Annotated in this window: 180 protein-coding genes, 7 tRNA genes, 4 pseudogenes and 2 riboswitches (2 of these 193 only partly in view); of the genes and pseudogenes, 81 read left to right on the top strand and 110 right to left on the bottom strand. The window is 72.0% G+C overall.

Features of this window, described 5'->3' with window-relative positions; all coding sequences use genetic code 11:
* The 3 genes in view from Sm713_RS28540 to pdhA are tightly spaced (each overlapping or abutting the next) and all read right to left on the bottom strand, a layout consistent with a single transcriptional unit that may run on beyond the window.
* Positions 1 to 629 carry the start of a 2-oxo acid dehydrogenase subunit E2 gene (locus Sm713_RS28540; protein WP_249416749.1) on the bottom strand. 1,222 nt of this gene lie to the left of the window's left edge, so only the first 629 of its 1,851 coding nucleotides appear in the window; it begins with the start codon at positions 627 to 629; the stop codon falls past the left edge of the window.
* On the bottom strand, positions 629 to 1,663 hold the full coding sequence (locus Sm713_RS28535) for an alpha-ketoacid dehydrogenase subunit beta (RefSeq protein ID WP_212912889.1): 1,035 nt from the start codon (positions 1,661 to 1,663) through the stop codon (positions 629 to 631). The genes Sm713_RS28540 and Sm713_RS28535 overlap by 1 nt, the downstream gene beginning before the upstream one ends.
* Positions 1,660 to 2,889: a pyruvate dehydrogenase (acetyl-transferring) E1 component subunit alpha gene (gene pdhA / locus Sm713_RS28530; RefSeq protein WP_212914912.1), complete on the bottom strand. Its 1,230-nt coding sequence runs from the start codon at positions 2,887 to 2,889 to the stop codon at positions 1,660 to 1,662. Before pdhA ends, Sm713_RS28535 begins: the two co-directional genes overlap by 4 nt.
* Positions 2,890 to 3,395: 506 nt before the next feature.
* Here pdhA and Sm713_RS28525 point away from each other — a divergent pair.
* Positions 3,396 to 3,911 (top strand): Lrp/AsnC family transcriptional regulator, encoded by a 516-nt coding sequence (locus Sm713_RS28525; protein WP_212914911.1) that lies wholly within the window; start codon positions 3,396 to 3,398, stop codon positions 3,909 to 3,911.
* Between the two features lie 193 nt (positions 3,912 to 4,104).
* On the opposite strand, the gene Sm713_RS28520 is transcribed toward Sm713_RS28525, so the two are convergent.
* Entirely contained in the window at positions 4,105 to 4,695 is a 591-nt protein-coding gene (locus Sm713_RS28520; protein WP_212912888.1) for a TetR/AcrR family transcriptional regulator, read from the bottom strand.
* A complete protein-coding gene (locus Sm713_RS28515; protein ID WP_212912887.1) occupies positions 4,692 to 6,218 on the bottom strand; it encodes a 3-hydroxyacyl-CoA dehydrogenase in 1,527 nt (508 codons plus the stop codon). Before Sm713_RS28515 ends, Sm713_RS28520 begins: the two co-directional genes overlap by 4 nt.
* Positions 6,219 to 6,428: 210 nt before the next feature.
* On the opposite strand from Sm713_RS28515, the gene paaN reads away from it, so the two are divergent.
* The gene (gene paaN / locus Sm713_RS28510; RefSeq protein WP_212912886.1) at positions 6,429 to 8,120 is read left to right on the top strand and encodes a phenylacetic acid degradation protein PaaN; all 1,692 of its coding nucleotides are present in this window, start codon (positions 6,429 to 6,431) and stop codon (positions 8,118 to 8,120) included.
* 22 nt (positions 8,121 to 8,142) lie between these two features.
* Here the strand turns inward: paaN and Sm713_RS28505 are convergent, their stop codons facing one another.
* From Sm713_RS28505 to Sm713_RS28490, 3 genes are all read right to left on the bottom strand, one after another.
* On the bottom strand, positions 8,143 to 8,961 hold the full coding sequence (locus Sm713_RS28505; RefSeq protein WP_212912885.1) for an RNA methyltransferase: 819 nt from the start codon (positions 8,959 to 8,961) through the stop codon (positions 8,143 to 8,145).
* A 169-nt stretch (positions 8,962 to 9,130) separates the two neighbouring features.
* A complete protein-coding gene (locus tag Sm713_RS40770) occupies positions 9,131 to 10,561 on the bottom strand; it encodes an HTTM domain-containing protein (RefSeq protein WP_249416747.1) in 1,431 nt (476 codons plus the stop codon).
* Positions 10,558 to 11,382 (bottom strand): DUF5819 family protein, encoded by an 825-nt coding sequence (locus Sm713_RS28490; RefSeq protein WP_212912884.1) that lies wholly within the window; start codon positions 11,380 to 11,382, stop codon positions 10,558 to 10,560. Before Sm713_RS28490 ends, Sm713_RS40770 begins: the two co-directional genes overlap by 4 nt.
* 857 nt (positions 11,383 to 12,239) lie before the next feature.
* Here Sm713_RS28490 and paaA point away from each other — a divergent pair.
* The 5 genes from paaA to Sm713_RS28465 all read left to right on the top strand — a co-directional run bounded on the left by paaA (position 12,240) and on the right by Sm713_RS28465 (position 16,405).
* Positions 12,240 to 13,253, top strand: a complete 1,014-nt coding sequence (gene paaA / locus Sm713_RS28485; RefSeq protein ID WP_212912883.1) for a 1,2-phenylacetyl-CoA epoxidase subunit PaaA — start codon at positions 12,240 to 12,242, stop codon at positions 13,251 to 13,253.
* 179 nt (positions 13,254 to 13,432) lie between these two features.
* Positions 13,433 to 13,729 carry a 1,2-phenylacetyl-CoA epoxidase subunit PaaB gene (gene paaB / locus Sm713_RS28480; protein ID WP_212914909.1) on the top strand — a complete coding sequence of 99 codons (297 nt, stop codon included), beginning with the start codon at positions 13,433 to 13,435 and terminating at the stop codon, positions 13,727 to 13,729.
* The gene (gene paaC / locus Sm713_RS28475; protein WP_374196083.1) at positions 13,726 to 14,598 is read left to right on the top strand and encodes a 1,2-phenylacetyl-CoA epoxidase subunit PaaC; all 873 of its coding nucleotides are present in this window, start codon (positions 13,726 to 13,728) and stop codon (positions 14,596 to 14,598) included. Before paaB ends, paaC begins: the two co-directional genes overlap by 4 nt.
* Entirely contained in the window at positions 14,592 to 15,317 is a 726-nt protein-coding gene (locus tag Sm713_RS28470) for an iron-sulfur cluster assembly protein (protein WP_212912882.1), read from the top strand. The genes paaC and Sm713_RS28470 overlap by 7 nt, the downstream gene beginning before the upstream one ends.
* On the top strand, positions 15,317 to 16,405 hold the full coding sequence (locus Sm713_RS28465) for a 2Fe-2S iron-sulfur cluster-binding protein (RefSeq protein ID WP_212912881.1): 1,089 nt from the start codon (positions 15,317 to 15,319) through the stop codon (positions 16,403 to 16,405). Before Sm713_RS28470 ends, Sm713_RS28465 begins: the two co-directional genes overlap by 1 nt.
* 136 nt (positions 16,406 to 16,541) lie before the next feature.
* Here Sm713_RS28465 and Sm713_RS28460 read toward each other — a convergent pair whose 3' ends face one another.
* From Sm713_RS28460 to Sm713_RS28445, 4 genes are all read right to left on the bottom strand, one after another.
* Positions 16,542 to 16,871 carry a rhodanese-like domain-containing protein gene (locus tag Sm713_RS28460; protein WP_212914908.1) on the bottom strand — a complete coding sequence of 110 codons (330 nt, stop codon included), beginning with the start codon at positions 16,869 to 16,871 and terminating at the stop codon, positions 16,542 to 16,544.
* A gap of 261 nt (positions 16,872 to 17,132) precedes the next feature.
* Entirely contained in the window at positions 17,133 to 17,969 is an 837-nt protein-coding gene (locus Sm713_RS28455) for a J domain-containing protein (protein WP_249417021.1), read from the bottom strand.
* Between the two features lie 820 nt (positions 17,970 to 18,789).
* On the bottom strand, positions 18,790 to 20,274 hold the full coding sequence (locus Sm713_RS28450) for a DUF2252 domain-containing protein (RefSeq protein WP_212912880.1): 1,485 nt from the start codon (positions 20,272 to 20,274) through the stop codon (positions 18,790 to 18,792).
* Between the two features lie 420 nt (positions 20,275 to 20,694).
* Complete coding sequence (locus Sm713_RS28445) at positions 20,695 to 21,087, bottom strand: helix-turn-helix domain-containing protein (protein ID WP_212912879.1); 393 nt, start codon at positions 21,085 to 21,087, stop codon at positions 20,695 to 20,697.
* Positions 21,088 to 21,225: 138 nt separating this feature from the next.
* Between Sm713_RS28445 and Sm713_RS28440 the strand changes: the two genes are divergently transcribed.
* Positions 21,226 to 21,882: an FMN-dependent NADH-azoreductase gene (locus Sm713_RS28440; RefSeq protein ID WP_212912878.1), complete on the top strand. Its 657-nt coding sequence runs from the start codon at positions 21,226 to 21,228 to the stop codon at positions 21,880 to 21,882.
* Between the two features lie 499 nt (positions 21,883 to 22,381).
* Here the strand turns inward: Sm713_RS28440 and Sm713_RS28435 are convergent.
* Positions 22,382 to 22,465: transfer RNA gene (locus Sm713_RS28435), tRNA-Leu, on the bottom strand.
* A 1,002-nt stretch (positions 22,466 to 23,467) separates the two neighbouring features.
* Between Sm713_RS28435 and Sm713_RS28430 the strand changes: the two genes are divergently transcribed.
* The 6 genes from Sm713_RS28430 to pknB all read left to right on the top strand — a co-directional run bounded on the left by Sm713_RS28430 (position 23,468) and on the right by pknB (position 31,632).
* A complete protein-coding gene (locus Sm713_RS28430) occupies positions 23,468 to 24,313 on the top strand; it encodes a DUF3662 and FHA domain-containing protein (protein WP_212912877.1) in 846 nt (281 codons plus the stop codon).
* A gap of 10 nt (positions 24,314 to 24,323) precedes the next feature.
* Positions 24,324 to 24,836 carry an FHA domain-containing protein gene (locus tag Sm713_RS28425; RefSeq protein ID WP_212912876.1) on the top strand — a complete coding sequence of 171 codons (513 nt, stop codon included), beginning with the start codon at positions 24,324 to 24,326 and terminating at the stop codon, positions 24,834 to 24,836.
* A 140-nt stretch (positions 24,837 to 24,976) separates the two neighbouring features.
* Positions 24,977 to 26,509: a Stp1/IreP family PP2C-type Ser/Thr phosphatase gene (locus Sm713_RS28420; RefSeq protein WP_212912875.1), complete on the top strand. Its 1,533-nt coding sequence runs from the start codon at positions 24,977 to 24,979 to the stop codon at positions 26,507 to 26,509.
* A gap of 22 nt (positions 26,510 to 26,531) precedes the next feature.
* On the top strand, positions 26,532 to 27,968 hold the full coding sequence (locus tag Sm713_RS28415) for an FtsW/RodA/SpoVE family cell cycle protein (RefSeq protein WP_212912874.1): 1,437 nt from the start codon (positions 26,532 to 26,534) through the stop codon (positions 27,966 to 27,968).
* Positions 27,965 to 29,434, top strand: a complete 1,470-nt coding sequence (locus tag Sm713_RS28410) for a penicillin-binding protein 2 (protein WP_212912873.1) — start codon at positions 27,965 to 27,967, stop codon at positions 29,432 to 29,434. Before Sm713_RS28415 ends, Sm713_RS28410 begins: the two co-directional genes overlap by 4 nt.
* 182 nt (positions 29,435 to 29,616) lie before the next feature.
* A complete protein-coding gene (gene pknB, locus Sm713_RS28405; RefSeq protein WP_212912872.1) occupies positions 29,617 to 31,632 on the top strand; it encodes a Stk1 family PASTA domain-containing Ser/Thr kinase in 2,016 nt (671 codons plus the stop codon).
* 415 nt (positions 31,633 to 32,047) lie between these two features.
* Here the strand turns inward: pknB and Sm713_RS28400 are convergent, their stop codons facing one another.
* The 5 genes from Sm713_RS28400 to Sm713_RS28380 form a co-directional block, all read right to left on the bottom strand.
* Positions 32,048 to 32,782 carry a class E sortase gene (locus tag Sm713_RS28400; protein WP_212912871.1) on the bottom strand — a complete coding sequence of 245 codons (735 nt, stop codon included), beginning with the start codon at positions 32,780 to 32,782 and terminating at the stop codon, positions 32,048 to 32,050.
* A 128-nt stretch (positions 32,783 to 32,910) separates the two neighbouring features.
* Positions 32,911 to 34,701 (bottom strand): class E sortase, encoded by a 1,791-nt coding sequence (locus Sm713_RS28395; RefSeq protein WP_308293197.1) that lies wholly within the window; start codon positions 34,699 to 34,701, stop codon positions 32,911 to 32,913.
* Positions 34,698 to 35,420, bottom strand: a complete 723-nt coding sequence (locus Sm713_RS28390; RefSeq protein ID WP_212912870.1) for an aminodeoxychorismate/anthranilate synthase component II — start codon at positions 35,418 to 35,420, stop codon at positions 34,698 to 34,700. The genes Sm713_RS28395 and Sm713_RS28390 overlap by 4 nt, the downstream gene beginning before the upstream one ends.
* Positions 35,420 to 35,608, bottom strand: a complete 189-nt coding sequence (locus Sm713_RS28385) for a hypothetical protein (RefSeq protein WP_212912869.1) — start codon at positions 35,606 to 35,608, stop codon at positions 35,420 to 35,422. Before Sm713_RS28385 ends, Sm713_RS28390 begins: the two co-directional genes overlap by 1 nt.
* Before the next feature lie 249 nt (positions 35,609 to 35,857).
* The gene (locus Sm713_RS28380; protein WP_212912868.1) at positions 35,858 to 36,679 is read right to left on the bottom strand and encodes a DUF881 domain-containing protein; all 822 of its coding nucleotides are present in this window, start codon (positions 36,677 to 36,679) and stop codon (positions 35,858 to 35,860) included.
* 219 nt (positions 36,680 to 36,898) lie between these two features.
* Between Sm713_RS28380 and crgA the strand changes: the two genes are divergently transcribed.
* Positions 36,899 to 37,153: a cell division protein CrgA gene (gene crgA, locus Sm713_RS28375; RefSeq protein ID WP_212912867.1), complete on the top strand. Its 255-nt coding sequence runs from the start codon at positions 36,899 to 36,901 to the stop codon at positions 37,151 to 37,153.
* A 582-nt stretch (positions 37,154 to 37,735) separates the two neighbouring features.
* Here crgA and Sm713_RS28370 read toward each other — a convergent pair.
* A complete protein-coding gene (locus Sm713_RS28370; RefSeq protein WP_212912866.1) occupies positions 37,736 to 38,680 on the bottom strand; it encodes a rhomboid family intramembrane serine protease in 945 nt (314 codons plus the stop codon).
* A 317-nt stretch (positions 38,681 to 38,997) separates the two neighbouring features.
* The gene (locus Sm713_RS28365; protein ID WP_212912865.1) at positions 38,998 to 39,531 is read right to left on the bottom strand and encodes a peptidylprolyl isomerase; all 534 of its coding nucleotides are present in this window, start codon (positions 39,529 to 39,531) and stop codon (positions 38,998 to 39,000) included.
* Positions 39,532 to 39,943: 412 nt separating this feature from the next.
* Here Sm713_RS28365 and Sm713_RS28360 point away from each other — a divergent pair, with 412 nt between their 5' ends.
* Positions 39,944 to 40,690, top strand: a complete 747-nt coding sequence (locus tag Sm713_RS28360) for a DUF5324 family protein (RefSeq protein ID WP_212912864.1) — start codon at positions 39,944 to 39,946, stop codon at positions 40,688 to 40,690.
* Positions 40,691 to 42,077: 1,387 nt separating this feature from the next.
* Here Sm713_RS28360 and Sm713_RS28355 read toward each other — a convergent pair.
* A tRNA-Ala gene (locus Sm713_RS28355) sits at positions 42,078 to 42,150 on the bottom strand.
* A gap of 190 nt (positions 42,151 to 42,340) precedes the next feature.
* Here Sm713_RS28355 and Sm713_RS28350 point away from each other — a divergent pair.
* Positions 42,341 to 42,889: a DNA-binding protein gene (locus Sm713_RS28350; protein ID WP_212912863.1), complete on the top strand. Its 549-nt coding sequence runs from the start codon at positions 42,341 to 42,343 to the stop codon at positions 42,887 to 42,889.
* Positions 42,890 to 42,934: 45 nt separating this feature from the next.
* Positions 42,935 to 43,826, top strand: a pseudogene (locus tag Sm713_RS28345) (serine/threonine-protein kinase); the annotation flags it as partial.
* A 1,826-nt stretch (positions 43,827 to 45,652) separates the two neighbouring features.
* Here Sm713_RS28345 and Sm713_RS28340 read toward each other — a convergent pair.
* The gene (locus tag Sm713_RS28340; RefSeq protein WP_212912862.1) at positions 45,653 to 47,422 is read right to left on the bottom strand and encodes a hypothetical protein; all 1,770 of its coding nucleotides are present in this window, start codon (positions 47,420 to 47,422) and stop codon (positions 45,653 to 45,655) included.
* Positions 47,423 to 48,320: 898 nt separating this feature from the next.
* Positions 48,321 to 48,449 (bottom strand): DLW-39 family protein, encoded by a 129-nt coding sequence (locus Sm713_RS28335; RefSeq protein ID WP_212912861.1) that lies wholly within the window; start codon positions 48,447 to 48,449, stop codon positions 48,321 to 48,323.
* Positions 48,450 to 48,846: 397 nt separating this feature from the next.
* On the opposite strand from Sm713_RS28335, the gene Sm713_RS28330 reads away from it, so the two are divergent.
* A complete protein-coding gene (locus tag Sm713_RS28330; RefSeq protein WP_212912860.1) occupies positions 48,847 to 50,844 on the top strand; it encodes a DUF6344 domain-containing protein in 1,998 nt (665 codons plus the stop codon).
* Positions 50,845 to 51,013: 169 nt separating this feature from the next.
* On the opposite strand, the gene Sm713_RS28325 is transcribed toward Sm713_RS28330, so the two are convergent.
* The 9 genes from Sm713_RS28325 to dnaA form a co-directional block, all read right to left on the bottom strand.
* Positions 51,014 to 51,087 (bottom strand) — tRNA-Ile (locus Sm713_RS28325).
* Between the two features lie 261 nt (positions 51,088 to 51,348).
* The gene (locus tag Sm713_RS28320) at positions 51,349 to 52,122 is read right to left on the bottom strand and encodes a DUF3566 domain-containing protein (RefSeq protein WP_212912859.1); all 774 of its coding nucleotides are present in this window, start codon (positions 52,120 to 52,122) and stop codon (positions 51,349 to 51,351) included.
* A 16-nt stretch (positions 52,123 to 52,138) separates the two neighbouring features.
* Positions 52,139 to 54,877 carry a DNA gyrase subunit A gene (gyrA, locus tag Sm713_RS28315; RefSeq protein WP_212912858.1) on the bottom strand — a complete coding sequence of 913 codons (2,739 nt, stop codon included), beginning with the start codon at positions 54,875 to 54,877 and terminating at the stop codon, positions 52,139 to 52,141.
* A gap of 70 nt (positions 54,878 to 54,947) precedes the next feature.
* Positions 54,948 to 57,098 (bottom strand): DNA topoisomerase (ATP-hydrolyzing) subunit B, encoded by a 2,151-nt coding sequence (gene gyrB / locus Sm713_RS28310; protein WP_283249827.1) that lies wholly within the window; start codon positions 57,096 to 57,098, stop codon positions 54,948 to 54,950.
* Between the two features lie 465 nt (positions 57,099 to 57,563).
* Positions 57,564 to 58,205, bottom strand: a complete 642-nt coding sequence (locus tag Sm713_RS28305; protein ID WP_212912857.1) for a DUF721 domain-containing protein — start codon at positions 58,203 to 58,205, stop codon at positions 57,564 to 57,566.
* Positions 58,202 to 59,566, bottom strand: a complete 1,365-nt coding sequence (gene recF / locus Sm713_RS28295; protein ID WP_249416746.1) for a DNA replication/repair protein RecF — start codon at positions 59,564 to 59,566, stop codon at positions 58,202 to 58,204. Before recF ends, Sm713_RS28305 begins: the two co-directional genes overlap by 4 nt.
* 379 nt (positions 59,567 to 59,945) lie before the next feature.
* Positions 59,946 to 60,821: a phosphogluconate dehydrogenase (NAD(+)-dependent, decarboxylating) gene (gnd, locus tag Sm713_RS28290; RefSeq protein WP_212912856.1), complete on the bottom strand. Its 876-nt coding sequence runs from the start codon at positions 60,819 to 60,821 to the stop codon at positions 59,946 to 59,948.
* 227 nt (positions 60,822 to 61,048) lie between these two features.
* Positions 61,049 to 62,185 carry a DNA polymerase III subunit beta gene (gene dnaN, locus Sm713_RS28285; protein ID WP_212912855.1) on the bottom strand — a complete coding sequence of 379 codons (1,137 nt, stop codon included), beginning with the start codon at positions 62,183 to 62,185 and terminating at the stop codon, positions 61,049 to 61,051.
* Between the two features lie 1,322 nt (positions 62,186 to 63,507).
* Positions 63,508 to 65,472 (bottom strand): chromosomal replication initiator protein DnaA, encoded by a 1,965-nt coding sequence (gene dnaA / locus Sm713_RS28280; RefSeq protein ID WP_212912854.1) that lies wholly within the window; start codon positions 65,470 to 65,472, stop codon positions 63,508 to 63,510.
* 480 nt (positions 65,473 to 65,952) lie between these two features.
* On the opposite strand from dnaA, the gene rpmH reads away from it, so the two are divergent.
* The 9 genes from rpmH to Sm713_RS28235 all read left to right on the top strand — a co-directional run bounded on the left by rpmH (position 65,953) and on the right by Sm713_RS28235 (position 73,140).
* Positions 65,953 to 66,090 carry a 50S ribosomal protein L34 gene (rpmH, locus tag Sm713_RS28275; RefSeq protein WP_037911426.1) on the top strand — a complete coding sequence of 46 codons (138 nt, stop codon included), beginning with the start codon at positions 65,953 to 65,955 and terminating at the stop codon, positions 66,088 to 66,090.
* Positions 66,091 to 66,116: 26 nt separating this feature from the next.
* Entirely contained in the window at positions 66,117 to 66,488 is a 372-nt protein-coding gene (gene rnpA, locus Sm713_RS28270; RefSeq protein ID WP_212912853.1) for a ribonuclease P protein component, read from the top strand.
* A complete protein-coding gene (gene yidD / locus Sm713_RS28265; protein WP_212912852.1) occupies positions 66,485 to 66,844 on the top strand; it encodes a membrane protein insertion efficiency factor YidD in 360 nt (119 codons plus the stop codon). Before rnpA ends, yidD begins: the two co-directional genes overlap by 4 nt.
* Positions 66,845 to 66,847: 3 nt before the next feature.
* Complete coding sequence (gene yidC / locus Sm713_RS28260) at positions 66,848 to 68,281, top strand: membrane protein insertase YidC (protein ID WP_212912851.1); 1,434 nt, start codon at positions 66,848 to 66,850, stop codon at positions 68,279 to 68,281.
* 14 nt (positions 68,282 to 68,295) lie between these two features.
* A complete protein-coding gene (locus Sm713_RS28255; RefSeq protein WP_212912850.1) occupies positions 68,296 to 68,808 on the top strand; it encodes a R3H domain-containing nucleic acid-binding protein in 513 nt (170 codons plus the stop codon).
* A gap of 101 nt (positions 68,809 to 68,909) precedes the next feature.
* Positions 68,910 to 69,632 (top strand): 16S rRNA (guanine(527)-N(7))-methyltransferase RsmG, encoded by a 723-nt coding sequence (gene rsmG, locus Sm713_RS28250; protein WP_212912849.1) that lies wholly within the window; start codon positions 68,910 to 68,912, stop codon positions 69,630 to 69,632.
* A gap of 363 nt (positions 69,633 to 69,995) precedes the next feature.
* Entirely contained in the window at positions 69,996 to 71,072 is a 1,077-nt protein-coding gene (locus Sm713_RS28245; RefSeq protein ID WP_212914904.1) for a ParA family protein, read from the top strand.
* Positions 71,069 to 72,193, top strand: coding sequence for a ParB/RepB/Spo0J family partition protein (locus tag Sm713_RS28240; protein ID WP_212912848.1), 1,125 nt, complete (start codon positions 71,069 to 71,071; stop codon positions 72,191 to 72,193). Before Sm713_RS28245 ends, Sm713_RS28240 begins: the two co-directional genes overlap by 4 nt.
* A gap of 329 nt (positions 72,194 to 72,522) precedes the next feature.
* Positions 72,523 to 73,140 carry a GNAT family N-acetyltransferase gene (locus Sm713_RS28235; RefSeq protein WP_212912847.1) on the top strand — a complete coding sequence of 206 codons (618 nt, stop codon included), beginning with the start codon at positions 72,523 to 72,525 and terminating at the stop codon, positions 73,138 to 73,140.
* Between the two features lie 175 nt (positions 73,141 to 73,315).
* Here the strand turns inward: Sm713_RS28235 and trxA are convergent, their stop codons facing one another.
* From trxA to Sm713_RS28200, 7 genes are all read right to left on the bottom strand, one after another.
* On the bottom strand, positions 73,316 to 73,648 hold the full coding sequence (gene trxA / locus Sm713_RS28230) for a thioredoxin (RefSeq protein ID WP_212912846.1): 333 nt from the start codon (positions 73,646 to 73,648) through the stop codon (positions 73,316 to 73,318).
* A gap of 34 nt (positions 73,649 to 73,682) precedes the next feature.
* Positions 73,683 to 74,648 carry a thioredoxin-disulfide reductase gene (trxB, locus tag Sm713_RS28225; protein ID WP_212912845.1) on the bottom strand — a complete coding sequence of 322 codons (966 nt, stop codon included), beginning with the start codon at positions 74,646 to 74,648 and terminating at the stop codon, positions 73,683 to 73,685.
* 387 nt (positions 74,649 to 75,035) lie between these two features.
* A complete protein-coding gene (locus Sm713_RS28220) occupies positions 75,036 to 75,992 on the bottom strand; it encodes an anti-sigma factor (protein ID WP_212912844.1) in 957 nt (318 codons plus the stop codon).
* Positions 75,989 to 76,867, bottom strand: coding sequence for an RNA polymerase sigma factor SigM (sigM, locus tag Sm713_RS28215; protein WP_212912843.1), 879 nt, complete (start codon positions 76,865 to 76,867; stop codon positions 75,989 to 75,991). Before sigM ends, Sm713_RS28220 begins: the two co-directional genes overlap by 4 nt.
* 264 nt (positions 76,868 to 77,131) lie before the next feature.
* Positions 77,132 to 78,832: a protein kinase family protein gene (locus tag Sm713_RS28210; protein ID WP_374196126.1), complete on the bottom strand. Its 1,701-nt coding sequence runs from the start codon at positions 78,830 to 78,832 to the stop codon at positions 77,132 to 77,134.
* Positions 78,833 to 79,607: 775 nt separating this feature from the next.
* Complete coding sequence (gene murJ / locus Sm713_RS28205) at positions 79,608 to 82,223, bottom strand: murein biosynthesis integral membrane protein MurJ (RefSeq protein ID WP_374196082.1); 2,616 nt, start codon at positions 82,221 to 82,223, stop codon at positions 79,608 to 79,610.
* Positions 82,224 to 82,269: 46 nt separating this feature from the next.
* On the bottom strand, positions 82,270 to 84,855 hold the full coding sequence (locus Sm713_RS28200; protein WP_212912841.1) for a DUF6049 family protein: 2,586 nt from the start codon (positions 84,853 to 84,855) through the stop codon (positions 82,270 to 82,272).
* A 325-nt stretch (positions 84,856 to 85,180) separates the two neighbouring features.
* Here Sm713_RS28200 and Sm713_RS28195 point away from each other — a divergent pair, with 325 nt between their 5' ends.
* A complete protein-coding gene (locus tag Sm713_RS28195; protein WP_374196081.1) occupies positions 85,181 to 86,707 on the top strand; it encodes a CCA tRNA nucleotidyltransferase in 1,527 nt (508 codons plus the stop codon).
* Positions 86,708 to 86,933: 226 nt separating this feature from the next.
* On the opposite strand, the gene Sm713_RS28190 is transcribed toward Sm713_RS28195, so the two are convergent.
* From Sm713_RS28190 to Sm713_RS28180, 3 genes are all read right to left on the bottom strand, one after another.
* The gene (locus Sm713_RS28190; RefSeq protein ID WP_212912840.1) at positions 86,934 to 88,220 is read right to left on the bottom strand and encodes an MFS transporter; all 1,287 of its coding nucleotides are present in this window, start codon (positions 88,218 to 88,220) and stop codon (positions 86,934 to 86,936) included.
* A 132-nt stretch (positions 88,221 to 88,352) separates the two neighbouring features.
* A complete protein-coding gene (locus tag Sm713_RS28185; protein ID WP_212912839.1) occupies positions 88,353 to 89,435 on the bottom strand; it encodes an inositol-3-phosphate synthase in 1,083 nt (360 codons plus the stop codon).
* A gap of 52 nt (positions 89,436 to 89,487) precedes the next feature.
* The gene (locus Sm713_RS28180; RefSeq protein WP_212912838.1) at positions 89,488 to 90,186 is read right to left on the bottom strand and encodes a PadR family transcriptional regulator; all 699 of its coding nucleotides are present in this window, start codon (positions 90,184 to 90,186) and stop codon (positions 89,488 to 89,490) included.
* A 449-nt stretch (positions 90,187 to 90,635) separates the two neighbouring features.
* Between Sm713_RS28180 and Sm713_RS28175 the strand changes: the two genes are divergently transcribed.
* Both Sm713_RS28175 and Sm713_RS28170 read left to right on the top strand, forming a co-directional pair.
* Positions 90,636 to 93,380, top strand: coding sequence for a transglycosylase domain-containing protein (locus tag Sm713_RS28175; protein WP_212912837.1), 2,745 nt, complete (start codon positions 90,636 to 90,638; stop codon positions 93,378 to 93,380).
* 148 nt (positions 93,381 to 93,528) lie between these two features.
* Complete coding sequence (locus Sm713_RS28170) at positions 93,529 to 95,064, top strand: glycosyltransferase family 87 protein (protein WP_212912836.1); 1,536 nt, start codon at positions 93,529 to 93,531, stop codon at positions 95,062 to 95,064.
* Positions 95,065 to 95,315: 251 nt separating this feature from the next.
* Here Sm713_RS28170 and Sm713_RS28165 read toward each other — a convergent pair whose 3' ends face one another.
* The 3 genes from Sm713_RS28165 to Sm713_RS28155 form a co-directional block, all read right to left on the bottom strand.
* Positions 95,316 to 96,350 (bottom strand): alanine racemase, encoded by a 1,035-nt coding sequence (locus tag Sm713_RS28165; protein WP_212912835.1) that lies wholly within the window; start codon positions 96,348 to 96,350, stop codon positions 95,316 to 95,318.
* 156 nt (positions 96,351 to 96,506) lie between these two features.
* The gene (gene femX, locus Sm713_RS28160) at positions 96,507 to 97,628 is read right to left on the bottom strand and encodes a peptidoglycan bridge formation glycyltransferase FemX (protein WP_212912834.1); all 1,122 of its coding nucleotides are present in this window, start codon (positions 97,626 to 97,628) and stop codon (positions 96,507 to 96,509) included.
* Between the two features lie 180 nt (positions 97,629 to 97,808).
* A complete protein-coding gene (locus Sm713_RS28155; RefSeq protein WP_212912833.1) occupies positions 97,809 to 98,123 on the bottom strand; it encodes a hypothetical protein in 315 nt (104 codons plus the stop codon).
* A 326-nt stretch (positions 98,124 to 98,449) separates the two neighbouring features.
* On the opposite strand from Sm713_RS28155, the gene rpsF reads away from it, so the two are divergent.
* From rpsF to rplI, 4 genes are all read left to right on the top strand, one after another.
* Positions 98,450 to 98,740, top strand: a complete 291-nt coding sequence (gene rpsF, locus Sm713_RS28150) for a 30S ribosomal protein S6 (RefSeq protein ID WP_212912832.1) — start codon at positions 98,450 to 98,452, stop codon at positions 98,738 to 98,740.
* A gap of 74 nt (positions 98,741 to 98,814) precedes the next feature.
* On the top strand, positions 98,815 to 99,405 hold the full coding sequence (locus Sm713_RS28145; protein WP_212912831.1) for a single-stranded DNA-binding protein: 591 nt from the start codon (positions 98,815 to 98,817) through the stop codon (positions 99,403 to 99,405).
* 42 nt (positions 99,406 to 99,447) lie between these two features.
* Positions 99,448 to 99,684: a 30S ribosomal protein S18 gene (gene rpsR, locus Sm713_RS28140; protein WP_003949403.1), complete on the top strand. Its 237-nt coding sequence runs from the start codon at positions 99,448 to 99,450 to the stop codon at positions 99,682 to 99,684.
* Between the two features lie 18 nt (positions 99,685 to 99,702).
* Positions 99,703 to 100,149: a 50S ribosomal protein L9 gene (gene rplI, locus Sm713_RS28135; protein WP_212912830.1), complete on the top strand. Its 447-nt coding sequence runs from the start codon at positions 99,703 to 99,705 to the stop codon at positions 100,147 to 100,149.
* Positions 100,150 to 100,377: 228 nt separating this feature from the next.
* Here the strand turns inward: rplI and Sm713_RS28130 are convergent, their stop codons facing one another.
* The gene (locus Sm713_RS28130) at positions 100,378 to 101,727 is read right to left on the bottom strand and encodes an MATE family efflux transporter (protein WP_212912829.1); all 1,350 of its coding nucleotides are present in this window, start codon (positions 101,725 to 101,727) and stop codon (positions 100,378 to 100,380) included.
* A 684-nt stretch (positions 101,728 to 102,411) separates the two neighbouring features.
* On the opposite strand from Sm713_RS28130, the gene dnaB reads away from it, so the two are divergent.
* Positions 102,412 to 105,735 (top strand): replicative DNA helicase, encoded by a 3,324-nt coding sequence (dnaB, locus tag Sm713_RS28125; protein ID WP_212914901.1) that lies wholly within the window; start codon positions 102,412 to 102,414, stop codon positions 105,733 to 105,735.
* Between the two features lie 131 nt (positions 105,736 to 105,866).
* Here the strand turns inward: dnaB and Sm713_RS28120 are convergent, their stop codons facing one another.
* Positions 105,867 to 106,802: an oxidoreductase gene (locus Sm713_RS28120; protein WP_212912828.1), complete on the bottom strand. Its 936-nt coding sequence runs from the start codon at positions 106,800 to 106,802 to the stop codon at positions 105,867 to 105,869.
* Between the two features lie 109 nt (positions 106,803 to 106,911).
* Here Sm713_RS28120 and Sm713_RS28115 point away from each other — a divergent pair, with 109 nt between their 5' ends.
* The 3 genes from Sm713_RS28115 to Sm713_RS28105 all read left to right on the top strand — a co-directional run bounded on the left by Sm713_RS28115 (position 106,912) and on the right by Sm713_RS28105 (position 110,720).
* On the top strand, positions 106,912 to 107,322 hold the full coding sequence (locus tag Sm713_RS28115) for a PPOX class F420-dependent oxidoreductase (RefSeq protein ID WP_249416745.1): 411 nt from the start codon (positions 106,912 to 106,914) through the stop codon (positions 107,320 to 107,322).
* A gap of 472 nt (positions 107,323 to 107,794) precedes the next feature.
* Entirely contained in the window at positions 107,795 to 109,114 is a 1,320-nt protein-coding gene (locus Sm713_RS28110) for a hydrolase (RefSeq protein ID WP_212912827.1), read from the top strand.
* A gap of 193 nt (positions 109,115 to 109,307) precedes the next feature.
* Positions 109,308 to 110,720, top strand: coding sequence for a serine hydrolase (locus Sm713_RS28105; RefSeq protein WP_212912826.1), 1,413 nt, complete (start codon positions 109,308 to 109,310; stop codon positions 110,718 to 110,720).
* Between the two features lie 140 nt (positions 110,721 to 110,860).
* On the opposite strand, the gene Sm713_RS28100 is transcribed toward Sm713_RS28105, so the two are convergent.
* The 5 genes from Sm713_RS28100 to Sm713_RS28080 form a co-directional block, all read right to left on the bottom strand.
* A complete protein-coding gene (locus Sm713_RS28100) occupies positions 110,861 to 111,313 on the bottom strand; it encodes a GNAT family N-acetyltransferase (protein WP_212912825.1) in 453 nt (150 codons plus the stop codon).
* 101 nt (positions 111,314 to 111,414) lie between these two features.
* A complete protein-coding gene (locus Sm713_RS28095) occupies positions 111,415 to 112,278 on the bottom strand; it encodes a GNAT family N-acetyltransferase (protein ID WP_212912824.1) in 864 nt (287 codons plus the stop codon).
* Positions 112,279 to 112,283: 5 nt separating this feature from the next.
* The gene (locus Sm713_RS28090) at positions 112,284 to 112,820 is read right to left on the bottom strand and encodes a DUF2269 domain-containing protein (RefSeq protein WP_212912823.1); all 537 of its coding nucleotides are present in this window, start codon (positions 112,818 to 112,820) and stop codon (positions 112,284 to 112,286) included.
* Between the two features lie 297 nt (positions 112,821 to 113,117).
* Positions 113,118 to 113,600 (bottom strand): NUDIX domain-containing protein, encoded by a 483-nt coding sequence (locus Sm713_RS28085; RefSeq protein ID WP_212912822.1) that lies wholly within the window; start codon positions 113,598 to 113,600, stop codon positions 113,118 to 113,120.
* Between the two features lie 108 nt (positions 113,601 to 113,708).
* A complete protein-coding gene (locus Sm713_RS28080; protein WP_212912821.1) occupies positions 113,709 to 114,608 on the bottom strand; it encodes a LysR family transcriptional regulator in 900 nt (299 codons plus the stop codon).
* Positions 114,609 to 115,117: 509 nt separating this feature from the next.
* Between Sm713_RS28080 and Sm713_RS28075 the strand changes: the two genes are divergently transcribed.
* Together Sm713_RS28075 and Sm713_RS28070 are read left to right on the top strand one after the other, a co-directional pair.
* Positions 115,118 to 116,269, top strand: a complete 1,152-nt coding sequence (locus tag Sm713_RS28075; protein WP_212912820.1) for a peptidoglycan bridge formation glycyltransferase FemA/FemB family protein — start codon at positions 115,118 to 115,120, stop codon at positions 116,267 to 116,269.
* Positions 116,270 to 116,436: 167 nt separating this feature from the next.
* Positions 116,437 to 117,789, top strand: a complete 1,353-nt coding sequence (locus Sm713_RS28070; RefSeq protein ID WP_249416744.1) for a VanZ family protein — start codon at positions 116,437 to 116,439, stop codon at positions 117,787 to 117,789.
* Here the strand turns inward: Sm713_RS28070 and Sm713_RS28065 are convergent.
* From Sm713_RS28065 to Sm713_RS28050, 4 genes and pseudogenes are all read right to left on the bottom strand, one after another.
* Positions 117,786 to 118,652 (bottom strand): SAM-dependent methyltransferase, encoded by an 867-nt coding sequence (locus Sm713_RS28065; RefSeq protein ID WP_212912819.1) that lies wholly within the window; start codon positions 118,650 to 118,652, stop codon positions 117,786 to 117,788. The genes Sm713_RS28070 and Sm713_RS28065 overlap by 4 nt on opposite strands.
* Before the next feature lie 342 nt (positions 118,653 to 118,994).
* Positions 118,995 to 120,353, bottom strand: a pseudogene (locus Sm713_RS28060) (cystathionine gamma-lyase); the annotation flags it as partial.
* Positions 120,354 to 120,454: 101 nt separating this feature from the next.
* Positions 120,455 to 120,970 (bottom strand): low molecular weight protein-tyrosine-phosphatase, encoded by a 516-nt coding sequence (locus tag Sm713_RS28055; protein WP_212912818.1) that lies wholly within the window; start codon positions 120,968 to 120,970, stop codon positions 120,455 to 120,457.
* A gap of 9 nt (positions 120,971 to 120,979) precedes the next feature.
* Positions 120,980 to 121,357: a phage holin family protein gene (locus tag Sm713_RS28050; RefSeq protein ID WP_212912817.1), complete on the bottom strand. Its 378-nt coding sequence runs from the start codon at positions 121,355 to 121,357 to the stop codon at positions 120,980 to 120,982.
* Between the two features lie 115 nt (positions 121,358 to 121,472).
* Between Sm713_RS28050 and Sm713_RS28045 the strand changes: the two genes are divergently transcribed.
* The gene (locus Sm713_RS28045) at positions 121,473 to 121,793 is read left to right on the top strand and encodes a cupin domain-containing protein (protein WP_212912816.1); all 321 of its coding nucleotides are present in this window, start codon (positions 121,473 to 121,475) and stop codon (positions 121,791 to 121,793) included.
* 486 nt (positions 121,794 to 122,279) lie between these two features.
* Positions 122,280 to 122,498: a DUF5326 family protein gene (locus Sm713_RS28040; protein WP_212912815.1), complete on the top strand. Its 219-nt coding sequence runs from the start codon at positions 122,280 to 122,282 to the stop codon at positions 122,496 to 122,498.
* A gap of 199 nt (positions 122,499 to 122,697) precedes the next feature.
* On the opposite strand, the gene Sm713_RS28035 is transcribed toward Sm713_RS28040, so the two are convergent.
* On the bottom strand, positions 122,698 to 124,290 hold the full coding sequence (locus Sm713_RS28035) for a YibE/F family protein (RefSeq protein WP_249417013.1): 1,593 nt from the start codon (positions 124,288 to 124,290) through the stop codon (positions 122,698 to 122,700).
* Positions 124,291 to 124,796: 506 nt separating this feature from the next.
* A riboswitch (TPP riboswitch) is annotated at positions 124,797 to 124,982 on the top strand.
* Between Sm713_RS28035 and thiC the strand changes: the two genes are divergently transcribed.
* A complete protein-coding gene (thiC, locus tag Sm713_RS28030) occupies positions 124,975 to 126,846 on the top strand; it encodes a phosphomethylpyrimidine synthase ThiC (protein ID WP_212912814.1) in 1,872 nt (623 codons plus the stop codon). Its footprint overlaps the riboswitch before it by 8 nt.
* Before the next feature lie 99 nt (positions 126,847 to 126,945).
* Here thiC and Sm713_RS40765 read toward each other — a convergent pair whose 3' ends face one another.
* The 4 genes and pseudogenes from Sm713_RS40765 to Sm713_RS28015 form a co-directional block, all read right to left on the bottom strand.
* Entirely contained in the window at positions 126,946 to 127,521 is a 576-nt protein-coding gene (locus Sm713_RS40765; RefSeq protein WP_249416743.1) for a hypothetical protein, read from the bottom strand.
* A gap of 134 nt (positions 127,522 to 127,655) precedes the next feature.
* Positions 127,656 to 128,354 (bottom strand): annotated as a pseudogene (locus Sm713_RS41765) (MFS transporter); the annotation flags it as partial.
* A 376-nt stretch (positions 128,355 to 128,730) separates the two neighbouring features.
* Positions 128,731 to 129,000, bottom strand: coding sequence for a hypothetical protein (locus Sm713_RS28020; protein WP_249416742.1), 270 nt, complete (start codon positions 128,998 to 129,000; stop codon positions 128,731 to 128,733).
* A gap of 428 nt (positions 129,001 to 129,428) precedes the next feature.
* Entirely contained in the window at positions 129,429 to 129,857 is a 429-nt protein-coding gene (locus Sm713_RS28015; protein WP_212912812.1) for a hypothetical protein, read from the bottom strand.
* A 286-nt stretch (positions 129,858 to 130,143) separates the two neighbouring features.
* Here Sm713_RS28015 and Sm713_RS28010 point away from each other — a divergent pair, with 286 nt between their 5' ends.
* Complete coding sequence (locus Sm713_RS28010) at positions 130,144 to 130,971, top strand: alpha/beta fold hydrolase (protein ID WP_212912811.1); 828 nt, start codon at positions 130,144 to 130,146, stop codon at positions 130,969 to 130,971.
* A 206-nt stretch (positions 130,972 to 131,177) separates the two neighbouring features.
* On the opposite strand, the gene Sm713_RS28005 is transcribed toward Sm713_RS28010, so the two are convergent.
* The 3 genes from Sm713_RS28005 to Sm713_RS27995 form a co-directional block, all read right to left on the bottom strand.
* Complete coding sequence (locus Sm713_RS28005) at positions 131,178 to 132,044, bottom strand: hypothetical protein (RefSeq protein ID WP_212912810.1); 867 nt, start codon at positions 132,042 to 132,044, stop codon at positions 131,178 to 131,180.
* Between the two features lie 193 nt (positions 132,045 to 132,237).
* Positions 132,238 to 133,434, bottom strand: a complete 1,197-nt coding sequence (locus Sm713_RS28000; protein WP_374196125.1) for a metallophosphoesterase — start codon at positions 133,432 to 133,434, stop codon at positions 132,238 to 132,240.
* Positions 133,435 to 134,338: 904 nt separating this feature from the next.
* On the bottom strand, positions 134,339 to 135,460 hold the full coding sequence (locus Sm713_RS27995; protein WP_212912809.1) for a LacI family DNA-binding transcriptional regulator: 1,122 nt from the start codon (positions 135,458 to 135,460) through the stop codon (positions 134,339 to 134,341).
* A gap of 566 nt (positions 135,461 to 136,026) precedes the next feature.
* Here Sm713_RS27995 and hisC point away from each other — a divergent pair.
* From hisC to cydD, 4 genes are all read left to right on the top strand, one after another.
* Positions 136,027 to 137,115 (top strand): histidinol-phosphate transaminase, encoded by a 1,089-nt coding sequence (gene hisC, locus Sm713_RS27990; RefSeq protein ID WP_212912808.1) that lies wholly within the window; start codon positions 136,027 to 136,029, stop codon positions 137,113 to 137,115.
* 743 nt (positions 137,116 to 137,858) lie between these two features.
* Complete coding sequence (locus Sm713_RS27985; protein WP_212912807.1) at positions 137,859 to 139,394, top strand: cytochrome ubiquinol oxidase subunit I; 1,536 nt, start codon at positions 137,859 to 137,861, stop codon at positions 139,392 to 139,394.
* 59 nt (positions 139,395 to 139,453) lie between these two features.
* Positions 139,454 to 140,458 carry a cytochrome d ubiquinol oxidase subunit II gene (gene cydB / locus Sm713_RS27980; protein ID WP_212912806.1) on the top strand — a complete coding sequence of 335 codons (1,005 nt, stop codon included), beginning with the start codon at positions 139,454 to 139,456 and terminating at the stop codon, positions 140,456 to 140,458.
* Positions 140,459 to 140,580: 122 nt separating this feature from the next.
* A complete protein-coding gene (gene cydD / locus Sm713_RS27975; protein WP_212912805.1) occupies positions 140,581 to 144,606 on the top strand; it encodes a thiol reductant ABC exporter subunit CydD in 4,026 nt (1,341 codons plus the stop codon).
* A 135-nt stretch (positions 144,607 to 144,741) separates the two neighbouring features.
* Here the strand turns inward: cydD and Sm713_RS27970 are convergent, their stop codons facing one another.
* The 3 genes from Sm713_RS27970 to Sm713_RS27960 form a co-directional block, all read right to left on the bottom strand.
* Positions 144,742 to 145,686, bottom strand: a complete 945-nt coding sequence (locus Sm713_RS27970) for an HAD family hydrolase (protein WP_212912804.1) — start codon at positions 145,684 to 145,686, stop codon at positions 144,742 to 144,744.
* A gap of 99 nt (positions 145,687 to 145,785) precedes the next feature.
* Positions 145,786 to 146,817 carry a bifunctional 5,10-methylenetetrahydrofolate dehydrogenase/5,10-methenyltetrahydrofolate cyclohydrolase gene (locus Sm713_RS27965; protein ID WP_212912803.1) on the bottom strand — a complete coding sequence of 344 codons (1,032 nt, stop codon included), beginning with the start codon at positions 146,815 to 146,817 and terminating at the stop codon, positions 145,786 to 145,788.
* Positions 146,814 to 147,470, bottom strand: a complete 657-nt coding sequence (locus tag Sm713_RS27960; protein ID WP_249416740.1) for a cyclodeaminase/cyclohydrolase family protein — start codon at positions 147,468 to 147,470, stop codon at positions 146,814 to 146,816. Before Sm713_RS27960 ends, Sm713_RS27965 begins: the two co-directional genes overlap by 4 nt.
* Before the next feature lie 633 nt (positions 147,471 to 148,103).
* Between Sm713_RS27960 and Sm713_RS27955 the strand changes: the two genes are divergently transcribed.
* The 5 genes from Sm713_RS27955 to Sm713_RS27935 all read left to right on the top strand — a co-directional run bounded on the left by Sm713_RS27955 (position 148,104) and on the right by Sm713_RS27935 (position 152,760).
* Entirely contained in the window at positions 148,104 to 149,135 is a 1,032-nt protein-coding gene (locus Sm713_RS27955; RefSeq protein WP_212914893.1) for an ABC transporter ATP-binding protein, read from the top strand.
* Positions 149,125 to 150,072: an ABC transporter permease gene (locus Sm713_RS27950; RefSeq protein ID WP_374196080.1), complete on the top strand. Its 948-nt coding sequence runs from the start codon at positions 149,125 to 149,127 to the stop codon at positions 150,070 to 150,072. The genes Sm713_RS27955 and Sm713_RS27950 overlap by 11 nt, the downstream gene beginning before the upstream one ends.
* A gap of 76 nt (positions 150,073 to 150,148) precedes the next feature.
* Positions 150,149 to 151,060, top strand: a complete 912-nt coding sequence (locus tag Sm713_RS27945) for an ABC transporter ATP-binding protein (protein WP_212912802.1) — start codon at positions 150,149 to 150,151, stop codon at positions 151,058 to 151,060.
* A gap of 11 nt (positions 151,061 to 151,071) precedes the next feature.
* The gene (locus tag Sm713_RS27940; RefSeq protein ID WP_212912801.1) at positions 151,072 to 151,791 is read left to right on the top strand and encodes an ABC transporter permease; all 720 of its coding nucleotides are present in this window, start codon (positions 151,072 to 151,074) and stop codon (positions 151,789 to 151,791) included.
* A 726-nt stretch (positions 151,792 to 152,517) separates the two neighbouring features.
* Positions 152,518 to 152,760, top strand: coding sequence for a hypothetical protein (locus tag Sm713_RS27935; RefSeq protein WP_212912800.1), 243 nt, complete (start codon positions 152,518 to 152,520; stop codon positions 152,758 to 152,760).
* On the opposite strand, the gene Sm713_RS27930 is transcribed toward Sm713_RS27935, so the two are convergent.
* The 9 genes from Sm713_RS27930 to Sm713_RS27890 form a co-directional block, all read right to left on the bottom strand.
* Positions 152,720 to 153,601, bottom strand: coding sequence for an HAD family hydrolase (locus Sm713_RS27930; RefSeq protein ID WP_212912799.1), 882 nt, complete (start codon positions 153,599 to 153,601; stop codon positions 152,720 to 152,722). The two genes, Sm713_RS27935 and Sm713_RS27930, sit on opposite strands and share 41 nt — an antisense overlap.
* Entirely contained in the window at positions 153,598 to 154,872 is a 1,275-nt protein-coding gene (serS, locus tag Sm713_RS27925) for a serine--tRNA ligase (protein ID WP_212912798.1), read from the bottom strand. Before serS ends, Sm713_RS27930 begins: the two co-directional genes overlap by 4 nt.
* A gap of 639 nt (positions 154,873 to 155,511) precedes the next feature.
* Positions 155,512 to 156,447 (bottom strand): prephenate dehydratase, encoded by a 936-nt coding sequence (gene pheA, locus Sm713_RS27920; RefSeq protein ID WP_212912797.1) that lies wholly within the window; start codon positions 156,445 to 156,447, stop codon positions 155,512 to 155,514.
* 314 nt (positions 156,448 to 156,761) lie between these two features.
* Positions 156,762 to 158,222, bottom strand: a complete 1,461-nt coding sequence (gene efeB / locus Sm713_RS27915; protein ID WP_249416739.1) for an iron uptake transporter deferrochelatase/peroxidase subunit — start codon at positions 158,220 to 158,222, stop codon at positions 156,762 to 156,764.
* A 6-nt stretch (positions 158,223 to 158,228) separates the two neighbouring features.
* A complete protein-coding gene (locus tag Sm713_RS27910; RefSeq protein WP_212914891.1) occupies positions 158,229 to 160,475 on the bottom strand; it encodes a copper resistance protein CopC in 2,247 nt (748 codons plus the stop codon).
* A gap of 4 nt (positions 160,476 to 160,479) precedes the next feature.
* The gene (locus Sm713_RS27905; protein WP_249416738.1) at positions 160,480 to 161,028 is read right to left on the bottom strand and encodes a copper chaperone PCu(A)C; all 549 of its coding nucleotides are present in this window, start codon (positions 161,026 to 161,028) and stop codon (positions 160,480 to 160,482) included.
* Between the two features lie 209 nt (positions 161,029 to 161,237).
* Positions 161,238 to 161,909, bottom strand: a complete 672-nt coding sequence (locus Sm713_RS27900) for an SCO family protein (protein WP_212912796.1) — start codon at positions 161,907 to 161,909, stop codon at positions 161,238 to 161,240.
* A 314-nt stretch (positions 161,910 to 162,223) separates the two neighbouring features.
* The gene (locus Sm713_RS27895; protein ID WP_212912795.1) at positions 162,224 to 162,958 is read right to left on the bottom strand and encodes a YcnI family protein; all 735 of its coding nucleotides are present in this window, start codon (positions 162,956 to 162,958) and stop codon (positions 162,224 to 162,226) included.
* 228 nt (positions 162,959 to 163,186) lie between these two features.
* A complete protein-coding gene (locus Sm713_RS27890; RefSeq protein ID WP_212912794.1) occupies positions 163,187 to 164,125 on the bottom strand; it encodes a hypothetical protein in 939 nt (312 codons plus the stop codon).
* Between the two features lie 418 nt (positions 164,126 to 164,543).
* Here Sm713_RS27890 and Sm713_RS27885 point away from each other — a divergent pair, with 418 nt between their 5' ends.
* Positions 164,544 to 164,996, top strand: coding sequence for an ATP-binding protein (locus Sm713_RS27885; protein WP_212912793.1), 453 nt, complete (start codon positions 164,544 to 164,546; stop codon positions 164,994 to 164,996).
* Positions 164,997 to 165,180: 184 nt separating this feature from the next.
* Here Sm713_RS27885 and Sm713_RS27880 read toward each other — a convergent pair whose 3' ends face one another.
* Together Sm713_RS27880 and Sm713_RS27875 are read right to left on the bottom strand one after the other, a co-directional pair.
* Positions 165,181 to 166,689 carry an aminopeptidase P family protein gene (locus Sm713_RS27880; protein ID WP_212912792.1) on the bottom strand — a complete coding sequence of 503 codons (1,509 nt, stop codon included), beginning with the start codon at positions 166,687 to 166,689 and terminating at the stop codon, positions 165,181 to 165,183.
* 423 nt (positions 166,690 to 167,112) lie between these two features.
* Entirely contained in the window at positions 167,113 to 168,642 is a 1,530-nt protein-coding gene (locus Sm713_RS27875; protein WP_212914889.1) for a PP2C family protein-serine/threonine phosphatase, read from the bottom strand.
* 628 nt (positions 168,643 to 169,270) lie between these two features.
* Between Sm713_RS27875 and Sm713_RS27870 the strand changes: the two genes are divergently transcribed.
* On the top strand, positions 169,271 to 170,050 hold the full coding sequence (locus Sm713_RS27870; RefSeq protein WP_212912791.1) for a bifunctional DNA primase/polymerase: 780 nt from the start codon (positions 169,271 to 169,273) through the stop codon (positions 170,048 to 170,050).
* 1,070 nt (positions 170,051 to 171,120) lie between these two features.
* Here Sm713_RS27870 and Sm713_RS27865 read toward each other — a convergent pair.
* From Sm713_RS27865 to Sm713_RS40755, 3 genes and pseudogenes are all read right to left on the bottom strand, one after another.
* Positions 171,121 to 172,095, bottom strand: coding sequence for a DUF5926 family protein (locus tag Sm713_RS27865; protein WP_212912790.1), 975 nt, complete (start codon positions 172,093 to 172,095; stop codon positions 171,121 to 171,123).
* A gap of 764 nt (positions 172,096 to 172,859) precedes the next feature.
* A pseudogene (locus Sm713_RS40760) lies at positions 172,860 to 173,423 on the bottom strand (ATP-binding protein); the annotation flags it as partial.
* 53 nt (positions 173,424 to 173,476) lie between these two features.
* Positions 173,477 to 174,484: a glycerophosphodiester phosphodiesterase family protein gene (locus Sm713_RS40755; protein ID WP_249416736.1), complete on the bottom strand. Its 1,008-nt coding sequence runs from the start codon at positions 174,482 to 174,484 to the stop codon at positions 173,477 to 173,479.
* Positions 174,485 to 175,057: 573 nt separating this feature from the next.
* Here Sm713_RS40755 and Sm713_RS27845 point away from each other — a divergent pair.
* Positions 175,058 to 176,545, top strand: a complete 1,488-nt coding sequence (locus Sm713_RS27845) for a S1C family serine protease (protein ID WP_374196079.1) — start codon at positions 175,058 to 175,060, stop codon at positions 176,543 to 176,545.
* A 91-nt stretch (positions 176,546 to 176,636) separates the two neighbouring features.
* On the opposite strand, the gene Sm713_RS27840 is transcribed toward Sm713_RS27845, so the two are convergent.
* From Sm713_RS27840 to Sm713_RS27830, 3 genes are read right to left on the bottom strand one after another with little or no spacing between them, the layout of a single operon-like run.
* Complete coding sequence (locus tag Sm713_RS27840; RefSeq protein ID WP_283249826.1) at positions 176,637 to 177,239, bottom strand: cysteine hydrolase family protein; 603 nt, start codon at positions 177,237 to 177,239, stop codon at positions 176,637 to 176,639.
* A complete protein-coding gene (locus tag Sm713_RS27835; RefSeq protein WP_249416734.1) occupies positions 177,236 to 178,834 on the bottom strand; it encodes an MFS transporter in 1,599 nt (532 codons plus the stop codon). The genes Sm713_RS27840 and Sm713_RS27835 overlap by 4 nt, the downstream gene beginning before the upstream one ends.
* A gap of 20 nt (positions 178,835 to 178,854) precedes the next feature.
* The gene (locus tag Sm713_RS27830) at positions 178,855 to 179,343 is read right to left on the bottom strand and encodes a MarR family winged helix-turn-helix transcriptional regulator (protein ID WP_212912788.1); all 489 of its coding nucleotides are present in this window, start codon (positions 179,341 to 179,343) and stop codon (positions 178,855 to 178,857) included.
* A gap of 253 nt (positions 179,344 to 179,596) precedes the next feature.
* Between Sm713_RS27830 and Sm713_RS27825 the strand changes: the two genes are divergently transcribed.
* Positions 179,597 to 179,683: transfer RNA gene (locus Sm713_RS27825), tRNA-Ser, on the top strand.
* A 295-nt stretch (positions 179,684 to 179,978) separates the two neighbouring features.
* Positions 179,979 to 180,314, top strand: a complete 336-nt coding sequence (locus tag Sm713_RS27820; RefSeq protein ID WP_212912787.1) for a hypothetical protein — start codon at positions 179,979 to 179,981, stop codon at positions 180,312 to 180,314.
* 150 nt (positions 180,315 to 180,464) lie between these two features.
* Here the strand turns inward: Sm713_RS27820 and Sm713_RS27815 are convergent, their stop codons facing one another.
* Together Sm713_RS27815 and Sm713_RS27810 are read right to left on the bottom strand one after the other, a co-directional pair.
* Entirely contained in the window at positions 180,465 to 180,896 is a 432-nt protein-coding gene (locus Sm713_RS27815) for a pyridoxamine 5'-phosphate oxidase family protein (RefSeq protein WP_212912786.1), read from the bottom strand.
* 257 nt (positions 180,897 to 181,153) lie between these two features.
* Entirely contained in the window at positions 181,154 to 182,047 is an 894-nt protein-coding gene (locus Sm713_RS27810; protein ID WP_212912785.1) for a bifunctional DNA primase/polymerase, read from the bottom strand.
* A 1,031-nt stretch (positions 182,048 to 183,078) separates the two neighbouring features.
* Between Sm713_RS27810 and Sm713_RS27805 the strand changes: the two genes are divergently transcribed.
* Positions 183,079 to 183,759 carry a SigE family RNA polymerase sigma factor gene (locus Sm713_RS27805; protein WP_249416733.1) on the top strand — a complete coding sequence of 227 codons (681 nt, stop codon included), beginning with the start codon at positions 183,079 to 183,081 and terminating at the stop codon, positions 183,757 to 183,759.
* Between the two features lie 210 nt (positions 183,760 to 183,969).
* Entirely contained in the window at positions 183,970 to 185,637 is a 1,668-nt protein-coding gene (locus Sm713_RS27800) for a long-chain fatty acid--CoA ligase (protein ID WP_212912784.1), read from the top strand.
* Between the two features lie 140 nt (positions 185,638 to 185,777).
* On the opposite strand, the gene Sm713_RS27795 is transcribed toward Sm713_RS27800, so the two are convergent.
* Positions 185,778 to 190,244 carry a PAS domain-containing protein gene (locus Sm713_RS27795; RefSeq protein ID WP_212912783.1) on the bottom strand — a complete coding sequence of 1,489 codons (4,467 nt, stop codon included), beginning with the start codon at positions 190,242 to 190,244 and terminating at the stop codon, positions 185,778 to 185,780.
* Between the two features lie 442 nt (positions 190,245 to 190,686).
* Positions 190,687 to 191,133: an SSI family serine proteinase inhibitor gene (locus Sm713_RS27790; protein WP_212912782.1), complete on the bottom strand. Its 447-nt coding sequence runs from the start codon at positions 191,131 to 191,133 to the stop codon at positions 190,687 to 190,689.
* Positions 191,134 to 191,327: 194 nt separating this feature from the next.
* On the opposite strand from Sm713_RS27790, the gene Sm713_RS27785 reads away from it, so the two are divergent.
* Positions 191,328 to 191,418, top strand: a tRNA-Ser gene (locus tag Sm713_RS27785).
* Between the two features lie 418 nt (positions 191,419 to 191,836).
* Positions 191,837 to 191,909 (top strand) — tRNA-Arg (locus Sm713_RS27780).
* A gap of 139 nt (positions 191,910 to 192,048) precedes the next feature.
* Here Sm713_RS27780 and Sm713_RS27775 read toward each other — a convergent pair.
* Both Sm713_RS27775 and Sm713_RS27770 read right to left on the bottom strand, forming a co-directional pair.
* Positions 192,049 to 192,219, bottom strand: a complete 171-nt coding sequence (locus tag Sm713_RS27775; RefSeq protein WP_212912781.1) for a hypothetical protein — start codon at positions 192,217 to 192,219, stop codon at positions 192,049 to 192,051.
* Between the two features lie 6 nt (positions 192,220 to 192,225).
* The gene (locus Sm713_RS27770; RefSeq protein WP_212912780.1) at positions 192,226 to 192,435 is read right to left on the bottom strand and encodes a hypothetical protein; all 210 of its coding nucleotides are present in this window, start codon (positions 192,433 to 192,435) and stop codon (positions 192,226 to 192,228) included.
* A 186-nt stretch (positions 192,436 to 192,621) separates the two neighbouring features.
* Here Sm713_RS27770 and Sm713_RS27765 point away from each other — a divergent pair, with 186 nt between their 5' ends.
* Complete coding sequence (locus Sm713_RS27765; RefSeq protein ID WP_212912779.1) at positions 192,622 to 192,840, top strand: hypothetical protein; 219 nt, start codon at positions 192,622 to 192,624, stop codon at positions 192,838 to 192,840.
* An 86-nt stretch (positions 192,841 to 192,926) separates the two neighbouring features.
* Positions 192,927 to 194,150: a DUF1152 domain-containing protein gene (locus Sm713_RS27760; protein WP_212912778.1), complete on the top strand. Its 1,224-nt coding sequence runs from the start codon at positions 192,927 to 192,929 to the stop codon at positions 194,148 to 194,150.
* A 13-nt stretch (positions 194,151 to 194,163) separates the two neighbouring features.
* Here the strand turns inward: Sm713_RS27760 and Sm713_RS27755 are convergent, their stop codons facing one another.
* Positions 194,164 to 194,583 carry a TIGR03668 family PPOX class F420-dependent oxidoreductase gene (locus Sm713_RS27755; RefSeq protein WP_249416732.1) on the bottom strand — a complete coding sequence of 140 codons (420 nt, stop codon included), beginning with the start codon at positions 194,581 to 194,583 and terminating at the stop codon, positions 194,164 to 194,166.
* Between the two features lie 136 nt (positions 194,584 to 194,719).
* Here Sm713_RS27755 and Sm713_RS27750 point away from each other — a divergent pair, with 136 nt between their 5' ends.
* Complete coding sequence (locus Sm713_RS27750) at positions 194,720 to 195,139, top strand: protein phosphatase (RefSeq protein ID WP_212912776.1); 420 nt, start codon at positions 194,720 to 194,722, stop codon at positions 195,137 to 195,139.
* Positions 195,140 to 195,335: 196 nt separating this feature from the next.
* Here Sm713_RS27750 and Sm713_RS27745 read toward each other — a convergent pair whose 3' ends face one another.
* On the bottom strand, positions 195,336 to 196,091 hold the full coding sequence (locus Sm713_RS27745) for a sulfite exporter TauE/SafE family protein (protein WP_212912775.1): 756 nt from the start codon (positions 196,089 to 196,091) through the stop codon (positions 195,336 to 195,338).
* 367 nt (positions 196,092 to 196,458) lie between these two features.
* Here Sm713_RS27745 and Sm713_RS27740 point away from each other — a divergent pair, with 367 nt between their 5' ends.
* The 6 genes from Sm713_RS27740 to Sm713_RS27715 all read left to right on the top strand — a co-directional run bounded on the left by Sm713_RS27740 (position 196,459) and on the right by Sm713_RS27715 (position 204,614).
* Complete coding sequence (locus Sm713_RS27740) at positions 196,459 to 196,773, top strand: hypothetical protein (RefSeq protein WP_212912774.1); 315 nt, start codon at positions 196,459 to 196,461, stop codon at positions 196,771 to 196,773.
* Positions 196,767 to 197,096 (top strand): hypothetical protein, encoded by a 330-nt coding sequence (locus Sm713_RS27735; RefSeq protein WP_212912773.1) that lies wholly within the window; start codon positions 196,767 to 196,769, stop codon positions 197,094 to 197,096. The genes Sm713_RS27740 and Sm713_RS27735 overlap by 7 nt, the downstream gene beginning before the upstream one ends.
* A 219-nt stretch (positions 197,097 to 197,315) precedes the next feature.
* Positions 197,316 to 198,062 (top strand): response regulator transcription factor, encoded by a 747-nt coding sequence (locus Sm713_RS27730; protein ID WP_283249825.1) that lies wholly within the window; start codon positions 197,316 to 197,318, stop codon positions 198,060 to 198,062.
* A 362-nt stretch (positions 198,063 to 198,424) separates the two neighbouring features.
* Positions 198,425 to 200,077: a cell wall metabolism sensor histidine kinase WalK gene (locus Sm713_RS27725; protein WP_249417011.1), complete on the top strand. Its 1,653-nt coding sequence runs from the start codon at positions 198,425 to 198,427 to the stop codon at positions 200,075 to 200,077.
* A 317-nt stretch (positions 200,078 to 200,394) separates the two neighbouring features.
* Complete coding sequence (locus Sm713_RS27720) at positions 200,395 to 201,873, top strand: bifunctional glycosyltransferase family 2/GtrA family protein (RefSeq protein WP_212912772.1); 1,479 nt, start codon at positions 200,395 to 200,397, stop codon at positions 201,871 to 201,873.
* On the top strand, positions 201,870 to 204,614 hold the full coding sequence (locus Sm713_RS27715; protein WP_212912771.1) for a glycosyltransferase family 39 protein: 2,745 nt from the start codon (positions 201,870 to 201,872) through the stop codon (positions 204,612 to 204,614). Before Sm713_RS27720 ends, Sm713_RS27715 begins: the two co-directional genes overlap by 4 nt.
* 74 nt (positions 204,615 to 204,688) lie before the next feature.
* Here the strand turns inward: Sm713_RS27715 and Sm713_RS27710 are convergent, their stop codons facing one another.
* Positions 204,689 to 205,591, bottom strand: coding sequence for an endonuclease/exonuclease/phosphatase family protein (locus tag Sm713_RS27710; RefSeq protein ID WP_212912770.1), 903 nt, complete (start codon positions 205,589 to 205,591; stop codon positions 204,689 to 204,691).
* Positions 205,592 to 206,150: 559 nt separating this feature from the next.
* Between Sm713_RS27710 and Sm713_RS27705 the strand changes: the two genes are divergently transcribed.
* Complete coding sequence (locus Sm713_RS27705; protein WP_212912769.1) at positions 206,151 to 206,924, top strand: TetR/AcrR family transcriptional regulator; 774 nt, start codon at positions 206,151 to 206,153, stop codon at positions 206,922 to 206,924.
* Positions 206,925 to 206,999: 75 nt separating this feature from the next.
* On the opposite strand, the gene Sm713_RS27700 is transcribed toward Sm713_RS27705, so the two are convergent.
* The 4 genes from Sm713_RS27700 to Sm713_RS27685 all read right to left on the bottom strand — a co-directional run bounded on the left by Sm713_RS27700 (position 207,000) and on the right by Sm713_RS27685 (position 211,824).
* Complete coding sequence (locus tag Sm713_RS27700) at positions 207,000 to 207,470, bottom strand: PPOX class F420-dependent oxidoreductase (RefSeq protein WP_212912768.1); 471 nt, start codon at positions 207,468 to 207,470, stop codon at positions 207,000 to 207,002.
* Between the two features lie 10 nt (positions 207,471 to 207,480).
* Positions 207,481 to 208,347 (bottom strand): YceI family protein, encoded by an 867-nt coding sequence (locus tag Sm713_RS27695; protein ID WP_212912767.1) that lies wholly within the window; start codon positions 208,345 to 208,347, stop codon positions 207,481 to 207,483.
* 305 nt (positions 208,348 to 208,652) lie between these two features.
* A complete protein-coding gene (locus Sm713_RS27690; RefSeq protein ID WP_212912766.1) occupies positions 208,653 to 211,226 on the bottom strand; it encodes an MFS transporter in 2,574 nt (857 codons plus the stop codon).
* Between the two features lie 70 nt (positions 211,227 to 211,296).
* A complete protein-coding gene (locus Sm713_RS27685; RefSeq protein WP_212912765.1) occupies positions 211,297 to 211,824 on the bottom strand; it encodes a MarR family winged helix-turn-helix transcriptional regulator in 528 nt (175 codons plus the stop codon).
* Between the two features lie 192 nt (positions 211,825 to 212,016).
* Here Sm713_RS27685 and Sm713_RS27680 point away from each other — a divergent pair, with 192 nt between their 5' ends.
* Positions 212,017 to 212,232: a hypothetical protein gene (locus Sm713_RS27680; RefSeq protein ID WP_212912764.1), complete on the top strand. Its 216-nt coding sequence runs from the start codon at positions 212,017 to 212,019 to the stop codon at positions 212,230 to 212,232.
* Positions 212,233 to 212,664: 432 nt separating this feature from the next.
* Here the strand turns inward: Sm713_RS27680 and Sm713_RS27675 are convergent, their stop codons facing one another.
* The 5 genes from Sm713_RS27675 to alaS form a co-directional block, all read right to left on the bottom strand.
* Complete coding sequence (locus Sm713_RS27675; protein WP_212912763.1) at positions 212,665 to 213,519, bottom strand: RNA polymerase sigma factor SigF; 855 nt, start codon at positions 213,517 to 213,519, stop codon at positions 212,665 to 212,667.
* Between the two features lie 253 nt (positions 213,520 to 213,772).
* Positions 213,773 to 214,828 (bottom strand): RNA polymerase sigma factor SigF, encoded by a 1,056-nt coding sequence (locus tag Sm713_RS27670; RefSeq protein WP_212912762.1) that lies wholly within the window; start codon positions 214,826 to 214,828, stop codon positions 213,773 to 213,775.
* Positions 214,829 to 215,064: 236 nt separating this feature from the next.
* Positions 215,065 to 215,358, bottom strand: coding sequence for a Dabb family protein (locus Sm713_RS27665; protein WP_212912761.1), 294 nt, complete (start codon positions 215,356 to 215,358; stop codon positions 215,065 to 215,067).
* 426 nt (positions 215,359 to 215,784) lie between these two features.
* A complete protein-coding gene (locus Sm713_RS27660) occupies positions 215,785 to 215,955 on the bottom strand; it encodes a hypothetical protein (RefSeq protein ID WP_212912760.1) in 171 nt (56 codons plus the stop codon).
* Positions 215,956 to 216,079: 124 nt separating this feature from the next.
* Positions 216,080 to 218,683: an alanine--tRNA ligase gene (gene alaS, locus Sm713_RS27655; protein ID WP_212912759.1), complete on the bottom strand. Its 2,604-nt coding sequence runs from the start codon at positions 218,681 to 218,683 to the stop codon at positions 216,080 to 216,082.
* Between the two features lie 412 nt (positions 218,684 to 219,095).
* Between alaS and Sm713_RS27650 the strand changes: the two genes are divergently transcribed.
* Complete coding sequence (locus Sm713_RS27650) at positions 219,096 to 220,076, top strand: zinc-binding dehydrogenase (protein ID WP_212912758.1); 981 nt, start codon at positions 219,096 to 219,098, stop codon at positions 220,074 to 220,076.
* 171 nt (positions 220,077 to 220,247) lie between these two features.
* Here Sm713_RS27650 and Sm713_RS27645 read toward each other — a convergent pair.
* From Sm713_RS27645 to Sm713_RS27630, 4 genes are all read right to left on the bottom strand, one after another.
* Positions 220,248 to 220,332, bottom strand: a tRNA-Ser gene (locus Sm713_RS27645).
* 134 nt (positions 220,333 to 220,466) lie between these two features.
* Positions 220,467 to 220,895, bottom strand: a complete 429-nt coding sequence (tadA, locus tag Sm713_RS27640) for a tRNA adenosine(34) deaminase TadA (protein WP_212914882.1) — start codon at positions 220,893 to 220,895, stop codon at positions 220,467 to 220,469.
* Between the two features lie 121 nt (positions 220,896 to 221,016).
* Complete coding sequence (locus Sm713_RS27635) at positions 221,017 to 221,562, bottom strand: hypothetical protein (protein WP_212914881.1); 546 nt, start codon at positions 221,560 to 221,562, stop codon at positions 221,017 to 221,019.
* A gap of 434 nt (positions 221,563 to 221,996) precedes the next feature.
* Complete coding sequence (locus Sm713_RS27630; protein ID WP_212915157.1) at positions 221,997 to 222,584, bottom strand: response regulator; 588 nt, start codon at positions 222,582 to 222,584, stop codon at positions 221,997 to 221,999.
* Between the two features lie 110 nt (positions 222,585 to 222,694).
* Here Sm713_RS27630 and upp point away from each other — a divergent pair, with 110 nt between their 5' ends.
* The gene (upp, locus tag Sm713_RS27625) at positions 222,695 to 223,330 is read left to right on the top strand and encodes a uracil phosphoribosyltransferase (protein WP_212912757.1); all 636 of its coding nucleotides are present in this window, start codon (positions 222,695 to 222,697) and stop codon (positions 223,328 to 223,330) included.
* A gap of 105 nt (positions 223,331 to 223,435) precedes the next feature.
* Here the strand turns inward: upp and Sm713_RS27620 are convergent, their stop codons facing one another.
* From Sm713_RS27620 to Sm713_RS27605, 4 genes are all read right to left on the bottom strand, one after another.
* Positions 223,436 to 224,107 (bottom strand): LytR C-terminal domain-containing protein, encoded by a 672-nt coding sequence (locus Sm713_RS27620; RefSeq protein ID WP_212912756.1) that lies wholly within the window; start codon positions 224,105 to 224,107, stop codon positions 223,436 to 223,438.
* A gap of 136 nt (positions 224,108 to 224,243) precedes the next feature.
* Positions 224,244 to 224,540, bottom strand: a complete 297-nt coding sequence (locus Sm713_RS27615; RefSeq protein WP_071268372.1) for a type II toxin-antitoxin system VapB family antitoxin — start codon at positions 224,538 to 224,540, stop codon at positions 224,244 to 224,246.
* 396 nt (positions 224,541 to 224,936) lie between these two features.
* Positions 224,937 to 225,503 (bottom strand): HhH-GPD-type base excision DNA repair protein, encoded by a 567-nt coding sequence (locus tag Sm713_RS27610; RefSeq protein WP_212912755.1) that lies wholly within the window; start codon positions 225,501 to 225,503, stop codon positions 224,937 to 224,939.
* A 172-nt stretch (positions 225,504 to 225,675) separates the two neighbouring features.
* Positions 225,676 to 226,482 (bottom strand): class I SAM-dependent methyltransferase, encoded by an 807-nt coding sequence (locus Sm713_RS27605; protein ID WP_212912754.1) that lies wholly within the window; start codon positions 226,480 to 226,482, stop codon positions 225,676 to 225,678.
* Positions 226,483 to 226,846: 364 nt separating this feature from the next.
* Positions 226,847 to 226,981, top strand: a riboswitch (cobalamin riboswitch).
* A gap of 36 nt (positions 226,982 to 227,017) precedes the next feature.
* On the opposite strand from Sm713_RS27605, the gene Sm713_RS27600 reads away from it, so the two are divergent.
* From Sm713_RS27600 to Sm713_RS27580, 5 genes are all read left to right on the top strand, one after another.
* Entirely contained in the window at positions 227,018 to 227,251 is a 234-nt protein-coding gene (locus tag Sm713_RS27600) for a CbtB domain-containing protein (protein WP_212912753.1), read from the top strand.
* Positions 227,252 to 227,322: 71 nt separating this feature from the next.
* Entirely contained in the window at positions 227,323 to 228,063 is a 741-nt protein-coding gene (locus Sm713_RS27595; protein WP_283249852.1) for a CbtA family protein, read from the top strand.
* A gap of 610 nt (positions 228,064 to 228,673) precedes the next feature.
* Positions 228,674 to 229,381: an antibiotic biosynthesis monooxygenase gene (locus Sm713_RS27590; protein WP_212912751.1), complete on the top strand. Its 708-nt coding sequence runs from the start codon at positions 228,674 to 228,676 to the stop codon at positions 229,379 to 229,381.
* 214 nt (positions 229,382 to 229,595) lie between these two features.
* On the top strand, positions 229,596 to 230,264 hold the full coding sequence (locus tag Sm713_RS27585) for an SDR family NAD(P)-dependent oxidoreductase (RefSeq protein WP_212912750.1): 669 nt from the start codon (positions 229,596 to 229,598) through the stop codon (positions 230,262 to 230,264).
* A 160-nt stretch (positions 230,265 to 230,424) separates the two neighbouring features.
* Positions 230,425 to 230,686 carry the 5' portion of a molybdopterin-dependent oxidoreductase gene (locus tag Sm713_RS27580; RefSeq protein ID WP_212912749.1) on the top strand. The gene runs 254 nt beyond the window's last position, so 262 of the gene's 516 nt are visible here — the first part of the coding sequence; the start codon lies at positions 230,425 to 230,427; the stop codon falls past the right edge of the window.

Raw genomic sequence — 230,686 nt, 5'->3', positions numbered from 1 at the left:
CGGCCGCCATCCGCAGCGTTTGCCGCTTCTCCCTGCGGGCTGTCCGCGGTGTCCTGGGTGGGCCGCCCGCCGTTCTCCGAGGTGTCCGGCGCCTGCGCTGCGCCGTGGTCGGCGGGCGTCCGGCCGGCACCGGAGCCCGGCCGGTCCGCGGCCGGCGCGGCACGCCCGGCGTCCTTGTCACGCCGGGCCTGCTCGGAGTCCGCGAGGCCACGGGAAGCGGAATCGGCCCGCTCGCCCGCCTCGGTCCGCCCGCCGTGCTCGGCCCGCTCGGCTCCGCCCGCGCCCGGAGCGCCCGCTCCGAACCCGGAAACCTGCGCCGGCACCCGGGTGCCCCCCGCGGCCGTGCCGGGCCTCGCGCCGTCGGCCGGCGGGCCCACCGCGACGGTCAGCAGCGGGGCGCCCACGGGCAGCTCGGTGCCCTCCTCGCCGAAGCGGGCCGTGACCACACCGCCATAGGGGCAGGGCACCTCGACCATGGCCTTGGCGGTCTCCACCTCGACCACGGGCTGGTCGACCGCGACGAAATCGCCGACCTCCACCAGCCAGCGGACGATCTCGGCCTCGGTGAGCCCCTCCCCCAGGTCGGGCAGCCTGAACTCCAGGCTGTGCATGTCAAAGGCCTGACTCATCAGCCCTCAGCCTCCCACTGCAGTCGCGCCACCGCGTCCAGGATCCGGTCGACCCCGGGCATATGGTGCCGCTCCAGCATCGGCGGCGGATAGGGGATGTCGAAGCCTGCCACCCGCAGAACCGGAGCTTCCAGATGGTGGAAGCAGCGCTCCGTGACCCGCGCGGCGATCTCCCCGCCCGGGCCGCCGAAGCCGCCGGACTCGTGCACCACGACCGCCCGCCCGGTGCGCCGCACCGACGCACAGACCGTCTCGTCGTCGAACGGCACCAGGGAGCGCAGGTCGACGACTTCCAGGTCCCACCCCTCGGCCCGGGCCGCCTCGGCCGTCTCCAGGCAGACGGGCAGCGAAGGGCCGTAGGTGATGAGCGTGGCGCTGCGGCCCCTGCGGCGCACGACCGCGCGGCCGATGGGTTCAACGGACGGCGGATCGCTCGGGTTCCACTCCGCCTTGGACCAGTAGAGGCGCTTGGGCTCCAGGAACACCACGGGGTCGTCGGAGGCGATGGCGGCCCGCAGCAGCCCGTAGGCGTCGGCGACCGTGGCGGGAGTGACCACGTGGAGTCCGGGGGTGGCCATGTAGTACGCCTCGGAGGAGTCGCTGTGGTGCTCCACACCGCCGATGCCGCCGCCGTACGGGATCCGGACGGTGATCGGCAGCGGCATGCCGCCCTTGGTGCGGTTCCTCATCCGGGCGACGTGCGAGACGAGTTGCTCGAACGACGGGTACGCGAACGCGTCGAACTGCATCTCCACGACCGGCCGCAGCCCGTACATCGCCATGCCGACCGCCGTGCCCAGGATGCCCGCCTCCGCGAGAGGGGTGTCCGTGCAGCGGTCGTCGCCGAACTCCTTTGCCAGGCCGTCCGTGATCCGGAAGACGCCGCCCAGGGTGCCGACGTCCTCGCCCATCACGTGGACGGAGGGGTCCTCAGCCATGGCGTCCCGCAGCGCCCGGCCGAGCGCCTGCGCCATGGTCGCCGGCTTCACGGCCCGCTCCGCGGGCGCGGAGCCGGTGGTCTCCGCGGTGATCATCGCTCCGTCCCCTCCGCGCCGGTGCCGGACGCGTCCGTGCCGGTGCCGGGCCGGCTGTCGCCCGCCGCCGCGGGGGCGCCGGTTGCCTGGGCCGGGACGCCGGCCGCCGGGCCTTCCGCCTCGGCCGCCAGCTCGGCGCGCAACTGTGCTGCCTGCTCCCTGAGCTGGCCCGTCTGCTCGGCGAAGACGTGCGTGAACAGTTCCATCGGGTCCAGCACCGGTTCTTCGTTCATGTGCGCGCGCAGGGCGGCCGCCATCGCCTCGGCCTCGTCGCGCACGGCCGCCTTCCCCGCCTCGTCCAGCAGCCCGCGCTCGGTCAGCTCGCGCTCCATGAGGGCGATGGGATCGTGCGCCCGCCAGGCCGTGACCTCGTCGTCGGCGCGGTAGCGGGTGGCGTCGTCGGCGTTCGTGTGTGCTTCCAGGCGGTAGGTGACCGCTTCGACGAGGGTGGGGCCGCCGCCCTCGCGCGCGCGGCGCACGGCCTCGGCCAGGACCTGGTGCACGGCGAGCGCGTCGTTGCCGTCCACCAGGCGGCCCGGCATGCCGTAGCCGACGGCCTTGTGGGCCAGCGACGGCGCCGCGGTCTGCTTGGCGAGCGGCACGGAGATGGCGAAGCCGTTGTTCTGCACCAGGAAGACCACGGGGGCCTGCCAGACGGCGGCGAAGTTGAGCGCCTCGTGAAAGTCGCCCTCGCTGGTGCCGCCGTCGCCGACCATGGCCAGGGCCACGACGTCGTCGCCCTTGAGGCGGGCCGCGTGGGCGACGCCCACCGCGTGCGGGAGCTGGGTGGCGAGGGGGGTGCACAGCGGGGCGATGCGGTGCTCTCGCGGGTCGTAGCCGGTATGCCAGTCGCCGCGCAGCAGCGAGAGCGCCTGCGCCGGGTCCAGGCCGCGGGCCACGGCGGCGAGCGTGTCCCGGTAGCTGGGGAAGAGCCAGTCCCGCTCTTCGAGCACCAGCGCGGCGGCCACCTCGCAGGCCTCCTGCCCGGTGCTCGACGGGTAGACGGCCAGCCGGCCCTGGCGGGTGAGCGCGGTGGCCTGCGTGTTGTACCTGCGGCCGCGGACCAGGTGGGCGTAGAGAGCCCGGAGCAGGGCCGGGTCGGCCTCCCGGACGGCGTCCGTTCCCAGGGCGCGGTACGGGGTCGGCTCGGGCAGCAGGGGGGCGGGGTCGGTCCGCGGCTGCCAGGCCGGCGGCGGAGTCGGCCGGTACGCGTCGCGCTGCTCCATGACGGGCGTGCTGTGCCTTTTCACCGCGTGCACCTCCTCGTGAACGTGTCTCCTCGTGGGAGCGGTGGAGGCATGTGGGATGCGCCACGCCTCACCAACCGATTGTTCGGTCGAGGACGCATTTTGGCTACAGGCACCCCCAGCCTGTGGACAAACGGTTCTCCACAGCCTGAGATGGATGCAGGCCGTCCATGCTAGGGAGGCAGGAGGACGTGGCAGCTGAACGAATGGCCCAGGACAACGCGGGGGCGCGCGGCGCGGCGGCTTCGCAACGGCAGGAGCCGACGGGGAGCGCGCAGGAAGGGCCAGCGCGAGAGAACGCGCCTCAGGCGCCTGCTCGTGCGCCAGATGCACCGGGCCGGACGTCGGACAGCCCGGCCCGGACGTCGGACAACCCTGCCCGACCGTCGGACAACCCGGGCCGGTCATCCGAGGCCCCCGGACGCTCGGCGGAGAGTCCGGGCCCCTCCTCGGAGAGTTCGGGCCGGTCGGCGGAGAGCCCGGGCATCGCGCGGCCCAGGCGCCCCGAAGGCGCGCCGCGCCCGGACGAGGGCGCCGCGCAGCAGTTGCCGCCGCCACGGCCCCTGGACGCCATCGACCGCGACATCCTCCAGATGCTCCAGGCGGACGGCCGCGCCTCGATAAGGTCCGTGGCCGAGCGGGTCCACGTCTCCCGCGCCAACGCATACGCCCGTATCAACCGGCTCATCGAGGACGGCGTCATCCGCGGCTTCGGCGCCCGCATCCACCATGAGCGGGCGGGGCACGGCGCCTCCGCCTACATCACGTTGAAGATCGTGCAGAACACCTGGCGTACGGTGCGCGACCAGCTCGCCGCGCTGCCGGGTGCCTCCCACATCGCCCTGGTCAGCGGCGACTTCGACGTCCTGCTGCTGGTGCACACCCCGGACAACAGAGCGCTGCGCGAGCTCGTCCTCACCAAGCTCCAGTCCATTCCCGAAGTGCTCAGCACCCGCACGCTGCTGGTGTTCGAGGAAGAGGACCTGGAGCAGGAGATCTGACCGGGGAGCGGGAGCACCGGCAGGTGGCGGGGCGCGCCGGGGAGCGGGTGGCACCGGCGGCAGCCGGCGCGAGAGCCGCTGGAACGCCGGCTTCGGTACCGGAGGGCGCCGTCCCGGCAAAGGGAAGTCCCGGCAGTCCCGCCAAAGGGAATCCCGGCCGGGGAAGGCCCTCGCGCGGGGCGCCCCGCCGTCCTCAGTCCTCGCCGCGCAGCCCCGCGAACACCAGGCGGACCACGGTGTCGGCGAGCCGGCCGTCGCCTCCGTCGCGGCTCTCCGGCCGGTACCACTCCACGATCGAGTTGATCATCCCGAAGACCAGCCGGGTGGCCAGCCGGACCTCGACGTCGCCGCGGACGTCGCCGTCGGCCGCGGCTTCTTTGAGGAGCGCGGCGACCTGGTGGTCGAAGTCCCGGCGCCGTTCGAGCGCCCAGCGCTCCGTGGCGGTGTTCCCGCGCACCCGCAGCAGCAGCGTGACGTAGGGCAGTTCGGCCGTGAGCACCTGGACCATGCGCCGCGTGACGTACTCGAGCCGCTCCACGGCGCGCCCCACGCGCGCGTGCTCCTCGTCGAGGATCCCGAAGAGCCCGTCGAGGGCGCGGCTGACGGCCCGCCGCAGCAGCTCCTCCTTGCCCGACACGTGGTGGTATATCGACGACTTGGAGATGCCCGCTGCCCTGGACAGGTGCTCCATGGAGGTGCCGTCGTAACCGCGTTCGTTGAAGACGGTGACCGCGACCGCGAGCAGCGATTCCGGCGTGTAGGTGTCGCGCTTCGCGGCGGTCATGAGAGCCCCTGCTTGTAGGCGAGATCCGAGCGGTGCGTGAGCGCCGGGCATGCTCCGTAGCGCCCGCCGGGATAGGTGGCGTGCAGATTCTGCAGGGTCCGCCACGCCCAGCGTGCCCCCAGCTCGTCGCACCACTCCAGGGGCCCGCGCGGGTAGTTGACGCCCAGCTTCATGGCGGTGTCGATGTCGGCGCGGTCCGCCACGCCGCGTGCCTCGGCGTCCACGGCGAAGTCGATCAGCATGGCGACCGTGCGCCCCACGATCATTCCGGGGGTGTCGGCGACGACGCTGACCGTCTTGCCGAGCTTCTGGAAGAGGCCTATCGCCGCGCGGACGTCGAGGAGGTCGGCGTCGGCGCCCGGGGCGAGTGCCACGCGCGTGCAGGTGTGGTAGTCCAGCGCCAGGTCCAGGCGGATGGCGGGGCCCTCGAAGTCGCCGGTGGCGGTCCTCCCGTCGGTGACGGTGATCCGGGTGCCCTTGGGGAGGACGAGGGAGGTCTCCGAGGCGGCCGGCACTCCGGCTCGGGTGGTGCGCACGCCGGCCTCGGCCAGCAGCTCGACGACCGCCGCCATCGGGCCTGAGGGCCCGGGCTGAACGCCGACCTCGGCGGGCGCCTCGCAGGGCTCCGCGGTGGCCGGCCGGGCGGGCTCGGCGTCCGGCGCGTGGTCGTACCAGCCGCGCCCAGACTTGCGGCCGAGCCTGCCGGACTCCACCAGGCGGCGCTGCGCCGGGGACGGGGTGAACCTGGGGTCGTGGAAGAAGGACTCCCACACGGAGCGCGTGACGGCTTCGTTGACGTCCTGTCCGATGAGGTCGGTCAGCTCGAACGGGCCCATGCGGAAGCCGCCGCTCTCCCGCAGCACGGCGTCGATGGTGGCGGGATCGGCGGCCCGCTCCTCGTGCAGGCGGAAGGCCTCCGCGTAGAACGGGCGGGCGATGCGATTGACGATGAAGCCGGGGGTATCAGCACAGCGGACCGGGGTCTTGCCCCAGACCGCCGCGGTGTCATACGCGCGCGTGGCCGACGACTCGTCGGTGGCGACGCCGGAGACGACCTCGACGAGCGGCAGCAGGGGAGCCGGGTTGAAGAAGTGCAGGCCGACGAGCCGGCCGGGACGGCGCAGCGCGCCGCCGATGGCGGTGACGGAGAGGGACGACGTGTTGGTGGCGAGCAGGCAGGTGTCGCCGACGGTCTCTTCCAGCTCGCGGAAGAGCGCCTGCTTGGCGTCGAGCCGCTCGACGACCGCCTCGACCACCAGGCCGGCGCCGGCCAGCGCGGGCAGGTCCCGCGCCGTGTCCAGGCGGGCCAGCGCGGCGTCCCGGTCGGACGCCGTCAGGCGGCCCTTGTCGACCAGGCGGGCCAGCCGGGCGGCGATGGCCTCCGCGGCGTCCTCGGCACGGTCCGGCACCGCGTCATGGAGCAGTACGGGGTGGCCCGCCAGCAGCGCGACCTGGGCGATGCCCTGGCCCATGGTGCCGCTGCCGACCACCGCGACTGTGCTTGTCAGGTCGAGTGCCGTCATGCTCGCGATCCTCCCGCACCGGGTTTTCCACAGGTTCGCCGGACCCCTCTTGTACCGACCGATCGTTCGGTTACTCTAACCCTGTCCGCCCCATCGCCGCTCATGATCCCGTAACGGCGATCCCGAACCGCGGCGCTCCGCGCCCCCCGATCCTGCCCTACCCAGCCCGCCGGTTCGACGAGGACCGGTGCGAGGAGGAGTTGGTCCCTGATGGCAGCCGCACTCACCGCGCCCCAGCTCATCGCCAACCACCGGCCCACGCTCGACCAGGCCCTGAAGACCATCGGCACGCGCGCGTACTGGTCGCCGCACCCCGAGCACCCCAAGGCCTACGGCGAGCAGGGCAGCCTCAGCCCCGAGGAGGGCAGGGCCGCGTTCGACGCTCTGCTGGGCACGAGGCTCGACCTCGCCCAGCCGGGCACCGACGACTGGGTGGGTACCGAGACGTCCCCGTACGGGCCGAAGCTGGGGGTCACGTACCCGCACCCGGACGTCGAGGTCCTGCTGCCCGCCATGCGCGACGGGATGCGCGCCTGGCGCGAGGCGGGCCCCGAGGTGCGCGCGATGGTCTGCCTGGAGATCCTGTCCCGGATCAGCGCCCGCACCCACGAGTTCGCGTACACGGTCATGCACACCACCGGCCAGGCCTTCATGATGGCCTTCCAGGCCGGCGGGCCGCACGCGCAGGACCGCGGCCTGGAGGCGGTGGCGTACGCCTACGCCGAGCAGACCCGCACACCGGACACGGCGGAGTGGACCAAGCCCCAGGGCAAGCGGGACCCGCTGAAGCTGGAGAAGCAGTTCACGGCGGTGCCGCGCGGCATCTCCCTGCTGATCGGCTGCAACACCTTCCCCACGTGGAACGGCTACCCGGGCCTCTTCGCCTCCCTCGCCACGGGCAACGCCGTCCTGGTCAAGCCGCACCCGCGCGCGGTGCTGCCGCTCGCCCTCACGGTCCAGGTCTGCCGTGACGTGCTCGCCGAGGCGGGCTTCGACGCGAATCTGGTCGCCCTGGCCGCCGAGCGGCCCGGCGAGGGCATCGCCAAGACCCTCGCCGTGCACCCCGAGGTCAGGATCATCGACTACACCGGCTCGTCGGCCTTCGGCGACTGGCTGGAGACCAACGCCCACCAGGCACAGGTCCACACGGAGAAGGCCGGCGTCAACACCGTCGTCATCGAGTCCACCGGCAACTACCGGGGCATGCTCGCGAACCTCGCGTTCTCGCTCTCCCTGTACAGCGGCCAGATGTGCACCACCCCGCAGAACCTGCTCATCCCGCGCGCGGGCATCGCCACGGAGGCCGGGCCCAAGTCCTTCGACCAGGTCGTCGCGGACCTCGCCGCCGCCGTCGACTCCCTGGTGGGTGACGACGCCCGGGCCGCCGCCCTGCTGGGCGCGCTGGTGAACCCGGACGTGAAGGCCCGGCTGGAGGCGGCCCCCGACCTGGGTGAGGTGGCGCTGGCCTCCCGCGAGGTCCTGCATCCGGAGTTCCCGGAGGCGGTGGTCCGGAGCCCGCTGATCGTCAAGCTGGACGCCACACGGACCGACGATCTGGCCGCCTGCCAGCAGGAGTGCTTCGGCCCCGTCTCCTTCGCCGTCGCCGTCGACTCCGCCACGGACGCGGTGGAGCTCCTGCGGCACACCGTCCGCGAGCGCGGCGCGATGACGGTCGGCGCGTACACCACCTCCAGCGAGGTGGAGAAGGCCGTCGAGGAGGTCTGCCTCGAGGAGTGCGCCCAGCTCTCCCTGAACCTCACCGGCGGCGTCTTCGTCAACCAGACCGCCGCGTTCTCCGACTTCCACGGTTCCGGCGGCAATCCCGCGGCGAACGCCGCCCTGTGCGACGGCGCGTTCGTCGCCAACAGGTTCCGGGTGGTGGAGGTGCGGCGGGAGGTGTGAGGCCGCCCCTGGCGGATCGGCGTCAGGCGGTGCCCAGGGACCAGTGGTAGAGCGCCATGGCCACACTGGTGGCCAGGTTGTAGCTGGACACCTGGGGGCGCATCGGCAGGGAGACCAGGCGGTCGGCCCGCGCCCGGAGCCGGTCGGACAGGCCGCTGCGCTCGGAGCCGAAGGCGAGGAGGGCGTCGTCGGGGATCGCGATCCCGCGGATGTCCTCACCGCCGGCGTCCAGGGCGAGGAGCGGCCCGTCCGGCAGCTCGTCGGCGTCCATGCGGGCCACGGCGGTCGCGTAGTGCAGGCCCGCGCCACCGCGGACGACCGCCGGGTGCCAGGGGTCGAGGGTGCCCGTGGTGATCACTCCGGTCGCGCCGCTGCCGGCCGCGAGGCGGATCACGGCGCCGACGTTGCCGAGGTTGCGCGGCCGGTCGAGGACGACGACGGGGGCGGGTCGGGGCCGCCGCGTCAGCGCCGCCAGGTGCGCGGCCTGGGGCGGGCGCACGGCCAGGGCGGCCACCCCGGTGGGGTGCAGCCGCGGCACGAGGGAGCGCAGGGCGTCCACCGGCAGCTCCACCAGGGTCGCGGCGAGCGCGGGCCGCACGTCCGGCGCCAGGTCGTCCGCCAGGGCGAGGGCGGCCGGTAGATCACCGGTGAGCGCCACCAGCAGGTCCGCGCCGAAACGCAGGGCGTGCTTGACGGCGTGGAAGCCGTCGAGGAGCACGGCGTCGTCCGGAGCCCGGCGCCATGCGCCCACCGCGTCAGCGGCCCGGTCGGCCGCCGGCCGGGGGGCGCCCGGGACGCCGGGCCTGGTGCCGGGCGTGGTTCCGGTCTCCCGTTGCTGCATGGACCTGCCTTCCGCCCTTGGCCTCGTCGGGCCTCGTCGGGCCTCGTCCGTGCAGCGTACGCGGAGGTGCGGCCGCGGCAGGCTTTCGGGAAGGCCCGCGGCACACGCCTGGTCGAGGGGTCGCGGCACTCCCTCCGCGCGAGACTCCCGGGCCTCTCCCGGGCCGGCCTCAGCCGTGCGAGCCCGCCGGGCTGAGCGGCGCCTCCGGCTCAGGATCGCGGGCGCCGCGGCCCTCGCCCGTGCCGTCCGCCGCCCCAATGCCGGATCCGGGGCGCCTGGAGGCGGGGAGCAGCCGCCCGACCGTGCGCGTCGCCTGACGGCCCAGCCACCGCAGGAAGGACGTCGGGAGGAACACGGCGTCCGCGGTGATCATCGCCAGCGAGAAGAACGGCAGGCCGAGCGTGATGGCGATGACGAGGTGCTCGGTCATCATCGCGACCAGCAGCACGTTCTTCACGCGCCGGTTGAAGAGCGTGAACGGGAAGGCGACCTGGACCATGACCGTGCCGTAGGTGATCAGCATGACGATCAGGCCATGCGCTCCGAGCTGGTCGGACAGGGCGGGCCAGGGCGAGAAGTAGTCGAGGTGCAGGGGGTAGTAGACGGCCGTGCCGTCCTGCCAGCGGCTGCCCTGGATCTTGTACCAGCCCGCCGTGGCGTAGACGAGGCACGCCTCGACCATGATCACCAAGAGGCCCGCGTTGTGCGCCAGGTTGGCGATGACGTCGAGCAGGAGCCGCTTCTCGTTGCGGGACGCATGGGGCCCCGAGCCGGCCGGGGCGCCGAGGGCGGTGTCATCGGTGGACGTACGGAAGGCAGCCGCGCCACCGGCAGGCACCGCGTTCGCCGCGGGAATCACGGAGGCCGTCGCAGGAACCCCGGAGGCCGTCGCAGGAGCGCCCTCGGCCGCCCCTGGATGCAGCGTGGCCGTGCCCCGGACCGAGCGCCGGTCCACGACCCACCACAGCACGTGCGCCACCCACATGCCCCAGAAGACCAGCATCCAGCCAGGGCTGAGGTAGCCCCGGCCGGTCACCACCAGCAGCACCGCACCGAGCACCGCCCACAGCACCGGACCGACCGCGTCCGCCCGGAAACGTGCTCCACGCGCGCGTGCCTGAGCGGCGCGGCGCATACGGCGCGCGTCCAGCGACCAGACGGCACCGCACCGCGTGAACACCAGGTAGATCGACATCAGGTGGAGGACGTTGTCGCCGCCGTCGCTCATGAAGATGCTGCGGTTCTCCATGGAGAGCACGCCCACCATGAAGAGCACCGACATGGCGCGGGTGTGCCAGCCCAGCAGCAGCAGCGCGCTGGAGACGATCGCCACGGCGTACACGACCTCGAACCACGTCTGGCTGTCGGTCCATATGAGCGCGGTGAAAGCACCGTTGCCGTCGATCAGCTCGCGCGCCATGGACCAGCTCCACGGCCCGTTCGGCCCGTAGAGCTCCTGGCGGTGCGGGAACTCCCGCAGCAGGAACAGCAGCCAGGTGGCCGAGAATCCGATCCGGATCACCGCGGACTGGTAGACGCCGAGCGGGGCGGACGTGATGCGGTTGATGCCGCGCGCAAGCCACAGTTCGATGCTGGTCATCGGGACCTCGCCTCCGTCCGGGCGTCCTGGGGGTGCGTGCCGGCGACGGCATTCCGCGGGTGCGTGCCTGTGGCGGTGTTCCGCGGGTGCGTGCCGGCGGCGGCGCTCAGCGGCAGGTCACCGGGGCTGACCGGCCACCAGGAGAGCGTCCGGTAGAAGGGCTTGTCACTCAGCCGGCCGTTGCCGCTCCACGGCGGCGGCTGCACGTTCGTCGTCATGGAACGGACCTGAACGCTCTGGACCACGTCCGCGGAGTCCTTTCCGCCCACTCCCACGCGGCTGAGCCGCAACACCATGATGCGCCGCAGATAGCCCTCGGCGAGCGTGCCGCGGCTGCTGAGCGGACGGTTGTCGTTGTCGTGCGAGGAGACGAAGAAGTCCCAGGCCCTGCGCAGTTCGTTCTGCTGGATGTGGCTCGGCAGCGGGTTGTGGTCGATGGCGGCGCCGTCCAGCGCCGAGAAGTTGTACCAGCCGGTGGTCCGCATGTCCCCGGAGGCGGTGCGCACCTGCGCGCGCGCCTCCACGGCTATGTTCTGCTGCAGGGGGTTGGGCGCGAACAGCTTCCAGTTCTGTTCGAACTCCGGGAGCACCCAGTCGTTCACGGCCTGGCCGTGCTGCTTGGTCGCCGTGTTCGCCGGGGCGACGTGCAGGAAGACCATCAGCAGATGCACGCAGACGACGACCCCGATGCCGGCCAGCGCGACAGCGGCGACCACCTGGTAGCCGAAGGAGAGGCCGTTGATACCGGTGCGGGGCGGGGCGGGCGTGCCGGGTGGGGCGGGCGTGCCGGGTGGGGTCGGTGTGCCGGGTGCGGAAGGCATGCCGGGTGCCGCTTCCGGGCCGGGAGACGGCCCGTCGGGTCCGGGGCCTGCCTCGTTGCCGCCTGGCGTCGGCACGGTACCGGCCGGCTCGGAGGCCACGGAGCCGGTCTGGGGGCTTCCGGTACCGGTCGGCGTCCCGGGCTGGGCCGCCGGGTGCGCCGTTCCGGCGGATCGCGGTGCGGGAGGTCCCGGCGGCGGGGCCTGCGTCCGCTGGGCAGGGCTCTGCTGGACGGGAGTCCGCTGGGATGGGGACTGCTCGGGTGGGGACTGCTGGGCCGGTGGCTGCTGGAACGCCGACTGTGGTGCCGGGCGTGCGGCGTCCTCGCGGGCCCCGGCGTCCTCCGGGTGCGCGCCGGGGCGCCCGGGACGGGGTCCCGAGCCGGCGGAGGCCTCGGCCGGCAGGGGCGACGCGGGCTGCCGTGCATCTCGTGCGCCCGGCCGAGGGTTCGTTCGCTCGTCGTACGAGTCCATTCCGTCCCGTTCCCGCTTCCCATTCCGGTCAGTTCCGATCCGGCCGTCCGCGGCCGGCCCGGCCGGACATGCGGGGATCGTTCACGCCCGCCGCGGCCGGGGCCCATGCTGGTGCGTGCACCTTCGCACAGGGCCGCGCGCCCGCACGCGCACGAGCACGGTACTCACCCAAGGCTCCGGGCGCAGGGCGCCTTGAGGTTATCCACAGGCTTGACACGTTATGGAATCGCGACTCACCATGGTCCTGGTCGACCGAACGATCGGTCGGCGACGGGGAGGCCGGACGGTCGCGGGGCGCTGGACGCCGCACGCCGCGTCGCATCCGGCCGCGGGTCGAGTCGAGTCGCGAGCCGAGTCGAGTCGAGTCGGGAGTCGAGAGGATCGGCATGAGCACAGCGACCGTGCACCAGACATCCGGACCGGGGCAGGGCCCCCTGCCCGGTTCCGGCGAGCCGGACACGGCCGCGCTGGAGGCCGTCTTCGACGCCGCCGTCGCGGCGGACGAGCGCATCGAGCCACGGGACTGGATGCCCGAGGCCTACCGCAAGACCCTCGTACGGCAGATAGCGCAGCACGCGCACTCCGAGATCATCGGCATGCAGCCCGAGGCCAACTGGATCACCCGCGCCCCCTCCCTGCGCCGCAAGGCGATCCTCATCGCCAAGGTGCAGGACGAGGCCGGGCACGGCCTCTACCTCTACTCGGCCGCGGAAACCCTCGGCACCGGCCGCGACGACATGCTCGACAAGCTCCACTCCGGCCGCCAGAGGTACTCGTCCATCTTCAACTACCCCACGCTGACCTGGGCCGACGTCGGCGCCATCGGCTGGCTGGTGGACGGCGCCGCGATCACCAACCAGGTCCCGCTGTGCCGCTGTTCCTACGGCCCGTACGCCCGCGCGATGATCAGGATCTGCAAGGAGGAGTCCTTCCACCAGCGCCAGGGCTACGAACTGCTGCTCGCCCTCAGCCGCGGCACCCGGGCCCAGCACGACATGGCCCAGGACGCCGTGAACCGCTGGTGGTGGCCCTCGCTGATGATGTTCGGCCCGCCCGACGCCGAGTCCGCGCACTCCTCGCAGTCCATGGCCTGGAAGATCAAGCGCCACTCGAACGACGAGCTGCGCCAGCGCTTCGTCGACATCTGCGTCCCCCAGGCCGAAAGCCTCGGCCTCACCCTCCCCGACCTGGTCTGGAACGAGACCCGCGGGCACCACGACTTCGGCGCCATCGACTGGGCCGAGTTCCGCGACGTCCTCGCGGGACAGGGCCCCTGCAACGAGCAGCGCATCACCCAGCGCCGCCAGGCGCACGAGGAAGGCGCCTGGGTCCGTGAGGCAGCTGCGGCGTACGCCGGCAAGCACAGCGGGGTCCGCGCGGGTACGGAGGCGGCGGCATGAGCGCGGGTAGCGCAGGTGCGGAGAAGCACGGGGAAGAGCCCGCAACGACGCCGGGAACGGCTCCCGGCGCGGGAGGCGCGGGGGATGCGGGAGGCGCGGGAGGCGCGGGCGAGGAACGTAGGGCGACAGGTGGGTCCGCAGCGGCGGGCGGGTCCACGGCAACGAGTGGGCCCGCGGCGGTGAGCGGGTCCGGGGCCCGGGACTGGCCGCTCTGGGAGGTCTTCGTGCGCGCCCGCCGCGGGCTGTCGCACACCCACGCCGGCAGCCTGCACGCCCCGGACGCGGAGTTCGCCCTGCGCAACGCCCGCGACCTCTACACCCGGCGCGGCGAGGGCGTCTCCATCTGGGTGGTCCCGTCCGCGGCGGTCTCCGCCTCCTCACCGGACGAGAAGGACCCCTTCTTCGAGCCATCCGCCGACAAGCCGTACCGCCACCCGACCTTCTACGAGATCCCCGAGGGGGTGAAGCACCTGTGAGCAGCACCGCTGACCGCGTTCCCACGGACACCGTCCACGCGGCTGCCGCCGTGGCCGCCGTTCCCGCGGAGGCCGTGCCCACCCTCGCCCTGGGCGACGACGCCCTGGTGCTCTCGCACCGGCTGGGGGAGTGGGCGGGGCACGCGCCCGTGCTGGAGGAAGAGGTCGCCCTGGCGAACATCGCCCTCGATCTGCTGGGGCAGGCACGCGTCCTGCTCTCCCTGGTGGGCGACGAGGACGAGTTGGCGTACCTCCGCGAAGAACGCGCCTTCCGCAACTGCCAGCTGGTGGAGCAGCCCAACGGCGACTTCGCCCACACCATCGCCCGGCAGCTGTACTTCTCCACCTACCAGCACCTGCTCTACGAGCAGCTCGCGACCACGACCGCAACGTCGGGCGACGGCGCCGGCCCGCTGGCGGCACTGGCCGCCAAGGCGGTGAAGGAGGTCGCCTACCACCGGGACCACGCCCGGCAGTGGACCCTCCGCCTCGGCGACGGCACCGACGAGAGCCACCGGCGCATGCAGCGCGGCTGCGACAGTCTGTGGCGGTTCACCGGCGAGCTGTTCCAACCGCTGGAGGAGGGCGGGCCGGGCACCGGCGGCCTCAGCCGACCCGCCGGAGACAGGCCCGCCGGCGGCGGACCTTCCGTCGGCGGTCCCGGGGTGGACTGGGCGGCCCTGGAATCCGAGTGGCTGGCGTCCGTTACAGCCGTCCTGCAAGAGGCCACGCTCACCGTGCCCGAGGGACCCCGCCGAGGCGCATGGACCGCGGGTGCGGGCCGTCAGGGCGTGCACACCGAGCCGTTCGGGCGGATGCTCGCCGAGATGCAGCACCTGCACCGCAGCCACCCGGGTGCGTCATGGTGACCGGAACCCGATCCGAGGGCCCGGGAACAACCGCCCCCACAGCCCTGGAGGCAGAGCTGCGCAGGCTGGCCGGCGCCGTTGCGGACCCGGAGCTTCCGGTGCTCACCCTGGAGGAGCTGGGCATCCTCCGGGGCGTGGAGATCACCGGCCCCGGCCGCGTCGAGGTCACCTTGACGCCCACGTACACGGGCTGCCCGGCGATCGAGACCATGTCGGCGGACATCGAGCAGGCACTGCACGACCACGGCATCCCGCAGGTGACCGTCCGCCCGGTGCTGTCGCCGCCCTGGACGACCGACGACATCTCCGACGAAGGCCGCCGCAAGCTGCGCGAGGCCGGCATCGCCCCGCCCCGTGTCGTCCGGAGCCCGGGCGGGCCGGTACCCGTCTCCCTGGGCCCGACCCGGGCGGCGGGCCGTTCCGGCGGCGCGGAGACCGGTCCGGTACCCCTGGTCACCGGCTCCGGCGACTCGGGTGACCGCGGCGGCTCCACCAGCCCTTCCGCATCGGCATCGGCACCGGCACCGGCACCGGCACCGGCACCGGGTGACGGTCCCGTGCCGCCGCCCTCCGCACCCCACGCGGACGACGCCGTGCACTGCCCGCACTGCGGTTCGGGCGACACCGAGTTGCTGAGCCGGTTCTCCTCCACGGCCTGCAAGGCCCTGCGGCGCTGTCTGGCCTGCCGGGAGCCGTTCGATCACTTCAAGGAGTTGTGATGGCCCGCTTCCACCGGCTCCGCGTCGCCGAGGTCGACCGGCTCACCGAGGACGCCGTGGCCCTCACCCTCACCGTGCCGCCCGATCTGCGCCAGGAGTACCGCCACGCCCCGGGCCAGCACCTCGCCCTGCGCAGGCCCGGCGACGGCCCGGAGATACGCCGCACCTACTCGATCTGCTCCCCTGCCCCGGCACCCGGCGGCGACGGCCCCCGGACCCTGCGGGTGGGCGTACGGCTCGTCGAGGGGGGCGCGTTCTCGACGTACGCGCTCAAGCAGATCGCCGTCGGGGACGCCCTGGACGTCATGACGCCCGCGGGGCGCTTCACACTGGAGCCCGCAGCGGGCCTGTACGCGGCGGTGGTCGGCGGCAGCGGCATCACGCCCGTGATGTCGATCTGCACCACCCTGCTGGAGCGGGAGCCGGACGCACGGTTCTGCCTGATACGCAGCGACCGCACCGCGGCCTCCACGATGTTCCTGGAAGAGGTCGCGGACCTGAAGGACCGCTTCCCCGAGCGGTTCCAGCTGGTGACGGTGCTCTCCCGTGAGGAGCAGCAAGCGGGACTGCCGTCCGGCCGTCTCGACCGCGAACGCCTCACCCGGCTGCTGCCCGCGCTGGTGCCGGTGGACGACGTCGCGGGATGGTTCCTGTGCGGGCCCTTCGGCCTGGTGCAGGGTGCGGAGCGGGCACTGCGCGGACTGGGAGTGCGACGGTCCCGGATCCACGAGGAGATCTTCCACGTGGACGACGGCAGCGGGACGGCGGGCACCATGCCGGCACCGTCCGCGACGGGCCCGTCGGCCGCCACGCGGAGCACGCTGACCGCGCGGCTCGACGGCCGCTCGGGATCCTGGCCGGTCCGCGAGGGCGAGTCACTGCTGGAGGCGGTGCTGCGCAACCGCTCCGACGCCCCCTACGCCTGCAAAGGCGGCGTCTGCGGCACCTGCCGTGCCTACCTGGTCACGGGCGAGGTCCACATGGACCGCAACTTCGCCCTGGAGCCGGAGGAGACGGACGCCGGGTACGTCCTGGCCTGCCAGTCCCACCCCACCACGGAACGGGTGGAGCTGGACTTCGACCGCTGAGCGCCGACTGCCGAAGCTGAGCCCCGGTGGTGGGTGCCCGGGTGGATCCGGAAGCCGTGCCCCCGGGGACTGGGGCCGGCCGACGACCAGGGCACCCGGTGGTCACCTGCCCCCCGGGACGGACTCGGCGGACCCGTCAGAGCACCGCGCCCGGCTGCCCCTCGTCGTTCACGAGCGGGCGGCCCGAGGCAGCCCATGCCTCCATGCCGCCGTCGACGTTCAGCGCGTCGACGCCCTGCTGGGCCAGGTACATCGTCACCTGCGCCGAGCGGCCACCGGACCGGCAGATGACGTACACCTTGCCGTCCTGCGGCGCCGCCTCGGTCAGCTCGCCGAACCGGGCCACGAACTCGCTCATCGGGATGTGCAACGCACCCTCGGCATGGCCCACCGCCCACTCGTCGTCCTCACGGACGTCCAGCAGGAAATCTCCGTCAGCGACATCGCCGACCCCGACCGTAGGCACACCAGATCCAAATCCCATGGGTTCGACGCTACCCGACGCGACCCCCGACCCGGCCATCCCACCACCCGGACCTGTCAGCGGGGGCCGCCCCGGGGCACAACCTGGGCGCCCTCCCTCGTGTCCCGCCCCCGCCGCCACCCGTCTGTCGGGACGGGACCGTCATTCAGGGCAGCGGGACGTCGGGTACGGACGGCAGCGGGACGTCACACATCGCGGGGCCCGCCTCGCCGCGAGGGCCGGAGCGCAAGGGGACGGTTCAGCTCACGCCAGCAGCGCTGCCAGCTCCGCTTCGCGCTCGGCGACCTGCGCCAACAGTTGTTCCGCGATCTCGTTCAGGAGAGTGTCCGGGTCCTCCGGGGCCATCCGCAGCATGGCCCCGATCGCGCTCTCCTCCAGATCGGTGGCGACGATCGTCAGCAGTTCCTTGCGCTGGGTGAGCCATTCGAGCCGGGCGTACAGCTCCTCGCTCTTGCTGGGGCGGCGCTCCTCGGGCACGGGTCCCGCCGCCCACTCCTCCGCCAGCTCGGTCAGGAGGGCTTCGTCACCCCGGCCATAGGCGGCGTTCACGCGGGCGATGAACTCGTCGCGCCGGGCCCGCTCCTTGTCGTCCTGGGCCAGGTCCGGGTGGGCCTTGCGGACCAGCTCGCGGTAGAGCTTCCGGGCCTCGTCACTGGGGCGGACCTTCTCCGGCGGGCGAACGGGCTGTTCGGTGAGCATGGCGCTGGCCTCGGGCGACAGGCCGTCGGAACCGAGCCAGTTGTGGAACAGCTCTTCCACACTCGGCATCGGCATCACACGCGCCCGCGCGGCGTCCGCGGCACGGATGTCCTCCGGATCCCCGGTGCGGGCCGCCTTCGCCTCGGCGATCTGCGCCTCCAGCTCGTCGAGCCGGGTGTACATCGGGCCGAGTTTCTGGTGGTGCAGGCGGGAGAAATTCTCCACCTCGATCCGGAACGTCTCCACCGCGATCTCGAACTCGATCAGCGCCTGTTCCGCCACCCGGACGGCCTGCTCAAGCCGTTCCTCGGGCCGCGCAACCCCCGTCGCGCCGGCCTCGGTAGCCTCGGTGGCCTCGGTGGATTCGTCCGCGCCGTGCACTCCGCCCGGAGTCCGGTCGTCGGCGGCCCCGCCGTCCGCGATCTTGTCGCCGGCCGCCCCGTTGCCCGTGGTCTCGCCGCCCCCGGTCTCCCCGGCGGCTCCGCCCTCGCCCGCCGACTCGGCCCTCAGGGTCCCTTCCGGCTGGGTTGCACCGGGCGCGGTCGGCCCGGCCGCGGTTTCCTCGGACACCTGCCCGGGAGACGACGACGCCCCTGACGCGCGGTGCCTGCCCCTGGCATCCGCTGCCTCCGCCGTCGGCGGGACAGGGGCAGCCGCAGGGCTCTCGGACTGGGGTGGTTCGGCTTCCGGGGTCGTCACCCGTCCAGAGTAGAGGGTGGGGTTACCGGCCTTCCGGGGCCTGTGGAGGTGGTGGGGCGGCGGGCTTGGGATGGGCGTATGGGTCCGTTCTTGGGGCTTCTCGGGGCCCCTCCCCTCCCCCCGCCCCCCACCCCACCGCCCGCTCACCCTCGCGCCCGTCCCTGCCCCCCCGTCCCCTTCCCCGTACGCAGCCCCTGCCACGGCGCGCACCACTGCCACGCTCGTCACCGAGGCTCCGGCCCCAATGCTCCGGCAGCCCAAGCCCTGCCCCAGGAGATCTGCCGACTCGCGCTGTCAGCCGACCCGACCGTTCGGCCGCGCCAACCGCCCCGACGCGCCAACCCGCCGACCGACCAGGCCCGCCGACCGGCCCGCCTTACCCGCCGACCTACCGACCGACCTCGCCCACCGACAGACCTAGCCGACCCGCCGACCGACCCTCTAGCCGTCCGACCACCCAGTCGCCCGGCAGCCCGGTCGCCCGCCCCCGTCGACAGCGCTCTCAGACCCCCATCTCCGCCTCCACCAGCCCACCGCGCACCGCCGTGACCAGGGCCGCGTGGTCGGCCTCGGTGCGGTCGGCGTAGGCGACGGCGAATTCGGCGATGGCCGCGTCGAGCGAGTCGTTCTTGCCGCAGTAGCCGGCCACCAGGAGAGGGTCGACGCTGTGGGCGTGTGCGCGGGCCAGGAGGGCTCCGGTCATGCGGCCGTAGTCGTCGAGCTGGTCCGCCCCGAGGTCGGCGGGGTCGACGCTGCCCTTGCGGTTGCGGAACTGCCGGACCTGGAACGGCCTGCCGCCCACCTGGGTCCAGCCCAGCAATATGTCGCTCACTATCTGCATGCGCTTCTGGCCGAGCACGACACGGCGGCCTTCGTGGGTCACCTCCGGTGTCGGGAAGCCCGCCAGCGGCAGATGGGGCACCAGGACCGACGGCCGGGCCTCCTTCACCTGGAGGACCAGCGGCTCGCCGCGGTGGTCGAGCAGGAGCACCACGTATGAGCGGTTGCCGACGCTGCCCGTGCCGACCACGCGGAAGGCGACGTCCTGTATGGCATGACGGGCCATCAGGGGCAGGAACTCCTCGGACAGCGTCTCGGTCCAGTCTCCCAGCGAGGCCGCGACGGCGGCCGCCTCCGCGTCGGGGACGCGGCGCAGTACCGGCGGGGAGTCGACGAACCGGCGGCCGCCGCCGTCCACGGGCTCGGTCGACTTGGCGGCGTACCGGCCGCTGGTGTTCTTCCTCGCCTTCTCCGAGACGCGCTCCAGGGTGCCGAGCAGGTCGTGGGCGTCCGTGTGCGAGACGAGTTCCTCGTCGGCGATGGCGTTCCAGGCGTCCAGGGCTGGGAGTTTGGCCAGCAGGCGCATGGTGTGCCGGTAGGCGCCGGCGGCGTCGAACGCCGCCTGGCGGCAGGCGTCCTCGGCCGCCCCGGCCTCGCGCCCGGCGAGGACCAGGGATGTCGCGAGGCGTTTGACGTCCCACTCCCAGGGGCCGTGGGCCGTCTCGTCGAAGTCGTTCAGGTCGATGACGAGGCCGCCTCGGGCGTCGGCGTACAGGCCGAAGTTGGCCGCGTGCGCGTCTCCGCAGATCTGGGTGCCGATGCCGGTCACGGGGGTGCGCGCCAGGTCGTGGGCCATGAGGCCGGCGGAGCCGCGCAGGAAGGCGAAGGGGCCGGCGGCCATTCTGCCGACCCTGATCGGGACGAGGTCGGGGAGACGGCCTTCGTTCGACTGCTGGACTGCCGTCACGGGGTCCGGACGGGCGGTGTCCGCGGGGAGTTCGGCGTGGGCCGAGCGCGGCACGCGGTCCCTCAGCGCCCGGCCGTCGTGCTTGGGGGAGCTTTTGGGGGTGCGCTCGGCGAAGCCCCGTACGAAGGGCACCCGGGGGTCCGGTGACTGTGCCGCGTCGGGGGCCGCTCCGTTCGGGTGCGCATCCGTGGAAGCAACTGCCGCGCGCGCCTCCGGCACCTCTCCACCGCCGCCGGTCATGCCGACCACCCCCGTCTCAGCCGCGCCGGGCCGTCTCACCCGCGTCGGGCGTCCCTGAACATCAACTCGGCATGACCGTACCGCCGTCGGGCGGAACGTGTGAGGACCTGTGGATAACCGAGTCGGCCGTGGCGAGGGGCTGTGGATAACTCGGCGCGGCAGCACGGCAACCGGCCTCACGCGGAGGAGGAACGGCACCCCTCGTGTGGCGCAACGAGAACCTGCGCGAGAACCCGTGGCGGGCCCTTCGCGAGCCCTTCGCCCGGGGACCTTCCGCGCCGGACGCCTCCCCGGAAGGGACACCTCCCCGGAACAGAGGTCCGCCCGAACAGGAACCGACCGAATAGGAACCGCCCGCACAAGGACCGTCCGAGCCGCGACCACCGGAACCGGAACCGGAACCGACCGGGCCCCCGGGCCCTACTTCCGGAACTCCTCCGGGCACTGTCCGCCTTCCGGCAGGTACCGCACGGCCCACTGGCGGAGCTCGCCGAGTGCCGGCTCCAGGGCGGAGCCGGCCTCGGAGAGGCGGTACGAGACCCGTAGCGGCGGTCCCTCTGTGACCTCGCGCACGACGAGGCCGACGGACACCAGTTCGGCGAGGCGGTCGGACAGCATCCGTTCGCTGATGCCGGGGATGGCCCTGCGCAGCTCGGCGAAGTGCACCGGCTGCCGTATGAGCACGGCGATGACCAGCCCTGACCAGCGCTTTCCGAGCAGGGTGAACACGCGCGTCATGTCGTCGTCGACCTGCACGCAGGCCGTGTGGACCTTCGCGCAGGCGGCCTCAGCGTCGGTCTGGTCTGGCGCCATGCGCACCAGGGTACTGCCCGGCACAAGGTGGAGTGAGAAAAAGTAAGCAGCTGTGGTAATACTAGTTGCGTACTCAACAACGGTGACGGCCGACCCGACCACCGGCCGCCTGGTATCACCACCTCATGGGAGAACGACATGGCCACCCTGCTGCACCTGGATTCGTCCATATTTCCGGGCGACGCATCCGCGTCCCGCGTCGTCACGGACGCCTTCCGCAAGGCATGGGAGGAACAGCACCCGGAGGGCACGGTGATCTATCGCGACCTGAGCGCGAATCCCGTACCCCACCTGAACGTGCACGGCGCCACCGCGGGCTTCGCGGATCCGTCCACGCACAGCCCTGAGCAGGCCGCCGCCTTCGCGAAGCGCATCGAGCTGGTCGAGGAGCTGGAAAGGGCCGACGCCGTGCTGATCGGCGCGCCGATGTACAACTTCACGATCGCCTCGACGCTGAAGGCCTGGCTGGACAACGTGATCCTGGTGGGCCGCACTTCGGGCGAGACCTCGACCGTCGCGGGCACCCCGATCACGGTCGTGGCGAGCCGCGGCGGCGGCTACTCGCCCGGGATGCCGCGCGAGTCCTTCGAGTACGCCCAGAGCTACCTGGAGGCCGCGCTCAGCGACATGCTCAAGGCCGAGGTCGACACCATCGTGACCGAGCTCACCCTGGCCCACTCCGTTCCGGCGATGAAGGACCTCATTCCGCTCGCCGAGGAGTCCCGCGCCAAGGCCCTGGAGGACGCCGCGACCAAGGCGAAGACCCTCGCCCAGCGCCTCGCGACCGCCGCGTGACCCCTCGGAGGGCGATGTTCCTCAGAGGGTTGCGACCTCAGAGGGTTGTGACCTCAGAGGAGACGATGACTCCCGGAGGGCGATGACCCTCCGGAGTCCAGCACGACCCTCCGTAATGCCAACCCGGCAGCCATACGGAGACCCGGCAGCCCGGCACGACAGCCCCGACCCCGGGGCCGCCGCGCCGGGCTGTCGATCTCCACACTCCGCACACACTTTGAGACTCTTCTCACACAGCCGGACCCGGCAACTCCAGCCGCCCAGAGAGCCCGTGACGCGAAAGCCTCGCCCCACGCCCGACCCTCCTGCCCTCCGCCCCCCCACTCTCCCCCTCGGCGCCGGGACCGCCCCACGTGAACCCCACGTGAACACCGGAGACGCGCGACGAAGCCAGCAAGGCGATCCCCCAGAAGGGGCGAGCCAACGAGGTAGACCCCAGAAAGGGCGAACCAACCAAAAAGCGGTCCTCATGGTGATCACCGTGAGGACCGCTTCGCTGTGCGCGAGGGGGGAGTTGAACCCCCACGCCCTTGCGGGCACTGGAACCTGAATCCAGCGCGTCTGCCTATTCCGCCACCCGCGCATGGGCTGTGTCTTCGGCCTCCCCACTTGGCGGCGGGAGTGCCTCTCGACATCCAGAAGGTTAGCACGCTGGCAAGGGTGACTTCACATCCGTTTCGCCGGGCCCGGCGCCCCCACCCGGACGTGCGAGCCACCGCGAGAAGCCGTTCCCGCGCCGGAGAAGGCAGCACCCCACGACACGCACGCCGGCACGTCGACCCAGCGGGACGCCCCCACCTCCCCCGCACCCCCGCCGCACCGTTTCCGGCCGCACACAGCAGACCCCATACAGGAGCATTACGCCTGAACTACCCGAGCCGCCCGAGTTACCCGAACTGCTCAAATCACCCGAACCCCCCACCGAAGACGCCCGCCCCACACCGAACACGCCCGCCACATGGCCCCCGGAACCCCGCAAGTAACCCGGCCAACCCGACCGGAACCCGATCAGGAACCCGACCGGGCCCCACCAGAACCCGAGCAGCGCCCGGATGAAGCCCCCGGGGGATGAAGCCCCACCCCCTCACGGAATGAAGCCCCGGCCGCCCGCGGATGAACAAACTCCACCCACCCCCGTCCCTGGCCCTTCGCCCCCACTCCCACCCCCACGCCCCGGTTACCGTCCCGTATCAACCGCGCACCAGTCGACCCGCTGTGGGGCGCACATGGTCCGCAGTGAGGCACGGGTGCGGGACACTGGATTCGGCCCCCTTTACGATCCCTACGTCAGGGGCGGCCGAACGGCCGTCCTTGCCGGGCGGGGCCGGTGCTCCGCGAGGTGCACGGGCCGCGTCCCGGCTGGGGGGCATCGCCGGGGCCCGGGACGGATTCCTGGCGGCCGGCGAGGGCATGTGCTGTGAGAGTCGACACCCGTCGGACGGGCGGACAGGGGGAACCAGCCGATTTACCGGTGCGTGGATACGATCAGTAAGCAGTACCGGAACGACACGGAACGCAGGCAAGGCGAGAACGACGAACACCACGGCGAGCGAGCGGTGGTGGGAAGAGAAGGAGGAGGTGCCCCGTGGGAGTCCTGAAGAAGTTCGAGCAGCGCCTCGAAGGTCTGGTCAACGGCACCTTCGCCAAGGTCTTCAAGTCCGAGGTCCAGCCGGTCGAGATCGCAGGCGCCCTCCAGCGCGAGTGCGACAACAACGCCACGATCTGGAACCGCGAGCGGACGGTCGTGCCCAACGACTTCATCGTGGAGCTGAGCACGCCCGACTACGAGCGCCTGAGCCCGTACGCGGGTCAACTCGGCGACGAGCTCGCGGGCATGGTGCGCGACTACGCGAAGCAGCAGCGCTACACGTTCATGGGACCGATCAAGGTCCACCTGGAGAAGGCCGACGATCTCGACACCGGCCTGTACCGGGTGCGCAGCCGCACGCTCGCGTCCAGCAGCTCCCAGGCGCCCGGCCAGGCCCCGACGGGCCCGGGCGGGTATCCGTCCCAGGGGGCGCCCGGCGCGGGGCGCGGCGGCTACGGCTACCCCCCGCAGCCCGCCGGCGCTCCCCCCATGCCGGCGTCGCCGCCGGGTGTGCTCCAGGGCACGACGTCGGGCGGGCACCCAGGGACGCTGCCTGGCGCCCAGGTGCGGCGCTGGATCGAGATCAACGGCACGCGTCACCAGATCGTGCGCCCGACGATGGTGCTGGGCCGCAGCACCGACGCCGACGTGCGGATCGACGACCCCGGCGTCTCCCGCCGGCACTGCGAGATCCGGACCGGTTCGCCCTCGACGATCCAGGATCTCGGGTCCACCAACGGCATCGTGGTAGACGGACAGCACACCACCCGCGCTACGCTCCGCGACGGCTCGCGGATCGTCGTGGGCAGCACCACCATCATTTACCGGCAAGCCGAAGGGTGAAGCGGGGGCAATGTCAGAGCTGACCCTGACGGTCATGCGGCTGGGTTTCCTGGCCGTTCTGTGGCTGTTCGTGATCGTGGCCGTACAGGTCATCCGCAGCGACCTGTTCGGAACCCGTGTGACGCAGCGCGGGGCGCGCCGCGACAGCGGGCGGTCCGGGGCCGCCAGGGCCGCGCGGGAGGCTCCCCCGCAGCAGCGCGGCGGGGCCGCCGGCCGGCAGCGCCGGGGCGCTCCGACCAAGCTGGTCGTCGCCGAGGGCAGCCTGGCGGGCACCACGGTCGCGTTGCAGGGCCAGACGATCACCCTCGGCCGTGCGCACGATTCGACGATTGTGCTGGACGACGACTACGCGTCGAGCAAGCATGCCAGGATCTACCCGGACCGTGACGGCCAATGGATCGTGGAGGACCTCGGTTCCACGAACGGCACCTATCTCGACCGGAGCCGGCTGACGACGCCGACGCCGATTCCGCTGGGCGCCCCGATCCGCATCGGCAAGACCGTCATCGAGCTGCGGAAGTAGTGCTACGTCATGAACGAGAGCGAGCGGAGCGAGCAAGTCGACGCTGTCCCCACCACGGACGCCAGCACGCTCCCGACCGGAGGGTGGGCAGTGTGGCTCGACACGACCGGCTGCAGTCGGAGCCGACTGGCGAGGTGCGCATGAGTCTGTCACTGCGCTTCGCCGCCGGCTCGCACAAGGGCATGATCCGTGAGGGCAACGAGGACTCCGGTTACGCGGGGCCCCGGCTGCTCGCCATCGCCGACGGCATGGGCGGGCAGGCGGCGGGCGAGGTCGCGTCGTCCGAGGTGATCTCGACGCTGGTGGCGCTCGACGACGACGTGCCCGGCTCGGACATCCTCACCTCCCTGGGCAACGCCGTGCAGCGTGCCAACGACCAGTTGCGCGTGATGGTCGACGACGACCCGCAGCTCGAAGGCATGGGGACGACGCTGACGGCGCTGCTGTGGACCGGCCAGCGGCTGGGTCTGGTGCACGTCGGCGACTCCCGGGCGTACCTGCTCCGTGACGGTGTGCTCAGCCAGATCACGCAGGACCACACCTGGGTGCAGCGGCTCGTGGACGAGGGCCGGATCACCGAGGAAGAGGCCACCACGCACCCGCAGCGGTCGCTGCTGATGCGCGCGCTGGGCAGCAGCGAGCACGTCGAGCCGGATCTGTCGATCCGCGAGGTGCGCGCCGGCGACCGCTACCTGATCTGCTCCGACGGCCTGTCCGGCGTCGTCTCGCACGAGACGATGGAGGACACCCTCGCCAGCTACCAGGGCCCCCACGAGACCGTCCAGGAGCTGATCCAGCTCGCGCTGCGCGGCGGCGGCCCCGACAACATCACCGTCATCGTGGCCGACGTCCTCGACATCGACAGCGGCGACACCCTCGCGGAGCACCTCTCGGACGCCCCGCTCGTGGTCGGCGCGGTCGCCGAGAACCAGCACCAGCTGCACGACGGCGGCGCCATGGAGACCCCCGCGGGCCGTGCCGCCGGCCTCGGCAGGGCGGTGCCCGGACAGGGCGGGCAGGGGCAGTTCGGCCCGCCCGGATCCGGTGAGGCCGGCTACGCCCCGGAGGGCGGTTTCGGCCCGTACAGCGACGAGGACTTCATCAAGGCCCGCGGCCGGCACCCGTGGCTGAAGCGGTCCGCCTACATCGTGCTGGCGCTCGCCGTGGTCGGCGGCGGCCTGTACGGCGGGTACCGCTGGACGCAGACCCAGTACTACGTGGGCACCAAGGGTGAGCACGTGGCGCTGTACCGGGGCATCAGCCAGGACCTCGCGTGGGTGAACCTCTCCAAGGTGGAGACCGACCACCCCGAGATCGAGCTGAAGTACCTGCCGCCGTACCAGCGCAAGCAGGTCCAGGCGACGATCACCGAGGACGGCCGCACCCAGGCCACCACGAAGATCGACGAGTTGGCCGTGCAGGCGTCCGCGTGCAAGAAGGACGCCCAGCGGCGCGCCGCCGACAGCAACGCCGCTCCCGGCGGGCAGGGCGCCCCCAAGCAGGACGAGGGCGCGAAGAAGCCGCTCACCGGCGGCGCCGCGAGCACCGGCGGCACCGCAGGCACCGGCAAGAGCTCCGACGACAAGAACACCACCGCACCGAAGCAGCCCACGCCCGGTCCCAGCCTCTCGGCGGAAGAGCAGAAGCTGGTCGCGCTGTGCGGTAAGCAGTAGCCGTGAGGGGCCCTGTCACACCATGAGCAGCACGCATACCGCGCAAACCGCCCATACTTCGACGATCGGTTCCATCGGGGCGCCGAGCCGCCGCAACACCGAGCTGGCGCTCCTGGTGTTCGCCGTCTTCATCCCGGTCTTCGCCTACGCCAACGTGGGCCTCGCCATCAACGGCAGCATCCCGCCGGGCCTGCTCAGCTACGGGCTCGGGCTCGGGCTGCTGGCCGGCGTCGGCCACCTCGTGGTGCGCAAGTTCGCCCGGTACGCCGACCCGGTGATGCTGCCGGTGGCGACCCTGCTGAACGGCCTGGGCCTGGTGATCATCTGGCGGCTCGACCAGTCCAAGCGGCTCCAGGAGATCCACCAGGCCGGTGACGCGGCGCCCCGCCAGCTGCTGTACACGGCGATGGGCCTCGCGCTCTTCGCCGTCGTGCTGATCTTCCTGAAGGACCACCGGGTCCTGCAGCGGTACACGTACATCTCGATGGTCGGCGCGCTGGTCCTGCTGCTGCTGCCGCTGGTCCCCGGGCTCGGCGCCAACATCTACGGCGCGAAGATCTGGATCTCGGTCGCCGGGTTCTCCATCCAGCCCGGCGAGTTCGCGAAGATCGTGCTGGCCATCTTCTTCGCCGGCTACCTGATGGTGAAGCGGGACGCGCTCGCGCTGGCCAGCCGCCGCTTCATGGGCCTGTACCTGCCCCGCGGGCGGGACCTCGGGCCGATCCTGGTGGTCTGGGCGATCTCGATCCTGATCCTCGTCTTCGAGACCGACCTCGGTACGTCGCTGCTGTTCTTCGGCATGTTCGTGATCATGCTGTACGTGGCCACGGAGCGGACGAGCTGGATCGTGTTCGGTCTGCTGATGTCCGCCGCGGGCGCGGTCGGCGTCGGCTCCGTCGAGCCGCACGTCCACCAGCGCGTGCAGGCCTGGCTCAACCCGCTGCACGAGTACAAGCTCAGCCAGCAGGGCGTCGTCGGGCACTCCGAGCAGTCCATGGAGGCCCTGTGGGCCTTCGGCTCCGGCGGCACGCTCGGCACCGGCCTCGGCCAGGGCAACTCCGACCTGATCAAGTTCGCCGCGAACTCCGACTTCATCCTCGCCACCTTCGGCGAGGAAATGGGCCTGGCCGGCATCATGGCGATCCTGCTGCTGTACGGCCTGATCGCCGAACGCGGCATCCGCACCGCGCTCGCCGCCCGCGACCCGTTCGGCAAGCTGCTCGGCGTCGGCCTCTCCGGCGCCTTCGCACTCCAGGTCTTCGTGGTCGCCGGCGGCGTCATGGGCCTGATCCCGCTGACCGGTATGACGATGCCGTTCGTGGCCTACGGCGGCTCGTCCGTGATCGCCAACTGGGCGCTGATCGGCATCCTGATCCGGATCAGCGACACCGCACGGCGCCCGGCCCCGGCTCCCGCAAGCAATCCCGACGCCGAGATGACCCAGGTGGTCCGCCCGTGAACAAGCCCCTGCGCCGGATCGCGATCTTCTGTGGACTGCTCGTCCTCACCCTGCTCATCCGCGACAACTGGCTCCAGTACGTCCAGGCGGACACCCTGAAGAACGACAAGCTGAACCGCCGTGTCGCCATCGAGCGGTACGCCGTGCCGCGCGGCGACATCATCGTCCAGGGCGGCCAGGAGATCACCGGCCACACCACGGCCAACGGCAGCGACTTCAAGTACAAGCGCACCTACAAGGACGGCCCGATGTGGGCGCCCGTCACGGGCTACGCCTCGCAGGCCTTCGGTGCCACGCAGCTGGAGAACCTGGACGACGGCATCCTCACCGGCACCGACGACCGCCTCTTCTTCCGCAACACGCTCGACATGATCACGGGCAAGAAGAAGCAGGGCGGGAACGTCGTCACCACCCTCAACGCCGCCGCCCAGAAGGCCGCCTTCGACGGCCTCGGCCACAAGAAGGGCGCGGTGGCCGCGCTCGACCCGTCCACCGGCGCGATACTGGCCCTGGCCTCCACGCCGTCGTACGACCCGTCGAGCTTCGCGGGGAACACCACGAAGGACTCCGACGCCTGGACAAAGCTCCAGAAGAAGAACGACCCCGACGACCCGCTGCTCAACCGCGCGCTGCGGCAGACCTACCCGCCGGGCTCCACCTTCAAGGTCGTCACCGCGGCCGCCGCGCTGCAGAACGGCAAGTACACGGACGTGGACGCGCCCACCAAGTCGCCGCTGCCGTGGACGCTGCCCGGCACCACGACCCGGCTGAACAACGAGGGCAACATCCCCTGCGAGAACGCGAGCCTCCGCAACGCGCTGCGCTACTCCTGCAACACCGTCTTCGGCAAGGTCGGCTCCGACCTCGGCGAGGACAAGATGCTCAAGGAGGCCGAGCAGTTCGGATTCAACTCCGAGCAGTTCACGCCCGTGCGCTCGAACGCGTCCAACTTCGACAAGGACATGAACCCGTCGCAGACGGCGCTGTCCTCGATCGGCCAGTACGACACCGCGGCCACCCCGCTCCAGATGGCGATGGTCGCCTCCGCGGTCGCCAACGACGGCACCCTGATGCAGCCGTACATGGTCGACGAGCTCCAGGCCCCCAACCTGGACACGGTCGAGAAGACCACGCCGAAGAAGCTCAGCCAGCCCCTGACGCCGGAGAACGCGCAGAAGCTCCAGTCGATCATGCAGACAGTGGTCCAGCAGGGCACCGGAACCAGCGCCCAGATCCCGGGCGTCACCGTCGGTGGCAAGACGGGTACCGCCCAGCACGGTGAGAACAACTCGGGGAAGCCGTACGCGTGGTTCATCTCGTACGCGAAGACGGACAGCGGATCGCCGGTCGCCGTCGCGGTCGTGGTCGAGGACGGCAGCGCCAACCGGGACGACATCTCGGGTGGCGGCCTGGCCGCGCCCATCGCGAAGAACGTGATGAAGGCGGTCATCGACAGCAAGCACTGAGCCCGGACGTGACCTTGATCACGTCCCCTTCACATCGGTGCACGATGGGATACCGGTCCGGTATCGGGTGACCGGGAGGGCCGTGGCAAGAAAGGCGAGCCGGGTACCGTAGCCCGGACAGCACACCGCCGGACCACACATCGGGTGCGGTCAAGGCCGACGGAGAGGGCTGGTAGGTAGCTATGGAAGAGCCGCGTCGCCTCGGCGGCCGGTACGAGCTGGGCCAGGTGCTCGGCCGCGGTGGCATGGCCGAGGTCTACCTCGCGCACGACACCCGCCTCGGCCGCACCGTGGCGGTGAAGACGCTACGCGCCGACCTCGCCCGTGACCCGTCGTTCCAGGCCCGGTTCCGCCGTGAGGCCCAGTCGGCCGCCTCGCTCAACCACCCCGCGATCGTGGCGGTCTACGACACGGGCGAGGACATGGTCTACGACCAGGCCACCGGCGGTGCCGGCGTGTCCATCCCGTACATCGTCATGGAGTACGTGGACGGCTCCACGCTCCGTGAGCTGCTGCACTCGGGCCGTAAGCTGCTGCCCGAGCGGTCGCTCGAGATGACCATCGGCATCCTCCAGGCGCTGGAGTACTCGCACCGCAGCGGCATCGTGCACCGCGACATCAAGCCCGCGAACGTGATGCTCACCCGCACCGGCCAGGTCAAGGTCATGGACTTCGGCATCGCCCGCGCCATGGGCGACGCCGGCATGACCATGACGCAGACCGCCGCGGTGATCGGCACCGCCCAGTACCTCTCCCCGGAGCAGGCCAAGGGCGAGACCGTCGACGCGCGCTCCGACCTGTACTCCACCGGCTGCCTGCTGTACGAACTGCTGACCGTGCGCCCGCCGTTCGTGGGCGACTCCCCGGTCGCGGTCGCCTACCAGCACGTCCGCGAGGAAGCACAGCCGCCGAGCGCCTTCGACCCCGAGATCTCGCCCGAAATGGACGCGATCGTCCTGAAAGCCCTGGTCAAGGACCCGAACTACCGATACCAGTCAGCGGACGAGATGCGCGCCGACATAGAGGCCTGCCTCGACGGGCAGCCGGTGGCGGCCGCCGCCGCGATGGGCGCCCCCGCGTACGCCGGCTACGGCTCCGACGACCAGCCCACCACCGCCATGCGCTCCCAGGAGCCGGGCGGCGACCGCACCTCCATGCTGCCGCCGGTCAACCCGGACGACGGCGGCTTCGGCTACGACGAGCGGCCCGACCGGCGCCGCCAGAAGAAGTCGAACACCTCCACCATCCTGCTGGTGGTCGCCGGTGTCCTGGTGCTGGTGGGCGCGATCCTGATCGGGAAGTGGATCACCGACAGCAGCGGCTCGGGCGACGCCCAGGTGCCGGTGCCCACGCTGGTCGGCGAGACGCTGTCCGGCGCCAAGGCCAAGGCCGCCAACGTCGACCTGAAAGTCCAGGTGGCCGGGACCAAGGAGTGCAAGGACCAGCCCAAGGACCACGTCTGCACCCAGGACCCCGAGCCCGGCGGGAACATCGCCAAGAACGAGACCATCAACGTCACCATGTCGGCGGGCGCCCCGAAGGTGGCGGTCCCCGGGGTCGTCGGCCTCTCCCTCGACGATGCCAGGCAGCAGCTCACCGACAAGAACTTCAACGTCAACGTGAAGTACAAGGAGTCCGACCAGCCGGCCAACCAGGTGCTGGAGCAGGACCCCACCGCCGGCACCAAGAAGGAGTCCGGCAGCACCGTCACCGTCACCGTCGCCCAGGAGCGCAAGCAGGTCACCGTCCCCGACGTGACCGGCAAGAGCTGGGACGAGGCCAAGGCCCAGCTTGAGGCCAACAACCTCAAGCCCGTCCGCCAGGACGTCGACAACGGCAGCGTGGAGGCCGGCAAGGTCGTCCAGACCAGCCCGGCCGCCGGCACCCAGGCCGACGCCGGCTCGACGGTCACCGTCCAGGTCGCCAAGTCGTCCCAGGTCCAGGTGCCGCTGCTCACGGGGCAGACCGTGGCGGCGGCCAAGCAGGCCCTGACCTCCGCGGGCCTCCAGGTCGGCAACATCAACGGCCCCGGCGACGACAACGCCGTCGTCATCACCTCCAACCCGCAGTCCGGCCAGCAGGTCCCGCCGGGCACGGCGATCGACCTCCAGACGGTCGGCGGCGGTGGCGGAGGCGGAAACAACGGCGGGGGCGGCGGCCCCGGCGGCAACGTCTTCGGGGGGCAGCACGGCTTCTGACGGAGCCCCGGGGGCAACCCCGGCCGGGCCCCGGCCCCACACGCACCGCACCCCCGCCGCTCCTGGTGAGCGCCGGGGGTGCGGTGCGTGTGGGGTGCGAGACGCATGGGAGGGACGTCAGCGGCCGGCCGCCCGTCAGCCGGCTGCTGACTTATCGGCGGCTTGGCGGCTAATCGGCGGCTGGCCGGCTGGTCGGCGGCTGGGCGGCTGGTGCGAGGGCGTCCCGTCGACGGCCAGGCGCGGGGAGCGGGGCAGGGCGGGCCGCAGCCGGAGGGATGGGCCCGCGCGCCCACGGCGCTCTCAGCCCGGGGCTCGGGTCAGTGCCCCGGGGCCGGGTGCGCGCCCCGGGCTCGGGTGCGCAGCAGGAAGGGGCCGCCCGACTCACCGGGGCGGCCCCTGCTCCGAACCGTGACGCCTACCGCAGCTCCGCGGGAGGCGTCCGCTTGCTGTCGACCTTCTCCGTGCGCTCCAGCTCGCCCCACACCACGTAGCGGTAGAGGGAGGTGTACACGGGCGTACAGGTCGTGAGGGTGATGTACCGTCCGGCCTTCTTCTTGCCGGACTCCTTCGGGATCTGGTCGATCACCTGCACGTTGTACTTCGAGGTCTCCTTGAGGATGTCGTAGACCTTGTAGATGTACCAGGTGTCCTTCGTCTCCAGGACGATCGGGTCGCCGTTCCTTATCTTGTCGATGTTGTGGAACTTCGCGCCGTGCCCGTCGCGGTGGGCGGCCAGCGTGACGTTGCCCGGGGCGTCCTCGGGGAGCGCCGACTTGACGGGGTGCGTGTAGTAGCCGGCGACGCCGTCGTTCAGCACCTTGGCCGACGTGCCCTTCTTCACCAGCACGTCGCCGTTGTGCATGGAGGGCACGTGCAGGAAGCCGATGCCGTCCTTGATGTCGAGCGCGCCCGGCCCCGTGTCGGCCCAGTTGTGCCTGACCTCGTCGCCCTGGCGGTGCGCCTCGCGGTCCGCGGTGACGTTCGTCCACCACAGGGAGTAGACGACGAAGAGGCCGAGGACCAGCCCCAGCGTTATCAGCAGCTCGCCGAAGACGCTCACCGCCGTGGCGACGCGGTGGTGCGAGCGCCGAACGGGCGGTGGCGGCGAGGACGTCGTGGTCCTGTCGTCGGGGTCGATCGTCGCTACCACTGCATCTGCCCTGTCTGTCCGTTCCGGCCCGGCCGGCGGCCGCGGGCCCGCCCGGCCCGGCGCATTCAGCCGGTGCTGTCCGTATCAGTCTGCCTTGTCCGGGGGGCTGTTAGTCCGGCTGTGGGCGCTCAGTTGACGAGTGCCTTGGGCTTGCCCTCGGCGCGCGGCCGCTCCTCCACCATCTTTCCCCAGACGATCAGCCGGTACTTGCTGGTGTATTCGGGAGTGCAGGTGGTCAGGGTGATGTACCGGCCGGGCTCGGTGAAGCCCGAACCGGGCGGTATGGGGCCGATCACGCCGATGTTGCTCGGCGCCGTCTGCGGCAGCAGGCTGGTGACCTTGTAGACGTAGTACTCGTCCTGCGTCTCGACGACGATGTCGTCGCCGCGCACCAGGTGGTTGATGTAACGGAACGGCTCGCCGTGGGTGTTGCGGTGGCCCGCCACGGCGAAGTTGCCCGTCTTGGCGTCGGGCATCGCCGTCTGGATGTCGTCGGGCCCGCCGTAGTGGCCGACCATGCCGCGGTCGAGGACCTTGTGCTTGTCGGTGCCCTGGGCGATCGGCACGATCACGTCCAGCTTGGGGATGTGCATGATGGCGAAGCCCTGGCCGGGCGCGAAGACCCCCGGCTTGCCCTTGCCGTTCGCCCAGTCGGTCTGGATGCGCTGCGCGGCGCCGTCCGCCTCCTCGTGGGCCCGGACGTTCGTCCACCAGAGCTGGTAGGCGACGAACAGCAGCATCAGCACGCCCATGCTGATGAAGAACTCGCCGATCGCCCGGCTGGCGACCACGCCGGCGCTGGGCTTGGCCGCGCGGGCGGCGCGGCGCGCCTCCACCCGGCTCAGCGGTGCGGACTCCGCCTCGCTCTCGCCGCCGCTCTGCTCGCCGGCGGCCTCGGCCGGCTCCCCGCCGGCCCGGTGGCCCCGCGCGCGGTGCCCGCCGCGGCCTGCGGCCCTGCTGTCGTGCCGCGCTCCGGCCCGGCGTCTGCCTCCGCCGCCACCGCGCTGTTTGGCGGCCCTCCGCCGCGCGGCCCGGCCGCCCGCCGCGGCTGCCCCGGCGAGCCCGGCCGCCGCGGCGGCTCCCCCGGCTGCTCCCGCGGAGCCGGCGGCGCCGGCCGCCGCCCCGTCCGAGCTCTGGTCAGCGGCGTGGCGTGCCTCGCCCGCGTTCAGGCTGACCGTCGTCTCGTCCGTGACCGCCGGCTCGTAGGAGTCGTCTCCCACACCCGGCTCGTAGGCGGGCTCCGGGGCGGGCTGAGCGGCCGCCTGAAGGCCTTCCGGGGCCGGGGACCTGCGGCGGGACGACGGGCGCCCGGGCGGGGGTTGGTGAGGCTGATGAGGCTGGGGGTGATGCGGCTGGTGTGGATGCTGGGGTTGCTGGGGTTGCTGGGGCTGGTGCGGGTCCTGGAACGGCCGCGGGGCGGGGAACTCCGGGGCCTGGGACGGCTCCTCGTGGAACCACCCGGGCGAGTGACGGCCCGCCGCGGCGGCGGGTTGACCCGACGGCTGCGCGTACCCGGTGGCGTACGCCCCGGCCGACCCGTCCTGCGCCGGAGCGCCGCGCCCGTGCCGGCCCGCACCGCTCCCGCCCAACGGGTCATGGGTGGCGGCGCCTTGGCCGGGCAGGGGGTCGTTCAGGGGGTCGGCGAGCTGCTCGACGGCCGCCTCGAAGCCCGACGCGTCCCCGTACGCGCCCGCGTGGAAGCGGTCCGCGTCGCCGTAGGAAGCGGCCCCGTACGCCGTGGTGCTCCTCAGGAACGGGTCCTCCGGCTGCTCCCCGAACGGGAGGTGGTTCCCGGAGGCGGGCGGCTCCCCGAACGCGGACTGCTCCCCGAACGCCGAATGCTCCCCGTGGGCGTACGCGTCCTGCGCGTCGTACTCGCCGTACGGGGCTCCGTCGCGCTCGGGGCGCAGTGCGGTCACGCCGAGGCCCTGCCCACCACGGGCGCGAGGCCCGCGGATCGCTGTACCGCGCCCTCGTCGCCGCACTGCGCGAGCCAGTTGGCCAGCATCAGATGGCCGTGCTCCGTGAGCACGGACTCGGGGTGGAACTGGACGCCCTCGATCGGGAGGTCCCGGTGGCGGACGCCCATCACGATGCCGTCGCGGGTGCGGGCGGTGACCTCCAACTCGGCGGGCACGGTGGTGGGTTCGGCGGCGAGGGAGTGGTAGCGCGTGGCGATGAAGGGGGACGGCAGGCCGGCGAAGACGCCGCGGCCGCCGTGCTCGATGGGCGAGGTCTTTCCGTGCAGCAGCTCGGGGGCGCGGTCGACCACGCCCCCGTACGCCACCACCATGGACTGCATGCCGAGACAGACGCCGAACACCGGTGTGCCGGTTTCGGCGCAGGCGCGCACCATGTCGACGCTGACGCCCGCCTTCTCGGGGGTGCCGGGGCCCGGGGAGAGCAGCACGCCGTCGAAGCCGCCGTCCTGCTGGGCGTGGGCCGGGGTGACGGCGTCGTTCCTGAGGACCTCGCACTCGGCGCCCAGCTGGTGGAGGTACTGGACGAGGTTGAAGACGAAGCTGTCGTAGTTGTCGACGACCAGGACGCGGGCGGGGCGGTCGGCGCCGGGACGGCCGTCGCCGCCGGCGGCCAGGGGCCCGGTCGCGCCGCCGGGCGCGCGGAGCAGGCCGGTCATCAGGGAGCCACCGGTCCCGGCCACGGCGCGCTGCCGTTGACCGTGACGTCGTTGAAGGGGAGCAGGGGCTCGGCCCAGGGGAAGACGTACTGGAAGAGGGCGTAGACCACGATCATGACGAGGGCGAGCGAGAGCAGCGCCTTCACCCATGTGTTCCCCGGCAGATGCCGCCAGATCCAGCTGTACATGCCGTCCCTACTCGCCGTCGCTAAATCTTGCGTCCCCCAGACTACGGTGAGCGGAAGGGTACGTGGGCTGCCTGTGGACAACGTGACGCTCGCCTCGTTCCGTTGCGCCGGAGCGCACACCGGCCGCAGGCGCAGGGGCTCCCGCGTCCCGGCGCTCCCGCTCCCCGGCGCTCCCGCTCCCCGGCGCTCCCTTCGCGGACCCGGCCGCACCCGCCGTCCGGGGCGCTCGCGGTCGGGGGCCGGGCTGGGCTAGTGGAGCGGCTTGGCGTAGTGGAGGTCGACGGTGCCCTTGTAGCCGGGCAGCGTCCGGGTTCCCTCGTCCTTGACCTGCCAGCCGAGGCCATAGGCGTTCACGTACAGCATGTAGTTCTGGATCTCGGGGGAGTCTGCGAGGGCCTTCTGGAGGGCATCCGGGTCGCCGACGGCCGTCACCCGGTACGGCGGTGAGTAGACGCGGCCCTGGAGGATCAGGGTGTTGCCGACGCAGCGCACGGCGCTGGTGGAGATCAGCCGCTGGTCCATCACCTTGATGCCCCGGGCGCCGCCGTGCCACAGGGCGTTGACGACGGCCTGGAGGTCCTGCTGGTGGATCACCAGGTCGTTGGGCTGCGGCTCGGGGTAGCCGGGGAGCTTGGCGGTGGCGTCGGGCGGGGCGTCGTCCAGGGTGACGCTGACGGCCCCGCCGCGCAGCGTCCTGGTGGCCGCCTCCTGCTCCAGCGCGGTGAGCGTGTCGTCCTCCGCCTTGGTGCGTCCGTCGTCGCGGGCGGCGAGGGACTCTATGTCGTCGCGGAGCGCGCCGTTGGTGTTCTCCAGGGCGGCGTTGCCGCGGCTGCGCTCCTGGATGAGGTCGGACAGCTTCAGCAGGGAGGTGTCCGTGCGGATGTTGGTGCCCTTGGCGGTGTTGAAGCTGGTGACGAAGATCAGGCCCGCGAGCGCGAAGACCCCGGCGGCGACCACCGTGCCGCCGCGGTGCAGCGACACCCGCGAGGCCCGCGGGCGCCGGGCGCCGCCGGCGTGCGCGGGGCTGGTGCCGTGCCCCGGGGAGTCGGCAGAATCGCTCTGCTTGCTCAACGGTATCGTTACTCCTTACGGCTCCCCTGGGGGTACCTCCCACGGCCTTCAGACAGTGGGGGAGCCTTGAGGGCCTGGGAGATATGCCCAGGAAGGCACTACGCTAACGGACGCCCTGGGGAGCGCTAGGTGCCCCTCGTACTTCCCCTTGTACGCTGCCCGGGAGCCCGCCCACATTTCCCTGCGCGGCCACGCAGCGCATCGACAGGAGAGTTTCTCGTGCCGAAGTCACGCATCCGCAAGAAGGCTGATTTCACGCCGCCGCCCACCAAGCAGGCGGCCGCGATCAAGCTGACGAACCGTGCCTGGGTGGCGCCGGCGATGCTGGCGATGTTCCTGGTCGGCCTGGCCTGGATCGTCGTCTTCTACGTGACGGACGGGGACCTGCCGCTCAGCTCGCTGGGGAACTGGAACATCGTCGTCGGCTTCGGCTTCATCGCGGCGGGCTTCGGCGTCTCCACCCAGTGGAAGTGACGTCCTCCGCTGCGGGCCCGCGGCCGGCATGACGGTCCCGGAGGGCGCCCCGGGCGCCCTCCGGAGGCATGGAAACTTCCGGTGACGACGGGGTGGACAGCCTCTCACCAGGGATAACCCGCAGAGTTATCCACAGGCCTGTCCACACGTGGGGATATTCTGAAGATCTGTGGATAACCCACGGGGCGTTGACGCCGGTATGACTTCACGATCGATCCTGGTCCCGAAGTCGACTTGCCGTCACAGCCCGCCAAAGCCCTGGTCAGAGCCGTGCGGACGGATCCCCGTGGGGAGCGCGCCGGTCGTCGCGGGGCGCCGCCCACAGCTTGCACAAGATCGCCCACGGGCTGTGGACAACTTCTGCGGCGCCCGCCCGGCAGGGCGCTGGGCGTACGCCGTCGTAGTGAGCCCGTCACCGCGCGCCGCCTTGCAGGAGCGAGCGCCTGGGGTGAACGCCTCCGCGCGCACCGTGAGCGCATCAGGCGTGCGCCCGGCGCGGTGCCGGGCGGGCGCCGGGGGAACCTCAGTGCACCCGGCTGCGGGGGCGTCCGGCGGGCGTCGGCGCGCCCGGCCGCATGCGGCTCAGGTGATCGCCACCGTACGGGCCACGAGCACGATCGCCTCCACGAGCAGCACGGCCGCGCATGTGCCCCACTGCACCAGTGCCCGCCTGTTCCGCGGGGCGTGCACCATCGCGTAGGCCATCGCCACGCCTCCGACCAGGCCGCCGATGTGGGCCTGCCAGGCGATGCCGTTGATGCTGAACGTGAAGATCAGGTTGATCACGAGCAGGGCGATGACCGGGCGCATGTCGTAGCGGAGCCGGCGCACCAGGACCGCCGTGGCGCCGAAGAGGCCGTAGATAGCGCCGGAGGCGCCCAGCGAGGCCTGGCTCGGGGAGGCCAGCAGGTAGGTGAGGGCGCCGCCGGCCAGCCCGGACACCATGTACAGCGTGATGAAGCGGGCGCGGCCCAGAGCCGCCTCCAGCGGGCCGCCGAGCCACCACAGGCTGAGCATGTTGAACCCGATGTGCCAGATCTCCTGGTGCGCGAACATCGACGTGACCAGGCGGTACCACTCGCCGGACGCGAGGCCCTGCGTCGCGTGGTAGGCCACGCCCGGCGGGAAGAGGTTCCTGGGCGGCCAGCTTCCGATCAGCACCAGCTTGTCGACCAGGCTGTCGTTGACCTGGATCGCGATGAAGACGGCGATGTTGATCCCGATCAGGATCTTGGTGATCAGGCGCGGGTCGGACGTCACCGTGCCGCCCGCGATCGTGCGCGGGCGGCTGGCCGCCGGGCCGCCGGCGGAGCCGGAACCGGAGCCGGCGCGGACGCAGTCCGGGCACTGGAAGCCGACGGAGGCGCTCACCATGCACTCCGGGCAGATCGGGCGGTCGCAGCGGGTGCACCGCACGCCCGTCTGACGGTCGGGGTGGCGGTAGCAGGCCGGTGCACCTCCGGCGCCCTGCCCGCCCTGCCGGCCGTCCGGCGGCGGAAAGTCCGGCGCGTGGTCCGCCTGGCCCATGGGAATCCCCTCATTCTCCGTGCGAAGGCCCGGGGCAGCGCGGCTCCCGGGGCCTCACGGGCCCGGGCGGTACCCCCACCCCGGTGACTCTAGGGCCAGGACGGTACGCCCGGCCCCGCCCTTCCTTACGGACGGGCGGGGCATATTGGTTCCCGAACGGGCGCACGAATGCGGCCGGGCCCGTGCCTGGCCCGGCGGGGGGCCCACCGGGTGCCCCGGCGGGTGCCGCGGCGGGGTGCCCGGTGGCGGGGCATGCGGATGCCCGGCAGGAGGTCGGGCGGGGTGCCCGTCGGCGGGCTTCCCCGTGGAAGCGCCGTTCAGCCGTTGCGCGTCTCCAGCACGACCGACTCGATGACCACGTCGTTGACCGGACGGTCGGTGCGCGGGTTGGTCTGGGTACCCGCGATGGAGTCGATGACCTTCTGGCTGGCCGCGTCGGTGACCTCGCCGAAGATGGTGTGCTTGCGCGTGAGCCAGGCCGTCGGCGCGACGGTGATGAAGAACTGCGAGCCGTTCGTGCCCGGACCGGCGTTCGCCATCGCCAGCAGGTAGGGGCGGTCGAAGGCGAGGTCCGGGTGGAACTCGTCCTCGAAGGTGTAGCCCGGGCCGCCGGTGCCGTTGCCCAGCGGGTCGCCGCCCTGGATCATGAACCCGCTGATGACCCGGTGGAAGACCGTGCCGTCGTACAGACGGTCCGTGGACTTCTTGCCGGTCTCCGGGTGCACCCACTCCCGCTCGCCCTGGGCGAGCTCGACGAAGTTCTTGACCGTCTTCGGGGCGTGGTTCGGCAGCAGCCGCACCTCGATGTCGCCGTGGTTCGTCTTCAGGGTGGCGTAAAGCTGCTCAGCCACGATCTGCCTTCCGTTGTCTTCTAGGACCCCCCGATCCTCGCATGGACCGCTCCGGCGTCCGGCTGCGACGGCCGCCGACGCCCGCGCGCGGGTGCGTACGGGCACTCCGTCCGAGCGGCACGGCCGGCCTTACGCGGGGGGCCGTACGGGGCGGTCCGGGGCTGTCCGGGGCCTGGCTGGGGGTGTCCAGGGGCTGTCCACATTCTTCCAAGGCCTTTCCGGGGGCCTTCCTCGGCCCTTTCGGGGCCTGCCGCGCGCCTACCCGGGCCATTGCGGGGGAACCAGAGCAGACATCCCGCACCGGTCGTGACCCGGATGCCCGCCCTCGCATGCCAGGGCGCACTCCGACAGGCATGATCCGTAAAGGGGTGGAAAGGTGCAATACCGTACGCCACCAAGGAGGAGGATTCCCGTGAGTCGCATCGACAGCGTGCGCGCCGCGACGGACTCTGCGAGGGACAGCGTGATGCACGCCGCGGAAGTGGTGGCGCCCTACGCCGACACGGCCAAGGACCGGGCCACCCACTACGCCCACGAGGCCCGGGTGCGCATCGCTCCGAGGGTCGCGCTCGCCGCCGACCAGGCACGTGTCCAGTATGACGCGCATCTGGCACCGCGGGTCGAGCAGGCCATCAAGCAGGCGCGCTCGCATGTGCCGCCGGCGGTGGACGACGCGGCGGTGCGCACCCGCAAGGCCGCGCGGCAGGCAGCGGCCGCCACCGAGCAGGCCGTCGCGGTGACGCGACCGCGTATCGAGCAGGCCGTCTCCGCGGCCGGGCCCGCCGGCCATGAAGCCCTCTCGCGCAGCAGCGCGACGCTTGCCGCGCTGCGCGGGCAGGTGTCGGCGAAGGACGTCGAGAGGATCATCCGCCGCCGTGAGCGGCGCGCCCGTGCCGGCCGTGTGGCCAAGGGGATCGCGCTGTTCACCACCCTCGCGGGCGGCGCGTTCGTGGTGTGGAAGTGGTGGGACAAGCAGGCCAACCCGGAGTGGCTGGTCGAGCCGCCCGCCGCCACGGAGGTGCCGCCGGACAGCTCCTCGCTCTCCTCGGTCGACGGCAGCGGGGACAGCGGGCGCTCGCTCGACCCCGATGTGCGGGCCAAGCAGGAGGATGCGGAGTCCGCTGAGGAGGTTGCGCGGGAGCGACGCGAAGGGAAGTGATCGCGGGGCGCCCGGCGCACCCGCGTCCCCTCGGGGGTGCGCCCCGGTGTTCCCCCGAGGGCCCTGGCGCCCCCTGCCTTCGCCTCTCCTCGTGCCCCTCGTGCTCGTGCGTGCGGCGCTTGTGCACCGGTGCTCTTTCAGTACCGGAAGCCCTCGGCCTGAAACCGCCGGGGGCTTCCTTCTGCCGGTTGTCCTGGGCCGGTCTTCCTGGGCCCGCTGCCCTGTGCCGGTTGTCCTGGGCTGGTCTCTCCCTGTGCCGGTCGTCCTGGGCCGGTTGTGTCTCGGGGGCTCGTTTTCTGTGGTGCGGGAGGATCGCCCTCCGGGCTCGTCCTCAAACGCCGGACGGGCTCGGGTGGTGGCGGTTGGTTTCGCTGTACCCGAACGCCGGGTGGCGCTGCGGTCGTCCTCAAGCGCCGGACCGGCTGAAGCCGTGCCTGGAGCGTTCGCCAGGCCCGAACGCGGGCGCCCGCCGTCGTCCTCAAGTGCCGGACCGCGTGGACGGGGTGAAACAGGACACATCGCGCCATGTCCATGCCGGTTCGGGTGTCCGGATCGGTATTGGCCTCGGTGCGGAGATGACGGGTGTCGCCGGCCGGGTCCGTGTCGATGCAGCGGCCAGTGCAAAGGTCCATTTTTTGATCATGGAGGACGGTTCCGCCCCGTCCGGCTCGCGGGTCGCGTGAATTGCCGGGGTTATGTCTGCTGCTTGTCGGGGCGTGCTCCTGGCGGCCCTCACGATGATGAGTCGTCCTTCCCCGCGGTTCCCCTGGAGATCTTTCGGAGATCGCTCCGGCAGTCCTTCTCCGCAACTCTTTCCGGTCGGCCGGCTCCGTGTTCCCGCGCTGCCCTCACAACGGAAGTCCGTTAAAAGAAACGCGCCACGGGGACGGGAAAGCGACCGGCCTGAATTGGCCCACAGGCGCCAGACCCTGAGCCGGTCGTCAGTGCAGTCGTCAGTGCAGTCGTCAGTGCAAGGGCGCGGCCCGTCCCCATGCGTCACGCGGGCCCCAGGAGAATGACAGTTCGCGCTCTCATCCGCCCCATCCGCCCCCTCATGCGCTGTCGCTCGCCCCAATGCATCTGGGGCCCCGGGACCCGGGGATCCGGGAGCCCGTACCCCGATCCCCGGCCGGGCTGCTCGCACCGGAGCCGGAAGGGACGGTCCCCTCGGCCCCTGCCGTCGGCCCGCTGCCGTCGGCCCCGTGCTCGGCCCTGCGCGGTCGGTCGTCCTGATACGCGCGTACGCAATACGGTGTTCCACGGGGCCCTGCGCACGACGGCCTGGGTGCGGAGTCCATATGCGTGCACGCGCGCGTGCCCGGCCCGGGTACGTGCGAAAGGCCCCTCCGGTCCGCGTTTCCGCGGGTCGGAGGGGCCTTTCGGGATGTGGAGCCTAGGGGAGTCGAACCCCTGACATCTGCCATGCAAAGACAGCGCTCTACCAACTGAGCTAAGGCCCCTCGGGGGAGGCGTCCGGCCGTGGTCCGCGGATCATCCTCGGACCGGTCGGCGCCGAGAACAGAGTACCGGGTCCCTCCCGGTATTCCGCAAAAGGATTGGGGTCCCGACAGACGACCACGCTCCGTAGGATGCCCCTCACGGGTTCGCTGGAGCGAACCGCGGTCCTTGGGGAAGCGATGGGGAGACGCAATGGATGCCACACAACAGGAAGCAACCGCCAGAGCCAGGGAGCTCCAGCGGAACTGGTACGGAGAGCCACTGGGGGCGCTCTTCCGCAGGCTGATCGATGACCTCGGCCTCAACCAGGCGCGCCTGGCGGGCGTGCTCGGGCTGTCGGCTCCGATGCTCTCCCAGTTGATGAGCGGCCAGCGCGCCAAGATCGGCAATCCCGCGGTCGTCCAGCGGGTGCAGCTTCTCCAGGAGCTCTCGGGGCAGGTCGCCAACGGCACCGTGAGCGCCGCCGAGGCCACCGACCGCATGGACGAGATCAAGAAGTCGCAGGGAGGCTCGGTGCTCAGCAACACCGCGCAGACGACGAACAGTTCGGGGGCCCCGACCGTCAAGCGCGTGGTGCGGGAGATCCAGTCGCTGCTGAGGTCGGTCGCCGCGGCCGGCGACATCATCGACGCGGCCGACTCGCTCGCCGCCAGCCACCCGGAACTGGCAGAGTTCCTGAGGGTGTACGGGGCGGGTCGCACGGCGGACGCGGTGGCGCACTACCAGGCGCACCAGAGCTGAGGCGGCGGCGAGCACCGCTGTCGCGCTGAAGGGGAGCGACGCACGATGGGCGAGGTCTTCGCCGGCCGGTACGAACTGGTCGACCCGATCGGGCGCGGGGGAGTCGGCGCCGTATGGCGCGCATGGGACCACCGGCGACGGCGGTACGTGGCCGCCAAGGTGCTGCAGCAGAGCGACGCGCACACCCTGCTGCGCTTCGTCCGCGAGCAGGCGCTGCGGATCGACCACCCGCATGTGCTCGCCCCGGCGAGCTGGGCAGCGGACGACGACAAGGTCCTCTTCACGATGGACCTGGTCGCCGGGGGGTCGCTGGCCCATCTGATCGGGGACTACGGGCCGTTGCCGCCCGCCTTCGTCTGCCTCCTGCTGGACCAGCTGCTGTCCGGGCTCGCCGCGGTCCACGCGGAGGGGGTGGTGCACCGCGACATCAAGCCGGCGAACGTGCTCCTGGAGGCGACCGGCACCGGACGGCCCCACCTGCGCCTCTCCGACTTCGGCATCTCGATGCGCAAGGGCGAGCCGCGGCTGACGGACACCAACTTCGTCGTCGGCACGCCCGGCTACTTCGCGCCGGAGCAGCTCGTCGGCTCCGAGCCGGACTTCCCGGCGGACCTCTTCGCCGTGGGCCTGGTGGCGCTCTACCTCCTCCAGGGGGCGAAGCCGGACGCGAAGGCGCTGGTGGACCTGTTCCGCGCGCACGGCACGCCCTCCGCACCGAAGGCCATCCCGGAGCCGCTCTGGCAGGTCATCGCCACCCTTCTGCAACCCGACCCGGACGCCCGCTTCCGCACCGCCACCGGCGCGCGCAAGGCACTGGCACAGGCCTCGGAGATGCTGCCCGAGCCCGGTCCCGACGACGAACTGGTCGAGGTCTTCGACCAGATCGGGCCCCTGCCCGTGGACTTCGGTCCCGACGGACCGCTCCGGGGGGCACCGCCCGTGCCGGGGCTCTGGGCGCACGGAGCGACGGCTTCCGGCTCCCAGGCAGGAGGGTGGCCGAGCGCGGGGGCCCAGCCGCGGCCCTCTCAGCCGGTCGCCCGGCCGGGGGCCACCGAACGGCCGGACGGCCACCGGCCGGACGGCGAGCCATCGGTCGGCAAGCGACCCATCGGCGAGCAACCGGTCGGCGGTGCGCCGGGCCCCCGGGCGCCCGGGGCGGGGCCCGCCATGTCCGACACCGGGAGCTTCCACCTGCCACCTCCTGGCCCGGAGCCGGGGACCGGAACGGGGGAGGGGGCAGGCCCTGGGGCAGGGAGTCGGCCTGGGGCAGGCAACGGGGCTGAGGCCGGGATCGGGCCAGGGGCCGGGGCCGGGGCTGGGGCTGGGGCTGGGGCTGGGGCTGGGGCTGGGGCTGGGGCTGGGCAGGGGACGGCGTCAGACGCGCGCGTGGGTTCCCTTTCACGAGCCTCTGAGGGTGCTTCCGGCTCGGACGCGGGCCCGGGTGCCGTTCCTGGCACGGGTACGGGATCCGGCGCGGTCGGCACGGGAACGGGATCCGGCGCCTCCCCCGGCACGGGCTCGGGACCCGATGAGGCCCCGGGTTCGGGCGCGGGATCCTCCGCGGCACTCTCCGCGGCATCCGGTGCGGCCTCTTCTTCGGATTCGGCGAGCGGCCCCGGCGGCGCAGGCTCCGTCTCAGGCGCGGGTCCCGACGCCGGCAGCGCCCCCGACGCCGGGAGTGCCCCTGGCGGGGCGCCCGGTGCCGCCTCCTTCACCGGTATGCCTGAGGCCCCCGGAGCCGCGCAGGCGCCGCACGAGGCCTCGGGGACGGGGTCAGGGCCGCGACAGCGGGACCCCCGGGCAGGGAGCCAGGAGACGGGCGCCGGGACCGGACAGGGGCACATCCCGGGCCCGGAGTCCGTGCCCGGCGAGGCATCCGCACCGGGCACGGCGCCCGGCGAGGACCACATGAGACCCGCCCCGGCCCCGGCAGCGGGCCACCACGCCCCGTACGCGGCACCGGGCGCACCGCACACGCCGTCCGCCCCGCACGAGGCACGGTCCACGCCGGCGCCGCCTGCGCACCAGGCGCGGCCCGCCCAGCCGTCCTCCCCCGCGGCGCCGCCGCGGGCGTACTCGGTGCAGCCCCTTCAGCAGTCCCCGCAGGGCATCCCGCACCACGGCCTGCCCGAGGGGCCGTCGTCGTTCCTCGGATCGCCGTCGCCGGACGCCTCCCAGACCCCGACCACGCCGGCGCAGCGTGAGACCTCGCCCACCCGTCCGTACACCGGTCAGCAGCCGCACGTTCCGCTGCCGCCGCAGAGCGGGACTCCCTACGAAGCGGTGCCCTACGAGCCGGCTTCCGCCGTGCTCACGCATCCGGGAGGGCCCGCCACCGACACGGCGCGGCCGGCGGCGGAGGACCCTGTTCCGCGCGCTTCCAGGCCGTCACGGCGCCGGCCGCGGCAGCGCAAGCCCGGGCCCTCCCCGAAGATCGCGGTGCCGATGCTCCTCGTCGCGCTCGCCTGCATCGTCTTCGGCATATGGGCCGTCATGCAGGGCTGACCGCAGGGCAGTTCGTCGTCTGGAGGGCACCTCAGAGGTGGCACCTCAGAGGTGCCACCTCAGGGGCCGTGCTTCAGGGACGGCGACAAGGAGGGCGCACCTGGCGCCGGGGTGCGCCGCACCTGGCGCACCCCCACCGTCGCGTGCCTCGTCCCTGCCGGGCACGGACCACAAGGCTGCACCGCAGGACACCCGGCACCGCAGGCGCCTCCCACGGCGCCCCCTGGCTCTGGTCTGGCCTCTAAGGCCCCGACACCCCTACCAAGCCCCCGGCGCCCCGTACGGGCCCGTGCCTCCCTGTGGCGCGCCGTGCCCGGCCGCGCCGCCGCGCTGCGCGGCGCCCAGGCCCGGGCCGACGCCCGTGCCGTACTCCGCGCGCCCGTGGCCCGCGCCGTACTCCCCGCCGTGCTGCGCGCCCGCCCCGGCGCCCCGGCCGGCACCGGCTCCGTACTCCACACGTCCGTACTCCACGCGCCCGTGCTCGTCGCCGTCACCGCCGGGGTACTCGGCCCCCTGGTCCCCGTAGCCGCCGTAACCGCCGTAGTCCGGACCCCAGTAGCCGCTGCCGTACCGTTCGGCGTCGCTGTAGCCGGGGACGTGGCCGAAGCCGTGTCCGGTGCCCGTGCCGGGGTCCGTGCCGTCGTCGGTGGCGGAGCCGGGGTCGCCGTCCGCGGCGTGGTCCGGGGTCCCGGTGGGCGTGGCCGCGGCCTTGCGGCGGGCCGGCGAGGGGCCCGGGGCCGCTGTCGCGTGCCGGCGCCGGGCCAGCAGCGTCCAGGTGGCGAGGACCAGCAGGAGGGCGGTTCCCACGCCGATCGCGGTGAAGCCGACCGGACGCAGGGAGTTGCCGTCCGCAGGGGAGGGCGTGGTGTCCCCGCCGGCGGTCGCCCCGCCGCCCGGGACGTCGAACAGCCCCTGGGGCTGCGGCGCCCCCGCGTAGCCGGGGCCTTCCTGCGCCGCTCCGCCGACCGCCACCCGCAGCGTGACGCCGTACCCGTCGTCGCCGGAGTCGTCGGCGAGCTGCTGGTTCAGATGGACCGCCAGGTAGTACCACCCCGCGAAGCGCACGGCCGCGATCTGGGGGTCGGTGGAGTAGCGGTTCCGGTACGAGACGGGTGCCGGTGAGGAGAGGGACGCCGACGCCCGGCTGCCGTCGTACGCGGCGTCCGCGGTGCCGACGCGGCCGCGCACCGGGTTGTACAGCCACGTCACCAGCGCGGCCCCCATGGACCCGCCGCCCGTCGAGCCGCCTGCGGCACCGCCCGGGCCGGTCAGTTCGGCCGTGGCCGAGACCCGCTGCCCCCAGCCGACGGGCACCCGGTAGAAGAGCGTCTGCCCGGGCCGTGCGCTGTCCCGCCAGATCCCCTGCCCGAGGTCGGCGGCGGTGCTGAAGCCGGTGCCGCCGCGCCGCTCCTCGGCCTGGCCCTGAGCGGGCGGGCTCGGCGGGGTGGAGCCGCCGTCACCGGGAGGGGTGGTCGGTCCGGGCGTGCGCAGGGTGGCGGGCTCGGAGGCGGTGCTCAGTTCGAGGCCCCACTCGTCCGACGGGGAGCCCGCGGAGCTCTCCCGCTCGACGACCAGGTAGTACGTGCCGGCCTGCTGGCAGGCGGAGGCGCTGGGATCGATGGTGCGCATCGCCATGGCGGCCACCGGCCAGGGGCTCTCCACCGAGCCGAACTGCGCGGTGCCGTCGGAGCACTCCTGGCCGCCTGCGTCCTGGAGGTGCACCTTGAGGCCGTCGGAGTAGTCCGCCTCCGTGCCGAGCCCTGGCACGGCCGTCACGGACGCGTAGACGTTCTCCGCGGTACCGAGTTCCATCCGGTAGTAGAGCGTGCCCTGGGAGCCGCCCGACGGGCCGATCGTGCTCCGGTAGGCGGCGCCCAGCTCGATCGTCTGGGCGGCTCCCTCGCTGCCCGCGCCCTGAACGGTGCGGGCCCGGGTGTCGTAGGCGTACGGATCGGAGACGTCCGGGTCCGCGACCGCGGCGCCCGGGAGCGCGGCCACCGCGCACAGGGCGGCCGTCGCGCAGAGCACGCTCCGAGCGGCCGCCGTGCGTATCGCGCCTCCGGCGGCGCCGGCGCCTCTCAGGGCGCCGCCGCTTCTTCCGGCGCCTCCGCTGCTTCCGACGCCCCCGCTTCTTCCGGGGCTCAGGGCGGTCCCCGTCCCTGCCCCTATACCGGTACTGCTCCGGGCACTCCGGGGCGGCGCCGTGGGAGGGCGGGGCGCGGCCCGGTCACCGTGCCGCCGGCCCGTCGCCGTACGCCTCATCACGCGCCACATCGTGCTCCACCCCTCCGTCCCCGGTGGTCGCTCTCGGGTCGCTCTCGCCGGCCGGTCGTCGGCCCGGTGAGTCGTCGGCCCGGTGACTCGGCCGGGCCCTCCCGGCCGGATCGCTCCGCCGTGCATGCACCCTGTGCATCCGGGTGCGTGCGCGCGGCAACCGCAGCGGTGCCATCCTGCCTCCCCAGGGCGCCCACTGTCCGCATCAGCGACTCAATCACCCGTAAGGTCCGGCTTGTTCGCGGGGCGCATGCCTCCACTCGCACAACCGCTTCGCGAAATCCACGTCGCACGTCCATATCGCGATAACCCAGCCGGGCGTCCCTTGTCGCGACAACCCGCTCGGGCCTCCCATGTCGGGACGCCCATGGCGTGCATTCGCACGGTGGTCCCGCGGCGTGCTCTTTAAGCCCTATGGGCCCGTAATAAACGTCGGTTATGCGCCACCCTTGGGACAGGGTGTCCAACTCGACCCACGATCATTTGCTGGCGTTAATTCAACGGCATGGGACGGCGCCGGGGCCCCGGCTCGGAGACCGCCTCCGGAGCAGGGTGTCACGGGATCGCGACCGCCGGCCGCATCACCGGTCCGCACAGCACAGGGCCCCGGCCGCATCCGCGGCCGGGGCCCTGGTGGAATTCTCGGGGATACTCACGAACCCGTGGGCACGGAGTCGGTCGCCTCCGTCCACAGATCCTGCTCGGCGCGATCCGCCTGGATCTGGCGGTACACGAGGAACCCGCCGATGGCGGCCAGTGCGACCAGGAGGAGCTTCTTCACCGCGCGACCTCGTCTTTCCTTGACGTAGGGGACTTCTGCCGCCCGACTATACACACCGACCGATACCGATCGGTGACCTGGATGGCGGGCTGCCAGGGCCCTCGGGAGCCGCGCTCCGACGGGCTCCACGACGCCGCCGGTCACGCCCGTGCGCCCGGCGCGGACCCCCGCCGCGTTTTCCGGCGGATCCCCCGATTCCAAAGGGTCGGCGGGAGCCGTCCGTCCCCGCCTTCCTTTTTATTCTCTTACGCCATGCACCGCTATTCAGGTGGTGTTCCCGCCGCAATCGTCATGGGTCGAGCGTCGATCCCTCTCAGGTCGCCACACATACACATCATGAGGAAAGTACGCAAATCGCCTGACCCGAAAGTGAGCGGCCATGACTGGAAACAGGGCCATGAAGCTGTGGTCTGTCATCCTGACGGCATTTGTCGCGCTGCTCGCCGCCCTTGGACTCGCCTCCACGGCGCCGGCAGCCGCAGCAGTACCCCAGATCGGGGAAGCGCGCAACAGCGCTCCCAACCATGCGGCCGCCCAGTCGGTGCCGTCGCAATTCACCTCATCTTTCCTGCGTTCGTTGCCGCCGACGATCAAGCAGCGCATCGTGGCGGAGTCGCACGGCTCCGCACCGGGCTGCCGGCAGAGCGCCACCGTTCCGTCGCAGGGCGCCACCGGGCAGACCCCGGAGGCGTTGAACGACGAGACGTGCGCCCCCGATTCCAGCACCTCGGACGCCCCCTCCGCTGACCGTGCCGGGCAGAACCGCGCCGTCCCGAACAGCGCTTCCCCGGACAGCGCTTCCCCGGACAGCGCTTCCTCCGAGACGACGGCTCCCGCCGCGGCAGCACCGGCTGCGGGCCCGGTCCAGGCGGAAGGCGCCCAGGACCAGAGCCAGGCTCCTGCCCAGGACCAGGCTCAGGCACCGGCTCCGGCGCAGGACCAGGGCCAAGCCCCGGCTCAGGATCAGGTCCCCGCCCAGGCTCAGGAGCAGGCTCCGGTTGAGGACTCGGCTCAGGCTCAGGGCCAAGCCCAGGCCCAGGACCCCGCCCAGGGCGCGCCCCAGGCTGAGAACCAGGCTCAGGAGCCCGCCCAGGCTCCGGCCCAGGATGCAGCTCAGGCCCAGGCTCCGGCCCAGGACCAGGCCAGCTCCACGCAGGCCGCCGCTCCGGCTCCGGCTCCGCAGCCCGGCACCGCTCCCGTGCAACCCACCGCCGGCCCGTGGCAGTCGCCGGCTGACCAGTCCGCACAGGCACAGGTGCCGCAGGCCGGTACCGAGGTCGCCCAGCCCGCGGTGGCCCAGCCCGCGGAGGCGCAGCCCGCGGAGGCGCAGCCCGCGGAGGCGCAGCCCGCGGAGGCGCAGCCCGCGGAGGCGCAGCCCGCGGAGGCGCAGCCCGCGGAGGCGCAGCCCGCGGAGGCGCAGCCCGCGGTGGCCCAGCCCGCGGAGGCGCAGCCCGCGGAGGCGCAGCCCTCGGCGAGCCCGAGCGCCTCGGACGCACAGCCGTCGACGACCCCGAGCGCCGCCGGCGCACAGCCCGCCGAGACCTCGAACGCGCAGCCCGCACAGCCCGCCGAGGCCCCCGCCGCGGACCGCCCGGAAGGCACCCTCCCCAGCGACGCCGCGCAGCCCGCGGAAGCAGCCGCTCAGCCGTCGCAGGCCGCCCAGCCGGCCGAGACCACCCAGCCCGCCGAGAACGGCCAGCCGGCTCAGGCCACGCAGCCGTCCGAGAGCGCCCAGCCCGCGGAAGCCGGCCAGCCCGCCGAGGCCGCCCAGCCGTCGGGGACCAACCCGTCTGAGGCCGGCCAGCCGAACGAGGCGGCTCAGCCTGCCGAGGCCCCTCAGGCGAACGAGGCCAACCAGCCCGCCGAGAACGCCCAGCCGTCGCAGGAGAACCAGCCGAGCGAGGCCGCCCAGCCGAGCGAGGCCGCCCAGCCGAGCGAGAACAACCAGCAGCCCAGCGAGAACGGCCAGCCCTCGGACTCGGGCCAGCCCGCCAACACCGACCAGCAGGCCACCGAGAACGGCCAGCCGTCGCAGTCCGGCCAGCCCAGCGAGAACGGCCAGCCCTCGCAGTCGGACCAGCCGTCGCAGTCGGACCAGCCCGCCAACTCGGAACAGCCCTCCGAGGCCGACCGCCCCGGGATCGAGCGCCTGGACGACGGCTCCGACCCGACCGACCGCCCGCAGATGAACCGTCTTGAGGAGGGCACCGACCCGACCGGCGCCGACTCCGCCCAGGACGAGCCCGAGTCCAACCAGAGCGAGCCGAACCAGGGCGAGCCCCGCTCCGAGCAGGCGGACCCCAACTCCGGCCGGGGATCGAACTCCTCGTTCCGTGCCGAGGAGAAGTCGTTCACCGAGGCGCTCATGGACGTGCTCACCGGCCGCTGGTTCTGACCGGAGGCTCCTCCACCCGCCAGCGCGCACAAAGGCCCGGTAACTCGCCAGAGTTACCGGGCCTTGTGGTGTCCGGGAGTCCGGGACGGCTTTCGCGATCACGCGGAGCGGAAACGTCAGAGGCGAGATCCATCCGCGATTTCCGCGGGTGCATCTCGCCTCTCAGCGATGGGGCTAACAGGACTTGAACCTGTGGCCTCTTCCTTATCAGGGAAGCGCTCTAACCGTCTGAGCTATAGCCCCACGTCATACGGCCCGATGACCGGACCCACGCGCAATGCGCGCTGACCACTGAAGATTAGCGCACCACACGGTCAGTCCCAAAATCGATAACCGGGTCCCGCAAACCACCAGGACACCGCGGGAACGGCCACCGAACGGAGCGAGCGGAGGACCGACCGGAGGAGCGAGCGGAAGACCGACCGGGGCGGGCGCCGAGTCCACGGACCGTGAGCCACGGACCCCGAGGCCACGCCCCCGCCTCGTCCTCCCCTACTCATCGCCCTACTCGTCCTCCGCCAACGTCAGCTCCACCCCGCCCACGAACCCCGCGGAGAGGTTGTAGATGAACGCGCCGAGGGTGGCGAGGGCCGTGACCAGCACGACGTCGATCACCGCGATGATCCCGGTGAAGAGCAGGACATTCGACAGCGACAGGAAGGACTGGAGGTCGAAGCCGTTCGAGTCGTTGGACCCGGTCGCCTCCGAGATGGTGCCGCCGACGGTGGAGAACACGCCCATCGCGTCCATCACCATCCACAGCACCGCGGCCGCGACGACCGTGACGATGCCGAGCGCTATGGAGAGCAGGAAGCTGACCTTCATCACCGACCACGGGTCCGCCCTGGCCACCCGCAGCCGGGCCTTGCGGGTGCGCGGTGTGGTGCGCGCGCCGGTCCGCGGCCTGCGCACCGTGCCCGGAGGCGTCTGGTACGCCTGCGGCGGGTGGTAGGGGCCCTGCGGGGCCGACGGCTGGCGCTCGCCGGGCAGCGGGGTGCCGGGGGGCTGGGCGGCCGGGGGCGCCCCGGCCGCGGTCGCGTCGTACCCCTGGGGAGCGCCGTACCCCTCGTAGGGGCCGGCCTGCCCCTCGTAGGGGCCCGGCTGGGCGCCCGGCTGGGCCTCGTACGAACCGGCCCGGCCCTCGTACGGTCCCGCCTGGGACCCGCGGGGGTCGGTCACGGTTCTCCCGTGGGATCCATGAGGCTGCTGCGCGTCGCCGGAGCCACGGACGCCGTCTGCTCCGGTTCCGCTCGCTCCGGGGCCCGTGGCTCCGCTCACGATGACTCTCCTCGTGCTACTCGGCCGGGGGCCGGGTGTCGTCGTCCGTACCGGGGGCCTCCCGGCCCTCGGCCGGTGCGCCTCCGGCGCCGTCACCGGCGGCTTCCGCGGTGTCCGCGGCCTCCGCCGTGTCCACGGCGCTGGCCGCCTCCGCGGTGTCCACCGCCTCGGCCGCGTCCGCCGCGTCCTCAACCTCCTCGGCCTCGCGGCCGGCCTCGGCGTTGCGCGCGATGCCGACCACGGCGTCCCGCTTGCCCAGGTGGATCAGTTGGACGCCCATGGTGTCACGGCCCGTCTCCCTGATCTCGTTGACCCTTGTACGGATCACGCCGCCGCCGAGGGTGATGGCGAGGATCTCGTCGGTCTCCTCCACCACCAGCGCGCCGACGAGCGAACCGCGGTCCTCGACGATCTTGGCTGCCTTGATGCCGAGACCGCCGCGTCCCTGGATGCGGTACTCGTCGACCCGGGTCCGCTTCGCGTACCCGCCGTCGGTTGCGGTGAAGACGAAAGTACCGGGCCGGACGACATTCATCGAGAGGAGCTCGTCGCCTCCGCGGAAACTCATGCCCTTGACACCGGAGGTGGCGCGGCCCATGGGGCGCAGTGCCTCGTCGGTGGCGGTGAACCTGATGGACTGCGCCTTCTTGCTGATGAGCAGGAGGTCGTCCTCGGCGGAGACCAGCTCGGCGCCGATCAGCTCGTCGGCAGAGCCTTCGGCACCGGTGTCCATCTCACGGAGGTTGATCGCGATCACGCCGCCGGAGCGGGGTGAGTCGTAGTCCTTCAGGGGCGTCTTCTTCACCAGACCCGCCTTGGTGGCGAGGACCAGGTAGGGCACGGCCTCGTAGTCGCGGATGGCGAGGATCTCGGCGATCGACTCGTCGGGCTGGAAGGCCAGCAGGTTCGCGACGTGCTGGCCGCGCGCGTCACGGCCGGCGTCGGGCAGCTCGTAGGCCTTGGCGCGGTAGACGCGTCCCTTGTTGGTGAAGAACAGCAGCCAGTGGTGCGTGGTCGACACGAAGAAGTGGTCGACGATGTCGTCTTCCCTGAGCTTCGTGCCCCGCACGCCCTTGCCGCCGCGCTTCTGGGCCCGGTAGTCGTCGGTCTTGGTGCGCTTGACGTAGCCGCCGCGGGAGACCGTGACGACGATGTCCTCCTCGGCGATCAGGTCCTCGATGGACATGTCGCCGTCGAAGGGGACCAGCATGGTGCGGCGGTCCTCGCCGTACTTCTCGACGATCGCGGCCAGCTCCTCGCTGATGATGCCGCGCTGGCGGACCGGGGAGGCCAGGATCTCGTTGTACTCGGTGATCTTCGCCTGGAGCTCGTCGTGCTCCTGGACGATCTTCTGGCGCTCCAGGGCGGCCAGCCGGCGGAGCTGCATCTCCAGGATGGCGTTCGCCTGGATCTCGTCGATCTCCAGCAGGCCCATCAGGCCCGTGCGGGCCGTCTCGACGGTGTCGCTGCCGCGGATCAGGGAGATGACCTCGTCGATCGCGTCGAGGGCCTTCAGCAGACCGCGCAGGATGTGCGCGCGCTCCTCGGCCTTGCGCAGCCTGAAGCGGGTGCGGCGCACGACGACCTCGACCTGGTGCGCCACCCAGTGGCGGATGAACGCGTCCAGGGAGAGGGTGCGCGGCACGCCGTCGACCAGGGCCAGCATGTTGGCGCCGAAGTTGGTCTGGAGGTCGGTGTGCTTGTAGAGGTTGTTCAGGACGACCTTGGCGACCGCGTCCCGCTTGAGGACGATCACCAGGCGCTGGCCGGTGCGGGAGCTGGTCTCGTCGCGGACGTCGGCGATGCCGCCGAGCTTGCCGTCCTTGACACCGTCGGCGATCTTCTGCGCGAGGTTGTCGGGGTTGACCTGGTAGGGCAGCTCGGTGACGACCAGGCACTGGCGGCCCTGGATCTCCTCGACCTCCACCACGGCGCGCATGGTGATCGAGCCGCGGCCGGTGCGGTAGGCCTCCTCGATGCCCTTGCGGCCGACCACCAGGGCGCCGGTCGGGAAGTCGGGTCCCTTGATGCGCTCGATCAGGGCGTCGAGCAGCTCCTCGTGGCTGGCCTCCGGGTTCGCGAGGTACCACTGGGCCCCGTCGGCGACCTCGCGGAGGTTGTGCGGCGGGATGTTGGTCGCCATGCCGACCGCGATGCCCGCCGAGCCGTTGATCAGCAGGTTCGGGAAGCGGGACGGCAGGACGGTCGGCTCCTGCGAGCGGCCGTCGTAGTTGTCCGTGAAGTCGACGGTGTCCTCGTCGATGTCGCGGACCATCTCCATGGACAGCGGCGCCATCTTGCACTCGGTGTAGCGCATGGCCGCGGCGGGGTCGTTTCCCGGGGAGCCGAAGTTGCCGTTCGAGTCCACCAGCGGCATCCGCATGGACCACGGCTGGGCGAGGCGGACGAGCGCGTCGTAGATCGAGGAGTCGCCGTGCGGGTGGTAGTTGCCCATCACGTCGCCGACGACGCGGGCGCACTTGTAGAAGCCCTTCTCGGGGCGGTACCCGCCGTCGTACATGGCGTACAGCACGCGGCGGTGCACGGGCTTCAGGCCGTCGCGCACGTCCGGCAGGGCGCGCGAGACGATGACGGACATCGCGTAGTCGAGGTACGAGCGCTGCATCTCGGTCTCGAGCCCGACGGGCTCGACGCGCATGGCCAGTTCCGCGGGGTCCTCGATGCCCACGAGGCCTTCGGGGACCTTGGGTCCCTCGGGCCCCTCGGGCGGGGTGGGGGTGTTCTCGTCGGCCATTGCCGTAACTCAATCCTTTCGGACTTCTCGCATCCGTCACCGACCGGCCTCGGCCGCGTCGGGTGCGGGGTCAGATGTCGAGGAAGCGGACGTCCTTGGCGTTGCGCTGGATGAACTGGCGGCGGGCCTCGACGTCCTCGCCCATCAGCACGGAGAAGAGGTCGTCGGCCTGCGCGGCGTCGTCGAGGGTGACCTGGCCGAGGACGCGGTGCTCCTGGTCCATGGTGGTGATGCGCAGCTCCTCGGCGTTCATCTCGCCGAGGCCCTTGAAGCGCTGGACGGAGTCCTCCCTGGTGCGCTTGCCGTGCTGGCGGCCGAGCTCGATCAGGGCGTCGCGCTCGCGGTCCGAGTACGCGTACTCGAAGTCGTCGCGGCCCCACTTGATCTTGTACAGGGGCGGCCGGGACAGGAACACGTGGCCTGCCTCGACCAGCGGCCGCATGAAGCGGAAGAGGAAGGTCAGCAGCAGGGTGTTGATGTGCTGGCCGTCGACGTCGGCGTCCGCCATCAGGATGATCTTGTGGTAGCGGAGCCGCTCGATGTCGAAGTCCTCGTGCACCCCGGTGCCGAAGGCCGAGATCAGGGCCTGGATCTCCTGGTTCAGCAGGATCTTGTCGACGCGGGCCTTCTCCACGTTCAGGATCTTGCCGCGGATGGGCAGGATGGCCTGGTACTGCGGGTTCCGGCCGGACTTGGCCGAGCCGCCGGCGGAGTCGCCCTCGACGATGAAGATCTCGCACTTGGACGGGTCGTTCGACTGGCAGTCGGAGAGCTTGCCCGGCAGCGACGCGGTCTCCAGCAGGCCCTTGCGGCGGGTCAGGTCGCGCGCCTTGCGCGCGGCCACGCGCGCGGTGGCGGCCTGGATGCCCTTGCGGATGATGTCCGAGGCCTCGTTGGGGTTGCGGTCCAGCCAGTCGCTGAGGTGCTCGTGGACGACCTTCTGGACGAAGGTCTTCGCCTCGGTGTTGCCCAGCTTGGTCTTCGTCTGGCCCTCGAACTGCGGCTCGCCCAGCTTGACCGAGATGATCGCGGTCAGGCCCTCGCGGATGTCGTCGCCGGTGAGGTTGTCGTCCTTCTCGCGGAGCAGCTTCTTGTCGCGCGCGTAGCGGTTGATCAGGCCCGTCAGCGCGGCCCTGAAGCCCTCCTCGTGCGTACCGCCCTCGTGGGTGTGGATCGTGTTGGCGAACGAGTACACGCCCTCGCTGTAGCCGCTGTTCCACTGCATCGCGACCTCGACGGAGAGCATCCGCTCCCGGTCCTCGGAGTCGATGTCGATGACGGTCTCGTGGATCACCTCTCCCTTGCGGGAGTTGAGGTACTTCACGAAGTCGACGATGCCGCCCTCGTAGTAGTACGTCACCGAGCGGGCCTCGGCGGCGGTCTCGTCGACCGCCTCGCCGGCGTCCGCGCCGCTGGTGGCCTTCGCGGACTCGCGCTCGTCCGTGAGGTTGATCTTGAGGCCCTTGTTGAGGAACGCCATCTCCTGGAAGCGCCGGGAGAGCGTCTCGAACGAGTAGTCCGTGGTCTCGAAGATGTCCGGGTCGGCCCAGAAGGTGACCGAGGTGCCGGTCTCGGCCGTGGCCTCGTTGCGCTGGAGGGGGGCGGTGGGGACGCCGAGCTTGTAGTCCTGCGTCCAGCGGTAGCCGTCGGTCCTGACCTCGACGCTGACCTTGGTCGACAGGGCGTTCACCACGGAGACGCCGACGCCGTGCAGGCCGCCGGAGACGGCGTATCCGCCGCCGCCGAACTTGCCGCCCGCGTGCAGCACCGTCATCACGACCTCGACGGCCGGCTTCTTCTCGGACGGCACGATGCCCACCGGGATGCCTCGGCCGTTGTCCACCACGCGCACGCCGCCGTCGGGCAGGACCGTGACGTCGATGGTGTCGGCGAAGCCCGCGAGGGCCTCGTCGACGGAGTTGTCGACGACCTCGGTGACGAGGTGGTGCAGGCCGCGCTCGCCGGTGGAGCCGATGTACATGCCGGGCCGCTTGCGGACCGCGTCAAGACCTTCCAGGACCGTGATCGCGCTGGCGTCGTACGCGGTGGAGCCCCCGGGCTCCGCCGACCCCGCGGTCCCGGCCGCGGCCTGCGAGGCGTCCGAGGAGGTCTCTGGAACGCCCACTCGGGCCTCGGCGGAGTCGCCGTCGGCGGTGGTGGGCGGGATGTTCTCGATGGGGTTGCCGGAATCGGCCACGAAGCGCCCTTTCTGGCACAGCACAACCAGGGTCCCGGCAGGGCCGGAGCGGCTGCGGCGTGGTGCGTTGGTAAGCCTTGGTCAGCGTTGCGCAGCTGGATGCAGCGTCTGGTGGGTGATCGTCGGGTGGGTCCGGGTCGGGGTCTGTCCCGATCCGTTCGGTTCTGGGGGATGTTGCGCGGTGTGGGTCAGTGTGGGTGGACATCCTCTGGATGCGGTGTCGCTCTGCATCCCTCCGGGTACGGGGGTGCCTCAGCGTTCTCCGAAGCGCTCCCCCACGAATCGGCGAGGATTGGCTTCAGTCTACCGGTACCGCGAACCGTGGTGGGGGTTTGCGGGTACCTGAGTCCGCATGTGCCGCCCTGAACCGGCCGCCGCCGACTCCCCATATGCGGCCCCCGCCCCTAAGAGGCTCACGGCGGCACTCAGCGCTTCGGGCCGTCAACCCCCAGCTACGGGGTGGAGAGGTGACCCGAGGTGTCCTGACGGTCACCCATAGGTGTCGCGCGGGCCAACGCTGCCGGGGGCGCGCAGAGGTCCGAAACGGCGCGCAGGCGCGTGCGGTCCGAGCACCTTGATGCGCTGGACAGTGCCCTGTCCCAGGTCGGCGTTGAGGCGCGCGAGGAGCTGCGGCGCCAGCAGCCGCACCTGTGTCGCCCAGGCCGTGGAGTCGCACTGGACGGTGAGCACCCGCTGGTCGGGGGCCTCGTCATAGGAGAGGGGTTCGCAGTGGTGCGCCAGGTCCTCGCCGACGATCTGCGGCCAGCGGCCCATGACGCCGCCCACCGCGGCCGGGGTCTCCCAGGCCTGGTCGGCGATGAGCCTGTTGATGGCGGACGACAGCGGCACGGGGTCCCGGCCGTCGGCGCGCGCTCCGGACCTCAGCCCGCCCCTGCGCGCCTGCCGCTTCTGCTGGACGAGGGCGCCACGCGCGCGTGCCTCTTCCTTCGCGGCCCGCAGGGCGACGCGGGCGAGGTCGACGCCGGTGGGGGCGGGGGGTTCGTCGGGGCCGGGCGAGGCGGCGGCCGCCGGGTCCCCGGCGGGCAGGCCGGGGGCACCCTGGCCGGGGAGCCGTCCGCCGCCGAAGGCGCCCTCGCCGGACGCTCCCGGCTGCGGTGTGACGTCGCTCATACGCGCTCCACCCTCCCGTCGCTCACCGTGTACCGCCGGCCCGCGAGGACGGCCGGGACGTCGTCGTCCACCGCGGCGGTGACCAGCACCTGCTCGCCCGGGGCGACCAGCTCCGCCAGGCGTTCGCGGCGGCGGGCGTCCAGTTCGGCGAAGACGTCGTCGAGCACCAGGACCGGTTCGCCGGCGCGGCGGGCGGGCGGCTCGGGGGTCCGGGTGCGGTCGTCGGGAGGGCCGGCGGCCAGGGCGGCGGTGTCGGTCCCGGTCTCGGCCGGGGTGGCGCCCGGCGGGGCGGGGCGGCCGGGGGCCGGGGGCGCGTCCGGGGGCGCCTGCACGGCGTCCGGGTCCGGTCCGTGCGCGGGCTGCCGGGGTCCCGGCCCCGGCGCCCAGGGGTCCTCGGTGCGCAGCAGGTCGTACGACGCCAGGCGGAGCGCCAGCGCGCAGGACCAGGACTCTCCGTGGCTCGCATAGCCCTTCGCGGGCAGCCGGCCCAGCCTGAGCACCAGGTCGTCGCGGTGCGGGCCCGCCAGCGTCACGCCCCGCTCGATCTCCTGCTTGCGCGCCTGCGTGAGGGCCGCCATCAGCTGCTCGAAGAGCTCCTCGCGGGTCTCTCCCTCGCCGGGCGCGGACGGCTTGTACTCCAGGGCGACCGGGCCGCCGCCGGGCGCCAGTTGCTCGTACGCCTTGTCCGCGAGGGGCTGCAGCGCGGCGATCAGGGCGAGCCGCTGCGCCAGCAGCTCGGCGCCCGCGCGCGCGAGGTGCTGGTCCCAGACGTCCAGCGTCGACAGGTCCGCCCCCAGGCTCGAACCCGCTCGCCCGGGAGGTGCCCCCGTCCGCCCGCCGTGCCTGCGGGCGAGCGCTGCGGACTTCAGCAGGGTGTTGCGCTGCTTGAGCACGCGCTCGTAGTCGGCGCGCACCCCCGCCATGCGCGGCGCGCGCGCCGTGACCAGCTCGTCGAGGAACCGGCGGCGCTCGCCGGGGTCGCCCTTCACCAGCGCCAGGTCCTCCGGCGCGAACAGCACCGTCCGGACGATGCCCAGCACATCACGGGGCCTGACCTGCGACGACCTGTTGATCCGGGCGCGGTTGGCCTTGCCGGGGTTGAGTTCGAGCTCGATCAGCTGCTGGCGCTCGCCCTGGCGGACCGCGGCCCGGATGACGGCGCGCTCCGCGCCCATGCGGACCAGCGGCGCGTCCGAGGCGACCCGGTGGCTGCCGAGCGTGGCCAGGTAGCCGACGGCCTCGACGAGGTTGGTCTTGCCCTGGCCGTTGGGGCCGACGAAGGCGGTGACGCCCGGTTCGAGCGGCACGTCGACCGCCGGGTACGAGCGGAAGTCGGCGAGCGAGAGATGCGTGAGGTGCATGGTCGGCGCCGGCCTCCCCCTGATGTCGCTCGGTGTCGCTGACGTACGGATGTCACCGGGGCCCCTGGGAACCACGGGTGCGCCCGGGTGGGCGATGCTAGTGCCACGCGCCGGCACGCGCGGCGTGGGCACCCCGAACGATCCCGAGAAGTCGGCGCCCGGCGGACCCGCGGGCGCCGGGCGGCGCACCCCGGGGCCGGCCGGCGCGCGGTCCCACGGCCGGGGTCAGCCCCTGGCACGGACGGGAGCGCCACTGCGGTGGGGTCCGGACCCCGTCCGTGCGAGCACCCGCCCCTGCGGGCGCGCCCGTCCGTGCCGGCGGCTCGGACCCGTCGGCCCAGCTCAGGCCTTCCCGACCGTACAGGCCTTCCGAACCGTCTCAGGCCTTCTCGACCTGGTGGCCGCCGAACTGGTTGCGCAGCGCCGCGATCATCTTCATCTGCGGGGAGTCCTCCTGGCGGGAGGCGAAGCGCGCGAAGAGCGACGCGGTGATGGCGGGCAGCGGAACGGCGTTGTCGATGGCGGCCTCCACCGTCCACCGGCCCTCGCCTGAGTCCTGGGCATAGCCCTTGAGGGTCTCCAGGTGCTCGTCGTCGTCGAGTGCCTTGACGGCGAGGTCGAGCAGCCAGGAGCGGATGACGGTGCCGGACTGCCAGGAGCGGAAGACCTCGCGGACGTCGGTCACCGAGTGGACGGCCTCCAGCAGCTCCCAGCCCTCGGCGAAGGCCTGCATCATGGCGTACTCGATGCCGTTGTGGACCATCTTGGCGAAGTGGCCCGCGCCGACCTTGCCGGCGTGCACGGCGCCGAACTCGCCCTCGGGCTTGAGCGCGTCGAAGATCGGCTGCACCTTGGCGACGCTGTCCTCGTCGCCGCCGTACATCAGCGCGTAGCCCTGCTCCAGGCCCCAGATGCCGCCGGAGACGCCGCAGTCGACGAAGCCGATGCGCTTGAGGCCGAGCTCGACGGCGTGCTTCTCGTCGTCCGACCAGCGGGAGTTGCCGCCGTCCACGACCACGTCACCGGGCTGCAGGAGCCCTGCCAGCTCGTCTATGGTCGCCTGCGTCGGGGCGCCGGCGGGCACCATCACCCAGACCACCCTGGGCCCCTTGAGCTGGGACACCATCTCTTCCAGGCTGCCGACATCGGCGACGTCCGGGTTGCGGTCGTACCCGATGACGGTGTGGCCGGCGCGGCGAATGCGCTCGCGCATGTTGCCGCCCATCTTGCCGAGGCCGACGAGACCGAGCTCCATCAGTGATCCTTAAGTAGCGACGTCACGTACGGGGTCCCCCGGCTTCGAGCGCGGCCGAGAGCTGGGGGGGGGAGGCGCTTTCGTATCCCTCCTGAGACTACGCCCGGTGCTTCATGCACACCTGTGGGCTCAGCCGCTCAGGCGTCACCCGAGCGGTCGGGGGAACGGGCCTCCGTGGCGCCCGCAGAGCCGGGCCCGGATCGGCTCGGCCCTGCGGCGGGACGGGCTCAGCCCGACAGGCGCACCGGCATGATCAGGTACTTGTAGGCGTCGTCGACCTCGGCGTCCAGCGCGGCCCTGCCGCCCAGCAGCGCCGGCTTGGTGGACGTGGTGAACGAGAGCTGGGCGACGGGCGAGTCGATGGCGCTGAGGCCGTCCAGCAGGAACGTCGGGTTGAAGGCGATGGAGATGTCGTCGCCCTCGAGCTTGGCGTCGACCCTTTCCACAGCCTGTGCATCGTCGCTGGAACCGGCCTCCAGGGTGAGCACGCCCTGCTCGAAGCTGAGCCGGACGGGGGTGTTCCGCTCGGCCACCAGGGCGACGCGCTTGACGGCCTCCACGAAGGGGGAGGTCTCGATCACCGCCACGGAGTTGAACTCCGTGGGGAAGAGCGTGCGGTACTTGGGGAGGTCGCCTTCGAGGAGCCGGGTCGTGGTGCGCCGTCCGGCGCCCTCGAAACCGATCAGGCCCTCCCCGGCGCCGGAGCCGGAGCCGGACAGGGCGATGGTGACGCTGTCGCCGCTCGTGAGCGCCTTGGCGGTGTCCAGGAGCGTCTTGGCGGGCACCAGGGCGACCGCGGAGGCGTCGGCCGACTCCGGCTTCCACAGGAACTCGCGGACGGCGAAGCGGTAGCGGTCGGTGGACGCCAGGGTGACGGTGTCGCCCTCGATCTCGACGCGGACGCCCGTGAGCACCGGGAGGGTGTCGTCGCGGCCGGCGGCGATGGCGACCTGGGCGGCGGCCGAGGCGAAGACCTCGCCGGGGACGATGCCGGTCGCGGACGGCATCTGCGGCAGCGACGGGTACTCCTCCACAGGCAGGGTGTGGAGGGTGAAGCGGGAGGAGCCGCAGACCACGGTCGCCCGTACACCGTCTGTGGAAATCTCCACCGGGCGGTTGGGGAGGGCGCGGCAGATGTCGGCCAGCAGGCGGCCGGAGACGAGGACGGTGCCCTCCTCCTCGACCTCGGCGTCCACCGAGACCCGGGCCGAGACCTCGTAGTCGAAGCTGGAGAGGCTGAGTGCGCCGTCGTCGGCCTTCAGCAGGAGGCCGGCGAGGACAGGCGCCGGCGGACGGGCCGGGAGGCTGCGCGCCGCCCAGGCCACTGCCTCCGCGAGTACGTCGCGTTCCACCCGGATCTTCACCGTAAGCCGCCTCCTGCTGTGGCCGGCTGTGTGGTGCCGGCCTCTCTCTGCTGTTGCCTCTGCTGCCGCCGGTGCGTTCCGCCCCGGCCGTGCCGTCTGGTCGCGATCCGCCGTCTGACTCGGTGTCGGCTCCTCCCGTACGGGGAAGAACACCGGGGAACAGTCTGGCGCACAGCACTGACACTAGGAGCCCGTCGGGGTCAAGTCATGCCGCCCCGCTCTGGAGCGCCGTGTCGCCGCGAGCCGCGAGTTGTGCACAGCCCCCACTTCGAAACGGATTCCCTACTCTCTCCAAGTGGGAGTAGTAGTAGGGCCTGTGGAAACCGTGGATAACCCCGTTTACGCAGCTCAGAGCGCATATTTTGTCCACCGTGCCTGTGGGCGGAGCCCGTGGACAACCCCGGGTTTCTGTGGACGGGGGAAAGTTCTGCACACCCGATGCACAGGGCGGAGCCACTTCTCCCCAGCGGCGTCCCCAGGTTTACCCACGTTGCCCACAGGCCATGCGAGCCCCTCGATGTGACGCCTTTCACTCGACCCGGTGAGAGCGCGCGTTGTGTTGCCGAACAGTGGACAGCGCTGTGGAGAAGCTGGGCAAAGCTGGGGACAACCGCCCACAGCCTGTGGGCGGCCGGTGGACAACGGACGGGAGGCACTGTGGACGGCGCCGCCGTCCACAGTCTGTGGAGGGAGGTTGTCCACGAATCCACAGGTGGTTGACCTGGAACGAGGGATCTCGGACCCCCTCCGCTGTGGACGCCATCTGGACAACTCCGCCCTCCCCAGGGTGTGGACGGCAAGAAGTCCCCGAATCTGTGGAGAACACCCGTGTCCCCCCGACTAATCGAACAGCCGAGGAAGGGGGGCGGCGAGAGCGCCGCGGGGTGGGCAGTGCGCTACGGCAGCGGAAGGCGCCTGCCCCGGTCCGGGACGAGATCGGGCGCGGCCGCTTGGCAGCCGTTTGATCGGGGCGCAGCCCCGCTTCGAAGGGGCGCGGGGAACGGCGCGAGCAAGCACCACTGCCAGGTGGTCCGGAAACGACCGACACCACCCCACCGGCCCGATGAAAGGGGCGCAGCCCCGCCTGGAAAGGGCCGCGAGGACCGCCACGAGGAAGAGGAAGCGGTCGCCGCAAGGCAGAAGCCCACCGCAAGGCAGAAGCCCGCCGCAAGGCAGAAGCCCGCCGCAAGGCAGAAGCCCGCCGCAAGGCAGAAGCCGGCCGCAAGGCAGAAGCCCGCCGGGCCCCGGAGACCGAACCGCGGAAAGGCCCCCCGGGGACACCGGAGCACCACGGGAACCCGGCACTCCGGCGGCGTAGCCGCCTACCCGTTCTTGATGCGGTTCGTCAGCTCCGTCACCTGGTTGTAGATCGACCGCCGCTCCGCCATCAACGCCCGGATCTTCCGATCGGCATGCATCACCGTCGTATGGTCCCGCCCCCCGAACTGCGCACCGATCTTCGGCAGCGACAGATCCGTGAGCTCACGGCAGAGGTACATCGCGATCTGCCGCGCGGTCACCAGCACCCGGCTCCGCGACGACCCGCACAGGTCCTCGACCGTGAGGCCGAAGTAGTCCGCCGTGGCCGCCATGATCGCGGTCGTGGTGATCTCCGGGGAGGCGTCCTCGCCACCCGGGATGAGGTCCTTGAGGACGATCTCCGTGAGGCCGAGGTCCACCGGCTGCCTGTTGAGCGAGGCGAACGCCGTGATGCGGATCAGCGCGCCCTCCAGCTCGCGGATGTTCCGCGAGATCCGCGAGGCGATGAACTCCAGCACCTCCGGCGGAGCGTTCAGCTGCTCCTGGACCGCCTTCTTGCGGAGGATCGCGATCCGGGTCTCCAGCTCGGGCGGCTGGACGTCGGTGATCAGGCCCCACTCGAAGCGGTTGCGCAGCCGGTCCTCCAGGGTCACCAGCTGTTTGGGCGGGCGATCCGAGGACAGCACGATCTGTTTGTTCGCGTTGTGGAGCGTGTTGAACGTGTGGAAGAACTCCTCCTGCGTCGACTCCTTGTCCGCGAGGAACTGGATGTCGTCGACCAGCAGGATGTCCATCTCCCGGTAGCGCTTGCGGAAGCTGTCGCCCTTGCCGTCGCGGATGGAGTTGATGAACTCGTTGGTGAACTCCTCCGAGCTGACGTACCGCACGCGCGTGCCCGGGTACAGGCTGCGGGCGTAGTGCCCGATCGCGTGCAGCAGGTGCGTCTTGCCGAGGCCGGACTCCCCGTAGATGAACAGCGGGTTGTACGCCTTGGCGGGCGCCTCCGCGACGGCCACCGCGGCGGCGTGCGCGAAACGGTTCGAGGCACCGATGACGAACGTGTCGAAGAGGTACTTCGGGTTCAGCCGGGCCGTCGGCTCACCGGGCCCCGGAGCGGGCGCGGGCTGAGCCGCGAGCGGACCGGGCGCGCCGCTGGGCGCCGGCAGCGACACGCCACCGGGACCGCCGCGCACCCCGCCGGGCCCCCCGGGACCACCGGCACCGGGCATGCCGGGCCCGCGCATCCCCGCGGACGCCGGCTCGGGCCGCTCGCCACGAGCGGCGCCCGAGGCGTAGTCGGACCTGCCCTCGTATCCGGGACGGGCCGGCTGGTACTCGGAACGGCCCGACTCGTACTCGGAACGCCCTGACTCGTAGTCGCCGTGCTGCTGCTCGTAAGCGGAGCGCTCGGGGGTGTACGCGGAGCGCTCCCGCTCGTAGCCGCGGCGCTCGCCCTCGTACCCGGGGCGGCCCTGCTCGTACGGGGAGTGCTCGGGGGACGCCTGGTGGTAGTCGCGGCCCGGCTGCTGGGCGGAGGTGGCGTACGGGTCCCGTTCGGGGAAGCCGAGCCGGGGCTGCTGCCAGGCGAGGTCGTCAGCGGACCGGGGCCAGCCGCCGGTCTCGCGGCGCTCGTACTCCTCCGGGTACGCGGGGCGTGCGGTGGGGAGCTGGTCCGCGCGGGGCGGCAGCTCCGGCTCCTCGTAGCGCTGCGGGGGTACGGGACTCGGGGACGGCTTCGGGGGCTCCCCCGCGGACTCGTCGACGGTGATCGCGATGCGGATCGGGCGGCCGCACTCCTGGCTCAGCGTGTCGCTGACGACCGGCGCGAGCCTGCCTTCCAGTACGCCCTTCGCGAATTCGTTGGGCACGGCGAGCAGGGCGGTGTCGGCCACCAGCGCCAGGGGCTGGCAGCGCCTGATCCAGTGCTCGTCCTTCGCCTCGACGCTGTGCTGGCCCCGGCCCTCTCCGAGGAGCTGCTCGAGAACTCGTGGCCACACTGCGGCAAGATCTGCAGGTACGTCAGCCACAGGGCACGCTCTCTCACAGGTCCCGCGCACGGATGCCGCGCGGGACGGGTCGGTAGATCTTGAGGAGCCCGGGGAAGGACTCGGGCCGAGGGGCGCTCGGGGCTCTCGACAGGGTGGCGCAACTGACGACGAGGGGTCGCCGGGTCATGGAATGGAACGGACGAATCGGAGTCCAGCCACGGTAGTCAGGGCGCCCGTACGGTTCAAGTTGTTGTCCACAGGCTGTGCATAGTGTCTCGCAGGAGACGCGGGGCCCTGCACCGCGGTTGCTGGTTTGACCCAATGGCCTAGGCCGCCGTACCGTTACGAGGTCGAGTTGTCGATGGCTGCTGCCGCATGCCTGTGAAGAGCTTTCACTGGGTGAAGACCACACAGAGTGGTCGGCAAGCGGTGCACCTGGGCGTAGGCGAGCTAATCGTGGGCGCACGGTGACGGCCACGCGACGGCCGTCATCCACCGACACCCTTCTGGAGCCCCCGAGTGAGCAAGCGCACCTTCCAGCCGAACAACCGTCGCCGCGCGAAGACCCACGGCTTCCGGCTGCGTATGCGCACCCGTGCCGGCCGCGCGATCATCGCGTCCCGCCGTGGCAAGGGTCGCGCGCGCCTGTCGGCCTGAGCGTCTGAGCTGAGGCCGATGTCGCCGTGCTGCCTACCGAGCATCGGCTGAGGCGGCCCGAGGACTTCGCGACCGCGGTACGACGGGGACGCCGGGCCGGGCGCCCGCTCCTCGTCGTCCACCTCCGCAGCGGTGCAACGGACCCGCACGCGGCCGGGGAAACCGTTCCCCCGGCGCGTGCGGGTTTCGTCGTGAGCAAAGCTGTGGGCGGAGCCGTGACGCGAAACACAGTGAAACGAAGGCTTCGGCACTTGATGCGGGACCGATTGGCTCTCCTGCAGGCCGGTAGCCTGGTAGTCGTGCGAGCGTTGCCCGGCGCGGGCGACGCGGACCACGCACAGCTGGCCCGAGACCTGGACGCCGCTCTTCAGCGATTGCTGGGAGGGGGTGCGCGATGAAGTACCCACTGCTCGCCCTGATCAAGTTGTATCAGTGGACGATAAGCCCGTTGCTGGGGCCTGTGTGCAAGTACTACCCGTCGTGCTCCCACTACGGATACGAGGCCATCGACCGGCATGGTGCGGTCAAGGGCACGGCACTGACCGCCTGGCGCATCCTGCGCTGCAACCCTTGGTCGCTCGGTGGCGTGGATCACGTACCACCGCGTAAGCGTCCACGATGGCACGAAATGCTGCGTGACGCATGGCGTACACGCAAGGGCGGGCCTTCCGCCGCCGGCGAGCCTTCCGGGGACCACCCCGCCGAGACCCAGAGCCCGGTCGCCGAGACCCCGACCCATGCGCAAGGAGCCTGATTAGTGGACAGCATTGCCAGCCTGTTTAGCTTTATCACGACACCCGTTTCCTGGGTCATCGTTCAGTTCCACACGCTGTTCGGTGCGATCTTCGGTCCCGATACGGGGCTGGCCTGGGGCCTGTCCATCGTGTCCCTCGTGGTTCTGATCCGGATCTGCCTGATCCCGCTCTTCGTGAAGCAGATCAAGGCGACCCGCGCCATGCAGACGCTGCAGCCTGAGATGAAGAAGATCCAGGAGCGCTACAAGAGCGACAAGCAGCGTCAGTCCGAAGAGATGATGAAGCTGTACAAGGAGTCGGGCACCAACCCGCTCTCCTCGTGCCTTCCCATCCTGGCCCAGTCGCCGTTCTTCTTCGCCCTCTACCACGTACTCAGCGGTATCGCCTCCGGCAAGACCATCGGCGTGATCGACCAGCCGCTGCTGCAGAGCGCGCAGAAGGCGCATATCTTCGGCGCCCCGCTGGCCGCGAAGTTCCTGGACAGCTCCGACAAGGTCGCCCAGCTCGGCGCCTCGCTGACGGATGTCCGGGTCGTGACCGCGGTCATGATCATCCTGATGTCGTTCTCGCAGTTCTACACGCAGCGGCAGCTGATGACGAAGAACGTCGACACCACGGTGAAGACGCCCTTCATGCAGCAGCAGAAGATGCTCATGTACGTCTTCCCGCTGATCTTCGCCGTCTTCGGCATCAACTTCCCGGTCGGTGTGCTCGTCTACTGGCTGACCACCAACGTGTGGACCATGGGCCAGCAGATGTACGTGATCCACAACAACCCGACCCCGGGTTCCAAGGCCCAGGCCTCCTACCTGGAGCGGCTGCACAAGCACATCGCGGAGCACGGCAAGAGCAGCAGGCGTCGCGACCGCGCCATCATCAAGGCCATCGTCGCCAAGGGCCGGGACCGCAACGAGTTCGAGCGGAAGTTCATCAACGGGCTCAACAAGGCCGGGCTGGCCGCTCAGGCCGACGGCACGGTGGTGTCCAGCGAGAGCGTGAAGGCCGCTGCGGGCGTGGAGAGCGCGGTGGACGGCGGTACGGGCCCGGCGGCCGGTGGCGGCGCTCCTCGGCGCCAGCAGCCCAAGCGGCAGTCCAAGTCCCAGCGGCAGTCCGGTGGCGGCGCCCAGTCCGGCGGTGGCGCCCAGTCCGGTGGCGGTGCCCAGGGCTCCGGTGGGGCCAAGCCTGCCGGGGGCGGCAAGCCCGGCGAGGGCGAGGAGACGCAGGGCTCGGGGGGCGGCAAGCCCGAGGAGCAGAGGTCCGCAGCCGGGAAGCCCTCGCTGGAGAAGCAGGGGAACGACGACCGAGGAGAGCCCCAGGACGCCAAGGCGCCGTCCAAGCCGGCCCGCAGCCGGGCGTCGTCCGGCGGTAACGGCCGCCAAGCCAAGTCCGGACAGCGCAAGGGCCAGCAGCGGCCCAAGCACCCGTCCAAGAAGTAAGAAGGAGTCCATCCGTGACGGAAGGCACCACCGAGGCCGCTGCCGAGGCGGACGACAGTCTGACCCGCCTGGAGCAAGAGGGCGAGATCGCCGCTGACTACCTGGAAGGCCTGCTGGACATCGCCGACCTCGACGGCGACATCGATATGGATGTCGAGGCCGACCGGGCCTCGGTGTCGATCATCAGCGACGCCGGCAGCCGTGATCTGCAGAAGCTGGTCGGGCGCGAGGGCGAGGTGCTGGAGGCTCTCCAGGAGCTCACCCGCCTCGCCGTGCACCGCGAGACCGGCGACCGCAGCCGGCTGATGCTGGACATCAGCGGCTACCGCGCCAAGAAGCGCTCCGACCTGTCCGAGCTGGGCGCGAAGGTCGCTGCGGACGTGAAGAGCTCCGGCGAGCCGGTCCGGCTGGACCCGATGACCCCCTTTGAGCGCAAGGTGGTGCACGACGCGGTGAAGGCCGCCGGCCTTCGCAGCGAGTCCGAGGGTGAGGAACCCCAGCGCTTTGTCGTGGTGCTCCCCGCCTGATCGTCGAGTACCTCCGGCCCCGTCTGTTCGCAGGCGGGGCCGATCTTTGCCAGCCTGATAGTCACCAGCCGTGCGCGGCACGGTACGGAAGGACGGTCCCCGTGACGGAGGTAGCTGAGCTCCCCCCGGCGCCCGAGGCGGCGCGAGCGATCTTCGGCGAACGGTTGCCGGACGCGATTCGTTATGGAGAGCTGCTCGCCGATGTCGGGGTGCGGCGCGGCTTGATCGGCCCGCGTGAGGTGCCCCGGCTCTGGGAGCGCCACCTGCTCAATTGCGCGGTGCTCTCCGAGGTCGTACCCGAGGGCGTATCGGTCTGCGATGTGGGCTCGGGAGCCGGCCTCCCCGGCATTCCTCTGGCGCTGGTCCGTCCCGACCTGAAGATCACGCTCCTGGAGCCGCTGCTGCGCCGTACCAACTTCCTGGGCGAGGTCGTGGAGCTGCTGGGGCTCGACCATGTGAGCGTGGTGCGGGGCCGGGCCGAGGAGGTCCTCGGCACCGTGACGCCCGTCCATGTGGTCACGGCCCGCGCCGTGGCTCCACTCGACCGGCTGGCGGGGTGGGGCGTGCCGCTGCTGCGGCCGTACGGGGAGATGCTGGCGCTCAAGGGCGACACCGCGGAGCAAGAGGTGAAGGGAGCCCGAGCGGCGCTCAGCAAACTCGGTGCCGTCGAGACCTCCGTGCTGCATGTTGGTGAAGGTCTCGTGGATCCTCCGGCCACGGTGGTGCGGGTCGAGGTCGGGGAGAGCCCGGGTGGAGTGAGGTTCGCTGCGAAGCGCGCCAAGGCGGCCCGGACGGGGCGCTCGCGACGTCGACGGTCACCGTGATCATGGTTCCGCCCTGGTCGGAGTCATGATCACGGAATGATTACGTGGTCGGTCTTCCCTCCTGGGGTTGAATTCGGGGCCGACGGTCATCCGTCTTGGCGATAGGCCGTACTCCACACAAGCTGCCGAAACTACACATCTCGGAGTGTCGCGCGGACGTGACGTTGACCTCTCGGCATCGTGTTTCACGTGAAACGTCGCTCACTTCTGCATGGCATCATCAGTCGGGGTCGCGCTGCGGCTCACCCGCGTGACCGGAGGCCCCTAGGGGCTCTGGGGTCACCCGAAGAGGGCACGGAGTTGTCCACAAACGCGGATTTCTCCACAGAAGAACAGGCCTCGCTGGTTCACGACCCCCAAGACATGGGAGGCTCTGTTCATTGCGAGCCTGAAGTCGAGGAGAGTGAATCCTTGCGGTCCGACGCCAACATCGCGGGACCGATGACCGATCCGGTCCCCGGTCCCCGTACCGAGACGGCGGGGGAGGATGTTTCACGTGAAACACCGGCCCCGCTGGACGACACTCCCATCGGTCGCGCTGCTCAGCTAGCCATGGAGGCTCTGGGCCGTGCCGGCGAAGGCTTGCCACGGCCCGAGCAGACCCGGGTCATGGTGGTCGCCAACCAGAAGGGTGGGGTCGGCAAGACCACGACCACCGTGAACCTTGCCGCCTCCCTCGCGGTCCATGGCGGTCGGGTCCTGGTGATCGATCTGGACCCGCAGGGCAATGCGTCCACAGCGCTGGGTATTGATCACCACGCCGAAGTCCCTTCTATCTACGACGTATTGGTGGAGAGCAAGCCGCTCTCGGAGGTTGTGCAGCCGGTCCCCGATGTAGAGGGACTGTTCTGTGCGCCGGCCACCATCGATCTCGCCGGTGCGGAGATCGAGCTGGTCTCACTGGTGGCCCGGGAGAGCAGGCTCCAGAGGGCTATCCAGGCGTATGAACAGCCGCTGGACTATGTCCTGATTGACTGCCCGCCCTCCCTGGGTCTGCTGACCGTCAACGCCCTGGTGGCCGGCGCGGAGGTCCTGATCCCCATCCAGTGTGAGTACTACGCGCTGGAGGGCCTGGGACAGCTGCTGAGGAACGTCGACCTGGTCCGGGGGCACCTGAACCCGGCTCTCCATGTCTCCACCATCCTGCTGACCATGTACGACGGCCGGACGAGGCTGGCGTCGCAGGTCGCGGACGAGGTACGGAACCACTTCGGGGAAGAGGTCCTCCGGACGAGCATTCCGCGCTCGGTTCGTATCTCGGAGGCACCGAGCTACGGGCAGACGGTCCTGACCTACGATCCAGGGTCGAGCGGTGCGCTCTCCTACCTTGAGGCGGCCCGCGAGATCGCTCTACGGGGGGTCGGCGTGCGGTATGACGCCACGCATGCCCACCTGGGCTCTCAGAATGAACAGCCAAGCATCACGGAGGGGATCCAGTGAGTGACCGACGGAGGGGGCTCGGCCGTGGCCTCGGGGCCCTGATCCCTGCGGCCCCGACACCCGAGAAGACCGCACCCCCGGCAGTGGGCAGTGGGTCGTCGTCGGCACCTGCATCGTCGGGAACGCCGGCGCCCGTCCTCAGCACCGAACGCGGCGTGGCGGCGGCCAAGGTGGCCACCCTGCCCAGAGGCACCGTCTCTCCCGAGGTGGAGGAGTCCTCGCCGGCTCCTGTAGTCGCCGAGGCGCTCGACCAGGAGCAGCCCTCCAGCGCCTACTTCGCGGAGCTTCCGCTCGACAGCATCACGCCCAACCCCCGCCAGCCGCGTGAGGTGTTCGACGAGGACGCTCTTGCGGAACTGGTCACCTCCATCACAGAGGTCGGCCTCCTCCAGCCCGTCGTGGTGCGACAGGTGAGCTCCTCCCGCTATGAGCTGATCATGGGCGAGCGCCGGTGGCGGGCGTGCCGTGAGGCCGGCCTCGACCGGATCCCCGCGATCGTCCGTGCCACCGACGACGAGAAACTCCTCCTCGACGCCCTGCTGGAGAACCTGCACCGGGCGCAACTGAACCCGCTGGAAGAGGCCGCCGCCTATGACCAGTTGCTCAGGGACTTCAACTGCACCCATGACCAGCTCGCCGACCGCATCGGCCGCTCGCGCCCTCAGGTCTCCAACACCCTGCGGCTGCTGAAGCTCTCGCCCGCGGTCCAACGGCGGGTGGCCGCCGGGGTGCTCTCGGCGGGCCATGCCCGGGCGCTGCTCTCCGTGGAGGACTCGGAGGATCAGGACCGGCTCGCCCACCGCATCGTGGCCGAGGGACTCTCGGTGCGGGCCGTCGAGGAGATCGTGACCCTCATGGGGTCCCGGCCGGCAAGCGCTCCGCGCCCCAAGCCCCGGGCGGGTGCCCGGGTGTCCCCCGCGCTGAGCGACCTCGCCACCCGGCTCTCGGATCGCTTCGAGACACGGGTGAAGGTCGACCTGGGCCAGAAGAAGGGCAAGATCGTCGTGGAGTTCGCCTCGATGGACGATCTCGAACGAATTCTGGGAACCCTGGCTCCGGGCGAGGGCCCGGTCTTTGGAGGCGGCCCTCAGGAGGAGGAGCAGGAGGACGAGGACGCCTGATGTGAGGGCCCCTTGGCCACTGCCTGCTGAGTGAAACCCAGAAGCGGGCCGTGCTCCGGTGTGGACCGGAACACGGCCCGCTCTTTGCTTTATACGGTATCGGTGCCATCGCTTCGTGGTTACGATGCGATCAGGTATGGCGCACTCACCTGGTAGGAGCTCATCAGAGACGGGGCCATGCAGACGGTGAGCCGTACCGTGCTGTGACCGCAAGGCCCGTGCCGGGGGCGGTCGGCGACTACGACCGCTGAGAGCCTGCTGGGGAACGGGGCGCTCTGGCCAGCCGTCCGTGGTGCGTCGGGCGGCGGAGGAAGTGAGGAACTGCCTTCATGGGGCGTCGGCTCGTACCGCTCACGCTGGACAACCTTCAGGATCTTCCCAAGCGCTGCCGGGCCTGTGTCTTCTGGGAGCTGGACCCCGTCAGCGGTCAGGCCGCGGAGAAGGCCGGCACTCCCGATCTGGAGAAGGAGGCATGGATCTCCGCCGTGCTCCTGGAGTGGGGATCGTGCGGCCGCGTCGTCTATGTCGACGACGTGCCGGTGGGCTTCGTGCTCTACGCGCCCCCGGCCTACGTGCCGCGCTCCACGGCTTTCCCCACGAGCCCCGTATCGCCGGACGCCGTTCAGCTGATGACCGCGTGGATCATGCCGGGCTACCAGGGGCAGGGTCTGGGCCGCGTGATCGTCCAGACGGTCGCGAAGGATCTGCTCCGGCGGGGCTTCAAGGCAATCGAAGCCTTCGGCGATGCCCGCTGGAAGGAACCGGCCTGCCTGCTCCCCGCCGACCATCTGCTCGCGGTGGGCTTCAAGACCGTCCGCCCGCACCCCACCTATCCGAGGCTGAGGCTGGAGCTGCGGACGACGCTGTCATGGAAGGAGGACGTCGAGATGGCGATCGACCGTCTTCTTGGCGCCGTGCAGAAGGAGCCAGCGCTGCGACCGCTCTGAGGCAGGGCGCCTCTGGGAGGCATGACGCTCCTGGGAGGCATGACAGCCCGTGACGCCTCCGAGAGGCATCACGTCTCCGAGAGGCGTGACACCTCCGGTACGACGACTGATACGACGACGGGCCAACCCGTGAGGGTTGGCCCGTTGATGTTTCACGTGAAACAGCGCCGTCGCGTCACTCCGAGATGAATTCCTCAAGGTCGCGAACGATCGCAGCCTTGGGCTTGGCACCGACGATGGTCTTGGCGACCTCGCCGCTCTGGTAGACGTTCAGCGTCGGGATGGACATGACGCCGTACTTCGCGGCAGTCCCCGGGTTCTCGTCGATGTTGAGCTTGACGACCTCGATCTTGTCGCCGTACTCGTCCGCGATCGCCTCCAGGGAAGGGGCGATCTGGCGGCACGGACCGCACCAGGCGGCCCAGAAGTCCACCAGGACGGGCTTGTCGCTCTTGAGGACGTCCTGCTCGAAGGTGTCGTCGGTCACGTGCTTCATGGTGCCGGCCACGGCTAGCTCCTTTGGATCGGTATAGATGGGTGGATCAGACGGTGGCGCTGGCTGACGCGGCCTCGGCGTCGGAGAGAGCGGCAAGGAACCGCTCTGCGTCGAGGGCCGCGGAACAGCCGGTACCAGCCGCGGTAATCGCCTGACGGTAGGTGTGGTCGACGACGTCACCGGCGGCGAAGACACCAGTGAGGTTGGTGCGGGTGGAGGGGGACTCCACCTTGAGGTAGCCCTCGTCGTCCAGGTCGAGCTGGCTCTTGAAGAGCTCGGTACGGGGGTCGTGGCCGATCGCGATGAACAGGCCCGTCGCCGCGAGCGGCGAGGTCTCGCCCGTCTTTACATTGCGTAGGGTCAGGCCGGAGAGCTTCTGGTCTCCCTGGATCTCGGCGACCTCGCTGTCCCAGACGAACTTGATCTTGGGGTCGGCGAAGGCACGGTCCTGCATCGCCTTGGAGGCGCGCAGGGAGTCACGCCGGTGCACGATGGTGACCGACTTGGCGAAGCGGGAGAGGAAGGTGGCCTCCTCCATGGCGGTGTCACCGCCACCGATCACCGCGATGTCCTGGTCCTTGAAGAAGAAGCCATCGCAGGTGGCACACCAGGAGACTCCGCGTCCGGACAGGGCGTCTTCGTTCGGCAGGCCGAGCTTGCGGTGCTGCGAGCCCGTGGCGACGATGATGGCCTTTGCCTGGTGCACCGTGCCGGCGGTGTCCGTGACGGTCTTGATCTCACCCGTGAGGTCGACGGAGACCACGTCGTCCGGAAGCAGCTCGGCTCCGAAGCGCTCTGCCTGAGCTCGCATGCTGTCCATCAGCTCGGGGCCCATGATGCCGTCCCGGAAGCCGGGGAAGTTCTCGACGTCGGTGGTGTTCATCAGCGCGCCACCGGCGGTGACGGCCCCCTCGAACACCAACGGCTTCAGCGACGCACGCGCAGTGTAGAGCGCCGCCGTATACCCGGCGGGCCCAGACCCAATGATGATCACGTTACGTACGTCGCTCACGGCTGATTCCTCGTCTCTGGGGACTGTCTGCTGCTCTTGGCGGGAGCCGTTTCTGGACTCACACACCACCCAACGGATCCTACGGGGCGCGCATTCCCTACGTCTCCGAGCCTGGTCGAAGCGTGTGTCGAGGCCCCTCAGAGCCACCCCTCAGAGACATCAGAAGGCTCCATCAGACCCGGTGGGGATCTGCTGGGCACACCGGTTTCACGTTGAACAGACGGTGCCGTCAGCCGGGCGTCAGAGGATGTCATGGGTGGAGGCTGTCAGTGCCGAAGAGTGTCAGCACCGGAGGGAGCCAGGAACCGGAAGGAGCCAGGACCGGAGGGAGCGCCAGTGCCGGGAGGAGCGCGCCAGCGTGCCGGGGGAGCTCCGTGCCGGAGGTCGTCAGTCCCGCGGATAGGACTGGGTCAGCAGGATGGCGCCGGTAGGCAGGGCGGGGCGGTGGGTGCAGGTTGCATCCACCACGTAGGCCGAGACCTTGCTGGGGTCCGTCTCATGGGGGAGCACCACCAGATAGGCCTCCGTGCCGTGAAAGACCCCTTGCTCCGCGGCGAGCGGTTCCTCGACCCGGCCGATGCCCTTGCGGATACAGTCCGGCACCGACGCAGCGATCCCGGAGTGGAGAGGAGCCGCCGTCTTCGGCGGAGTCTCGGGCGACCCCATATCGAGCGACGGCGTCTGCGTGGGAGAGGGCGTAACGGAGTCGGATCCGCCCGTCGTCTCATGATCCGGCGCGGACTTGGAGGGGTGCTTCTTGAGGAGCGATGTCACCTGCCCCTCCAGGCTCTGCGGCGAGAAGGTCTGACGGGAGCCGGACGGGTGGGCGCTGGAGGCCTCGGGCGGTCGCTTGGATGAGTCGTCGCCGTCGAGCGACTGGACCAGGAATGTGCCCAGCCCCAGGACGGCCAGAGTGAAGACCGCTCCCAGGGTGATGGTCCGGCGACGCTTCCTGGATCCACGTCCCGCGCGTCCGGGCCCGGTGGCACCTCGCGGATGACCCGCGGGTCGTTCGGTCGACGTCCGCGGGCTCTCTCCGGGCGATGTTTCACGTGAAACATGCGTCCCCCCCGAGGACAAGGGTTGGGACGTCGCAATGAGGGCCTCTGCTGCCAGAGCCGCATCAATGCGCTCGGCGACATCGTCCGGCATGGAGATGGGACCCGACAGCTCACCGAGGAGCACCTGGACCTCCTCCAGGGAGGCACGGATGTCGGAGCAGTCGGGGCACCCCTCAAGGTGCGCCTCGATCTCAGCGCGCTCGTCGGGGGGGAGGAGGCCTTCGGTGAGCGCCGAGATCTGGTCCACGTCAGGATGCCCGGCTGCGCCGGTCGTGGATGTCACGCTCGCCCACCTCCGCCCTTCACAGAAGCTGAGTTGTCTGTACCTCTAGGGTCTTTCGCGGGTGGGACGGATGCGTCGTCCGTCCGGTTCCTTCCATCGCGGGGCTTCCTGATCCTCCCGCGACCGCCTCCGCGGCCTCCTGCGTACTCTCCTCTTCCTCCGGGCCCGCCGTCATTCTCTCCGGTGCTCCCCCGGGCGGTCTCGTTCTGCCTATCGGTCGTCGTTCCTTTATCGCCTGCCGTGCCGGCAGCCCTGGGGCCGCCCGCGCCATCGTCCCCGTCTCCGTCGTCCCCGTCCTTGGCAGGACGCAGGTGGCTGAGCAGGGGCAGCAGGCGCGCCCTGCCGCGGGCGCAGCGGCTCTTCACCGTTCCCGTGGCGACATCGAGGATTCCGGCCGCCTCGGCGACCGGGTAGCCCTGCATGTCGACCAGGACCAGGGCGGCACTCTGCTCCGGAGGGAGCGTCCGCAGGGCGTCCAGCAGCTCTCGGTGCAGGTCCTTGCGCTCCGCCGGGGCGGAGGCCGCCTCGTGGGGCTCCAGGAGGTGTTCCAGCCGCTCGGCGTCGTCGACGGGTGAGGTCCTGCGGGAGGCGGTCTTGCGGGCGCGGTCCAAGCAGGCGTTCACGGTGATCCGGTGCAGCCAGGTCGTGACGGCGGACTGCCCGCGGAAGGTGTGGGCGGCGCGGTAGGCGGAGATCAGGGCGTCCTGCACCGCGTCGGCGGCTTCCTCACGGTCCCCCAGGGTGCGCAGCGCCACCGCCCAGAGCCGGTCGCGGTGGCGTCGTACCAGCTCACCGAAGGCATCCGGGTCTCCTGCGACATGGCGGGCCAAGAGGGCCTTGTCGGAATCCCCTGAGGAGGTCTCCTCCGCTCGCAAACCGTGCCCCCTAAGCCGTCCAGGGCGCTCAGACTATAGGCGCCCCTGGTGCCTGTAAACGCCGGGGCCCCCTGGGCAAAGGAAATGGTCCGGAAGCCGTTGACTTCCGGACCATTTAATCGTGACTCGTATTTACCTGTCGGCCCCCGCGGCGCCGGGCACCGCGCGTGCCTGCGGGTCCACCTCGGGCGCCCGCCCCGGGCCCGGCCTCGAATACCGGGACCGAATCTACGCGGGGAGAAACGAGCCTGGCCCTTTGAAAAGCTATTCGGAGGGCGCTCCGAGGACCTTTATCTCGGAAATTCCGCCACGATATCGACTCGCTGAGCCGTCCGGTGGCAGTGAGGTGATGTGGATCAGTACGTACCTGGTTCGCACCGTTTTGGGCAGCGTCTCCTTGAGCGTGGCACCGACCGTGTCCAGCTTGGTGAGCCGCTGGCCGAAGTCGCTCAGGCCGTTGGGGTCCGACGCACCGGAGCCGGCGGCGAGGACCTCGACCTGCTGTCCGCTGCGGTACATGTCGATGTCGATCCCGGATACCTCCCGGGCGCTGCCGAGGTCGACGATGATGCCGCTGCCCTCCTGGCGGTTGGGGAGGTTGCCGAACTTCGCATAGTTCTCGTACCGCGGCGTGACCCAGGCCGTGCCGGTGTTGCCGTCCACGGCAAGGGGAACCTCCTCCTCCTTGATCCCCGACCCCGACGGCGCGAACTCCTCCGCGTCGGCGATCTTCAACGGCTTGCCGGCCCCCGCGGACTTCTGCCCCGTGCCGCCGTCGTGGGTCCCGGAGGCGCCCGAATCACCGGCGGGCTTGCCGCCGCGGTCCATCAGGGCGTCCGCGAGCTGCCAGCTGCCGAGCCCGAGCGCGGCGATCAGCAGGGCGGAGACGCCCCACTTGAGGGCCCGCCCGGCACGGCTCTGAAGCGGCGGCGGAGGAGCCTCCACGGGCGCCGGGGCGGCCGGCCCGCCCGTGGGCGCCCTGCGGTACACGCCCTGCTGGTACGTGGTGCCCCGGTACTCCGGCGGCGGGGTGAAGGCCGGCTCCGGCGGGCGGATCCGCGGCATCGCGGAGACCGCCTTGAGCAGGTCCTCGGCGGTGGTGCAGGGCGGCTCCTGGCGGGACGCCGTCGCGCCGTCGTTGACCAGCGCCCGCATGGCGAGTTCCGACAGCCCCCGGTGAACGCCCGCTCGCACCTGGTCGGGGGCGATCAGACCCACGCCCTTGGGCAGCCCGCGCAGGCCGTAGGCGTCGCTCTCGTAGGGCCAGCGCTGGGTCAGCGCGGCGTACAGCAGGGCTCCGATGGCTTCCACGTCGGTGCGCTGCGGGGTGCCGGAGGTGATACCGCGCAGGGCGGCGTTGACCGCGAGGCCCCGCACCCGCCACTGGCCGGACGAGGTCCGCAGCACGGCGTTGGGATTGAGCCTCAGGTGTGCCAGGCCCTCCCGGTGGGCGGCCGTCATCGCCTGGGCCACCTGGGTGACCATCTGGTAGGCCTCGTGCACCTCCAGCGGGCCGGAGGCGAGCAGAGCGGTCAGTTCGGTGGCGTCGGGGAGCCACTCCTGGACGACGTAGACGAGGTCGTTGTTGTCGACGGCGTCCAGTACCTGCACGAAGCGGGGGTCGCCCAGCAGGGCGGAGGACCGTGCGGCGGCGAGCACCGCGCGCGCCCGGGGGTGCTCTGCGGGCAGCACGTGCACGCCCACGGCCCTGCGGAGCTTCTCGTCCACCGCACGCCAACTGCTGAATCCGTCCAAACGGGTGACGCACTCTTCGAGGCGGTAGCGCCCGGCGAGCTTGTGTCCGCTGTGCACCTCGGGCTGCTGCTGCGGCGGCGGTGCGGTCGGGGGGAGCGGCTGGGTGGGGGCGGACGGGGAGGGCCGACTGGGGGCGGACGGGTCGGAGGTGGATCCGGCGGAAGCGCCTGTGGCGCCCGTGGAGCCGTTCCCCGTGCCGGCCACGGCAATGTCCCCGGCGTCCCGGGCGGCGCGCCCGGCGGGCCCTTCGGAGGCCTCCGTGGCGCGATGCGCGGGCTTGGCGGAGTCCTTCGCCGCCGGTTCCTTCGCCGCCGGCTCCGGGGACTTCGGTCCCGAGGCCCGGTGGCCGTTCCGTGCGGTTGCGTCAGAAGCGCCGCCCACCGCTTCTTCCCCCTCGCCCGGGCCTGCCTCGGCCTTCGGGGCCGGGGTCGTGCCGGACGGCGGTGCCGCCGGGGCCGTACCGGACGGCGGTTCCGGGGTGTCGGCGCCGGCGCCCGCGCGGGATTCGGCGGCCGTGGTACCGCTGCCGTCATCCCCCGTCTTCCCGGCGGCTTCCGTGCTCTCTTCGAGCGAACCGTCCGGGGATGATGTGTCGAGAGGCTTGTCGGGAGTCCGGGGCACCTGGGGGGCCCGGCCGGATGCGCCGTCGGGTGCGCCCTGCGGCGCTCGGGACGATGCCTGGGAGCCGCCTGTCGCCGCCGCGGACGCCTGGTCCGGGCCGGTCTCGGGCTCACGTGCAGTGCCCGGCTCCCGGGATCGTGCCCCATCGGCCGTCGCCTGCTCCACCTTCGCGGTCAGCGACTTCTCGCCGCCGTTGTCTGCCACGTCGATGGCAGCCGTGCTCCGTTCCGCCACCGTCGTTCCTGCCTCCCCATTCATCGACTTCGACGCCAACCCCAATTGTGCCCACAGTCCACCACTAAGCACGACACGCGAGGGGTGGGGATGGTTGTGTACGGACCCCCACCGGAGCGGTCGCGCAGGCTCAGCGCCCGAGTCTGCCGCGGATCATGCCGATGATCGAGTTCAGCTCCTGGACGCGCATCCGGCGGGCGGCCAGCACGAAGACCGCGATCATCGCGATGCCGCCGCCGATCAGGGACGCGATCGACCCCAGCACGCCGTGCCCGAGCGCCCGGCTGATCAGGACGCCGAGCGCGCCGGCGACCAGCGCCGCGGGAATGGAGGCCATGCACAGCCGCGCGTAGCTCCGCAGCACGTGCGCGCCGTCCAGATCGCCACCCAGCCGCTTGCGCAGCCGTCGCCACGCCACGCCCACCCCGACCGCGTAGGCCAGGCCGTAGGCCCCCGCCATGCCGATCACGGCCCACCTGGCGGGCAGCAGCAGGTAGCAGAGCCCCGAGACGGCGGCGTTGGAGATCGCCACGATCACCGTGTTGTAGAACGGCGTCCGGGTGTCCTCGAACGCGTAGAAGCCGCGCAGGACGACGTACTGGACCGAGTACGGGATCAGCCCGACGCCGAAGGCCATCAGGATGTAACCCATGGACATGGCCGGGCCGACGCCGTTGGACGAGTAGAGCAGCGTGCACACCGGGACGCCGAGGGCGACGAAGGCGAAGGAGATCGGGACGATCACCACGGCCGAGTTCCGCAGGCCCTGCGAGATGTCGTCCCGGATCGCGCCGAAGTCGTTGTCGGCCGCGGCCCGCGAGATGCGCGGCAGCAGCGCGGCCATCACGGAGACCGTGATGATGGCCTGCGGCATCGCCCAGATGAGCTGCGCGTTCGTGTAGGCGAGGAAGCCGGCGCCGCTCGCACCGGAGGCCTTGCCGGCCGCGGTGGACAGCTCGGTGACGACGATCAGGCCCGCCTGGTTGGCCAGCACGAACAGCACGGTCCACTTCGCCAGCGCCACCGTCTTGCCCAGGCCGTGGCCCCGCCAGTCGAAGCGCGGGCGGAAGCGGAAGCCGGCCTCGCGCAGGTAGGGGATCATCGCCAGCGCCTGGACGACCAGGCCGAGCAGGGTGCCGATGCCCAGCAGTCGCACGCCCTCCGGCGGGATCGTCTGCACGCCCATCTCGGTGTGCGCCGAGGTGCCGTACACCCAGATGAACGAGCCGAAGGCGGCGATCATGACGATGTTGTTGAGGACCGGGGTCCACATCATCGCGCCGAACTTGCCGCGGGCGTTGAGGATCTGGCCCATCACCACGTGGATGCCCATGAAGAAGATCGTGGGCAGGCAGTAGCGGGCGAAGGTGACGGCGACGCTGTTCGCCGCCACGTCGTCGGCGATCACGGGCGACTGGAGGCGGATCAGATACGGGGCGCCCACCACCACGATCACCGTGATCAGGCCGAGGGCGACCATCACCAGCGTCAGCAGCCGGCTCGCGTACGCCTCGCCGCCGTCGTCGTCCTCCTTCATGGACCGCACGAGCTGCGGTACGAAGACGGAGTTGAGGCCGCCGCCGACGGTGAGGATGTAGACCATCGTCGGCAGGGTGTAGGCGACGGTGAAGGCGTCGCCGAGCAGGCCCGAGCCCAGCGCCGCGGTGATCACGATGGTGCGGACGAAACCGGTGAGGCGGGACACCATGGTGCCGGCCGCCATGACCGCGCTCGACTTGAGGATGTTGCCGGCGCGGCCACCGGACTTCGGTACGGGGGCCGGAGCGGGCGGTGCCGTCGATGCCGCCGCGTCGGCCGGATCGGCGCCGCCGATGCGCGGCCCGAGAGCCTGGGTGGCGTCGGACTGCGCGACGGCGGCCGTGCCGGGCTCGCCGGGCCGGCCCGTGCCGTACGGGCCTTCCGTGCCGTACTGCTGCCGCGCGGCGCCGGCCGGCTGGCCGCCGGCCTCGTACTGCTGGTCGCGGAAGAGGTGGGCGAAGGCGTCCTGCTGGGGGTCCGCACGGTTCGCGCCGGGCACCGGAGCGTCCGTGCCGATGTACTGCGTCGTCTCGTCGTCGCCGTAGGGGCCGGGGTGCGCGGTGTCCTGCCCGGCGCCCGGGCCGGGGGCCCACATGCGCGGGTCCTGGGCCTGACCGCCGGCGGCCGGCGGGGCGTAGGGCCCCTGTCCCCGGCCTCGGCCCGGTCCCTGCTGGCCGTACGGCTGCCCCTGCCCCTGGACCGGGTGGCCTCCCGGGTACGGCGGGGGGTGCGCGGCGCGGTCGTAGAGCGCCTCGGCGACCGGGTCCTGGGCGGTGGGGTCCTGCCCCCGGTAGGGGTCCTGTGCGTAGGCGTCCTGGACGTACATGTCCGCGCCCTGCTGCTGCGCCGACCGCGGATCCGCCGGGCCGGGGTGACCGGGCCCGGGGAGACCGGGCCCGGGGACGGCGGGGTAGCCGGCGCCGCGGGCACCGGGGTGCCCTGGGGCTCCAGGGCCCGGGGAACCGGGACCGGCCTGGCCGGGAGCGCCCGCGTGGCCCGTTCCGGAGCCTTCCGGATAAGCGGGGGCGGGGGGCTCCGGATAGCCGGAGGCGTCCGGATAGCCGGGCCCGCCCGGACGATCGGCGTCGCCCGGACGGCCGGGCTCGGCTGCGTCGGGATGACCGGGCCCGGGCGGGCCGGGATAGGAGGCACCGCCGGCAGGACCGCCGGTCCTCCGGCCGCGGTCACCGTCGTACGACGTGCTCATGGATTCCCCACCTCATCGTCTCCGGCCGGCCCGGCCACGACATCGCTCAACGGTCCACTCTCTCACCCGTCCCGGACGGGCCGGTGGTTCCCGGAGCGGTGTCCGGTACTGGGTCACTCGCCTGCCCAGAGGCGGCGACACCCGACTCCTGGAGCCTCCCCGAAGCCGTTCCGCCGCGCTGGGCGCCCGTCCCGGGGGCGTCGTCGCCCGCCGGGGCCCCGGAGCCCGCTGAGGCCCCGGAACCGGAGGCACCTGGCCCGCGCCCGCCGGTCCCCACAGTCTCAGCGGCGTCCTGGGCGGGCGCGGTGGCCTCGCCGGACCCGCTCACCGGCGAGGCGTCGTCGTCCGACTCCTCCTCCGGCACCTCGGCAGCGTCCGCGTCGTCCTCGGGACCGCGTTCCGCGGCCTGCCGGGCCGCCTCCCGCTTGCGCTGGGTGTACATACGGAATCCGGCGAGCACCAGCAGCAGCACGCCGCCCGCGATGACCAGCATCACCGTGGCCGTGACCTCGGTCACGTCCACATCGAAGGTGACGGGAGGCCCGTACAGCTGCCCGTCCTCGGTGTAGAGCTGGGCGGTCACCGGCACCGGACCGTTGGCGTTGGCGGTGGTGGTGAACTTCACGGACTGGCTGTGGCCGCCGCTGACCTTCACCGGCTGCTCGCTGTAGGCGCCGTTGCCGATCTTGAGCCGGGTGGGCCGTTTCGAGGTGAGCCGGAGCGTCAGGTGGTCGGCGCCCTGGACCAGGTTGTTCTGCACGGTCACGGGGATCGTGGCGCTGCGCCCCGAGAGCTTGGTGTCGGACTTCTCGATCAGGTGGACGCCGTCGCTCAGCCCGCCCAGATAGGACGAGACCCCCTCGCGGAACGACTGGGCGTCGGCGTCGTGGCCCCGCCAGGACGTGGACATCTCACGGTCCATGGCCCGCCCGAAGGGAGTGATCACCCGGGAGGAGTCCGTGAGGACACCCTTGAAGTGGTCGAGATTGCGCTCGGTGTCCGCGATGGACGTGAACGCGTCCACGGGGATCTGCTGGTCCCGCAGTGCCCGCGGGTACGAGTGGGGGGAGGGCACACGGGTGGTGGCGCCCGGGTCGGGCTTGGCGTCGGCGGCCGCCGCGAGGCCCTGGGGTTGGGACCAGCCGCTGCTCTGGAGGGCCGCCACCGCCTGCGCCATCGTCTGGGCCTGGCTGGCGCTCGGCATGCGCTGCGGGGCCACCACGATGCTGCGCTGGGTGTGGGGCGCCTGCTGCCTGATCATCAGGCTCTGGGCGAGGAAGTCCTGCACGGCCAGCGTGGAGGTCTCGGCGCGTGTCATGTCGCCCTGGAAGGCCTTCGAGAGGCCGGCGTCGGCCACCACCGCCGTCGTACCGCCGCCGATCGGGCGGGCCGCCGTGGGCGTGTAGGGCAGTCCGCCGGTCTCGCGGAAGCTGTCGCTGCGGGCGATCACCGCGTGGGCGCCCGCGGAGGTGGCGACATCGATGATGGACGGGTCGACGGCCCCCTCGGCGGGCCACGCGAATCCGGTGTCCGGTTTCACGTGGAGCACCGTCTCGACCGTGGTGGAAGCCACGTCGGTGGCGTCCTGGAGGTGGCTCAGCGAGCCGGAGACGTTCTTGCCGGTGTGCGCGAGCGAGGCCAGATCGGGGTCACCGAAGGGCAGGGCGACGACCTTCTGGTCTGCCACGGTCTTCTCGAGGTCGTTCAGCCACTGCTTGGCCACCGCCTGGTTCGTGCCCGGCTTGGTGGTGCCGTTCGGCTGCTGGATCCGGTAGCTCCGGGTCATCGCGTCGGCCGACGCCAGCAGGTCCGGGTCGATGACCCAGGTCACGTTGAGCTTGCTGCCGAGCGCCACCATCTGCTGGAGCCGGCCCCCGGGGCCGATCTCCTTCGCCAACTCGTCGTCGTGGAAGACGGGCGTCTGCTGCTCGTCCGAACCCGTCTCCGCCGTGAGGTGCGTGCTGGAGATCAGCGGCCACAGATAGGTGGTCTTGGTCTTCGGGGTGGCGGACTCGGGCTGCCACGGCAGGACGGTCCGCTGGACGCCCAGCACCTGCTGCCAGGGCTGCTCGGTGGTCTGTCCGGTGAGGGTGACACCGAGCTGGTAGACGCCGTCGGAGTCCAGGTGGAGCTTGCTGATGGGCACCGAGAGCGTGAAGGGGAGCGGGGCGCCGGGCGCGAGCTTCGCGACGGTCATGCTGTACTTGCCGTCGATCGGGGTGCCCTCGGGTACCGTCCCGAACGCCGCGTGCCTGGAGACCCCCTCGATCGCCGACCGGCCGTCCAGCGTCGGCCCCGTGCGTAGCGCCAGGGACGCGCCGGTGATCGTGTGGTGGCTCTTGTTCGTGAGCATTCCGGAGACCTTCAGGGTGTCCCCCTCGCGCGGTGCGGCGGGCGTGAGCGCGTTGAGCGCCACGTCCACGGTCCCCGACCCGATGGGCTCGGCCTGGGTGGCGACCCGGCCGGCGGTGCCGCGCGAGGCGTCGGCCTGCGTTCCGGCCGCCGCCGGGGTGGACGAGTGCAGCGTCATCCCGACGACGAGCGGCGCGCCCGCGAGCAGCGCCCCGGTGCGCCATAGCCACCGTCGGGCGACCGAGGCACTCGTCCCCTGCATGTCTGCCGCCTCGGCCACGTCCTCGTCCGTCCTCGTCGTCAGTGGTCGTCGGTGCCCGCCAGCGCGTGTCCACGCTCGTGGGAAAGCTGTTCCCCGCATGGTAACGAGGCTCGCTGTGGAGACGCGCCACGCACCGTCCACAGCGATCAACCCACCGGCACGCCGCGGATACGCCCTACCGGTCCGGGCAGGGTACCGGGACCGGGGGGTACGTCTTGCGACCGAGGGTCACCGACGCTGCCGGCCGCCCCGCGTGCGGGTGGCCGGCCGGGCGCTCGGCGGCCGCTCCGGGCGGTCCTCGGGCGGCACGGCGGGGGACCGCGGCCACGTACCCTTTTCTGTTGTGCCGAACGCCAACGAAGACAAGTCCAGCGAAGAGAAGTCCAGTGAGGACAGGCCGAGTGCTCTGAGCCAGGTGCAGCACCGGGCGGTCAGCGAGTTGCTGCGGGTGTCCCCCGTCGCCGACGATCTGGCCCGCCGGTTCAGGATCGCCGGGTTCTCCCTCTCGCTGGTGGGGGGATCGGTCCGGGACGCTCTGCTGGGACGGCTCGGCAACGATCTGGACTTCACGACCGACGCCCGTCCCCAGGACGTACTGAAGATCGTCCGGCCCTGGGCCGACGCGGTCTGGGAGGTGGGGATCGCCTTCGGCACCGTGGGCTGTCACAAGAACGGTCATGTCGACGGGACCGATCAGACTTTCCAGATCGAGATCACGACTTTCCGGTCCGAGTCGTACGACCGCACTTCGCGCAAGCCCGAGGTTGCCTACGGTGACTCCATCGAGGAGGACCTCGTCCGCCGCGACTTCACCGTGAACGCCATGGCGGTGTCGCTGCCCGAGAAGACCTTCATCGATCCGCACGGCGGGCTCAGGGACCTCGCGGAGCGGGTGCTGCGCACTCCGGGGACCCCGGAAGCCTCGTTCTCCGACGATCCGCTGCGGATGATGCGGGCCGCGCGGTTCGCCGCCCAGCTGGACTTCGAGGTCGCCCCCGAGGTCGTCACGGCCATGAAGGCGATGGCGGAGCGCATCGACATCGTCTCCGCGGAGCGGGTCCGCGACGAGCTCAACAAGCTGGTGCTCTCCGCGCACCCCCGCAAGGGGCTGACGCTGCTGGTGGAGACCGGCCTCGCCGACCGCGTCCTGCCGGAGCTGCCCGCCCTCCGCCTGGAGCGGGACGAGCACCACCGGCACAAGGACGTCTACGAGCACACGCTGATCGTGCTGGAGCAGGCCATGGCCCTGGAGGAGGACGGTCCCGACCTCACCCTCCGGCTGGCGGCGCTGCTGCACGACATCGGCAAGCCGAGGACCCGAAGGTTCGAGAAGGACGGCCGTGTCTCCTTCCACCACCACGAGGTGGTGGGCGCCAAGATGACGAAGAAGCGGCTGACCGCGCTCAAGTACTCGAACGACATGGTGAAGGACGTCTCGCGTCTGGTCGAGCTGCACCTCCGCTTCCATGGCTACGGCACCGGAGACTGGACGGACTCCGCTGTGCGCCGTTACGTACGGGACGCCGGCCCGCTGCTCTCCCTGCTCCACAAGCTGACCCGCTCGGACTGCACCACGCGGAACCGGCGCAAGGCGGCTGCGCTCTCCCGTGCCTACGACGGGCTGGAGGAGCGCATCGCCCAGCTTCAGGAGCAGGAGGAGCTGGACGCGATCCGCCCCGACCTCGACGGCAACGAGATCATGAAGATCCTCGATATCGCTCCGGGGCCGGTCGTGGGCGGGGCCTACACCTTCCTTCTGGAAATGCGTCTGGAGCACGGACCGCTGGGGCACGACCGGGCAGTGGAGGCGCTGCTGGAGTGGTGGAGGGGCCGGCGGGAGGAGTCGGCGGAGAAGAGCCAGGGGAGCTAGGGAAGAGGGCTGAGCGCCCGAGGGGGCGATGTTTCACGTGAAACATCGCCCCCTCGCGTGTGGCACCTGGTGGCTGCCATAGGTCAGGAGCGGCGGTCGGAGCGCTGGGCCGGTCGGGTCGATGTTTCACGTGAAACGTCGACCGTTCGCGCGCCCCGAGTGGCGCTCGGGGAGTTCGCCGTGGTGGCCGTCACGGTGCCGGCGTCGTCGACCTGCCTGGCGAGTCTCACCGTCCGTCAAACCGAGCCATTGCCAGGGTTGTTGCCCCGTAGATTGCGGTGACCGTGACGACCAGAGCCGTGGACCGGCCGTCGGGCGGCAGGATCAACGCGGCGACTCCCGCGGCACCCACGAAGGCGACGTTGAAGAGCACGTCGTATACGGAGAAGATCCGGCCGCGGAAGCGGTCGTCGACCGAGGACTGCACCACGGTGTCCGTGGAGATCTTCGCGCCCTGGGTGATCAGTCCGAGGATGAAGGCGGCGACGAGGAGCGGCACGGGGGCGAAGGGCAGGCCGAGTGGCGGCACCAGGAGGGTGGCCGCGCCCGAACAGGCGATGATCCATCCGCCGGCGCCCAACCGGGCCACGGCAACGGGTGTCAGCACGGCCGCGGCGAAGAAACCGGCCCCCGAGAGACTCACCGCGAGCCCCAGCAGTGCCAGCCCGCCGACCCGTCCGGCCACCCCCGTATCGCCGGACGGCCATGCGTAGCGGCAGAGCATCAGCACCATCACCGTCAGGGCGCCGTAGCAGAACCGCATCAGCGTCATCGCCAGGAGCGCCCGCGCCGCCCGCCTCCGCCGCGGAGCCGCCAGATGCCGGACGCCCGCGGCGAGGCCGCGCGCGGTGCCCAACAGCGCGGCGCCGAGCCCGGGGCGGGCGGCATCGGCGTCAGGGCCCAGCAGGGCCCGGCCTATTCGGAGCGCGGTCAGCGCCGAGGCGAGGTAGAGGGCTGCCGAGAGCGTCACGACCGATGCGGGTCCGCTCTCGTCGGGGCCCGCCAGGCGGACCACGAAGGCCAGCCCGCCGCCGAGGGTCGCGGCGAGCGTTCCGGCCGTGGGGGAAAGGGAGTTGGCCAGCACCAGCCGCTCGGCGTCGACGACGTGGGGCAGCGCCGCGGAGAGGCCGGCCAGGACGAAGCGGTTCACGGCAGTCACGGCGAGCGCGGAGACGTAGAAGAGCCAACCCGGGGCGGTGCCCGCCACCAGCGCGGCGGTGGCCAGAGCCAGCAGGGCACGCAGGAGATTGCCGTACAGGAAGACCTGCCGCCGCTGGAGCCGGTCCAGGAGGACCCCGGCGAAGGGGCCGACGAGCGAGTACGGCAGGAGTAGGACGGCCATGGCGGAGGCGATGGCGCCTGCCGAGGTCTCCTTCTCCGGGGAGAAGACCACGTAGGCCGCCAGCCCCACCTGGTAGACGCCGTCGGCCCCTTGGGAGAGCAGCCGTACGGCGAGGAGCCGCCGGAAGTCCGGGAAGCGCAGCAGGACGCGCAGGTCGCCGACGAGGGCCATGGGACCAAGCCTCACACACCCCCGGAACGCCACGAGCCCCGGGCGGATGCCCGGGGCCCTTGACCGCTCACGGCAGGCCAACCCGGGTGAACTCCCGGGCCTTCGACTCCCTGATCCGTGCCGGGAGCGGAGTCAGCGCTCGACCTCGCCCCTGATGAACTTCTCGACGTTCTCGCGGGCCTCGTCGTCGAAGTACTGCACCGGCGGGGACTTCATGAAGTACGAGGAGGCGGAGAGGACGGGGCCGCCGATGCCGCGGTCCTTGGCGATCTTGGCGGCGCGCAGGGCGTCGATGATGACGCCCGCGGAGTTCGGGGAGTCCCAGACCTCGAGCTTGTACTCCAGGTTCAGCGGGACGTCGCCGAAGGCGCGGCCCTCCAGGCGGACGTAGGCCCACTTGCGGTCGTCGAGCCAGGCCACGTAGTCGGACGGGCCGATGTGGACGTTGTCGGCGCCGAGTTCGCGGTCGCGGATCTGGGAGGTGACGGACTGCGTCTTGGAGATCTTCTTGGACTCCAGGCGCTCGCGCTCCAGCATGTTCTTGAAGTCCATGTTGCCGCCGACGTTGAGCTGCATCGTGCGGTCCAGGATGACGCCGCGGTCCTCGAAGAGCTTGGCCAGGACGCGGTGCGTGATGGTGGCGCCGACCTGGGACTTGATGTCGTCACCGACGATCGGCACGCCGGCCTCGGTGAACCTGTCCGCCCACTCCTTCGTGCCGGCGATGAAGACCGGCAGGGCGTTCACGAAGGCGACCTTGGCGTCGATGGCGCACTGTGCGTAGAACTTCGCGGCGTCCTCGGAACCGACGGGGAGGTAGCAGACGAGGACGTCGACCTGCTTGTCCCTGAGGACCTGGACGATGTCGACCGGAGCCTCCGGCGACTCCTCGATGGTCTCGCGGTAGTACTTGCCGAGGCCGTCGAGCGTGTGGCCGCGCTGCACCGACACCCCGGTGGTGGGCACGTCAGCGATCTTGATGGTGTTGTTCTCGCTGGCCCCGATGGCGTCGGAGAGGTCGAGACCGACCTTCTTGGCGTCGATGTCGAAAGCCGCGACGAACTCGATGTCGCTGATGTGGTAGTCGCCGAACTGGACGTGCATCAGGCCCGGCACCTTGGCTTTCGGGTCTGCGTCCTTGTAGTACTCGACTCCCTGGACCAGCGATGCGGCGCAGTTGCCCACGCCTACGATGGCTACACGAACCGAACCCATTCCGCTTGCTCCCTGTGATCTGTGCGGATAAGGCCTGCGGACCCGCAGGTCCTTACTTGGTGGAGTCGTCGGACGGATCCGGCCGGGTCTCCCCGGACCGGGGCAGGCCGCCCGATGGCCCCGATGTGTCCTGCTGAGCGGTGCCCCCCGTGGCGGTCGGGGCGGCATCTTCATCCTGCTGCCGCTGGTTCCGGCCCGCTCGTTCGCTCTCGATCAGCTCATTCAGCCAGCGCACCTCGCGCTCCACGGACTCCATTCCGTGTCGCTGCAACTCCAGCGTGTAGCTGTCGAGGCGCTCCCTGGTGCGGGACAGGGAGGCGCGCATCTTCTCCAGGCGCTCCTCCAGCCGTCCGCGGCGGCCCTCCAGTACACGCATGCGCACATCCCGTGACGTCTGTCCGAAGAAGGCGAAACGGGCGGCGAAGTGCTCGTCCTCATAAGCGTCCGGGCCGGTCTGCGAGAGCAGCTCCTCGAAGTGCTCCTTGCCCTCGGCGGTCAGCCGGTAGACGATCTTGGCCCGGCGGCCCGCGAGAGGAGCGGCGAGGGGATCCTGCGCCGTACTGCCCGGTTCCTCGATCAGCCAGCCCTGGCCGACCAGAGTCTTCAGGCAGGGGTAGAGCGACCCGTAGCTGAAGGCGCGGAACACCCCCAGCGACGTATTGAGCCGTTTACGCAGCTCGTAGCCGTGCATCGGGGACTCGCGGAGCAGGCCGAGGATGGCGAACTCGAGGATGCCTGAGCGCCGGCTCATCGTCGCCTCCTTCTGCACGGCCTGGCCGTGCCCGCCGCCTGCTCCGTCGCCGATGCCGGGCCCGTGCGGACCGTCCGCTCGGGGGTGAGATCGGTGGAGTCGGTTGTGCGCCCCACGTTTATCTCACTCTGATGTATCGGCTCGATACATCTCGACGATAGAACGAGGGGACGGATGCGACAAGAGGGGGAGCGGTGAACGGCATCACATCAGGGTTTCGCAGGGAAGAGTTGCCTGTTTTCGGGGGCCTTCCGTCTTACGTCGGTTTTGACGGTGCGTAGTCTGTGCGCCATGCAAACCGCCGGGAACCGAGTGACGCTCCCCTATCGTCGTTCTTCCCGGTGCACTGCGGGTGAGTGCCGGCAAGGCCGCATCCGTATGTCGGGGGAAGCCGGAAAACTGTTGTCGTGCCCAGGCGGACCAGCGCCTGTCCGAGGAGTAGTCCTTCGATGAGCGAGCACCGTCGCAAATCGCCGCAGTCCGGAGGTGGCGGACGTGCCGCGGCCCGCCGTGGTACCTCTGCGACCCCGCCGGGTCGCCGGTCCGCCCCCCGAGGCTCCGGTACACCTTCCGACTCATACGACTCTTATGGCTCACCCAGCGAGGGAGCCGGTGGTGAGCCGCCTTATCAGGGCCGAGCCGCGGCCCGCCGGGCCGCACAGCGCGGCGGCAGGCGCCGAGCGCCCGACGGCGGAGGCCGTGGTGGCCACGGCGGCCGCGGCCACCGGGGCGGAGGTCCCGGCGGCCCGGGCGGCCCCGGCAGGGGCGGCCCCCCGCCCAAGAAGCGGTTCATCGACTATCCACGCGCCGGCAAGTACGGCTGGGGTCGCTGGGTGCCGTCCTGGCGCCTGGTGAGCGGGATGTTCATCACCTTCTTCGGTGGCATCCTCGTGGCTGCCGGCCTCGCGTACGCGATGGTGGGCGTGCCCAACGAGGCCACGTCCGCGAAGGCCCAGAACAACGTGTACTACTGGGCGGACGGCAGCGAGATGGTCGCCACGGGCGGTGGAGCCAACCGCCAGATCATCAAGTACGAGGACATCCCGGAGGCCATGCGCTGGGCCGTCATCTCCGCCGAGAACAAGACGTTCTGGACGGACAAGGGCGTCGACCCGATGGGCATCACCCGGGCCTTCGTCAACATGGCCAAGGGCGGTGAGACCCAGGGCGGTTCCACCATCACCCAGCAGTACGTGAAGAACGCCCGGCTCGACGACCAGGCCCAGACCTTCACCCGTAAGTTCAAGGAACTCTTCATCTCGATCAAGGTCGGCGCCCAGGTGCCCAAGACCGAGATCCTGTCGGGTTACCTGAACACGGCGTACTACGGCCGCGGTGCCTACGGCATCCAGGCCGCCGCCCACGCGTACTTCAACACGGATGCGTCCAAGCTCAACCCGAGCCAGTGCGCTTTCCTTGCGGCCCTCCTCAAGGGCGCCACGTACTACGACCCGGCGGGCAACACGAACTACGACCCGGCCGCCACGCCCCAGGCGAACAGGGCGCGGGCCGAGCAGCGTTGGAGCTGGATCCTTGACCAGGAGGTCAAGTACGACCACATGACCGCCACCGAGCGCGCCAAGTGGACCAAGTTCCCCGAGGTCAAGGACCCGCACTCCAACGGCCAGCTCGGCGGGCAGATCGGTTACCTGGTCGACCTCGCCAACGGATACGCCGTCAACACGGCCAACATCCCGGAGTCGAACCTCCAGCGCGGCGGCTACCAGATCTACACGACCTTCGACAAGAAGAAGGTCGACGAGCTGAAGAACTCGGTGGACAAGGTCCGCAAGTCGAAGATCGACCCCAAGAAGCGCCCGGACACCGACACGCACGTGCAGTTCGGCGGCGCCTCGGTCGACCCGAGCACGGGAGCCATCGAGGCCATCTACGGCGGTGAGGACGCCACCAAGCACTTCACCAACAACGCCGACCAGACGGGTGCTCAGGTCGGTTCGACCTGGAAGCCGTTCGTCCTGGCCGCCGCCTTGCGGGACGGCGTACGGGATCCCAAGGGCCCCGAGGATCAAGGCGACGACGAACGCACCGTCCTCTCGCCGAAGAGCGAGTTCAGTGGAAAGAACAAGCTCAAGATCAAGCAGTACGACGGGTCCTACTGGACGGACGACAAGGGCAAGGAGTGGCTCCAGACCAACGACGGCAACGAGTCGTACGGAAAGAAGCCGGACTACAAGATCAGCCTCCGCGAGGCGATGCAGTTCTCGGTGAACTCGCCCTACGTGCAGCTCGGTATGGACGTCGGTCTGGACAAGGTCAAGCAGGCGGCGCTCGACGCGGGCATCCTCGACGGCAGTCTCGCCAGCTACGGCTTCCCCTCGTTCTCGATCGGCACCTCCGACCCCAGCGCCATCCGCATGGCGGGCGCCTACGGGACGTTCGCGGAGCACGGCCAGCAGCGCGATCCGTACTCGGTCAAGTCGATCAAGCACGAGGGCGACGTCACCTACCGGCACAAGGACAAGGTCAATCAGCCCTTCACGCCGCAGGTTGCCGACAACATCACCGATGTGCTGAAGAACGTCGTCGACCACGGCACCGGTACCGCCGCCAAGCTGACGGGCCGCGATGTGGCGGGCAAGACGGGTACCACGGACGGCAACAAGTCCGCCTGGTTCGTCGGGTACACCCCGCAGCTGTCCACGGCGATCTCCATGTACCGCCTCGACGACAACGAGAAGAGCAAGAAGCGCGAGTTCCTGGAGATGTTCGGCACCGGTGGCGAGGAGAAGATCCACGGTGCCTCGTTCCCGGCGCAGATCTGGCACGACTACATGACCGAGGCGCTCGCGGGTACCCAGCCCGTACCCTTCACCAAGCCGCAGCCCATCGGTGAGGTCGTGGGGACGCCGTCGCCGTCGCCGACGCCGTCCGACAGTGCCAGCCCGAGTGACACGCCCACGCCCAGCCCGACCGACTCCGGTCCGTCCGGCAGCCCCAGCCCCTCGGACTCCGGTCAGAGCTGTGGTCCCTGGTTCCCCTGTGACGGCGGAACGGGCAACGGAGGCGCCACCAACGGAGGCACCACGAACGGTGGAACCACCGATGGGGGAACCACAACCGGTAACACCGGAGGCACCGATACCGGCGGTACCAACGGGGGCGGAAACGGCGCCAACGGTGGCACCGACGACGGAGGACTCTTCGGAGGGCCGACGGGTGGTCGCAAGCCATGACGGTGCTGAGCCGGTGACCACCGTCGCCATCCGGTGTTTCACGTGAAACACCGAGCCGGATGAGAGCACGTACGAGGGCCGTCCCTTCCAGGGGCGGCCCTCGTGCCGTTGTGGGCCTTCTTAGGCTTCCCCAGGCCCGTACGGCAGGATGGGCGGCATGCCCAGTGCAGAGATGATGCCCACGAGCCCGGTGGATCCGGTGGATCCGGCGGTGGTAGGGCCCACCAGGGAGGACGAGGTCGCCGCGGTCGGCAGTGAGCTGATCGGTGGCCCGCTGGGGCGCCGGGCGCTCCTGGGGACGTCCTGGTGGACTCCGGTGCGGGTCATCGCGCTCGTCATGCTCGGGATGTTCGCGCTGGGCATGGTGCAGAAGTTCCCGTGCTACGACAGCGCCTGGTTCTTCGGAGCGAGCTCCCAGTACACCCACGCCTGCTACTCCGACGTCCCCCATCTCTTCCAGGGCCGGGGCTTCGCGGACGGTCTCGTGCCGTACTTCGACCGGCTGCCGGGAGACATGGATTACCTGGAGTATCCAGTCCTGACCGGCGTGTTTATGGAGGTCGCCTCCTGGCTGACACCGGGCGGCGGCGCCATGCAGCACCGGGAGCAGGTGTACTGGCTGGTCAACTCCGGGATGCTGATGATCTGCGCGGCCTTCGTCGCCGTCTGCGTCACCCGCACCCACCGCCGCCGGCCCTGGGACGGCCTGCTGGTCGCCCTCGCGCCGGCCTTCGCGCTCACCGCCACCATCAACTGGGACCTGCTGGCCGTGGCCCTCACGGCCGGCGCCATGCTGATGTGGGCGCGTGAGCGCTCGCTCGCGTTCGGTGTGCTGCTGGGCCTGGCGACCGCCGCCAAGCTCTACCCCGTGCTGCTGCTGGGCCCGCTGCTCCTGCTCTGCTGGCGTGCGGGCGCCTGGCGCCAGTTCCGGAACGCGTTCATGGGCACGGTCGTGGCCTGGCTGGCGGTGAACCTGCCGGTGCTGCTCCTCGCCCCGGAGGGCTGGGCGAAGTTCTACACGTTCAGCCAGGAGCGGGGCGTGGACTTCGGCTCCTTCTGGCTGATCCTCACGCAGCAGATGACCAACCCGCCGGACACCGCCATGGTCAACACCCTCGCCATGGTCCTGATGGGGGCTGCCTGCGTGGGCATCGCCGTCCTGGTCTTCACCGCGCCGCGCCGGCCGCGCTTCGCCCAGCTGGCCTTCCTGGTGGTGGCCGCGTTCGTGCTCACCAACAAGGTCTACTCGCCGCAGTACGTGCTGTGGCTGATCCCCCTGGCGGCCCTCGCCCGGCCGCGCTGGCGTGACTTCCTGATCTGGCAGGCCTGCGAGACGGCGTACTTCCTGGGGATCTGGATGTACCTCGCCTACACGACCAGCGGGGACAAGCACCGCGGCCTGCCGATGGACGGGTACCACCTGGCCATCGCCGTGCACCTGCTGGGCACGCTCTACCTGTGCGCTCTGGTGGTGCGCGATGCGCTGCTTCCGGAACGGGACCCGGTGCGCCGCTCCGGCGACGACGATCCCTCGGGCGGAGTGCTGGACGGCGCCAAGGACGCCTTCGTGCTGGGCCAGGCGGCCCACCCGCCCCGGCACGCGGCGCATGCTGCCCGGCGGGGTCCGCAGGTGCACTGGGGAGTGGAGGCACCGGGGGCCGCTCAGGCCCGTCCCGGGGAGTGAGAGGCGGCGCTGGGCGGCCCGTCACGGGTGTGCGGGGCGGTGCCGCGGGCGGCCCGGCCGCCGGTGCGTGTCCGGCCGCGAGTGCCTCGCTGTCCGTAGCCCGCCCGTGCCTGCTGTGGGAGCCGTGGCGTACGTGGCCCGCGCGTGCCGTCCAGCACGAGCGTGGGGCCGCCCCGCAGCCGCCAGGCCGCCCGCCCGTGTGGGGCAGACGACCCGCCAGCCCAGTCCCCCAACCTCACGGGTCAGTACATCTAGCGGTCGACCAGGCGGTCGAACTGCGTCGTGGTGTGCCGCAGGTGGGCCACCAGCTCATCGCCCACCTTGGGCTCGGGGGAGCCGTCGGTCGGCACGAAGAGGATGGACACCTGCATGTGCGGCGGCTCCGCGAACCAGCGCTGCTTGCCCGCCCAGACGAACGGGGAGAGGTTCCGGTTGACCGTCGCCAGGCCGGCACGCGCGACGCCCTTGGCGCGCGGCATCACGCCGTTCAGGGCCTTGGGGGCCTCCAGGCCCACCCCGTGCGACGTTCCGCCCGCGACGACCACCAGGAAGCCGTCCGCGGCGGCCCTCTGCTGCCGGTAGCCGAACCGGTCGCCCTTGGCGACCCGGGTGACGTCCAGGACGGCGCCGCGGTACTCGGTGGCGTTGTGGTCGCCCAGCCAGAGCCGCGTGCCGATCCGGGCACGGAAGCGGGTCTGCGGGAACTGCTGCTGGAGGCGGGCCTGCTCCATCGCCCCCAGGTGGCTGACGAACATGGTGTGCAGCGGCAGCCGGGCGGTCCGCAGCCGGTCCATCCAGCCGATGACCTCTTCGACGGCGTCCGAGCCGTCGGTGCGGTCCAGGGGCAGGTGGATGGCGAAGCCCTCCAGCCGCACGTCCTCGATGGCGGCGTGCAGCAGCGGCAGATCGCGCTCGCTCACGCCGTGCCGCTTCATCGACGACATGACCTCGATGACGACGCGGGCGCCCACGAGGCCGTGGACCCCGTCGACCGACGAGACGGACCTGATCACCCGGTCGGGCAGCGGCACCGGCTCCTCACCGCGCCGGAACGGGGTCAGGACCAGCAGGTCACCGCTGAAGTAGTCCTTGATCTGAGCGGCCTCGTAGGTGGTGCCGACGGCGAGGACGTCCGAGCCGAAACGGGTCGCCTCCTCCGCGAGGCGTTCGTGACCGAATCCGTAGCCGTTGCCCTTGCAGACCGGGACGAGCCCCGGGAACTGCTCCAGCACATGCTTCTGATGTGCCCGCCAGCGCGCGGTGTCGACGTACAGCGTGAGCGCCATGGCCGGTCCCGGAACCTTTCTCTGTCTGCGATGTATGGAATATATGGACGGAGATTCTGCCGGATACGCCGGTGAGGAGGATGTGACCCTCGTGTGCCTCGCCGTTCGTGGCCCTGACCGCCCCCTCGGTGCGGTGCCGGCGCCGCCCAACCGTGCTCAGCGGCGCGACATGTATATGTCGAGCGCCTTGTGCAGCAGTTTGTTGAGAGGGAAGTCCCATTCGCCGAGGTACTCGGCAGCCTGCCCACCGGTTCCGACCTTGAACTGGATCAGGCCGAAGAGATGGTCCGACTCGTCCAGCGAGTCGCTGATCCCCCTCAGGTCGTACACGGTGGCCCCGAGCGCGTAGGAGTCCCGCAGCATCCGCCACTGCATCGCGTTGGACGGGCGGACCTCGCGGCCGATGTTGTCCGAGGCGCCGTACGAGTACCAGACGTGCCCGCCCACGACCAGCATGGTCGCGGCGGAGAGGTTCACGCCGTTGTGCCGGGCGAAGTACAGCCGCATGCGGTTGGGGTCCTCGGAGTTCAGGGCCTGCCACATCCGCTGGAAGTAACCGAGCGGCCGGGGACGGAAGCGGTCCCGCACGGCCGTGATCTCGTAGAGCCGCTGCCACTCGGGCAGGTCGTCGTAGCCGCCCTGGACGACCTCGACGCCCGCCTTCTCGGCCTTCTTGATGTTCCGCCGCCAGAGCTGGTTGAAGTTCTTGTGGACCTCTTCCAGGGAGCGGTTGGCCAGCGGCACCTGGAAGACGTAGCGCGGCTGGACGTCGCCGAAGCCGGCGCCGCCGTCCTCGCCCTGCTGCCAGCCCATGCGGCGCAGCCGGTCGGCGACCTCGAAGGCGCGGGCCTCTATGACGTCGGCCTCGATGTCCCGCAGCCGCTTCACGTCCGGGTCCTGTATGCCCTTCTTGATCGAGGCGGCGTCCCAGCGCCTGATCACCACGGGCGGACCCATCTTCACCGAGAAGGCACCCTGCTGCTTGAGGTGCGCCAGCATCGGACGCAGCCACTCGTCGAGGTTCGGCGCGAACCAGTTGATCACCGGGCCCTCGGGCAGGTAGGCGAGGTACCGCTTGATCTTCGGCAGCTGCCGGTACAGCACCAGGCCGGCCCCGACCAGCTCGCCGGATCTGCCGTCGAACCACCCCAGGCTCTCGGAGCGCCACTCCGCTTTCACGTCGGCCCAGGCCGGGACCTGCATGTGACTGGCCGCGGGCAGACTCTGGATGTACGCCAGATGCTGCTCACGACTGATGGTCCTCAAGGTCAGGCTCATTCGGGGCGCTCCTCGGGCTGGTGTGACCCCATGGGTCAGGGGCTCCGGCTCTCGCGCCGAAGCCTACTGCGCCCGCTGAGCGCCTTGTCCGGGCCTTCGAAACCTCGTGCCGGGCCGTTTTCGAACCTCCGTCTCGTCCGGATGCCCGGACGGGGCGCAGGACACCGATCGGTGTGTCCCTCAGGTGATGAGGCCGCCGAAGAGGCCGCCGTGTGCCATGCCGATGAAGAAGCCGATCGCGGAGGCTCCGAGCCCGATGACCAGGCCGAAGCGGGCCCGTGTCGTGGCTGAGATGAACTGCCCGTAGCCGCCCGTGAGCACGCCGATCAGGCCGGTCCAGGAACTGAGCAGGTGGAGATCGGTGTCGATCGAGGTGAAGGCCGCGGTCGCGCCCAGGGCCAGCGTCAGTACCAGCAGGGAGTCCTGAAGCGGGTGGGGCTTGCCATCGGTGGAGAACAGGACGGACACGGGGTTTGATCGCATTGCGTGCGCCATGGGGCACCTCCTGCAAGAAGCAGCGCATGGTAGTGCCGTACACACCCGTAGGTCACCAGACTGCGGGCTTCCGGCGCCGGATTTCAACCGGAAGCACGGGTGCGGGTAGTCTGTACTGTCTGCATCGGTGTCTGCCCAGGGCGAGGCCCCGGTACTCCCCCGCGGGAAAACCAGCCGCCGTCAGGATGGCGGCCGTCAGTCGAGACGGCGCTGTCAGTGGCGGCTGATGTACTCGTCCGTACCGGTCGGACACCGGTGAACACGCATCACGACCCTCCTGCCACGGAACGACCGTGGCCGCTGAGTCCAAAGGAGGTGGGTTCCACATGCGTCATTACGAGGTGATGGTCATCCTCGACCCCGATCTGGAGGAGCGCGCTGTCTCCCCGCTGATCGAGAGCTTCCTCTCCGTCGTCCGTGAGGGCAACGGCAAGGTCGAGAAGGTCGACACCTGGGGCCGTCGTCGTCTCTCCTACGAGATCAACAAGAAGCCCGAGGGCATCTACTCGGTCATCGACCTGCAGGCCGAGCCCGGGATCGTCAAGGAGCTCGACCGCCAGATGAACCTTAACGAGTCGGTCCTCCGGACCAAGGTGCTCCGTCCCGAGACCCACTGAGCCGGCCGGCTCAGCGGCGATCGGACTCCGAGTAGCAGCAAGCAGCCAGCAGCACACCCGCCGAGAGGTTCCCCATGGCAGGCGAGACCGTCATCACGGTCGTCGGCAATCTTGTCGACGACCCCGAGCTGCGCTTCACCCCTTCCGGTGCGGCGGTCGCGAAGTTCCGTGTCGCGTCCACCCCGCGTACCTTCGACCGCCAGACCAATGAGTGGAAGGACGGCGACAGCCTCTTCCTGACCTGCTCGGTCTGGCGCCAGGCAGCGGAGAACGTCGCCGAATCGCTGCAGAGGGGCATGCGCGTCATCGTGCAGGGCCGGCTCAAGCAGCGTACGTACGAGGACCGAGAGGGCATCAAGCGCACGGTCTACGACCTTGACGTCGACGAGGTCGGCGCGAGCCTGCGCAGTGCCACGGCCAAGGTCACCAAGACCACCGGCCGCGGCGGCCAGGGCGGCTACGGCGGCGGTGGCGGTGGCGGCCAGCAGGGCGGCGGCTGGGGCGGAGGCTCCGGCGGTGGCCAGCAGGGGGGCGGCGGCGCGCCTGCCGACGACCCCTGGGCGACCGGTGCGCCCGCCGGTGGCGGCCAGGGCGGCGGTGGCGGTGGCGGCGGCTGGGGCGGTGGCTCCAGCGGCGGCGGCTACTCGGACGAGCCCCCCTTCTGAGGGGCCGTACCCCACACTTCTTGATCACACAGGAGAAACACCATGGCGAAGCCGCCTGTGCGCAAGCCAAAGAAAAAGGTCTGCGCATTCTGCAAGGACAAGGTCACGTACGTGGACTACAAGGACACGAACATGCTGCGGAAGTTCATTTCCGACCGCGGCAAGATCCGTGCCCGCCGGGTGACCGGCAACTGCACGCAGCACCAGCGTGACGTCGCCACGGCTGTGAAGAACAGCCGTGAGATGGCGCTGCTGCCCTACACCTCCACCGCGCGCTGAGGAAGGGGTGACCTACTGATGAAGATCATCATGACTCATGAGGTCTCCGGCCTCGGTGCCGCGGGCGATGTCGTCGAGGTCAAGGACGGCTATGCCCGCAACTACCTGATCCCGCGGAAGTTCGCGATCCGCTGGACCAAGGGTGGCGAGAAGGACGTCGAGCAGATCCGTCGTGCTCGGAAGATCCACGAGATTGCGACCATCGAGCAGGCCAACGAGATCAAGGCCCGGCTTGAGGGCGTCAAGGTCCGCCTGGCCGTGCGTTCCGGCGACGCCGGGCGCCTCTTCGGCTCCGTCACGCCGGCCGATGTCGCTTCGGCGATCAAGGCCGCGGGCGGGCCCGATGTCGACAAGCGCCGTGTGGAGCTGGGCGCGCCGATCAAGACGCTGGGCGCCCACGCGACGTCCGTGCGTCTGCACCCCGAGGTGGCCGCCCAGGTCACCATCGAGGTCGTCGCCGCCTGACGTCTCGTCTGCCGGCGTCGCCGCTTGATGCCCGTACGAGTTGATGCTCGTACGAGGACATCTGCTTGAGCGGTCGACCAGGGCACGCGACAGGGGTCGCACCTTCGGGTGCGGCCCCTTTGCCGTTGCGCTTCTGCTGTTGGTGTTTCACGTGAAACATGCGCAGCAACGGAAGCCCGGACCAGGAAAGCTGCTGCGGGGTCAGGTGCCCCCGCGTCCCTCCGAATGTCAGCGCGTGGCGCCGGTGATGATCCAGCGGCCGGAGCGGGAGCGGAGCCAGAGGGTCAGCATGCGCACCACCATCATGAGCGTCATGGCTCCCCAGAGGGCGGTGAGCCCGCCGCCGAGCACCGGGACCAGCAGTGCCGCGGGAGCGAAGACCGCCAAGGTGATCAGCATCGCCCAGGCCAGATAGGGGCCGTCTCCGGCGCCCATCAGGACGCCGTCCAGGACGAAGACGATTCCGCAGATCGGCTGGGAGAGGGCGACCATCAACAGGGCCGGCAGGGCGGTGTCCTTGACGGTGGCGTCCGAGGTGAAGAGCGGCAGGAACAGCGGCCGGGTCAGCACCACCAGAAGGCCGAGGACCACACCGGTGGCGATCCCCCACTGCACCATCCTCCGGCAGGCGTCGCGGGCGCCCTGGGCGTCGTCCGCGCCGAGGTAGCGGCCGATGATCGCCTGCCCGGCGATGGCGATGGCGTCGAGGGCGAACGCCAGCAGGCTCCAGAGCGACTGGACGATCTGGTGGGCGGCGATGTCGGCGTCTCCCAGCCGCGCCGCGACCGCGGTGGCGATCATCAGGATCGCCCGGAGCGAGAGCGTACGGACCAGCAGGGGCGCGCCCGCTCCGGCGCTGGCCCGGATCCCCGCGGCGTCGGGCCGGAGCGAGGCGCCGTGCCGGCGGGCGCCGCGGATGACGACGGTGAGGTAGACGGCCGCCATGGCGCACTGGGCGATGACCGTGCCCCAGGCCGAACCGGCGATGCCGAGACCGGCGCCGTAGACCAGGCCGGCGTTGAGGACGCCGTTGGCGACGAAGCCCCCGATGGCGACGTAGAGCGGAGTGCGGGTGTTCTGAAGACCGCGCAGGACACCGGTGGCGGCCAGCACGATCAGCATGGCGGGGATGCCGAGGGCCGAGATCCGCAGGTAGGTCGCCGCATAGGGGGCCGCGGTGGGTGAGGCGCCGAAGAGCTCCACGAGTGCCGGTGCCGTGGGCAGCACGATCAGGATGATGGCGGCGCCGAGGATGAGGGCGAGCCAGATGCCGTCCATGCCCTGCCGGATGGCGGCCTGGAGATCGCCGGCGCCGACGCGGCGCGCCACGGCTGCGGTCGTGGCGTAGGCCAGGAAGACGAAGACGCTGACGGCGGTGGTGAGCAGAGCGGAGGCGACGCCGAGTCCGGCGAGTTGGCTGGTGCCCAGATGGCCCACGATCGCGCTGTCGGCCATGACGAAGAGCGGTTCGGCGACGAGCGCGCCGAAAGCGGGGAGGGCGAGGGTCACGATCTCCCGGTCGTGCCGCCGGTGTCTCTTCTCCGGAGTGCGGCCGGCCGCCGCGGGAGCCTGTGTCATAAGCACCAATGTAATCTTCCACAGGTAAGTGACGCAACGCCATTGAGACCATTACCTTGACTCGGTCGGGTGGAGTGTCGTAAAGGCATCGAAGTGATCTTGAGCCGACCGGGGAAGTTTTTCTTCTGCACAGCCGGTGGACGCTGAAATACCAGGTCAGAGCATGTGTTCGGGGGCATGGGAAGGCTTGTTCACAGTGCTGTCCACCGGGTCGTGCACAGGTTTTGGCGGGTTCTCCACAGTCCGTGGACCGTTATCCACAGTGCCTGTGGATAACCAGATTGGCTGACGGTGCGGGGCGGCCTACCGTAGTGCGGCGCCCACCCCCGTTCGAGGACCGCGGACCCCCACTCAGCGACGCGGCGGAACCGGAACTGGGCCCTCTTACTTTGTCAGTGCCGTGCCGTAGGAATAAGGGGCACGGCTAGGTCCGCACGGCGGACGCGAGGAGGTGGCCCGGTGAGCCTTTCCGAGCCTTTGGACGAACCGTGGGCCGACAGCGGACCAGGCGATCGTCTGCCGACCTCCCGCCGCCGCCCGGACGGCGACCAGCCGACCGGAAGCCGCCGCGGCCGCGACGACCAGCACGACCGCGGTCGCGAGGGCGACGGCTGGGAGGGCGGCACGTCCTTCGAACGGGTGCCGCCGCAGGACCCGGAGGCGGAGCAGTCCGTCCTCGGCGGCATGCTGCTCTCCAAGGACGCCATCGCGGACGTCGTCGAGGTCCTCAAGGGCCGCGACTTCTACCGCCCGGCCCACGAGACCGTCTTCCAGGCGATCCTGGACCTCTACGCCAAGGGCGAGCCGGCCGACCCCATCACGGTCGCCGCGGAGCTCACCCGCCGCGGTGAGATCACCCGGGTCGGCGGCGCCGCCTACCTGCACAGCCTGGTGCAGACGGTCCCGACCGCCGCCAACGCCGAGTACTACGCGGAGATCGTCCGCGAACGCGCGGTCCTGCGCCGGCTGGTCGAGGCCGGCACCCGCATCACCCAGATGGGCTACGCCGCGGACGGCGACGTCGACGAGATCGTCAACGGCGCGCAGGCCGAGATCTACGCCGTCACCGAGCAGCGCACCAGCGAGGACTACCTTCCGCTCGGCGACATCATGGAAGGCGCGCTCGACGAGATCGAGGCGATCGGCTCGCGCAGCGGCGAGATGACCGGTGTGCCGACGGGCTTCACCGACTTCGACTCCCTCACGAACGGCCTGCACCCGGGGCAGATGATCGTCATCGCGGCGCGGCCCGCGATGGGCAAGGCGCTGGCCCTGGACACGGCCCTGCCGACCCCCACGGGCTGGACGACGATGGGCGAGGTGGAGGTCGGAGACCACCTGATCGCCGCGGACGGGACACCGACGCGCGTGGTCGCCGCCACCGACGTCATGCTCGGCCGTCCCTGCTACCGCATGACGTTCGACGACGGGACGACCGTCATCGCCGACGCGGATCACCAGTGGCTCACCGACACCCGGACGTCCCGCCGCGCCGCGCGGGCGGAGGGCCGCCTCCGGAGTGAGGCCCGCGCCCAGGTCAGGACGACCAAGGAGATCGCCGCCACCCTGCGCTGCACGCACCTCGCGGACGACCGCCTGAACCACTCCGTGCAGAACGCCTCCCCGCTGGCCCTGCCGGACGCGGACCTGCCGGAGTCCCCTTATGCGCTGGGCGCGCGGCTGGGCGTGGGCGGCGGCGATACGGCGGGGGGCTCTGGGGCGGGTTCCGCCGGTGCGGGTTCCGCTGGCGGGGGTCTCAGCGGCACGGGTTCCGCGGGCACGGGTCCCAAGGGCGCGGATCCCACCGGCCTGGGTCCCACCGGCACGGCTCCCACCGGCGTGGGTCCCATCCCCCAGCAGTACCTGCGGGGTTCGTCGGCGCAGCGAAGGGAGCTCCTGGCCGGGCTGCTGGACACCGGTGGCACGGTCACCGGGAGCGGCTCGGTCCGGTTCACGAGCGCCAGCGCGGGCCTGGCGGAGGGCTTCCGCGAACTGGTCGTGAGCCTCGGCCACCGCTGCGGCCCGCCGGCCGGGCGGGGCGGGCGCCGCTCCGACGGGGCACCGGCCTCGTACACCGTCACCTTCTCCACCTCGGACGACGTCTTCCGGCAGGAGGACAAGCGGCGGGCGCACGAAGAGCGCAGGCGTCCGGGGGCGCCCCGGGCGACGCGGCGTTTCGTCGTCGGCGTCGAGGAGGTCGAGAGCGTTCCGGTGCGCTGCGTCCAGGTGGACGGACCGGGACACATGTACCTGGCCACCGAGGCGATGGTGCCCACGCACAACAGCACGCTCGCGCTGGACTTCGCCCGCGCCGCCTCCATCAAGAACAACCTGCCGAGCGTCATCTTCTCGCTGGAGATGGGCCGCAACGAGATCGCGATGCGGCTGCTCTCCGCCGAGGCGCGCGTGGCGCTGCACCACATGCGCTCGGGCACGATGACGGACGATGACTGGACGCGCCTGGCGCGGCGGATGCCCGAGGTGACGGCGGCCCCGCTGTTCATCGACGACTCGCCGAACCTCTCCATGATGGAGATCCGCGCGAAGTGCCGCCGCCTGAAGCAGCGCAACGACCTGCGCCTGGTCGTCATCGACTACCTCCAGCTGATGCAGTCCGGCGGCTCGCGGCGCGCGGAGAGCCGCCAGCAGGAGGTCTCCGACATGTCGCGGAACCTGAAGCTGCTGGCCAAGGAGCTGGAGCTGCCGGTCATCGCCCTCTCGCAGCTCAACCGCGGTCCCGAGCAGCGTACGGACAAGAAGCCGATGGTGTCCGACCTGCGCGAGTCGGGCTGCATGACCGCCGACACGACCCTGCTGCGCGCCGACACGGGCGCGCCGGTCACCTTCGCCGAGCTGATGGCGAACGGCCACGAGGGCGTGCTCGTCTGGTCGCTCGACGAGGACGGGCGGCTGGTGCGGGCACCGGTCACCGCCGTGTTCTCGTCCGGTACGAAGCCGGTGTTCCGGTTGCGGCTGGCCTCGGGGCGGCAGGTCAAGGCGACGGCGAACCATCCGTTCCTGGCGCCAGAGGGCTGGCGGCCGCTGGGGGAGCTCGCGGTGGGCAGCAGGGTCGCGGTACCGCGGCGGGTTCCGGCGCCGCTGGGCACGGGGCTCGACTGGTCGCCGGCCCGCATCGAGGCCCTGGCGGACGGGGTGGGGGGCGTAGCGGGTCCGGCGTACGGGGTGCGGGCGCCGGAGTGCGCGGCGCGGGTGCCCGAGGAGATGTACGCCGCCGCCGACGGCGAAGTGGCGGTCTTCCTGCGGCGCCTGTGGACGGGCGGCGGTGTCCGCGCTCCCCGGGCGGGCGCGGGCCCCTCGTACGCCGGGGGATCCTCGGAGGCGGCCGTCTCCTACGCCGCGTCGAGCCGGGAGCTGGCCGACGGCGTGGCGGCGCTGCTGTCCCGGTTCGGGATCATGGCGAGGATCGAGGCGGGGGCGGAGGCAGGGGCAGAGGCGGAGGCGGCATCGGGGCCGGGCGCCGCCGGTACCGCGCACCGCGTGGTGGTGTCCGGCGAGGACGGAGTGCGTACCTTCCGGCGGGTGATCGGCGCGGAGGGTGCGCCGGGTGGGCCGGCTGGGGTCTTCGGGTCGGCCGGGTCCGGGAACGAGGGCTCCCGCAGGGCCGACGGTGCCTCAGGCGCGCCCGACGAACTGGGTGCACCCGGCGTGCTGGATGCGCGCGACGAGCCGGGCGCGCCCGACGACCAGCCCGACGTCTTCTGGGATCCCGTCGTCGCCATCGAACCGCTCGGCGAGCAGCCGGTCTTCGACGCCACGGTCAAGGGCACGCACAACTTCGTCGCGGACGGCATCCTCGCCCACAACAGCATCGAGCAGGACGCGGACATGGTCATCCTGCTGCACCGCGAGGACGCCTACGAGAAGGAGTCCCCGCGCGCGGGCGAGGCGGACCTGATCGTCGCCAAGCACCGCAACGGCCCCACGGCCACCATCACCGTGGCCTTCCAGGGCCACTATTCACGGTTCGTGGACATGGCGGGGGCGTAGGGGGGCGGGCCGCGGGGCCGGAGGCAGTCGTCATTCGTAGGGCCGAGAGCAGACGCCGTCCGTAGGGCGGGGAGCAGGCGCCGTCCGTAGGGCCGAGAGAAGACGCCATCCGCAGGTCCGGAAGCAGAACGTCACGCCGCGAAGGTGATCCCCGTCTCCTCGGAGAGGGCCCACAGGCGCCGCTGGAGGGCCGCGTCGTGGGATTGCGGGCTGGAGCGGACGACCGCGGGATACCCCTTGCTCTGCTGGAATCCGCGCGGTCCGTAGTACTCGCCTCCCCGCACCCGGGGGTCGGTCGCCGCGCGCAGGACGGGGAGGGCGCCCATCGCGGGGGATTGCAGGAGCAGCGGCCGGATGGCGGCGAACGCCGTGCGCGTGAGCGGCGAGGAGTGGGACATCGCCGCCTTCGAGCCGGCGGTGTCGGCGCCGCCGGGGTGGGCCGCGACCGCGAGGGGGCCGGTGCCCGGCAGCCTGCGCTGGAGTTCGTAGGTGAACAGCAGGTTGGCCAGCTTGGAGTGTCCGTACGCGGCGGTCCTGTTGTACGGGCGCTTGCCCCAGTCGAGGTCGTCGAGGTCGATGGGGCCGCCCATGCGGTGGCCGGCGCTGCTCACCGTCACCACGCGGGAGGCGGTGGTGGGCGGCAACAGGTCCCGCAGGAGCCCGGTGAGGGCGAAGTGCCCCAGGTGGTTGGTGCCGAACTGCAACTCGAAGCCGTCGGCCGTGGTGCGGTGCGGGGTGTACATCACGCCCGCGTTGTTGATCAGCAGGTCGATCTGGGAATGCGTGCTCCGCAGTTCCTCGGCCGCGGCGCGAACGGAGGCGAGGGAGCCCAGGTCGAGGTGCTGCACGCGAATCTCCGCCGTGGGCCCGGCGGCCCTGATCTCCTCGGCGGCGCGCTTGCCCTTCTCGACGTCGCGCACCGCGAGCGCGACGGTCGCGCCCCGCAGGGCGAGGGCCTTGGCCGTCTCGAAGCCGATGCCGGTGTTGGCTCCTGTGATCACGGCGGTGCGACCGCGCTGGTCGGGTATGTCGCCGGCGCTCCAGCGCCCGGCGTGCGATCGGCTCATCACGTGCTCCATGGGGGTTCCGGTGTCGCGGTTCCGGGTGACGGCGGGGCACGAGCAGCCGTGGTTAATGCCATTCACCACTGTGGTTAATAGTGTTAACCTTCCCGGCGTGACAGTCAAACGACCCCACGACACCGTTGCCCAGGCTCTGGAACGCATCGCCGGCAGCAGGTACGTCCTGCTCACGACGTTCCGCGAGAACGGCCAGGCCGTGGCCACGCCCGTCGGCGTCCTCGTGCACGGCGGCACGGTGTACGCCCTGACCGACCCGACCACGGGCAAGGTCGGACGAATCCGCAACGATCCCCGGGTCACCGTCGCCCCGTGCGGCGCGAACGGCACCGTCGCCGACGGCGCGCCCACCGTTACCGGCAACGCCCGGCTCCTGGACGCCACCGGCACGGGCCACGTCCAGGACCTGATGCAGCGCCGCTTCTTCCTCTACCGCCTCATCCGCCTCGCGGACCGGGCACTGCGCCGCCAACGCCTCCTCGTCGCCATCGCCGTCACCCTGGGCTGAGGGGCACCTCGCCCACCCTGCCCAGGCCCCACGCCAGGCGTCGAGGCGTCGAGGCGAGTATGTCCGCCTATGTCGAGCGAGCGTCTGCGCGGATTCGGTGTCTCGGGCGGCGGCTCTACTGTCCTGGTATGGGTGGTTTCGGGGGGCGAGACGGCCGGGTCGGACACAGGGTGGCGGGGATCGGGTGCTGTGCGGTGCTGGTGGTGGCCGTCCTCGCCTTTCTCTGGGCGCTCGTGGACGCCGGTCGGATCTCGGGTGAGTGCGGGTCGGCGGCCGCGTACCGGGCCTGCCACGGATGTGAGGTCCACGGCGCCGTCCGGGCGCCGTTGTGCGAAGAAGCGCCTACGGGTTACCCCCCAGCAGGATCACCCGGGCAGCCGGATGGGCGGCTTCCCGGCCATCGGGAATCCTGAGGCGTGCCGGGCCGCGGCGCCTCGCCGCACCGCCCGTCCACACATCCGGGGGACCCGTCATGCCCACTCGCCGTGCCGTCCTGCTCTCGGGCGCCATCGCCCTGGCCACCGTTCCCGCGGTGGCCCTGACCGAACGCACCGCCTCCGCGGCCCGAGCGACCACGGGCAGCCACGCGGGCGATCCGGCGCACGCGGCCATGCGGACCGCCGCCGCGACCGGCGCCGGCGGTGCCCTGCGGCTGACGCTGCCGGCGCCCACCGGCCCCTACGCGCTCGGAACGCGCGCGCTGCGGCTGGTCGACCGCTCCCGTCCGGACCCGTGGAAGCCCACGCAGCCGTACCGCGAACTCATGACCACCATCAGGTACCCGGCGAGGGACGCCGCCGCGTACCCGGCCGCGCCGCACATGCTGCCGGGCGAGGCCGCCGGGTTCGCCGCCCTCAACAACCTCGCCGGCATCCCCGCCGACAAGGTGGACTGGGCCGCCACCCGCACCCACGCCCACCAGGGCGCGCCGGTCGACGAGCGGCACGCACCGTACCCCGTCGTGCTCTACTCCCCGGGCGCCGGGGACCCCCGCTCGCTCGGCACCGTCCTCTGCGAGGATCTCGCGTCCCGCGGCTATGTGGTCGTGAGCGTCGACCACACGTATGACGCGGGCGCGGTGGAGTTCCCCGGCGGACGCGTGGAGAAGTCGGTGCTGCCCGCCGGGATGGCGAAGGCGGGCGACGACCCGGACCGGTTCGTGGAACTGCTGGAGAAGGTGACGGCGGTCCGGGTGGCCGACACCCGGTTCGTGCTGGACCGGTTGGGCAGCGCCCTGCCGGCGGATCTGCGCGGCGTGGCCCGGACGGACCGGGTCGGCATGTTCGGCCAGTCGGCCGGCGGCTTCACCACGCTCCAGACGATGCACGACGATCCACGGGTCGCCGCGGGCGCCAACCTCGACGGCGTGCTCGCGTACGTCCGGGAGGACACCGACCCCGGACATCTCTCCACGGTCGCCGCGGACGGCCTGGACCGGCCGTTCCTGCTGATCGGCAAGGACGGCGACGACCTCGGCACGGAACCGGCCTGGGCCTCCCTGTGGCGGCGCAGCACCGGCTGGCACCAGGGCCTCGCCCTGCGCGGTGCGGAGCACGCCACGTTCACGGACGCCGAGGAGCTCGTCTCGCAGATCGCCGCCCGGCTCGACCTGCCCGCCGGCGCCGTCGAGGAGAACATCGGCACCATCCCGCCGGGCCGCGCGATCACCGCGGGGCGCGCCTACCTCGCCGCCTTCTTCGACCGCCGGCTGCGCGGCCTGGACGACCACGGCCTCCTCGACGGCCCCTCGGCCCGCTTCCCGGAGGCGCGCTTCTTTCCACGGTCCGTGTGATCCGGGGGCAGGTCCGTGGTGTGATTCGGGTGTACGTGGACTTGACCGAGGCGATCCCATCTTGGCCGCGGTCGGTGGGTGACCGCACTGTGCGGGTCACGCACCGCCGAATCCACGTCCGCCCCCGAGGCCCCCGCCCGCCCCCGGATGAAATCCGCTCGACGCCCGGCGAGTACCAGGGTGGACTGGGCCCATGACGACACCGATTTCCGATCAGCCCTCGCCCGGCACCGCCCAGTTGCTGCCCGCCACCGGGCGCGCCCTGCTCCAGCGGCTGGCCACCGCCCAGAAGGAGGGCCGGACGCCGTCCATGGTGGCCGCGGTGTTCCGCGAGGGCGAGACTGTCTGGCACGGCGCACGGACGAGCGTGTCCGGCCATGCGCCCGACGAGCAGGTGCAGTACCGGATCGGCTCGATCACCAAGACGTTCACGGCCGTCCTGGTGATGCGTCTGCGCGACGAGGGCCTGCTGGACCTCGGTGACCCGCTGGACAAGCACCTTCCCGGCACCGGTGCCGGGAACGTCACCATCGCCGAACTCCTCGCCCACACCGGCGGTCTCGCAGCCGAGAGCCCGGCTCCCTGGTGGGAGCGGACCCCGGGCTCCCTGCGGCCCACCCTCGGCGACGTCCTGGGGGAGGCACCCTTCCGCCATCCCACGGGCCGGCGGCACCACTACTCCAACCCCGGCTTCACGCTACTGGGCGCCCTGGTGGAGCAACTACGAGGCGCCCCTTGGGAAGAGGTGCTGCGCCGGGAGGTGCTGGAACCCCTGGGCTTGCACCGCACGAGCGGCCGGCCGCAGCACCCGCACGCCGGGGGCTGGGCGGTGCATCCCTGGGCCGATGTGATGCTGCCCGAGCCCTTGGAGGACCTGGGTCTGATGGCGCCGGCAGGGCAACTGTGGTCCACCACCGGAGACCTGGCCCGGTTCGGCCTCTTCCTCCTGGAGGGCGACGACCGGGTGCTCGGCGTCGAGTCACTGCGTGAGATGCGAGCCCCCTCGGCGCCGGCCGAGACCGCCGATGTGACGGCGGGGGCCGCTTACGGTCTCGGTCTCCAGGTCCAGGACCGGGACGGGCGTGTCCTCGTGGGCCACTCCGGTTCGCTGCCCGGCTTCCTGGCCAGCCTGTTGTTCAGCGTGGAGGACCGACTCGGCGCCGTTGTCCTCACCAACTGCACCTCGGGCGTGCCGATCAGCGAGGTGGCCGGCGACCTCGTACGGATCGTGGCCGAGGCCGAGCCACCGATCCCGGAACCCTGGCGGCTGCTCAGCGACGTCGACCCAGCGGTCCTGGAGCTGGCCGGGCCCTGGTACTGGGGCACCCAGGCCGTGGCACTCCGGTTGACCGGAGACGGTGCCCTGGAACTCGGCCCGCTGACGGGACGTGCCCGCAGCGCACGGTTCCGGGCCAACGACGACGGCACCTGGACCGGCCTCAACGGCTACTACGCCGGGGAGATCCTGCGCGCCGTGCGCCGACCCGATGGCTCGGTGAGCCACCTGGACCTGGGGTCGTTTGTCTTTACCCGAGAGCCCTACGACAAGGAGGCTCCGGTTCCTGGAGGGGTGGACCCGCAGGGGTGGCGGCCGCTTCCGATGTAGAAGGCGCTGGCGGGTGTTTCACGTGAAACACCCGCCAGCGAGTCGGCGTCGGCGTCGGTGCCGTCGCCGTCACTGTGGCCGCCGCGAGCGACCTGATCCGCCTGCGCCACGTGCCCGCCCGTTCCGATCGATCGAGGCGCTCAGAGCTCCAGCTTGAACCCCATGTGCGTGGCGGCGAACCCCAGCCTCTTGTAGAAGCGCTGGGCGTCGGTACGGCTCATGTCCGTGGTGAGCTGGACCAACCGGCACTCCAGGCGCCGTGACTCCTCGACTGCCCAGGAGATCAACTGGCTGCCCAGCCCGTTGCCGCGTTCCTTCGCGTGGATCCGTACGCCCTCGATGATCGACCGCGTGGCGCCTTGCCGGGAGAGGCCGGGAATGATGGTGAGCTGGAGCGTGCCGACCACCTGGTCGTCCCGGACTGCGACGACCAGGTGCTGGTTCGGGTCGCCGGCCAGCCGCTCGAAGGCGGCGGTGTACGGCGCGAGGTCGTCGAGCGACTCCCGCGCGGCACCCAGTACGTCATCGGCCAGCATGGCCACGAGGGCCGGGATGTCCTCCGCGATGGCCGGCCGGATGTGAAGTTCTTCCATGCCGGCGAGCCTAAGCGCAGGGGTGCGCGGGCTCCGGCCCCGGGGCTGGGGCTGGGACGAGCGCCTCGGCCGGCCCCGTCCCGTTCGGTACGCGCCCGCCGTCAGCCCGTGGCCACGTTCAGCGGTGTGAAGTTGCGGGTCCAGTCACCGGGGAGTTGCGGGATGCCGTGGGCCATCAGGGTGCCGCTGATCCTCGACGCGAGGCCGCGGTCCTCCAGCCAGCTCACGAACTTCTCGTGGCGAGTGTCGGTGTTGGTCCGCAGGGGGCGGTCCGTGCCGGCGGCGAGCGAGGTGATCAGCGCCTTCGCCGTCTGGAGGTCGTGGGCGACCAGCGGGCCGATGGCATGGGTGTCCGTGGTCGGCCAGGCCGCCGCGTATCCGGTGATCTCGCCGTCGGATTCTGCGACGCGGAGCTGGTCGGCGAAGGCGGGCAGGCGCGTGATGATGTGGGTGCGGTCGGTGCCGAAGACGGCGTTGTCCAGGCGGAGGATGGCCGGGAGGTCCTCGGCCACGGCGGGGCGGGTGCCGAGCGTGGAGGTCTCGTCCGGGACGAAGTGCCCCCTCAGGACCCGGGCCTGCCCGACGGCCTTGAAGCCCACCTCCTCGTAGAGCGGGCGCCCGAGGTCGGTGGCGTGGAGGGTGAGGGGTGTCCCGCCGGCGATGTCGATGAGGTGCCGCATCATCCTGCGCCCCACGCCCTGCCGGGCGTGCCGCCCGGCGACCAGCATCATGCCGACGGCCGCGAGGTCAGGGGCCTCCTGGGGGCCGTACGAGGTCAGGATGGAGGTGCTGAGGAGGCCGCCCTGCGGGTCGTCGATGCCGTAGCCGGTGCCTGCCGTGAGCAGCAGGCCCCACTTGTGCTCGTCACGGGGCCAGCCGCGGTCCTCGGCGAGATCCGCGCAGGCCCGGAGGTCGCGGTGGGTCAGGCGGCGGATCGGGAGCGCGTTGAGGGAAGGTGTCGACACGCAGGTCAGGCTGTCGGACGCAGCACCGTGACGTCTACCGGTTTGCGGGCACCGGCCCTGAGCTTTCGGCCACGTTTGGTCAGTCCCCAGGGCTTCAGCACCGAGATCGCCGTCATGAAGCCATAGGTGGCCAGGGCGACCGACGGAGCGATGACGAGGTCCACCGTACTGGTGACCGGCTGTCCCGCGATGGCCTGCTGAGCGGCCCTGTTGATCTCGGGCCGGAGCGCGAAGATGGTCAGTCCGGTGGCGGCCAGGGTCATCCAGAACTTGGTGTAGACCCAGCGGTGCCGCGCGAGGCCCCAGGGGGTGCCCAGCGAGAGCACCACGCCGGACACGAGGCTCAGCAGGGCGACGGGAATGTTCACCCAGTCGGCGAACACCTTCATCGAGCGGTACGACGCCTCCGCGACCTCGGGGGAGTCCGAGGCGGCCGCGGTGATGCCGAGTGCCAGCAGACCCAGGGTGAGCCCGAGCCAGCCGACGGAGGAGGCGGTGTGGACGACGAGGAGGGCCCGGCGGGGCCGGCGCTTCAGCTTCATGCCCGCCACAGTGCCGAGCGAGGACCCAGGGCGGCGTCTGACGGCGGGAGTAACCGGGCGTACTAGCGTCGGCGTAGGACGTTGGTGGCGGCGGCTGCGTTCGGGCGCACCGCGCCGTCACCACAGTCCCGTGCGCACCACGCCGTCACCACGGTCCCGTGCGCACCGCGCCGTCACCACGGTCCCGTGCGCACCGCGCACCAGCCGTTCCCGGCAGCCGCGTCCCGTACCTGCCGGATAGGCCGCACAGGGCCGCGCCCGCACCGGCGACGGCTCCACCGAAGGCCGGCCCGCCCCTCACCCCAGGTCAGGCGCGTGCAGCGCCAGCACCCCCTCGATATTGCCGTCGAGGTAATGCCGCAGGGAGAGCGGAACGAGGTGGACGGAGGCGATGCCCACCCGAGTGAAGGGCACGCGGACGATCTCGTACTCCCCGATGGGGTCGTCGACCTCCGGGCCGTGCCGTAGGGCCTCGTCGATGGACTCCAGACGGCAGACGAAGAAGTGCTGCACCTTGACGCCGGTTGCGCCGCCGTCGTCACCGATGTGCTCCACGGTGTCCACGAAGCACGGGACCACATCGACGATCTTGGCGCCGAGCTCCTCGTCCACCTCGCGGTGGAGGGCATCAATGACGCTGGTATCGCTGGGTTCCACCCCGCCGCCTGGGGTCACCCAGTAAGGGTCGACCCCGGGCTTGGTCCGCTTGATCAGGATCAGATCATCGCCGTCGAGCAGGATGGCGCGTGCAGTGCGTTTGACCACGGGTCGGACGGTCATGGGAGAAATTGTGGCCCGACATGTTCCACGTGAAACATCCCACTTCCACTCCGGAGCCAGACGTTCCGGCCTCGGGGACGGCATTTGCCGGGGTGAAGGTCGGGCAGGTCAGTCCCAGTCGAGTGCCGACCGCAGCAGCCACTCGTGCGCCCGGCCTATATGGGGCAGGGCGAGGGTGCCGGTGCGGACGACGAGGAAATAGGTGCGCAGCGGCGGCACCGGCGGGTCGAGCAGCGCTACCACCTCCCCGCGCTCCAGCGCCGTGGCACAGAGGTAGCGGGGCAGGACGGCCAGGCCGGCTCCGGCGATCACGCTGCTGAGTACGGCCCGCAGATCCGGCACGATCACGGCGGCGGAGGCGGTGGGCAGGGAGTCGAAGACCTCGGCCCAGTACCGGCTGACCAGCGGCAGGGACTCGTGGACCTCCACCACCGGCAGGTCCTTGGCTGCCCTGGGGCCCTTCGATCGGAGGGTGCCGGGAGGGATGCGGGCCGCCCAGCGCGCTCCGGCGACCAGCACGTGCTCCTCGTCGCAGAGTGCCGTGGCCGTGAGCAGCGCTCCACGCGGCCGGGCCGTGCTGATGACCAGGTCGTAGTGGCCCGCCGCAAGCCCCTCCAGCGCCTCGTCCGCATGGCCGAACGACGCACGCAGCGCCATCCGGTCCCTGCCCGCCAGTGCCGTCAGGGCGGGCAGGGCCCGTTCGGAGACGAACTCCGGAGGACCGTTGAGATGCAGGGTGCGCGGTGAGCCGTTGTCGTCGAGACCGCTCTGGGTGATCTCCATCAACGCGTCGAGGTGCGGCGCAGCCCTATGGGCGAGCTCGTCGCCGATGGAGGTGGGCGTGACCCCGCGGGCCTGCCGCAGGAAGAGGGGACGCCCCAACTGCCGTTCCAGCGCGCGGATCTGGGCGATGACGGCGGGCTGCGACAGTCCCAGCAGCGCCGCCGCCCGGGTGAGGGAACCGGCCCGGTGCACAGCGACGAAAGTGCGCAACAGGGCCAGATCCATGGCAAACCCCACCCCTCTGGAGCGCGAATGGTTCAACTATAAATAAGCCGACAGGTCTCCATCAGCAGGGTGATTGGACACTGACAGAGAGTCAACTAGCCTGGTTTATACGGTTCTCCGCGCGGAGACCGGGTAAGGCGGCCCGAGCCATGAGGGGGGAGGCTCGGGCCGTTCTGCGTGCCCGGGTCGCGTTGCCTTCGGGAGGGCGGCGGCAGCGGGACAGGGGTGAGCTCCGGCGCACGGGCCCCTCGGCGTGGGCCGGGAGGCGGGGCGGGCCGACCGGCAGGGTGGCCGACCGGCCAGGTGGTCCGACCGGCAGGGTGGTCCGACCGACCGGGTGCATGTCTCCCCTGGATGGAGTACGGAGGGCCGCCGAGCCGTAACGCGGGCCGTGGCTCGTTCATAGGCTGTCGGGTGCGCCGCCTCGCCAGGGATTCGTAGGCTTGGGCGCCCTGACCGCCGGCGGCTCATGGGCCGGCGGTACGTCTACCCGGAGGAGTGCGCGCGGCATGGGTCTTCGTCTGGCACCGATCACTCGTGAGCAGCACATGGCCTTCGTCAGGGCGCAGCCCTCGGCGAGCCCCATGCAACTCCCCTCCTGGGGCGGGGTGAAGCCGGACTGGCGAGCGGAGAGCCTGGGTTGGCTGGACGGCGACCGGCTCGTAGGCGCGGGCCTGGTCCTCTTCCGCCCGCTCCCCGCGCTCCGGCGCTCGCTGGCCTACCTGCCCGAGGGCCCGCTCATCGACTGGTCCGCACACGGCCTGGACCGCTGGCTCTCCCCCCTGCTCGACCACCTTCGGTCCCAGGGCGCCTTCGCGGTGCGGATGGGTCCGCCCGTCGTCATCCGTCGCTGGGACGCGGAGACGGTCAAGGCCGCGCTGGCCGATCCGGGCGCCAAGCGCCTGTCCGACGCCAAGCCCAGCGCCCACGACCCGGCCGGCAAGGCCGTCGCCGGCCGGCTGCGCGGGATGGGCTGGCGCGACACCGCCGGCGATGGGACAGGGGGATACCTCCCACGTCTTTCAGGCAGTGGAGGAGGTTTCAGCGCCGGGCAGCCCCGCCATGTGTTCCAGCTGCCGCTGGCCGGCCGGACCCTCGACGAGGTCCGGCAGGGCATGAACCAGCAGTGGCGCCGGAACATCAAGAAGGCCGAGAAGGCCGGGGTCAAGGTCGTGCAGGGCAACCACGACGACCTGCCCGCGTTCTACGAGCTGTACGCGGAGACCGCCGCACGCGACGGGTTCACGGCCCGCCCGCCGGCCTACTTCCAGCGCATGTGGACGGCGCTGACCACCGAGGATCCCGGACGGATGCGGCTCTACCTCGCCCACCACGAGGGGGATCTGCTGGCCGCGGCCACCATGCTGACCGTCGGCGAGCACGTCTGGTACTCGTACGGCGCCTCCACCACCCGCAAGCGCGAGGTCCAGCCGAGCAACGCCATCCAGTGGCGGATGATGTCGGACGCCCACGAACGCGGAGCCGCCGTCTACGACCTGCGCGGCATCACCGACACACTGGACGAGGCCGACGACCTGGCGGGCCTGCTGCGCTTCAAGGTCGGCACGGGCGGCGAGGCGGTGGAGTACCTCGGCGAGTGGGACTACCCCCTCAACCGCCTGCTGTACAACGCCTTCATGCTTTACATGTCGCGGCGCTGAGCGGGGCGAGCCGGGCGGGCGCGGTTCCGCGTGCCAGCCCTGTGACCTGGCTCTAGACCTGGCTCTTGACCTGACGCCACACCCCGGTTCGGCACTCCCTGATCCACGATCCACGCCCTCCAGCCATCTATACGCTCGATGTATACACCTGGTGTATAGTCACTTGCATGACAGCCGCGTACGTACTGCCGATCAAGACGGCCGCCGCACTCTTCCCGTTGCTCGCGCTGGCGCTGTTCCTGCCCACGGCCGTCGTGCTCTACCGGAGACACGGGGTGCTCTCCCAGTGGCGTGCGCTGTCACTCAGCGGCTTCCTCTACTACGCGATCACCGCCGTCTGCATGACCGTCGTCCCGCTGCCCGCGCGGACCGCGGACATGTGCCGTGCGTTCGCCCCGGTCGCCCGCCCCCAGTGGATCCCGGGCAACACGTTCGGCGACATCTGGAAGGAGTCCCACCACAAGGTCACGTTGAACGCCCTGGTACTGGACAACCCCGCGGTCGCCGGAGCGGTCTTCAACCTGCTCCTGCTCCTGCCGCTGGGCATCTTCATGCGCTACCACTTCCGGCGCGGCATGGCCGCGGCCGTCGTGGCCGGCTTCGGCGTCTCGCTCTTCTTCGAACTCACCCAGGGCACCGGCCTGTGGGGCATCTACCCCTGCCCGTACCGCCTCTTCGACGTGGACGACCTGCTCACCAACACCGGTGGTGCGGCCGTCGGCTGGCTCCTCGCCGGGTCGCCTGCCCGCCTGCTGCCCACGATGGAGGCGCTGGACGAGCGGGTCCTGGCGCGCCGCCCGGTCGCCTTCGGCCGGCGGCTCACCGCGCTGGTGGTGGACCTGCTCGGGGTCGCGTGCGCCACGGCGTTCGGCGTGCTGGCCATGGCGTACGGCGGTCGCGGCGGCATCGAGAACATCGTGCGCGTACCGCTTGCCGTCTTCACGCTGTGGTTCGTGGTGCTTCCCTGGCTGACCGGATCGACACCCGGCAAGCGGCTGCTGCTGCTCAAGCTGGTGACGGCCGACGGCGCACGGCCCGCGCCCTGGCGGCTGGCGGTGCGTGCGCTGGTGCTCGGCGTGGTGACGCTGCCTCTGCTGGCATCCGGTGCCGCGCTTCCCACGGCCGTGCTGTACAACCCGTCACTGTTCTCGGTGCTCGACGGCGCCCGGCGTGCGGGCTCTGCGGACACGCTCTACCTGGTGGCCTTCCACCCCGCGGAGACCCTGTTCATCGTGCTGCTGGTCGGCTCGCTCGGGGCCTACGCGATGATGCTGCGGCGCCGCGCCGGTGGGCGCGGCATCCATGAGGTGGCCTCGGGCGTGCGGAACGAGGCGCTGCCCCACACCCGGGCCCGCAGGGCCGCCGCGGCCACGCTCTCGCTCGTACCGGCGTCCGCCACGGCATCAGTGCCCTCCGGCGCCACGTCCGCCGGCGCGCGCACCGGTGCGCCGGCCTCGGCCCTGGTCCCGCTCCCCACCCTCCCCCGGCGCGTACGGCCTGAGCGCACACCGCTGTCCTAGAGGACCCGTCCGACGCCGGCATACATGTTGACGTCCTCGTCCCGGATCTCGACGCCGGGCTCGGGCTTCCAGCGGTTCATGGGCACCACGCCGGGATCGACCATCTCCATGCCGCTGAAGAGCCCTTCGACCTCGCTGCGGGTGCGCAGGTACATCGGCACGTCCCGCCGCGTGTACTCCTCCGCCATGGCGGTCACCTCGTCCCGGGTGATGTCGGCGGTGGCCGTGGTCAGCGCCAGGTAGCTGCCCTTCGGCAGCGCCGCGGTCAGCTGCCGCACCAGGTTCCCCGCGTCCTCGACGAACTGGAGCATCGCGATGACGGTGACGCCGATGGGCCGGCCGAGGTCCAACGTCTCGCGGAGCTCAGGGGCCTCAAGGACCTGCCAGGGGGAGCGCATGTCGGCGTCGATGTAGGCGGTGCGCCCCTCAGGGCTGCTGGTCAGGAGTGCGCGGGCGTGCGCCAGGACGATCGGGTCGTTGTCGACGTAGACGACACGGCTCTCCGGGGCCACCTCCTGCACCACCTCGTGGAGATTGGGCTCGGTCGGCAGGCCGGTGCCGATGTCGAGGAACTGGCGGATGCCGGCCTCGGCCGCCAGCCAGCGCGCCATCCGCTGCATGGTGTCGCGGTTGATCCGCATGCTGGTGGCGAGCTTGGGCCAGGCCTCGAGCAGGGCCTCCGCGGCGGCCACGTCGACGGGGTAGTTGTCCTTGCCGCCGAGTATGTAGTTGTAGACGCGCGCGGAGTGCGCCTTACTCGTGTCAATGAGGGGAGCACCCGCCGCCCGCGGTGCGTCGTCGTGCTCCACCGGGCGCTGGTCTTCGACCGAGCCCCCGTTCCCCACCGAGTCCTCGTGCTCCATTGAGCCCTCCTGGCGTTGGCGGCGGGCCGGCGGCCGCTCAGGGCGGCGGGCCGACGGCTCGTCAGACCCCTGCTTTCCTCTGGCCCATGCTTCCCCAAAGGGTAGACGGCCCTTGCATGGGGGTTGCCGCGTCAGCGTGGACGAGGGGAGGGGCTTTGGTGGCGGGCCGGTGCAGGGGCAGGCGGGCCGGCCCGCCTGCCGTGCCGCGTGGGCCGTCCCGCCTGCCGTGCCGCGTGGTCGACGGACTTGCCGTGCGACCTGAGCCAACGGGCCTGCCCGTACTGCGCGGACCAACCGGCGTGCCATGCCGCACGGCCAACCGGCCTGCCGTGCCCACATGGGTCAACGGGCCTCGCGCGCCGCCGCGTCCAGTGCCCGCAGGACGTCCCGCACCAGGTCCACGGTGTCCTCGACGCCGGCGGAGAAGCGGATGAAGCCCTCCGGGACGTCGTCGCCGCCCCAGCGTCCGCGGCGCTCCGCGGTGGAGCGCACCCCGCCGAAGCTGGTCGCGTCGTCGACCAGGCGCAGTTCCGACAGGAACCGTTCGGCACGCGCGCGCGTGGGCAGCGTGAACGACACCACGCACCCGAAGCGCCGCATCTGCGCGGCGGCGAGCCGGTGCGCGGGGTCTCCCGGCAGCCCGGGGTAACGCAGGCCCGTCACATCAGGGCGCCCGGTAAGGGCCTCGGCGAGGGCCAGGGCGTTGGCGTTCTGCCGCTCCGCACGGAGGTGCAGCGTGGGCAGCGACCGGTGCGCGAGCCACGCCTCCATCGGCCCCGGTATGGCCCCGGCGATCTTGCGCCAGCGCCGTACCGCTGCCATCAGGGAGGCGTCGCGGCCGGCCACGTAGCCGAGCAGAACGTCGCCGTGTCCGGTGAGCTGCTTGGTGCCGCTGGCCACCGAGAAGTCGGCGCCCAGCTCCAGGGGGCGCTGGCCGAGCGGGGTGGCGAGGGTGTTGTCGACGGCGACCAGCGCCCCGCGCGCGTGCGCTTGCGCCGCGAGGCGCCGGACGTTGCACACGTCGAGGCCCGGGTTGGAGGGCGTCTCCAGCCAGAGCAGCCGGGCGCCGTCCAGCACGCCGAGCTGGGCGTCGCCGCCGGTCGGCGCCGTGCGCACCTCCACGCCGTACGCCGTGAGCTGCTCGGCGATCAGGGGCAGCGCCTGGTAGCCGTCGCCCGGCAGGACCACCACGTCGCCCGCGCGCACCTGCGAGAAGATCACCGCGGAGGTGGCGGCCATCCCGGACGCGAACACCAGGGCCTCGACGGCGCCCGGGCCCGCCCTCCCGGCCGCGGCCGCCTCTCCGGTCGCGCCCACGTCCTCGTGGGTGTCTGTGCCTGTGCCTGTGCGCGTACCTGTGCCTGTGCCTGTGTCTGTACCCGTGTCCTCGTTCGTGCTCGCGTCGGCGGGCTCCCCCGAGCCCTCGCCCGCGGTCGTGTCCGCGCGCATGCCTGGGGCCCCGGAGGCCGTCCCGCTGCCCCTCTCCGGGGTGTTCGGGCCGACCGGGGCACCCGGGGCCTCCAACTCGGCGATGGCCCGTTCCAGGCGCGTCCAGGTGGGGTTCTCGTCCCGCCCGTACGTGTACGGGCCGGTGGGCTCGCCCGGCAGGTGGTAGTGGGCGGCGAACACCGGGCCGGGGAGGGCGGGCTCGTACTTCTCGGGTGCGGGCAGCCCCGCCCGCACCAGCCGCGTGCCGTCGCCCGTGCGCTGTCCCGGACCGTCCGGCCCGCCGTCGTTCTCCGGGGCGCCCAGGGCGTCCGGCCTGCCGTCCCGCTCCGGATCGTCGTCCACGCGCGCGTGCGTCATTCCGCCCTGCCCTTCACCGCTTCGGCGACGGCGGGGAGCAGGCCCTCGCAGGCCGCCTCCACCATCTCCAGGCAGTCGTCGAAACCCTCGACGCCGCCGTAGTACGGGTCGGGCACGTCCAGGTCGTCGCCGGCGGCGGGGTCGTACGAGCGCAACAGGCGCACCTTCTGGGCGTCGGCCTCGGCGGGCGCCAGCTCGCGCAGGTCCTGGAGGTGTTCGGAGTCCAGGGCGATCACCAGGTCGAGCCCGGCGAACCACGACTCCTGGAACTGCCGCGCCGTGTGATCGCTCTCATAACCGGCGTCCGCCAGCACGGACACGGTGCGCGGGTCCGCGCCGTCCCCCTCGTGCCAGCCGCCGGTGCCGGCGCTGTCCACCTCTACAAGATCGCTGAGTCCCGCCTCGTCGACGCGCGCGCGGAAGACGGTTTCGGCCATGGGCGACCGGCAGATGTTGCCGCTGCACACGAAGCACACCCGGTACGGCCGGGGGGTGTTTTCCGATGTCGTCATCGCTCGCTCTCAGTCCTCGTCGGGCAGGACGAGGTGCAGGGCCCAGGCGACGACGGAGATGATCAGGCCGCCCAGGACCGCGGTCCAGAAGCCCTCCACGTGGAAGTCGACGTCCAGCGTGCCGGCGACCCACGACGTCAGGAGCAGCATCAGGGCGTTGACCACCAGGGTGATCAAGCCCAGGGTGAGTATGAACAACGGGAACGTGAGCAGCTTCACGATCGGCTTGACCAGGACGTTCACCAGGCCGAAGATCAACGCGACGATGACCAGGGTCAGCGTCTTCTCGCCTACCCCGGCACCGGTGAGGGTTATCTTGTCCAGCACCCACACCGCCACGGCCAGTGCCGCCGCGTTGGCGATCGTCTTGACTAGGAAATTCTTCATGTGTCTGATCGTGGCAGACGCGGCAGACCACCTGGGACTGATCGTGACGTGAGCAGGGCCACGGGCGCGAGGGCGCTCGGACGCGGCCGACGGCGGACAAGGGGCAGACGGGGCGATGCGGGAATTCCGACTGGACGAGCTGGACGCGGAGCGCGCCGCGAACAACGGGGCGTACCTTCAGTTCCTGCGCTCGCGGACCATGTCGGCCGGGCTCTACGCCCTCGATGCCGGGGCCCTGGACACCCAGCAGCCGCACCGGCAGGACGAGATCTACTTCGTGGTGAGCGGCCGCGGCGCCCTCACCGTCGGCGCGGAGACCACGCACGTCGCGCGCGGCAGTGTGGTCTACGTCCCGGCCGGGGTGCCGCACAAGTTCCACCACATCAGCGAGGACCTGCGGGTGCTGGTGGTCTTCTCCCCGCCGGAGAGTGCCTGACCACTGGCTCAGCCGCCGGAGGGTGCCTGACCTGCCGGCTCAGTCGGCGGGGAGAGTGCCTGACCTGTCGGCTCAGCCGCCGGAGCGGGGCTGACCTGCTGGTCTGGCCGCCGGAGCCGGGCCGAGCTGCCGGTTTGGGCGCCGGAGCGTGGCTGACCCGCCGGTTCGCGGTGCGTGCCGTACCCGGCGCGGACTCCACCCGAATCCCGCGGACCCCCTGCGGTGACGCCCCGCTGCGGACTCCTCCCGGGCCTCCCCGAGGAGCGCTCGCGGACCCTCCCGGAGCCCCAGCCGTCCCCAGGCGTTCCCCCGGGATTCCCTAGGGGACGGGTCAGGGAAGGACAAGGGCCGTCAGGCGTCCCGTTACTCCTCCCGTCCGCTTAGCATCGATAGCACGAGACGAGATCGGTGCGCGAGCACCGGGCCGGGCGGTTCCCGCAGTAGAGCGGCTCCGGGCCGGCCGAGAGGTGAAGGACGGTAAGGACGATGGCAGAGCGTGGAGTCTTCGCAGGCATGCCCTGGTGGCTCAAGTGGGTCGTGGTGCCGGTCATCGCCCTCGTCGTGTTCGGCGGGCTGATCGTCGGCATCCTCTCGTTCCTCATAGGGCTGCTCTTCAAGGTGCTCATCTTCGTCGCGATCGTGGGTGCGCTCATGTTCGTGGTCCGCAAGTTCATGTCGGACAAGTCGTCGCACCGGGGCTGGTGAGGGCAGAACTCTCGGCGATGCCCCGAGACCGCACGGCGATACCCCGAGGCCGCACGGCGATACCCCGGGGGTTCGGGACGACGAGCCGCAAGCCCTGGGCGACGATCCGGGCGCCCTGGGTGTCCCGCGTGGTGAGCCGGCGGCCCTGGGTGGTGAGCCAACGACTCAGGGTGGTGCGACAGGAGCCGCGCGCCTGCGGCTAGTGCCTGCGCCGGTGCCCCCGTCCGCCACGCTGGCCACCGCCGCGTGCGGAAGGACCGTCGCCTTCCGGTACCGGTACCGGTACCGGAGCGGAGCCCGCGGGCGCCCCAGGCCCCGGCAGCCGCTTGGCGGTCACCCCGGCTCCGTCCCCGTCGACGGCCCCCTCCAGGGAGGGCTCGGGCCGGTCCGCGGAGACGACGAGCGCGGCGAGGATCGTCGTCACCGGCACCGAGGCCACCAGACCGATCGAGCCCACCAGCGTCCGGACGATCTCCTCGGCGACCAGCTCGCTGTTGGCGACCTGCACGACCCCGCTCTTCGCGATCGAGAAGAGCAGCATGAGCGGCAGGGCCGCGCCCGCGTAGGCCAGCACGAGCGTGTTGACGACCGAGGCGATGTGGTCGCGCCCGATCCTGATGCCCGCCCGGTACAGCGCCCGCCAGCCCATCGAGGGATCGGCCTGGTGCAGTTCCCACACGGCGGAGGTCTGCGTCACCGTCACATCGTCGAGCACGCCCAGCGAGCCGATGATCACGCCGGCCAGCAGCAGACCGCTCATGTCGATCGACGGATACAGGCCGTGGATCAGCCCGGTGTTGTCGTCGGTGTTGCCCGTCAGCGCCGACCACCCGATGAAGAGGGAGCCGAGCACCCCGATGAGCAGCAGCGACACCAGCGTGCCCAGCACGGCGACGGAGGTGCGCGCGGTCAGCCCGTGGCACATGTAGAGCGCGATCAGCATGATCGCGCTCGCCCCGACCACCGCCACCAGCAGCGGATTCGCCCCTTGCAGGACGGCCGGCAGGACGAACTGGTTCAGCACCAGGAAGCTGACCGCCAGCGCCACCAGAGCCGTGACGCCACGCAGCCGGCCCACCACGATCACCGCCAGGGCGAAGATCCCGGCGAGCAGCGCCATCGGGAGCTTCCGGTTCACGTCGGTCACCGAGTACTGGAGTTCCTTGGGCGCGTCCGGCGCATAGGCCACCACCACCTTCTGCCCCTGGTGGAGCTGGCGCGGCGCGTCGGGCTGGACGATCTCGGTGAAGGTGCGGCCGGTGTCCTTGCCGGTGGTGATCCGGACGGTCGCCTTCCCGCAGGTCCCGTGCTTCTCCTGCTGGGCGGAGCTGCCCTCGGCGGTCGAGGTGTCCCCCGTGGGCGCCTCCGCCGAAGCGTTCACGGATGCGCAGCTCACCTTGTCGATGCGGGCCACGACCGCCTGCTGGCTCTGCCGGTCGAAGCCGACGCCGGTCCGCTTGTGCGGCGGCGCGCCCCCCGGCCAGAGCGCCACGATGCCGACCACGACCGCGATGGCGAAGGGGATCAGGATGGCCCCGATGACCTTGCGCAGGTGACGCGAGACGGGCGCGGCGGGCCCGTGGGAGTGCGTGTGCCCGTGCCCGTGGGCGTCCGCGGGATGGTTGCCGGTGGGGCCGTGGCCGTCCGGCTCGTGGCCCCGGCCCGCGTCCCAGGGGCGATCGTGGGCCTCCGCCGGGCGGCTGCGGGGGGCACCTGCGCCGTGCGGCGCGTTCTGGGCGCCCCGACCCCTCTGGGCACGCGGGGCGCCCTCGGTGCGCGAAGGGTCCGGAATGTGTGTGGGCCCGGTGCCGTAGGGGTCGTTCGGGACACGTGGGGGTCGGGTGCCGTACGGACCGTTCGGGACGCGTGTGGATCCCGTGTCGTACGGGGCGTTCGGGGCTCGCGAGGTGCCCGAGTCGTATGGGGTGTTCGGGGTCTGTGCGGTGCCTGTGCCGTACGGGTCGTATGGGGTGTTCTGGTCGTACGGGCCGCGTCCGTACTGACGTTCGTGCCGGTTCCCGTCGTCATAGCCGCCGTAGCCGCCGTACCCGTCGTACTCCTCGTTCGCGTCATACCGGTCGTGCCCATCGGGTCCGTCGGGCCTGTTGCGGCCACGGCCCCGACCTGCGGATTCTGGTCCCGGGCCGGGACGGCCGCCGGGGCCCGGACGGGGGTTCCGGCCGGGTGGCGGCGGAGGAGGCGGCTGCATGCTGGTCACCGATCGATCAACGCGAGTACTCGCTCTTGGACGTGGGCCCTCTGTTCAGCGTGCCCGGTATGACGCTAGCGTGGATGCACATTTGCACACGCGGGAGCTCGGAGCACCGGGCTGAGAGGGCGCTGAATCTCACACGCGGAACACGTGTGCCCTGCGCGTACGACGTACGCGCTCAGGGGCCCACGTTCCGTCGTCAGGAGTGGCTGCGTCGACCGCCGAACCTGTTACCGGGTAATGCCGGCGTAGGGAGTAGGTCGTATGACCAATCAGGATGCACACACGCCTGCCACCGCCCCGACCGGGTCCGACACGCCTGCCCCGCCTGTCACGTCTTCCAACGGAGAAGCCGGACAGGCCGGACAGAACGGGCGGACCGGGGAGTCCAACGGCTGGCACAAGGCGTATCTGCCGGGTCCAGAGGGGTCCTCGCACCCCGACCTGCGTGTACCGGTCCGTGTGGTGCACCTCACCAACGGAAAGTCCGTCACGCTGTACGACACCTCGGGCCCGTACACCGATCCGGCCGTCCGAACCGACGTCCGCCGCGGTCTGTCCCCGCTGAGGGAGAACTGGATCACGGCGCGCGGCGACACCGAGGAGTACACGGGCCGTCCGGTCCGCCCCGAGGACGACGGGATCAAGCACACCACCCCGCGGGGCGGCCTGCGCAATCTCGACGCGGTCTTCCCGGGCCGGCCGCGCAGGCCGCTCCGGGGCCGCCCGGGCTTCGCGGTCACCCAACTCGCGTACGCGCGCCGGGGCGAGATCACACCCGAGATGGAGTACGTGGCCGTCCGGGAGAACATGAGCCCCGAGGTGGTGCGCGAGGAGATCGCGGCGGGCCGCGCGGTGCTCCCCGCGAACATCAACCACCCAGAGATCGAGCCGATGATCATCGGCAAGCGGTTCCTGGTGAAGGTCAACGCCAACATCGGCAACTCCGCTGTGACCTCCTCGATCGAGGAGGAGGTGGAGAAGATGACCTGGGCGACCCGCTGGGGCGCCGACACGGTCATGGACCTCTCCACCGGCCGCAACATCCACACCACCCGCGAGTGGGTGCTGCGCAACTCCCCCGTCCCCATCGGCACCGTCCCGCTCTACCAGGCGCTGGAGAAGGTCGACGGCAAGGCGGAGGAGCTGACCTGGGAGATCTACAAGGACACCGTCATCGAGCAGGCCGAGCAGGGCGTGGACTACATGACGGTGCACGCCGGCGTACGCCTGCCGTACGTGCCGCTGACCGCGAACCGCAAGACCGGCATCGTCTCGCGGGGCGGCTCCATCATGGCCGCGTGGTGCCTGGCACACCACCAGGAGAGCTTCCTCTACGAGAACTTCGAGGAGCTCTGCGAGATCCTCGCGGCCTACGACGTGACGTACTCGCTGGGCGACGGCCTGCGCCCCGGCTCCATCGCCGACGCCAACGACCGCGCGCAGTTCGCCGAGTTGGAGACCCTCGGCGAGCTCAACAGGATCGCCAAGCGGCACGACGTGCAGACGATGATCGAGGGCCCCGGGCACGTCCCGATGCACAAGATCAAGGAGAACATCGACCTCCAGCAGGAGATCTGCGAGGAGGCCCCGTTCTACACGCTCGGCCCGCTGACCACCGACATCGCGCCCGCCTACGACCACATCACCTCGGGCATCGGCGCCGCGATGATCGGCTGGTGGGGCACGGCGATGCTCTGCTACGTCACCCCGAAGGAGCACCTGGGCCTGCCCAACCGCGACGACGTCAAGACCGGAGTCATCACCTACAAGATCGCGGCCCACGCGGCGGACGTGGCCAAGGGCCACCCCGGCGCCCAGGACTGGGACGACGCCCTCTCCGACGCCCGCTTCGAGTTCCGCTGGGAGGACCAGTTCAACCTGGCCCTCGACCCCGACACGGCCAGGGAGTTCCACGACGAGACACTCCCGGCCGAGCCGGCCAAGACGGCGCACTTCTGCTCGATGTGCGGGCCGAAGTTCTGCTCGATGAAGATTAGTCGAAGCATCACAGAGCGCTTCGGCGGCGAGGCGGCTGAGGGCGCGACGGAGGAGGAGATCGAGGCCGGGATGCTCCAGAAGTCACGGGAGTTCGCGGCGGCGGGGAACCGGGTCTACCTGCCGTTGGCGGACTAGGTCCAGGTACAGGCCCAGGCAAGCAAGCGTCGGTCCGGGACTCCTCGGGGTCCCGGGCCGACGTGTTTTGCGGCTGAGTCCTACCAGGCAGCCGTGGCTTCAACTTCGTACGCGAAGGGCTCGTGCAGTGGTCACCAAGAGCAAGAGGCCGCCGATGGTGGTGGCTCCAAAACTGAGGAGCAACGCTGAGTGGGGCGGTAGCGACCAGCGCAGCCCGAGGGAGTACAAGCCGCCGATGACATCGGGGCCCAGGCTGCCACCTGTGGCTTCGGCCAACACAATGCCGGCCGACAGGCGTTCCGCATGGGAGCCGTCAGCTTTCGCAGTGGCGGTGGTCATCAGGGTGGGGTAGGCCGTGCCCGTTCCCAGGCCGGCCACCGCCCATGTGGCATCCGTGAACAGTGCAGCGACTGTTGGTGCAGGTCGTGCGACCAGAATGGTAACGACGCTCGCACTGGCGAGAAGGAGCACAACAGCCCCGGCTACGGAGAGGGTGGCGGCGGATATGCGCAGGCGTTCGCAAAGGCCGGGCTGTACGAGGCTGCCGATCGCCCAGCACACCGTGCCAGCGGTGAGTGCAACACCCGCCTGAGTGAGCGCCGCACCCAGGCCACGGGTGACGGTGAGCGACAGCGTCCCCTCGGCGCCAAAGAAAGTGAAGGCCAGCAGCAGCATCCCAATGGTCGCCGTCCGTGAAGCAGGAGCAACGTCGGAAGGCAGGAGCCGTGCGAGGGCGTACCCGACGACCAGCAGCCCAGCGACGGCGAGTGCAACGGCGGGTATGGACCCGATGCTTGTACCGACCAAGATTGCCAGGACGCTGGAGACCAAGAGGAGGACTCCGCCGCCCGGGGTCGGCGAGCGCCTGATGTCGCCGCTGGTGAACATCCCCGTCTGGCCTGCCACGAGAGCCGTCCCGCCAGCAGGAGGGGAACAAGCAACAGCAGTGTCCAACGCCATCCGAGAAGGCTTTCGACGAAGGCCGCGTACGGCGGGCCTACGAGCGCAGGCACGATCCACATGGCCGCGATCATCCCGTAGACGCGGCTGCGGAGGTGCTCGGGCACAGTCCGGGCCACCGCTCCAAGACTCAAGGTTGCCAGCGTCCCGCCGGCTGCCCCTTGAAGTATTCGTCCGACGATGAAGAACACGAGCACGGGTGCCGTAACGGATACGAGTGCGCCGAGGCAGTAGACGACCAATCCGAGAGTGAGCAGCCAGCGGCGTCCGATGCGCTCGGCGAGAGCAGCGCCGAGAGGAATCATCGTCAGTGTCGCGAGAGTGCCGGCCCCTGCGGCCCAACCGAAGTAGTGATCTCCACCAAGATCCTTGGTGATCACCGGAAGAAGGGTGGAGACAGCCAAACCCTGTATCGCTGCGGCCAGTTCAAGCGCCAGTAGTCCTGCTATGAGCCGTCCGCGTCGCCCGCGCAGGACCTCCTTCCACGACCCGGCTGCATCAACACCTTCCCCGTCAGCCGTATGGTGCCGTGATAACTCAGCCGTCATTTCCTTCCCCTTCCCCATCTGTCTCATCGCAGAGCAGATATTCCGCCGGGAACTGCTTGAGAAGCTGCTGAAGCGTGTGCTTGAGCGACGGGAGGTGGCCGTGTCGCAGTGGTCGGTGGGGCGTGCACCTGCGTTGGCGGACCAGGTCCAAGTACAGGCGCAGGTCCAGATCCAGGTCCAGGTCCAGGTCCATGCGAGCGTCGGTCCGGGATCCCTCGGGGTCCCGGACCAGCGCTCTGCCGGCGAACGTCGAGGCCGAACGCTCCCACGGCGGTGGCGCCGCAGCCGGTGCGAACGTCGCCGGGATCCGCCGGTGTACCGGCGAGGTCACCGTGGCGTCCGTCCCTCGGTCGCAGGATCGACTGCCTGCGGTCGTTCAGGACGAAGTCGCGCTCTTCGGCTTCCTCGGTGCGGCGGCGCTTCGCGGGGTGATGGCGAGACCGGCGGGCGCGTTGACGCCGGTGATGGTGGTGGTGACGGTGTTGGTCCTGGTGTCGATCACCGACACGGTGTCGGTGTCCACGTTGGCGACGTAGGCGCGGGCAGGGTCGTCGTGCGCAGGCTTGCCTTGCGCGGTGGCGGGCGATGCCACGGCGAGCGGGACCGCCAGGCCGGCGAGTACCGCCGATCCCACCCAGGCCCGCACGACCCTCCCCCATCTGCGCTCACCGCCGTGACGTCGCCCGGTGGCCCCCGTTCCGGTGTTCCCTGTACCGCGATATCTGACACGAAGACCTCCTGAAGTGCACGTGATGCCGAACCGGCGCCGGCTGTGGCCAAGCTATGCGCCGGTATCGCCCGAAAAAGATGAAGATCACATGTCTGGGGCTGTATGGGTGATCCGAATACCACCTTTGGCCACCCGGCCACGGCAACGGGCGTGGGACACCTTGCCCGCACGTTCACCTGGAGCCGCCGAAAGCCCGCTTGGTGTCGACAACTTGCCCGGCGTCGACGGCTCGCTCGGCGGAAGCATCAACGTGAGCGCGATGCCAACGGGCGGACCCGTCCGGATACCCAAGGCGCCCTCCGCTGATGGTGGAGGACGCAGACTGCCTGCGTGAGCGGAGGGCCTTATCGAGCACCCTGCGTTCGGTGGCGGGAGGCGGCCACCCACGCGGCGGCGATCACGCCGTAGGCGAGATGGTCCGCCACCTGCGGCCACCGCGGCAGCTCGCGGACCCGGGCGGTACGCCTGCCCGGCACGCCGAGGTCGAGCCCGGCGATGGCGAGGCCGGCGAGCGCGCCCCACGCGGTGGTCGCCCGTCGCGGCAGCACGGCCGCGAGCGCCACGCCCCAGCCGACGCTGATCCCGAAGTGGACGGGGACCGCGGCGGCGAGCAGCCGCACCGAGCGGACCTCATCCGGCAGCAAGAGCGATCCGGCCGCGCGGGTCGCTTCCAGCGGATCACGCCGCGTGGCCAGAGCGTGCACCGTCGAGGGCACGCCGCTGAGCACACCGGCGACGATGCCCGCACGCATCCCGGTTCCGAGGACGGCCATGCCCTTGGACTAACACCGCGCGGAGGCGCTCCACAAGTTCCGAGCCGGAAGTCCCGAGCCGGCATTCTGCATCGGGGTTCGGTGTTTCAGGTCCGGATTAGAGGTCAGCCGGGAAAAAGGCGCAGATGTGCATCTTTGTGATCGTACGTGTCGCTGGGCCCGTGCGCGGAGAGTGCTCGCCGGCGGTCCGCGGCACACCTCACCGGGACCTCACCGGAGCATCGCGAGAAACATCACGAGAAACATCACCGGGACATCACGAGACATCACCGAAAGGAACCGCACCATGCCTTTCGTCGCGACCAAGGACGGTACGCAGATCTTCTACAAGGAGTGGGGATCCGGCCAGCCGGTCGTGTTCAGCCACGGCTGGCCGCTGAACGGCGACGCCTGGGATCCGCAACTCATGATGGTCGCGGAGAACGGATACCGCGCCATCGCGCACGACCGCCGCGGCGGCGGGCGTTCGAGCCAGACGTGGGAGGGCAACGACCTGGACACCTACGCCGACGACCTGGCACAGCTCATCGAGGCGCTCGACCTGCACGATGTCATCCTCGTCGGGCACTCCACGGGCGGCGGCGAGGTGACGCGCTACATCGGGCGCCACGGGAGCGACCGGGTCGCCAAGACCGTCCTCCTCAGCGCCATCCCCCCGCTGATGCTGAAGACGGACGACAACCCGGACGGGCTGCCGATAGATGTCTTCGACGACATCCGCAACGGCATCCTGACGGACCGCTCGCAGTTCTACGAGGACCTGAGCGCCAACTTCTTCGGCGCCAACCGCTCCGGTTCGCACGTCTCCCAGGGCATCCGCGACGCGTTCTGGCGGTGGTCCATGGAGGTGGGCATGAAGAGCGCGTACGACTGCGTGAAGGCCTTCTCGGAGACCGACCTCACAGAGGACCTGAGGGACTTCGACATGCCCACGTTGATCGTGCACGGCGACGACGACCAGATCGTGCCGATCGTGGCCGCGGGCAACAAGTCCTCGGGGATCGTCAAGGACGTCGACTACAAGGTCTACCCGGGCGCTCCGCACGGTCTGACGATGGTGCCGCCGTTCGCGGACAGGTTCAACACCGACCTGATGGCGTTCATCCAGGCCTGAGCACGGAGTCCGTCCGTACCTGAGCAGGGAGTCCGTCTGCACCTGAGCAGCGGTTCTGTTCGTACGTGACCAGGGGTTCTGCTCGCACCCGACCAGGGGTGCTGCCCGCACCCGACCAGGAGCTCTGTCCGTGCCCGACCAGGGGCTCTGTCCACACGTGAGCGCCGCGCTCGGGCAGGGGCCCGACCGCGCCGCCGGTCCCCGTCTCACTCCGGCTGGTGCTCCGGCCCCCCGTAGTCGGGGCTGGTGAAATCGGGGCTGCTGTAGCGGGGGCGGGCGGCGGTGGTGCCGCTCTCGGGGCTGCTGAAGCCGGGGCGGTGGTAGCCGAGGTGGGGCATGCGGCCTGTGTGCTCCACCGCCGCGTGCTCCGCCTCGCCGGCCACCGCGGGGCGCCGTTCCTGCAAGGCCTCCTGGAGGAAGGGGCGGATGCCGCGTTCCAGCAGGGCCCGGTGCCAGGCCTCGCGGGTGCGGCGCACGTTCTCGTCGAGCTGGTCGCGGTCCGCCGCGCGCAGGGACGTCGAGCCGTTGCGCAGCGCGGTCAGCAGCAGGCCGGCCGTGGCGAAGGAGATGGCCGCCGCGGTGATCGCGGCGAACACCCACCCTGTCGTGCGCAGCGTCTGCGCGAACGCGGGTTCGGGGCCCACCAGCTTCAGCGCGTAGCCGACCAGCAGGAAGATCAGCGCCGCGGCTCCGGCCAGCAGCGGCGCGAGCACCGCGAGGACCGCGGTCAGGCCCGCGCTGGCGGGTTCGCCGGGCTCGGCTCCGGCGCGTGTGAAGTCGCCCAACGCGCCTCTGTCCTGGCCCGCGCCGCGGCGCACACCTGCCGGACGGGGCGCCCGGGTGGCGCGCGCCGGGGCGCGCAACTCGCTGCGGGCTCTTACGTAGTGCTGGTACTCCACGGCGGCCGCGGCCGTTATGAGGGCCGTCGCGTCGAGTGCCATGGTGCGGAGCTGCCCGGCGGTGAGCGCTCCGCCGGCCATGGTGAGGTCCTGGCGTTGGGCGCGCAGCGCTTCGTCGAGGATCCGCTCGTACTCCCGGCGGTCCTCGGTGAGCAGGTGTGGAGCGCTGTTCATGTGCTTCCCCCGATGCTCCATAGGGCGTGGGGCCTGCTGGGACGCGGGCCGCGGGCAGAAACGGAGGGGACCCTGCTATGGAGGAACACATGGTAGAGCGGTCACGGCACGCGGTGACAGGGGGTTTCCGAAAATTGCCCTACTGGCCAGGGCGATCCGGTATAGGAGGAGGGTCGAACAGACGAGCGGCCGGTCAGGCGTGTAGGGGAAGCGGGCAGACCAGCAGCTTTCCGGCCATGGTCACTCCGCCGTCCATGGCGATGGCCAGGCCCTCCGCGTAGACGTGCGGTCCCTCGACGCCCTGTCCTTCGGCCTCCTCGCCGTCCTCGGAGCCGACCTCGCCCAGCAGGTACGGGATGGGGCTGTGGCCGTGCACGATCCGGGTGCCGCCGTAGGTGCTCAGCAGCTCGCGGACGGCGCTCGGGCCGTTGTCGTCGCGGAAGGCGAAGCGCTTGGTGAACTTCCGGAAGAGTTCCCAGCACTCGTTGGGGTCGTTGCGGGTGAGGGCCTCGCGGATGGTGTCGTTCACGGCCTCGATGGAGTCGCCGTAGTCGAGGTAGGAGGTGGTGTCGGAGTGCACCAGCAGGTGGCCGTCCTCCTCCTCCATCGCGTCGAGCCGGGACATCCACTGGAGGTGGTGGTCCTCCAGCCGGTCCATGTCGGTCTTCTGGCCGCCGTTCAGCAGCCAGGCCGCCTGGAAGGTGGCGGTGCCCGCGCCCGAGTTCACGGGGGTGTCCCCGAACCGCTTCGCGCCCAGCAGCAGCAGCTCGTGATTGCCCATCAGCGCCTTGCAGTAGCCGCCCGCGGCGGCGGCCTCTGCGGACAGCCGCATGACGGTGTCGATGACCCCGATGCCGTCGGGCCCGCGGTCGGTGAAGTCGCCGAGGAACCACAGGCGGGTGTTCCCGGCGATCCAGTTCCCCTCGGCGTCGACGATGCCCTGGGCGGTCAGCGCCTCGAGGAGTTCGTCGAGGTAGCCGTGCACGTCGCCGACGACGAACAGCGGGCCGAGGCCGTCGGGGTGGTCCTGCTCCGGCGCGGGGTCGGTGGCCGTGACGGCCGGCATCTGGAGCGTGTCACCGCGGTTGACGACCGGCAGGTCGCGCTGCGTGGGGGTGTAGCCGTCGGGGTCCGCGAGCGGCTCGGGTGCGTCGGTGGATCCGGGCGCATCGGCGGATCCGGCGGCGGCCGGCGGCACGGGGGCGTGGTCGGCGAGGTCCGGTGCGCCGGCGCCCGGGCGGGTGCTCGCGGCGAGGGCGGGGCCCGGGATGACGATCTGGGCGGGCGCCGGAAGGGCCGTCTCCGGCGTGGCGGGCGCGAGGTGCGAGGACTCCTGCGGGAGCGGCGCGAACTCCGTAGAAGCGGGCGCCACGGGGTGCGCGAGTGTCATGTCGGCGGGCTGCACGCCCCCGGCATACGTTCTAGCTCGGTCCGCCTCGGCCTGTGCCTCCGAGGCGGGCTGTTCGGTGAGCACGCCCACGGCGTCTCCCGGCCGGCCGTCGGCGGGCCCTTCGTCGGCGGGACCGATGCCGGCCGCGTACTCCGGCACGCGAAAGTCGTGCGGTGTCGCCATCCGCAAGACGGGTCCTTGACCGGCCCCCTGAGTCATCGACCCCTCCACCACCCTCGCGCCGCAGCTGCACCGGATCGGACTGCCTGGTCGCAGCGGCCCGCGGTGTCGTCCGCCCATCATAGGAATGCGGCTCGCGCTGTGTGATGACCTAGGGGCGGTGAATCGGTACCTGACGCCGATTCACCGCGCATTTCGTCCGAATTATCCGTCTGCTTCCGCTGGTTGCCCTGAGTTTTCCTTGCCCTATTCGCGGACTCCCCGCCGGACTTCCTTCGAATCCGCCCGTCGTGCCCGCCCTGCCCGTCTGCCCGCTCGCGCTGTCCGCACGCCTGCCCGGACTGCCCGCCGGCTCGCTCCGCCTCGTCCGCGCCGGCTCGGCCCGCGCTGTCCACGTGCGCCGTGCCGTTGCCGTCCGAGTGGCGTTTCGGTCGGATCGCCTTGATCCGACCGTTCTGGTTGCTCCAGCCGCTCGGTCGCTCCGGTCGTTCTCGTCGCTCCAGCGCTCCGGTCCTTCTGGCCGTTCCAGTCGATCCGACCGTTGCAGCCGATGCAGCCGTTGCAGCCGATCCGGGCGGTCCTGCCGTTTCCGGCTGATCCGCGTGCGGTTGGCCGGCGCGCCCCGGTGGGACGCCCCCGGGGGGGCACCGTGCTCCGCCCGAACGGGACGGAGTTGGCGGTGCCCGCCGGGGAAGGCGACCGGTCGACCGGCCTGTCGACCGGCCTACCCCTGTCTCGGCGACCGGGGCGGGCTGACCGTGGTGCGCGGTGGTCGCCGCTGGGACGAGCTCCGCACGATCAGTTCCGTGGGTATCACCTGCTCGACCGGCTGCCCGGAGTCGACGCCCTCGATGGCGTCGATCAGGAGCTGGACGACGGCCGTGCCGATCCGGCGGGGCTTCAACGAGAGCGTGGTGACCGGCGGTTCGGTGTTGGCGTACACCAGCGACTCGCTGCAGCAGATCAGCAGCAGGTCGTCGGGCACGCGCAGACCGTACCGGCGGGCCGCCGCCAGCAGGTCCGTGCCGTTGGGGTCGAAGAGGCCGTACACGGCGTCCGGCCGGTCCGGGCGGGCCAGCAGCCGGTCCGCGGCCGCCGCTCCCGCGCGCGGGTCGTGTGCCGGGTAGCTCTCGTACACCGGCTCCTGTCCCGTGCGCTCGCACCACTGGAGGTACGCGGTGGTGGAGAGGTGGGTGTACGTGTCCGTGGAGGTGCCGGTGAGCAGGCCGATGCGGCGGGCGCCGGCGTCCGTGAGGTGGTTGAGGATGCCGGTGACGGCGGCCTCGTGGTCGTTGTCGACCCAGGCCGTGACGGGCAGCTGGCCTGCCGGGCGCCCGTCGGAGACGACAGGTAAACCCTGCTTGACCAGCTCCGTGACGACCGGGTCCTTGTCGGACGGGTCGATGACGACGGTGCCGTCCAGGGCGACGTTCGACCAGACGTCGACGGGACTGCGGCGGGACGTCGCGGGCAGGATCACCAGCGCGTAGCCGCGGGCGAGCGCGGCGGACGTGGCGGCCCTGGCCATCTCCGCGAAGTAGGCGAACTCCGTGAAGGTGAAAGGTTCATCCCCGTACGTGGTGACGGTCAGGCCGATGAGCCCGGACTTGCCGGTGCGCAGCGTGCGGGCCGCGGCGGACGGCCGGTAGCCGAGCCGGTCGGCCACCTCGCGAACGTGCCGGCGGGTGGCATCCGGGAGTCGCCCCTTGCCGTTCAGGGCGTCGGAGACGGTCGTGATGGAGACACCGGCCGCGGCGGCCACATCTCTGATGCCCGCTCGCCCTGGTCGATGCCCCCGTCGGGCAGCCTCCGCCCGGCTCACCTGGTGCTTCCCTGCTGCTGTCATGGCGAGCCGATAGTAGGGCTCATGGGGTGGGGTGGATTGGCCGTTCAGCTATGCATTGACAGGCACGTTTCTGCATGGCGGAACGGGTTTGATCGCCTTGGAAAGGAAGGGGCAGGGGGCGATGTGGGTGTATTGATTTGCTTACAGCACGCATAAACCTGCCAAATGAGCCATGTTTCGAAGAGGTCTCAACTCACCTTGACGAGCGATGCGCGCAAGGGCGCGAACAAGCGGCGCGCGTGGTTCCGCGCAATGCGCCCCCCCGATCCGTCCTGCGGGGGCCGGAAGGTCCGCATTTGGGCTGGTGGGGCTGGTGGGGGTACTGAGGGTGCTGCGGCTTACGGGGCGGGGTGGCACGGGGGTGTGGGCGATGCCGGTGGCGGTGCGGGTGTCGGTGGTGGTACTGCGGCTGGTGGCGGTCGCGGTGGCGTGAGCGTGGGCCGGTGGGGGAGCGAGCGTGGAGCGGCGGCAGAGTTATCCACAGGCCGTACGCTTCCGGCGGGCTTCCTCTTATGGTGAGCAGTGTCGAAGCCGGCGGTTGCCGAGCGTCCATGAGGAGGATTGCGGTGAGTGAGACGTACCCGAGGCTGCGCCCCGAGCTGGAGGGGATCCCCACCTACAAGCCGGGCAAGCCGGCGGCTGCCGCGGCTCCGGGTGCCCCCGCCGCCTTCAAGCTCTCGTCGAACGAGAACCCGTACCCGCCGCTGCCCGGCGTCATGGAGACGGTGATGGCCGCGGCCGGCACGCTCAACCGCTACCCGGACATGGTGTGCACGCACCTGATGGCCGAGCTCTCCGAGCGCTTCGCGGTGCCCGTCTCGCACGTGGCGACGGGCACGGGCTCGGTCGGAGTCGCCCAGCAGCTCCTCCAGGCCGCGGCCGGTGCGGGGGACGAGGTGATCTACGCCTGGCGGTCCTTCGAGGCGTACCCGATCATCACGCAGATCAGCGGTGCCAAGGCGATCCAGGTCCCGCTGACCGCGGACGAGGTGCACGACCTCGACGCCATGGCCGACGCGGTCACCGACCGCACCCGCCTGATCTTCGTCTGCAATCCCAACAACCCCACGGGCACCGTGGTCCGCCGCGCCGAGCTGGAGCGCTTCCTCGACCGCGTGCCGGACGACGTGCTGGTGGTGCTCGACGAGGCCTACCGCGAGTTCATCCGGGACCCCCGGGTGCCGGACGGCATAGAGATCTACCGCGAGCGGCCGAACGTCTGCGTCCTGCGCACCTTCTCCAAGGCGTATGGCCTCGCGGGCCTGCGGGTCGGCTTCGCCGTCGCGCATGAGCCGGTGGCCGCGGCGCTGCGGAAGACGGCGGTGCCCTTCGGGGTGAGCCAGCTCGCGCAGGAAGCGGCGATCGCCTCGCTGCGTGCCGAGGACGAACTGCTCGGCAGGGTGGGCCTCCTGGTCGAGGAGCGCACCCGCGTGGTCGACGCGCTCCACGCCCAGGGGTGGACGGTCCCCGAGACCCAGGCGAACTTCGTCTGGGTCCGCCTGGGCGACCGCACGGAGGAGTTCGCCGCCGCCTGCGAGCAGATGGGCGTGGTGGTCCGGGCCTTCCCGGGGGAGGGTGTCCGCGTCACGGTCGCGGAGGCCGAGGCGGACGACCTCTTCCTCCAGGTGACGGCGGCGTTCCGCAAGGAGCTTTAGGCCGTACCGGCCGGTTAGCCGAAATGGGGGGTGCCGTCTCCGTCTCCGTCGGTGGGGCGCCGATTCCGTCGGCGCCGGCCCCGGGAGGGGTGCGGGGGTGCCCCCCACGCGGCTTGGGGTTCCCAGCGGCCTGGGGCCCGCGGTGTGGTTGAGGGCGCCATCCCTGCCCTGCCCTGCAGGCGGCGGGGGACGGCCGGGTGGTGAGGCGGTTCGTCGTGCCCTCTCGGCGGGGTGGTTTGTGTCGTTTTGGGGCTGCGGGTTGGTGGTGGGTTGCTTGCGCAGTTCCCCGCGCCCCTGGTGGGGGCCGTGGGCGTTGGTCTCGGCCTGGACGGAGCGCATGGGCGGCTGAGGTGCCGTCCCGTGGCACTAGGTGACTAGGGCGCGCCTTCCGTGGCTTTCAGGCGGCGGGGACCGCCTCCGGCGTGGTCCGCTTCCCGGTCGGAGGGTAGTCGCCGGGTCGGCCGGTCCGCGGTGCGTGCCCCCGCCCTCCCGTCGGCGCCGTAACCCGCTGCCTGCCGCCCCCACAGGTGTCGGTTGCTCGGGCGCTCCGCGCCCCTCCGCACCCCTCATGCCCCATACGTCCCCAAAGGGGGACCCCCTGATGACTCCGCCAATCGGGTGAGTCATAATGCTTGTGAATGTGAACGCGTTCACAAGCGCTCCCGCTTGATCCCGTTACCGCATGGATCAAGCGGACAAAGCGCCACTGGACCAGAGCACGACCGAGGCAAGGAGAGGTCGACGTGGACATGGCTCTGGCGCCGGAGACCCTGGCGCGCTGGCAGTTCGGCATCACCACCGTCTACCACTTCCTCTTCGTCCCCCTGACGATCTCGCTCGCCGCCCTCACGGCAGGCCTGGAGACCGCCTGGGCGCGGACGGGGAAAGAGAAGTACCTCAGGGCGACGAAGTTCTGGGGCAAGCTCTTCCTGATCAACATCGCGATGGGTGTCGTCACCGGCATCGTGCAGGAGTTCCAGTTCGGCATGAACTGGTCCGACTACTCCCGCTTCGTCGGTGACGTCTTCGGCGCTCCCCTGGCCTTCGAGGCCCTGATCGCCTTCTTCTTCGAGTCGACCTTCATCGGCCTGTGGATCTTCGGCTGGGACAAGCTGCCCAAGCGGCTGCACCTGGCCACGATCTGGATGGTCGCCCTCGGCACGATCCTCTCCGCCTACTTCATCCTCGCGGCGAACTCCTGGATGCAGCACCCCGTCGGGTACCACATCAACAAGACCACGGGCCGCGCGGAGCTGACCGACTTCCTCGCGGTGCTGACCCAGAACACCGCCCTGGCCCAGGCCTTCCACACCCTCACGGGGTCCTTCCTCACCGGTGGCGCCTTCATGGTCGGCATCGCCGCCTACCACCTGGCCCGCCGCAAGCACATCCCGGTGATGCGGACCTCGCTCCGGCTCGGCCTGGTCACCGTCGTGATCGCGGGGCTCCTCACCGCGGTCAGCGGCGACCAGCTCGGCAAGGTGATGTTCAAGCAGCAGCCGATGAAGATGGCGTCCGCCGAGGCCCTCTGGGACGGGCAGAAGCCCGCGCCGTTCTCGCTCTTCGCCTACGGGGACGTGGACAAGGGCCACAACACGGTCGCCGTCGAGGTGCCCGGCCTGCTGTCCTTCCTCGCCGACGACGACTTCCACTCGTACGTGCCCGGCATCAACGACGTCAACAAGGCCGAACAGCAGAAGTTCGGCCCCGGCGACTACCGGCCGAACATCCCCGTCGCGTACTGGGGGTTCCGCTGGATGATCGGCTTCGGCATGACGTCGTTCGCGCTGGGCGCGGCCGGGCTCTGGCTGACCCGGAAGCGGTTCATGCTGCCGGCACGGTTGCGCACGGGCGAGGACGAGGTGCCGCACCTGGTGCCGTTCCGGACGCCGCTCGGCTCCCGGCTCGGTGCCTGGTACTGGCGGGTCGCCACCTGGACGCTGGCGTTCCCCCTGATCGCCAACGCCTGGGGATGGATCTTCACCGAGACCGGCCGGCAGCCCTGGGTCGTCTACGGCGTGCTCCAGACCCGCCAGGCCGTCTCCCCCGGGGTCTCCCAGGGCGAGGTGCTGCTCTCCATGTCCGTCTTCACCGCCCTCTACGCGGTGCTCGCGGTGATCGAGGTGCGGCTGCTGGCCACCTACGTGAAGGCCGGGCCGCCCGAGCTGACCGACGCCGACCTCCACCCGCCCACCCGCATCGGCGGTGGCCCCGGTGACTCCGACCACCCCGACCACCCCGATCACGACCCCGACCGGCCGATGGCCTTCTCGTACTGAGGCCAGGAGCTTCGAACCGAGCATCGAGAGCCGAGCATCGAAAGCCGAGGAGCGCGGAGATGGAACTCCACACCGTCTGGTTCGTCCTCATCGCCGTCCTGTGGACCGGCTACTTCTTCCTGGAGGGCTTCGACTTCGGGGTCGGCATCCTCACCGGGCTGCTGGCCCGCGACCGGGTCGAGAAGCGGGTCCTGATCAACACCATCGGCCCGGTCTGGGACGGCAACGAGGTCTGGTTGCTGTCGGCCGGCGGCGCGACGTTCGCCGCCTTCCCGGACTGGTACGCCACGCTGTTCTCGGGGTTCTACCTGCCGCTGCTGGTGGTCCTGGTCGCGCTGATCGTGCGCGGGGTGGCCTTCGAGTACCGGGCGAAGCGGCCCGGCGAGCGGTGGCAGCGGAACTGGGAGCGGGCGGTCTTCTGGGCCTCCCTGGCCCCGGCGGTGCTGTGGGGGGTGGCGTTCGCCGACATCGTGCACGGCGTGCCGGTCGACGCCCACGGCGACGTCACCGGCGGGCTGGGGGAGCTGCTGCGGCCTTACGCGCTGCTGGGCGGGGTGGTCACCCTGGTGCTCTTCACCTTCCACGGCGCCGTCTTCGTGGCGCTCAAGACGGTGGGGGACATCCGGGTGAGGGCGCGGCGGCTGGCCGCGGTCGCCGGGGCCGTCGCGACGCTGGCCGCGCTGGGCTTCCTGCTCTGGACCCAGGCCGACACCGGCAACATCCGCAGCCTGGTGGCCCTGGTGGTGGCCGTCGTCTGCCTGGCGGCGGCGCAGCTGGCCAATGCCCGGGGACGGGAGGGCTGGGCGTTCGCCTTCTCCGGGACGGCGGTGGCGGCGAGCGTCGCCATGCTCTTCCTGGCGCTGTTCCCGGAGGTCATGCCGTCGACGCTGAACACCGGCTGGAGCCTGACGGTCTCCAACGCCTCGTCCAGCCCGTACACGTTGAAGATCATGACCTGGTGCGCGGGGATCGCCACACCGCTGGTGCTCCTCTACCAGTCGTGGACGTACTGGGTGTTCCGCAAGCGGATCGGCACCCAGCACATAGACGACACGGGGCACTGAGCCATGAGGCGCGGTGCGGGACGCCGAGGGATTCGGCCATGGGTCGGGAGTCGGCCATGGGTGGGGATTCGGCAATGGGTTACGGCTGATATGTCCGGGTTGGTCGAGCGGTGGTGTTTCACGTGAAACCAGTCGATCCACGGTTGCTGCGCTATGCCCGGCGGACGCGGGGCTTCCTGATCGCTGTGGTCGCCCTCGGGCTCGTGGGAGCCGGGCTGGTCGTGGCGCAGGCGACGCTGATCGCGGACGTGGTGGCGGGCGCCTTCCAGCACGGGCTCTCCGTCGCCGAGCTACGGCGGCCGCTGGCGCTCCTGGTGGCGGTCGCGGTGGGGCGCGGCGCGGTCGGATGGCTCACCGAGCATGCGGCGCACCGGGCCAGCGCGGCGGTCAAGTCCGAGCTACGGGGACGGCTGCTGGACCGCGTGGGCGAGCTGGGACCGGGGTGGCTCGGCGGGCAACGCACCGGTTCCCTGGTCACTCTGGCCACCCGGGGCGTGGACGCGCTGGACGGCTACTTCTCGCGCTACCTCCCGCAGTTGGGGCTGGCGGCGATGGTGCCCGTGGTGGTGCTGGCGCGGATCGTGACCGAGGACTGGGTGTCGGCCGGGATCATCGCTGGCACGCTCCCGCTGATACCCGTCTTCATGGTGCTGATCGGCTGGGCCACGCAGTCCCGCATGGACCGCCAGTGGCGTCTGCTGTCACGCCTGTCGGGCCACTTCCTGGATGTGGTCGCGGGCCTGCCGACACTCAAGGTCTTCGGCAGGGCGAAGGCCCAGGCCGACTCGATCCGGCGGATCACCGGCGCCTACCGACAGGCCACCCTGCGCACCCTGCGCATCGCCTTCCTGTCGTCCTTCGCGCTGGAACTGCTGGCCACGCTCTCGGTCGCGCTGGTGGCGGTCACCATCGGGATGCGGTTGGTGAGGGGAGAGCTGGACCTCCACACCGGTCTGCTGATCCTCGTCCTCGCCCCGGAGGCGTATCTGCCGGTACGGCAGGTGGGCGCCCAGTACCACGCGGCGGCGGAGGGGCTGGCTGCGGCGGAGGATGTGTTCGCGGTTCTGGACGCGGAGGGGGCGGGGGCTGGCGGTGCCTTCTCTCCGAGTGCGGACGGGTCCATATCGTCGCGTGCGGGTGATCGCCTATCGACGCGCGCCACCTCGCGTTCGATCGGTGGAGCCGATGGACCGCGGGAGCCTTGGGAGATCCGGTTCGACGGGGTGTCGGTGCGGTATCCGGGGCGTTCGGCGGATGCCGTCTCCGAGGTCTCGTTCACCGTGCGGGCCGGGGAGACGCTGGCGCTGGTGGGGCCCAGCGGGGCCGGCAAGTCGACGCTGGTGGGCGCCGCGCTGGGGCTGGTGCGGCCCACGGCCGGGCGGGTGCGGGCCGGGGGCGCCGACCTGGCCGACGTACCGCTTGAACAGTGGCACCGGCGCCTGGCGTGGGTGCCGCAGCGGCCGCATCTGTTCGCCGGGTCGATCGCCGAGAACGTCCGTCTGGCGAGCCCCGGGGCGAGTCCCGCCGCGGTCAGGAAGGCGCTGGACGACGCCGGTGCGCTGGAGTTCGTCGACGGGCTGCCCGACGGGGCGCGGACGGTGCTCGGCGAGGAGGGCGCCGGCCTCTCGGCGGGCCAGCGCCAGCGGATCGCGCTGGCCAGGGCGTTCCTCGCCGACCGTCCGGTCCTGGTGCTCGACGAGCCGACGGCCGGGCTGGACGGCGAGACGGAGGCCGGCGTGGTGGAGGCCGTCCGCAGGCTTGCCCACGGCCGCACGGTCCTGCTCGTGGCCCACCGGCCCGCGCTGCTCGCGGTGGCCGATCGGGTGGTACGGGTCCGGATGCCGGGCCCGAGCGCGGAACCGGCCGCGGGGGTGGACCTGGACGCGGGTGTGGACCCGGGCCTGGGGCTGGACCTGGGGCCGGTCGCGGCTCAGGGCGTGATGCTTCCGGCCCGTGCGGTGCCTGCGGAGGGCGTGGTGGCGGGTGCTGCGGCTGTGGCACCTGTCGTAGCGGATTCGGATTCGGATTCGGATTCGGATTCGGATTCGGATTCGGATTCGGACTCGGATGCCGGTGCGGGTACGAATGCCGGTGCCGGTGCGGGTACGAGTGCGGGTTCGGATGCCAGCGGGAGCGCGGGCTCCGGCGCCGTGGAAGGGCCGGGCGTTCCCGCGGCGGCGGAACCGGTTGCCGAGAAGGGCACGTCCGGCTCACCCGGCACCCCCGGCTCGCCCGCCACAGCGGTACTGCGGCGTGTGCGCGGGATGGCGTCGACGCGGCGTGGGCCGCTGGTGGGGGCGTTGCTCCTGGGTGCCCTGGCGGTCGGCAGCGCGGTGGGGCTGATGGGCACGTCCGGGTGGCTGATCTCGCGGGCGGCCGAGCGGCCCCCGGTGCTCTACCTGATGGTCGCCGTGACGGCCACCCGGGCCTTCGGGATCGGCCGGGCGGCCTTCCGGTACGCCGAGCGGCTGGTGTCGCACGACGCGGTGCTGCGGATCCTGGCCGACGCCCGGGTCACGGTCTACCGGCGCCTGGAACGGCTCGCGCCCGCCGGGCTGCGCGCCACGCGCCGCGGGGACCTGCTCTCGCGGCTGGTCGCCGACGTGGACGCGCTCCAGGACTACTGGCTGCGCTGGCTGCTGCCCGCCGCGGCGGCCGCCCTGGTCTCCGCGGGCACCGCGGCCTTCACGGCCTGGCTGCTGCCCACCGCCGGTGCCGTGCTCGCGGCCGGGCTGCTGGGCGCCGGGCTCGGCGTCCCGCTGCTCTCCGCCGCCGTGGCCCGGCGCGCCGAGCGCAGGCTCGCACCGGCCCGCGGCGTGCTCGCCACCCGGGTCACCGACCTGCTCACCGGCACCGCCGAACTGACCGTCGCCGGCGCGCTGCCCGCCCGTACCGCCTCCGCGAAGCGCGCCGACGCCGCGCTCACCCGCATCACCGCACGCGCCGCCGCGGCCACCGCGCTCGGCAGCGGGCTGACGGCGCTGCTGTCGGGGCTGACGCTGGCCGGCACCGCGCTCTGCGGAGTGGCGGCGGTCCGGGACGGGCGACTGGCCGGTGTGGCCCTCGCCGTCGTCGTCCTCATCCCGACCGCCGCCTTCGAGGCGCTGCTCGGCCTGCCGCTCGCCGCCCAGCACCGGCAGCGGGTCCGGCAGAGCGCGGAGCGCCTGTACGAGGTCCTGGACGCGCCCGTGCCCGTACGCGAACCGGCGGCACCGGCCGCCCCGCCCGCCTCCCCGTTCCCGATCCGGCTACGGGGGCTGACGGCGCGTTACCCGGAGCGGGGCGGACCCGACGGTTCGGATGCAACAGGTTCGGACGTAACACCTCATGACGTATCACATCCGGACGTAACACCCCCGAACGTAACGGCGCGGGAGGGCGGCCCGACTCGTGACCTGGCACGTGACGCGCGTGGCCAGGCGCACGGCCAGGCGCGTGGCCCGGCACGCGAGGCGCTGTGCGGCGTCGACCTGACGCTGGAGCGCGGCCGCAGGGTCGCCGTCGTCGGGCCCTCCGGGGCGGGGAAGTCGACGCTCGCGCAGGTGCTGCTGCGGTTCCTGGACGCGTCCGAGGGGACGTACACGCTGGGCGGCACGGACGCGTACGCGCTGGACGGGGACGCGGTACGGCGGCAGGTGGGCCTGTGCGGCCAGGACGCGCACGTCTTCGACAGCTCCCTGCGGGAGAACCTGCTCCTGGCACGGAAGGACGCGAGCGAGGACGACCTCCGTGCCGCGCTCGGCCGGGCCAGGCTGCTGGACTGGGTGACGGCGCTGCCGGACGGCCTCGACACGGCGGTCGGCGAGCACGGGGCCCGGCTCTCCGGAGGGCAGCGGCAGCGGCTGGCGCTGGCCCGCGCGCTCCTCGCGGACTTCCCCGTCCTCGTCCTCGACGAGCCCGCCGAGCACCTCGACCTGCCGACCGCGGACGCCCTCACCGCCGATCTGCTGGCGGCGACCGAGGGCCGCACCACCCTGCTCATCACGCACCGGCTCGCCGGCCTGGAAGCCGTCGACGAGGTGATCGTGCTCGACGGCGGCCGGGTGGTGCAGCGCGGACCGTACGCAGAACTGGTCGCGGTGGACGGGCCGCTGCGGGCCATGCGGGAGCGGGAGCGCCTGAGCGAGGCGGTGGCGGTGCCGGCCTGATGGCGGCGACGCGGCAGGCAGCCCCGTGGCCTGCCATACGTCTCGTGGTCGGGTGGGAACGCGCTCCCCGGCCCGTTGAAGCCGTGGCAGCTGTGGCAGCCGTGGCAGCCCTTGGCGCGACCGGCGCGAGGTCGGTCAGCGTTCCAGCAGGAGCTGCTCGATGACCGCCGCGACCCCGTCGTCGTTGTTGCCGGCCGTGCGGCCCGAGGCGGCGGCCAGTACCGCGGGGTGGGCGTTGCCCACGGCGTAGGAGGTGCCCGCCCACGTGAGCATCTCGACATCGTTCGGCATGTCGCCGAAGGCGACCACCTCGGCCGGTGAGATGCCGCGCTCCGCGCAGCACAGCGCCAGCGTGCTGGCCTTGGAGACGCCGGCTCCGCTGATCTCCAGCAGGGCGCTGGGGCTGGACCGGGTGATCGTCGCACGGCTGCCGACCTCGGCCCTGGCGAGGGCCATGAACGCGTCGGGGGACAGCTCGGGGTGGTACGCGAGGACCTTCAGGACGGGCTGGTCCGCGACGCCGGCCTGGTCGGAGAGCAGCTTCTCCGCGGGCGCGACGCTCTCGCCCGGCTCCAGGTGCAGCGGCGGGTAGGTGGGCTCGTGGTGCAGCCCGCCGGTCAGTTCCACGGCGAACGACGTGCCGGGGGCGACCGACCGCAGGATGTCCACGACCTCGCGCGCTCGCGGCCGCTCCAGCGGACGTATCTTGACGAAGCGGTGCCCGCTGAACCACTCCCCCTCGGCGCCCGCGTCGAGCCCCGCGCCGGGCTGCCCGGACGCCCCTGCCGCGCTGCCGTGCAGGTCCACCACCGCGGCCCCGTTTCCGCAGATGGCGAGGCCGTGGCCGTGGACGTGCTCGCTGACCACGCCCATCCAGCGGGCCGGCCGGCCGGTCACGAAGAAGACCTCGATGCCGGCCTCCTCGGCGGCGGCGAGCGCGGCCACCGTGCGCCGTGAGACGGACTTGTCGTCGCGCAGCAGCGTGCCGTCCAGGTCGGTCGCGATCAGCCGCGGCCGGACGGGACGGTCGGAGGTCCGGGGCTGTGCGGTGGCTGAGGTCACGCTGGCATTGTCCCGCATATGCCAACGGAGGCGGCGTCATATGCCAAACGCGTGTGCGCGCACACCGATCCGACGCTCAGGCCGATCCGACGCCCAGGCCGATCCCACCCGCCACCCCTACAGCGTCAGCGCCGCCCGCACCGTGTGCTGGAGCAGGAGTGCCGTCGTGACCGGGCCGACGCCGCCCGGGACCGGGGTGATCGCGCCCGAGCGCGCCCCGGCGGCCGGGTCGACGTCGCCGACCAGGGTGCCGTCCTCGGTGACGTTGGTGCCCACGTCGATGATGACCGTGCCGGGGCTGACGTCGTCCGGGGTGATCAGCCGCGGCCGGCCCACCGCCGCCACCAGCACGTCGGCGGTCCGGGTGAGCGCCGGGAGGTCCGTGGTGCGCGAATGGCAGACGGTGACCGTGGCGTTGCGGTCCAGCAGCAGGTGGGCGGCGGGTTTGCCGACGACGGTGGAGCGGCCGACGACCACCGCGTGGCGGCCCGCGAGCGGGATCTTGTGGTGGTCGAGCAGCGCGATCACGGCCTCCGCGGTCGCGGGCGCGAACGCGGGGAGACCGGCGGCCAGGCGTCCGAGGGAGAGCGGGTTCGCGCCGTCCACGTCCTTCACGGGATCGATCGCGGACGCCAGGTCCTCCAGGCGCGCCCCGGTGGGAAGCGGCGTCTGGAGGATGATCCCGTGCACCCCCGGCTCGGCGCTCAGCTCCCGAAGCCGCGCGCGGATGGCGGGCGCGGGGGCCTCGGGCCCGAGGTCGACGACCGTGCAGACCAGGCCCGCCTTCTCCGCGCTGCGGGCGATCGAGCGCACGTACCAGGCGCTGGAGTCGTCCGCGGTCGCGGTCACCACGGCCAGGTGCGGCGGGGTCCCGCGGGCGGCCAGCTCGGCGGCGCGCTCGGCGGCGTCGGTGCGCAGGGCCGCGGCCAGCTCCCGGCCCTGCAGCTCCCGGACGCGGGGCGGGACGGCGTCCGTCGCCGCGTCCACCGAGGTCGGGGCGTCCGCGGGTGCGGTGACCGTGCGGTCCTGCGCGGTGTACGGGGTCGTGCCTGCCGTGTTCGACGTGCCGGCCGTGTCCGTGCTGCGGAACGTGCCCGGCGTGCCGGTCGTACCGTCCTCGGCGGCCGGGCCGTGGGAACCGCCCGTCATGACGCGATCTCCTTGCGGACGGCAGCGGTGATCTGGTCGGCGCGGGCCGTGATGACGTCGACCCGGTGGACCGCCTCGGTCAGCTCGGCCCGTACCAGGGGGTCCTTGATGCCCGTGAGGTTGATCTCGACGTTGATCCGGGCGGTGGTGGCGGCCGCGCGGGCCGCCTCGGCCGCGGCGGCCACGTCGCTGATGACGTTGCGGTTCGCGGCCGGCAGCAGTTCCTCGGCCAGTTCGACGGTGCGCAGGGCGGTGCAGATGACCTCGCGGGGCGGGGTCGCGGCGGCGGCCAGCGCGCGGGCGATGGCCGCCGATCGGGCGGCCTTCTCCTCGTCGGTGCCGCGGGGCAGCCGGTAGGCGTCGGTGACGGCGGTGAAGGCCCGGGCGTCGTCCTCGGCGAGGGTCACGGCCGTGGTGCACAGGTCGTCACAGGCGGCGGTGACACGGGAGACGAGTGCGGCGTGCGCCGCGTACTTCTCGCCGGTGCTGTAGCGGGCGACCATGCCCAGCAGCGCGGCGGCCTGCGCGGCGTGCAGCCCGGCGACCGCGCCCCCGCCCGGGGCGGGCACCCGGGCGGCGAGGCGCCCGAGGAAACCGTCGATGGTCTCGTCCCGCAGGGGGCGTTCGGCAGGCGGGGACTGATCGTTGCGCATGGGCGCGCGCCTCCAGGACGTCGGAGCGGGATCCGCCGACATCCTTTCACGGGCGCCACCCGCGCCCCTCGCGGACGCACCGCCGGAACCGCCACGGCCCGCCGGCGAGGCACCTGCGCGGTAGCAGCGGCCCCCTTACGGCGTGCCCCCGCGCCCCCGCGGCGACCTGCCCGTAGGATCCTGCCAGCAATGGTCCGGACGTTTGCTCTCCGCAACTCCGGACGCCGGCGCCGCCGCATCCCACGTGCTCCGCCCCGTCCCCGCGAGGCCACTCGCAGATGCCGGGAAGTTCACTCGGGAAAACACCCGGGCGAGGTTTGATCCACAGCGAAGTACGGTTATCCACAGGCGAATTGGGGTTACCTGTGGACAACGGGGGAGCGACTGGGGGCCTTTTGGCAGGCCATGCCGGTTTGCTACCGCATCGATCCCGGCGCTCACATGGCCGCGGTGAGGGGCCGACCCCGGCGGCCCCACATCCCGCCCAGGGAACAGTCGCCCGCACCGCCGGCCACACCGTCCCTCCCCCCGAGGTCTGACCCCTACGGGCCCGTACGACTGGAGGCTGAGGCGGGTCCGGCACTCCAGTCTGACGCCGGGGACGGGCGCCGCCCCTACCTTCGATGTGTGACTGTGATCGCGACCGAAAGCCTGAGCAAGCGGTTCCCGAGGGTGACCGCTCTTGACCGGCTCTCCGTGGATATCGGGCCCGGTGTGACCGGACTCGTAGGGGCCAACGGAGCCGGCAAGTCCACACTGATCAAGATCCTGCTGGGTCTGTCGCCCGCCAGCGAGGGCCGTGCCGCCGTGCTCGGCCTGGACGTGGCGACGAAGGGCGCGGAGATCCGCGAACGGGTCGGGTACATGCCCGAGCACGACTGCCTGCCGCCCGACGTCTCGGCCACCGAGTTCGTCGTGCACATGGCGCGCATGTCGGGGCTGCCGCCCACCGCGGCCCGCGAGCGCACCGCGGACACCCTGCGGCACGTCGGCCTCTACGAGGAGCGCTACCGGCCCATCGGCGGCTACTCGACCGGCATGAAGCAGCGCGTCAAGCTGGCGCAGGCCCTCGTCCACGACCCGCAGGTCGTCTTCCTGGACGAGCCCACCAACGGGCTCGATCCGGTGGGCCGCGACGACATGCTCGGGCTGATCCGCAGAGTGCACACCGACTTCGGGATCACCGTCCTCGTCACCTCGCACCTGCTGGGCGAGCTGGAGCGCACCTGCGACCACGTCGTCGTCATCGACGGCGGAAAGCTGCTCCGCTCCAGCGCCACCACCGACTTCACGCAGATCACCACCACCCTCGCCGTCGAGGTCACCGACACCGACGAGCACCCGGACGGCACCACCGCCCTGCGGGAGGCGCTCGCCGCGCGCGGCGTCACGACCGAGTCCGGCAGCGGCCTGCCCGGCGCGGGCCACATCGTGCTGCTCACCGCCGACGGCGAGCAGACCTACGACGTCGTCCGCGACACCGTCGCCGACCTCGGACTCGGCCTGGTCCGCATGGAACAGCGCCGGCACCGGATCGCGGAGGTCTTCCGCGCCGAGGAGCAGGGCGGCACCGGCGACGCGGGCCACAGCGCGCCCGCGGGCGGCGACGCGACCCCCGCCCACCCCGACGAGCAGCACAAGGAGGCGGTCCGCCATGGCGGCTGAGCACACCGGGCCGACCGGCCCCGCGGCCATGACCGGGGTGGGGGCGGGCGCGGCCGGAACGGCCGAGCAGACCCGGATCCACAACATCGGCTACCGCAACTACGACGGCCCCCGGCTGGGCCGCGCCTACGCCACCCGCTCGCTGTACTCGCAGTCCCTGCGCGGCGCCTACGGCCTCGGCCGCTCGGCGAAGTCCAAGGTGCTGCCGGTGATCCTGCTGGTGGCGATGGTCGCCCCCGCGCTGATCATCGTGGCCGTCACCGTCGCCACCAAGGCGAAGGACCTGCCGCTGGACTACACGCGCTACGCGATCATCCTCCAGGCGGTCATCGGCCTCTACCTGGCGGCGCAGGCCCCGGTCTCCGTCTCCCGCGACCTGCGGTTCAAGACGGTACCGCTGTACTTCTCCCGTCCCATCGAGCACGGCGACTACGTGCGCGCGAAGTACGCCGCCATGGCGTCCGCCCTGTTCATCCTCACGGCGCTGCCCCTGCTGGTGCTCTACGTGGGCGCGCTGCTCGCGAAGCTCGACTTCGCGGACCAGACGAAGGGTTTCCTCCAGGGGTTGGTCTCCGTGGCACTGCTCTGTCTCCTCTTCGCCGGCATAGGCCTCGTCATCTCGGCGATCACACCGCGCCGCGGCTTCGGCATCGCGGCCGTCATCGCCGTCCTGACGATCTCCTACGGCGCGGTCTCCACCGTCGAGGCCATCGCGTTCAACCAGGGCAGCCGGGACGTCGTCGGCTGGCTCGGCCTGTTCTCGCCGATCACGCTGATCGACGGGGTGCAGAGCGCGTTCCTCGGCGCGAGCTCCGCGGCGCCCGGCGCCCCCGACATCTCCGCCGGCCAGGGCGTGGTCTACCTGGTGGTCGTGCTCGGCCTCATCGCCGGGTGCTACGGGCTGCTGATGCGGCGCTACCGGAAGGTCGGCCTGTGACGACCGCCCTGACGACCGCCCGCTCCTCCTCCGTCCCGCCGCCCGCGACCACCCTTCCAAGGAGGGGGCCCCGCCCATGAGCACTCTTCAGATCGATCACGCGTCGCGCTGGTTCGGCAACGTCGTCGCGGTCAACGACGTCACGATGTCCATCGGCCCCGGCGTCACCGGACTGCTCGGCCCGAACGGCGCGGGCAAGTCCACCCTCATCAACATGATGGGCGGCTTCCTCGCCCCCTCCACCGGCACGGTCACCCTCGACGGCCAGGCGATCTGGCGCAACGAGCAGATCTACCGGACCATCGGCCTCGTGCCGGAGCGTGAGGCGATGTACGACTTCCTCACCGGCCAGGAGTTCGTCGAGGCCAACGCCGAACTGCACGGCCTGGGCCCCGCTCAGGCGCGCCGCGCGCTCGCCACCGTCGAGATGGAGTACGCCCAGGACCGCAAGATCTCCACGTACAGCAAGGGCATGCGGCAGCGCGTGAAGATGGCTTCCGCGCTGGTGCACGAGCCGTCCGTGCTGCTGCTCGACGAGCCGTTCAACGGCATGGACCCGCGCCAGCGGCTCCAGCTGATGGAGCTGCTGCGCAGGATGGGCGACGAGGGCCGCACGGTGCTGTTCTCCTCGCACATCCTGGAGGAGGTCGAGCAGCTCGCCTCGCACATCGAGGTGATCGTCGCGGGCCGGCACGCCGCGTCCGGCGACTTCCGCAAGATCCGCCGCCTGATGACCGACCGGCCGCACCGCTACCTGATCCGCTCCAGCGACGACCGGACGCTCGCCGCGGCGCTGATCGCGGACCCGTCGACGGCCGGCATCGAGGTGGACGCCCAGGAGGGCGCCCTGCTCATCCAGGCGGTCGACTTCGGGCGCTTCACGACGCTGCTGCCCCGGCTCGCGCGGGAGAACGGCGTCAGGCTGTTCGCGGTCTCGCCGTCCGACGAGTCCCTTGAGTCCGTCTTCTCGTATCTCGTCGCGGCGTAGGAGGCCGAAGGATGTACAACCCCACAGTCGCGCGGCTCGCCTACAAGTCGCTGCTCGGCCGCCGCCGGGCCCTGATCCTCTTCGTCCTGCCGGCCCTGCTGCTGGTGATCGCGGCGGCGGTCCGCGGCTTCAGCGGCGCGGACGACCAGACGGCCTCCGACGTGCTCGGCGGCTTCGCGCTGGCCACCATGGTGCCGATCATCGGCGTGATCGCGGGCACGGGTGCGATCGCGCCCGAGATCGACGACGGCTCGGTGGTGTACCTGCTGGCGAAGCCGGTCAAGCGGTCCACGATCACCCTTACCAAGCTGATCGTGGCGATCTCGGTGACGATGGCCTTCTCGGCCATTCCCACGCTGCTCGCCGGGCTCATCCTGAACGGCAACGGGCAGCAGGTCGCCGTCGCCTACACGATCGCCGCGCTGGTCTCGTCGATCGCGTACGCGGCGATCTTCCTGCTGCTCGGCACCGTCACCCGGCATGCGGTGGTCTTCGGGCTCGTCTACGCGCTGGTGTGGGAGGCGCTCTTCGGGTCGTTCGTCTCCGGGGCCCGTACGTTGAGCGTGCAGCAGTGGTCGCTTGCGGTTGCCCACAAGGTGGCCGGGAACGATCTCGTCACCTCTGAGGTGGGGCTTACCACGGCGACCGTGTTGCTGGTCGTGGTGACGGTTGCGGCTACGTGGTATGCGGGGCAGAAGCTGCGTGCGTTGAAGTTGGTCGGGGAGGAGTAGTTCCCCGGCCTGGCCCCTTTCTGGCTCGGGGGTGCGGCCCGGGGGTGGCTGCCGCCGGGGGCACGGGGTCGGTTCGCGGGTTGTCCTCGGTGCGGGCCCCGAGCCCCTTTCTGGCTGATGCCGCTTTCTGGGGAGCGCTGAGCTTTGGCAGGGGCGCGGGGAACTGCGCGAGCAACCATCTGCTGCGGGTGGTCCGGAGACGGCCTGATCTGCCCCCTTGGGTCGGTGGCGAAGCTCACCGTTGGCCGTGGTTTTTTGCGCAGTTCCCCGCGCCCCTTGTGGGGCGCGGGCTGCGTCGTCTGGGGCGGGGCCGTGGGGGGATATCCGTCCTCGATCCGGCGCCCTCCCGTCGTCCGGATGGTTCTCTGGGCCTGGCGCCGGCTGCTGCGGGCGGACATCCCCCCACGTCCCCTCGCGTATCGTCGGCGACTGCGGCTGGGTGGGGGCTGGGGGCCATCGGCCGTGTCGGAGACTCGTCGTGGGCGCGTAAGCGCCTGATAAGGGGCGCGGGGAACTGCGCGACAAGCCACCGCCGGCCGTCGATATGGATGCGGCCATAGCTGGGCCAAACTGATCAAAACGGTTCGCCCACGGCGAACACATCTTGACGCCGCCTTCACCCCGATTTGCGGACACTGGTCTAGTGGGTGAGCGCGCCCCCGGGTCCCCGCCGGGTGCCGAACGTGCAGGTGGGGTGCCGAGCGCGCCGTCGAGTTAGGAGCAGTGATGGGCAGCGAGCCCAGGCCGGACGGGGAGCGTCCCGCCGGCGGAGAGCCGTGGGACGAGGTCAGCCTCGACGACGATTTCATACGCCTCGCGCCGCGGCGCGAGCCGTCCGCGCGGGCGCGCATGCTTGCCGCGCGCTGGCGCAACAGCGCTCCGGAGCCCCAGCCGTGGCGTTCCGACGAGCCCCCGGCGGGCTGGTTCTTCAGCCGGGCGCGGCGTCGCTGGTGGCGCAGGAGGCACTGAGCAGGTCCTCCAGGACGAGGGCGATGCCGTCGTCGTCGTTGGAGGCCGTCATCTGGTCCGCGACGGCGCGCAGCTCCGGGTGGGCGTTCGCCATCGCCACCCCGTGCGCGGCCCAGGAGAACATGGGGATGTCGTTCGGCATGTCGCCGAAGGCGAGGGTGTCCGCGGCCAGGACGCCGAGGCGCCGCGCGGCCAGCGAGAGACCGGTGGCCTTGGTGAGGCCGAGCGGCAGCAGCTCGACCATGGCCTCGCCCGCCATGGTCACCTCGACCAGCTCCCCGGCGGCGCCGCGTGCCAGCCGCACCAGCTCGTCGTCGTCGATGCCGGGGTGCTGGAGGTAGATCTTGTTCAGCGGCGCGGACCACAGCTCGGCCCGGTCGGTGAACGGGGTGACGGGCATCGGCCCCTCGTGCACCCGGTAGCCGGGACCCACCAGGACGTCCGCGTCCAGACCGTCACGGCTCGCGGAGATCGCCAGCGTGCCCGTCACGGCCTCGATCCGCTCCAGCGCGAGGGCGGCCAGCTTCCGGTCCAGCGTCACCGACGTGATCAGCCGGTGCGCGCCCGCGTCGTAGAGCTGCCCGCCCTGGCCGCACACCGCGAGTCCCCGGTAGCCGAGGTCGTCCAGGATGTACCGGGTCCAGGCCACCGAGCGACCGGTGACGACGAGGTGTGCCGCTCCCGCGGACGTGGCCGCGGCGAGTGCCGCGCGGGTGCGCTGGGAGACGGTCTCGTCGGAGCGCAGCAGCGTCCCGTCGAGATCGGTGGCGACCAGCCGGTACGGGAAGGGACCATCGCCCGCGGCCCGCTGCCCGTCGGGCGAGGGCCGAAGCTCCGTCACGCGACCGGCTCCAGGACCTCGCGGCCTTGGAGGTAGGGCCGCAGCACCTCGGGGACCCGCACGGAGCCGTCCGCCTGCTGGTGGTTCTCCAGCAGCGCGACGATCGTGCGGGGCACGGCGCACAGCGTGCCGTTGAGCGTGGCGAGCGGGCGGACCTTCTTGCCCTCGCGCATCCGGATGGCGAGCCGCCGCGCCTGGAACTCCGTGCAGTTCGACGCGGACGTCAGCTCGCGGTACTTGCCCTGGGTGGGGATCCACGCCTCGCAGTCGAACTTCCTGGACGCCGAGGCTCCCAGGTCGCCGGTGGCCACGTCGATCACCCGGAACGGCAGCCCCAGCGAGGTGAGCCACTGCTTCTCCCAGTTCAGCAGCCGCTCGTGCTCGGCCTCGGCGTCCTCGGGAGCGACGTACGAGAACATCTCGACCTTGTCGAACTGGTGGACCCGGAAGATGCCCCGGGTGTCCTTGCCGTAGGTGCCGGCCTCGCGGCGGTAGCAGGGCGAGAAGCCGGCGTAGCGCAGCGGGAGGCGGTCGGCCTCCAGGATCTCGTCCATGTGGTACGCGGCGAGGGGGACCTCGGAGGTGCCGACCAGGTAGTAGTCGTCCTCCTGGAGGTGGTAGACGTTCTCCGCGGCCTGCCCGAGGAAGCCGGTGCCCTCCATGGCGCGCGGGCGGACCAGCGCGGGCGTCAGCATGGGGATCAGCCCGGCCTCGGTGGCCTGTGCGATGGCGGCGTTGACGAGCGCGAGTTCGAGGAGGGCGCCGACGCCGGTGAGGTAGTAGAAGCGCGATCCGGAGACCTTGGCGCCGCGCTCGACGTCGATGGCGCGCAGCGCCTCGCCCAGCTCCAGGTGGTCCTTGGGCTCGAAGCCCTCGGCGCCGAAGTCGCGGATGGTGCCGTGCGTCTCCAGGAGGGTGAAGTCGTCCTCGCCGCCCACGGGCACGTCCTCGTGCACGACGTTGCCGAGCTTCAGCAGGAGCGTCCTGGTCTCCTCGTCGGCCTCGTCGCGCTCCGCGTCGGCGGCCTTGACCGCGGTGGCGAGCTCGCCGGCCTTCGCCAGGAGGTCCTGCTTCTCCTCCCCGGCGGCCTTCGGGATGAGCTTGCCGAGCGACTTCTGCTCGGAGCGCAGCTCGTCGAAGCGGATGCCGGACGACCTGCGCCGCTCGTCGGCCAAGAGCAGGGCGTCGACGAGCGCGGCGTCCTCACCACGGGCGCGCTGGGAGGCGCGGATGCGGTCGGGGTCCTCACGGAGCTGGCGAAGGTCAATCACGCCTCAAGGCTACCGGTGCCCGCCCCAGGGTCACGAGCCGCTATTCCCCCTGGCCTCGGTGGTGAGGTGCCCGGCGACCGGCATGCCCGAATTGCCGGAAAGGGAAATCCCGGAATGCGGGGCGTGCCCTCGGAGGGGAAGAAGCTGAATTATGCGTTCCCCGGATCGTCAAGCCGCTGCCGCGGATTCCCTGGTACGAGGGAGTGAGCGGGCGGTGAATTGACCCGATTCCGGTGCGGGGAAGGGGACTTGGGGGCCGCTCCGAGCTCCCGTTGTCCACAGGTATCCACATGCCCCGGAAAAGTTATCCACAGCCTGTGTGGAAGATCTGTGGATACAGCCAGGTTACCGCGAGCGCACGGAAAGTGATCATTCCGAAATCGGTCGGGAACGGGACGATTCTCTCAGCAAACCGCGCGCAGCCCCACTTTCGAGTGGAATTGACTCGCTCCAAAGAGTTGATCTAGAGAAAACAGTGGACGGCTGATGAGTGCGGGGCTCCCGGGGCATCGCGGCGTCGCCCGGTGTCGGTGGGGCGATTTGTCGACTCTGTTGGGCTTGCGTGTCGACTTGTCCTCAGGTCGTCGAACAGCCTGTGGATAACTCCTGTGGACAACGTCCCGGGGGTGGAGGCCGCTGTCAGGAGCGGCCGTCCAGGCAGCGCGTCAGCCAGTCCGCGGCGGCCACGAAGTCGCTGTCGGCCGTCCCGGCACGCGGGGCGCCGATGTCCGTGGGCACCACACCGGCCCGCGGGTACGAGCCGAGGAAGCGGACCTGCGGGCAGATCCGCTTGAGCCCCATCAGCGCCTCGCCCACCCGGCGGTCCGTGATGTGGCCCTCGGCGTCCACCGAGAAGCAGTAGTTCCCGATGCCCCGGCCGGTGGGGCGGGACTCGATCCGCACCAGGTTCACGCCCCGGACGCTGAACTCCTGGAGCAGCTCCAGCAGGGCGCCCGGGTGGTCGTCGCCGAGCCAGATGACCACCGAGGTCTTGTCCGCGCCCGTCGGCGCGGAGGGCCGTGCCGGGCGGCCGACGAGGACGAAGCGCGTCTCGGCGTTGGCCGCGTCGTGGATGTCGGTGAACAGCGGCTCCAGGCCGTACGTCGCCGCGGCGAACTCCCCGGCGAACGCCCCGTCGAAGCGGCCCTCCTGGACCAGCCGGGCGCCGTCGGCGTTGGACGCCGCCGACTCCCACACGGCGTCCGGGAGGTGCGCCGCGAGCCAGTTGCGCACCTGGGGCTGGGCCACCGGGTGCCCGGTGACCGTCTTCACGTCCGCCAGCGTGGTGCCGGGACGCACCAGCAGCGCGAACGCGATCGGCAGCACCACCTCGCGGTAGATCATCAGCGGCTCGCCCTTGGCCAGCTCGTCGACGGTCGCGGTGACACCGCCCTCGACCGAGTTCTCGATGGGGACCAGCGCGCCCGAGGCCTCGCCGCTGCGCACCGCGTCCAGCGTCGCGGGGACGGACACCATGGGGACCAGCTCCCGGGTGGCCGCTTCCGGGAGTGTGCGCAGGGCGGCCTCGGTGAAGGTGCCCTCGGGGCCGAGATAGGTGAAGCGTGTCGCCGACATACCGTCACCCTAGTCGGAGTCCGGAGTGACCCCGGACACACCTCGGTGCCCGCACTCCGGAGGCGCTTCGCGCCCGTGCGGTTCTAGGTCGTGTCCGGCGGATCTTCGTGGATCAGCCTGCGGCGTCTGGTGCCGTGCATCGCAAGGCGGAGGATCGTCCTCGTACGGGGCGTACTCGGATGACTCCGACAACGCGGCGAGGTGCGGTGCTGGGGGGCACTCCCCCACTGCCTGAAGGGCGTGGGAGGTACCCCCTCCCACGCCCTTCAGGCAGTGGGGGAGTCGCGGGCCCACGAAGATCCGCCGGACACGGCCTAGGCCTCCAGGAGCCGCTGGCCCACGTACTCGCCGTCCGCCGGGCCGCCCGGCACCGCGAACAGGCCGCTGGCCTCGTGGCGGATGAACGCCGAGAGCGCGTCGCCCCGGTCGAGCTTGCGCTGCACGGGGACGAAGCCGCGCAGCGGATCGGCCTGCCAGCAGATGAAGAGCAGTCCCGCGTCCGGGGTGCCGTCCGCCTCGAACCCGTCGTGGTACGAGAACGGGCGGCGCAGCATCGCGGCACCGCCGTTCTGGTCGGGGCGGGTGATACGGGCGTGGGCGTTCAGGGGTATCACCGGCTTGCCGCCGGCCTCCAGGCGGTCGAGCTTCATCTCGGTCCGCTCGGTGCCGCCGGTCAGCGGTGCGCCGGTGGACTTCCGCCGCCCGATGACGTGCTCCTGCTCCGGCACGGTCAGCCGCTCCCAGTCGTCGAGCAGCATCCGGATGCGGCGTACGACGGCATAGGAGCCGTGCGCCATCCACTCGGGAGCCGTCCCGGCGGAGACGAAGATGCGCTGGTCGAAGTCGTGGTCGGAGGGCTTGGGGTTGTCGGTGCCGTCGATCTGGCCCATCAGGTTGCGGGTGGTCATCGGGTGGGCGGTGGCACCGGGCGACCGGTTGAAGCCGTTCATCTGCCACCGCACCCGGGCCACGTCCGCCGCGTCCTTCTGGAGGGCGCGCAGGGCGTGGAAGGCGACCAGGGCGTCGTCCGCGCCGATCTGCACCCACAGGTCTCCGTTGCTGCGCCGGGGATCGAGCCGGTCGGAGGAGAAGTCGGGCAGCGGGTCCAGGGCGAGGGGGCGCTCCTTCTCCAGGCCGGTGCGGGTGAAGAAGGAGTGCCCGAAGCCGAAGGTCACGGTCAGCGAGGCCGGTCCGGCGTCGAGGGCTATCCCGGTGTCGTGCCCGCCCGCGGCCACGGGTTCCCCCGCCATCAGCTGAGCGGCCGTGGCCGACCAGCGGCGCAGCAGGGCGGCGGCCTCCTTGCGGCCCTTGCCGGCGCGCAGGTCGAAGGCGATCAGATGACCGCTGGCCTGCATCGGGGTGGTGATGCCGGGCTGATGTTTCCCGTGAAACATCGCCGTGGCCGAGCCGAGGGTGGTGAGCGGAGCCCCACCCGCTCCGTCGGCCCCGGCCCCGTCCCCGGAGGAGCCGTCCCCGCCGGCCGCGGCATACCCCGCGGCCCCGCCCGCCGCGCCGAGGACCAGCCCGGCGGCGCCCGTGGCGCCCGCGGTACCGAGCAGGCGGCGCCGGGTGAGCTGGGCGGGGATCGGGGGCGTGGGGTGGCCGCTTTCCGCGGGGTGGTCGCCGTCCGTTAGGCGGTTGCCTTCCGTGGGGCGGCTGCTTTCCGCGAGGCCGTCGCCGGTGGGGGTGGCGTCCGTGCCGCCGGCAGCCGTGGAGCCCGTGTCAGTGGGGCCGGAGGTGTGCCGGGGGCCGGAGGGGTGGGCAGGGTCCGCCATGGTGGGTCAGCCGATCTTCGCGTTCTTGTACACGGTCGTTTCGTCGATGTCGGAGGTGCGGACGGTGATGGCGAACTGCCAGTCGCCCGCCATCGGGATGTCCAGGCCCTTCACGGTCCACTCGCCCGCCGCCGCGCGCTTGGGCGTGGTGCGCAGCGGGCCGATGTGGTGGGACTTGAGGGTGAGGGCGACCTGTACCTCGGGGACGTTGATCATCCCGCCCGTCGGGTCCATCACCATGATGTCCATGGTGTTCGGGCCCGGCCGGCTGGGGTCGAGCGTGAGCATCACCGTGCCCTGGCCCTTGGGGCCGCCGGTGTCGAACGGCACGTCCAGGGAGACCGGCGGGGCCTGCTCACCGGGGACGACCGCCGCCGCCCCGCCGGCCTGCTCGGCCTGTTCCGCGGTGCGGCCGGTCTCCGTGGTGGTCAGGATGGTGGCGACGGCCAGCACCACGACCGCGACGGCCGCCTCGGCGAGCACCGAGCGGCGCAGCCCGGCACGGACCGGGTCGGCGTCGCGCTGCCGCTTCCGGCGGGCCAGGGCCATGGCCGCACGCTGCCGGGCGAGCTGGGCGGTACGGGCGGGGGAGGCGTCCGGGGTGGGCTCCGTTTCCGAGGGGGCGGCGGCGCTCGCCGCGGTGCCGCCGAGTTCAGCCCCGTCCGCCTCCGGGCCCTCGTGCTCCGGCCCCTCGTGCCCCGCCGCGCCCGGTGCCGGTGCGTCCGGGCTTGGGGCACCCGCGCCTCCGCCCGCCGCGCCGACCGCGCCGACCGCGGCGGGCGCGAGGCTTCCGGCGCGCTCGGTGCTGCCCACGGCCGCCGCGGTGTCCGTGAGGCGTCCGGTCCAGCGGCGCGAGGCGGCGGCGATGCCGACGGTCACGGCGACCAGGCCGACCTTGACCAGCAGGATCCGCCCGAAGTCCGTGCCGGTGAGCGCGGAGAACGTGCCGACCTGCCGCCATGTCTGGTAGAGCCCGGTGGCCACCACGGCGAGCACGCTGCAGAACGCCAGCGCCGAGAACCGCCGCACCGCCGCCGCTTCGATGGACGGCGTCCGGTACAGCGCGGTGAGGAGCACCGCGAGCCCGCCGAGCCAGGCCGCCACGGAGAGCAGGTGCACGACGTCCAGCGGGATGGCGACCCGGGTCTGGAGCCCGACGGAGGCGTGCTCCGACAGTGCCCAGGTGGCCGCGAGCCCGATCGCGACGACCGCGCCTCCGACGGAGAGCCCGAACGCGAGGTCGCCCGAGCCCCCGGACCCGTCACCACCGGAGCCCGGCCCCCCGGAACCGGAACGGGAAGCGGCACCTGAGCCGGAACGGGAAGCGGCACGGGCACCGGATGCGGCACCGGAACCGTCACCGTCCCCGGCCTCGTCGCCGTCCCCGACTCCGGCCTTGTCACCCTTCCCGGCTCCGGCCTCGTCCCCCTTCCCGTCCTCCTCGATCCGCCGCGCGTACGCCCCGAAGAGCACCGCGACGAACAGCGCCGCCACCGCGAGCAGCAGCAGCCGGGAGACGAGCGCCGTGCCCTCCTTGGTGCCCAGCACGTCGTGGAGCAGGCCCAGGTCGACGACGTCGGAGACCTTCCCGGAACCGGTGTAGGCGCCCCGCATCAGCAGCAGCGCCAGCGTGGCCGCGGTGATCGCCACCCAGCCGGCGACCACCAGCCGCTGCACCGGGCGCACCCCGGCACCCCTCGGCCAGCAGACCAGCACGAACGCGGCGCCGCCCACCAGCAGGATGAACCCCGCGTACGACACGTACCGGGCGGTGTCGTAGAGCCCGCCGAGCAGGCCGCCCCCCGCCGCCTGCTTCGGCAGCGCCACGGAGGTCCTGGACGGCGCTCCCACGGAGAACGTCCAGGCCCCGGAGACGGGGTGGCTGTCCGCGGAGATCACCTGGTAGGCGACCGTGTACGTGCCGTGCGGCAGGCCGGACCGCAGCGGCACCTGATACGTGTCGGACGCCGTGTGGGCGACCGTGCCGGCGGTGGCGCTGCGGCCCGCCGGATCGAGCACCCGCACTCCGTCGCCCTTGATGCTGACCTCCTCGGAGAAGGTCAGCGACACGTGCGCCGGGGCCTTCTGGACCACCGCGCCCTCCCGCGGGTCGCTGCCCGTGAGGGCGGCATGGGCGCCGGCGGGCGCCGCGCCGCCCAGCAGGACGGCGACGCAGGCGAGGACGCACAGGACGGCCGCGTACAGTGCCCGGCGGTCGGGCCCGGGGCGGAGGGGGATGCTCTGCACGGTCAGCTCCTCACGGTGTGGCGGTGCCGCCGGTGCCGGCGGTGTCCGCGGTGTCGTCTTCGGCCTTTCCGGACGAGCCCCCGGTAGCGGGGTTGTACGTGGCGGGCCGCACCGGGACCTTGATGGTGACGGTTCCGGAGCGGGTGAAGTTCAACCGGACGGTGACGGTCTCACCCACCTTGGGCTTGTGCGTGAGCCGCTCGAACATCAGGTGGTTGCCGCCGCGGGTGAAGTCCAGCGAGCCGTTGGCGGGCACGGCGAAGGACTTCTGCATCTCCATCCGCCCGCTGACCGTGCGGTGCAGGGTCACCCGGTCGGCGATGTCGCTGGTCACGGACGTGAGGGTGTCGCCGCCACCGGTGTCGTGGACGGTGAGGAAGCCGGCGGCGAGTCCGGTGTCGACCGGCTCCGGGAGGTAGGCGCCGTCGACCCGGATGTGCGGCGGAGCCTTCTCGGCCGCCGCGCTGCCGTCCTTCCCGCCGGATCCCGTGGTGCCGCCGCACCCGGCGAGCACTCCGCATCCCGCCACGGCGACCAGCGCCAGCGCGGCCACCCGCACGCGCCCCCGGGACCAGGCCCGGGACCAGGCCCGGGGCGAGACGGGCGCAGCGGTGCGGGAAGCCGGCTCCGCACCGCTCCCGGAAGCCGGGGCCGAACCGCGCCCGGAAGCCGGCTCCGCACCGCTCCCGGGAGCCGGGGCCGAACCGCGCCCGGCAGCCGGCTCCGCGCCGTTCCCGGGAGCCGGGCCCGCGCCGGATTCGCCCCCGGTCACGGCCGCTCCCCCCGCACTATCTTCGGGAGGTCCTTGGTGTAGTCGTCGACGGTGGCGTTCTCGTGGTAGAGCAGGTAGCCGCCGTCCGTCTTCGGCGAGAAGGCGACGACCTGGGTGCCGTGGGTGGACACGACGGTGCCGTCCTTCTCCTTCTTCGGCGGGTCGATGCTGATGCCGAGCGACCGTGCGGCGCGCTGGATGGCCGGGAACTGACCGGTCAGGCCGACGAAGTCGGGGTCCTGCTGGCGCAGCCAGCTGCCGAGCGCGGCCGGGGTGTCGCGCTCGGGGTCGGTGGTGACGAAGACGACGCGGAGCTTGTCCTGCTCCGCCTTCGGGAGCTGCTTCTTGGCCACCGCGATGTTGCTCATCGTCAGCGGGCAGATGTCGGGGCAGTGCGTGTAGCCGAAGTAGAGGAGCGTGGGCCGGCCCTTGGTCTCGGCACGCAGGTCGTACTTCTTGCCGTGGGTGTCGGTGAGCGAGAGGTCGGGCTTGTCGAACGGCGGGTCGAGCACCGTGAACGACCGCCCGCCGGACGACGAGTCCGAGTCGGCCTGGACGGTGACGGGCTTGCCGGAGCCGTCGTCGCCGCTGCCGCTCCCGCACGCGGACAGGGCCAGCACGGCCGAGGCGAGCAGTGCGGTGGTCAGGGGCAGGGTCTTCTTGCGCATCAGTTGGTCCCAGATGGTGATGTCACGGGGGTACCGGAGCGGGTACGGCCCCGAGCTGGCGTCTCCGGGGTGCGTGGCGGCGCGTACGGCGCACACGTTCGCGCCTGCCGTATGCGCGCGGGTGGGTCCGCGCGCGTACGGGCACCGTACGGCGCCACGCACCCCGGAAAGAGGCCCGGGTCGGGCGGTGGCCCCACGGGGCCCCTCCGCCGGAGCGGAACGGGAACCCGGGCCCGGTTGAGCGGGGCGGGCGGGTGGCCGTGGCACGGGAGCCGCAGCCTGAGCCGGCCGGTTCCGCCGCCCGCCCCCGGGGCTCAGCTGGTGGTGCGGCGGCGTCCGGCCAGTACGCCGAACGCCACGCCTAGCACGCCCACGACGATGCCGATGATGCCCAGCACGCGCGCGGTGGTGTCGGAGCCGCCGGAGTCGCCGGCTGCCGCAGTGCTCTCCTTGGTGGCGCCGCTCTTGTCGTCGCTCGCGGACCGCGCACCGCTCTGTCCGTCCTCGGCGGGGGCGGCAGTGAGCTGAAGCGAGGGCGCGGGGTTCTCGGGCTCCGGCTGTCCCTTCTGCTGCTCCTCGATCCAGCGGACGACCTCGTGATTGGAGTAGGTCTGAAGGGCCTTGAACATCAGGGCGTCGGCGTCCTCGGGCAGCTTGCCGACCGAGACCGGGAACTTCTGGAAGTAGCCGGGCTCGATGCCCTTGCCATCCGCCGTCCAGGTCACCTTGGAGACGGCCTCGTCGATCGTGCCGTCCTCCGACTTGAGGGGCTTGGACAGCTTGCTCTTGGTGATCTTGATGGTCCAGCCCGGGACGGGCTGCGGTGCGACGGAGGCCAGCGGGTGCTGCTGGTAGGGGAAGCTCACCTCAAGCTTGGTGGTCGAGGCGTTGTCGCGCTCGTTGGGCACCTTGAAGTCGAGCACGGCGTAGCCGCCCTTGGCGGCCTGGCCCTCGGGCGCCACGGTGACGTGCGCGAAGGCGGGGGCGGACAGGCCGAGCACGGCGAACGCGGCGGTGGCGCCCACCACGGTGACGCGGGAAACCTTCATGGTCGGAGAACTCCATGGTCAGGAGGGGGTCGTCCTCACTCGGCGGGTGCCGGTGAGTCAGGCACGCGGGCGCGTGCCGCACGACACCGCTCCATGCGGGCGACCGGAGGCGGGGCAGGGCTCATCCGGGGTCTCGCCGCTCCGGCGGGGCCCGGCCGGATGGCACGGGCGTGCGGGGCGACGGGGCCGGGTCCGATGAACCGGTGCCCGAATGTCGGCGGTGTCGTGTCAGGCTGCGAGCGCGAAGGCGCGGGCGGTGGGCGGCCCGCGCCGGATCACGGCGTGCTGGAGGACGGCCGCCTGCGGCCGGGGTGGAGCGTCTTCGGCGGGGCGGGCCTGGCGCGGGCCCGTGTGGGACGGGCCGGGCAGGCCGGCACGCAGGGCGCGCAGCAGGTGGAGCGCGGCGCGCAGCGCGCGGACCAGCGCGGCCTCGGCGACGCCGAGCGCGGAGAGCGCCACCAGCCGGAAGACGGCGAGGTCGCCGCGGCGCAGCAGCCATCCGGCGGCCACCGCCGCCAGCGCGTGGCCGAGCAGCATGGGCAGCGACGGCAGCGTGAGCATGGCGTGCAGCGGCGGCACCATGTACGCGGTCGGCGACGAGCCGTTCCCGAGTCCGGGCAGGCCGCCGCCGGTGTGCGTGAGCATGTCGGCCGCGTGCGGGGACATGCCGTGCATCGCCGAGGACATGCCCTGCATCGAGGAGGGCATGTCGTGCGTCGAGGAGGACATGCCGGGGTGGTGGGAGCCCGTCATCGCAGGCATGTCCGGCATACCGGCCATAGTGGCGGCGTGCCCCGTCGGGGCAGCCTTCGCGGCGCCACCAGACATGCCCATGGAGCCCGACATGCCCATGGAGCCCGGCATCGTCATGGAGCGCGGCATGGCCATGGCGCACTGGCCGAGGCCGAAGAGGACGTGCAGGGTGATCTGCCCGGCCGCGAGCAGTGCCGCGATACCGGGGAGCGAGCGCTGCCGCCCGGCGAGCGGCAGGACGACGAGCAGCAGGGCGCCGAACCCGGCGGCCAGCGTCCACAGCGGGACCCTCGCCCCCGAGGCGAGACCGTGCCCCGCCGCGGACAGCGCGACGCAGACCGCGGTGAACACCGCGGCCCTCAGCAGCCGGAGGTCGGCTCCGGCGCGTGCCTCGCACGGGCGGGGGGCAGTCATGGCGCAGCCATCATCCCACTGCATACACAGGGTCCACGCGGCAGGTCCACAAGGTCGGGTTGGGTCCATCAGGTCACGCGGGGTCGCTATTGCGTCCACCGTCCGTAAGCCTCCCGGAATCTGGTGGGATATCCCACGATCCCGGGGCGTGTCCCCCGTCGAGTCCCGCCCTGGTTGACAGCCGTCCCGGAGGTGTTCCGGCGTTCGCGAAGGACGCGAGCGCGCCGGTCGCCTCCCGGCGCGCATGCCCATTCGTGCAGGTCCAGGGGGAGGACGGCCGTCCGGGCTGATCTCCATACCCTGACGCCCATGGTCAGCGCATCCGCCGAACGGGCGGTGTCGGATACGCGCTGGGCTTAGTTCCGTCCCCTTGAGGCAATACGTATCGGTATGTCGAGCCGCACCAGGAGGCTGGAGCATGAGCATCTTGTGGTCACTCCACTTGCGGCGCGAAGCTGCGAGCGTTCCGCTCGCCCGGCGCCTGCTGGTGGGCGCGATGGAGACCGCGGGGGTGGACCCCGACATCTCGTACGACCTCTCCGTCGCGCTCAGTGAGGCGTGCGCCAACGCCGTTGCGCATGGCGGCTCCGGTTCCGCCGGGGCGTCGGGCGCGTACCACGTCACCGCATATCTCGACGGCGAGAAATGCCGGATCGAAGTCGCCGACTCGGGCCCCGGCTTCCCCGCCGGGCGCCCGCCCGCCCTCACCCGCCCCGCCCCGCTGAGCACCGAGCACGGCCGCGGCCTCTGCCTGATCGAGGAGCTCGCGGACCACGTGCACTTCGGCAACAAGCCGGGCCGCAGGGGCGCGGTGGTGAGCTTCGACAAGATCCTCAAGTGGCGGGACAACGCACCACTGGTCGCATCCTGACGACCGGCACGCGGCGCCCCCGGTCAACGCGGCCCGGGGGCCCCGCGGGCCTTACACGTACGGGCCCGTGGACGTACGGATCCGTGAACGCACGGACCCGTGAACGCGGGCCGGCCCCCACCGGGGACCGGCCCGCCAACCTCTGAGTTCGGCCACCGGCAGCCGAGCCGGGCCGCCTGGGCCGTCAGCCCCTGAGCTTGGCCATCCACAGCTCGACCTCGTCGGAGCGGCGCGGCAGGCCCCCGGAGAGGTTCCTGTTGCCGTCCTCGGTGACGAGGATGTCGTCCTCGATGCGGACGCCGATGCCGCGGTACTCCTCAGGCACCGTCAGGTCGTCCGCCTGGAAATAGAGACCCGGCTCGACGGTGAGGCACATGCCGGGCTCCAGCACGCCGTCGACGTACGTCTCGCGGCGGGCCACCGCGCAGTCGTGCACGTCCAGGCCGAGCATGTGCCCGGTGCCGTGCAGCGTCCAGCGGCGTTGCAGCGCCAGCTCCAGGACCCGTTCCACCGGCCCCTCCACCAGGCCCCACTCGACGAGGCGGGCGGCCAGCACGCGCTGGGCGGCGTCGTGGAAGTCGCGGTACTTGGCGCCCGGCTTGACGGCTGCGATGCCGGCCTCCTGGGCGTCGTACACCGCGTCGTACACCTTCCTCTGCACCTCGGTGTACCGCCCGTTGACGGGCAGGGTGCGGGTGACGTCCGCGGTGTAGAGGGTGTGCGTCTCCACGCCGGCGTCGAGCAGGAGCAGTTCGCCGGAGCGCACCGGTCCGTCGTTGTGCTTCCAGTGCAGGGTGCAGGCGTGGGCGCCGGCGGCGCAGATGGAGCCGTAGCCGATGTCGTTGCCCTCGACGCGGGCGCGCAGGAAGAAGGTGCCCTCGATGTAGCGCTCGCTGGTGGCCTCGGCGCGGTCGAGCGTCTTCACGACGTCCTCGAAGCCGCGGACGGTGGAGTCCACGGCCTTCTGCAACTCGCCGATCTCGAACTCGTCCTTCACGAGCCGGGCCTCGGAGAGGAAGACGCGCAACTCGTCGTCGTGCTCGCCGGTGACCTTGTCGGCGAGGGCCGCCTCGATCCCGGCGTCGTGCCCGCGCACCACCCGGACGGGTCCGGTGGCCTCGCGCAGCGCCTCCGGGAGCAGGCGGACGTCGGCGGCGGCGATGCCGTAGACCTGTTCCGCCTCGGCGAGCGAGTGCCGCCGCCCGACCCACAGCTCGCCGGCCACCCCGTCCAGCCAGAACTCGCCGTTCTCGCGGTTGGAGCGGGGCCGCAGGTAGATGGTCGCCTTGTGCCCGCCGGCGGTGGGCTCCAGGACGAGGACGCCGTCCTCGGTCTGGTCACCGGTGAGGTAGGCGTACTCGACGGAGGCGCGGAAGGGGTACTCCGTGTCGTTGGAACGCGTCTTGAGGTTGCCCGCGGGGATCACCAGGCGCTCGCCGGGGAACCGCGCGGACAGCGCGGCACGGCGCGCCGCCGTGCGGTCGGCCTGGGCGAGGGGCGCCAGGCCGTGCAGCGCGGTGTCGGCCCAGCCGGACTTCATGTTCTCCGCGAGCTCGTCGGAGACGCCGGGGTACAGGCCGTTCTTCCGCTGCTTGATCGGCTTCTCCCCCTCCGGGGCCTCGACGGGCGACGCACTCTCTTCGGCCACGGCCTTCTCCTCACCTACGACACCACGTCCCGGAACGCCGTCCATCGTAATTGCGCACGTCCACGGCGAGCAGCCCCCTGCCTGGACACTGCCGGCGGCCGGTGTCCGGCGCACATCGCACCACCGCCCGTTCCGGGAGCGCCGCTCCTGCCCGCGCAACACGTTTGCGGCGCGCCCCGGCCAGGAACGAGCAGCCCCACCGGCCCGCAGCCGCGTACGAGACGAGAGGGGACACGGGGGGATGTGCGCGCGCAGCGTCCGGCGCCGGGCCTACGGAACCATCCGGACGACAGAGGGGCGCCGGACCGAGCACGTACATCCCCCCGGGGCCCCGCCCCACAACGAAACAGAAGGCGCTCGCGCCGAATGCGAATGCGGCCTCAACGATCCCGAGGCCGCAGCAACCAACCCCGGTGGACGCCCGCGGCTGACCACCAGACACACCAGCCGCCCCGCCCCCGCCCCGCCTCACCCGAAGCAGGCCGCCAGCAGCACCACGTCCGCGTCGGCATCCTCCCCCGCACGGGACCCCCCACCCCGCCCGACCGCCCCCTTCGCGGCATCCACCGCGTCGGCGCCACCCGCGGACCCCCCGGAACCGCCTGCGTCCCCCGGTCCCCCCGACCCCCCGCCCACCATGCACCCCAGCACATGATCGGCCACGGCCCCGGGATCCCCCCGCACCCCGGCCGGCACGCTCGCCCCGGCCGCGTGCAGCCGCGCGAACGCGCGGTCCATCGGCTCCCCCGTCCGCCGCAGCAACCCGTCCGTGCACAGGAGCACCGTTTCTCCTGGCGCGGGCGACAGCTCCACGCTCGGCGCCTCCCAGCACGAGAGCATCCCGAGCGGCGCGGACAGCGACGTCTCCACGAACTCCGTCCGGTGCGCCCCGACGATCAGCGGCGGCGTGTGCCCGGCCCCGGCGAACGTGATCTTCCGCATCGCGGGCTCGCAGTAGGCGAAGAGCGCGGTGGCGGCGCGTGCCGGCTCGGTCAGCCGCATCAGCAGTTCGAGGTCGGACAGCACGGCGACCGGGTCCTCGCCCTCCATCAGCGCGTACGCCCGCAGGGACGCCCGCAGCCGCCCCATCGCGGCGACCACCGCGGGGCCCGAGCCCGTGACGGATCCCACGGCGAGCCCGAGGGCGTCCTCGGGCAGCGGCAGCGCGTCGTACCAGTCGCCGCCGCCGCGCCGCCCGGTGCGGTGCCGCACGGCCAGCCGCACCCCTGGCACGCGGGGCAGCCGGGTGGGCAGCAGTTCCTGGGCGAGGGTGGTGAGCGCGGAGCGCGCGCGCTCCAGTTCGAGGAGCCGCCCCAGGTGCTCGGTGGCGTGCCGGGCGTAGAGGCCGATCAGGTGGCGCCGGCGCTCGGTCGGCTCGGCGGGCTCGTCGTAGAGCCAGACCACCGCGCCGAGCCGGCCCGCCGCCGTGGTGCTGAGCGGGAGCGCGTAGCTGGCCGCGCAGCCGAGCCGGGCACTGACCTCGCGGTGCCGGGGGTCGAGGCCGTCCTCGGCCGGCAGGTCCGCGTGCACGATCTCCCGCTCGCCGCCGGGCAGTCCGGCGGGCGTGTCGAGCAGCCGCCCGTGGGAGGTGGCCGCGCGGGGCACCGTCTCCAGGTGGCCGAGATCGGCGCGGGAGAGGCCGAAACCGAGCGTGGTGTCGGGGCCGAGACCGTCGGAGGGTTCGAGGACCACCAGTCCGCGCCGGGCGCCCACGAGAGCCGCGCCGGCGCGCAGTAGTTCGTGCAGCGCATCCTGGAGGCGCGTGGTGCGGGTGAGGCGCTCGGTGAGCTCGTGGAGCGTGGTGAGGTCGGAGACCCAGCCCGCCAGCCGGTCCTGGAACACCGCAGCGGGAGCGGACGCTCCGCCGGGGTGGCCGCCGGGGGGCGTGGATGAGCCGGATGCGGCGGCCGCGGGGCCGCTCGGAGGCGTGACAGTGTGTGCGGGTGACGGGACCGTGGAGTCGATTCCGGCCACTTTCGGAAGATGCGGAGCGCTCATGGTGCCCAGCTCTCCGGCCGGTGCGTACTCCACAAAAGCATGACAAACCCCCTGTCATCCCACGTCTTCCCGTGAGTTTCAGCGTCCTTGGGTGTCTCTCCGCGCCGTTGGCCCTGGCTGGCAATGGCTCCACATCTACACGCAGAGATACACAGATGTCCAGCATTGTCCTATTCGCTTTTATGGTGTCCGCGGTCGGGTGGTCACGCAGCGAACTTGGCTGAAAAACGCCGCAAGGAACGGCATATTGCGGTCGACTGGTTTCGTTCAACGGAGCGTCACAACGGCCGCTGTGGGTAACGTAATCGGTGATGGCCAGGGTGAGCGGGATCGCGTGATCCCGGAACCTGGCGGCGGACCCGGGCGTCATTACCACCGACGGTCGTGCTTCTATCCACCGTGACGGGACGGCGAGAGTCCTGTGTGAAGGACGCATCGCCGGGCACCGTCACCCCACGCCATGCCCATGCTCTGAGCAGCGCAGTAGGGCCGACAGCCCGTGCTCGGCCCAGGGGTTCTCCCCCTGTCTCCGCAGGGGTGTGACGCGCCAGCACGTACGCGTAGTGAAGTGATCGACACATGGTGTGATGTGGTCCTCGGCGTTCAACGTGGAAAGGAACGAGCGCTCATGCGCGAGATCCTCGGAAGGCGACGCAGGCTCCTGTCCAGGTGGACCTTCGGACGGAAGAACGGCAAGGGGAGCGGGGAGGAGCGCGGCCCCGCCAGTGGCGCACGCACCGGTACGGCAAGCAGAGCCGAGGGCTCCCGGACCGGCGGCAGGAAGAACCGCCCCGACACGATCGGGGCGGCGCTGACGTTCGCGACGGAGTGGCACTGGCCCGTCCTGCCCGGGGTCGGCCTCCAGTCCCACCGCGGCACCCGCGGCACCCGCTGCGCGTGCCCCGACCCGGAGTGCGTGGTGCCCGGCGCGCACCCCTTCGACCCCGGTCTGCTGGCCGCCACGACGGACGAGCGCATGGTCCGCTGGTGGTGGAGCAACCGCCCGGCGGCCCCGATCGTGATGGCCACCGGAGGCAGCGCCCCGTGCGCCGTCAGCCTGCCCGCCGTCGCGGCGGCGCGCGCGCTGGCCGCACTGGACCGGCAGGACATCCGGCTGGGCCCGGTGGTCGCCACGCCGACGCGGTGGGCGATCCTCGTCGCCCCCTACTCGATGGAGCAGCTCGGCGACCTGCTCTACGCCAAGGACTTCGTCCCCGGCTCGCTCCGCTTCCACGGCACGGGCGGCTACCTGGCCCTCCCGCCGTCCCTCACGGGCCAGGGCCGGGTCCGCTGGGAGCGCGCGCCCCTGCCCGGCTCGGCCGCCCCCTGGGTGCCTGACGTCGAGGCCGTGGTGGACGCGGTGGTCGACGCGCTGACGCACCGCGGAGTGAGCGCACCGGAGATGTGACCGGCGATCCGGCCGGAGCTTCGGCCGGGGATCCGGAGATGTGACCGGAGATCCGGAGATGAAGCCGGAGAGGTAGTCCGAGAGGCAAGGCGCGTACCGGAGGAGCATGGGGTGCTCCTCCGGGGTTCGGCCGTTGCGGGCGAGACGCCGAGAGGTGAGACGTCTAGAGGCGAGACGTCTAGAGGCGAGGCGCCGCTGGCAAGGCGCCCCGCGGGCAAGTCGGTTCCGGATCCGTGGACGGAGGGTTTCGGCCGTCCGTGGGCCCGGTTTCCGTTCCCGAGCGGGTGGCCCGCCGCCTCGACGCGATGAGGCCGCTCGCTCCCACGCGATCAGGCCGCCGGCCCGACGTGATGAGGCCGCCGGCTCCAGGCGGTTGGGGCGCCGGTTCCGCGCAGATGCGGTGCCGTCTCCCCGCGGGTGCCGTGCCGGTGCTCCACGAGGTTGGGATTCCGGTTGTCGCGGGCCCGTACGGAGCAGCGACCCGCCAAACGGGTCCGGGGAGCAACCCGCCCAAGGCGCCCGCGGAATCAAGCGACACGCCCGAACGATTCTGCGTCCAGACGACCCGCCGTGAGCGAACTCCGCGCGCAGGGACCCTTCCCGGCCAACCCCTCCCCGTCACCGTCCCCCTGCCACTGACCTGCCCCGGCTTCGGGCAAGCTGACCGACCAGTCAGCCGCAGGGTTGGGGAAACAGCGGGTGACTCCTGTCACAACTCCCCATCCGTGCAGGTAAATCGCCGTGCGAATGGCCGAGATCGAATTTGCTAACCGCCGATCTCTTGTTACCGTTCATACAGCCCGGTTGCTGGTGCATCCCCCGTCGCCAGCAACCGGGCGTCTGCATGCCGGGCCCCCGACCGTCACGCAGCGCCACACGCGCAGCGTCCGCGGCCCGCGCCACATACGAGGACGGCCGGCACCCACCGGGTGCCGGCCGTCCTCGTATGTGTGCGCCGTTCGGCGTACTGACCGCTCCCGGCCCCTCCCGCCGCCCGGGTGGTCGTGTCCCGGTGCGGGTGGCCCGGCCCGGCCGCCGCGTACGAAGGGCGGGGCCGGGGAGCCGGGACCTCAGCTCAGCGTGACCTGGCGGTTGGTGAGGCCGCCCCGTGCGCGGCGCTCCTCCGGGGTCAGCGGGGCGTCCGAGGCGAGAGCGGTCGCGAGCCGCTCCGCGAACTCGGCCGCGGGCTTCTCGGTGTCCTGCGCGGACATCCCGCTCGGCAGGTCCCAGACGGGCACGATGAGGCCGTGCGCCCGGAACGAGCCGACCAGCCGGGTGTTCTCGCCCAGCGACGACGCCTCCGCCGCGTGCAGCCGCGCGAGCGCGTCGAGGAGCTGCTCCTCGGGGTGCGGCATCACCCAGCGCAGATGGTTCTTCTCCGGGGTCTCGCACCAGTACGCCGACGGGACGCCCGACAGCTTTGCGGTCGGGATCGCCGCGGCGTTCGCACGCTCCAGTGAGGCGGCGACCTCCGGGGTGGCGTTCTCCGCGTCCGGCACCCAGAACTCGAAGCCCGGGTGGACCACCGGCTCGAAGGCCGCGGCCGGGTCCAGCAGGTCCTGGAGCCGGGGCCCGTCCGGCGGTACCCGCCGGCCCGCGACCGGGGCGCCGGGCTCCGACGCCAGCGCCTGCTGGAGCGTGTCGGCGAGGTCGCGGCTGATGTCGCCGGACGACGTGTCGTTCTGCAGGCCCAGCAGCACCGAGCCGTCGTCGCGGCGCAGCGCGGGCCACGCCATCGGCAGCACCGTCGCCAGCGTGACCGACGGGACGCCCTCCGGCAGGCCCTCCTTCAGCGTGAGCTCCGCCGTCGCGGCCGGCACCAGCTCGCGCAGCGCCACCCAGTCGCCCTCGCCGGCCAGCCCCTCGAACGGCCGCTGCACCAGCTCGATCGCCGCCTGAGCCGCCGCCCGGCCGTGGCACGCCTTGTACCGGCGACCGGAACCACACGGGCAGGGCTCACGCGCGCCGACGACCGGAATGCTTCCGTCCGCGCCCGTGCTCTGCTGCGGGCGCCTGGCCTTGGTCTGAGGGCGCTTCTTCGCCATCGTGGGTGTCTCCCGGGTACGGCTTGTCGTACGGCTCGGTGTACGGCTCGTCTGGTAGGCGGGAGCCTAGCCCTTCGTACCGACAATGCGGGAAATCGCGGCGTCCGGCGGCCGCGGGCTTGGAGCCGGGGGGCGGCTGCGGGTTCCGGGTTGGTGCTCGGCCGCGGGCTCGGTGTGTGGTGCTCGGCCGCGGGCTGCGGGCTGCGGGCCGCCGGCTGCTGGCCGTCGGGTGCGGGTGCGGGGCGGGGTTGCCGTGTCCGGCCATGGGGTTCTGGGTGCCGCGTCCCGGCGTGAGGTTCGGATGCCGTGTCCGGCTGTCGGGTGGCTCGGGTTCCGGTGCCGTGTCCGGGCGTGAGTTCAGCTCCGGGCTCCGGGACCCGCCGGGGTGCCTGACGGCACTGTCAGGCCGGCCGTGCCGTTCGGACCGTGGTGTCCGGCCGTGCTGCCGGGCCGTGTCCGGTCGTGACGTCCGCCAAGGCGGGCGCGGGAAGCCTTACTCGGCTACTCGGCTACTCGCGTACTCGCGCACTCGGCTATTCGGCGTCGTCGAGGGTGTCCGCGAAATCCCGCTCGCCGCGCTGGGCGGACATCGGGCGCGACGGCACGCGGGCGGCCGTGTCGCCGCCGTACCGGTGCGCCGGGCGGTGCCCGTGGGCGACCGGAGCGCTGCCGGTGGTCCTGCGGCCCTGCTTGCCGATCGCGGTGCGGCCGGTGCTCTCCGACCGGGCGGCGCCGTGGCCGCTCTCCTGGCGGGTGGTGCGGCCGGTCACCCGGGCCGCGCCGTCCGGGACGCGGGTGGGGGCCGGGTCGCCGTGCACCAGGACCCATACGGTGACCTCGCCGCGCGGGTCGTCCCGTACGCCCCAGTCGTCGGCGAGGGCGGTGATGATGTTCAGCCCGCGGCCGCCGTGCGCGGTGATCGAGGGCTTGGCCGGCACGGGGCGGGTCGGACCGCCGCCGTCCGTGACCTCGACCGTCAGCCGGCCCGCCGTGTCGACGCGCCACGCCGCCAGCACGTCACCGTCGCCGGCCGGTGCGTCGCCCAGGGGCCTGCCGTGCCGGCAGGCGTTGCTGAGCAGTTCGGAAAGGATGAGTACGGCATCGTCGACGACCGTGTCCGAGACCCCGCTGACGCTTAGCTGATCGCGCATACGACGTCTGGCTTTCCCCACGCCCGCAGGGCCATGGGGTACGGCCATGCTCGACGACGTGGGCACCTCCTGTGCCACCACCAACGCCACCCCCGAGACCTCCTTCGCCCCACGCCACGGAGTGGATGCCCCGGGCCACCCGGCCGGAAACCGGCCAGCGGCCGTACCGTGACGCATTACTCACACCCGAATACGCTGCGAACGCGCCGTTGTACGCCCGGTAACGGCTGTTATGCGCGACCGAGCCGTCGCAGCACCTGTTTCGGACGGTTGGTGATGATGGCGTCCACGCCGAGCGCGACGCACAGATCCACGTCCTCGGGCTCGTCGACCGTCCAGACGTGCACCTGGCGGCCGGCCTCCTTCAGGCGGGCGACGAAGCCCGGGTGGTTGCGGACGATCCGCATCGACGGCCCCGCGATGCCCACCCCGGCGGGCAGCCGGCCCTCGCGGTGGCGGGGGGAGAGGAACTGCATCAGGAAGACGGTGGGCAGCCCCGGGGCACCGTTGTGCACGCGTTGCAGGGACCGGGACGAGAAGCTCATCACGCGCACGGGTGCCCCCGGGATCGCACCCCCGCCCGCGTCCGGCGCACCCACGTCCGCGTCCGGCACGCCCCCACCCGCGTCCGGCGCGCTCCCGCGCACGTCCAGCGCGCTCGTGCCCGTGTCCAGCGCGCCTCCGCCGGCGTTCAGCGCCGTTCCGCCCGCGTTCAGCGCGCTCCCGCCCGCGTCCAGGCCGAAGCGGCGGAGCGTGGCGAGCAGGCGCTCCTCGACCTGGCCCGCCCAGCGGGTCGGGTGCTTGGTCTCGATGGCCAGCCCGATCCTGCGGTCCGCGCCCACCACCAGGGAGAGCAGCCGTTCCAGGGTCAGCACGGAGGTGTCCTCGGGGCGGAACGCGGCGCCGGCGGGGCCGTTCGAGGCGTCCCAGTCGGGACTCTCTTCCCAGCCCGGGGCCTCGGCGCCCGGAGCGCGCCGCTTCCACGAGCCGAAGTCGAGCGCGGCGAGTTCCGAGAGCTCCAGCGCCGAGACGGCTCCCCGCCCGTTGGACGTACGGTTGACGCGCCGGTCGTGTACGCATACCAGGTGACCGTCGGCGGTGAGGCGCACATCACACTCCAGGGCGTCGGCGCCGTCCTCGATGGCCTTTCTGTAGGCGGCCAGTGTGTGTTCTGGGGCGTCCTCGGACGCCCCGCGGTGGGCGACGACCTGGATGGCATGCTGGCGTGCGTCGGTCACCGCGTCATGGTGCCACCCCGACGGGGTAGCCGTGTGCTCGCCTGGGGCACCTCCCGCGCCCTTGGGGCACCGGGGGAGGCCCGCGCCCGGCCGCGTTGAGGATGCGCCGATCGGGCGTGAAGTGTCCGATGTAAAGGATGGCGTCGCACGCACAGCGTCGGCTTACAGTGCCCTGACGTCCGTTGGGAAAGGCTGACGGCGTACAGAAGGCACCGCTGAACCGCGCCGGGTCGTGCACGCATGCGACCGAGTGCTGTCGACACCTGCAGCCGTGGATTGAGGAGAAGAGCTGTGAGCACCGAGAACGAGGGCGCTGCGGTACCGCCTGCCCCGTCTGCACCCCCCGTGCCGGTGGAGTCTCCCGAGCCGGCGGGTTCGCCTGCGGCGTCCCCCGCTGCGGAAGCCCCTTCCGGTCCGTCTGGTCCTTCCGGTCCGGCCGGGGAGCAACCTCCCGCCGCCCAGGTCGCGTCCGGCGAACGGCCGGCCGCCGGCCAGGAGCCCTCCGACGCGGTCCCGGAACGTCCCGCCCAGAGCCCCCCGCCCCCGGCTCCCGACGCCCGGCAGACGGCCACGATGCCCACGTACCCGCCGCCGGCCGCGCCCCCCCAGGGCGCCGGCGCGCCCGCTCCGGGCCAGGGGTACGCCTCCGGCCAGCAGGGTCCTCAGGGCCACCAGGGTCCCCAGGGCCAGCCGGCCCCCGGTCACCCCGGCCAGTACCAGGCCCCCGGCCAGCCGGGCGTGGCCTCGTCGCCGGTCTCGGGCGAGTGGCCGCCCCCGCCGCCCGCCACCTCCGCGTACGGGAACGCCACCGCCCCCGGCTACGGGAACCCGGCCACCCCGCCGTACGCGGACTCGGGCAACGCCTCGTACGGGGATTCCGGTGGCGGCGCGGGATGGGGTTCCTCCTACCAGCCGCAACCGAAGCCCGGGCGGCGCGGTGGCGGTCTCGTCGCGGCCGTGCTGGTCGCCGCGCTGGTCGCGGGCGGTATCGGCGGCGGCATCGGGTACTGGGCCGCCGAGCACAGCGACAACTCCACGGACTCCACCACCGTCTCCGCCTCCGGCCCCTCGGACGTCAAGCGCGCGCCGAACTCGGTGGCGGGCATCGCGTCACGGGCGCTGCCGAGCGTCGTCACCATCGACGCGCAGAGCGGCAACGGCGACGGAGGCACCGGCACGGGCTTCGTCTACGACAAGCAGGGCCACATCCTCACCAACAACCACGTGGTGGCGGCCGCGGCCGGCGGCGGCAAGCTCTCGGCGACCTTCTCCAACGGCAAGAAGTACACGGCCGAGGTGGTGGGCCGCGCGCAGGGCTACGACGTCGCGGTCATCAAGCTGAAGAACGCCCCGTCCGACCTGAAGCCGCTGGCCCTCGGCGACTCCGACAAGGTGGCGGTCGGCGACGACACCATCGCCATCGGCGCGCCGTTCGGCCTGTCCAACACGGTCACCACGGGCATCCTCAGCGCCAAGGACCGCCCCGTCACCACGAGCGAGAGCGGAAACTCCAACGACGCGTCGTACATGAGCGCGCTGCAGACCGACGCCTCGATCAACCCGGGCAACTCCGGCGGCCCGCTGCTGGACGCGCGCGGCGCGGTGATCGGCATCAACTCCGCCATCAAGCCGTCCAGCGACAGCGGCATCGGCGGCAGCGGCCAGGGCGGCTCGATCGGCCTCGGCTTCGCCATCCCGATCAACCAGGCCAAGAACGTCGCCAAGCAGCTCATCAAGACGGGCCAGCCGGTCTACCCGGTGATCGGCGCGTCCGTCGCCATGGGCGACCAGTCCCAGGGCGACGGCGCGGTCCTCTCCGACCAGGGCCCGGACGGCTCGCAGCCCATCACCCCCGGCGGCCCGGCCGCCAAGGCGGGCCTCAAGCCCGGCGACGTCATCACCCGCTTCGACGACGTGGTGATCGACAGCGGCCCGACGCTGATCGGCGAGATCTGGAACCACCAGCCCGGCGACTCCGTCAAGGTCACCTACAAGCGCGGCGGCCAGGAGCACACGGTGAGCCTGACGCTGGGGGAGCGCAAGGGGGACAGCTCCAGCTGAGCGGAGCGGCCCGGAGGGCCGTTGAGCAGACACGGGAGAGGGACCGCCGGTTGGTTCGGCGGCCCCTCTCCCGTGGTGTGGGCGGGTGTCGTCAGGCGGACCGCAGAGACCCGCGGAGCCCGGCGGTGTCGATGACGTGGGCCCGTGACGGGAACACCTTCTCGACCAGCACCCGGTGCACCTCGGCGTCGGGGTCGGCGACGCCGTCGGACAGCACGTAGAGGCGGTAGTCGCGGTCGGCGGCGTCGATGACGGTGGACAGGACGACGCCGCTGGTGCTGATCCCGGCGAGCACGAGGGTGTCGATGCCGCGGGCGCCGAGCTGCTCGTGGAGGTCGGTGGTCGAGATCGACCCGAAGCGGATCTTGCGCACGACGATGTCGCCGTCCTCGGGTGCGATCCGCTCGTCGATCCGGGTGACGGCCTCCTCGTGGTGCATCATCTTCGACGCGGCGACCCCGCTGAACGTCTTGTTGGTCTCGGGGATCGCCGCCCACTCGTCCTCGGTGAAGGCGACGCGGACGTAGCCGACGGTGCCGCCGGCGGCACGGACGTCCGCGATGGCGCCCTTGACCCGCTCGACCAGCGCGTCGGCGTCGGGGGCGAGGGGGACGATCCCGTTCTGGAAGTCCATCACCAGCAGGGCGGTCCGCTCGGGGGCGATCAAGGGGAGGGAGGGGGTGCTCGTGCTCAAGAGGGGCTCTCCTTGGGAGGGTTCTCGGGGTGTTCCGGATTGTCCGGGTGTTCCCGGTGTTCCTGGTGTTCCCGGTGTTCCGGAGGTTTCGGGCGTTCCGGGGGTTCCGGGGGTTCGGTGGTCATGGGGTGGCCGGGGTTGCCGGGGCTGACGGGGGCGTGGCTCCCCCCCCCGTGGCCATTACGACTGCCGTCACGGCGCATCAGACGGCCGTCGAAGAGGGTGAGCAGGAGGACCGCGATACCGGCGGCGACCAGCACGAGTCCGAGGGAGTGCAGGCCGTGGTCGCTCGCCCCGTCGCGGAAGACGACGCCGCCGATCACGGCGGACGTGATGGTTCCGAGGTATCCGAACGTCCTGAACAGCCCGGAGGCGGTGCCGATCTGGTCGGCGGGTGCCGCGAGGTAGAGGGCGGTCTGGTTCCCGACGGTGGTGGTGGCGGAGGTGACGCCGAAGACGAGGGACACCAGCACGAGCAGGATCACGGGGCTGTGCGAGGTGAGCAGCACGATGCCGGCGGAGCCGAGCAGCATGGTCACCCCCGAGGCGACCAGCGGCCCGCGCACGAGGTTGCGGCTGGCGAGCGGCCGGGAGAGCAGTGCGGAGACGGCGCCCATCGGCAGCAGCAGGAGCCCGGCCGCCACGGTGGACATCCCCTGGGCGGCCTCCATCCACTGGGTCATGCCGTACATCACGGAGTAGACGCCGAGCAGGGTGAGCGCCTGGCGCAGGTAGGTGCGGGTGAGGGCGCCGTTGGCGGCGAGAGCGCGGAAGTCGAAGAACGGGGCGGTCCGCCGAAGCTCCCACACGACCGTCGGAGCGCCGACCAGCACGAAGAGGGCGAGTGCGACCCACTGGGCGTGCGGCAGGCCCATCAGGAAGATGACGAGCGCGCTCATCGAGGCGGCGAAGCCGAGGATGCCGGGCAGGTCGATCCGGTCGGCGACCTGGCGGAAACCGTGGTGACCGCGGTCGGGCCGGGGGTCTCGGGGCAGCCAGCGGGCGGCCATCGCGAGGGCGATCGCGGTGACCGGGATGTTGATCAGGAAGGCCCACCGCCAGCCGGCGGCACCCACCAGCAGTCCGCCGAGCGGAGGTCCGACGGCGGCGGTGGCCATGCCGGCGACCGCGATGCCGCCGAGCACCCCGCCGGGCGGGGCGTCGAGGCCGACGTCCGCGGCACGGCGCCGTATCAGCACCATCGCGCAGGGGAAGCCGGCGGAGGTGCCGATGCCGACCAGGACCCGGGCGACGGTCAGCATCGCCAGGTTCTGGCCGAGGCCGCCGACCACGCCGCCGAGCAGCACGAGGACGATGCCGGCGAGGAAGATCCGGCGCGCGCCGAGCACCTCGGCCAGCTTGCCCGCGGTGGGTTGCGCGACGGCGCTGGCCAGATAGAGGGAGGAGACGAGTACGGCGGTGCTGCCCACGGAGACGTGCAGCTCGGCGGCGATGGGCACCAGGGCGGTGGCGATGATGGAGCTGTTGATCGGGTTGAGACTGGAGCCGACGTAGAGCGGTGTGGTGAACGTCCACGCGAAGGGCGTGCCCGAGCGACGGCGCGCCGCAGCACCGCCTTCGGCGGCGGCTCTCATATGGCGCCTGATGGCGCCTCTCATATGGAGCCGCCGCTCAGGTCGGCCGCGGCGAGGCGCTCCAGCAACTCGATGGCCCTCACCAGGTCCCCGAACTCCTCCGGGGCGATGACCTGGTCGATCGCCCGCGCAAGGAAGGAGGCACGGCTGGCGAGCAGCCCGTCGACCATGTCGGTCGCGGCGGGATCGGCGCTCACCAGCTTCCTGCGCCCGTCCTGCGGATCGGGCTCACCGTGGACCAGCCCGGCGGCCTTGAGCACCGCGAGGCTCTGCGCGATGGACTGCGGGCTGACGTGCTCCATCGAGGCGAGCCGGGCCGCGGTGACCGGCCCCTCCCGCACGACGCTCGCCAGCACGGCGAGCTGCGTGAGGGTCAGACCGGTCGAGTGCTGCCCCGACTCCGCGCGCAGCCGGGCGCGCAGCCGCTTGATCGCGTCGCTGAGCCGCTGGACGGTGGCGGCGGTCTGCTGCGGGCGCGCCTGCGGCTGCGGACTGGGGTCGGTGTTCATGGTGGGCAGCGTAAAACTGGACAAGTAACTTTGCCAAGTTACTTGTCGAATTTGGGGGTCACCCTTGGCCATCGCTCGCGGTCGGCACGGCTCGAGCCGGGCGCCACGTCACCGGCGTGCACGAAGCGGTGCTCGCGGCGGGGAGGCTGAGCGGACGCCTCCCGACCTGTGGGCCATACCGCGGCCATGCCCCGCCCCGTAGCCGACCCACCCGCTAGGCTGTACCCGCCCCGCCCCAGGTGGGCGAGGGCGGGGAGGCGTGCCCGAGCGGCCGAAGGGAACGGTCTTGAAAACCGTCGTCGTGGCAACACGACCGTGGGTTCAAATCCCACCGCCTCCGCGGTTCTGAGCAGTGCGAACGGCCCCTGACCAGGTAAGACGGTCGGGGGCCGTTGCCATGGGTACCGCCTGCCAGGCGTCGGTGTTCGCCGCGGTTTCCCGCCTCGTCGGGTACGGAAGGGGGATGGGCGGATCTCAGGCCTTCGACTTCCTGACGGCCAGCTCCTCCATTTCGCCAGGTACTGATCCGGGTTTGCGTGCATATGCGGACCGGGTGGTCGATGGTGCTCATGTCACGCCGACCTCAGTGAAAAGGGTCCACAGTCTTGTTCTCCCAGCTCTTTGATGGTGCGCCCGTGGGAGGCATCGTCATTTGGGTCGTCACTTGCGCGATGCTTGCTGTCGCCAGGGTGGTCAAGAACCTCCCGAAGGATTCGTTCAGCAAGTTTTTCGATTACCGGACAAGCAAGTACCGGATCATCGCCAGCGATACAAAGGAACGCGTCGCGACGGTGCAGCGGCAACGTCTGTTGTTTCTCGGCTTTGTCTGCGTGTGTGCAACTGTGGTTGTGCTCGTTCTCGTCAGCGCCGGCCGCAATGCCGAGCCGTCCGCTCCGCCCTCCGTCTCTGCGACCGTAACCCCCTCGCCGTCGGCGCGGTGGCCCGCCCACTCGGCAATCGAAGGCGCCTGACCAGGTTCGCTGGCCAGGCGCCTTCGTGTGTTGCGCCCGTGATGTCCTTGGCCTTCGGAGCTCGCTTTCGAGAGCGGCACGAAGGTCGTGGGTGATTGGGGCGTTCACGATGTGCCGCTTGCCACCCCAGGGCGGCGGTAAGGGAGGCGCTCACCGTGCCGTGCCCCTGAGGAGCCAGCGGCTTGTGGGGATCCTGATGAGCGCGCGTCGTTCGCCAGGGGACTCCTTCTCGGTGATGTCCCACGTGTACTTGTCGTAGAAGGCCGTTCTGATCTCCTGAGGGAAGGCGGGCGGGGCGAGTACCGTCGCCTTTCCCTCCGCCACGACCGGGTGCGTGCCGTCCTCCAGGGCGAGAGTGACCCGCGGGTCCGATGTGATGTTGCGGATCTTCACCGAGCGGGCGTCCACGCCGATCCACCATGTCGGGGCCGGGCCTCCGGGGTCCGTGCAGACGAACCAGACCGGTGTGACGTGGGGCGAGCCGTCGGGGCGGAGGGTGCAGAGCCAGACGTTGCGCTCTTGGGTCAGACGGGCGTGTACGGCGGAGTCCGGCGTTGCCGTGGGGTCTGCGGGTTCTGTCATGTGACGTATCCGAGCAGGGGGAACGGGCGCGCGCATCGGGCTCGGGGTCGTGCGTGCGACCTACGCCCGCGGTCGTAGGGGCGCGCTTCTAAGCGGAGCGCCCCTGGGTGTCGTCTCCCCGGCGGTCGGCTTCCTCAACGCTGGGCCTCTCGGCGTCGGACCCTGGACCCGGCACCTTCGGGCCCCGGCACGGGCACCTTCGGGCACCGGCACCCCTGCACGGGCACCCCGGCACCGGCACACCCGCACCGGAACCCTCACCGCCTCCCCCGCGTAGCCGTCAGCCTCGCCGCCGACGCGATCGTCGTGCGGGCCTCCTGTTCCGTGAGGCCGGTTTCCAGGGCCGCGGCGATCAGGGGGGCCATGAGCGTTTCCGCGAGGCCGTTCTCGTGGGCTCGGCAGGCCGCCCAGAACAGGCGGGTGTTGCGCTGGCCCTCGTGTGAGGCCAGCACGAACTGGACGAGGCCCGCTCCCCGTTGTTCGCCGCGCACCCCCGGGCCTGCCGCCGCGTGGTACGCGCGCGTGGGCGGTGGCAGTAGCAGGCGCAGGAGTGCGGGTGGGCAGGGTGCCGGCTCCAGGTGCCCCGTACCGGGTTCCGCGCTGTAGACCCCGTGCGCCGTGAGCGAACCGGGGCCGACGAGGTAGCCGCCCGCCGCGCGTATGTCGATGCCGGGAGCCAGGCGGCCGACCGAGTTGGGGACCGCCACGTCCGGTGGGCCGCTCAGCCACACGTGCCGGCCGTCGCTGGGCGTGATCACCACCACCGTGGCCGGGATCGTGAACAGGTGGCGCAGCGCCAGCTCGCGAAGCGCCGCCGGCGCGTCCGTGGCCGGCTTGTTGTCCAGGTCGACGCCGATGAGGTGGTGCGGAGCAACACCGCAGGCAATGCCGTAGGCCGTCGCCCTGGGCGCCGCCGCGAAGAGCGCGCGGACCCGGCGCGGGTCGGACGAGGCGTCGTACACGCCGTGCCCGAACTTGCCGCACTCGCCGCGGCAGAGCGTGGGCAGCCGCTCGTCGTGGTGCGGCGATCGCAGGGCCGGCAGCTTGGTACGGGAGAGCGGGAAGACGGCAAGCCCGCGCTCGGCGGCGGTGAGCGCGTGGGCGAGGGCCAGGGCTGCGGGGGGCACGGCATGCCGGTCGGTGGTGGGCATGGCTTCATTTTCGTACGTGCGTTCGATAAAGGGAAGGGGGGCCGGGGGTGCGGGCGGGTGATTCGGCCGGTCGGGTCGAACGGGCGGCTCGAACGGACCGCTCGGACGCCGCGCCCTCCACTCCCCTCCGCTCCCGCTCGCCTCCGCCCTGCGCCTCCGCCCCGCGCCCGCGGAATGTCGAACAACCCCCTGAAGTGGCGGGCGCGGGGAGCGCGGGAGGTTTACGGGGGGCGGGCTCACGCTTGCGAGCGAATCGGGTGGATCGAGGTGGTTGGGCCGCATCCGGTGGGCAACTCTGAACTCGCAACGCCGTGATCACCGCATCCGGTGTGGTGGTCATCCGTTGTCGGCCCGAGGGACGGGGAGTTGGGGAGCGTGCGGAATCCGGGAGTTCCGAGGCGCGGGGAGCCGGTGTGGGGGCCGGTGACCAGAGGTCCGCGGGCAGGCAGGGGCGGGGGAGCGCGACGGAAGCGGAGCGCAAGGGATACGGGGGAGAGGGCTGTCGAGAGAGATGTCGACAGAGATGTCGAGAGGAAGCAGAGGTGGTTGCGGGGAGCGGAGTAGGGGAGTCGTGGGGAACCGTGCGGAGCAGTCCGGCGGTTCAAGGTCATTCAAGGTCACAGGTCATAGGTCATAGGCCTGCGGAGGGCCCCGGGTCCGGTTCGGGTGGCGACCCGTCCCGGGTCATCGGCTCCGCGCAGGGCGCAGGGGAATTCCGAGAGTCGCGTGTTGGGGATGTGTGTCGAGGAGGTGGTGAGCGGGGGTCGTTCATGGGGGTGGTGTGAGGGATCGTGCGGCGGCGCGCTGAGCGTCGCCGCACGATCGCGTTCCGGGGCACGCTCCCGTTCACGCGGGTTGCCGGGCACTCAGGGCCGGTCCTCGGTGGGGTGTCAGGGTCGACCCCCAAGGGGTGTAGTGCCCGCCTCCACCCTCAGGAGGTGGGGGCAGCCCCCCTCCTACAACCTGAGGGGGACAGCTCTTCGGGACCTTCGGCCGATCCGCGAGAACGGGTCCGAATCTAGCGTGGTGCCATGACCGTTCTTCTGGCGCCAGTTCGCACCAGCACCGCTACGACCACGGGGCACGCCCTCGGGAGCACGGAAGCTCCCGCGGCGACCGGGGCCTCCGTGGCCCCCGCGGCGCACCGGGTGCGCCCGGCGCGGACTCCTGCTGTGCGCACGGCGCGCACGGCGCACGAAGCCTATGCGGCGCGGCACACCTACCCCTCGTTCGCCTCCTACGTCCGCGCCCGCGGTCCCGTACTGCTGCGCACCGCCCGGTCGCTGACCTCCAACCCCTCCGACGCCGAGGACCTGTTGCAGACGGCGCTCACGAAGACGTACGTCGCCTGGGACCGCATCGAGGATCACCGCGCCCTGGACGGCTACGTCCGCCGTGCGCTGCTGAACACGCGCACCTCGCAGTGGCGGAAGCGGAAGGTCGACGAGTTCGCCTGTGAGGAACTGCCTGAGCCGGAGAGGGTCCCGGGCGAGGATCCCGCCGAGGGCCAGGCGCTGCGGGATGCCATGTGGCGCGCGATAGTCAAGCTGCCCGCGCGGCAGCGCGCCATGGTGGTGCTCCGCTACTACGAGGACCTGAGCGAGGCCCAGACCGCGGAGGTGCTGGGGGTCTCGGTGGGAACGGTCAAGAGCGCGGTCTCGCGTGCGCTGAGCAAGCTCCGCGAGGACCCCGAGCTGAGCCCGGCCGCCTGAGACTCGGGCGGGCCGTAGACCCGGGCGGGCCGTAGACCGGGCGGGCCATCATGATCGATCATTGCCACGGGTAGTGACATACCGGCCGGTATGCACGGACAATCGCCGCACCCCTACTGCCGCGTAGGCGCCCCGGACGCGGGAGCAGTCGCTCGTGCGTGAACCGGTGGCGTCGCCGGCATGTGTCGCGACGCCGCCCGGGAGGTTGCTGTGCTCAGCACCATGCAGGACGTACCGCTGACCGTCACCCGCATACTCCGGCACGGCACGCTGGTGCACGGTGCGTCCCGGGTCAGCACATGGACGGGTCAAGGCGAGCCGCACCGGCGCAGTTACGCGGAGGTCGGCGCGCGGGCGGCGCAGCTGGCGCACGCACTCCGCGACGAGCTGGGGGTACGCGGCGACGCGCGTGTGGCGACCCTCATGTGGAACGGCGCTGAGCACGTCGAGGTCTACTTCGCCGTCCCCGCCATGGGCGCCGTCCTGCACACCCTGAACCTCCGGCTCCCCGCCGACCAGCTGGTCTGGATCGTCAACCACGCCGCCGACCGCGTCATCGTCGTGAGCGGCTCGCTGCTCCCGCTGCTCGCGCCGCTGCTGCCGAAGATGTCCACGGTCGAGCACGTGGTCGTCTCCGGCCCGGGCGAGACGGCCGTGCTCGACGCCGCCATCGAGCAGGGCCCGGTACGGCCCCGCGTGCACGACTACGAGGAGCTGATCGGGGGCCGGGCCACCGCCTACGACTGGCCCGAGCTGGACGAGCGCCAGGCCGCGGCGATGTGCTACACCTCCGGCACCACCGGCGACCCGAAGGGCGTCGTCTACTCGCACCGTTCCATCTACCTGCACTCCATGCAGGCCAACATGACCGAGTCGATGGCGCTGACGGACAGCGACACCAGCCTGGTGGTGGTGCCGCAGTTCCATGTGAACGCCTGGGGGCTGCCGCACGCCACCTTCATGACCGGCGTCAACATGCTGATGCCGGACCGCTTCCTGCAACCCGGGCCGCTCGCCGAGATGATCGAGACGGAGCGGCCGACGCACGCCGCCGCGGTGCCGTCCATCTGGCACGGGCTGCTGGCCGAGCTGCGGGAGCGGCCGCGGGACGTCAGCTCCCTCAAGACGGTCACCATCGGCGGTTCGGCCTGCCCGCCCGCGCTGATGGCGGCCTTCGACGAGATCGGGGTGAAGCTCTCCCACGCCTGGGGCATGACGGAGACCTCCCCGCTCGGCACGGTCGCGCGGACGCCGGCGCACGCGGCCGGCACCGACGAGGAGTTCGCGTACCGGATCACCCAGGGACGGTTCCCCGCCGGTGTCGAGGCCCGGCTGACCGGTGCCGACGGCAAGCGGCTGCCGTGGGACGGCCGGTCGGCGGGCGAGCTTGAGGTGCGCGGGCCCTGGGTCACCGCCGCGTACTACGGCGGCCAGGACAGCGAGCCCCTGCGGCCCGCGGACAAGTTCAGCGAGGACGGCTGGCTGAAGACCGGCGACGTCGGCACGATCAGCCCCGACGGCTACCTCGTCCTCACGGACCGTGTGAAGGACGTCATCAAGTCCGGCGGCGAGTGGATCTCCTCCGTCGAGCTGGAGAACGCGCTGATGGCGCACCCGGACGTCGCCGAGGCGGCCGTCGTCGCGGTCCCCGACGACAAGTGGGGCGAGCGTCCCCTCGCCACCGTCGTCCTCAAGGAGGGCGCCACCGCCGACTTCACCGCCCTGCGGGAGTTCCTCGCCGACCGGCTGGCGAAGTGGCAGATCCCCGAGCGCTGGACGTTGCTGGAGGCGGTGCCCAAGACCTCCGTCGGCAAGTTCGACAAGAAGGTACTGCGACGGCAGTACGCGGACGGGGAGCTGGACGTCTCGCAGATCTGAGCGCGGGGCCGAGGCTCGTCCGGTGCCGGCACCGGCAAGGCAATCGCACCGGCAAGGCACCGGCACCGGCAAGGCACCGCGACTGTCATGGCACCGCCACGGACGAGCCCGTCCGCGCCCTACCCTCCCGGGGACCCGCCCTAGTTCGTCCCGATCTTCGCCAGCAGGTCCACGATCCGTGCCTGCACCTCGCCGCTGGTGGAGCGCTCCGCGAGGAACAGGACGGTCTCGCCGGCCGCGAGGCGGGGCAGGTCGGCCTGGTCGACGGCGGCGGTGTAGACGACGAGGGGGGTGCGGTTCAACTGGCCGTTCGCGCGGAGCCAGTCGATGATGCCCGCGCGCCTGCGGCGTACCTGCATCAGGTCCATCACGACCAGGTTCGGGCGCATCTGCGCGGCCAGTGCCACGCCGTCGTCGTCACTGGTCGCGCAGGCCACCTGGAGGCCGCGGCGCTCCAGGGCGGCGGTCAGGGCGACCGCGATCTCCGCGTGCTCCTCGATGAGGAGTACCCGCGGCGGGTGCTGCTCGCTGTCGCGCGGCGCGAGTGCCTTGAGGAGGACGGCGGGGTCGGCGCCGTAGGCCGCGTCGCGGGTCGCCTGCCCCAGGCCGGCCGTGACCAGCACGGGCACCTCGGCGGCGACCGCCGCCTGGCGCAGCGACTGGAGGGCGGTCCTGGTGATCGGGCCGGTCAGCGGGTCGACGAAGAGCGCGGCGGGGAACGCCGCGATCTGCGCGTCGACCTCCTCGCGGGAGTGCACGATCACCGGGCGGTAGCCCCGGTCGCTCAGCGCCTGCTCGGTGTAGACGTCGGGGGCGGGCCAGACGAGCAGGCGGCGGGGGTTGTCCAGCGGCTCCGGCGGCAGCTCGTCGTCCAGCGGCTGCGGCGCGGGCTGGTCGGAGACCTCCACGGCGCCGCCGGGGCCGTCGAGCGGCTCCGGGCCCTCGTCGGCGTCCTCGTCGGGCGCGCCGATCGCGTACGAGCGGCCTGCGCCCTCGGACGCGGACGCCAGGCGGGTGTGCGCGGCGGGGGGAGGCGGCGTCTGGGAGCCGGGCCGTCCCGAGCCGAGCGACGGCTGGCCGCCCTGACCGCCCTCGGTGTCGCGGTTGCCGAGCTTGCGGCGCTTCGCGGCGGCCTGGCTCTGGCCCGCGCTGCCGGGCGCCTGCGTGGCCGGGGACTGCCCGGTGGCCCCCGGCGGCTGGGCGCCGGGCTGACCGGGAGGCGTCGCGCCGGGGGCCGGGGTCTGCCGGGACGGGACCGCGCCCAGCGGCGAGACCGAGGGCCCGGACGGGGGTCCCGACTGCCCGCCCCCGCCGGCCCGCTCGCCGACCTGCCGGGCGAACGGCACGCCCTGCCCGAGGGTGCGGACGCTGATCGAGCGCCCCTGTGACGCGTCCGGGTCCGGGGCGCCGCCCTGGGCCGGGCCCCGTGCGGCCGGTCGCCGGCCGCCGCGCTCGGGAGGCAGCGGTGCGCCGGGCGGGGCCGCCGTGGGACCGGCGGGCAGCGCGGGGCGCGCGCGCTGGCCGGACGGGGCGGGTGGGGGCGGCTCGGGCGCGCCGGTGTCGCCCGTGGCCGCGCCGGGCCAGGACTGGGCGGCAGGGTGCGCGGGCGCCCCCGTGGCCCCGGCCCCGGTGGAGTGCCGGGAACGGCCGGACCCCGGCGGCGCGGAGCCGACCCGGGGGTCGACGCGCGGGTCCGGCTGGTGTCCGGGACGGCCGCCTCCGGTACGGCGGCGGCCGGTGGGCTCCAACGGGTGGGGTTCGAGGGGGGTGTGGTCCTCGGAGGGGTTGCGCAGCGCGGCAGCGTGGCCTGCGGAGGCATCGGTGTCGGTGCGGTCCGCCTCGGCGGGCGGCAGCGCGAACATGGCGCGCGGTGGGGCGACTTCCGCAGGTGCGCGGTCCCCCGCCGGCGTGAGCGCCCGGCGGCCACGGCGCCCGGCGGCACTCCCGGCCGCGGCATGCGCCGACGCGCCGCCCTCGGTCCCGCCCGCTCCCGGCGCGCCCCCACCCGCCGGCGGACCGGAGGGCTTGGTCAGCGGGACCGGTGAGCCCGGGGGAAGCGTCCCGCCGGGCGGCACCTGAACCGGTGCGCCCGGAGGCGTCTGGGCGGGGCCCGCCGCACCGGCGGACGGCCCGGCGGGCAGCGCGGGTGCGGGCAGTGCGGGCCGGGCCGGCTGCGCGGACTCCCCCTGCTGTTCGGAGGAGGCCCGGCGCGCCCGCCGTCCCTTCGGGGCGGGCGCGTCCTGCGGTACTCCCTGCGGGGGAACCGCGGCTCCCAGGGCCGCCGAGCCCGGCGCATGCTCCGAGGCCGTCGAGACGGCACCTTCCGCGGGCCGGCCGCGCCTGCGGCCCGTGCCACCGGACGGGGTGGGCGCCGTGCTCGCCGGCTGCGCGGACTCCTGGCGCTCCTCGGCGCGCCGGCCACGGCGCCGCCCGGTGCCACCGGTCGCGGGCGCGCCGGATCCGCCCGTCCCGTCGCCCGCCGGGGCTTCCTCCCCCTGGGGGCCCTCGGGCCCCGTCGCGTCATCCGCGCCGCCGCCAGGACCGCTCGACCCGCTCGACCCGCTCGTGCCGCTCGTGCCGCTCTCCAGGAACGAGTCCACCGACGACCGGCGCGCCCTGCGCCGTCCGCCCGTCGCCTGCTGCGGCAGTGCCAGTGCAGCGCCCGGCTCCTCCTGGGCGGGGGCGGGTGCGGCGGGGGGGAGGGCCAGCGCTCCGCCGGCGGGGGCGGCGTCGGGGTAGCCCGCGGTGTCCCCGGCGTACGCCGAAGCGCCGGCGTAGGCGGAGGGATCCCCGCCGTACGGGGCGCCCGCGCCGTGCGAGGGGTCGCCCAGGGCGGCGCCCGCGCCCGGGTACTGCGCTCCGGGCATCCCGGCCGAGCCTCCGGGGGCCACCGCGCCGAACCCGCTGGGCGCGCCCGAGCCCCCGATCGGCACCTCCAGGACGTACGCGGTGCCGCTCATGCCCGGCACCTCGTGGGTCTGCAACACGCCGCCGTGCGCCCGCACGATGCCGCGCACGATCGGCTCGTGCACCAGGTCCCCGCCGGGGTACGGGCCGCGCACCTCGATGCGTACGACGTCGCCGCGCTGGGCGGCGGCCACCACGATCGTGGAGTCCATGTAGCCGCCGGAGGTGACGGGAGCGTTGCCGGTGGCGTCCACGCCCGCCACGTCGGCGACGAGGTGGGCGAGCGCCGTCGCCAGCCGGTCGGGGTCGACCGACGCCTCCAGGGGCGGGGCGTGCACGGCGAACTGCGCGCGCCCCGGACCGATCAGCTCGACCGCTCCGTCCACGCCGGCGGCGACCACGCCGTCGATCAGCACCGGGCGCTTGTAGAGCTGGTCGGTGCCCGCGTCGAGCCGCTGGTAGTGCAGGACGTTGCTGACGAGGGTGGTGATGCGGGAGTAGCCGGCGGCGAGGTGGTGCAGCACCTGGTTGGCCTCGGGCCAGAGCTGGCCGCCGTCGTCCTGGGCCAGGGTGTAGAGCTCGCCCCGGAGTTCGTCGAGCGGGCCGCTCAGCGAGCCGCCGAGCACGGCGAGGAGCTGTTCGTGCCGCTCGTCCAGGGCCTCGTAGCGGTCCTTCTCGCGCTCGGCGAGGGCGGCGTAGCGGTCCTTCTCGACCGCCAGCTCCTCCTCGTGCGCCTCGACGGTGGCCTCGTACGCCTCCGCGTGCTCCTCGCGGAGCCCGGCCAGCTCGGCCTCGTGCCGCTCGCGCAGCTCGGCCAGCTCCGCGGCGTGCTCCTCGCGGACCCGGGCGAGCTCGTCGCGGTGCCGGGTCTCCTCCTCTTCCTTCTCGGCGGCCAGCGTGTCGTACGGGCGCCGGTCGGTGAAGGTCAGCACGGCGCCGACGAGCTGGTCGCCGTCGCGCACGGGGGCGGTGGTGAGGTCGACCGCGACCTGCTCGCCCTTCTTCGACCACAGCACCTGCCCGCGCACCCGGTGCTTGCGCCCGGACCTGAGCGTGTCGGCGAGCGGCGACTCCCCGTACGGGAACGGGGCGCCGTCGGCGCGGGAGTGCAGGACGAGGGTGTGCAGCTCCTTGCCGCCGAGGTCGCTGGCGCGGTAGCCGAGGATCTGCGCGGCGGCGGGGTTGACGAGCACGACGCGGCCGTCGGTGTCGGTGCCGACCACGCCCTCCGCCGCGGCGCGCAGGATCATCTCCGTCTGCCGTTGCGAACGGGCGAGTTCGGCCTCGGTGTCGAGGGTGCCCGACAGGTCGCGCACCACCAGCATCAGCAGTTCGTCACCGGTGTAGCCGTGGGTCTCGTACGCCGTCTGGCCGCGCTCCAGGTTCGCGCTCGTGACCTCGACGGCGATCTCGTTGCCGTCGGTGCGGCGGGCCAGCATCCGGGTCGGCTTGGTGCGGCCGCTGTCGTCGATGCTGTCCGGGCGGCGCATGGAACCGGGGATCAGCGCGGAGTCGAAGTGCGGCAGCAGGTCGAGCAGCCCGCGCCCCACGAGGCGGGTGCCCGGGGCCTCCAGGAAGTCCAGGGCCATGGTGTTGGCGTTGACGATGGTGCCGTTGGCGTTGACGAGCACCAGCGCGTCCGGGAGCGCGTCGAGTATGGCTGCGAGGCGAGCAGCGCCTCGGGATGGCCTGCTGCTCACGACCCATCCTCCCTGTTACCGCTCCGTACCGGCCGCCCGGGTCATCTTGCCTCTCTGCCCGCGGCGTGTCACGCCAGGGAGTCTACGGGCAGCGGTTGCGCTCGCGACGTCGGATGAGCGGGTGTTGCGGGGAGGGCACGCGCGGAAGCTGTGCTTCCGGGAACCCGTGCCTGGTCATGGCGCCCTCGACGGCCACGGTGACGTGTCGGGTGCATTTGTGGGGGGTGGGGTTGTTTGGTGCCGTCTGGGGGATTGAGGTTGTGCGGGAGGGGTGTGCGAGGTGGAGCGCGGTGTGGGGCGGGATGGGGCGGGGTGGAGCGGAGTGGGGGTTGTGGGGCGGGGTGCGGGCGTGTGCGTGGAGTGTTGGATGGGTGTGGGTGGTGTGGTGGGCGGGCTCCGGGGCGGACCGGCACCGGAAACGGAAGGGTGCCGGAGCGGAGCGTCAGCTCGCCGTTACCGACGGTAGAACCGGAACGAGCGCGTTCCAGCGGCTGACCTCGCAGCCGTCCGTGCGCTTGAACTGCGCGTCCACCGGGCGGCCCTGCCAGGTCCCCGTGACGCGCGCGCTGGCCGGACCGCCGTACTGGAGGGTGCAGGCGCTGCGCTCCGGAGGCGGGGCGAAGGGGTCCTGGCCGCTCTGGAACAGCTCCCCGAGTCTGCCGCAGGCCCCCACGGGGTTGGGATGGGTGCCGCCGTTCGGGCGGCAGTCGAGGCGGTACGTTCCGTCGATGCCGGGGCCCGCGTCGGTCACCGTGACCGTGAGTGTGTCGTGGTCGGCGAACAGCGGCGCCAGGCTCAGCGCAGGCGCGGCGTCGGCGTGGGCCGGGGCGGGCACCGCGGCCACGGCGGCGAGGGACGCGGCGGCGGTGAGGGCGAGACGGTGCAGCATGGCGGCTCCAGGGGTTACGGGTACGCCGGGGGCGTACGCGGCTTCACCGCGTCTAACGCCGGGCGCCCCGAGACGTTGCGCGCCGAATGGGCTTTGCTCTGTGGCCTGCCTGCCTAGTACCGTAGGGGCCAATTGGTGACAGCCCGCTCGGCTGTGTCATCATCTGCTCGCACCGCGCTTGCGCGGGCGAGGTTGGAGGCGTCGCCTAGTCCGGTCTATGGCGCCGCACTGCTAATGCGGTTTGGGGCTTAAACCCCATCGAGGGTTCAAATCCCTCCGCCTCCGCTCCGCCATTCCGAAGCCCCGGTCCCAGTGGCCGGGGCTTCGGCGTGTCCGGTCGCGTGGGGGGGCTGGGTCGTCGACGGCTGGCATATCCGGGCCGTCGACGGCCGGCAGGGGCCGTCCGCGGTTGTCCGGCGGGGGCCCGTTCGGGGCAGGCCCGTGACGGTCGGCGCGGCGCTCGAAAGGGGTGGCGTGCGCCACCCGGGACGACCCGGGACGGCCGGCACGCGGCGCCCGCGAGGGGTGCCACGCGGTCCGGCGGGGGCAGACCGGAAGTCCCCCGTCCAGGGAGCAAATCGCAGGTCAGACCGGGTGAGCCAAACGGATTTCGCCTGACGGCACGGGTCATGTAATGTTGTTCCCGCGCAGCGGACGGGGTTCGGACTCCGGCCAAAATGAGCAGAAACACAAGAGAACACAGGCACTCGTAGCTTAACGGATAGAGCATCTGACTACGGATCAGAAGGTTGGGGGTTCGAATCCCTCCGAGTGCACACAGGTCGAAGACCCCCTGGGATCATCCCAGGGGGTCTTCGACATCAACGGGTGACATCAGCGGTCGCGCACCCGGCGTACAGCGGGGGCCGCAGCGCCGTCGAGACTTCCGTTGACGCCCTTCCGCGAAGCGGAGTCTCACCCCAGCCACCAGCCCAGAGCGGCCATGCCCGGTACCGCTATCAGCCAGAGGATCATCATGGCAGTGGGTGCCAGCAGTTCGCCCGGCCTGCTGCCGTTCCGCTCCCACTCCAGGATGCGGCGTGCCAGCTCGCGGTGGTGCCACAGCATGGACAGCGGGAATCCCAACAGGGCTCAGGAGACCATGCCCAGTGCTGCCGAGAGGGGCATGTGCCGGCCCGAGTACGCCTCGGCGAAGATCGCGGCGCCGAGCAGGGGCCCCAGGGAGATCTGGGTCCGGGTCGATGGTGTGGGCATCCAGCGTCTGAGCACGGTCAGGTAGATCACGCAGGACGCCGCGGCGATGGCACACCACGCGGCGACCGGCAGGGACGGGGGGTTCATACGCATTCCTCACGCATGGTTCGGTGTGCCGGAGTGGGGGGCTGGCGCAATGTATTACGTGAAACCGGGCGCCATGTGATCGGGGTGTCGGCCCGGTCTCCTGCGGGAACCGTGCCGGCGAGGCTGGGCGTCTCACGGCTCGGTTCGTCTTTCATGAGCTCGTTCTGGGATCCGAGGGAGGGCACTATGAGTAGGACCAGGAACGTTGTGCGGAGCATGGCTGCGGGTGCGGCGGTCGCCGTGGCCCTGGGCGCCAGTGCCTGGGCGGGGATCACGGCCACGGGGAGCCACGGGGAATCGTCCGGCACCACGAGCACGGTCGACGCCGGCAACTGGAGTCCCAATTCCACCGATTCCGTCGTCGAGGCCGGCAACTGGAGCCCCAACGTCGTTGTGGGGAAGTAGGACCCCGACCCCCTGGCTGGGGCCCGGCCTGAGCGGGGTGGTCCGCGGGCGGTGTGGTCCGTGGGCCGGGCCCGTAGCCTGGGGGTATGACGCGGCTGATCATCGCAGCGGGTGGTGGGGGCGACGCCGTTGCGGCCGCCATGCTCGACGTCGCCCTGTACGGGAGCGGTGGCGGCAGCGGTGGTGATGGCGGCGGTGGCGATGACCGGAGCGGAGGTCGTGCGGAGCCCGCCGTCGTTCTTACATACGCGTGGGATCGGCTCCTGATCGACCCTGTGCCCGGCCCCCGGGGCGCGCGTCACTTCGACGGGCTCGACGCGCTCACCCCGGGCGTCAGCGCCGTGCCTGCCGGCGCTCGGCCGGTCGCCCCCGCCGGGTCCACCCTGCCCCGGCTCGCGGCGGAGCTTCCGCAGACGTTCGCGCTGCTCGACCCGTACCGCGGTGCCGAGGGCGTGGTGCGGCAGCTCCGGGAACTCGTGGGCCTGCTGGCGCCGGAGTCGATCGACCTGCTGGACGTGGGCGGCGACATCCTGGCCCGCGGGGACGAGCCGACGCTCAAGAGCCCGCTCGCCGACGCGCTCACGCTCGCCGCCTGCCGCCTGCTGGACGCGCCCGTGCGCCTGCTGGTGGCCGGCCCCGGTCTGGACGGCGAACTGCCGCCGGACACGGTGCGCGAACGGCTCGGCCCCGTCGTCCACACCTTCACCCCGGAGAACGTGGCCGCCGTCGGCCCCGTCCTGGAATGGCACCCGTCGGAGGCGACCGGGATGCTCGCCGCGACGGCCCGCGGAGTGCGGGGCACCTGCGAGATGCGCGACGCGGGCCTTCCCGTGGCCCTCACCGGCGAAGGACCCACGGTGCGCGAAGCCGGCCTCGACGCGGCATTCCTCCGCAACCGGCTCGCCCTCGCCCTCGCCGCGACCACCAGCCTGGACGAGGCCGAGGCGTGCAGCCGTGAGGTCTGCGGTTACTCGGAGATCGACTACGAGCGCGAGAAGGCCCAGCGGCTGAAGGAACGGGAACGGGAACGGCTACGGGAGCGGGTACCGGCCGAGCTGGATCCGCGGGCGGTGCTCTCCCGGCTCGAACGGTTCGAGGCCGGCGCCCGTGACCGCGGAGTCACCCACACCACGTTCCGCCGCATCACCGAGTACCTGGGACTCGACGGCTCCCTCCGCGAGGACCTGCGCCGCCTCCTGATCGACAGCCGGCCCGAGCAGTACGCGGCGCCGCTGTGGCGGATCTCAGTCGACAGCGATGGTGAGAACGATGGCGGTGGCGGTCAGCAGGTCCGTACTCCCACCGGCTGACGGGCGGAGCGCCTCACCCCGCCGAGGTCCAGCCTCTCCATGCCTCGACGTGGATGGTGATCACGGGGCCCCTGGGCGGCGTCGCCGCGTACTGGGGGTACTTGCGGCTGAGGAGCGCGACCGCGCGGCTGTGCGGTTCGCCGGTGTGGTGGATCTCCGCGCGGCCGTCGGCGCGGGCCCACCACAGGGACGTCCAGTCGTCGGAGTAGTGGTCCGTGAGGACGGTCACGCGCGGGTTCGCCTCGATGTTCCGCAGCCTGCGGAGCCGGGTCGTCCGCTTGGGCTTGTGGTCGATCGCGGTGTGGATCATGTCGTCCTGCACGGTGAACGTGATCGGCACGAGGTGCGGCACGCCCTCCGCGTCCGCCGTCGCCAGGCGGGCGACGGGGCAGGCGGTGAAGCGGTCGCGGGCTTCGGCGGGGGACAGGTCCACGGCACGAACGTACCCGGTGGGCACCTCGGCCGCCGCCGTTCGATCCACCGCCCCACGCCGGCTGCCCCGGGTGGACCCGCAAACCCCTGGACCCGGGGATACCCTCGCCGGGGTGGGTGCTGACGTGCGTACAGGGATGTGGGAGCCGGCGGCCGAGGGCGTCATGCGGTTGCCGTCGGGGCGGACGGTTCGGGGCCGGGGGCTTCGGCAGGGGATACCGGAGGGGCCCGCTCCGGAGTTCGGGCTGTACCTGCTGGGGCGAAAGCCGGAGGCCGTGGCGTGGGGGAGCCGGTGGTTGCGCTGGCCGGATTTCCGCCTGCCGGCCGACCGCGCCGAGGCGGCCGACGCGCTGCGGGACGCGTGGCGCCGGGCCGCGTCCGAGCGGGTGGAGATCGCCTGCGGCGGCGGGTACGGCAGGACCGGCACCGCCCTGGCCTGCCTGGCCGTCCTGGACGGGGTGCCCGCGGACCGGGCCGTCGGGTACGTCCGGGAGCACTACGCCCGCCGCGCCGTCGAGACACCGTGGCAACGGCGGTTCGTGCGGCGCTTCGGGTAGGGCGGACCTTCGGGGGCCCTTCGGTTCGGACGGCCTTTCGGCTGGGATGGCCCTTCGGGGGTCCTTCGGCTCGGATGGCCTTTCGGCTGGGACGGCCTTTCGGCTCGGACGGCCCTTCAGCTGGGACGGCTTCCTCCGGTTGCCGGACGCTTCCCACGGTTGCCGGGAGGGGGCCGCCCCCGGTCGACCGCACCCCTCACCCCCGCACGAGCTGGATGAGCGCCACCGTGCCCACCGTCACGATCAGGGTGCGCAGCACGCGGGGGCTGAGGCGGCGGGCCGCCCGGCCGCCGAGGGCGGAGCCCAGGGCGATGAGGGCGACGGACGGCCAGTCGAAGTGGGCGACGGCGAGGAAGAAGAGGGCGGCGACGGCGTTGACGGTGGCCACGAGGACGTTCTTGTAGGCGTTGAGGCGTTGCAGGGACTCGTCCAGGGTCATGCCCATCAGCGAGACGTAGATGACGCCCTGGGCGGCGGAGAAGTAGCCGCCGTAGACGCTGGCGAGGGTCAGGCCGACGAGCAGGAGCGGGCCGCCGTCCGGCCGGGTCCGGGAGGGGGAGTTCTCGCGGCGGCGCCGGACGCGACGACCGATCAGGGGCTGGAACGCGACGAGGACCAGGGCGGCGCCGACGAGCACCGGCACGATCGTCTCGAACGCCGACGCGGGCAGCGTCAGCAGCAGCGTCGCCCCCACGAGCCCGCCCACCAGGGCGCCCGCGCACAGCCGCAGGAGCCGGCGGCGCTGGCCGCGGAGTTCGGCACGGTAGCCGAGCGCGCCGCTGACGGAGCCGGGGATCAGGCCGAGCGCGTTCGAGACCGTGGCCGTCACCGGGGACAGGCCGGTGGCCAGGAGCACCGGGAAGGTGATCAGCGTGCCGGAGCCGACGGCCGTGTTCACGGCACCCGCGGCGAGCCCCGCGGCGAACACTGCGGGTATCTCCCAGGGCGTCATGCGTGCCTCCCTCCGGGACCTGTGTCCCTGGCCGTGCGTCGGGACGGCTGCCCTGTTGTCCGTCGCGCGCGTGCCTCCCGGCCCGGCTGCGACGTATGACGAGCATCCAACGGCATCCAACGGCACGGACCCCGCGGAAGGCACGCTAAGCGGCCGACTCTTCGCCGCCGGACGAAGTGATCCGGCCAGTCGGCAAGTCCCGCGCGTTGGGGCGATCCGTTCCGATGAGCAGCCCGAGGAGACCTGAGGAGGCCCGAGGAGGCCCGAGGAGTCGGGTTTCGGCGACGGCGGCGGACGGTAGAGGTGTCCATGCCAACACCACCCCACCCCACCCCCACCCCTTCCTCCCCGTCTCCCAAGGAGAATCGTGTCCAGATTTACGCGCATTGCTGCGGTCGCCGCCGTGGCCGCGCCGCTGTTCCTGGCGGCGCCCGCCGCGCACGCCGATCCGGTGGTGCCCGATCACGCGATCATCGTCTGCCAGAGCGCCAGCTTCTACGCGAACTACGACAGCACCTCGGGACCCGTCGGCCTGAAACGCGTGCTCGGCTACGGGGACAAGGTCGGCCACACCCGTGGGGCCCACCCCGTCTACAACGGCTGGGCGGCGACGTTCGACTTCGGGCCCAATGACTGGGGTTACGTGCGTGAGGAGTGCCTGGGAGGTTACGGATCATGGTGAACGTGGGCATGCGGGCCGGCACCTTCGCGGTCACGGGGTCCGGGCGGCGTTCCGCCGGGCTCGCCCTCGCCTGCCTGGCCGCCCTGGGCATCGCCGTGAGCGCCGCCGCACCGGCGGGAGCGGCGAACGGCAGACCGGGGGTGCGTGAGACGGTCTGCGCGGACAGCCTGTCCGTGCGCACCGCGCCCGGCGGCGCCTGGATGGGCGAGCTGCGCAAGCCGCAGACCTTCGACGTGGAGAAGGTGCAGAGCGGCTGGGCGTACGGGTTCGCCTACGGCGACATCAACCGCAAGGGGTGGGTGCAGGACGGCTGGTTCTGCTGAGACCCCTGTCCTGGTGAGGGCCGTCCGCCCGGGGGCTCCGCCCGGGGCCCCCGGGCGGACGGCCCTCACGGGGTGAGGACCGTCCGGCGTCCGGGCGCCACCGGGGATCAGGGCCGTCAGGCCCGGCATCCCCGGGGGCCCCGGGCGCCGCGTTCCTTTCTCAGGGAATTCACAGACAAGGCCAAGATCCCCTTCACGCGGGCCCTGGAACGTGGGGCCATGACCCCGACCACCTCGCCCCAGAGGCGTACCGAACTGCTCAGGCCGGACGGGAGGCCCGTCCGGGTGCTAGTCGTGGACGACGAGGCGTCGATCACCGAGCTGCTGTCGATGGCCCTGCGCTACGAGGGCTGGCAGATCCGCAGCGCGGGCGACGGAACGGGTGCCGTGCAGGCCGCGCGTGCCTTCCGGCCGGACGCCGTGGTGCTCGACATGATGCTGCCGGACACGGACGGCCTGTCCGTCCTCGGCCGGCTCCGCCGCGAACTGCCGAACGTGCCCGTGCTGTTCCTGACGGCGAAGGACGCCGTCGAGGACCGCATCGCCGGGCTGACGGCCGGCGGGGACGACTACGTGACGAAGCCGTTCAGCCTGGAGGAGGTCGTCGCCCGGCTGCGCGGGCTGATCCGGCGCTCCGGCGCGTTCGACCGGCGCAGCGAGTCCACGCTGGTCGTCGGGGACCTCGTCCTGGACGAGGACAGCCACGAGGTCAGCAGGGGCGGCACCGGCATCCACCTGACCGCGACCGAGTTCGAACTGCTCCGCTTCCTCATGCGCAATCCGCGCCGGGTGCTCAGCAAGGCGCAGATCCTCGACCGGGTCTGGTCGTACGACTTCGGGGGCCAGGCCAACGTCGTCGAGCTCTACATCTCCTACCTGCGGCGGAAGATCGACGCAGGCCGCGAACCCATGATCCACACGCGACGCGGTGCCGGCTACCTGATCAAACCCGCCGTCGCGGCGTGACGGACGGCGGGCACCCCGTGCCCCCTCCCGGACGGCAGCCGGATGTGGGACGGCTGCACCTTGCCGGGCGGCTGCCGGATGTGGGGCGGCAGCCGCCGGCGAGGACGGTGGATGCGCCCGGGGAGGGGACACCCCGGGCGCATCCACCGTCCGTGCAGGGCGCGCACGGCGTGCACGGCGGTGGCCAAGTTCCGGCCCGGACCCCGGACCTGGGTCCGGCCCAGGCAGCGGCCCAGGCCCCGGGTCCGGCCGCCTCTGCCTCCTCCTCCGTACCAACCGGCCCTGCCGCCGCTCCCGGCTCTTCCGCTACGCGCTCGTCCGCGCCGCGCCCGCGACTCGGGCGCCCTCCGCGTGCGCGATCGCTGCGGACCCGTCTCGTCGTCGCCGCGGTCACCCTGATCGCCGTCGTCTGCACGGTGATCGGCACCGTCACCACCATCGCGCTCCGCTCCCACCTCTACGAGCAGTTGGACGGGCAACTGGGCGAGCTGGGCGCGCGGGCGGCGGGACCGCACGCGTTCGCGTCCCAGGGTGGCCAGGGCGACCAGGGAGATCAGGGTGACCGGGGAGATCAGGGCGAACGGCCGCCTGTGCCGCCGCTGCCGGGTGCGGCGGGGCTGCCGAGGCACGATCCCCTCGACTTCGTCAGCAAGGGCCCCCAGGAGCTCGGCACCATCGGGGCCACCCTGGACGGCGACAGGGCGATCGGGCAGGCCGCCGTCAGCGAGGAGCGGCAGGGGGACCGGTCGGGCGGCCAAGCGCAGGCCGCGCCGCTGACGCAGAGTCAGAAGAGCGCGCTCGGGGCTGTCGACCAGGACGGCAAGCCGCACAGCGTGGACGTGCCGGGACTGGGCGAGTACCGGGTGTCCGCCGCCACGGGCGAGCGCGGGTCGTTCCTCGTCGGGCTTCCCACGGACCGGGTGACGAACACCCTGCACACCCTCATCGCGGTCGAGGTGAGCGTCACCGGCGCCGGTCTCGTCGCGGCGTCCCTCGCGGGCGCGGCCACCGTCGGCGTCGCGCTGCGCCCGTTGCGCAGGGTCGCCGCGACCGCCACCCGGGTCTCCGAACTGCCCCTGCACAGCGGGGAGGTCGCCCTCCACGAGCGGGTGCCGGACGCCGAGGCCGACCCGGCCACCGAGGTCGGGCAGGTCGGCGCGGCACTCAACCGGATGCTCGACCACGTGCACGAGGCGCTGGAGGCGCGGCAGCGCAGCGAGACGCGGGTGCGCCAGTTCGTCGCCGACGCCAGCCACGAACTGCGCACGCCGCTCGCCTCGATCCGCGGCTACGCGGAGCTGACCCGGCGCGGGCACGAGGAGATCGGGCCCGACACCCGGCACGCGGTGGGCCGTATCGAGTCCGAGGCACGGCGGATGACGGGACTCGTGGAGGACCTGCTGCTGCTCGCCCGGCTGGACGCGGGACGGCCGCTCTCGTACGAGAGCACTGATCTCTCGCCGATCGTGGTGGACGCGCTCAGCGACGCGCGGGCGGCGGGCGCGGTGGGAGCGGGCCACGCGTGGCGGCTGGACCTGCCGGACGTGCCCATGCTCGTCTCCGGCGACGCGGCCCGGCTCCACCAGGTGCTGGTCAACCTCCTCGCCAACGCCCGTACACACACCCCGCCCGGCACCACCGTCACGGCACGCGTCCAGCGGGACGGGCCGTGGGTGCGCCTCGACGTCGAGGACGACGGGCCCGGCATCCCGGCCGAGCTGCTGCCGCACGTCTTCGAACGGTTCGCGCGGGGGGACGCGTCGCGGGCGCGGGCGGGGCGGGGCGAAGGGGGGTCGCAGGGCGGCCCGGTCGGCCCCGGTGCGGTGAGTCCGGTGAGTCCGGTGAGTGCGGTGGGTGCGGTGGGCGGTTCGCCCGCGTCCACCGGGCTCGGCCTGGCCATCGTGCAGGCGGTGACGGCGGCGCACGGCGGGACGGTGGGTGCGTGGAGTGTGCCGGGGCACACGGTTTTCACGGTGTGGTTGCCGTCGGTGCCGGCGCCCCCGTTCGGGGCGTAGCCCCGTTTTTTCAGGAGCTCGGGGAACTGCGGGGGAAGTACCGCCTGGCGGTGGTCCGGAGACGACAGAGACTGCCCCTTCGGGTCGGTGGCGGTCTGGCGGTGCGTTGTGGCTGGTCGCTCCCCCACTGCCTTGAGGGCGTGGGAGGTACCCCCACCCCGCGCCCCTGAGTGGGCCGGGGTCGACCCGCACATCGACACACCCCCGCGCTCCTGAGGGGACCCGGGCGCACCCCGCAAGGGCTCACCATGCGACTCATAGCCTCGCCACAGCCTCACCACACGCCCCTGACAGAGCGGTCCGCGAGCGTCGGCGGTATGCGAACCGAATCTTCTGCGGGGCCCGGACCGGGCGCGGGACCCGGCGCGGGTCCGGCCCCCGGCCGGCACTTCGGCGGAGGGACCCTGCCCGCGCGCGAGCACCTCCCGGCGGGGCGCGGGGGCGCGCCGGGAACGCCCCTCGCACCCCTCCTCGACGTGGTGATCCCCGTCTACAACGAGGAACGGGACCTGGAACCCTGCGTGCGCCGGCTGCACGCCCACCTCGCGCGCACCTTCCCGTACCCCTTCCGGATCACGATCGCGGACAACGCCTCCGTGGACGCGACCCCGCACGTCGCGGCGCGGCTCGCGGCGTCGGTGCCCGAGGTGCGCAGCGCGCGGCTGGAGGAGAAGGGGCGCGGGCGGGCGCTGCGCGCCGTGTGGTCCGCGTCCGACGCGCCGGTGCTCGCCTACATGGACGTGGACCTCTCCACGGACCTCAACGCGCTGCTGCCGCTCGTCGCGCCGCTCATCTCCGGCCACTCCGACCTGGCCATCGGCTCCCGTCTCGCGCGCAGTTCGCGCGTGGTGCGCGGGCCCCGGCGGGAGCTGATCAGCCGCGCCTACAACCTGATCCTGCGCGGCTCGCTGGCCGCCCGGTTCTCCGACGCGCAGTGCGGCTTCAAGGCGATCAGGCGGGAGGTGGCGCGGGAGCTGCTGCCGATGGTGACGGACACCGGGTGGTTCTTCGACACCGAGATGCTGGTGCTCGCCGAGCGCGCCGGGCTGCGGATCCACGAGGTGCCCGTCGACTGGGTCGACGACCCCGACTCCACCGTTCACATCGTGCGGACCGCCGTCGACGACCTCAGAGGCGTCTGGCGGGTGGGGCGCGCGCTCGCGGTGGGCGCGCTGCCGCTGGACCGTCTCGCGCGGCCCTTCGGCGACGATCCGCGCGACCGGGCGCTCGCCGGGGTGCCCCGCGGACTGACCCGGCAACTGGTGGGGTTCTGCGTCGTCGGGGTGCTGTCGACGCTGTTCTACCTGCTGCTGTACTCGGGCTTCCGGACGTTCTGCGGCGCGCAGGCGGCCAACGCGCTGGCGCTGCTCGTCTCGGCGTTCGCCAACACCGCGGCCAACCGGAGGCTCACGTTCGGGGTGCGGGGGCGCGAACGCGCGCTGCGGCACCAGGCGCAGGGTCTCGTGGTGTTCGGCATCGGGCTCGCCCTGACCAGCGGGTCGCTCGCGGCGCTGCACACAGCGCGCGCCGACGCCCCGCACTCCACGGAAATCGCCGTACTGGTCGCCGCGAACCTCGCGGCCACGGTGCTGCGGTTCCTGCTGATGCGGGTGTGGGTGTTCGCGGAACGCCGCGTCCCGACGTACCCGCCGACGTACCCGCCGACATACCCGGTGACCGACCTGCATCCGGCGGCCCCGGCGTACCCCCACCAGGGGCGCACCACCGCCCCCGCTCCTACCTCCGCTCCAGCCCCCACCCACGACCACGGCCACGACCCGAGGACCGCCCGATGACGACCTACCCCCTGATCCTCCGTCCCCCCGGCGCCCGCCGGCTCGCCCTGCTGTGGCGGGGCCGGGCCGAGGACGCGGCGTGGGTGCGGCCCGCGTTCCTCGCGTCGCTGCTGGCCACCGGGCTGCTCTACCTCTGGAACCTGAGCGCCTCCGGGTACGCCAACTCCTTCTACGCCGCCGCCGCGCAGGCCGGCAGCCAGAGCTGGAAGGCGTTCTTCTTCGGCTCGCTGGACGCCGGGAACTCCATCACCGTCGACAAGCCGCCCGCCGCCCTGTGGCCCATGGCGCTGTCGGTGCGGATCTTCGGCCTCGGGTCCTGGCAGGTCCTGGTGCCCGAGGTGCTGATGGCCGTGGCCACGGCGGCCGTGCTCTACGCGGCCGTTCGGCGCCGGTTCAGCCCGGCGGGCGGGCTGATCGCGGTGGGCGCGTTCGCGCTGACCCCGGTCGCGGCGCTGATGTTCCGGTTCGACAACCCGGACGCGCTGCTCGCCCTCCTCATGACCGTGACCGTGTACTGCGTGCTGCGCGCGGTGGAGCACGGGCGGACGAAGTGGCTGGTGGCGGCGGGTGCCGTGGTCGGCCTCGCCTTCCTCGTCAAGACGCTGCAGGCGTTCCTGATCCTGCCGCCGCTCGCCGTGCTGTACGCGGTGTGCGCGCCGGTGCGGCCGGTCAGGCGGCTCTGGCAGCTGCTCTCGGCCACCGCGGTGATGGTGGTGGCCGGCGGCTGGTGGGTGGCGATCGTGGAGCTGTGGCCCGCGTCCTCGCGCCCGTACATCGGCGGCTCGCAGCACAACTCCTTCCTGGAGCTGACGTTCGGCTACAACGGCTTCGGCCGGATCAACGGCGACGAGACCGGCAGCGTCGGCGGGGGCGGCGGGGCCGGCGGGCGCTGGGGCGACAGCGGACTCGGCCGGATGTTCAACGCGGAGGTGGGCAGCCAGATCTCCTGGCTGCTGCCCGCCGCGCTGATCCTGCTCGTCGCGGGCCTGCTGGTGACCCGGCGGGCGGCACGCACCGACACCGCCCGGGCGGCCTTCGTGGCGTGGGGCGGGGCGCTGCTGATGACCGCCGGCGTCTTCAGCTTCATGGCCGGGATCTTCCACCAGTACTACACGGTGGCGCTCGCCCCCTACCTCGCCGCGCTGGTCGGCATGGGCGCCACGGTGCTCTGGGAGGAGCGGTCCCGCACCTGGCCCCGGCTCGTCCTCGCGGGCACGGTCGCGGTGACCGGCTGGTGGTCGTTCGTGCTGCTCGGCCGCACCCCCGACTACCTGCCCTGGCTGCGGTGGCTGGTCCTGGCCGGCGCGCTCGCGGGCGCGCTGGGGCTGGCGGTGACGGGCCGTCCGGTCCGCCCCGGCCTTCCGGGCGACGGTGTGGAGGGCGTGGCCGCGGCCGGCGGGCCGCAGGCGTGGGCCCCGCCGACCGGTCCCGCGAGCCCCGGGGCGCCGCCCGTGCCGGGGGCGGCGCCGGGCGCGCGGGGCGTGGAGCCGGCCGCCGGTCCGGCCGCTCCCGGCGCGGCAGCCGCGGTGCCGCAGCAGGTTGGGCAGCCGGGCGCGGTCTCGCAGGTTCCGCCGCAGGTACCGGCGATGCCTCCGGTTCCACCGGCCATGCCGGGTGTCGCGGTCTCGGATGTCGCGGCCCCGGGCGTCGGCGCCCCGGCCGGCGTGGCCCCTGGTGGTGCGGGCGCCGCCTCCGGTGCGGCCCGGTACGGGCGCGGCGGTGCCGGCCGGGTGCTCGCCGGGCGCACCGCGCGGCGCGTGGCGCTCGGTGCGGTGGGCGTGAGCCTCGCGGCCTCGCTCGCCGGGCCGTTCGCGTACACCCTCACCACACTGAACACCGGTCACGGGGGCGCCATCGTCACGGCGGGCCCGCCCGGGGCCGGCATGATGGGCTTCGGCGGTGGCGGCCGGCACGGCGGCTGGACCGGCGCGGGCGGCACGGCACAGGGCGCGGGGGGCCGGGCGGGCTTCCCCGGCGCCGGTGGGCAGGCAGGCGGCGGCCAGGGCGGCGCGCCTGGCGGCGGCTGGGGCCAGGGCCGGGGCGGTGGCGCCGTGTTCCCGGGCGGCGGCTTCCCCGGAGGCGCCGGCGGTACGCAGGGCGGCGCCGGTGGCGCGCATGGCGGTGGGACGGCGGGCCAGGGCGGCCGCTTGGGAGGCATGGGCGGCGATACGGCAGGCGGCGGTATGCGCGGCGGCATGGGAGGCGGCGGCATGGGCGGCCTCCTGGACGGCGCCAAGGTGTCCGACCAGGCGAAGTCGCTGCTGCGACGGGACGCCGGCTCCTACACCTGGCCGGCCGCGGCCGTCGGCTCGCAGAACGCCGCCAGCTACCAGCTGGCCACCGGCGACCCGGTGATGGCGATCGGCGGCTTCAACGGAAGCGACCCGTCGCCGACCCTCGCCCAGTTCAAGAAGTACGTGGCGGACGGGAGGATCCACTACTTCGTCGCCGGCGGCATGGGCCCGATGGGCGGAGCCGGCGGGGCGGGCGGGGCCGAGGGCTTCCCGCGCTGGGGCGGGTTCCAGGGCACCGCCCGAGGCGGCTCCCAGGGCACGGCCCAAGGCGCCGCCCAAGGCGGCCCCGAGGGCACCCGCCAGGGTGGCGCGCGGGGCGGCGGCATGAGCGGGTTCAGCCAGGGCGGGAGCCGGATCTCCTCGGAGATCAGCTCCTGGGTGGAGGCCACCTTCAAGAAGGTCACGGTCGGAGACGCCACGTTCTACGACCTGACGCAAAAGGCATAGCGCGCCGTACCCTGAACGGCCCGAGCCCGACCACCGCGGCCCCCGGCACCGACCAGCGCCGGGGGCCGTGCCCGTCAGCCCCGCCGCAGCGAGATGTCCGCGACCACCGGCCGGTGGTCCGAGGCCAGCGTCTCGGGCACCGTCACCTTCCGCACCGTCATGGCGTCGCGGGAGCCGGTGACGTAGTCGATGCGCTGCACCGGCTTGTCGGCCGGATACGTGTACCCGGCGGCGCCCGCCGAGGCGTCGGGTCCCGCGTCCCGCAGCTCCTGCCAGAGCGGGGCGATCTCGGGCGCGTCGGGGGAGGCGTTGAAGTCGCCGACCAGGATCTGCCGCGGGCAGTGCCCGGACGGGCCGCAGTCCTCGGCCATGATCCGCCGGGTGTCCGCGACCTGCGCCACGCGCACCGCGGGGTCGGCGCGGTAGTCGAGGTGCGTGACGTACACGTGCACGGGCACGCCCCGCACCTTCACGACGACCTCGGGGAAGCCGGGGGCCCGGGCCGGCACCGGGTTCGGGTCCTGCGTGGACAGCCGGGTCAGCTCGTGGTTCTGGGCCGAGCGGAACGCGTACCGGGAGAGCACGGCCACCCCGTACTGGCGGCGCGGTGCCCCCTCGGTGGCGGGGTCCTCGTCGTAGATGGGCGCGAAGTACACGTGCATGTGCGTGCGCTGCGCCAGCTCGGCCGCCATGTCGCGCCACTCGCTACGGGCGTCCCAGTGCACGTCGACCTCTTCCAGGCCGATGACGTCCGCGTGCAGCGAACGCAGTTCCGCGGCCGTGCGGTCGAGGTCGAAGACGTTGTCCATCCCCGCGCCCGCATGGATGTTGTACGTGGCGACCCGCAACGGCACCGAGCCGCCGCGCGCCGCGTCCGCGGCGGGCGACGCACCCGCCGCACCCGTGGCGGTGCCGAGCACCCCCAGCACCGCTCCCGCCGTGACCAGCCACCGCACACTCTGACGACGCCGTGACATACGACCCCCATCCGCCCGTGGCCGGATCCTCGGATCCGCGCCCGCTCGGGCCTTGGTAACGATCTTCGCTCGATCCTTGCTCGGTGTTCCGGCCGCCGCACTGCCGCTCGCCGCGGCCGGCTGCGCGGGCAGGTTGACGCGCGAAGAACGCTATCGGCTGAAATCAAGTGGTCCACGGTACGACGCCCGCTCCACGGCCAGGCGTCAGCTCGCGCACAGAGCGCGGAGAACGGGCCCACGACGTCGGCCCCCGGTCCCAGCCTCTGACCCGTCCGGAGCCGAACGCCCTTCAATCCACGGGGTGTTGACGGCCCGGCACGTCCGGAGCGCAGGAGCACCCGGGGCGTTCACCCGCGCTGAGCGCCGCCGTGGCCGGCGTGCTGAAACGGGCGATGAGCGTACATACCTGACCGCCGATCACCCCGCTCACCAGGCCTGTTTCAGGGAACCGGCACCGGTCACCCGTAACGGAATCGGCCTCCGTCCCGCATAGCATCGAGAGGGGCGGACGGGATGTCGCCGCTGCGGACGAGGCGTACGGCTCATCAAAGGGGTGGTCATGGCGAGGGCAGCCGACCGGACGAAGCGTCCACCGCGGGCGAGCGTCTGGCTGGACGTCAGAGCCTCCCGCGGCGGCGCCGGCCGCCGGTCCGACCAGCCCAGCGGCCTCGACCGGGACCGCATCACGGAGGCCACCGTCCGCCTGCTGGACGCCGAGGGGCTCGCACGGTTCTCCATGCGCCGGCTCGCCGCCGAGCTCAACGTCACCGCGATGTCCGTGTACTGGTACGTGGACACCAAGGAGGACCTGCTCGAACTCGCCCTCGACGCCGCGTTCGGCGAGCTGAGCCTGCCGTCGGGCGGCGCCGCGGAGGACTGGCCCGGGCAGCTGCGCGTGCTCGCCGGCGAGTACCGGGCCCTGCTGGTGCGCCACCCCTGGCTGTCCCCGCTTGCGGGCCGGTTCCTGAACATCGGCCCCAACTCCGTGGAGCTCTCGGCCACCCTGCGCCGCGTCGTCCGCGGCACCGGCCTCTCCCCGGGCGCCCAGGCCGGGGCGCTCTCGGCGGTCTTCCAGTTCGTCTACGGCTTCGGAACCATCGAGGGGCACTTCATCCAGCGCTGCGCCGAGGCCGGCATGACGCAGGACGAGTACGTCCACGAGGCGATGAACTCCATAGCGGCGCGGCCCGAGGTGGCCGGCGCCGTGCGGGAGCCCGCGGAACTGGCGGGGACGCACGGGGAGGGGACGGTGGAGGAGATGCGGGAGAGCGACTTCTCGTTCGCGCTGGACGTGCTGATCGCCGGCATCGAGGCGATGGTGGCCCGGGAGTGATCTCCTGCGGGGGCGCGGGAGCCGCTGTGGGCGCCCCGCCCGATCCCAGGACCGCTGCTCTCAGGACTGCTGCTCTCAGGACTCCTCGGCCAGGTGCGCCGGGAAGCCGCCCGTCGCCACCGGGCCCCAGCGTTCCGGGGTGATCCGGATCAGGGACTTGCCCTGCTTGCGCATGGCCTCGCGGTACTCGTCCCAGTCGGGGTGCTCGCCCGCGATGGTGCGGTAGTACTCGACCAGGGGCTCGACGGCCTCGGGCATGTCCAGCACCTCCGCGATGCCGTCCACCTGGACCCAGGGGCCGTTCCACTCGTCGCTCAGCACGACCACGCTGACCCGTCCGTCCCGCTTGGTGTTGCGGGTCTTGGCGCGGTCCGGGTACGTGGAGATGACGATCCGGCCCTCGTCGTCGACACCGCAGGTCAGCGGGGAGGCCTGCGGCGCGCCGTCGGCGCGCCGCGTGATCAGGATGGCGTGGTGCCGCGGGCGGAGGAAGTCCACCAGCTCCGCCCGGCTGACAGGGGTGTTCGTTGCGATGTTGCGTGGCATGGCCGGAAGCCTACGCCTCCGGCAGCACCTCGCCCTGGACCGCCTGGATGTTCAGCTCCACCTTGAGGGTGGTGCCGATGGCGGCTATGCCCGCCGCGACGACCTGGTTGAAGTTCATCGAGAAGTCCTCGCGGTGCAGCTCCGTGGTGGCCCGGAACGCTGCGCGGACGCCGCCCCACGGGTCGGGGCCCGTGCCCAGGTAGCTCAGGTCCAGGTCCACATCGCGTACGACACCGCGCAGGCTCAGCTCGCCGTGGACCGTCCAGCGGTCCGGGCCCGCCGGGGAGAGGCCGGTGGAGCGGTAGGTGATCTCCGGGTACCGCTCCGCCTCCAGGAAGTCCCCCGAGCGGAGGTGGCCGTCGCGCATGCCGTTGCCGGTGTCGATGGACGCTGCCTTGATGACGGCCTCGACGCGGGAGTTCTCGATCGTCTCCGCGCCCTCCGCCTGCGCGGCGGCCGGGGTGAGGCCCTCGCTGTACTTGGCGATCTCGATGCGGCCGCTGAAGTCCGTGAACCGGCCGTGGACGCTGGAGATGCCCAGGTGCTGGGCGATGGCCGCGACGGAGGAATGGGCCGGGTCGATGGTCCAGATGCCGGGCGGGGGGAACTCGGAGCCGCCCTGGCGGGACAGGGTGATCTGGCCGATCTCGGCGCGTCCGGCGGCGGAGACGATGGCGGTGGAGGCGGTGGGGGTGTAGCCGAGGGCGGTGATGATGACGGTGTAGGGCCCAGGGTTCAGGGGGGTGGAGTCGGTGACGGTGCCGTCGTCGTCGGCCTCGGCACGGAGGATCTGGGTGCCCGTCATGTCGGTGACGGTGACGACTGCGTGTGACACGCCCCACCCGTCCCGGGTGCGGACCCGCGCGCTCAACGCCATGGTGTGTGGTTCTCCTTCGGGGTCGTACTTACTGCTCGCGGCCTTGGTGGGGGCCGGTGCGGTTGTCGTGCTGCGCCGTGGGGTGCGCCTTCAGTTTCGTTGTGGGGCGGGGCCCCGGGGGGATGTACTCCCCCAGTGCCTCAAGGGCCTGGGAGGTACCGCCAGCGCGCACATCCCCCGTGTCCCCTCGCGTCTCGTCGGCGCCTGCAGCCCGGCGCGGCTGCGCCTTCAAGCTCGTCGACGCCTGCGGTCCGGCGTCGGCTATGCCTTCAAACGACCCGTACTGAAGGCACGAAGGATGGGGCTCAGTCCGTCGGGTGGGTGAGTTCGACGTCCTGGTTCTCGACGCCCCGGCCGCTGACCATGACGCCGGTGGCGATCGGCGGGTACCCCGTGGCGATCACTGTGTACTCCCCTTCGTCGAGGTCGGCGAAGCCGTACGCTCCGTCTTCCCCGGTCGTGGCCGTCGCGACCACGTTTCCGGCCGCGTCCACGAGGGTGACGCGCGCATCGGAGAGCGCGCCGCCCATGGCACGCACCGTGCCGCGCACCCGTGCGCCGGAGGAGAGGACCACGTCGGCGCGGGTCATCCCGGTGCCGCCTATCTCGACGGGCAGCGCCTGCGGCCGGTACCCCTCCGCGTTCACGGCGACCGTCACGTAGCCGGGTACCAGCTCCGAGAAGGTGAACTCGCCCTGCGGGCCGCTGGATCCGGTGGCCAGCACGTCGCCGCGCACGTCGGTCACGATGACCACCGCGTGTGCGACGGGGCCGCCGTCCGCGGAGCGGACCGTGCCGGTGAGGCCGCTGGTGCCGCTCAGCAGGATGTCGTACGCGACCGGGCCCTCGCCGACGACGACCGTGGACGCCTGCGGCTGGTAGCCGTCCGCCGAGGCGATCAGGACGTACGAGCCGGCGCCGGGCGCGTCGACGGTGTAGCCGCCGTCGAGGTGGGCCATGGAGCGGCTGAGCTGTCTGCCTGCGAGCGAGATGAGCGTCACGGCCGCCCGGGCGACCGGCAGGCCCTCGGCGCCGCGGACGAAGCCCTCGACGGGGATGCCGCTCCCCGACGAGCCGCCGGCGCCGCCCGCGGGCGCGGCGGAGGCGGCCGCCTGGATCCGCTGGGTGCCGTTCTCGTCGTCGGCGCCGGCCGCGGCCCAGCTGGGCACGCGCTCACGCCTGGGCAGGTCGGGGTGTTCGTCCGCCGCGGCGTCGGCTGCCGCTGCCGCCGCTGCCGCCGGTGCGGCCTCGGTGGGCTCGGCCGCTTGGGACTGCTCCTGTGCGATACCGGCGTTGGTACGCAACGGGACCTCCTTGATGAACAGGGTGACCAGGAAGGCGACTCCGGCCAGCGGTGCCGCCGTCAGGAAGAGGTCGGCTATGCCATGACCGTACGCGCTCTCGACGACCGTGCGCACGGGGGTCGGCAGCTTGGCCAGGTCCGGGATGGCGGTGCTGTCCGCGCCGCCCCCGGACGCGAGCCGGGCCGCCTGGGGCCCGAGGCCGGCGAGGCCGTCCTTGATGTATTCGGTGATGCGGTTCGACATGATCGCACCGAGCGCCGAGACGCCCATCGCACCGCCCAGCGAGCGGAAGAACGTCACGGTGGAGCTGGTGGCGCCCAGGTCGGCCGCCGCCACCTGGTTCTGGGTGCACAGCACGAGGTTCTGCATCGTCGTACCGATGCCCAGACCCATCAGAGCCATGTAGACCGCCAGGTGCCAGTACGGGGTGTCGTACCGCAGCCCGCCCAGCAGGCCGAGGCCCGCGGTGAGCATCATCGTGCCGGTGACCAGCCAGACCTTCCAGCGTCCGGTCTTGGTGATCACCTGTCCCGAGACGGTCGACGCGACGAACAGGCCGCCGATCATCGGGATCGTCAGCACGCCCGACATGGTGGGCGACTTGCCGCGCGCGAGCTGGAAGTACTGGCTGAAGTACACGGTGCCCGCGAACATCGCGACACCGACGAAGAGCGACGCGACGGACGCCAGCGTGATCGTCCGGTTGCGGAACAGCCGCAGCGGGACGATCGGCTCCCTCGCCCTGTTCTCGATCAGGACGAAGACCAGGCCGAGCAGGATCGAGCCGCCCACCATGGCGTACGTCTGCCAGGACAGCCAGTCGTACTTGTTGCCGGCGAAGGTCACCCAGACCAGCAGCAGGGAGACCGCCGCGCTGATGAAGAACGCGCCGCCCCAGTCGACCTTGACGTCCCGCTTGACCACCGGCAGCTTCAGCGTCTTCTGGAGCACGATGAGGGCGATGACCGCGAAGGGGACGCCGACGTAGAAGCACCAGCGCCAGCCCAGCCAGCTCGTGTCGGTGATCACACCGCCGAGCAGCGGTCCGCCGACCGTCGCGACCGCGAAGGTGGCGCCCAGGTAGCCGCTGTACCGGCCGCGCTCGCGGGGCGAGATCATCGCGGCCATCACGATCTGCGCCAGCGCGGACAGGCCGCCGACGCCGACGCCCTGGACGACGCGGCAGGCGATGAGCATGCCCGGGTTCTGCGAGAGGCCGGCCACGACGGAGCCGGCGACGTAGACGATCAGGGCGATCTGGACCAGCATCTTCTTGGAGAAGAGGTCGGCGAGCTTGCCCCACAGCGGGGTGGTCGCCGTCATCGCCAGCAGCGCCGCGGTGACGACCCAGGTGTACGCGCTCTGCCCGCCGCCCAGGTCGGCGATGATGTGCGGGAGGGCGTTGGAGACGATCGTCGACGACAGGATCGCGACGAACATGCCGAGCAGCAGACCGGAGAGCGCCTCCATGATCTGCCGGTGCGTCATCGGCGCGCCCGCCGTGGCCGCGCCGGCCGGGGCCGGGCCGCGCTTGGCATGGCTGCCCCGCACACCGGTCGGTGTGGTCGTTGCCATGGATGTCCTTTTCATGCGTAGTCGTGCGTAGTCGTGCGTTCAGCGGGGGACGGCGTGCCTGCGCGCCTGATCACGGCGGGGGCGTCGTGATCCCGTGCGGTGTGGTCTCGTGCGCCGAGGTCTCGGGTGCCGCGGTCCCCGGCGTGTGCGGGGCGCGGGGCGAGCCGGGGCGTGCGCCGTCGAAGCTGTCGCGCAGCCGGGCGAGCTGGGTGTTGAGCTGGTCGATCTCGTCGTCCGACCAGTCCGCCAGGTAGCCGGCGAGGGCGTGCACATAGCGCTCGGACAGCTCGGTCACCTTGGCGCGGCCGGAGTCCGTGATCGTGAGGATGCGGGAGCGGCGGTCGACGGGGTCCGCGGACCGGTCGATCCAGCCGTGCTCCGCCACGTGCGCCACGTGCCGGCTCGTCACCGATATGTCCACGTCGAGCAGCTCCGCGAGCCGGCTCATCCGCATGGGCCCGTGGTGCTTGAGCAGCGAGAGGACGGCGGCCGAGCCCATCGGGCACTCCGGCGGGAGGATCCGGGCGAGTCCGCGCTTCACCGCGCCGATCGCAGTGAGCTGCCGGCCCAGTTCCTCGTACTGGTGGCGTGCCGCCATCGCCCCTCCCGGAGACCGAAGTCTTTGTTGCTCTAGGCAACCTTAGATTATTTGGTTGCCACAGGCAAACGATAGGAATCTCACAGACTTCAAGGGCTGGTAAAGAGGTGTGTATGCGATGGCAAATATGTGCCCCGAGGGGGCGGGGGTGACCCTTGGGCGAGCTGCCGGGATTCGCTAGGGTCCTGGCCCATGGCACACAACCCCCAAGCCCCGCAGGGCCCCGAGGGCACTCCTGACCCCGCGGGCAGCACCCAGATGTTCCGCGCCTTCGTCGACGAGGGCGGGTCGCAGCGCCGGCCGGAGCCGGTCAGCACGTCCGGCGGCGGGCCGCGCGTCGGCGTGATCGTCGGTGTCGTCGTCGCCGTCATCGTGGTGGCGGCGGTCGCCTGGCTCGCGCTCGCCTGACGGTCCCGTCACCGGGCCGCCGTCCCCAGCGGTCCCATCGCCGAGCCGGAGCCGCCCCCGGTGGTCCGGCCGGCACGCCTTCCAGCAGCCGCATCGACCGGCCGGTTCTTCCCCCCGGCCGTCGGCCGGCACATCTGCCAGTGGTCCGTTCGGCCGGCCGGCGCTTCCCCTGTTCGGCCCGGGCGTCCGTTCGGTCCTGCCCCGATTCCTTCCCCGAGTAGTCCGCTCTCCCGGCGGGCCGGTCGCCTCGCGGTCCGGTCCCGCGGCGGTCCGGTCCCCCGGGCGCGTCCCTTCGGGCGCGTGTGGGGGACCGATTGCTATCCGGAAGCGTTCGGCGGCGCGCTCCGGTCGCGCCCCGGCGGGGTGCCCCGGTACGCAGAAAGCAGACCGCCCCCTCGCGTGCGGCGGGGGGCGGTGCGGTGGCTCTCGGGGTCAGTCCGTGGTGAGCCCCTCCCGGAGCTGGGCCAGGGTGCGGGTGAGCAGCCGCGAGACGTGCATCTGGGAGATGCCGACCTCCTCGCCGATCTGGGACTGCGTCATGTTCGCGAAGAAGCGCAGCATGATGATGCGGCGCTCGCGCGGCGGCAGCTTGGCCAGCAGCGGCTTCAGGGACTCGCGGTACTCCACGCCTTCCAGGGCGGTGTCCTCGTACCCGAGGCGGTCCGCGAGCGAGCCCTCGCCGCCGTCGTCCTCCGGGGCGGGAGAGTCCAGGGAGGAGGCGGTGTAGGCGTTGCCCACCGCGAGGCCGTCGACCACGTCCTCCTCCGACACCCCTAGGGCGGCGGCGAGTTCGGGGACGGTCGGGGAGCGGTCGAGGCGCTGGGACAGCTCGTCGCTGGCCTTGGTGAGCGCGAGGCGGAGCTCCTGGAGGCGGCGCGGCACCCGGACTGACCAGGACGTGTCCCGGAAGAAGCGCTTGATCTCGCCGACCACGGTGGGCATCGCGAACGTCGGGAACTCCACGCCGCGTTCGCAGTCGAAACGGTCGATGGCCTTGATCAGGCCGATCGTGCCGACCTGGACGATGTCCTCCATCGGCTCGTTCCTGCTGCGGAAGCGGGCGGCCGCGTACCGGACGAGCGGGAGGTTCAGCTCGATGAGGGTGTCGCGTACGTACGCGCGCTCGGGGCTGTGCTCGTCCAGCGCGGCGAGCCGCAGGAACAGGGAGCGGGACAGGGTCCGGGTGTCGATGGTCTCCGGGTGCGGGAACGCATCGGGTACGGGTGCGGACGCGGGCTCGCTCACGTCGAGCGTGAGCACCTTCGAGCTGCCCTGATCTGCGGACATGCCACCCCCTTGAGGTCGCGGACGGTCACTGCGGCCGCTCTCGTCGAGGGAACGCCGAGAAGCACAGCCTCCACCTGAATACCGGAAGCAGAGCTCCGGCAAACGCGCTTCCAGCAGAATGTCACATGTCGGCAACACGCTGTAGTGACTTGTCGACATCCAGGGGTTGGGTATGACCGGGATGGGGTGGGTATGGGGTGATCCTCTGGTGACGCTGTCGGAAAAGCGACGGTGATCCGTCCACTCTATTCGGCTATGCGTCGATTCTGTTTGCGGATCTCAGCCGAGCAAAACTGCGCGCGAGCAGCCGTGACACGTGCATCTGGGATACCCCCAGCTCCGCGCTGATCTGGGACTGCGTCAGATTGTTGTAGTAGCGCAGCAGCAGGATCCGCTGCTCCCGCTCGGGCAGTTGTACGAGCAAATGGCGAACGAGGTCGCGGTGCTCGACCCCGTCCAGTGCCGGGTCCTCGTACCCCAGCCGGTCCAGCAGCCCCGGCAGCCCGTCGCCCTCCTGGGCCGCCTCCAGGGACGTGGCGTGGTAGGAGCGGCCCGCCTCGATGCAGGCGAGCACCTCCTCCTCGGTGATCCGCAGCCGCTCGGCGATCTCCGCGGTGGTCGGCGACCGGCCGAACGCGGTGGTCAGGTCCTCCGTCGCGCCGTTGACCTGCACCCACAACTCGTGCAGCCGGCGCGGCACGTGGACGGTGCGCACGTTGTCGCGGAAGTACCGCTTGATCTCGCCGATCACGGTCGGCATCGCGAAGGTCGGGAACTGCACCCCGCGGTCCGGGTCGAACCGGTCGATCGCGTTGATCAGCCCGATGGTGCCGACCTGGACGACGTCCTCCATGGGCTCGTTGCGGCTGCGGAAGCGCGCGGCGGCGTACCGCACCAGCGGCAGGTTGGCCTCGATCAGCGCGCCCCGCACCCGGCCGTGCTCCGCGGTGCCCGGTGTGAGGGTCTTGAGCCGCCCGAAGAGCACCTGGGTCAGCGCCCGGGTGTCGGCCCCGCGGGTGCCGGGCTGCGGGGGCTCGGGTCCGGGGTCGGTGCCGGGTTCGGTTTCGGGCGTGGGATCGGTTTCGGGATCGGGCTCGGGTTCGGGTCCGGGTCCGGGGTCCGTTTCGTGCGTGGGTTCGGAGAGGCCCCTGGACGGGCCGGTGAGGTCCGTCGAGGGGCCGGTGAGGCCGGGCGCGGCCGGGGCGGAGGCGTCCTGCGGCCCGCAGGACGGGTGCTCGGGTTCGGACCCGGACGGGGGGGCCGGGGGGCCGTGGCGCGTCGGGGCCTGGGGCGCGGTGCTGGCAGGCACGGACAAGGCCACCCCTTCCCTTCGTACGACGGCTCGGCTGGCCGCGGACTGGGGGGCGGCTCAGGGGGATGCTCTCACCTCTACTAGCAAAAGCGGTCATAGCATCACAAGACATGTGCACTGTGTGCAAGCACCGCATAATGCCGTGTTGAAGGCGAGTTGGGGCCGTCGGGGAAGGGTGCGGGCTCCCCATCGTCGAGGTGGGGGGCTCCCGTTGTGGACGGGCCGGCGGCGGTTCAGAACTCGTAGTCGGCGATCACCCACGTGGAGAACTCCCGCCACAGTGCGACGGCCGCCTGGTGGTCGCGATGGGCCAGGTAGCGGCGCAGGGCGTCGGCGTCCTCGACGGCGGCGTTGATGGCGAAGTCGTAGGCGATCGGCCGCTCGGAGATGTTCCATTCGCACTCCCAGAACGTCAGCTCCGGGATGCGGTCGCCGAGCTCCTTGAAGGCGCGGTAGCCCTCGGCGGCCCGGGGCTCGTCGCGCTTGACGCCTTGGTTGAGCTTGAAGAGGACCAGATGGCGGATCACGAGGACTCCTTCGCGGTGCGGGGCACGGACGGCGATGGGGGTGGGGCCGATCGTGAGGCCTGCGGTGGTGCGGGGCAAGGAGGCGGTGCCGCGCACGCGGGTCACCGTGACCACGGGTCACCGTGAACGCGCGGCTCGGGCCGGGCGGCTCGGCTCGGGCGGTGTGGCGCGCGGCGTGCGGCTTGGCGGTGCGGCGCACGGCCTGCCGGGGCCGGCGCGGGGCTGGCGGGTCGGCGCGAGGCCGGATGGGGCGGCCGGCCGGGTGCGGCGCTCGGCCTTTCGGAGCGCTCGCGGTCCATGCGGCGACGGGGGACCGGGTACGGTGCGGGGCCAGGGCGGCGCCGGTCGGCCCCGAGGTCCGGGGGTTCCCGGCCGGCGGTGGGATACGGGTGGCGGTGGGACACGGGTGGCCGGTGGCCACGCGGGCTACTGCGCGCCGTTGATGACCCAGGTCATGAAGTTGCCTATGGATTTGGCTGCGGTGGATATGCCCTCGAACCCTATCTGGACATAGTCGGCAGCCTTGGCCGGGTCCGTGATGATCAGATAGAGCACGAAGACGATCACTACGTAGAGCGCGATCTTCTTCGGCTGCACGGCTGTGGCCTCCCCTGCCTGCTGTGGTGCACGTGGGTCCCCTGGTGCCGGCGGTGAGTGTAACCCGGCGGCCCTTTCCGGACGAGGATGCGCGACACCCGCGATGGGGGCCGGCACGGCCTTGTCACTCCGCGCCGTCCCCCAACGCCTCGGCCACCACGTCCCTGAGCACGCCGGGGTCCGGGGCGGCGGGCAGGGCGCCCTGGGCGATGCGCGGGTTGCCGCCGCCCGCGCCGCCGAAGCGTTCCGTGATCCGGGAGAGCAGCCGGGCCGCGCCGATCCGCTCGCGGTGGCGCTCGGGCACGCTGGCGACGATGTTGGTCCGGGCGCCGCCGGTCAGCCAGAGCACCGCGAGGCGGCCCTCGTCGCCGGAGAGCCGCTGGGCTTCCTTGCGCAGCCCGGCCGCGGCGCCGGCGGCCTCGGCGAGGGTCACGTCCACGCCGCCCACGCCCGCGTCCCAGCGCCTGCCCAGGGCGGCGGCACCGGAGTCCGGCGTGCCGGTGCGCGCGTGCCGGGCGAGCCGTTCGATGGCGGGCACCAGGTCCTGCGGCGCGGTGCGCAGCACGGCGGTGGCCTCGGCGAGCACCGCCGACTGATCCAGGGTCAGCTCGACGGCACGCTCCCGGGTGACGGCGACGATCCGCCGCACCCCGGCCGCCACGCTCTGCTCGGTGACGATGCGGAACGAGCCGATCTGCGCGGTGTGCTCGACGTGCGTACCGCCGCACAGCTCCTTGGAGAAGCCGTCGAACGACAGCACCCTCACCTCGTCGGCGTACTCCTCGCCGGGCAGCGAGATCGCGCCCGCGGCGACGGCGTCGGACGGCGCCATCGACTCGACGGTGCGCGGCGCGTCGGCGAGCACCCAGGCGTTGACGAGGCGTTCGATACGGGCCAGCTCCTGACGGGTGACGGGCCGCGGGTGCGTGAGGTCGAAGCGCAGCCGGGCGGGCTCGACCAGCGATCCGGCCTGCCGGACGTGCTCGCCGAGCACCTCGCGCAGCGCGGCGTTGAGCAGGTGGGTGGCGGTGTGGTTGGCGGCGGTCATGGCGCGCGCGCCGGCGTCCACGGCGAGGTGCACGGTGTCGCCGCGGCGCAGCTCGCCGGCGCTGACCCGGGCGCGGTGCAGGAAGCGGCCGCTCTCGTGGGCCACCGTGTCGGTGACCTCGGCCTGGCCGCCGGCCGCGGTGGCCGAGCCGCGGTCGCCGACCTGCCCGCCGCCCTCGGCGTAGAACGGGCTGCGGTCGGTGACCAGGTCGACCTCGGCGCCCTCGCCCGCCCGCTCCACCGGAACGCCGCCGCTGAGCAGCGCGAGGACGCGGCCCTCGGCCTCAAGGGCGTCGTAGCCGAGGAACGCGGTGCGGGGCGTGCCCGAGAGCGCGGTCGGCAGGACGTCATCGGGACGGGTCCGGCGGGCGGTACCCGGCTCGGCGGCGGCGCCGCGGCTGAGGGCGCGGTGCCGCTCCAGCGCGGTGTCGAAGCCGGCGCGGTCCACGAGCACCCCGCGGGCCGCGGCGATCTCGCCGGTGATCTCGACGGGCAGGCCGTGGGTGGCGAACAGCCGGAAGGCCTCCTCGCCCGGGATCTCGTCGTACCGGTCGAGCACCTCGTCCAGGTGGTCGAGGCCGCGCCGCACGGTGCCCTGGAACTCCTCGCACTCGCGGGCCGCTGCGGCGGCGATGTCGCCTCGCCGGGCGGCCCAGTGCGGGTAGTGCGCGGCCATCCGGGCGACGGCGGCCGCCACGATCGGCTCCGGCCGGAAGCGCTCGTGGCCGCGGGTGAGGGCCAGCGTCATCGAGGTGCGGATGAGCCTGCGCGGGATGTACCCGCGGCCCTCGTTCCCGGGCCGGACGCCCTCGGCGAGGATGGCGACGGCCGCACGCATGTGGTCGCCGATCACGCGGTGGTGGTGCTGGACGCCGCCCGGCTCGCCGAGAGCGTCCTGGACGGCGGTGACGACCGGGGCGAGCAGGTCGGTGTCGTAGACGCTGTCGAGGCCGTTCAGCGCGAGCTGGAGGCGCTCCAGGCCCGAACCGGTGTCCACGCTGTGGAACGGCAGCGGCCGCAGCACGCCGTCGAGACCCTTGTCGAACTGCATGAACACGCCGGCGTTCCAGATCTCGATGTACCGGCGGCTGGTGTCGAACGGGCCGCCCGGCACGTACGCGGGCCCGAAGGTGTCGCCCGTGTCGAGGAACACCTCCGTGGACGGGCCGCAGGGGCCGCTGTCGCCGGCGGGCCCCCAGAAGTTGTCCTCGGCGGGCAGCGCGACGATCCGCTCCCGTGGCACCCCGACGCGCTCCCAGGCCGCGGCCGACTCCTCGTCCGGGGGCAGCCCGAGGCCGCTGTCCCCGGCGAACACGGTGACGTAGAGCCGGGCAGGGTCGAGCTCCAGGTCGACGGTGAGCAGCTCCCAGGCCAGCTCGACGGCGCGCCGCTTGAAGTAGCCGCCGATGGACCAGCTCCCGAGCATCTCGAAGAACGTGATGTGGTGCCGGTCCCCGACGTCGTCGATGTCCTTGGTGCGGATGCAGCCCTGGACGTTGCAGAGGTCGGTGGCGGGCGGGGTGCTCTCCCCGGTGAAGTACCGCTTCAGCGGTGCCATGCCGGAGTTGACGAAGAGCAGGGTGGGGTCGCTGCGCGGGACGATCGACGCGCCTTCGATACGGGTGTGGTGGTGCCGTTCGAAGAAGCGCAGGAAGCGTTCCCTGATCTGTTCGCTGTCCATGGAGGGCATGGCTGTGCCCGCCTTTCGAGGGCCGGTGCCGGGGAGGGACCGCAGCTTAATTCCCGGACCGCGCCCGTGCCCGGCAATTTCCGGCGGGGGTGGCGGCGGGTGCCGGGGGCGCCGGGAGGGTCGCCTTGGCGGGCTGCCCCTGGTCCACGGGCATGCTCCCGCGACCCCGGCGGGCGGGGTGCGTCCGATCGGGTGAACCCGCCTGATCCCATGTGATCCCGCCTGATCCCGCCTGATCCCGCGTGATCCCGCCTGATCCCGCGTGCTCGCCCCGCCTGATCGCCCCGGTCATCAGGCATCCCGTCGCGCACCCATAACGCACCTAGGACGCGCTGACGGACCGCCCGCGTGGTACGGTCGAATTAACGCACGCTGATTGCGTTATATAGGGAAGGGGATCCCCATGGAAGCCATACAGGTCAACCGGTTCGGCGGCCCGGACGTGCTCGTGCTCACCGAACTGCCGGATCCGGTGCCCGGACCGGGCCAGATCGCGATCGACGTCACCCATGCGGCCGTCGGACTCGTCGACGTCTACCTCCGGCAGGGCCTGTACAAGGACCGCGAGGGGCTGCCCCAGCCGCCCTACGTCCCCGGTCTCGAGGTCGCCGGAACCGTTCGCGCGCTCGGTGACGGGGTCACCGGCTTCGCGGTCGGGGAGAAGGTGGTGGCGCTTCCGGGCGACGCGACAGGAGGCTACGCGCCGGTCTACATCGCCCACGGGGCTGACGTCGTGTCGATCGAGGGATACGGCATCGATCCCGCACTCGCCGCCGCCGTCATCCCCAACGCGATCATGGCCCACGCCGCGCTCACCGGCGCCGCCCGATTCTCCGCGGGCGAGAGCATCCTCGTGCACGGCGCGCTGGGCGCGTTCGCGGCCACCTTCCCCGGCATCGCCCGGCAGCTCGGCGCGTCGCGCGTGGTCGGCACGGTCCGCGGCGCGAGGATGGGCATGGCGGGCGCCACCAAGCTGCCGTACGACACCGTCGTCAGCTCCGAGCAGCTGCCGGATGCCCTGGCCGGGGAGAAGTTCGACGTCATCGTCGACCCCGTGGGCGGCGCCGTCCGCACGCAGAGCCTGGACCTGCTGGCTCCGTCCGGCCGCCTCCTGCTGGTCGGCAACGCCAGCGGGGACTGGGAGCACCGCATCGACGGCAACCGGCTCTGGTACGGGAACCTCACCGTCACCGGGTTCAACGCCGGCGGCTACCTGCCGGTCCACCCCGAGGCCATCCGGCCCGGTGCCGAGGCCGCGCTGAAGGCCGCCGCCGACGGCCTGGCCGACACCGAGATCGAGACGCTCCCCCTGGCGGACGCCGCGACCGCGCACGAGCGGTTGGAGAACCACTCGGCGGGCGGCCGCATCGTCCTGACCCCCTGAGCGATGCCCCGCCGTGCGCCGAACGGCACCGGCCCGTTCTCCGTTCCCGCCGCGAGCCGTTCGCGCGGGCTGAACTCACGGCCGGTCCGGCTGGAACGGGAACTGAGACGGGAACTGAGACGGGAACGCACGAAGGGCCCGGCTCGATGAACCGGACCCTTCGTCAATCTGCGGTAGCGGAGGGATTTGAACCCTCGGTGACTTGCGCCACACTCGCTTTCGAGGCGAGCTCCTTCGGCCGCTCGGACACGCTACCGAGACAGATCCTAGCCCACCGGGAGCCGTGCTCCGAAATCCGTTTCCGCGGCCGGGTGCGGGCGGGTGCGGGCCGTCCCCGGCCGGCGCCGGCCGGGGACGGGCGCGCGGGCGGGCCTCGACGGGCGCGGCGGGTCAGCGGGTGCGGAAGAAGTCGGTGAGGAGGCGGGCGCAGTCGTTGGCGAGGACGCCCGCGATCACCTCGGGGCGGTGGTTGAGCCGCCGGTCGCGGATCACGTCCCAGAGCGACCCGGCGGCGCCGGCCTTCTCGTCGACGGCGCCGTAGACGAGCCGGTCCACCCGCGACTGGACGATCGCGCCCGCGCACATGGTGCACGGCTCCAACGTGACGACGAGGGTGCACCCGGTCAGCCGCCAGCTTCCGAGCGCCGCCGCGGCGCGCCGCACCGCCAGCAGTTCGGCGTGCGCGGTGGGGTCGGCGGTGGCCTCGCGTTCGTTGTGCCCGGTGGCGAGCACGGTGCCGTCCTCGGACAGCACGACGGCGCCGACGGGCACATCGCCACCCCGGACGGCCTCGCGGGCTTCGTCCAGGGCACGCCGCATGGCGGCCCGCCAGCGGTCTCGTACCGGGTCCCGCGCGGGGCCGTGCGCCGTGCTCACAGGAGGAACGCGGTGCGCGGCCCGGAGGAGTCCGGGGGCCCGTGGCCGGGCCCGGCCGTGGAGTTCAACGAACGGTTTCCAGCACCTCCGCCGCCCCCAGTGCGTCGGCGATCTCGCTGAGCGCGTCGCCGCTGTCCAGGGCCAGCAGGTCCTTCTCCTCGACTCCGAGGTCCGCCAGGATCTCGAAGTCGCCGAGCGGTCCTGACGGCACGGCCTCGGCGGAGTCGAGGTCGCCCTCTTCCTCGCTGTCGGCGGCGACGGGGTCGCCGTCCTCGGTGCCGTCGAGGTCGAGGGCGTCCAGGTCGTCGCCCTCGTCATCGGCGCCGGGCTCCCGGCCGAGCAGTTCGTCGGTGAGCAGGATCTCGCCGTACGCGCTGCGGGCGGCTGCGGAGCCGTCCGAGACGTAGATGCGCGGGTCCTCCTCGCCGTCCACGCGGACGACGCCGAACCAGGCGTCCTCCTGTTCGATGAAGACGAGCACCGTCTCCTCGTCGGACGCGGCCTCGCGGGCCAGGTCGGTCAGATCCGAAAGGGTCTCCACATCGTCGAGCTCCGTGTCGCTCGCTTCCCACCCGTCTTCGGTGCGCGCGAGCAGTGCGGCGAAGTACACCGTGACTCTCCCACTGGTCATAGGCGTGCCGGTTGGTGGTCCCCCCGGCGGCGGCTTGAGGCGGGTTCTGCGCTGAGCCCTGCCCCAATCGGAATCGTGGCAGAAAGAACGGCCTGAGGAGAGGTCTTCCGCCCCCTGTGTCCGCTCTTGTTTTCGCTCGGTCCGCCTTTCGGGCATTCTTCCGTATCGCCATCCGCTCCCGAACGGCCCTCCCCCCGCCCACGGCCTGCGCTTTCTCCGAGGCGCCCGGCCGCCCCCGCCGGGCCCGCCCGGCGCGCCGCGCGGGGGAGCGGGCGAGGGGTTTCCTGCGGCCAGGAGGGCGAACGGACGGCCAGGTGAGGGAATCCGGAGGGGAACGTGCCGCGGCGCGGAACCGCCGGCGGTACCGCTGAGCGCCCTCACCGGTCCCGCACCTCAATCCTGCGGGAATCCCGCTACCAGCGGAAGGTCCGCATGCGCACCGCCTGCCTCATCCGTTCCGCACGGGCGTGCCGCGGGCGGATCCGGGCGCGCAGCTCGCGTGCCTCGGTGAGGTCGCGCAGGAACTGCGCCCTGCGCCGCCGGCGCTCCGCCTCGCTCTCCGGCCGCCCCTCGATTCCACCGGCGGATCCGCCGGGCGGGCCGGTCGTGCCGGGTGGGTCGGTCGTGCCAGCTGGGTCGGTCGTGCCGGGCGGGTCGGTCGTCCCGCGTCCGGCGGTCGCGCCGGGCCCGCCGGCTGCGCTGGGCCCCCCGGCCGTGCCGGGCCCGTTGGACGTGCCGAGTACGTTGGCCGCGCCGGGCCCCCCGGGGCCGTCCGCCCCGTCGTGCTCATCCGGTCCCGCGGCCGCTCCCGCCGCTGCTCCCGCCGCCGCTGCTGCCGCAGCACGGGCGGCCTCGCGCGCTCTGGACCGCGGCGCCTTGCCCGCCGCGCGCGCTCTTCGGTCCCCCACCCGCGCCTGCCTGCCGGCCTGGTCGTCCGCCTCGCCGGCCAGTCCCCCGTTACGGTCGTCCGCCCCGTGCGCTTCCCCGCTGCCGCCGGGCATCGGCCCCACCACCCCAACCCCGAGCCCCCTGGATCAGAATCATCATCTTCCCTCTACCGGGCGGTTTGATGCCGGCACGGCCGCGGCCCGTGCCCCGTTAGTGTGGGGGTATGCGTCTCCACGTAGTCGACCACCCCCTGGTGGCCCACAAGCTGACCACCCTGCGCGACCAGCGCACCGACTCAGCGACCTTCCGGCGGCTCGCCGACGAGCTGGTCACGCTGCTCGCCTACGAGGCGACGCGTGACGTGCGCACGGAGCAGGTCGACATCGTGACGCCCGTGTCGACCACCACCGGGGTGAAGCTCACGCACCCCCGGCCGCTGGTGGTGCCGATCCTGCGTGCCGGTCTCGGCATGCTGGAGGGCATGGTGCGGCTGCTGCCGACCGCCGAGGTCGGCTTCCTGGGGATGATCCGCGACGAGGAGACGCTGATGGCGTCGACCTACGCGACCCGGATGCCCGAGGACCTCTCCGGCCGTCAGGTGTACGTCCTCGACCCGATGCTGGCCACCGGCGGCACCCTCGTCACCGCTCTCAAGGAGCTGATGAAGCGCGGCGCCGACGACGTCACCGCCGTGGTGCTGCTGGCCGCGCCGGAAGGCATACAGGTCATGGAGCGCGAGCTGGCGGGCACCCCGGTCACGGTGGTCTCGGCCGCCCTCGACGAGCGCCTCAACGAGCAGGGCTACATCGTCCCGGGCCTCGGCGACGCGGGCGACAGGATGTACGGCACGGTGGGCTGAGCGGCGGCGGCGCGGGCGTTCGGGCCACCCGCAAGCAGAGCGGTGCGGCCTGCGCGAGGGCAGGGCGCTGGCGCGCGGGCGCGACCGCCGGGCCTCAGTAGCTCTTCAGCAGCTCTTCGATGGGCTCGGCTTCGGCGCCGGGTGCGTCAGCACGTTGAGCGCCTTGGCGGCCGCCGCCTCGCTCGCCAGGCCCTTGAAGCCCTCGCCGATGATCAGGTCGACCGCCTTGTCCTTGCGGCCGTCCGCACGCTTCTCGGCGCCCGTGAGCTGGGTGCCCAGCACGGGGATCGCCGTGCTCAGCGCGGCCGGCGGTCCGAGCAGCACCCCGACGCTCTTGACCTTCTTGTCGTACTGGGCCGTGGCGTTGCCGACGTCGCCGATGGTGAAGCCGCGCTTCTTCAGCTCGTCCGCGGTCTGCTTCGCGAGGCCGCTGCGCGTGGTGGCGTTGAGCACGTTCACGGTGATCTGCTTCGGCTTCGGCAGGACGGCGGCGGGGGTGGGCGAGGCGGCGGGGGCGCCCGCGGCCCTGGACTCGCCCGCATGGCCGGTCTTCGACGTGACGCACGCCTTGCCGCGACCCGCGGCGCTCGCCTTCTCGGTGCCCGTGAAGACGCCGACGAGTTGCATGCTCCCCCACCCGAGCACCCCGACCACGACGGCGGACGCGATGACGGTCAACGTGAGTCTGCCGCGCCGGCGTCCCCGCCGCATACGAGGGTATTTGTTCCCTGTGATGCGGTATTTGCCGCCCAAGCCGGGGGGAGTGAGCATGCTCATGGCCGCAGCGTAGTGCGAGAGGACGGCAATGCCTACCGGATGATCATCGTATGACACGCATTCGGCTCGAAAGGGTTATGACCGGCCGCCGTCCGGCCCAGCGCGGGCGGGCCCGGTGGCTCAGCGGGCCCGGCGCTCAGTCGAGTTCGAGCACGCGGGCGTGCAGCACCTGCCGCTGCTGGAGCGCGGCGCGCACGGCGCGGTGCAGGCCGTCCTCCAGGTAGAGGTCGCCCTGCCATTTGACGACGTGGGCGAAGAGGTCGCCGTAGAACGTGGAGTCCTCGGCGAGCAGTGTTTCCAGGTCGAGCTGGCCCTTGGTCGTCACGAGCTGATCGAGGCGGACCGGGCGCGGCGCGACGTCCGCCCACTGCCGGGTGCTGTCCCGGCCGTGGTCGGGGTACGGCCGGCCGTTGCCGATGCGCTTGAAGATCACACGGAAAGCCTACCGGGCAACGCTCCGTGGGCGCAGCCGCGACGGCCGTATTCCCATCCGCCGGCCCAGCCCCTGGCCACCGCGCCGCCCCCCGGCCGGCCCCGTCCCGGCATGCCGGCGCGCTCACCGCGCACCCGTGACGGCCCGGCGCGAGCGGAACTTCCCGGCGTACGCGGACGGGCCCGGCGTACGTGGACGGGCCCGGCTGTACCCGGGAGGGCCCGGCGCACCGGAGTGGTCCGGCGCACGCGGAAGCGTGGCGCACCGCAGTGGCGCGGCGTGCCGGAGTGGCGTGGCGTGCCGGAGTGGCGCGGCGCACCGGAGTGGCGCGGCGCACCGGAGTGGCGCGGCGCACCGGAGTGGCGTGGCGCGCGCGGAACGGCCGGATGTGCGCCGTCACTTCCGCTTCAGCTCCCGCTTGTGCTCGCGCACCTTCGTCAGGGACTCCTCGCCGGTGATGTCGGCGGCGGACAGGTGCGCGCCCTCCTCGCCGTACGCGCCGGCCGCCTCCCTCCAGCCCTCGGGGCGGACGCCGAGCTGCTTGCCCAGCATGGCCAGGAGGATCTGGGACTTCTGCCGCCCGAAGCCGGGCAGGTCGACCAGCCGCCGCAGCACCTCCGCACCGCTCGCCGCGCCCTCCCAGACCCCCTCGGTCCGGCCGTCGTACCGCTCCACGAGGTACTGGCAGAGCCGCTGGACGCGGGTCGCCATGGACCCCGGGTAGCGGTGCACGGCGGGGGTGGCGGCGAGCAGCGCGGCGAAGTCGTCGGGGTCGTGCGCGGCGATGGCGAACGCGTCGAGGTCGTCCGTGCCGAGCCGCTGCGCGATGGTGTACGGCCCCGTGAACGCCCACTCCATCGGGATCTGCTGGTCGAGCAGCATCCCGACCAGCACGGCCAGCGGGCTGCGGCTCAGCAGGGCGTCCGCCTCGGGCCGCTGGGCGAGGTGAAGGGTGGCGTCCATGCGTCGATGATCACCCGCACCGCGGCCCCGTCTCCCGCACGCCGCGGTGCGCCACGCCCGGCGGGGACCCGAAGCGGGGGCGCCGGTGCGCCGTTCGGGTGCACGGGGCGGGTGATGCGCTGTTCGGGTGCGTCGTCGCCGGGGTGTGCTGTTCGGGGGTACGGCCGCCGCGTCACGCTGCCGGTTTGCGGGCCTCGATGAGGTAGCGGGCGGAGTGCGCGACGAAGGGGCCCTCGGTGCGGATCCGCGCGTCCAGCTCGCGCAGCCGGTCGCGGTGGCCCTCGACGGTGAAGCCCGGCACCATCCAGATCACCTTCCGCAGGAAGTAGACGACGGCGCCGATGTCGAAGAACTCGATCCGCAGCCGGGCGTTCCTCAGGCCGACCACCTCCAGCCCGGCCGCCTCGGCTCCGCCGCGGGCGACGTCCGGGTGCCGGCCCCGCCGCTGCTCGTCCGTGAGCGGCCCGAGGAAGTACTCGACGAGCTCGAAGACGCTTTCCGGGCCCACGTGCTGGGAGAGGTAGGTGCCGCCGGGGCGGAGCACCCGGGCGATCTCCGGCCAGTGGACGGCCACCGGGTGACGGCTGGTCACCAGGTCGAAGGCGCCGTCCGCGAAGGGCAGCGGCGGCTCGCCGTCGTCCGCGACGACCACCACGCCGCGCGGGCGCAGCAGGGCCGTCGCCTTGGCGAGGTTCGGCGGCCAGGACTCCGTCGCGGCCATCAGCGGCGGCAGCCGCGGCACTCCGGCGAGCACCTCGCCGCCGCCGGTCTCCAGGTCCAGTGCGGACGGCACGCGTGCCAGCCGCTCGCCGATCTGCCGCTGGTAGCCCCACTCGGGGCGCTCCTCGGTCGCCCGGCCGTCCAGCCAGGAGAAGTCCCACCCGTCGACGGAGACGGCACCGGCCTCGGCGACCAGGTCGTCGAAGGAGCGGGTGGCGGCAGGGCGGGCGGGGCCGGTCGGCACGGGACGGTCGGTCATGCGGGTGAGCGTGGCAGGGGTGGTCGGGGGGCACCACCGGTTTTCCGGCGGGCGGGCGCTCGGGCGGGTACGGGGCGCCGCTTCGAGGGAACGGCGGTGGCCCGCAGTGCCGCCGCCGCGGCCCTCGCCGACTCCCGGCCCGCGGGCGTCAGCGGGTGCCCGGCCTCGAAGCGGGCGCCGGCCAGGGCCGTGCCGGCGGCGGATGAGACAAGGGTCACGCGGACCGTCATACGGGGCTCCGTGCTCTTCTCGCGCCGGTACCCGGCCGCCGGGCGGGGCCCAAGTCGCCCCTGGCACGGGCGGGTTGGGTGGCCGGACCCGGCGGCGGTGGGCCGTTCGAGCCGCACAAGGGGGTGTTGGCCTGCGGGCGGCCGGGCGGTACGGTTCCGATGATATTCACGCGACACGGCGGAACCCGGTGGGAGACCGGGGCGGTCGCGCCACTGTATGTCCGGCATCCACCGGACGAGCCAGACCCGCCGTGCCGACCGAGCTCCACCTATCGGGACGCGAGTTCCCCGCAGGAGGTCCCATCATGGCGCAGTCCATCGCATCGCCGGCCACGGAATCGGCCACCACCCAGCCTCTTCCCGTTCCCAAGCTCTCCGTGCGGGCCGTGCTCCCCTGGGCGGTCTTCTTCGGCGTGCTGATGCTCGTCCTGCTGTACTTCGTCGGCGCCGAGCAGGGCGCCACCTCCGTGTTCTCGGGCACCGACGTGCACGAGTGGGTGCACGACGGCCGTCACCTGCTCGGCTTCCCCTGCCACTGACGGGCCGGGGCACCGTGTCCGACGAGCGGGCGGCCGAGCGGTCAGTCGACTCCTCCGCTGTCCGGAATCTTCTGGTGCGTGGCATGCTCGCGGGTCTCGCCGCGGGCGTGCTCGCCTTGGTCGTCGCATACCTGCTGGGCGAGCCGCGGGTCGACTCCGCCATCGCCTTCGAGGATGCGCACTCCCACGAGCACGAGATGGCGGTCGTCAGCCGGTCGCTCCAGTCGACGGCGGGCCTGGCGACGGGCGTGCTGGTGTACGGGGTCGCCTTCGGCGGCATCGTCGCGCTGGCGTTCTGCTTCGCGCTGGGCCGCGCCGGCCGCTTCGGGCCGCGGGCCACGGCGATGCTGGTGTCGCTGGCCGGTCTGGTCGCCGTCTACTTCGTGCCGTTCCTGAAGTACCCCGCCAACCCGCCCTCCGTGGGCGACCCCGGCACCATCGGCAAGCGGACCGCGCTGTACTTCCTGATGATGCTGCTCGCGGTGCTGCTCGCCGTGGCCGCGGTGATCGCCGGGCGGCGGCTCGCGCCCCGGCTCGGCACCTGGTACGCCACCGTGGCCGCCGGTGCGGGCTTCGTCGTCGCGGTCGGGCTGGCGTACGCGTTCCTGCCCGCCGTCAACGAGGTGCCGAAGGACTTCCCGGCGAGCCTGCTGTGGCAGTTCAGGCTCTCGGCCCTGGCGATCCAGCTCGTGCTGTGGACGGCGTTCGGGCTGATCTTCGGCGAGCTGTCGGAACGGGTGTTGCGGGGCGCGGGGCGCCGGGTGGGTGGCCGGGGCGGCCACGATTCGGCGGTCGGAGCGGAACCGTCCTGACGGGGCTGTTCCGGTTGCCTCCGGACCGCCGGTCGGTGGGGGCTGCTCGCGCCGTTCCCGCGCCGTTCCCCGCGCCCCTTTGGGGGCGCTGGAGCGCGCTCAAGAGGGGAGCCACGACGAGACCGTCAGGTCGTCACCGTCCCGAGGGGGCTGTTTCGGTCGTGTCCGGACCACCGGCCGGTGGTGGTTGCTCGCGCCGTTCCCCGCGCCCCTTTCGGGGCGCCTTTGCGGCCGTGGGCCGGCGGGATTAGGGGCGCGGGGATGGGGGCACCTCCCACGTCCTCAAGGCAGTGGGGGAGCGACCAGCCACGACGAAACCGTTGGATCGCCGCCGTCCCGAGGGGGCAGTCTCCGTCGTGCCCGGACCACCGGCGGGTGGTTGGTCGCTCGCGCAGCTCCCCGCGCCCCTTCGGGGCCCAGGTGGGCGCTGGTGCGCCCAAGAGGAGAGCCACGACGGGGCTGTCAGATCACCGGGGTCCGCAGATGCCGTCCCGGCCTTCTCCGGGCCCTGGGACCGGGTCGGCCGCGCCCAGGCGGGTACCCACTGGACAGGAGGCCTCCGAGGGGAGTGGGAACCGCGATGGAACACGGCCGTGGTGCGGTGCCGGACATGAGCCGTCCCGAGGCCGGGGTCACCCTGCTCAGCGAGTGGGCCGCACCGCCGGGCAGGCAGGAAGTCGTGGCCGACGCGGTGGCCGGTACCTGGGCGGGGCGCTGGCCCGGGGGACTGCTCTCCCGGTCGTGCCTGACCGGCGCGGACGGGCCGTGGGTCGCCCAGCTCTCGCAGTGGGCGAACGACGACGCGGCGCGCGCCTTCGCCGCCTCCTCGGAACCGCGGCTGGCCGAGCAGGTCACCGAAGCGGTGCCGGGCACCCAGTGGGTGGGCACGGTGCCGTATCTGCGCTGCCGCGGCAGGCAGTTCGGGCTGCGCCGGATCCCCGGCTGCATCGTGCTGGTCGGCCACGAGTTCGACGCGCCCGACCTGGTGCGGGCCCGGCAGTGGGTGGACGCGACGTTCGCGCTGCCGGCGTCGGGTCCGCCGCCCGGCCTGATCTCCACGCACTTCCACGTCAGCGCCGACGGTTCACGGGTGCTCAACTACGCCGAGTGGACCTCGCACGACGAGCACCGCGCCGCGTCGGTACCCGGAGCGGCGCGCGAGCAGGGCGGCGCGGCGGCGCGGGAGCAGGGCACCGCACCGGCGGGAGCCGACAGCTCCGGGCATCCCGACCCCGGGTCCTGGCCCGGCCCGGCGCGGACGACGATCCGCCGCTTCTCCCCGCACCGGCATACGACCGGCCGGTTCCGCCACCCGTGACCGCCGGGACCCCCGGCCGGGGCGTAGCCCTGCCCCCGGGCCTCAACCCCCGGCCGCAACCCTCCGGCCCGGACGTGGCCCTGTCTTCCCGGGCGCACCGGGGGCGTACTGCGAGACTGCACGGGGGCGCGCAGGCCGTGCGCCGCGCGCTATGCGCCGTGGCGCCGTGTGCCCCGTGCCCCGTGCCCGGCACCCGACGTACCCAGGAGCGGTCATGACCACCATCGCCATCATCGGAGCGGGACCGGGCCTCGGCGCCGCGGTCGCCCGGCAGTTCGGGGGGCAGGGCCTCGACGTCGCGCTCATCTCCCGCAACCAGGAGCGGGGCGACGCGCTCGCCGCCGCCCTCACCGCCGACGGGGTGACCGCGCGCGCCTTCGCCGCGGACGCGCGCGATCCGGCCGCCCTCTCCGCGGCCCTGGAGGACGCCACCGAGACGCTGGGTCCGATCGAGGTGATGCAGTACAGCCCGCTGCCGCAGAAGGACTTCATGCGGCCGCTGCTGGAGACCACCCCCGCCGACCTGGTGGGCCCGATCGAGTTCTCCGTCCTCGGCCCCGTCGCCGCCGTGCACCAGGTGCTGCCCGGCATGCGGACGCTGGGCCGCGGCACCGTCCTCTTCGTCAACGGCGGCACCGCCGTGCGGCCCCGGCCGCACCTCGCGGGCACCTCGATCGCGTTCGCCGCCGAGAGCGCGTTCGCCCAGATGCTCCACGAGGAGCTGGCCGGGGCGGGCATCCACGTCGCGCAGCTCGTCATCCCCGGCGCGATCACCCCCGGGCACCCGAGGAAGGACCCGGCCGTGCTCGCCCAGACACTGTGGAGCATGCACGCCGGCCGCCAGGGGTTCCGGCACTTCGCGGAGGAACTCGACGAGGGCTGACGGCGCCCGGCGGCCACTCTCCCTCTGCACGGCATCTGCAAGGTGAAGGGCGCTCTTCGGCCATCGAATGCAAGCGAAGCATGGCGTCCGGCTCGCTTTTGAGGTTCCCTGGTGTCCGGGAAGGGGCATGACACGGGTGACACCTTGAGGGGGCGGTCGGATGAACCGACTCGGCACGCGAAGCAGCCTGTTCTCGCTCTGCGGCGAACTGCACCGGCCCGCGCAGCTCTCCGTCGGGGACCTGCGCACGCGCTGGCGCCAGCACCGTGCGGCGGTGGTCTTCGACTGCGCCACGAACGGCCCGCAGCACCACACGTTCGAGGGCCCGCTGCTGCGGGAGGTCGCCCTCGACGCCGGTCCCGTCTTCGACGTCCGGCGCCGCAAGGACCGTTCCCGCTTCCTGCTCGCCGTCACCGGCGGCG

The sequence above is a fragment of the Streptomyces sp. TS71-3 genome (assembly GCF_018327685.1).
Lineage (GTDB): Bacteria > Actinomycetota > Actinomycetes > Streptomycetales > Streptomycetaceae > Streptomyces.
This window is presented reverse-complemented; position numbering and strand designations above follow the sequence as displayed.

Excerpts from the sequence above, each read along its gene's own strand:
- femX (WP_212912834.1), bottom strand. The coding sequence starts at position 97,628 with ATGAGCCTGACCTTGAGGACCATCAGTCGTGAGCAGCATCTGGCGTAC.
- Sm713_RS28145 (WP_212912831.1), top strand. The coding sequence starts at position 98,815 with ATGGCAGGCGAGACCGTCATCACGGTCGTCGGCAATCTTGTCGACGAC.
- Sm713_RS28050 (WP_212912817.1), bottom strand. The coding sequence starts at position 121,357 with ATGAAGAATTTCCTAGTCAAGACGATCGCCAACGCGGCGGCACTGGCC.
- Sm713_RS28390 (WP_212912870.1), bottom strand. The coding sequence starts at position 35,420 with ATGACCGGCCTGCTCCGCGCGCCCGGCGGCGCGACCGGGCCCCTGGCC.
- Sm713_RS28350 (WP_212912863.1), top strand. The coding sequence starts at position 42,341 with ATGGATGCCACACAACAGGAAGCAACCGCCAGAGCCAGGGAGCTCCAG.
- Sm713_RS27960 (WP_249416740.1), bottom strand. The coding sequence starts at position 147,470 with ATGCGCAACGATCAGTCCCCGCCTGCCGAACGCCCCCTGCGGGACGAG.
- Sm713_RS27805 (WP_249416733.1), top strand. The coding sequence starts at position 183,079 with ATGACCGTTCTTCTGGCGCCAGTTCGCACCAGCACCGCTACGACCACG.
- Sm713_RS27875 (WP_212914889.1), bottom strand. The coding sequence starts at position 168,642 with ATGAGCGCTCCGCATCTTCCGAAAGTGGCCGGAATCGACTCCACGGTC.
- Sm713_RS27630 (WP_212915157.1), bottom strand. The coding sequence starts at position 222,584 with ATGCCCGGCGGCAGCGGGGAAGCGCACGGGGCGGACGACCGTAACGGG.
- Sm713_RS28520 (WP_212912888.1), bottom strand. The coding sequence starts at position 4,695 with ATGACCGCCGCGAAGCGCGACACCTACACGCCGGAATCGCTGCTCGCG.
- Sm713_RS27835 (WP_249416734.1), bottom strand. The coding sequence starts at position 178,834 with ATGAGAGCCGCCGCCGAAGGCGGTGCTGCGGCGCGCCGTCGCTCGGGC.
- alaS (WP_212912759.1), bottom strand. The coding sequence starts at position 218,683 with ATGGACAGCGAACAGATCAGGGAACGCTTCCTGCGCTTCTTCGAACGG.
- Sm713_RS27735 (WP_212912773.1), top strand. The coding sequence starts at position 196,767 with ATGGTGAACGTGGGCATGCGGGCCGGCACCTTCGCGGTCACGGGGTCC.
- Sm713_RS28505 (WP_212912885.1), bottom strand. The coding sequence starts at position 8,961 with ATGCAGCAACGGGAGACCGGAACCACGCCCGGCACCAGGCCCGGCGTC.
- Sm713_RS27970 (WP_212912804.1), bottom strand. The coding sequence starts at position 145,686 with ATGCGGGACAATGCCAGCGTGACCTCAGCCACCGCACAGCCCCGGACC.
- Sm713_RS27700 (WP_212912768.1), bottom strand. The coding sequence starts at position 207,470 with ATGCCACGCAACATCGCAACGAACACCCCTGTCAGCCGGGCGGAGCTG.
- Sm713_RS27885 (WP_212912793.1), top strand. The coding sequence starts at position 164,544 with ATGAGCATCTTGTGGTCACTCCACTTGCGGCGCGAAGCTGCGAGCGTT.
- Sm713_RS28055 (WP_212912818.1), bottom strand. The coding sequence starts at position 120,970 with ATGACGACATCGGAAAACACCCCCCGGCCGTACCGGGTGTGCTTCGTG.
- Sm713_RS27620 (WP_212912756.1), bottom strand. The coding sequence starts at position 224,107 with ATGAGCATGCTCACTCCCCCCGGCTTGGGCGGCAAATACCGCATCACA.
- Sm713_RS27730 (WP_283249825.1), top strand. The coding sequence starts at position 197,316 with ATGACCCCGACCACCTCGCCCCAGAGGCGTACCGAACTGCTCAGGCCG.
- Sm713_RS27890 (WP_212912794.1), bottom strand. The coding sequence starts at position 164,125 with ATGACTGCCCCCCGCCCGTGCGAGGCACGCGCCGGAGCCGACCTCCGG.
- thiC (WP_212912814.1), top strand. The coding sequence starts at position 124,975 with ATGACCAATCAGGATGCACACACGCCTGCCACCGCCCCGACCGGGTCC.
- Sm713_RS28085 (WP_212912822.1), bottom strand. The coding sequence starts at position 113,600 with ATGACCGTCCGACCCGTGGTCAAACGCACTGCACGCGCCATCCTGCTC.
- Sm713_RS28450 (WP_212912880.1), bottom strand. The coding sequence starts at position 20,274 with ATGACCGGCGGCGGTGGAGAGGTGCCGGAGGCGCGCGCGGCAGTTGCT.
- yidD (WP_212912852.1), top strand. The coding sequence starts at position 66,485 with ATGAAGTACCCACTGCTCGCCCTGATCAAGTTGTATCAGTGGACGATA.
- Sm713_RS28535 (WP_212912889.1), bottom strand. The coding sequence starts at position 1,663 with ATGATCACCGCGGAGACCACCGGCTCCGCGCCCGCGGAGCGGGCCGTG.
- Sm713_RS27815 (WP_212912786.1), bottom strand. The coding sequence starts at position 180,896 with ATGACAGAACCCGCAGACCCCACGGCAACGCCGGACTCCGCCGTACAC.
- Sm713_RS27865 (WP_212912790.1), bottom strand. The coding sequence starts at position 172,095 with ATGGCGAAGAAGCGCCCTCAGACCAAGGCCAGGCGCCCGCAGCAGAGC.
- Sm713_RS27950 (WP_374196080.1), top strand. The coding sequence starts at position 149,125 with ATGGCGGCTGAGCACACCGGGCCGACCGGCCCCGCGGCCATGACCGGG.
- Sm713_RS28470 (WP_212912882.1), top strand. The coding sequence starts at position 14,592 with ATGGTGACCGGAACCCGATCCGAGGGCCCGGGAACAACCGCCCCCACA.
- Sm713_RS28015 (WP_212912812.1), bottom strand. The coding sequence starts at position 129,857 with ATGGCCGTCCTCGGAACCGGGATGCGTGCGGGCATCGTCGCCGGTGTG.
- Sm713_RS27600 (WP_212912753.1), top strand. The coding sequence starts at position 227,018 with ATGGCGCAGTCCATCGCATCGCCGGCCACGGAATCGGCCACCACCCAG.
- upp (WP_212912757.1), top strand. The coding sequence starts at position 222,695 with ATGCGTCTCCACGTAGTCGACCACCCCCTGGTGGCCCACAAGCTGACC.
- Sm713_RS27900 (WP_212912796.1), bottom strand. The coding sequence starts at position 161,909 with ATGCGCAAGAAGACCCTGCCCCTGACCACCGCACTGCTCGCCTCGGCC.
- Sm713_RS28130 (WP_212912829.1), bottom strand. The coding sequence starts at position 101,727 with ATGACACAGGCTCCCGCGGCGGCCGGCCGCACTCCGGAGAAGAGACAC.
- Sm713_RS27715 (WP_212912771.1), top strand. The coding sequence starts at position 201,870 with ATGACGACCTACCCCCTGATCCTCCGTCCCCCCGGCGCCCGCCGGCTC.
- Sm713_RS27610 (WP_212912755.1), bottom strand. The coding sequence starts at position 225,503 with ATGGACGCCACCCTTCACCTCGCCCAGCGGCCCGAGGCGGACGCCCTG.
- Sm713_RS28370 (WP_212912866.1), bottom strand. The coding sequence starts at position 38,680 with ATGGGCCAGGCGGACCACGCGCCGGACTTTCCGCCGCCGGACGGCCGG.
- efeB (WP_249416739.1), bottom strand. The coding sequence starts at position 158,222 with ATGGCGGACCCTGCCCACCCCTCCGGCCCCCGGCACACCTCCGGCCCC.
- Sm713_RS28330 (WP_212912860.1), top strand. The coding sequence starts at position 48,847 with ATGAAGCTGTGGTCTGTCATCCTGACGGCATTTGTCGCGCTGCTCGCC.
- gyrA (WP_212912858.1), bottom strand. The coding sequence starts at position 54,877 with ATGGCCGACGAGAACACCCCCACCCCGCCCGAGGGGCCCGAGGGACCC.
- Sm713_RS28155 (WP_212912833.1), bottom strand. The coding sequence starts at position 98,123 with ATGGCGCACGCAATGCGATCAAACCCCGTGTCCGTCCTGTTCTCCACC.
- Sm713_RS28045 (WP_212912816.1), top strand. The coding sequence starts at position 121,473 with ATGCGGGAATTCCGACTGGACGAGCTGGACGCGGAGCGCGCCGCGAAC.
- rpsR (WP_003949403.1), top strand. The coding sequence starts at position 99,448 with ATGGCGAAGCCGCCTGTGCGCAAGCCAAAGAAAAAGGTCTGCGCATTC.
- Sm713_RS28305 (WP_212912857.1), bottom strand. The coding sequence starts at position 58,205 with ATGAGCGACGTCACACCGCAGCCGGGAGCGTCCGGCGAGGGCGCCTTC.
- Sm713_RS27760 (WP_212912778.1), top strand. The coding sequence starts at position 192,927 with ATGACGCGGCTGATCATCGCAGCGGGTGGTGGGGGCGACGCCGTTGCG.
- gnd (WP_212912856.1), bottom strand. The coding sequence starts at position 60,821 with ATGGAGCTCGGTCTCGTCGGCCTCGGCAAGATGGGCGGCAACATGCGC.
- Sm713_RS27965 (WP_212912803.1), bottom strand. The coding sequence starts at position 146,817 with ATGACGGGCGGTTCCCACGGCCCGGCCGCCGAGGACGGTACGACCGGC.
- paaA (WP_212912883.1), top strand. The coding sequence starts at position 12,240 with ATGAGCACAGCGACCGTGCACCAGACATCCGGACCGGGGCAGGGCCCC.
- Sm713_RS28180 (WP_212912838.1), bottom strand. The coding sequence starts at position 90,186 with ATGAGCCGGCGCTCAGGCATCCTCGAGTTCGCCATCCTCGGCCTGCTC.
- Sm713_RS28065 (WP_212912819.1), bottom strand. The coding sequence starts at position 118,652 with ATGGAGCACGAGGACTCGGTGGGGAACGGGGGCTCGGTCGAAGACCAG.
- Sm713_RS27880 (WP_212912792.1), bottom strand. The coding sequence starts at position 166,689 with ATGGACGGCGTTCCGGGACGTGGTGTCGTAGGTGAGGAGAAGGCCGTG.
- Sm713_RS28000 (WP_374196125.1), bottom strand. The coding sequence starts at position 133,434 with ATGACACTCGCGCACCCCGTGGCGCCCGCTTCTACGGAGTTCGCGCCG.
- Sm713_RS27680 (WP_212912764.1), top strand. The coding sequence starts at position 212,017 with ATGGCACACAACCCCCAAGCCCCGCAGGGCCCCGAGGGCACTCCTGAC.
- pdhA (WP_212914912.1), bottom strand. The coding sequence starts at position 2,889 with ATGGAGCAGCGCGACGCGTACCGGCCGACTCCGCCGCCGGCCTGGCAG.
- Sm713_RS28385 (WP_212912869.1), bottom strand. The coding sequence starts at position 35,608 with ATGTACAGCTGGATCTGGCGGCATCTGCCGGGGAACACATGGGTGAAG.
- tadA (WP_212914882.1), bottom strand. The coding sequence starts at position 220,895 with ATGCGGCGTGCCCTGGACGAAGCCCGCGAGGCCGTCCGGGGTGGCGAT.
- Sm713_RS27940 (WP_212912801.1), top strand. The coding sequence starts at position 151,072 with ATGTACAACCCCACAGTCGCGCGGCTCGCCTACAAGTCGCTGCTCGGC.
- Sm713_RS28105 (WP_212912826.1), top strand. The coding sequence starts at position 109,308 with ATGACGACACCGATTTCCGATCAGCCCTCGCCCGGCACCGCCCAGTTG.
- Sm713_RS27810 (WP_212912785.1), bottom strand. The coding sequence starts at position 182,047 with ATGCCCACCACCGACCGGCATGCCGTGCCCCCCGCAGCCCTGGCCCTC.
- Sm713_RS27695 (WP_212912767.1), bottom strand. The coding sequence starts at position 208,347 with ATGGCGTTGAGCGCGCGGGTCCGCACCCGGGACGGGTGGGGCGTGTCA.
- Sm713_RS27870 (WP_212912791.1), top strand. The coding sequence starts at position 169,271 with ATGCGCGAGATCCTCGGAAGGCGACGCAGGCTCCTGTCCAGGTGGACC.
- Sm713_RS28235 (WP_212912847.1), top strand. The coding sequence starts at position 72,523 with ATGGGGCGTCGGCTCGTACCGCTCACGCTGGACAACCTTCAGGATCTT.
- Sm713_RS27845 (WP_374196079.1), top strand. The coding sequence starts at position 175,058 with ATGCCCACGTACCCGCCGCCGGCCGCGCCCCCCCAGGGCGCCGGCGCG.
- Sm713_RS28175 (WP_212912837.1), top strand. The coding sequence starts at position 90,636 with ATGAGCGAGCACCGTCGCAAATCGCCGCAGTCCGGAGGTGGCGGACGT.
- Sm713_RS28170 (WP_212912836.1), top strand. The coding sequence starts at position 93,529 with ATGGGCGGCATGCCCAGTGCAGAGATGATGCCCACGAGCCCGGTGGAT.
- rpsF (WP_212912832.1), top strand. The coding sequence starts at position 98,450 with ATGCGTCATTACGAGGTGATGGTCATCCTCGACCCCGATCTGGAGGAG.
- Sm713_RS28090 (WP_212912823.1), bottom strand. The coding sequence starts at position 112,820 with ATGAAGCTGAAGCGCCGGCCCCGCCGGGCCCTCCTCGTCGTCCACACC.
- Sm713_RS27590 (WP_212912751.1), top strand. The coding sequence starts at position 228,674 with ATGAGCCGTCCCGAGGCCGGGGTCACCCTGCTCAGCGAGTGGGCCGCA.
- recF (WP_249416746.1), bottom strand. The coding sequence starts at position 59,566 with ATGCACCTCACGCATCTCTCGCTCGCCGACTTCCGCTCGTACCCGGCG.
- Sm713_RS27790 (WP_212912782.1), bottom strand. The coding sequence starts at position 191,133 with ATGCTGCACCGTCTCGCCCTCACCGCCGCCGCGTCCCTCGCCGCCGTG.
- Sm713_RS27710 (WP_212912770.1), bottom strand. The coding sequence starts at position 205,591 with ATGTCACGGCGTCGTCAGAGTGTGCGGTGGCTGGTCACGGCGGGAGCG.
- Sm713_RS27750 (WP_212912776.1), top strand. The coding sequence starts at position 194,720 with ATGTGGGAGCCGGCGGCCGAGGGCGTCATGCGGTTGCCGTCGGGGCGG.
- Sm713_RS28010 (WP_212912811.1), top strand. The coding sequence starts at position 130,144 with ATGCCTTTCGTCGCGACCAAGGACGGTACGCAGATCTTCTACAAGGAG.
- Sm713_RS27745 (WP_212912775.1), bottom strand. The coding sequence starts at position 196,091 with ATGACGCCCTGGGAGATACCCGCAGTGTTCGCCGCGGGGCTCGCCGCG.
- Sm713_RS28425 (WP_212912876.1), top strand. The coding sequence starts at position 24,324 with ATGTCAGAGCTGACCCTGACGGTCATGCGGCTGGGTTTCCTGGCCGTT.
- Sm713_RS27705 (WP_212912769.1), top strand. The coding sequence starts at position 206,151 with ATGGCGAGGGCAGCCGACCGGACGAAGCGTCCACCGCGGGCGAGCGTC.
- Sm713_RS28420 (WP_212912875.1), top strand. The coding sequence starts at position 24,977 with ATGAGTCTGTCACTGCGCTTCGCCGCCGGCTCGCACAAGGGCATGATC.
- Sm713_RS27895 (WP_212912795.1), bottom strand. The coding sequence starts at position 162,958 with ATGAAGGTTTCCCGCGTCACCGTGGTGGGCGCCACCGCCGCGTTCGCC.
- Sm713_RS28100 (WP_212912825.1), bottom strand. The coding sequence starts at position 111,313 with ATGGAAGAACTTCACATCCGGCCGGCCATCGCGGAGGACATCCCGGCC.
- Sm713_RS28040 (WP_212912815.1), top strand. The coding sequence starts at position 122,280 with ATGGCAGAGCGTGGAGTCTTCGCAGGCATGCCCTGGTGGCTCAAGTGG.
- Sm713_RS27685 (WP_212912765.1), bottom strand. The coding sequence starts at position 211,824 with ATGGCGGCACGCCACCAGTACGAGGAACTGGGCCGGCAGCTCACTGCG.
- Sm713_RS27605 (WP_212912754.1), bottom strand. The coding sequence starts at position 226,482 with ATGACCGACCGTCCCGTGCCGACCGGCCCCGCCCGCCCTGCCGCCACC.
- Sm713_RS28445 (WP_212912879.1), bottom strand. The coding sequence starts at position 21,087 with ATGGCGCCAGACCAGACCGACGCTGAGGCCGCCTGCGCGAAGGTCCAC.
- murJ (WP_374196082.1), bottom strand. The coding sequence starts at position 82,223 with ATGAGCACGTCGTACGACGGTGACCGCGGCCGGAGGACCGGCGGTCCT.
- Sm713_RS28245 (WP_212914904.1), top strand. The coding sequence starts at position 69,996 with ATGGGAGGCTCTGTTCATTGCGAGCCTGAAGTCGAGGAGAGTGAATCC.
- Sm713_RS28440 (WP_212912878.1), top strand. The coding sequence starts at position 21,226 with ATGGCCACCCTGCTGCACCTGGATTCGTCCATATTTCCGGGCGACGCA.
- Sm713_RS27945 (WP_212912802.1), top strand. The coding sequence starts at position 150,149 with ATGAGCACTCTTCAGATCGATCACGCGTCGCGCTGGTTCGGCAACGTC.
- pknB (WP_212912872.1), top strand. The coding sequence starts at position 29,617 with ATGGAAGAGCCGCGTCGCCTCGGCGGCCGGTACGAGCTGGGCCAGGTG.
- dnaB (WP_212914901.1), top strand. The coding sequence starts at position 102,412 with ATGCTGCTCTCCAAGGACGCCATCGCGGACGTCGTCGAGGTCCTCAAG.
- Sm713_RS40765 (WP_249416743.1), bottom strand. The coding sequence starts at position 127,521 with ATGCTGCTGCTGGCCTTCACTTTCTTTGGCGCCGAGGGGACGCTGTCG.
- rplI (WP_212912830.1), top strand. The coding sequence starts at position 99,703 with ATGAAGATCATCATGACTCATGAGGTCTCCGGCCTCGGTGCCGCGGGC.
- Sm713_RS28075 (WP_212912820.1), top strand. The coding sequence starts at position 115,118 with ATGGGTCTTCGTCTGGCACCGATCACTCGTGAGCAGCACATGGCCTTC.
- Sm713_RS28165 (WP_212912835.1), bottom strand. The coding sequence starts at position 96,350 with ATGGCGCTCACGCTGTACGTCGACACCGCGCGCTGGCGGGCACATCAG.
- Sm713_RS27650 (WP_212912758.1), top strand. The coding sequence starts at position 219,096 with ATGGAAGCCATACAGGTCAACCGGTTCGGCGGCCCGGACGTGCTCGTG.
- Sm713_RS28415 (WP_212912874.1), top strand. The coding sequence starts at position 26,532 with ATGAGCAGCACGCATACCGCGCAAACCGCCCATACTTCGACGATCGGT.
- paaN (WP_212912886.1), top strand. The coding sequence starts at position 6,429 with ATGGCAGCCGCACTCACCGCGCCCCAGCTCATCGCCAACCACCGGCCC.
- pheA (WP_212912797.1), bottom strand. The coding sequence starts at position 156,447 with ATGTCGGCGACACGCTTCACCTATCTCGGCCCCGAGGGCACCTTCACC.
- Sm713_RS27675 (WP_212912763.1), bottom strand. The coding sequence starts at position 213,519 with ATGTCCGCAGATCAGGGCAGCTCGAAGGTGCTCACGCTCGACGTGAGC.
- Sm713_RS27830 (WP_212912788.1), bottom strand. The coding sequence starts at position 179,343 with ATGAACACCGACCCCAGTCCGCAGCCGCAGGCGCGCCCGCAGCAGACC.
- Sm713_RS28005 (WP_212912810.1), bottom strand. The coding sequence starts at position 132,044 with ATGAACAGCGCTCCACACCTGCTCACCGAGGACCGCCGGGAGTACGAG.
- Sm713_RS28465 (WP_212912881.1), top strand. The coding sequence starts at position 15,317 with ATGGCCCGCTTCCACCGGCTCCGCGTCGCCGAGGTCGACCGGCTCACC.
- Sm713_RS27585 (WP_212912750.1), top strand. The coding sequence starts at position 229,596 with ATGACCACCATCGCCATCATCGGAGCGGGACCGGGCCTCGGCGCCGCG.
- cydB (WP_212912806.1), top strand. The coding sequence starts at position 139,454 with ATGGAACTCCACACCGTCTGGTTCGTCCTCATCGCCGTCCTGTGGACC.
- Sm713_RS28120 (WP_212912828.1), bottom strand. The coding sequence starts at position 106,802 with ATGAGCCGATCGCACGCCGGGCGCTGGAGCGCCGGCGACATACCCGAC.
- Sm713_RS28515 (WP_212912887.1), bottom strand. The coding sequence starts at position 6,218 with ATGACGGCACTCGACCTGACAAGCACAGTCGCGGTGGTCGGCAGCGGC.
- Sm713_RS28190 (WP_212912840.1), bottom strand. The coding sequence starts at position 88,220 with ATGGCCCTCGTCGGCGACCTGCGCGTCCTGCTGCGCTTCCCGGACTTC.
- Sm713_RS28110 (WP_212912827.1), top strand. The coding sequence starts at position 107,795 with ATGCCCACTCGCCGTGCCGTCCTGCTCTCGGGCGCCATCGCCCTGGCC.
- Sm713_RS28080 (WP_212912821.1), bottom strand. The coding sequence starts at position 114,608 with ATGGATCTGGCCCTGTTGCGCACTTTCGTCGCTGTGCACCGGGCCGGT.
- Sm713_RS27765 (WP_212912779.1), top strand. The coding sequence starts at position 192,622 with ATGAGTAGGACCAGGAACGTTGTGCGGAGCATGGCTGCGGGTGCGGCG.
- Sm713_RS27690 (WP_212912766.1), bottom strand. The coding sequence starts at position 211,226 with ATGGCAACGACCACACCGACCGGTGTGCGGGGCAGCCATGCCAAGCGC.
- Sm713_RS27995 (WP_212912809.1), bottom strand. The coding sequence starts at position 135,460 with ATGACAGCAGCAGGGAAGCACCAGGTGAGCCGGGCGGAGGCTGCCCGA.
- Sm713_RS27720 (WP_212912772.1), top strand. The coding sequence starts at position 200,395 with ATGCGAACCGAATCTTCTGCGGGGCCCGGACCGGGCGCGGGACCCGGC.
- Sm713_RS28070 (WP_249416744.1), top strand. The coding sequence starts at position 116,437 with ATGACAGCCGCGTACGTACTGCCGATCAAGACGGCCGCCGCACTCTTC.
- Sm713_RS28490 (WP_212912884.1), bottom strand. The coding sequence starts at position 11,382 with ATGCCTTCCGCACCCGGCACACCGACCCCACCCGGCACGCCCGCCCCA.
- Sm713_RS40770 (WP_249416747.1), bottom strand. The coding sequence starts at position 10,561 with ATGACCAGCATCGAACTGTGGCTTGCGCGCGGCATCAACCGCATCACG.
- Sm713_RS27770 (WP_212912780.1), bottom strand. The coding sequence starts at position 192,435 with ATGAACCCCCCGTCCCTGCCGGTCGCCGCGTGGTGTGCCATCGCCGCG.
- Sm713_RS28185 (WP_212912839.1), bottom strand. The coding sequence starts at position 89,435 with ATGGGTTCGGTTCGTGTAGCCATCGTAGGCGTGGGCAACTGCGCCGCA.
- Sm713_RS27935 (WP_212912800.1), top strand. The coding sequence starts at position 152,518 with ATGGGCAGCGAGCCCAGGCCGGACGGGGAGCGTCCCGCCGGCGGAGAG.